This is a genomic window from Rhodococcus sp. D-46 (genome assembly GCF_011290655.1).
Taxonomy (GTDB): domain Bacteria; phylum Actinomycetota; class Actinomycetes; order Mycobacteriales; family Mycobacteriaceae; genus Rhodococcus_F; species Rhodococcus_F qingshengii.
Window position 1 is genome coordinate 228,215 of record NZ_JAANTF010000003.1, and the last position, 230,686, is coordinate 458,900.

A 230,686-nucleotide genomic window follows, 5' to 3' on the forward strand; every position below is an offset into this window, starting at 1 on the left:
GCCGGCGACATCGTTCTGCCGGGTTCGTGCACGCGAGCGATCGACGCTCATCCAGGCGACAACTTCCGAGCCGAGTTCAGCGGCCTCGGTTCCGTCTCTCTTCAGTTCACGTAGGAGTAGTCATGACCAAGGCAAGTGTGGCGATCGTCGGATCGGGAAACATCAGTACCGATCTGTTGTACAAACTGCAGCGTTCCGAGTGGCTCGAACCGCGATGGATGATCGGAATCGATCCCGAGAGTGAAGGATTGGCGCGCGCCCGCAAGATGGGACTCGAGACCTCCGCCGAGGGCGTCGACTGGTTGCTCAGCCAGGCGGAGAAACCGGACCTGGTCTTCGAGGCGACGTCGGCATACGTGCACCGCGAGGCAGCACCACGCTACGAGGCCGCCGGTATCCGTGCCGTCGACCTGACTCCGGCCGCGGTCGGCCCGGCTGTGGTTCCGCCCGCGAACCTGCGTGAGCACCTGGACGCACCCAACGTCAACATGATCACTTGCGGTGGGCAGGCAACCATTCCGATCGTCTACGCGGTGTCGCGTGTCGTCGACGTGGCGTACGCCGAGATCGTCGCCTCCGTTGCATCATTGTCCGCCGGCCCGGGAACTCGCGCGAACATCGATGAGTTCACCAAGACCACCAGCCGCGGTATCGAGACCATCGGCGGCGCACAGCGCGGCAAGGCGATCATCATCCTCAACCCCGCGGACCCGCCGATGATCATGCGCGACACAATCTTCTGCGCTATCCCCGAAGACGCCGACCAGGCCGCGATCACCGACTCCATTCACCGCGTCGTCAAGGACATCCAGCAGTACGTGCCCGGCTACCGGTTGCTCAACGAACCGCAGTTCGACGAACCGAGCGTCGTTTCCGGTGGCTATGCAACGGTCACCACGTTCGTCGAGGTCGAAGGCGCAGGCGATTTCCTGCCGCCGTACGCGGGCAACCTCGACATCATGACGGCAGCAGCCACCAAGGTGGGCGAGGAAATCGCCCAGAAGCTTCTGAGTGTGAAGGCATGAGCGACATGATTCATTTCGATTCGAGCTGGGACATCCGCGTCACCGACACGTCGCTGCGCGACGGCTCCCACCATAAGCGTCATCAGTTCACCGTCGACGAAGTACGAGCCATCGTCGGTGCCCTCGACGGAGCCGGAGTGCCGGTCATCGAGGTCACTCACGGCGACGGTCTCGGCGGATCCTCCTTCAACTACGGCTTCTCGAAGACTCCCGAGCAGGAACTGATCAAAGCTGCAGTCGAGACGGCGACCAACGCGAAGATCGCCTTCCTGATGCTGCCCGGGTTGGGCATCAAGGACGACATCGTCATCGCACAGGACAACGGTGCGTCCATCTGCCGCATTGCAACTCACTGCACCGAGGCAGACGTATCCATCCAGCACTTCGGCCTCGCGCGTGAGCGTGGACTCGAAACAGTCGGATTCCTCATGATGGCTCACTCGATTCCGCCGGAGAAGCTGGCCAAGCAGGCTCGCATCATGGCCGACGCGGGTTGCCAGTGTGTGTACGTGGTCGACTCGGCCGGCGCGCTGGTGCTCGAGCAGGTATCCGATCGCGTCGAGGCGCTGGTTCAGGAACTCGGCAACGACGCTCAGGTCGGCTTCCACGGACATGAGAACCTGGGCCTGGGCGTCGCCAATTCCATTGCGGCAGTTCGTGCGGGAGCCAAGCAGATCGACGGTAGTACCCGTCGGTTCGGTGCCGGCGCCGGCAACGCCCCGGTCGAGGCGTTTGTCGGTGTCTGCGACAAGATCGGAGTCAAGACCGGTATCGACTTCTTCGCGATCGCCGATGCAGCCGAAGACGTTGTGCGCCCGGCAATGCCGCAGGAGTGCCTGCTCGATCGTCAGGCACTGATGATGGGCTACGCCGGCGTGTACTCGAGCTTCCTCAAGCATGCCGAGCGTCAGGCCGAGCGGTACGGAGTGTCGTCCGCGGAACTGCTGGTGCGCGCAGGTAAGCGCAAGTTGGTCGGCGGACAGGAAGATCAGTTGATCGACATCGCGCTGGAACTCCAGCGCGAAGCAGCGGCTTCCTAGGTCATGGCAGACGTACTGGCCGGAAAAGTGGCCTTGGTGACCGGCGCGTCCTCAGGGTTGGGGCGCGCGGTGGCCGAGATACTCCACCGCAGGGGCGCACAGGTTTTCGGTATCGCCCGCGACAAGGAAAAGCTGCGACAGTCGATGGTCGAGGTGGTCGGCGCGGATGGAGAGCGTCGTTTCGCGGCGACGGACGTCTCGGATTCCGCTCAGTGTGATGCGGCCGTGCAGGCGTGCGTCGACGAACTCGGTGGTATCGACATCCTCGTCAACGTGGCGGGATCGCACTCGTTGCGCCACACGGCAGACATTGCGGATTCCGAATGGGCACATGACCTTGCGGTCAATCTGAACGGACCGTTCTTCCTTTCCCGAGCAGCACTGCCGCACTTGCTGGAACGGGGCGGCAACATCGTCAACGTCTCCTCGATCGCGGGACTGGAAGGGCAGGCGTACTCGGCTGGATACTGTGCTGCCAAGCACGGACTCATCGGACTGACCCGAGCGATGGCGATGGAGTTCACCGGAAAGTCTCTGCGTGTCAACGCAATCTGCCCCGGCGGCATGATGACTCCTCAAGTCACCGGATTCACCTTCCCCGACGGAGTCGACTTCGACCTCGTCATGAAGGTTGCCTCGCCGCGTGGCTTGATGGAAGCCGAGGACGTTGCGAAGATGGTGGCTTTCGTCGCCTCCGACGACGCCTCGGCGATACACGGGGCCGTCTACTCGGTGGACAACGGAAAAATGGCATGACCCCGTTGGTCTCGGGACCGATCTTCCAGATCTGCTGGGCGGTCGAGGAGATCGAGGCCGCCGAACAGGAGTTCACTCGGCAGTGGGGAGTGGAGCGATGGCTACGTATGCCAGACATCGCCTTTGGTCCCGAGACCACAACGTATCGAGGTGAGCCCGCGGACTATGTCGTTCACGTGTCGATCGGATATGCGGGCAGCCAACAGCTCGAGTTGATCCAACCAGTGTCCGGACGCAACCTGTACACGGAGTTCCTGGAGACTCACGGCGTCGGAGTTCATCACATGGCTTGGGTTCCAGGCGATTACGAGGCGACGCTGCTCGAGGCCGAGCGTCGCGGAATGTCGGTGGTGCAACAAGGTCGGGTAGAGGGCGCCGGCATGGAGTTCTCCTACCTCGATGCCGGGCCGTTGGGTGGATACGTCGAGTTGATGAAGCTCTCGCCCGAGATTCGGTTGATGTTCGCTTCGCTCATTCCTGATTGACGGCAAACACTTTCGTGAAGTAATCGGAAACGTTCTCCGGGTGACCACGGAATCCGAGGTAGCCGTCGGGGCGAATGACCAGCGCCGCCGTACCTTCGACCCCATACGCGGCGCACAGTTGCGAGGCGTTGTCCTCGATGATCGGCACCAGCGAGTCGACGGTCACGGTTCCCGGTGGCACTATCGCGTAGACGTCCAGCAAGCCGTGCGCTGATCGAATTGCGGCGTCGGCGACCTTCTCCAAGCTGTTGATGCTCTCCGCGGATCCGTCCGAAGTCAGCAGTAACGTGTGGTCGACTCCGGACAGCAAGTCGAACAACCGAATTGGATACTGCACACCGTCTCGGCGCATTCCGCGTGCATCGGGTGCACGCTCGCCCGGTTGAACGTGTGGACTCGAAGAATTACGCCCGGTGTTCAGCGGACTCTCCGAGTAGTCGATCAACAATTGAGCCTGGCGCCGCATTGCCGTGTCGATGGAGGACTCTCCCGAACCGATTCCTTCTCGAGCATTTCGGACCGTCATCCCGACGACTTCTTCACCGACCGGCCGCCTTTCGGCGTCGTAGGTCTCGAGAAGATCCGCTTTCGCAACACCTTTGACGGCGAGCGCTATCTTCCACGCAAGATTGTGGGCGTCCTGGATCCCGGTGTTCATGCCCTGCGCGCCAGTCGGGGGATGGATGTGCGCGGCGTCGCCGGCGACAAAAACCCGTCCGCGGCTGTAAGCGTCGACGATGCGGTGGCTGATGCGGAAGACCGAGGACCATCGCAGCATCGAGGCGGTTGTCGGTTCTGGGGACAGTCTGTCGAGCACGGCCTGGATGTGATGGAGTTCAGGTGTCTTGCCGGTTGAAAAACCGTGTTGTACAGCGGCTTTGTTCGACGATTCGTCCGGCATCAACTCGTCCGGAACGAGCATCGACATGCGGTACCGCTTGTGTCCGGGAAGTGGGATGCAGACGAGTAGATCGTCGGTGGTTCCGTCGTCGGCGGTGTGGTTGGCGCGGACGGAGTAGCCGCTGGGTATCGACCAGTCGACTTCGACGTCGCCGAGCATGTAGCTCTCGGCAAACGCGCCGCCCTCGAAGCTCAGGCCCAGCCCTTTGCGGACCACGCTGTGCGCGCCGTCGGAACCCACCAGGTACCGGGCTGTCACAGTGCTGCCGTCGCTGAGGGTGCAGGTGACGGCGTCGTCGGACTGTTCGAATGCGGTGAGGCCGACTCCGCGTTCGACGGTTGTTCCCAACTCGGTGAGGCGCTCGGTGAGGATGCGCTCCGTCGAGTACTGAGGCAGGCAGAGAAACCAGTAAGGAACGTCGTCGGGGAGGGTGAGGTCGACGCGGCCGACCTCGACGCCGTTCGTGTACATGATCTGACCGCGCATCAATGTCGAGGCGTCGAGTGCCTGGCGGAGCACCCCCATGTTCTCGAAGAGTTCGAGAGTGCGTGGCTGAATCCCGACTGCTTTCGCGTATTGCCGCGGTTCGTCGAGGGGGTCGACTATTCGACAGGAGACACCGCGTCTGCGCAGCTCGATCGCGGTGGTCAATCCGATCGGGCCGGCGCCCGCTACCAATACGTCGGTATCCATGAGGACCCACTCACGTCGGGGACAGTCGGTCATTTCAGTATGGGTACGCGAACTTTTGTTTTGGGGAAATTCGCGCAGATCGGGCATTTTGGGGCTTTCCACACGGGTCGCAGACGTTGAGGTCGTGGGAAGATCGCGACGTGAAGGCAGGCGAGTTGCATCATGAGCCGCCTGGGTACCGGTGCCCGTTCTGTCGCTTCGCGCTGGGCGAGTTCGACGAGCACAACGCGTCGACCGACCTGGTTGCTCGAACCGACCACGCAATCGCTCGGATTTCCCCGAAGTGGTGGCCGGGCAACCCCGGCCACGTACTTGTGTCGCCGATCGAGCACTTCGAGAATCTCTACACTTTGCCCACGAGCGTCGGGCACTCGGTTTTCGACCTGGTTCAGGCCGTGGCTGTTGCAATTCGTGAAGCCTACGGCTGCGACGGCGTCTCGACCCGGCAGCACAACGAACCGGCGGGCAACCAGGACGTCTGGCACCACCACGTCCACGTATTTCCGCGATACGAGGACGACCACCTGTATTCCCGGCATGGCGAGGCGGCCTACGTTCCGCCTGAGGCGCGAGCGCCTTTCGGCGCACTTTTGCGCCCTCGATTCCTTGAACGCTGATCTCCCGCCACATCCTAGTGATGTACAAATCTGCGTGTTTGTAAAACTTTTACCTCAAAAATCGTTGACAAAACGCCATCATTTGTCCACTCTCTATACATAGATGTTGTTCGTGTCGCGGATTACCGCGCAGGACGCACTCACTGATCCGAACGAGAACTGGAGAATTCGATGGCGGCGTTGGTGTACACCGAGCCAGATGGTCGGCTCGCAACTTGGAGAGACCGGAAACGCTACTTGTGGCTGTTGGCGCTGATTCCGTCATCGGCAACTTTCATCGCCGTGGGGCTTGTTACCGCCACCGGATGGAATGTCTTCTGGTGGACCGGCCCACTGATCGCGTTTGCTCTCATTCCCGTCATCGACATCCTGGCGGGTGAGGACGGGAAGAATCCGCCCGACGAGGTGATCGACGAACTCGAGAACGACCGCTTCTACCGGTGGTGCACCTACGCCTATCTGCCGCTGCAGTACACGGCCTTCTTCCTGTCCTGCTACATCTGGGCGCGTTGGGATTTGAGCGTCCTCTCCAATATCGGACTGGCCGTGACGATCGGCGTGACGGCCGGAATCGGCATCAACACCGCCCATGAACTCGGGCACAAGAAGGAGAGCGTCGAGCGCTGGTTGTCCAAAATCGTTCTCGCGCAGAGTGCTTACGGTCACTTCTACCTCGAGCACAACCGTGGCCACCATGTGCGAGTGTCGACTCCGGAAGATCCGGCGACCTCGCGCTTCGGTGAGACCCTCTACGGTTTCTGGCCGCGCAGCGTCGGCGGGGGATTGAAGTCGGCGTGGCATCTCGAGAAGACCCGCTTCGAGCGTTTGGGCACCACGCACTGGAGCATCAAGAACGACGTGCTCAACGCCTGGCTCATGTCTGTAGTCCTGTTCGGTGTCGCGCTTGCAGTGTTCGGGATCGGCATCGCGCCGTACCTCGTGATCCAGGCGTTCATCGGGTTTTCGCTGCTCGAAGCGATAAACTACCTCGAGCACTACGGACTCCTGCGTCAGAAAACCGCAAGCGGACGGTACGAGCGATGCACGCCGGCGCACAGCTGGAACAGTGATCGCATCTGCACCAACGTCTTCCTTTATCACTTGCAGCGGCACAGCGATCATCATGCGAATCCGACACGGCGCTACCAAGCGCTTCGCAGTATGGAAGAGGCCCCTCAGCTCCCGAGCGGCTACGCCAGCATGATCATGCTCGCCACAGTTCCGCCCCTGTGGCACAAGGTGATGGACCACCGCGTTCTCGAGCACTACCGAGGTGACATCACCCAGGTCAACATCGCGCCGAAGAAGCGGGCCAAGATCCTCGCAGCCTACGGGGTGAACGCATGAACGCCTACATCTGCCCGATCTGCGACTACACGTACACCGAATCGACAGGCGCTGCGCGAGAAGGCTTTCCGCCCGGCACACCGTGGTCGAGCATTCCGGACGACTGGTGCTGCCCCGACTGCGGTGTCCGCGAGAAGGTCGACTTCACCCTCGTCACGCAATCCTGATCGAATTACCCACCGGTGAAAGGAAAACCGATGTCCGAGACTGCCACTGCATACAAATTGTTCCGCTGCCTCCAGTGCGGGTTCGAGTACGACGAAGCGATCGGCTGGCCCGACGACGGTATCGAGCCGGGTACTCGCTGGGACGAGATTCCCGAAGACTGGTCCTGCCCCGATTGTGGTGCTGCCAAAGTCGATTTCGAAATGGTGGAGGTGGACCGCTGATGACAGCGGTCAGCGAGCCCGACACCCGGACCGTCGTGATCGTGGGCACGGGTATCGCCGGTTCCGGTGCGGCGCAGGCTTTGCGCAAGGAAGGGTTCGGCGGCAGCATCATCCTGATCGGCAGCGAACCTGAGGAGCCGTATCGCCGCCCAGCGCTGTCGAAGGAGCTACTGTCCGGGAAAGCGTCGATCGATCGGGCTCGGTTGCGGCCGTCGACTTTCTGGACCGAGCAGAGTATCGATCTTCGGATCGGCGCAACTGTCACGAGTATCGACACAGATTCCCGCACAGTACTTTTAGCCGACGGTGACAGCATCGACTACGACGTTCTGATTCTTGCCACGGGTGGACGGTCCCGACGGTTGACCGCGGAAGATTCTGAGCGCGTTCACTATCTTCGGGATATCGCAGACATGCGACGCTTGCAATCCCAGCTGATCGAAGGATCCTCGCTTTTGGTGGTCGGCGGTGGCTTGATCGGATCGGAGGTGGCGTCAACGGCACGCGACTTGGGTTGCAGTGTGCAGGTTCTCGAAGCGCAACCGGTGCCCCTGTCCAGGCTGCTTCCACCGTCGATAGCGGAGAAGATCGCCGCGCTGCACGCCTCGGCGGGCGTCGCCTTGCAGACGGGAGTTGACCTCGAGACGCTCACGACGGGTGCCGACGGCGTCACCGCACGTGCGCGTGACGGACGCGAGTGGACAGCGGACTTGGCCGTCGTCGCAATCGGATCCTTGCCCGATACCGATGTGGCTGCTGCGGCGGGTATTGCGGTGGACAACGGGATTTCGGTAGACGGATACCTCCGGACGTCTGTCGATAATGTGTACGCGATCGGCGATGTGGCCAACGTGCCCAACGGTTTTCTCGGCGGCATGCACCGTGGTGAGCACTGGAACACTGCGCAGGACCACGCAGTTGCAGTTGCCAAGACCATCGTCGGGAAGGAAGAACCCTTCGAATCCGTCCCTTGGAGTTGGTCGAACCAATTCGGCCGCAACATTCAAGTAGCGGGTTGGCCAGGCGCGGACGACACCGTGATTGTTCGAGGAGACTTGGACTCCTATGACTTCACTGCGATCTGCATGCGCGACGGAAATATCGTCGGTGCTGTGAGCGTGGGCCGGCCGAAGGACATTCGTGCCGTCCGAACCCTTATCGAACGCTCCCCGGACATCAGCGCCGACGTACTCGCCGATACAAACAGGGATCTGACCGAACTTGCGGCGGGTCTTGTCGCCTCACCGGTGCTCTGAGTGCACTCGTGACTTCTGTGGCTTGCGTGTCCACCGTTTTGACACCGAGCACGGGCGATGGAAATCTTCCCGATATGTCCACCGCTCGTGCCCGTGTCCCGTACCACGAGGCAGCTCGTCAACTCCTCCGTGCGTCAGCGCTCGACGCCACACGCGAACTCTTGACCGAGAAATCGTGGAACGACATCACGATGGCGCATATCGCGGAAGCTGCGGGCATGAGCCGGCAGACGTTGTACAAGGAGTTCACGTCCCGCCAGGGATTGGCGTCCGGATACCTCATCCGTTTCGTTGACGAGTTCCTCGAAGAGGTGGAACGCGAAGTAACGCTCCATCATTCGGATCCGCGGGGCGCGGTCTCGGCAGCCTTCCGTGCCTTCTTCGACGCCGGTGCCCGGGATCCGATGGTGGTCAGCATTGTCGGTCCCCGGCCGCAGCACGACCTGCTGAGCTTGGTCACCACTGACGGGACTCCGCTGCTCGAACATGCGAGCGCGAGGTTGGCCGAGATCTTCATGACCAGTTGGGCGAACGTCGACCGCATCCATGCCGAGATGTTCGGCAGCACGATAGTGCGTCTGGCGATCAGTCACGTGACGTTGTCTTTCGGTACCCCCGATCAGATCGCCGAGAACCTGGGGGAGATGTTCGGGCCGTTCCTCGATCAGGTCATCGGTTCGGGCACAGTCGAACCGAACTGAGCCGACAGGATCGATACGGTTTCCGGGCTAGGACGGAAGTTCGATCGAGCGTGATCGCCGTAGTTCTTTGGTGGGAAATATCGTCGTTATGTGTGAATCCGCGTCTCACTTCTCGGTAGCGTGCCGGGCGTAGATCGAGGTGCGATCCGCAGGGGGTGGCTCGCGTGAATTTCCGTCAACGGTGGAGGAATTCGAAGATGAAGAGCCGCAACAAATCTCGAGTGATGTCGACAGTCGCGCTAGTTGCAACATTTGTCATGGCCGGTGCAGGTGTGGCAATTGCCGACGAATCATCGTCAGGGTCTTCCGGCAGCGGATCGCTCGGTTCCTCCGGTGCGGCAGCGGTTGATCCGTTGACCTTCGACGGTTGGGGCACGTGCCCGATCGAGGATCTCGAGGTGACGACGTGCGCCAGCGTCGTAGTTCGCGGAGGGACCATGAAATTGGGCGCACTTTCGGTGCCGATCCCGGACGGAAGCCTCAAGGTTGCGGGCGGAGTGAAATACGCGACCCAGTCGGACAACAGTTTCATCGAGACGTTCGTCGCCAAGCAGGACGGGTCCAACGGGGTCTATTCCAATCCGATTTCGGTACCCGGAGGTGCTCTCGGGATCGATACTCCGCTGGGACTGACTCAGATCAGCGCGACAGTGGAATCGGTGGGAGTCCCGGATCTGAAGGTTCTCGAGCAGGAACTCACCATGCCTGTTCGATTGAAACTGTCTAATCCCTTGCTCGGTGACGATTGCTACATCGGTTCGGTTTCGAATCCGATCAACCTTCACCTGACCACAACCGGAAACCCTCCGTCGGAACCTATCGGTGAGTTCCCCGGTGCAGTGTTCCCGGCAGTCCCACATTCGGATGCGGTGTTTGCGGCGCCGGGAGCCAGCGGGTGTGGACCGCTGGGTGCGCTCAACTGGGCCGTGAATCTACGCGGGGGAGTGCCGGCGGCCAGCGGAAAGAACTCTCTCACCACGTCGAGCGACGTCTACGCGGTGGCTGCACGAAAGGTGCGACCGCCTGCCTGACGGACGCGCGGGCGCTGGAACGTAAAACGAGGGCCGACCCGTGGGTCGGCCCTCGTTCTACACAATCAGGTCAGCTGACCTCGGGATCACGCACCGTGATGGTGCCGTCCCTAACCGCGTCGGCGATGCTGTCGTGCAGTTTCGGGCATCCGTCTTTCAATGCCGACGACTGCCCGGAAGCAATTGCCTCTTTGAAGGTGTGGCAACGCAGCGCCGGGTCGGAAGTCCACTGAACGCTGGTGTGTTTGTACGTGTTCTTGCGAACCAGTACGCACGCGCCGCATGCCTTGCAGTCGACTTCCTGCAGACCCGAGTCGAGGTATTCGTGCTTGTCCTCGATCGTCTGGGCCGCGATCGCCTCGAGCCGTTCCGTTTGCCCGGCAAAGTCCGGTGCCTTGGCCCAACGAGCCCACCGTGCGTCGGTTCCGATCGAGGCGCTCACGACTAGACCTCTGCTTCCTTCTTTGCCGCTTCTGCTGCAGCTTCCTTCTCGGCCTTCTGGCGTGCGAGGTTTTCCTCGACCTCGGCGTGCCAGGCTTCGTTTGCCTTGGTGGTGTCCACCTCGAACTCGAAGCGCTGCGTCATCTTCTCGGTGACGTCGGCCTTGTCCACGTAGAACTGCTCGTACCAGCGTCGTAGCTGGTAGACGGGGCCGTCTTCTTCGCAGAGAAGGGGATTCTCGATCTTGGTCTTGTTCTTCCAGATCGCGACGTCCTGCAGGAATCCCTCGCTGATGCCCTCGGTGAACTTGCCGGCCAACTTGTCGGCCATCTCGTCGGAGACACCCGTCGGCTTCTTCACCGTCACGCCCCACTGCAGCACGAACGAGTCCGGGCTGATCGGGTAGTGGCAGTTGATCAGAACACTCTCGACCTCGTATCCGCTGTAGCTGTTCCACAGGGGATTGACCATGTACGACGGTCCGTAATACGCAGCTTCGGAGCGAAGCAGCGTGTCGCCGCCGTACTGGGAGGCCATTCCGATGTCGGGACGGCCCGTGGTGTTGAGGTACTGAGTGGCGATCTCACCTTCGAAGACATTCTTGAAGTACGTCGGGAAGGCGTAGTGGATGTAGTAGAAGTGCGCCATGTCGACCACGTTGTCGATGATCTCGCGGCAGTTAGACCCCTCGATGACCATGGAGTTCCAGGTCCAGTCGGTCCATTCGTCGCTGTACGCACCCTCGATACGAGGAATCACGATCTCTTCGGGCGGCGGATTGCCCTCGGGGTCGTTCCAGACGAAGAGCTGACCGTTCTGCTCGAGGGTCGTCCACGCGCGGGTGCGTGCGAGCGGAGGCACGCGGCGGGCATAAGGAATGCCGGTGCACTTGCCGTTGCCGCCCCAGCGCCAGTCGTGGAAGGGGCAGGCGATGGAATCGCCCTTGACCTCGCCTTGTGTGAGGTCACCACCCATATGACGGCAGTATCCGTCGAGAACTTTGATGTCGCCCTTGCTGTCGGCGAACACCACGAGCTTCGTACCGAAAGCCTCGATCGCGTGCGGTTTGCCGTCCTTGAAGGTCTTCAGTAGACCCAGGCAGTGCCAACCGCGGGCGAAACGAGTTTGCACCGTTCCGACGTCGATCTCGCGAATCTGCGCCATTGTGACCTCACATCCCTTCTAGCTGTTAGTAGAACACGTTATAGAACTCGATCCGGTTCCGCCAGATTTTGGGGGCACTTGTTACAGCATTGCGGCCACAAACGGGACCTTTGTCAGCGTCTCGACAGAAAAGAGAACGTGTTCTAGTCTCAAGTGTAAGTGAACCAACCGATCGAGGAAGACGGGAGCGTCGAAGTGGGTAACCATGACAGCCACGAGGTGATGCAGAGGCTCGACGCACTACTGCCGGCACTGCGCGAGCGCGCACAGGAGACCGAGGATCTGCGTCGTATCCCCGACGAGTCCATCAAGGCTCTTCAGGAAACAGGCTTCTTCCGCTTGCTGCAGCCGAAGCAGTGGGGCGGATACGAAGCCGATCCGGTGCTGTTCTACTCCGCGGTCAAGAAGATCGCCAGCGCGTGTGGTTCCACAGGGTGGGTCTCCTCGATCATCGGGGTACACAACTGGCACCTCGCCCTCTTCTCTCAGCAGGCACAGGAAGACGTGTGGGGCAACGACACTGACGTTCGCATCTCGTCCTCTTACGCCCCGATGGGTATGGGTGAAGTAGTCGAGGGTGGATACAAAGTCAACGGTGCGTGGGCGTGGTCTTCGGGTTGTGACCACGCCAGCTGGGCCGTTCTCGGTGGTCCGGTGTTCAAGGACGGCCGCGCAGTCGATTTCGTGAGCTACCTGATTCCTCGCGAGGACTACCAGATCGACGACGTGTGGAATGTGGTCGGTCTGCGTGGAACCGGCTCCAATACCGTTGTGGTCAAGGATGTTTTTGTTCCCAAGCATCGCGTTCTGAGTTTCCGGGCGATGAGCGAACTGACCGCCCCGGGCCTCGAGAACAACACCGCGCCGGTCTACAAGATGCCGTGGGGAACCATTCACCCCACGACGATCTCGGCACCGATCGTCGGAATGGCTTACGGAGCTTACGAAGCGCACGTCGAGCACCAGGGCAAGCGTGTGCGCGCTGCGTTCGCCGGCGAGAAGTCGAAGGACGATCCGTTTGCCAAGGTGCGCATCGCGGAGGCGTCCAGCGACATCGACGCCGCGTGGCGTCAGCTCTCCGGCAACGTCGCCGACGAGTACGCGTTGATCCTTGCGGGCGAAGAGGTTCCGATGGAACTGCGGCTGCGCGCTCGACGTGACCAGGTGCGCGCCACGGGCCGCGCGATCGCCTCGATCGACAAGCTCTTCGAGAACTCCGGCGCCACGGCGCTGCAGAACGGCACTCCTATTCAGCGTTTCTGGCGCGATGCTCACGCTGGTCGCGTCCACGCCGCCAACGATCCCGAACGCGCCTACGTCATGTTCGGAACCGGCGAATTCGGTCTGCCGATCACCGACACGATGGTCTAGAGGAGGCTCAGTGACAACCACCGAAGAAGCCCTCACCTACGAGTCCACTTCACGGTTCGCGCAAGTGCGCCCCGATCTGAAACTGCACTTCCACGAGGCGGGCGTCGGAAACGACAAGACCATCGTGCTGCTGCACGGCGGTGGCCCAGGCGCGTCGTCGTGGTCTAACTTCGCCCGCAACATTCCGGTGTTGGCGAAGAGCTTTCACGTCATCGCGGTCGATCAGCCCGGTTACGGGCAGTCCGACAAGCCGACGGAGCATCCGCAGTACTTCGTGCACAGTGCGTCGGCGCTCAACGATCTCCTGGACACGCTCGAGATCACCGGTCGCGTTGATCTGCTGGGCAATTCGCTCGGTGGTGGCGCTGCTGTTCGCTTTGCGCTCGACTACCCGGACCGTGCGGGTCGCCTCGTTCTGATGGGCCCCGGCGGTCTGAGTGTCAACCTGTTTGCGCCGGACCCCACCGAGGGCGTCAAGAACCTCGGAAAGTTCAGCTACCAGCCCACCCGAGAAAACCTCGAAGCATTCCTGCGGATCATGGTCTTCGATCAGAAGCTGATCACGCCGGAACTCGTCGACGAACGTTTTGCTGCCGCCAGCACTCCCGAGTCGCTGGCTGCGGCCAAGGCGATGGGTAAGTCCTTCTCCAGCGGTGACTTCGAGCTCGGCATGCTCTGGCGCGAGGCGTACAAGCTTCGTCAGCGTGTGTTGCTGATCTGGGGCCGTGAGGATCGGGTCAACCCTCTCGACGGCGCACTGGTCGCGCTCAAGATGATCCCGCGCGCGCAGCTCCACGTCTTCGGCGGTTGCGGTCACTGGGCGCAGCTCGAGAAGTTCGACGAATTCAACCGGCTCGCAACCGACTTCCTGCTCGACGGAGGTAAATGATGGGTATTCGATCTCTGGCGTACATGCGCATCGGGGCCACCGACATGGCTGCGTGGCGCGAATACGGACTCAAGATCCTCGGAATGATCGAGGGCAAGGGCGTCGACGCGGAATCGCTGTATCTGCGTATGGACGACTTCCCGGCGCGCCTTGTCATCGTTCCGAACGACACGGACCGTCTGCTCGTCTCGGGTTGGGAAACCGCGAATGCCGCTGAGCTGCAGGATATCCGTGACAGGTTGTCGGCAGCCGGTGTTCCGTTCAAGGAAGGCACGGCGGAGCAGCTCAAGGACCGTCGCGTCGTCGAGATGATCGCGTTCGAGGACACCTCGGGCAACTCCCTCGAGGTGTTCCACGGAGCTGCTCTCGAACACCGCCGGATCGTGAGCCCGTACGGGCACAGGTTCGTGACGGGTGAGCAGGGCCTCGGCCACGTCGTGCTCACCACCGATGACGACGATGCTTCGCTGCGGTTCTACCGCGACGTACTCGGATTCAAGCTTCGCGACTCGATGCGTCTGCCTCCGCAGATGGTCGGCCGGCCCGCGGACGGCGACCCGGCGTGGCTGAGGTTCCTCGGCTGCAACCCGCGTCACCACAGCTTGGCGTTCCTGCCGTTGCCCAACCCGACGGGCATCGTGCACCTGATGCTCGAAGTGGAGAACTCCGACGACGTCGGACTGTGCCTCGACCGGGCACTGCGCAAGAAGGTCAAGATGTCGGCGACTCTCGGTCGCCACGTCAACGACGAGATGCTCTCGTTCTACATGAAGACTCCAGGCGGGTTCGACATCGAATTCGGTTGTGAGGGGCTAGAGGTCGAGGACGAAAACTGGATCGCGAGGGAAAGCACGGCCGTGAGCCTGTGGGGTCACGACTTCACGGTGGGAATGAAGCCGTGAGTTCGCCCGACGCGTCGGTGAGTGCGGAGCAGGCGATCGATCCACGCCAGTTCCGCACGGTTCTCGGGCAATTCTGCACGGGTATCACCATCATCACGACAGTCGACGACGGTGAGCCTGTCGGGTTCGCATGTCAGTCTTTCGCGGCCCTGTCACTCGACCCGCCTTTGGTGTTGTTCTGCCCCACCAAGGGTTCTCGGTCGTGGGTGGCAATCGAGCGGACCGGTAAGTTCGCCGTCAACGTGTTGGCGGAGGAACAGCAGGCGGTGTGTGCTCGTTTCGGGTCACGTGAGCCGGACAAGTTCGCCGGCATCGATTGGACGCCATCGCCTCTGGGCTCGCCGATCATCGACAAGTCCCTTGCACACATCGACTGCACGGTGGAAACCGTGCACGACGGCGGCGATCACTACGTCGTCTTCGGTCGGGTGTCGTCGATGAGTGAGATCAAGACCGAACGCCCGCTGCTCTTCTATCGCGGGCAGTACACGGGCATCGAGCCGGACAAGACTGTTCCGGCTACCTGGCGTGACGATCTGGAAGCGTTCCTGACGACCACGACAGAAGATACCTGGCTGTAGGGGGCAAGCCCCCTGTGCGCCTTTTTGGTAGTGGTAACTACCAAAAAGGCGCACAGGGCCGGAGGCCCTACAGAGAAAAACAGGTATGACAGAAGTCGTCACCGAACGGCGTCAGCAGGATGCTACGACGCACTATCTTGTTGGATCGTCCGGCTCGCTTGACCGCCTCGATCACCGACGGCTGTACCTCGACCACCTGGTACCGGTCGGCCTCGACGGGCTCGCGTGAGAACGCCACCAAACCGAGCCGATGCAGGTTGTTCAGGTAGGCGCTGATGCGGTCCAGATGACGACAGCCCGCCAGTTCTCCGATCATCGACAGACCCTCGTCGATCATCTCCGAGCCGACGCCGAACGGCCGCGCCGTACGTACGTCCACGCTCGGTTGCGCACCGGAGGTGGCCAGCAACCGAAGAATTCGAGCTTCGTCGGGTGCGATCTCGTCAAGGATCCGGTCGTAGGCCGGGTGCAGATCGTCACGATCGGTCACGTCCGCGGAACGGTCCAGCAACCTGTCGCCACGTGCCCGCAGCGCCGCGAGAGTGGCCTCGACGCTCTGCTTGCGATTGGTTCGAGTTGCCATTGCTGCCCGTAGGTTCTCGGTCCGCGAGCCGTCTCCGTTGGAGTTCTCGGCCCGACGTTCGGATTGAACATTGGCCGATTCAGCGGCCTCTGCCGCGGCTTCGGCCGCAGCCTGAACGATCTGCCGCGTCGCCTCCTTCGCCGTTCCGAAAGCCCAACCCGTCAGCTTGATCGACGTGAGCGTCGTCGTGGCGGTAAGCCCGACAAGGCTACGGATCAGACGCTTTTCGACGGATTCGACCGGCGCGATGTCCGCAGCCCAGTCGTACGATTCCGCTTCGACGATCATGCGATGGTCGTGCTCACTCATGCTCATACTCCGAATATTGCGAGGTGTAGGAAACCGGCAAACGAGCCCAGCACGGCCCCGTGTACGAACAACAGCCACTCGTCCTGCTTGACGGCTGAGCGTAGTAGTTCGCTGAAATCTTCCGGTGAAAGGATGCTCATGCGGTCGGTGACGAAGACACGAATCTTCTCCGACTGGTTCTCGGCGAACTCCGCGTCCTCGAAGACCCTTGGGTACAGGTCGAGCACTTCGGTGGTGGCCAGCCCGGGCAGACGCTTGTAGCTCTGCGAACCGACGGTCATCTTGACCACCGACTTTGCCCAGCCGGCTGCGTCGTCGACGGATTCGCGCAGTACCTGATCGAGCATCCGCCGCGTTCGGTCCGAGCGGGGACCTTCGAGGAGTTCGGTGCCGATGTTCTCGAGCGTCACGACGTGATCGGCGAGGGTTTTTGCGTACCCGGCGATGATCTCGGTGCGGCGTTTCAGGAACAGTCCCTGCCGCCACGGCACCCAACGGCTGGGGGTGATCGGTTCGAAGATCATCGTGATTCCGAGGTAGTTCACGATGTACCCGATGATCACGCCACCGATGGGAAGCACCCACCACTGCGGAACCAGATGGAGGATTCCGACGAGCACGAAGCCCATCGGGAACCCGAAGTAGAAGCCGAACTTCTGCATGAACCTGAGCTCTTTGTTGCCCATCGTGCGGAAGATGTCGTTGAGCAGTTTGGGGTGCGAAGAGAGGTAGCGGATCACCATCAGCTTCGCGTCGATGAACTCGTCGATGTCCTCTTCGATGCGGTCGGTGATCATGCGCACGCTGGCCGGCAGATCGTCCTCCACTTTGCGGAAGACGGCTTCCTTCACCGACGTCGGAAGGTTGTGCCAGAGCTGAGGATTCTCGGCCGTCATGATTCTGGTGACCACGCCGCGCACTTCACTGCGAGAAATGTTCACCAAGTGCTCGGCGATGCTGTCCGGGTCCAGGACGCGATAGAAATCGGCGATGCTGCCGACTTTCGCGAGGGATTTGTCGACGGCGATCGACGCCATCTTCTCCGCCCGCGAGGGGACGATGCCTTGCCAACCGAATCTGCCGTCGCTGGTGATCGCGGGGATCACCTGGACGCGTCGGGGGAGGAACGGGAAGAGCAGTTTGAGGCCGGGCACTTTGATCCCGTGGAAGTTGATCGGCGCAAACAGCATCAGGACGCCCGACCAATTGGTGATGTACCCGATGATTCCGGTGAACAAAGGAATGGTGATCAACTGTTCGAGCAAGTGGTCCGGCACCGTCGCACATCCTCCTCATATCCGAGAACCTCACGTTCGGACATGATTGCCGAAACTTCGCTCTTCGTGGGTGTTTCGTTGGCTACTGCTGCGCCTTCCCAGTTGCGTCAGCATAGAGGCCCGACAATTCGGGCTGTAGGTGGGTAGGAAGTTGATGTAACCTCACGTACCGACGCCGGTTCTCTTCCGGCGCATCGTTTAGCAACTGCTGACCGAACCCTTTCAGCCCCGGGAGTTATCGCCCCGGGGCTTTCCTGTTTCGTCGCTCCGTGTGCCGCGATCATCAGGAACGAACTCGAAAAGCTCGCCGCCGAACAAGCAGCGCGATCCGGATGCCGGGGTGTCTATACCCCCGTTATGGCGAAGAAAGAGTTGTACGAGAGATCTGGGCATTGGTCCAAGTTCTCGGACGACATGTTTCCCGAAATGAAGATAGGCGGAGAGTCATTTCTCCTTCGTCCGACTAACTGTCCCATCACGCTCAGGTATTCGCCGCTCGCGGTCGTAGTTATCGCGAGCTACCTTTCCGCGTTCGTGAACTCGGCTCGATGTTCCGTAGCGAACTCTCCGGAGTTCTCAGCGGATTGAGTCGAGTCAGACAGATCAATCTCGACGACGCACATGTCTTCTGTAGTCGCGAACAAGTGCAAGCGGAAGTGATCGTCGCGCTCGACGCGATCGAGCGCTGCTACTCGACTCTGGGGATTGCCGAACGGGAGTACCGCCTCTCGATCAGAGGGGGAGAGGGGCAGTATCTCGGCACCGACGAGCAGTGGGCGGACGCCGAGGATCACCTTCGCGGAGCACTGAATGCACGCTCGATCGAGTACGTGGAAGCGAAGGGGGAGTCAGCGTTCTACGGTCCCAAGATCGACGTCCAGGTGCGAGACGCGCACGGCCGCGAGGAAACACTCTCGACCGTGCAACTCGACTTCAATCAACCGGAGCGGTTCGACCTCGAGTACACCGCTGAGGACGGATCCAAGGCTCGCCCCGTCATGATCCATCGGGGCTTGCTCGGATCGATGGAACGCATGACTGCGCTTTTGATCGAAAGGTTCGAAGGGCGGATGCCGCCGTGGCTGGCACCCAACCAAGTCTCGATTCTGCCCGTCGGCGACCGGCACCAGGTTGAGGCCGAGCGTTTGCGGGCCGATCTCGAGGCTCGCGATGTTCGAGTGGCGATCGCGCCTGACGGATCGTTGGCACGTCGCATCCGCGAGGCACGCACTCACCGTGACCCGTACATCGCGGTGATCGGGGACAACGAGGTGCACGGCGGCACCGTCGACGTTCTGGTCCCCGCGCGTGGTGGGCGGGTGGTCGTCGATGCGAGTGTGTTTGTCGCTCAGGTGGTCTCGGGCATCAAAGAGCGTGCCCTGCTTCCGGCAGACTTCTAGCCGACGGGAAGCTCGTGGAGGGCGCGCACCAGTGGCGCGAGTTCGGGTGTCTTGCATGCCTCGTCGAGCGCCGCCTCGAGGGTGGCGTCGTGCGTCGGCCGTGCGCTTTCGAGAAGCTCGCGGCCGGCCGGCGTCAGCTCGGTGTAGATGCCTCGACGGTCGTCGGCGCACAGGATGCGCGTCAATAGTCCTCGATCTTCGAGTCGATTGACCAAGCGCGTCGTGGCGCTGCTGCTCAGTGCGGCAGCGCGAGCCAACTGAGCCATCCGCATGTGCCAGCCGTCCTGGCGGCTCAACGCGTCGAGGACGGTGTATTCGACGACGGACAGTTTGTGCTCACGCTGGAGCGCGCGTTCCAGTTCGGTGTCGAGAGCGCCGTGCAGTGCTGCGAGCGTGCGCCACCCTTGCGAACGGATTTCGACGGCGTCGTCGGCGATCCCCATGTGATTCTCCTTGTCCGTTTCCTGCGACTCCAGGTTACCAGCTTGCGCATGTAGCGCGCGCGTGCAACTATTTATAGCGCGCCTGCAACTAATGCACACGCCCGCTAACGGCTTACGCGTAAATCTGTGAAAGGAACATCGAGATGCCATTGGGTCTCATTGCCCTCGCTATGGGCGGGTTCGGGATCGGCCTCACCGAATTTGTCATCATGGGCCTCCTGCCCGAGGTCTCGGCTGATTTCGAGGTCACCGAGTCCGTCGCGGGCTACCTGATCTCGGGCTACGCACTGTCGGTGGCGATCGGCGCGATCCTCCTGACCGCTGCCGTCACCCGCTTCGAGCGCAAGAAGGTCCTTCTCTCGCTCATGGTGCTGTTCATCATCGGCAACCTGATGTCCGCGCTCGCTCCCTCCTACGAGGTCATGATGGGCGGACGCATCGTCGCGGCGCTGTGCCACGGTGCGTTCTTCGGAATCGGCTCGGTGGTTGCCGCCGACATGGTCGCGCCCAACAAGCGCGCCGGCGCCATCGCGATGATGTTCGCGGGCCTGACCATCGCCAACGTTCTGGGCGTTCCGTTCGGCACGCTGCTGGGCCAGCAACTCGGATGGCGCTCGACGTTCTGGGCCATCACCGTCATCGGCGTCATCGCACTGATCGGAATTGCAGCACTCGTCCCGACGACGCCCGCCAGCACGACCGGTGGCGGATTGCGCGGAGAGTTGGGGGCATTCCGCAACAAGCAGGTATGGCTCTCGATCATCATCACCATCCTCGGCTACGGCGGAATGTTCGGAGCCTTCACCTACATCGCCTTCACCCTCACCGAGGTCACCGGCTTCGCGACGTCCAGCGTTCCGTGGCTGCTCATCCTCTTCGGCTCGGGCCTGTTCGTCGGCAACTTCCTCGGCGCCAAGGCGGCCGACCGTTCGCTCACGAAGGCGCTGGTCTGGATTCTCGCGATCCTGACCGTCGTTCTGATCGTGTTCGCCGCCACCGCGGAGAGCAAGGTCATGACTGTGATCTCGCTGTTCTTCATGGGCGCCTTCGGTTTTGCGACGGTTCCCGGTCTGCAGATGCGGATCATGAACTACGCGTCGGCAGCACCGACCATGGCATCGGGTGCCAACATCGCCGCCTTCAACGTCGGCAACGCACTCGGGGCATGGCTGGGCGGAATCACCATCGCCGCGGGACTCGGCTTCACCTCCCCGATCTGGATGGGGGCGGCGGTCACCGTCGCCGGTCTGCTGGTCCTGATCGTCGCGGCGAAGATCGACCGCCCGGCAGCGTCAGAGCAGTCGACGTCGAGCACCTCGCTGCACCCGACCGCCGCCTGAACCTGTCCACTGCGCTCTGACCCCATCGCGTGAACGTATCGCTCCCCTTGTCCAACAAGGGGAGCGATACGTTCACGCGGGTCAGGTGAGGCGGAATTCGGCGGTCACCCCGGAGAAAGGCGTGATCGCGCCGCTACCCCGAGCCTTCGACGCACCGAAGTGTTGGACTCGATACGTACCCGCCGGAGTATCGGCCGGAACATCCCACGTGATGCGAACGACGGAACCGTTGCTCCCGACCCGGCGCCAGTGCAGTTTGGTGGACCAGTCGTTGTCGTCGGCGACCCGTGTCCAGGATCCGCCGGTATTGCGTTGGATCTCGTAGAAGGTCCCGTTTCGGTGAGTGTCGTTCTTGGGGTGGCCGGTGACGAACTCGACGGCAACCTGTCCGCCTGGTGAGCTGTCGCCGGGCTGGACGGTCGCATCGCCGAATTGTGTTCCCGGCAAGGGCTCGTCGAAGTCGACGCCAGGTCCGAAGCTGGGTTGGAACCCGGACAGGTCTGCCGGAGCGGGGCCGCGAGGAGGTTCGGTGCCGTCGCGCATCGCGGCTGCAAGGGCGGCATACCCCTGCTGATAGGCCGGCAGTGTGTAACGGCCGAACATCGTCGAACCGCCCTCGTACTGCTGCGAATCGTATTCCTGTGGTGTGGTGCAGTAGCTCGAGTACGAGTTCGCGTATCCCTGGAAGATGACGTTCTCGAGGGGAACCCCAAGCTCCTCGGCGACGGTTCGACGCACTCGTAATCCGGAGACGATGGTGAATTCCGCAGGGCCACCGACGATGTAGAACTGACCGATCCGCAGGATCTGGATCTTGAGTACGTTCGGCACCCATCCTCCCGGTGGCAGCAGGCCGACCGGAACGACTACGAGTTTGGGCGCCTGTGCATCCTGAAGCCATTGAGGCACAGGAGCATCCATACCGCCCAGGGCGTCGATCATGGGGTTTCGGGTGCCCTCGGGGAAGATCGGGATTGCCGGTCCGTCCTCGACGCTTCCGGCGCTCATTGCCGCGCCGATCGCGGCCGGAGCGGTGCGGTGCTCGCGTCCGTCGGGGGTGAATCTTCCGCTCACCACCTGATTTGCCATGTCCAGGTACATGATCCGACTGTCGACGCCACCGGTGACGGTGTCGGACGCCGCGTCGAAGGCAGTTCGAGCTGCCGCTACCTGGCGCAGCCCGATGATGCGTGCGTTCTCGAATTCGTCTTCGGTCGGTCCGCGTCCGGGCTCGAGGAAGAGGTTGGGTGACATGTCGCCGCTGTTGGTCTGCGGAAACGCAGCAATGAAGCTGGTGTCGCCGTCGAGGTAGCGCACGCCCTGGTCGTCGTGCTCCCAGAAGTACGCCGCGGCGCCCTTGTTGTCCCCGGAGATGAGATGGTTCTCGTTCGTGAGCGAGGCGCAGTGGGTGGCGAACCAGTTGATCGCTCCGATGTCCTTGCTGCCCCGACTGATACGCATGACACGCATGTGGTGGTCGTTGCCACCGGGGTAGTAGGCCTTGTCCTCTTCGGGGTTGAGGTCGAACGCCACTCGCGATCGGTTGACGCTGGCGTCGGTGAGATCGGACCGCCCGAAACGGACCGTGCCTGGCGCCAGGTTCTCGTGCGCAGCGCTGATCGCCTCGACCATGCCGTTGACCTCGGCTTCGAACACCTGCAGTTCGAAGCCGAGAACTGCGAGGTTGTACGCGTAGTTGTGCGAGGCCCCGCCACATGCCGCGTGTGAATGGATGGCCGTCAACATGACGTTGCGTTCGGTGTAGATGTCACCGAACCTCCCGGCCAGTCGGCGCAGGACCTCGTCGTGAACGGACTGGAAGATCATGCAGTTGTCGACGCACACGTAGGCGACCCGCGACCCGCCGGACTCGAAGATGAAGGCGCGTGCGCGCATTCGCTGGTGCAGTCCTTCGGCGCGTTGGTCGAAGCTCGAGTAGCCCATCATGCCGACTTCGGCGACCGGTCCGGTCACGTCGGAAATTCCGACGCCCACCTGCAGTGACGCCGACGACTTGTCGGTGCGTGCGGGTGAAACGGTGCGTGCCGGCGAAGCTGCGACGGCCTGGTTCGTCGACAGAGCGGCGAGCGCAGGTGCGGCGGCAGCGCCTGCCAGTACGGTGCGTCGGGTGATCTGCACGAGTGTCCTTTCGGGCGGTCTGACGCGAGTTGGTCAACCGTCCGGGAGTGTAGCCCGAGTCACACGTGACCGAAAGGGGTGCCGTCGGCCGACACTCAGATTGTTGTGGCCTCCCCGAACGTCATCGCCAGGTTCTTGATGGTCGTGGTCATCAGGGCCCGGCGGGGGAGTCCCAGTTTCCGAAGCTCCGCCGCCATCGGGTGACTGCCCAGTTGAACCTCGGCTCCACCAGGGCGCGATTTGACGCCGGTCGGTGCCATGTCCCACGACGTGCACCTGGTGGCGCCGTCGAGATGTGAGTACGCGGCCAACGACATGTTGGCTCCGCCGCCCGGCACGCTGACGCCGGATTTCACACTCAACTGTGTGATGAGTTTGCCGTCGCGAGAGACCGATCCGCGCTTGACCGAGCCGACGTGCTCGGTGTCGAACTCGGCGAGCACCTTCGGGAATCCCCAGATTTCCCGGCCGGCGGCCTTGGTGAACTCGCCGTCCACCGGCAACTCGTGAATGAGTGCCCCTGCAGTTCCGGCAGCGAGCGAACGTAGATCTCCCAGCACCGAGGTTTCGGGAGGCGCAGTGTGGCTGCGCACCATGTACGTCACTCCGAATTCGTTGTACGGCCCCAGATCCCCGTCGATGTAGTCGACAAAAACCAGGCCGCACAGCGCCCGGCCGGGACGGTACTGGAGCACGGTCAAGCCGGTGTAATCGATGATCGACTGCGCGGTTGTGCTGGGTACCGAGTACAACGCCATGAAGGCAGACGCGGTGCGAACTTCGACGGGCAGCTCGACCTTCTTGCCCAGAATCGTGTAGCTCATGGCGCCACCACCCCGCGGAGTCCGTCGGAGCCGTAGACAGGTTCGAGCATCGAGCGGAAATCCGGTCCGCGGCGCAGCATTTGGCCTCCGTCGACGTTGATGATCTGCCCGGTGATCCAGGTGGAGTGCGGTCCGAGGAAGAAGGAAGCGAGTCCGGCGACGTCCTCGACCTCGCCGACGCGTTCGAGCGGCGTGTTGGCCAGGTAGTCGTCCAGGATGGGGCCACCGTCGGTGATGAGCGCGACCAGATCCGTTCGGGTCAGCCCCGGGCGGATCGCGTTGACACGAATGTTGCTGGCGCCCAGTTCGTCTGCTGCCAACTGCACCAGGTGGTCGACGCCGGATTTCGAGACTCCGTACGCGCCGAACCAGCGATGTGTGTTGCTGCTGGCGATCGACGAGATCGCGACGATGGATCCACCGCCTCCAGCCACCAGTGCCCGCGCGCCGTGCTTGATCGTCAGCATGGTCCCCGTGACGTTGAGGTCGACGGTGCGGCGCCAGGCGTCGACGTCGAGTTGCGTGACCGGTGCGATGGTTTCGTTCCCGCCGGCGCAGGCCACGACTCCGTCGAGCTTTCCGGTGACGGACACCGCCGCGGCGACAGCGGCGACGACGTCTGTCTCGATCGTGACGTCGGCGGGGGAGACGCTGACCGATCCTTCCGGACTCGACTGCCGGATCGATTCAGCGGCAGCTTCGAGTTTCTCCTTGTTGCGTCCGCAGATCGTGACGTGAGCGCCAGACGCAACGAGCGAACGAGCGATGCCCAGGCCGATGCCACTACCGCCGCCGGTCACCAGTATCGATGTGCCGGCGAAAGTGGGTATGCCCGCTGAGGCGGTGTCGTCGTCCATGCGTGTCTCCTGGTCGTTGCTCCGGCGGGCTCGCGTGCTGATTCTGGAGGATTTCCGATTCGGCTTCGGTGAAAACGCCCCACGCTATATAGGAACAGGTTCTACTTATTGAGGCAAGGGTTGTGCGAGAGGTGGAGTGATGGCTACCAGACCGACCTTCGATTTGATCGACGGACGCTTCTACAGCGGAGACCTCGGCAATGTGCGCGACGCGTACGCCTGGATGCGCGATCACGAGCCCGTGTACCGAGACGACGCCAACGGAATCACCGCGGCCGCGAGTTACGACGCCGTCGTCGCAGCCGAGCGGGATCCCGAACTGTTCTCCAACGCCGGTGGCATCCGCCCCGAAACCGGTCCATTGCCGCAGATGATCGACATGGACGACCCGCAGCACCTCACACGTCGACGCTTGGTCAATGCGGGTTTCACACGTAAGAAGGTCGAAGCCAAGGCCGGCCGTATCCGGGAGATCTGCGATCAACTGATCGACGCCGTCTGTGAGAAAGGAGAAGCCGACTTCGTCGCAGACCTGGCGGCACCGCTGCCGATGGCCGTCATCGGCGACATGTTGGGTGTCCGTCCGGAGGAACGCGCGTTGTTTCTGCGGTGGTCGGACGATCTGGTGAAGGCATTGGGAAGCAACGCTTCCCAGGATCAACTGCAGGCCATGATGGTTGCGTACGTCGATTTCACCGCGTACATGATGCGAACCATCGCCGAGCGGAGGAGCGACCCGGCCGACGATTTGGTGAGCACGTTGATTCACAGTGAGGTCGACGGCGAGGCCCTCTCCGATCAGGAAATCGTCAACGAATCCCTGCTGATCCTGATCGGCGGTGACGAGACCACACGGCACGTGCTCAGCGGCGGCATGGAACAGCTACTGCGCCATCCGGACCAGCGCCGGGAGCTAGTCGACGATCCCGATGCCATTCCCTTGGCAATGGAGGAGATGCTGCGGTGGTCCTCGCCGATCAAGAACATGGCTCGAACCCTGACCCGTGACACCGATTTCTTCGGCGCGCAGCTGAAGGCAGGTGAGAAGATGCTGCTGCTCTTCGAATCGGCAAATTTCGACGAGTCCGTGTTCCTGAACGCCGAACGGTTCGATGTCGGCCGCACACCGAATCCGCACGTGGCCTTCGGCTTCGGAACTCATTTCTGTCTGGGCAATCAGCTGGCCAGGTTGGAGGGACGGATCATGTTCGAGCAACTCTTCGCCAGGCTGCCGGACATGGAACTTGCCACCGACGCGCCGTTGCAGCGGCGTGCGGCCAACTTCGTGTCCGGGCTCGAATCGATGCCGGTGCGGTTTAACTCTTCTGCCCCGTCAGCCGGGTAGTTGGCAGTTAGGAGGCGCAGCATCTTCGGAGAGGGGGCTGCCCGCCGGATTGACGTAGACGACCTCGAGCACCAATGGTGTTGTCTGCGAGTTGTTTCCGATGTGCACATGATCTGAACCGCTCGGTTCGATCAAAGTATTTCCGGCGCTGTAGATCCCGTCGACGGAGCAATCGGATCGGTAGTGGCTCAACGTGCCCTGCGCGATCAGCGCGTAGAGCGTCCCGTCGTGGAAGTGCCAACCGGTGGAACCGCCGGGGTCGATGGTGATCTGGCGCAGGATGTAGTCCTTGCCGTCGAAAGTCACCTGCCCGAGGATTTCTCCGTGTACTCCCGTGCTCGGTGTTGCCGACGCATTGATCGGCGTCAGCGACAGTCCGATCGCTGCGGACACTGCAAGCAGAACCTGATGGCGTTTACGCATGAGCGGCCCTCCCAGACGGATGTGCTCCTGAGTGTCCTCCGACAGTGTCCGATTTATCCCGGTTTTCGTGGATCTTGCAGGGTGAAGGCAGAGGTATGCCCTTGAGAGGCGGTTACGCTCGTGTCATGCAGCAAGTCGCGACGAGGCGCCGGAGCCAGCCGCCGCCTGCGCGCTTCATGTTCGAGGCATTGATCGATCCGTACCGCCAGCCCGCCCGGCACTGGCTGGAACTTCTCGAGAGCGAGATCGCACCGGAGATCGTCAGGGCTGAAGAACCGGAGTTGGTGATCTGGTCGTCGATCTGGCCGGACCGACCCGACGCCGTCATCCGATTCGACATCGAGGCGGTCGGAAACAGCACGATGCTGCGTTGGACGCTCTTCTTGGACGATCCGATACCGCCCGAGGCAGAGGTTGTCAGCATGCGAAAGCGGCTCAACACCTTGATAAATGCGAATCTCAGGTTCAACTTCGGCCAATAAGTTGGATCACTGCCGCATTACTTGGTGTCGACTCGGCCGATCGGGTCGGCGTTGTCGCTGAATGCGGCCCGGGCCGCTGGCCAGCTGTTCTCATCGATGCGCAACGCGGTCCGAAGGTAGGCAGTACTCATCCGTTGGATGGCGGCGACCCGCTCTGGGTTCTCGTCAGTGGTCTCGGCGACTTCGTATCCGACGATTCCACCGAGTGCGTGCTCGGCACCGTAGAAGGTCAGGAGGTCGGTGGCTCCGGGGCTGTGCGTGTAGGCGTCGGTGAACCAGTCGGGTCCGCGGCTGGACATCTTGGACTGGTCGTGGTCGCCCGCGACGACGAGTGTCGGCGTCGTCAGTTCCTGGAACGAGGGGCGCATGAACGGGAAGTTCGCCTGCGCGAACGGATGCAGGTTCTCGCCGCCGAGACCGGTTGCTGCGAAAAGGATTCCCGCGGTGACGCGACTGTCGGACATGTCCTGGCCGACCTGGCCGGCCTCGTCGAAGATCCTTGCTCCGAGGAGTGACTGAGCGGTTTGCCCGCCCCAGGAGTGACCAGTGGCGGCAACTCGACTGCGGTCGATGCGGCCGGCAAGCCCGGGCACGGCAAATTCGATGGTGTCGAGCTGATCAAGGATGCGTGTGAGATCCGCGATCCTCTCGGTCCAGATCGTCGGGAAAACCGGGTGGTCGAACCCGAAACCGTTCCGGCGCGAGTCCAGATGTGTCGGCTGGATCACCACGAATCCGTGGGATGCCCAGAATGCCGTGAGTGGCGAGTATCCATCGAGGTTCCAGCCGTTGCCGTGGGAGAACACCACAACGGGGAGGTTCGTGCCTGCTGCCGGAGCAGACACACGTACTTCCAGCGGGACAGGTCGATCGGGGGCGAACAACTCGACGGGGGCAACGGAGACGACCGGGGCGCCGGCGCCGATGATGCCGTTCAGAGTGTCGATCATTGATGAGGTCATGGCAAGTTCCTTGCTGAGGCTGCACCCTGCGATACTGTTTATCGGAGCGTCGCTCCGCAACATTACGGAGCGTTGTTCCGTAATGCAAACATATGTCGTGAGTCAGCGAGGAGTGCACATGGCTGATGCGCAGGACGAGCAGTCGCGCGTCGCGTCTCCCAAGCAAGTCGGTCGCCCACGTCGGAGCGAGCAGGCGCTGCTCGACGCGGCGGCAGCAGTGTTCGTGGAGTCCGGAGTCGACGCTCCGGTGCGGGAGATTGCGGCGAAGGCCGGCGTCGGCATGGGGACGATCTACCGCCACTTCCCGACGCGTCCCGAGTTGGTGGTAGCCGTATACCGACACCAAGTCGAGGCGTGTGCGGACGCGGGCCCACAGATGCTCGCGGAGAGTGCAACGCCCGAGGCGGCTTTGCGGGCATGGGTGGCTTTGTTCGTGGAGTTCCTGGTAACCAAGCATGGGCTCGCCGGTGCACTACAAGGAGACAGCGCCGGGTCCGACGCTCTGCATATCTACTTCGTCGACCGCCTCGTTCCGGTATGTGACTCCCTCCTCGCGGCAGCGCTCGAGTCCGTTGGCACTGCTTCGCGGGTCGATGCGTACAACGTGCTCAAAGGCATCGGGAACCTTTGTATCGGTGCTGGGTCCGATGACCGGTACAAGGCCGAGGTCCTTGTACAGCTATTCATCTCGGGCGTACTCGCGCGGGAGGTTCGCTGACGCTCGGCAGTCAGATCAGCTCCGGATTCTCCGCGTACACCTCCTCGAGGATCGACATGTCGAACAGTTGCTCCGCCGTAATCTCCAGCCCCGCTTTCGACAGTGCCGCGATGTTCTGTTCGATCAGTTGGGGTGTCATCGTGAACAACCCGTTGGCTTTGGTATCTGCCGACACCACCAGATCATTCTGTGCGGTGGCTTCCTTGATCTGCTCTTCGAGTTCGAGGTTCTGGTCCTTGCCGTAGACCTCGACGGCAAGCCGTGCCGACTCTGCCGGATCGGCGACCGCATCCTTCCATCCTTGGATCTCGGCCTTCAGGAATGCCTTGAGTTTGTCCCTCTCGTTGTCGATGGTGGACTGGAGAACCGTGAACGATTCGGCGACCAACGGCAGGTTGTAGTCCGCGAAGAGGAAGTGGGCGTTGGGGAAACCTTTGGCGGCCAGTGTGATCGGCTCGTTGGTCACGTAGGAGACCCAGCCGTCCACCTCGCCGTTTGCCAGGGGGCTCGGATCGAACTGCGCGGGCACGATCGTCATCTGGCTTTCGGTCAGGCCGTTTGCTGCCAGGAGAGCTCCGAAGACGAGCTGATTGGAATCCTGGACGCCGATCTTCTTGCCGATCATGTCCTGCGGTGAGTTGATCGGTGCCGCAGCGGAACTGACAATCGCAAACGGATTCTTCTGGAACGTGGCCCCGACGATCTTCGCCTCCAGTCCGTCGAGCACAGCGGGGGCTGTGAGCTGCGGTGCGGACATTCCGATCCACACCTTGCCGGTGTCCAAGCCGGCTTCGACGCCGGTACCGGCTGCGCCACCTGCCACCAGGTCGACATTCCCGAACCCGGCATCCTTGTAGTACCCCTTGTCGAGAGCGAAGTACTCGCCGGCGAACTCGATGTTCTTGATCCAGGACAACTGCACTGCAACTGTTCCGAATTCGGAACCGTCGTCCGTGGTTCCGCCACTCGAACTGCTGGAGTCACTGCTACACGCGAGCAATGACGCACTACCGGCGACTGCGATGCCGGTCAGCGCGGAGTAGCGGAAGAAGGCCCTGCGGTCCAGCTGGCGGACGGGCTTGAATGGCGTCATGAATCGGAACACTAGGGCCAGTCGGTTTCGTTCAGTTTGCTTGGGAGAGAGAGTTTGTTGAGGTCGTGTTAACAGATGTCACGACTTGCCCGCCGAAGGACCGAAACGAGACAGAGCGATGCTTTCGAAGATCCCGACCACGGCGTAGAGGACGATCGACACCACGGTGATCACCACGATAGATGCCCACAATTCGTTGTACTGGTAGCGCGGAATGGCTTTGATCATGCTCGAACCCAAGCCTTGACCGCTACCGAGCCATTCGCCGATCAGTGCTCCGATCAAAGCGCCGGGCACTGACACCCTAGCGGCGGCGAACACCGCCGGAAGTGCGGACGGTACGGACACCATTCGCAATGCGGTCCAACGACTCCCGCCGTACGCAGCGATGAGGTCTTGTGCCTGAGCTGGAGCGGCGCGCAGACCGACCATGATCATGACCAGGGCCGGAAAGAACACCACTATCGCAACCATGACCGTCACACCCACGATTCCGCGGCCGAATATCAGGACGATGATCGGGGTCATCGCAACGAGAGGAACAGATCGTAGAAGCATTGCAACGGGCATGAAAGTCTGTTCGACAGTGCGGGAAACGACGAAGATCGATGCCACCACGAGCGCGGCAGTCATTCCGACGGCAAAGCCGACACCGGCGTCGCGCAGAGTGATGAACAGGTTGTCGATGATGCCCGAACGAGCGTCGGCGGATTTTGGGCCGGAGAACAGGTACTCCCAGACGTCGGCCGGCGTCTTTCCCACACGCGGGCCGACCTGGGGGAAGGCGTTGAGGAAGACCACCCAGATGACAAGCAACAGCGCCGAGGCGATGGCAATCGGGGCGAGGAATCTCAATGTTCCTCGTACCGCGGTCATTTCTGTGCTCCCGGAGCGCTCGTCCACGGGGTGACGAGCCGGGCGATCGCTGCGACGACGGCGTACCCCAGACCGGCGAGCAAGGCGGCGGCGATAGCCATTCCCCACGTTCGCGGGACGTTGTACGACGTCTGAGCGGCCGTTAGTGCGACGCCGATCCCGCTGTCCACCCCGCCGAGATACTCGCCGAGAATTGCACCCAGTACGGCCGAAGGTGCAGCAATCTTGAGGGCAGCAAAGGTGCTCGGAAGTGCGCTCACAAGTTGAACTTTGGTGAACTTCTGCCAACGCCCACCGCCGTAGGCGGCGACGAGATCGAGGCTCGTCTTGTCTGCCGATCTCAGGCCTGCGAGTGTGCCGACCATCGTGGTGAAGAAGCAGTACATTGCGGCGAGAAAGATTGTGGGGGTCCGGCCGCCGAAGACGACCAGGATGATTGGGCCAAGCGCCAAAAGCGGTGTGCAGTAGCTCAGGATCGCCAGTTGTGTGGCCAATCCCTCGATGGGCGGAATGAGAACGACAAGCACGGCAAGCGTGATCGCCAGCAGGTTTCCCCAGAGAAAGCCCTGCAGCGCACCGGAAGCCGTGACGGTGAAATTGGGTCCGTACAGCGACCAACCGTCGTCGAACATCGTCGAGACAACCACCCACGGCGTCGGAATCGTGCCTCCCGCAACACCGGCCGCCGCCAGAATCCACCAGAGAGCGATCAGTCCGCAGATGCCGACTGCACCACCGAACCACGTCGGACGCTTCAATCGGATCCGGCGCGGCACAGATGGCTGCGCCGCCGCGGTCGCGACGTTCTCGATATCGGTAATTGTCATGCGACGCCTGCTTTTCCGAAGAGCAGTCCGGAGAGGTAGTCGTGGATCTCGTGGAACTCGGGTGTACGCATCATCTCGGGTGTACGCGGGCGCGGCAGGTCGATCGGCACGACTTCGAGGACGCGTCCGGGCCGCGGCGTCATGACGGCAACGACGTCGGAGAGGAACACGGCTTCGGCGATTCCGTGAGTCACCATCAACGTGGTCGCCGGTTTCTCGGTCCAGATCCTGAGCAATTCGATGTTGAGCCGTTGACGGGTCATGTCGTCCAGCGCGCCGAAGGGTTCGTCGAGTAGGAGGACACTCGGCTTGACCACGAGCGATCGTGCGATCGACACACGCTGACGCATACCGCCGGACAATTGGGCGGGCTTGGCCTTCTCGAATCCTTCGAGGCCGACGAGAGCGATCAGGTCGGCTATCAGTCCGGGGTCGGGATCGATGCCGGCAACCTGAAGGGGCAGTTTGATGTTGGAGGCCACTGTTCGCCACGGCAGCAAAGCCGAATCCTGGAAGGCGATTCCGAGTTCGCGGCGCTTGCGTAACTCGGCGGGCGACTGCCCGTTGACAAGGGCCGTTCCCGACGTCGGATTATCGAGGCCCGCAAGGATGCGAAGAACGGTGGACTTCCCGCATCCGGACGGCCCGAGCAGAGACAGGAAAGAGCCTTCGCTGGTTTGAAGGGACACGTCGGTCAGCGCGGTCACCGACCGACGACCCATCTCGAAGGTCTTGCCGAGGCCGGAGATGTCGAGACCGGTTCCAGCGGGGCGAGGTGTGGTGACGGGACTGGTCATTCCCGCACAGTACGAACGTCCGGTTGCGGTCATGTTGCCTGCGCGTCACCGCTGCGTGAGGCTGGTTCAGCGTCTCCTGTCATAGCGCCGTGGTGAGATGGACCTCTGGACGGAGTGAGGGGAGCGAAGATTGCTGAAGTTGTACCGGGCCGAGCGTTCGGACACCTTGGTCTCGGCGTTGGCCACGCTCCTCCGTACACCGCTGTCGGATCCATTCGCCCGGGAAACTGTTGCCGTGCCGGCCAAGGGCGTCGAGCGTTGGCTCAATCAGCGGCTGTCCTCCCAGCTAGGCACGTCCGGACCGTCAGCAGTGGACGGAATTTCTGCGAACATCGCGTTTCCTTCACCCGCGCGCCTGGTCGCGGAGTCCGTGGCCGCGGTCAGTGGAATCACGGCTGACGACGACCCATGGTCGCCGACGCGATTGGTGTGGACGGTTCTCGATGTGATCGACGAGTCCCTCGGCGAGCCCTGGTGCGGAGTCCTGGCGAAACATCTCGAAGGCCATCGTGAAGGTCGACGGTTTGCCTCCGCCACACATGTCACCGAACTCTTCCGCAGTTATGCCGCGCAACGCCCGCAGATGCTGATCGACTGGGCCGCCGGGCGGTTGACCGACGGACACGGATTGGCGCTGTCGGAGGATTTCGAATGGCAGGCACGTCTGTGGTGCATCGTCGCGGACAAGATCGACGTTCCGGGGCCCGCAGAGCGACTGGGGCAAGTGAGCCGCGCACTGGTCGAGGACCCGGCCTTGGTCGACCTACCGGAACGTCTGTCGGTCTTCGGGCCGACCCGGCTGCCGGTCGATCAGCGAATGATCTTGAGCGCACTCAGTGCGAATCGGGACGTGCACATCTGGCTCCCGCATCCCAGCCCCGCGCTGTGGACCAAGATGAGCTCGCGCATACCGCCTCGAAGTGAGAGCACGATCCGACGTTCGGAAGACGGGTCAGCGCTGATATCCGCCAATCCGTTGCTGTCGAGTCTTGCTCGCGACGTTCGTGAACTTCAGATCAGCCTCGGTGCCGCCGAGTTCGAGTCGGTGCATCTTCCCGAACCAGCCGGCCCGAAATCCCTCCTCGCGACGGTCAAAGCCGACGTCATCGCAGATCGTGCTCCCAGCGTTGCAGCGGAACCGGATGGGACAGTTCAGGTCCACGCTTGCCACGGGCCGGCACGGCAGGTCGAGGTGCTCCGCGAATGTCTGCTCCGATTGTTCGAGGACGACCCGACATTGCAGCCACGCGACGTACTCGTGATGTGCCCGGACGTCGAAACGTACGCACCCTTGGTTCGTGCTGCATTCGGGCAAGGCGTCCATGGCCACCCCGGGCATCTTCTTCGAGTAAGGCTGGCAGACCGCGGATTACGTCAGACCAATCCAGTCCTGGCCGTTCTCGGCTCTCTCCTCGAATTGGCCGACGGCCGGGCCACAGCCAGTGAGGTTCTCGACCTGGCCGCGACCGAGCCTGTCCGCACACGTTTTTCGTGGGGCGACGACGAGTTGGAAAGACTGCGGGAATGGACGACGGAAGCGGGTGCTCGCTGGGGAATCGGTAGTCGGCAGCGTGCCACGTTCGGCCTCGATGCATTTCCGCAGAACACCTTCAACACCGCCATGGACCGAATCTTGTTGGGGGTCAGCGCGGACGAATCGGAAAATGCCTGGTTGGATCTCGCGCTACCACTCGATGACGTGGACGGCACAGACATCGACCTGACTGGACGTTTCGCAGAGTTCGTCGATCGCCTGGCCGTCTCGCTTCGCGATCTTGCCGGCCCACATTCACCGGCCGAATGGCTTCGTGTGCTGATGCGGGCCCTGGATCTGCTGACCGACACAGCGCCCGCAGATTCCTGGCAGAGCGCGGGGGCCCACCGCGAACTGGTAGCTGCTGTGGAATTCGGCGGAGAGACGGTGTTACGTCTGGCCGATGTTCGCGCGATGCTCTCGCGCAGCCTCGCGGGCAGACCGACGCGTGCCAACTTCCGAACCGGCGAACTGACGGTGTGCACGATGGTTCCGATGCGTTCGGTACCGCATCGCGTGGTCGTGCTGATCGGACTCGACGACGAGGTGTTCCCTCGAACCGGTGGAGTCGACGGCGACGACATCTTGTCACGTGATCCCGTTGTGGGGGAGCGCGATCTGCGCAGTGAAGACCGGCAACTGCTTCTCGATGCCGTGATGTCTGCGGGCGAACATCTGATTCTGTTGTATACCGGTGCCGATCCGGTCACCGGTGTCGTCAGACCACCGGCGATCCCCCTCAGTGGCCTTCTCGACGTACTCAGTGCGACGGTGGGTCCGGACGCTGTGAACGGGGTGCTGACACGGCATCCGTTGCAATCGTTCGACAATCGAAACTTCGCGCCGAACAAGCCGTTCAGCTTCGACACGGCAGCGCTGGCCGGTGCGAGGGCTGCCTCCGGAACACCGGTCGAATTGCCGACAGTCTTGTCGGCCGAGCTACCCGAGGTGCATCCGAAGGAAGTGAACCTCGCAGACTTGGTGAACTTCCTGGTACATCCCGCGCGTGGTTTTCTGCGCCAACGCCTCGGCGTCCGGGTACCGGAACTCGACGACGACATCGCGGATTCGCTGGCAACCGAGCTCGATCCACTGTCCACCTGGGCTCTGGGTGACCGAATGCTTCTCTCGCGCTTGGCTGGACGCAGCTCGGCGGATTTCCGTGCGGCCGAGTGGCGCCGCGGCACTCTGCCGCCCTACAACCTGGGCGCCACGGTTCTGGGCAACGTCGAGTGGGTGGTAGACCAACTTGCCGGTCTTGCATTGCCACACCTCGAGGGCGACTCCGAGGCTGTCGACGTCGACATCGACCTCGGTGACGGGCGTCGTCTCACCGGAACGGTAACCGGTGTGCACGGCAATTCAGTGGTGGGAGCGTCGTATTCCTCACTGGCGCCTAAACATCGGATGACGGCCTGGATAAACCTGCTCGCCTTGAAAGCGCACGGACGACCCGGTGCGCTCGATGCAGTCTCGATCGGACGGGGTCGGGGAAAGATCGCAGCGGCACGGTCGGTGCTCGATGCGCCAGGCAATGCGGTCGAGATCCTGCAGCAACTGGTGGACCTACGCGAGCGGGGGCTGCAGCGTCCGTTGCCGATGTGGGCCGCTACTTCAGCCGAATATGCGCGCCGACGCTTTGGTGGCGAGTCGGTCGACGATGCGACAAACGGTGCGGACACCCAGTGGACCGGGCAGTACGGCGAGATGATCGATCCAAGCAACGCTTACGTTTTCGGAGAAGCTCGAACACTGGCGGAGTTGGCTGCGGATCCGCCGTCGGACGACGAATTCGTCTGGGCCGAGGAACCGACTCGATTCGGAGTTCTCGCCCGACGACTGTGGGATCCGTTGCTGACCAACGAAAGAGCGGAGTAACCCGTGGACTTCGATCTATTGGGGCCACTGCCTACCGGCACTACGGTGTTGGAAGCGAGCGCCGGAACTGGCAAGACCTACGCGATCGTCGGACTCGCGACCCGTTGTGTTGCCGAAGGTCTCGCCGACATATCGCAAGTTCTGCTGGTGACATTCAGTAGGGCCGCCACTCAGGAACTTCGTGAGCGTGCCAGGGAGAGGTTCGCGGGAGTGTCCGCCGCTCTGGTCGACCCGGAGGCGGCGAGGCGGTCGGATGATGATCTGGTGGCGTACCTCGCCACAGCTGACGACGAGGAGATCGGCGTGCGGCGTCGTCGACTCCTGCGCGCTCTCGCGGAGTTCGACGCCGGCACCATCACGACCACCCACAGTTTCTGTCAGAGGATGCTCGACGGACTCGGCATCGCCGGGGAACGCGAACCGGACACAACTTTTGTGGAGTCGGTCGACGACCTGATCAGTGAGGTCGTCTCGGATTTGTACCTCAGCCGCTACAGCCGGACGGACTCGTCTCCACCGTTCTCCACGAAGGACGCGCTGGCCATCGCCCGAAGCGCCGTCGGCGATGGTCAGGCAATTCTCGAACCCGACGGCGAGGAGGAGACCGCACCCGGTCAGCGCGTCCACTTCGCGGCTGCTGCTCGTGTCGAGGTCGAACGACGTAAGCGGACCAAAGGAATTCGCGACTTCAACGATCTGCTGACGCTGTTGCACGGTGTATTGACGGATCCGGAATACGGTCCCGTCGCGTGTCGTCGGGTGCGCGAAAAGTTCAAGGTTGTGTTGATCGACGAGTTCCAGGACACCGATCCGTTGCAGTGGGACATTCTGCGGTTGGCCTTCCACGGTCACACCACCCTGGTCCTGGTCGGTGATCCCAAACAAGCCATCTATGCGTTCCGCGGGGCAGAAGTCCTGAGTTATCTCGATGCGGTCGATCAGGCGGATGCGCACCAGGAGTTGACCACCAATTGGCGTAGCGACCCAGGGTTGTTGGCGGCACTCGAACACCTCTACGGTGGTGCCGCACTCGGCAACGAAGGCATCGTCGCGCATCCGGTGGAGGCTTCGCACAAGAAGTCTCGGTTGTTCGGCCCGGTGCCGATGCGTGTACGCCATCTGCCCCGTACCGGAGCCGGACCGCTCAATCGTTCGGGATTTCCGGCCGTAGGCAGACTTCGCAGTCGCGTCGCGGACGACGTCGCAGCAGACGTGGTCGCGCTCCTGGGCGGCGATGCCCGCTTGGCAGTCGACGGTGATCCACGCCCGGTCGAACCAGGAGACGTCGCGGTGTTGGTGCGCACCCACAAGCACGTGGCGATGATCCGCGATGCTCTCGATGCCGTCGGTGTACCTTCCGTATTGACCGGAGGGTCCAGTGTTTTCGCGACACCCAGTGCGACCCAGTGGCTGTGGCTGTTGCAGGCGATCGAGCAGCCCCATCGCTCCGATCGTGTCCGGTTGACGGCCCTCTCGCCGATTTTCGGGCGCACCTCCGAAGAACTGGACAAGGACGGCGACAACATCGTCGCGGAACTCGCTGGTCGACTGCGCTCCTACTCCGGGTTGTTTGCACGCGTCGGTTTTGCGGCTGTGTTCGAAAGAATCTCTGCCGAAACAAATCTGGAGAAGCGTGTACTCGCGGCCCCGTCCGGCGAACGAGATTTCACCGATCTGCGGCACGTCGCACAACTCCTCGGTCGCGTCGTGACCGAGGAAGCGTTCGGGTTGAGCGCACTGGTTCGCTGGCTTTCCGATCGGATCAAGGACCCGACGTCCGGGAGTGCGACCGACAGAAGCCGTCGCCTCGACAGTGACGCTGCCGCAGTGCAAATCGCTACGGTGCATGCCACCAAAGGGCTCGAGTTCCCGATCGTCTACGTCCCGTTCAGTTGGGAGAGCGTTGGCGGCTTCAACTCGCCGACGCAGCTGTTGCACGACCCGGAGGGACGCCGCATCCTCGACGTCGGCGGGCAGGAAGGCCCGGGGTACAACGCCAGAAAGACTGTTGCGGAGGCCGAAGAAGCGGGCGAAGAACTGCGGCTGCTGTACGTGGCGCTGACCCGGGCGCAGTGCCAACTCGTGCTCTGGTGGGCACCCAGCTACGGGACCTCCCGCTCGCCGCTGCACCGGTTGATGCTCGGACGTACACCCGGCATCGCCGAACCTGCTCGGGTAGTGAAGGTGCTCGACGACGGTACAACCGCAGCACGGCTCGCAACTTGGCCGGCAGCAGCTTCCGACGTGATCTCGGTGGAACCTGTTGGTCCCCATCCGCCCTCGCCCGTCCAATGGTCCAGAGCGGCTGCGGACGTGACCGAACTGGCCGCGGCGCGTTTCGATCGAGACCTGGACACTCTGTGGCGTCGTACGTCGTACTCGGCACTCACCGCCGGAGCGCACCACGCGGTCACGACCACGGGCAGCGAGGTCGAGGATCCCGAAAAAGACGACGAGCCAGAGGATTCCGTAGACCTCGGGAGCATTACCCCCTCGCCCCTGGAGGCGTTCCCTTCACCCATGAACGGACTTCCCGCGGGCGCCGCATTCGGCACGCTGGTGCATGAGGTGCTCGAGGTGGTGGACACGGCTGTGGCAGATCTGAGAGAGGAACTCGGGATGCGTTGCGCCGAGGCGGTCTCGGTTCGGGCGGCCGAGGTCGACTCCGAAGCACTCGCGGATGCGCTGTATCTGGTGATGCAGACTCCCTTGGGATTCGGAACCTTGGCCACGATCGCGCCGAAAGATCGTCTTCCCGAACTCGATTTCGAACTCCCACTGGCCGGTGGCGACGATCCGGTGTCGATGAGTGTCACACTCCGCGGAGTGTCGGAACTGTTGAGGCGCCACCTTTCCTCCGACGACATTCTGGCGTCGTACGCCGACTATCTGGACCGTGTCGAGACGTCACCGATGCGCGGATTCCTGACGGGCAGTATCGACGCGGTCTTGCGGATCCCGGGCCCGTCGTTCGTGATCGTCGATTACAAGACCAACCGGATCGGTCGCGGCGATCTGACGGCTGCCAACTACACGCGTGAACTCATGGCGACGGAGATGATGCGCTCGCACTATCCGCTGCAGGCACTGCTGTATTCGGTTGCACTGCATCGGTATCTGCGGTGGCGCCTGCCCGACTACGATCCGCACCGTCATCTCGGGGGCGCGCAGTATCAATTCGTGCGTGGGATGCTCGGCCCGGACAGCCCGCCGGAATGCGGTGTCTTCGAATGGAAACCGCCTGCTCAGCTGACGGTTGAACTATCGGATCTGCTGGCCGGTCTTGATGCGTCCCACACAGTAGGGGAGAAGATTCGATGACCGAGGCGCAATTGGCGCAGCGCGCCATAGGGATCGTGCGAATCTTCAACGAAGCCGGGGTTCTGGTTGCCGCCGATGTTCATGTCGCGACGAGAGTGTGCAGCCTGGGCGGTGAAACGTCGGACGAGGTGATGCTGGCCGGTCTTGATGCGTCCCACACAGTAGGGGAGAAGATTCGATGACCGAGGCGCAATTGGCGCAGCGCGCCATAGGGATCGTGCGAATCTTCAACGAAGCCGGGGTTCTGGTTGCCGCCGATGTTCATGTCGCGACGAGAGTGTGCAGCCTGGGCGGTGAAACGTCGGACGAGGTGATGCTGGCCGCAGCGTTGGCGGTCCGCGCTGTGCGCTCAGGTTCGGTGTGCCTCGATCTGCAACGGATGCGTGATGTGAGCGTCGACAATGCGACGGAGGAGGAACTCACGTCGTTGCCGTGGCCCGAACCGTCGGAGATCGTTGCCGCCCTTCGGCTGAGCCCTCTGGTGATCGGCGGAAACGCCGGACCTCTCAGACCGCTCCGGTTGGTCGACACGGACGACGGTGAACTCCTCTACCTCGATCGATATTTTCTGCAGGAGCAGACGATTCGGCGAGTGCTCGACGAGCGGGCGTCCACGTGGCCGCCCGCCGACCTGAAAGCGGTCCGAACGCGGCTGGATTCGCTGTTCGTCGACGAGAACGGGCCGACCATCGCGCCGGATCGTCAACGGATAGCAGCTGCTCTCGCCGCGACACAGTGGACCACCGTCATCGCCGGTGGGCCCGGAACCGGCAAAACCCATACGGTCGCACGTATTCTCGCTCTCCTGTCGGAGGAACTGGGTTCGAATGCTCGTATCGGTCTGGCCGCACCGACGGGTAAAGCCGCAGCACGGCTGCAGGAGTCCGTACGTGAGCAGACCGCGAGCCTTGGCCTTCCCGAAGAACTCGCGGCCATGACCCTGCACCGCCTACTCGGTTGGCAGCGGGGGAGTTCGAGTCGTTTCAAATACAATGCGACCAACAGACTTCCCTACGATGTGGTCGTCGTCGACGAGACGTCGATGGTCTCCCTTACGTTGATGGCGCGCCTGCTCGAAGCCGTTCGCCCCGATGCCCGGCTACTGCTCGTCGGCGATCCCGACCAGTTGACCTCAGTCGACGCGGGCGCTGTTCTTGCTGATCTTGTCGCCCGCCCGGTAAAGGTCAGTGGAAATCCGACGCTGACACAGTTGGTGGGTGACGATCTCACGGCCACTGGTTCCGAAGAGGCATTGAGTGCGGATGAGCAGGATCGTCTGCGGGGCGGGATCATTCAACTCTCACGCGGGCGCCGCTTCGACGGAGCCATCGCGTCGTTGGCCAGGGCAGTTCGAGCGGGAGATTCCGCTGAGGTTCTGCGTATCCTGCGCAGCGGTGATCCCGCCGTCTCCTTCCATTCGCCCGAGGATGTTGACGCATTGCGCGCCGACATCGTTGCGAGTTCAGAGGTGGTGACGGCGTCGGCCGAGGTGGGTGATGCGATCGGCGCGCTGAAAGGCTTGGAATCGCACCGCCTTCTGTGCGCCCACCGTGACGGACCGTACGGTGTCGGGAGGTGGGCGCAGCAGGCGATGGAGTGGGTCGGCACGGCATCAGGGCAATTCCTGGACCCGACGAGGTGGTATCCGGGCCAACCCCTGTTGGTGACGGCCAACGACTACGAGGCGAAAATCTACAACGGGGATGCCGGGGTGATCGTGCAGCGTGAGGATGGCGTGCCTATTGCCGCATTCCAGCGGGGCAGTGATGCGTTTCTGATTCACCCGAGCCAACTCTCGTCGGTGCAGACGGTTTACGCGATGACGATTCACCGGAGCCAGGGCAGCCAGTACGACACCGTATCGGTGATGTTGCCGGCCGAGGCGTCGTCACTGCTGACTCGGGAGTTGTTGTACACGGCGATCACTCGCGCCAGAAACCATGTGAGAGTAATCGGCACCGAGGATTCCGTGAGGGCGGGAGTGCAGCGACAGGTACTCAGGGCAAGTGGGCTGCGTCGTGAGATCCGTCCGTACGACGGGCCGTGAAAGTCGGATGTTGCGGATTCTCTCGGTCATACGTTGTATACGACGAACACCTTGCGTACGGTCTCGGTGACCGTCCACGTACCCTTCCATCCGATTGGGAAGATTGCACTCGTACCGGCAACGAGATGTACGGGATCGCCGTCGTCCTCCTCCACGGTCATGGCGCCGGAGACGATGGTGATGATCTCGCCGCGGGTGAGGAACTCCCACCGCGACTTTCCCGGTTCGCTCTCCCAGACTCCGGATTGAATGCGGCCGTCGTCACTGGTGAACTCGACATCTGCACGAGTGATGATGTCTCCGCCGAGTGGCTCTGCACTGGGTTGGCCGAGCAGTGCTTGCTGGAAGATCCCACTTGCGCTGTTCAACTCTGCGGCACGGAAGGCAATGGTCACAATTCAATCCTGACTTTCGAAACTCATGTGAATCATCGGACTTGTCGATGATGTCGTGTGTCTGCTGAGCCGGGATACATTCACTTGTCGCATCTTTCGGCGTTTCGCTCGTACAGATGTCGAAAGGGTGATCGACCATCATTCAACCGGGGCTCAGGGAACCGTCTCACGCCGAAACATGCCCGAGCCCAGGGAAAACGCCCCCGCGCCGGTGATCTCGAACGGGGGTGATCGGTTGTGTATGAGGGGTTTACGTGGTGGACGCTGTCAACGAGGTGATGAAGCGCTCGGCTGCCGCGTCGACCTCGGCGTCGGGGGTGAGCAACCTCTGTAGCAACAGTCCTCGCAGACATGCGGTTGCGATGATGCTCTGCTGCTTTGCGTCCACCATTGTGAACCCTTCGCGGAGGGCCGCCGCTTCGAGGAGGTGCGCCAAATCGTCGAGGTCGGCGGCGAAATCTTGAAATGCTTTGTGCTCGTAAACCGCAAGTCCGGCCAGGTGAAAAAAGGTGCGGCTTCGATCTTCGTGCTCGGCGTTCGAGTAGAAGGTCCAGATCGCCCTGCACAGGGCCGCGAACCCGAGATCCTTGCCCATCGCGGCGATGACGAGGTTGTCACGGCGGCGAGCTTCCGACAGCACGGCGCTGAGGAGCCCCGGTCGTGATCCGAAGTGATAGGTCAGCAGCGTGTGGTGCACTCCGAGTCGCTCCGCTACTTGGCGCATCGACAGCTTCGGGCTTGGGCCGGTTTCACCGAACTCGTCGAACAGTGCCTGCAACAGTCGCTCTCGACCCTCCCCAACCGGCGATCTCACGCTACCTCCATTGACGGGTTCACCACTGTTGAGTACGGTACCGCATATCGAATTCACCAGTGTTTAGGAGAGTGGTTTCCAATGCTCGGGAGGTCCCTTTGACTGACGTATGGTTTGCCGGCGGCATGGTCGCGGATGGATCGGGCACCGACCCGGTCGAAGTCGACGTGTGCGTGAGTGGCGGCATTGTCACCGCGATCGGACAGGCGCCGTCGGGTTCGACGACAGTTGACTTGGACGGCATGCTTCTGACTCCGGGGCTGATCGATGCTCATGTGCACCTGGGTATTTCGAGTCCGATCCGAAGGCAATTCGGGTTTGAGCTCTCGGCAGCCGAACTGGCTGCGGGCATCTTCGCCACCGCGGGCGATGCCCTCGACGCGGGCTTCACCACGGTGCGAGACGTCGGTGGCATCGACGGCGGAGTCGTCGACGTTATTGCGAGCGGCAAGGTGCGTGGTCCGCGTGTCCTCTCGTGCGGTCCTGTGCAGTGCCAGACCGGTGGACACGGCTACTACGGGGCCGCATGGGAGCCGACCGAGCTGTGGAACATGCACCACATTCCCGGGCTCTGCGCCTTGTCCTTGATGTCGGGTAATGCCGACGAGCTACGACGCAACGTGCGCGAATCGTTCCGCCGAGGCGCAACATTTCTGAAACTGTGCGTCACCGGCGGTGTCGTCGGAGGCCATGACAGCCTCACCGACACACAGTTCACCGTCGAGGAAATCTCCGTGGCAGTGGAAGAAGCAGCGTCGCGGGGCACCTACGTCACGGTGCACGCGCACAACAATGCGGGCATTCGCAACGCAGTGCGAGCCGGTGTCCGGTGCGTGGAACACGGCACCGACATCGACGAAGAGACCGCCCAGCTGATGCGCGAGCATGACGTGGCTCTGGTCCCTACCTTCGCCGTGGTCGAGCAGTTGACGGACACCGAGAGCATGGACCTGGACCCGGCAATACGAGACCGCGCCGCCGGAGTACGTCAACGCATGGCCTCGGCGCTCGCGGTCTCTCGCGCAGCAGGCCTGAGGATCGGCCTGGGCTCGGACCTCATCGGGCCGCACCAGCAGCGCCGAGGCGAGGAGTTGCGCTTGCGGGCCGAGTTGGAGTCGCCGATGCATGCTCTCGTATCGGCCACCAGCGTCAACGCCGACATCCTCGGTATCGGGGAAAGCGTCGGGACGATCCGCGTCGGAATGCAGGCGGACATGGTCGTCTGGCAGCAAGACCCGCTCCACGACGCCAAGGTGTTCGCCGATCCGGACATGGCTGTTCTCGTCGTGAAGGCCGGCCACGTAGTGAAGGGAGAGGTTCGATGAGCGCAATGCTGCACGGATGTTTTGCAGACACGGAGTACTTCGAAATAACGGCGAAGTCGGGGTACAGCTACGGCATCTGGGTGACCACACCCCCCGGCTACGCGGACTCCACGGATCCCTTACCGCTGATATACGTGATGGACGGCAACTGGGCTGTAGGTCTTACCGCCCCGCTCATCGTCACGCAGGCAGACCCGTATCTGACGATCGCCCCGTACATCCAGGTCAGCGTCGGTTATGCCGGTGAAGAAGCTGCCAACTGGGCACGACTACGCAACCGCGATCTCGTGCCGCCCGGGGAACCGGTAGGCGAAGAAATGATGGCTACTCTTGCCGCTGCTCGCGACTCGGGTGCAATGACCCAGGAGTATGTGGACGCCTACCTCGAGGAGCTGGCAGACACCCACGCGGACGTCTTCCTCGACTTCCTGACCAACGAACTCCACCCTCGCCTGTACTCGTCGGAGCTACGTGTCAGCGAGTCCGGGCACGGACTCTTCGGGTACTCGTACGGAGGCCTTTTCGCCCTCTACGCATGGCTGCGCGACGCGCCCCCATTCGCGACCTTCGGTGCGGGTAGTCCCGGAGTTGTGAACGCCGACAGCCAGATCCACACACTGGTCGAGGCACTGCCCGAGCGTGGCGTGGGCTCAGTTGTTCCGCAGCTGCACGTCACGCTGAACGAAGCCGAACTGACTGGACCCATTCCGATCTATCGCGGACTGTCACGCAACGTTCTCGCCGTCGTGGAGCAGTTGCATGGCAAGGGACGGTCGCAGGATGTTTCGACCGCGTTGTTGCACGAGACGCACGTAACCGGGCTGCAGGCATCGTTCCTGAGCTACTTGAAGAGCTGCCATGCACGTTAGCTCTCCGTCCCGGAGGCGATGTGCCGCTGACACGTTCTAGGGCGATTTTCCGTAGACGCCGTTGAAGGAGAAGTCGGCTGTGGGTGTCCACCACGTGGTGGACACCCACAGCCGTGTCTATTCAGTTGTCGCGGCTATCGATTCTCCAAGCCGGACAAGACTTCTAACCCATGACCGTCCCGGTCGACTCGGCATTGGGTGCCCGAAGGCGGGAGAATGCGCCGAGGTCGATTTCGAGCCCGGTGTGCATCCCGACATAGGTCAGGGGATCAGCGTCGTGATCGTGTCCAGCTTCCACCTGGTCGATGATCCTGGACATGAGGCGCCCAGCGATGGGCGCATTTTTGAATTGGTTCCCGCTGGTGCCCATGGCGACGTAGAAACCTTGCCTGTCTGTCTTGTCATAGATCGGGGTCCAGTCGGATGCTGCGTCGTACACGCCGGCAATACCTTTCGGTTGTGACGGGACCTCCAGGGTGGGGAAACGCCTGGCGGCGCGGAAAACCTGCGCTTCGAACCGGGCAACAGTGCGATTCGGGTTGGCGGTATCAGGGTCGTCGATCCACTCGAGCGGATCGCAATCCGGTTCGGTTCCGCCGACAAGGAAACCGTTTCCAGGTTCGGCTCGCATGTAGGTTCCGAGATCCAAATCGGCGATCATCGGGCCGAGGATCTCGTCGTCGTTGTAGCCAGTGGGTGCGGTGACGTGATGAACTTCCTGGCGCAAGGGCCGAACCGAAACCTTGAAGTCGGCCCCGACGTTCGACAGCTTGTTGAACGCTCCTGACCAGGGGCCGGCGGCATTGACGACAATCTTGGATTTCACACTTTCCCCGTCGTCGAGCCCTAGCTGCCAGATGCCGTCAGGCAACTGCTCGACTGCCACTACACGCGTGTTGTATGCGAAAACCGCACCGTGCGAACGTGCTGCCGCAGCAAGATTCGCGGCAGCCAGTTGCGGGTCGTCGACGAACCCCGCCTGAGGTGTGTACAGCGCGCCGAGCGTGGTTTCGGCATCTGCGAAGAAGGACTCCGAGTCGACTGGCTTCGGAGGATAGTATTTGCCGGCGTCGATACCGGGAATCTTCTCGACGAGTGTCGTTGCGTCCCAAAGCTGGTAATCGATTCCTATCTTCTCGAATAATCCGATCGTGCGCGCGTGGGGCGCGACGTCGACATCGAGCAGTGCCATCCCGCATTGCCGAAACTTCGCAAGCGCGCCGTCGACTGTCGCGTTGAGATGCTCGCTCCAGTTTTGCCAGCAATGCAGCGACTCCCAAGCCGCAGCCATACCGTCGAATGTGGAGTAGTTGAACCGGATAACCGCACTGGATGCACTGGTCGAGCCGTAGCCCGGACCACCAGACTTGTCGATGACCAGGACTTCGTAGCCTCGAGCGGCCAGTTCGTAGGCGATGGAGCTGCCGATCACTCCAGCTCCGACCACAACTGCATCGGTCTTGTCGGTAGGCACTTTCGGCCTCTCTTTCTACTGATGGCTTCGCCGGATCGAAAGCACAGCTGTTCGATCCGGCAAGCTTGGGTTCTGGTAATTCCGACGCCGTCGACTTCCTCTGGAGAGCTTCATCCCGACTTCTCGGATTCGGCTCTGCCTTAATGAATTTGGCACCTGAAAGTCCAGAGGTGTTCGTCGCCCTCAACTCTCTCGTGGCGGCCATCGGAACGCTATCGACAGCTGCGCAAAAAATCACAGCCGTGGCGCGTCCGTTGTCAGAAATGTTTCGTCGGGCTGCCCTGCGTGGCAGACCAGTTTTTCGTTTCCGGAATCCCTCGCCACAGAATGGGAAGCGCGATCAAAGCGATGGCGGTCGCATAGAAGGCAGGCGACAGATCGCTTCCAGTGGCGTTGACCAGTGCTGCGCACACCAGAGGAGCGGTCCCTGCAAAAAGTGCATATGCGATGTTGTAGGGGATTGCCGTGCCGGTGAATCGCGCATGCGTCGGCATCATTTCGAGAATTACGAGCAAAGCGGACGCGAGTAAGGAAAGCGCGAGGACCAGAGAAGCCAGTGCAACGGCAATCGCGAAAATGTTTCCGGTACCGATGAGCATGTAGCTGGGCACCGAGACGAAAACTGACATCACCATGCCGATTCTGACGAGTGGCCTCCGGCCGATTCGGTCGACTGTGGCGCCGAAGAAGATGAACAGCGGTACTGCGAGAACCAAAGCGCCGGTTGTCATCAGCAGTGCAACCGTGCTCGGAACATCGGCTGAGAGAACCAGAAATGTCGGCATGTAGCCGAGCAGCATATGAGTAACGACACCGAGCGAGGCGAAGTACACGAAGGACGTGAGCAGAGTCCGCCAGTGATTGCGGAACAGATCTGCGAGTGGGCGGTTTGGAAGGGAATCGTTTTCTTGCATTTCCTTGAACGCCGGAGTCTCCTCGACGGCAAGCCTCATGAACAGGCCCACCATGGCGACAACGCCTCCGATGATGAACGGCCAACGCCATCCTCCGTCGGCGAAGTGCTCAGCGCCGACCGAGCTGAATGACAAGACTGTGACCGTGGCCAAGATGCTGCCGACAAATGACGAAGAGCTGATTATCCCTGCGTACAAGCCTCGGCGGTGGGACGGCGCATGCTCGACGACGAAGGTGGCAGCTCCGGTGTATTCGCCCCCGGCCGAGAATCCTTGAACCAATCGGCACAGCAGCAGCAACAGCGGTGCGGCAACACCGATCGAAGCGTACGTCGGTAGGAGACCGATTGCCGCCGTCGAGCAGCCCATGAGCGTAATTGCCAGGGACAGTGACCTCCGTCGGCCGAGGCGGTCACCCAGACTTCCGAAGAATATGCCGCCGGCAGGTCTGGCCAAGAATGCGACTCCGTAAAGAGCGAAGGTGGCAAGCAGTGCGCCACTGCCGAACTCCGGAGGGAAGAACACTGTCGCGAGAACTGCGGCAGTGAAACCGTAGATCGTGAAATCGAACCATTCGACGATGTTGCCTGTCGCGCCGGCAATCAGGGCCCTACGGCGTGCCGATCGACGTCCGGGTGACGTCTCGGTTTGATGCTCTACAGGAGCATTTGCTGTGCCGGTCATGATGATTCCTCTCGGGATATGCTGAATGGCAACGGCTTTGCGATATCACGGTCACCGATGTCATTCGAGGTATTCGACATTGAAAGAGGTCGGTGGGATTCGATGTTGAACTGGCGACCGAAGGTCGTTTGTCGATTTCGGGTCGGAGGCGACTTCGTCTGAGGGAAATCGTGCCGGCCGGCCTCGCTCCCCATTACGCAAATCCCACGGCTGCAACAGATCTCGTCGCTGCCACTTCTGCCGGTTTGCGGACCGAGTGAAGACGTCACGGGTCTCGGGTGCTTGGCATGAAGCGAGCCTATGGTGCAAAAGTTAGTTGCATCACTGTCATGTGTTCAATTTTCTACGTAGAAATTTGGGCATATGTTGCAAACCGGAGAGGGGGCTCGTACAGTTCGACCATGGTCGGAGAACTGCAGCATTTGGTGGACACTACCGGGCGCCGACTGGACCGTTCCGTTGCGATCGATGATGTACAGATTCGTCTGCTCGCGTACAACTCGCATGACAGTGCCGTCGATTCAGTCAGAATGAATTCCGTTCTACAGCGGAATGTTTCACGCGAGATCGTAGACTTCATCTACGCGAGTGGAGGCCGTGAAGCCCTCGATCTCTTCACTGTTCCCGTCAACGAAGAACTAGGGCTGACCCTTGGCCGGGTCGGGATGCCGATCCGGTACCGCAATGCGCTGCTGGGCTTCGTCTGGCTGTTGACTTCGGAGGGCGAAGTTGACGAGGATCAAGCCGAGGTCTTGAGGCGCACGGCTGATGCGGCAGCGATGATCCTCCACCGCGAACAGTTGCTGGACGAGTTGTCCCGAAGTCGGGAGCGGGAACTTACTCGAGACGTCCTGTCGGGCGAGCGGTCGCTGCGCGAGGACGCGGCAAACAGGTTGGCCGAGGAGGGCTTGTTGGCTGCGGGTCCAGCAGTCGTGGTCACTGTGTTGCTCCGTCCTGGCGACCAGTCGACATTGACCGAAAGAGATCGTCTGAGTGTTGCCGTCGGCGTCGATCAGCTTCGTCGGAGGCTCCCGCGGAACAGTGCAATCCAACTCGACCGCCCCGACCACAGTCTGTTGATCGTATCGGTGGCCGAACGCTCGACTCAAACCCATCTGGACTCGCTGATCGTGGCAGCCCGGGAGCGAGTCTTGTCTGAAAGTGGGCGCCAGAACATCGAATGTTGGGTCGGTATCGGTGAACCGCGAACCTCGGTTGCGGATGTGCGCGAATCCTACGAAGAGTCCAGACGTTCCGCAGATGTGGCCCAGGTCGTCAAGGTGCTCGGAAATGTTGTGCGTTATCGGGATCTCGGCGTCTACGGACTTCTGGCCGAACTGTCGGAGGATCGACTCGAGAACAGTATTCACTCAGGTTTGCAGTCCTTGCTCAGCCATGAGGACTCGAAAAGTGAGGCTCTTCTCGCGACGCTGGAGAGCTTTTTGGACAATGCCGGTGACGTAAAGCGAACGTCAGAGGCGCTCTGTGTGCATCGAGGGAGCTTGTACTATCGCTTGCGGCGAATTCAGGAGATAACACGAGCAGACTTGGCAAACGGCGACGACCGGTTGGCCTTGCATTTGAGCCTGAAAGTCGCGCGGCTGTTGGATCTCCGATGATCCCGATCCGAGAAGAGGGGACTGCGGAAGAATCCAGCGGCTCAACGTAGTTGGCGGCTTTCGATCGTCAAGCATGATGGTTCTGGGGTGGGAAAGGAAGCGCGTCGTACATCGGCCGGGGTGGGTTGGCTTGACCTGCTGAGACGTTCATACGTTTGAAAGGGCACCTTCTATTCTCCTGTCGGCAGATGCGGCGGAGTGCAACTTTTTCGGGCATTGAAAGTGCAGAATCGTCCAGATGGGTGTCGAGCTGCGTGAAGAACGCGCGTTTTTGCAAACCGAAATGACGACGAATTTGGTCTGAGTTCGGTCCCCCGGTACGCAGATGTTCGCGCGCGAACTGGACTATTTGTTGCCGACTGCAAATTGGGGATTTCGCGACCATCCCGTTGGCTCCCTTTACGGTTGGGTTGGATCAGATACCTGAGTCGGTGCGATTTTTGCGCACCCCTCACTGCAGGTCTGGTCTGATCTTTCCGAAATGGGAGTCGCGGAGATATATGCAGTTGTTCGAGATCGTTCCCCCGAAATTGAACAAACGCGCCAGACTGGATTGTGGCCATTGATGCTGCACGTCTAGCCATTTGCTTGCTGCTGAACTGGCTGGTCAGTACGACACGGTATCGGTGATGTTGCCGGCCTAACGCCAAACGGTGAAATGGTTCTGCCAGGAGAACGACACGTTTTTGCCGGCATTCGAGACGACGACTCCGCGTGGATCAACTTCTGGGGGAAGGGGAACCGACCACGTCATCTTTCCGTCGCGAGCCCGGATCGCGTGCATGCCGGTGTAGTCGCTGAAGACGAAGTGGTCGCCATCGGTTACCCCGCTGCGAACCCAGTACGCGTCTTGCCAGGGCGTTTGCCACAACTGTCGGCCACTCTCGATGTCGAGACCCGAGATTGTGCGAGTCTCGGGAGACGTGACCAGGATTGTTTTTCCTACCACTGCGGCGATGGCGCTTCCTGTCCCGGCCGTCGCGGTGTTGACGATTTGTGAACTGCGCCAGAGTTCGTCACCCGACTCCGGATCGTAGGCGCCGTCGCCGAGAAACATCGGCACCGCCGTCGAGGGCTTACTCGGGTAGGACGACGATGAGTACGAGGGAATCGGTATCGCACGAATCGTGGATCCGTCGGAAGCCAAGAGGTTTTGGGTTCCGGCATATCCCGACCGGCCGCCGACACTGGTGAGGAACAATCCGTTCCCGGTAGGGACAAGCGAATCGCCCTCGAATCGGAAACGCTCGGCGCCGGACTGCAGATCGTAGATTCGATAGCGGTACTGCGGGTCCCCGCCGTCGCCCTGTTCCATCGCAATGACAGTGTCGGTGTGAGGGACCGTGTAGACGGCTCCGAACTTCTCACTTGGTTCGAAGGTACGCACGAAGTTGGCAGTCAAATTGGTTGTGGTGCCGCTGGCAAGAATTCGTGTTCGAACCGTTCCGTCCATCCTTTCGCCGGACGTGTACACGGTGTCTCCGGCGATGGTGGCGCCATTGAGATCGAAGTCGGTTCCGAGGTCGGACATCAGAGTTCCGGTCGCGGTATCGACAAAGATCATCCGTCGATCGCCCCAGCACGCGATGATCGTGGATTCGTTCTGCTGACTGCACTGGCCGATGACTCCGCCGATTCGCGTTTTCCACAGCGGACTTCCGTCGTCGGGATTCACCCCGACGAGTGTGACGGCACCGACTCCCTGACTCGACGAAGACTCGTCGGTCTTGGGAAGCGGATAAGCAGTCGCGGCCACCAGCACGTCACCGACTTGGTACGTGTTGCCGTAGCCGTAGTAGCTATCGAGTGTGGAAGGCATCGACAGCAGCACGTCCCCGGGGTTGTCCGTGAGCGCTCGGACATCGAGTTCCCAGGCTTGTTGCGGAGGATCGGAGAGGTCTACGTCGACAACGCCTTGCTCGACGATCGGACCGCCTGTCTTCTGCTTCGGCCATGCCGCATCACTGGAGTCGGAGATTACCGATACGACGATGAACGCGATCGCCACGAGCAATGCCAGTCCGAGTGCGACCAGTTTCCAATGTTCCTTCAACCGAAGCTGCATCGAAAGACCGTAACCGATCGATCAAACTGATCGGTTCGTTTCGCGGACGGCCGGCACGATGTCGATCGCGAGATCGAGCCCACGTGCTCGGTGTGACGAAGTGTGGTGGCCTCGTACGCACGAGACCACCACACCGACTGCGTCAGACGTAAGGCGAGTACGCCGGAAGATCCAACTGACCGTTGCCGGACAGCCCGATCACGATCACCTCGGGTTCGGTGACGGCACGGGCGTGAGCGATAGCGCCGGCAACCGCGTGGGTTGATTCCGGAGCCGGGATGATTCCTTCGGCGCGGGCGAAAATCAGACCTGCCTGGAGTGCGTCGTCCTGATCGACGGCAATTGCATCCATGAGTCCGAGGTTGACCGCGTGCGAGACCATCGGCGACATGCCGTGGTAGCGGAGGCCACCGGCATGGATGGCCGGCGGTACGAAATCCTTACCCAGAGTGTGCATCTTGAGCAGCGGCGTCAGGCCGGCGACGTCACCGAAGTCGTAGCGGTACTCGCCCTGGGTGAGGGACGGGCATGCCGACGGCTCGCAGGCGACCAGACGAGTCTTGGTGCCTTCGCGAAGGTTTCGTCCCAGGAACGGGAAGGTGAGTCCGGCGAGGTTGGAACCGCCGCCGGCGCAACCGAACACGGTGTCGGGGACGGCGTCGCCGGCTTCTTCGAGCTGGACCATTGCTTCCTGACCGATCACGGTCTGGTGCAGCATGACGTGGTTCAGCACGCTACCGAGTGAGTAGTGCGTGTTCGGATCCTGCGCAGCGACCTCGACGGCCTCACTGATGGCCATACCGAGCGAGCCGGTGGTGTCGGGATGCGACTTCAACAGTGCGCGTCCGGCTTCCGTCAGGTCCGAAGGTGACGGGTGACAGATTCCGCCGTACGCCTCCATCTGGATGCGTCGGTACGGCTTCGAATCGAAGGACGAGCGAACCTGCCATACCTCGACGTCGAGTCCGAGCAGCGCGCCCGCGAACGACAGCGACGCACCCCACTGTCCCGCACCGGTTTCGGTGGTGAGCTTGGTGGTTCCCTCGATTGCGTTGTAGTAAGCCTGCGCGACAGCAGTATTCGGCTTGTGTGAACCGACCGGGCTCACGCCTTCGTACTTGTAGTAGATGCGGGCAGGTGTGCCGAGAGCGCGCTCGAGTCGATGCGCGCGGAACAGGGGAGAGGGCCTCCACATGCCGTAGATCTCGCGAACCGTCTCCGGGATCTCGATGTAGCGCTCGGTTGCGACTTCCTGCGCGATGAGGTTCATCGGGAACAGCGGCGCCAAGTCCTCGGGGCCGAGCGGCTCACGAGTGCCCGGATGCAGGTGCGGGGGAACAGGCTCGGGGAGGTCAGCCGCCAGGTTGTACCAGTGCGTCGGCACTTTCGACGGGATGGAGACGCCCAAAGGCTCGAGCGAACGGTTGAGTGGGGTGGTGGTCAACTAACTCTCCTTCGTGGATTCGGTACCTGATCTTGGCGGTCGTAGCGACGACGCGTACGGCATTTGCCGGATCGGGGATCCTGAGAGGAGCCTGCTGGACCACCCGATATCGGTCCGGGCAGCACGCAGTTGCGGCTGACCGTCAGCGGTCGGGCCACCAGAGGTGCGCAGTGAGCAGGGTCACGAGCCGATCGTACATCGGCACTCGCACCCTGCTCACGTCGGGCTCAGCGAAAAATCATGCACGTCGTGGTTCCATGCGCCACCAACTTGCCGTTTTTGTCGAGGACCTTGCCCTCTGCCGTCGCGGTACGCCCGCCCACGTGAATGACGCTGCCGTGGGCTGTCAGTTCGTCACCGTCGAGAGGCACCGTGCGGATGTAGTTGAGCTTGAGTTCGAGGGTCGTGTAGCCGACGCCGGCCGGAAGCATCGTGTGTACCGCGCAGCCCATGACCGAGTCGAGCAGCGTTGCGCAGATGCCGCCGTGCACAGTGCCGAGCGGGTTGCTGAAATCGGCGCGCGGGGTCAGGGCGAAGCTGACGGATCCCTCGTTGACCTCGCGCATCTCCATGCCGAGGAGGCGTCCGATGCTGGGTCGGTCGTTGACCTGGGTTCCCATCCAGCGGAGAAGTTCGAGGCCTGTCATCTGCGCCGGATCGACGGTCGCGGTTGTCTCGTCACTCATTGTTTCATCCCATCACTATGTAGGTCGTCATACATAACGTAGCGTATGAGTCGACAGGTGTACCGACGGCCGAAGGATCTGTGACATGGCAGAGCTGAGCTCACGTGATCGCATGATTCGCAGTGCGGTTGAACTGATCAGCCGCAACGGTGTCGACGCGACGTCCTTCAGCGACGTCATCAAGCACAGCGGCGCACCCCGTGGGTCGATCTACCACCACTTTCCTGGCGGTAAGACCGAGTTGATGGTCGAAGCCGTGCGCGCGGCCGGTGCGATCATCACCAGACGGATCAGCTCGGCTGCGGCTACCGGTTCCACGGCCGACGTGATCGAAGCGGTCGGAGACATCTGGCGACTCAATCTCACACGCTCGGACTTCGCGATCGGCTGCCCGGTGATTGCCGGCGGGTTGGCGCGTGCCAGTGAGCCAGAAGTCGCGGAAGTGTCGGCTGAGGTCATGCTGGGATGGCAGAAGTTGATCGAATCGCAACTCGAAACTGCGGGTTATCCTGCAGTGCAGGCAAAATCGATGGCAAACCTGACGATCACGTCGGTCGAAGGTGCGGTGGCGGTGTGCCAGACGACTCGAAGTATCGAGCCGCTCGAACAGGTCATCGCTTCACTGCAGGGGCTCTCTCGTTCTGAGGCTTGGTCCGGCTGAGCCTTCGGGGGTTGACTTCGGTCGTCAAGTATCCGTAACTTCATGTAACGGCTAATTGGGCAGGAGTAGGCGATGACACATTGGTTCGACCTCGAACCGGTCGGTGTCGATTTCTTCGACACGGCACCGCATATCTTCACGTACTCGATCGACCTCACCGCCGAACCGGATGACGTCTGGGCTGGTCTGACCGCGGACGAACCGCTGTCGTGGTGCCGGCTGCTCACCAAAGTGCACTACACCTCGCCGCGCCCCTACGGCGTCGGCACGCGCCGAATCGCGGAGGTGGGCGGTGGTGCGATGCAGATGCGCGAAAAGTTCATCACCTGGGACGACGAAACGCGTCGGCACTCGTTTTACGTCGAACAGTCCAATGTTCCGCTGTTCCAATCCTTCGCGGAGGACTACCGCGTCGATGAGCTCGCAGTGGGTTCGAGACTGCAGTGGAATTTTGCATTCTCGCCGCGTCCGAAGCTGTCGCTCGCGGTGCGTGGCGGGCTACCGGTCAACTCACTGATCTTCTCGAGCTTCGTGCGCGATACCAAGCGGCACTTCGGTTCTGCGCCACGCCATTGACTTTCTTCCCTTCATACGAGAGGCATCCATGACCACACTCGGAGAATCGTTGACTTTGCCCTGCGGGCAGATCCTGCGGAATCGGACCATGAAAGCTGCGCTCAGCGAGGCTCTGGGTGACCGCACTCATGGACCGTCCACTCGCTTGGAAACGCTGTACGGTCGTTGGGGCAGTGGCGGGTTCGGTTTGCTGATCACCGGCAATGTCATGGTCGATCGATCGCAGATCGCCGAACCGGGTAATGTCGTCGTCGACGACGATCGTGATGCCGAAGCACTGACTGCCTGGGCCAAGACCGCCAAGAACGGCGGCGCCGAGATCTGGATGCAGCTGAACCACCCAGGGCGGCAATCCAACCCGATTGCCAGCAGAGGTAGACCGGTCGCCCCGAGCGCGATCGCGCTGAAGATTCCGGGAATGGCGACGCCGCGAGAACTCTCGACCGCTGAGATCGACGAGATCATCGACAAGTTCGCGGAAACCGCTCGCGTCGCCGAGTCCTCCGGCTTCGGGGGCGTGCAGATACACGCAGCGCACGGTTATCTTGTTGCGCAGTTCCTTTCGCCCTTGTCCAATCAGCGGACGGACGAGTGGGGTGGAGATCCTGAGCGTCGACGACGCTTTCTGATCGAGATCGTTCGGCGCATACGCTCTGCCGTTGCTCCGGGATTCGCGGTCTCGGTCAAGCTCAACTCGGCTGATTTCCAACGAGGTGGATTCTCGGAAGACGAGTCGCGAGAAGTAGTGCGCGCGTTGACCGAAGAGTCGGTGGATCTCATCGAGATCAGCGGTGGCAGTTATGAATCGCCGGCCATGATGGGTAAAGCGCAGAAGCAGAGCACTCGCGATCGAGAGGCATATTTCCTCGAGTACGCCGAGACAGTCCGAGCGATTGCCGGCGACATTCCCTTGGCGGTCACCGGCGGCTTCCGCTCGCGATCGGCGATGGTCGAGGCACTGGCTTCCGGCGCGTGCGACGTGATCGGCCTCGGCCGGCCGACGATCACGATCCCCGACGCGGCAACCGTTCTCCTGGAATCGGATCGGGAACGATTGACCGTGCCGACTGTTGAGTTCGGAGCGCGGAAGTTGTTGGGGAAGGTTGCCGACATCTCGATGCTCGACGGTGCACTCGACCTGCAGTGGCATACCGATCAGCTGCACCGGATGGGCGACGGAAGCGAGCCGGATCCGGCTCGGCCGTGGTGGAAGACCCTCGGAACGATGGTGAGGCGAAACGGATTCGATGCGCTTCGCCCCACCAAACGAGCGGCTTGATCAGTTCGGTGCACCGATGTTGAGTTCATCGGGATGCGCGCCGACGCGGGTACCGTCGTCGAGCGTATCGATTTCGCTCAGGTCGAGATCGGTGAGTTCGAAGTCGAATACGTCGATGTTCTGAGCGATTCGAGCATCGTGTACGGATTTCGGGATGACGATCAGGCCGTTCTGAAGGTGCCAACGGATCAGGACCTGCGCGGCAGTCTTGCTGTGGCGGTCACCGATTCGAGTGATGATCGGGTCGGTGAGCAGGGTGTTGGGCTTGGACGCCTTACCCCAACCTGCGTTACTGGTACCGCCGAGTGGGCTCCACGATTCGACCTTGATCCCGTGCTCGGCGGCCTTGTCGCGAATGGCCTGCTGCGTGAGGTGCGGGTGCAGTTCCACCTGATCGACTGCGGGCAACAATCCACCGCGTTCGACGAGAAGCTGCAGATGATGCGGCTCGAAGTTGCACACCCCGATTGCCTTGGCGCGGCCCGATTCCGCGATCTTTTCGAGTGCGTCCCACGTGCGGAGGAGTCGGTCGTTGTCCTGCAGAGGCCAGTGGATGAGGTAGAGATCGACGTAGTCGACGCCGAGCTTGTCGATGCTGGTGTCGAAAGCCTTCAACGCCGGCTCGTAGCCCTGATCTGCATTCCACAGCTTCGTGGTGAGGAAGATGTCCTCTCGCGCGACGGACGAGTTGGCGATACCTCGTCCGACGCCCTCTTCGTTTCCATAGGCGGCAGCGGTGTCGATGTGCCGGTAGCCGGCCTCGTCGAGTGCGAACCGTACTGCATGCTCGGTTTCGTCGTTGGTGGCCTGCCAGACTCCGAGGCCGAGTTGCGGGATCGTGGTTCCGGAATTCAGCGTGACGTCAGGAATGCTCATGGATCAAGGCTAGCGATCTCGAGCTGTCCTTGCCTGGGTCAGAGCTGCCTGGGTCAGAGCTGCCTGGGTCAGAGAGTGGTAGCCGAGTACCCATGCGCCGCTGCAACACTGTCGGACAGGAGCAGGCCGTTGTGTGTGCTCAGACCTGACCCCAGGCCGGGAACTGTCGCGACCGCGTCCTTCCACCCCTTGTCGGCCAAGGCGACGACGTACGGAAGCGTCGCGTTGGTGAGTGCGTAGGTGGACGTACGGGGGACCGCTCCGGGCATGTTCGCAACGCCGTAGAAGACCGAACCGTGAACCTGGTACGTCGGATCGGCGTGCGTGGTCGCGTGTGAATCCTCGAAGCAGCCGCCCTGGTCGATGGCGATGTCGACCAGGACAGAACCCGGCTTCATACGCGCCACCAGGCTGTTGGAGACGAGAGTCGGCGCCTTCGCCCCGGGGACCAGCACTGCGCCGATGACCAGGTCGGCGTCGAGTACTGCCTGTTCGAGTTCGAGGCTGTTGGACGTGATGGTCTTGACCTGGCCGTGGTACAGCTCGTCGATTTCCCGCAGGCGCGCGATCGACAGGTCGAGAACGGTGACGTCGGCTTGCATGCCGTAGGCCACGGCGATGGCGTTCTTGCCGGAGACTCCCGCACCGATCACCACGACCTTGGCGGGGCGCACTCCGGGGACGCCGCCCATCAGAACTCCGCGTCCGCCGCCGTGACGCATCAAGTGATAGGCGCCCGCCTGCGGTGCCAGGCGTCCGGCTACTTCACTCATCGGGGCGAGGAGGGGCAGTGAACCGTCGGAACCGACAACTGTTTCGTAGGCGATGGAGGTGGTCTTCGACGTCAGGAGCGCGTCGGTGCATTCCTTCGACGCCGCCAGGTGCAGGTAGGTGAAGAGAACCTGATCCTTACGAAGTCGCGAATACTCCTCTGCAATAGGTTCTTTGACCTTCAGGAGTAGATCTGCGTCCGTCCAGACCTGATCGGCAGATCCGAGGATCTGCGCGCCCGCGGCCTTGAAATCCTCGTCACTGAACGAGGAGCCGACGCCTGCACCCGTTTCGATGACGACTTCGTGTCCTCGGCCGACCAGTTCGTGGACGCCTGCTGGGCTGATGGCCACGCGGTACTCGTGGTTTTTGATCTCGCGGGGGATTCCGACCTTCATGACACGGCTCCGAACTGAGTCTGTTGTTTCTTCGAATGGCAGGTGCCAAGCATGAAGTTTCGTCGCCAGATAGTGAAGAGAAGTGAAGATAATTCTCTACGCTGTATGTATGGTGCGTGAAAGTTCAAAAATCGGTATTCAGACGGCTGCCTCGCCGAAGCATGTTCGGGCAGCAATGAAGTTGGACGAGATCGACCGGGTTCTGCTCGAAGAGCTGGCGAAGGATGCGAGGATTCCGAACAATGCGCTGGCCGCGATCGCGGGAATTGCGCCGTCGACATGCCTCGGACGTGTGCGCGCCTTGGTGGACAACGGCGTGATCAGGGGATTCCATGCGGACATCGACCCCGCCGCTCTCGGAATGGATCTGCAGGCGATGATCGCAGTTCGACTGCAGGCCAACGCACGGTCGCACCTCAGCCGGCTCGGCGACGATTTCGCCAAGCTGGACTCGGTGCTCAACGTGTACTTCGTGGCCGGTGTCGACGACTACATGCTGCACGTCGCAACGACGGATTCGGCGCAGTTGCGTGACTTCGTCGTCAACAATCTCTCGGCGCATCCGGCGGTTGCTGCGACCGAGACGATTCTGATCTTCGAACATGTCAGGCCGCGAGGCGGTACTGCCTGATTCGTTCTCACCTGATGGCGGGTCGACGCCCGGACCAGGCGTTCTCGAGGAGTTCGCTCAGGCCTGCCGGGGTGATCTCACGCGGGTTCGGATAAGCGGCGGCGTTCGCGAGTTCGACTGCACGGCCGATCTGATCGTGACTCATTCCCACCTCTCTCAGGGAGGTCGGTCCGCCGCACGAGGTGACGAGGTCGAAAACGCCGGTGGCGGCGTCGGATACACCCAAGGCAGTCGCTATTCGAGACATCACATCCGGGACAGCAGGCGCGTTGAATGCCATCGCGTGTGGGAGGACAACGGCGTGGGTGGGAGCGTGCGGCAAACCGAAGCTGCCACCGAGGGTGTGGCACAACTTGTGATGAAGTCCCATACCGACTGTGCCCAAGCAGGTTCCGGCCAACCAGGCCGATTGCAGCAGATCTGCCCGGCCTTCCACATTTCTCGGATCGCCGACGATGATCGGCAATGCCCGGGCGATTCCGGAGAGTGCCTCGATTGCCATCAAGTCCGTGATCGGGTTGGACTCGGTGGAGTACAACGCTTCAACCGCATGCGCCATCGCGTTGACGGCACTGGTGACCGTGGTGTCCAGCGGCAGATCGAGAGTGAGGTCGACATCGTATACGACGGTTTCGGGTCTGATGTGGGGAGAGGAGCGAGTTGTCTTGCGTCCGTTCTCTGTTTCACCCAACACCGGAGTGACTTCTGATCCCGCGTACGTTGTCGGAACGACGATCTGATCGAACCCCGCTCGTAGTGCCAGTGCCTTGGACAACCCGGTTGCCGAACCGCCGCCGATCGCCACGACCGTGTCGACGTGATGGTTCTCGGCAAGTCTCAGCGCGGCTGTCGTGACTTCGATCGGAGTATGCATCACAGCGCCGTCGAAGCGGACCACCGCCATGTCGCCGAGAGATTCGGTCACGGCGGCGGCAACCGCGTCGAGTCGACGACTTGCCAGCACCATCACTCGGCTACGGCCGAGCCGCCGCACTTCTTCGGCGATCGTATCGATCATCCCTTGGCCGAAGACGATTCGAGCCGGTGAAGCGTCGTACGAGAAGGGCTTCATGTCATCCCTGCGAAACGGTGGCGTGCATTTCCCAGACGATGACCTCTGCCCCGGTATCGGAGCTGAGCTGCTGACCTCCGCCGCCGGACACGCGTACCGCGTCACCTTGTTCGAGCACTCCGACGCCTTCCATGGCGGCCTGACCGCCGGCGACAAAAACGTGCAGGAACGGTGCGTCGGGCAGGGTCACGGGCTGTCCGGGTTGCAGACGCGCAACGTGCATCGCGGCGTACTTGTTCTTGATCCGGATTGCCGAGTGATCGGCGTACGCGTCCATGCCCGACGCGACGGGAACCAGTCCACCGGCAAGCAATTCGGCGTCGATCTCCAACTGCTCGTATCCGGGCGTGATTCCGGCCTCGTCGGGGACGACCCACATCTGGATGAAGTGAACCGGGTCGCTGTGCTTGTCGGAATGCGCACCCGCCACGTCACCGAGTCGCCACGAATCGTTCTTCTCCGAATGCAGGATTCCCGTTCCAGCGCTCATCCGCTGGGCGAGACCGGGGTAGATGACGCCCGAATGCCCCATCGAATCCTGATGTACGAGAGAACCTCTCAGTACCCAGGTGACGATCTCCATGTCCTGGTGCGGGTGGGTGTCGAATCCCATTCCGGGCGTGACGATGTCGTCGTTGTTGACCAGGAGAAGACCGTGGTGAGTGTTCTTCGGGTCGTAGTGATTGCTGAACGAGAACGAGTGCTTCGAGTCCAGCCAGCCGGCATTGGACTTGAAACGATCCCCGGATCGACGGATATCGAGGTTCGGCTGAGACAGAGTGGAGGTCATGGTGTGCCTTCCGAATGGTATGGGGGAGAGCAAGTTTTCAGAGGACGTGATTGCCGTACATCTCACCGAGTGGGTCTGCGATCAGTTCGAGTCGAGCGCCGTCGGGATCGCGGAAGTACAGCGAAACCTCACTGTGCTCGATCAGTTCGACGCCGGCCTCGGTCAGTCTGGTACGTAGCTTCGCCCACTTGGCAGGTTCGACGCTGATCGCGATGTGGTGGAGGCCGCCGAGTACTTCTTGGTACGGGCCCACGTCGAGTCCCGGGAAATCGAAGAAGGCCAGGAGGTTCCCGTTGCCGATGTCGAAGAAGAAGTGCGAAGACCCGGGATAGTCGCGGTTCTCGATCAGCTCGGTGAGAGGGAAGCCGAGGAGATCTTGATAGAACTTCACGGTTCGTTCGACGTCGCTGCTGATCAGGGCCGTATGGTGCAGGCCGCGTGCGGTCGATGCGGGTCGTTTGTCGGCGGGGAGCAGATGTCGATCCCTGATCTCGGCCCGGCGTTCCTCGAACTGCACTGCGTTGTTGTCGCTCATAGCGCCCGCCTCTCGGTTGAACCTTCTCTTCGAACAGGTAGTTGACTGATCAACTACATTGAGAATAGATCATTTGATTTCGTTGTCAACTACTTCGGATATGCTGGTGTCATGGAATCGACGCGGTGGTTGAGCGACTCGGAGCAAACGGCCTGGCGGGCTTACCTGGACTCGACCCGACTGCTCCAGCGTGTTCTCGATCAGCAGTTGGTGCGAGACTCCGACATTTCGTTCACGGACTTCGAACTGTTGGTTGCTCTATCCGAAGCGCCTGGGCGGCAACTGCGCATGAGTGAGCTCGCCGATGCTGTGATGGCGACCCGAAGTGGTGTGACCAGGGCCGTCAATCGGCTGGTCGGTGCCGGGTGGGTGCGCCGGGTCGAGTGTGTCGACGACAAGAGGGGCGCTAATGCGGAGCTGACCGACTCGGGTGCCGAGAAATTGGCGTCGGCAAGCCCGGCGCACGTGGCCGCTGTACGGGAGAGCATGTTCGACCTGCTGAGCCCGCGAGATGTCGAGCGGCTGGGTGTGGTCTTCGGTGAGATGCGTCGGCACCTTCTCGAGGCCCAAGTAAGTAATTGACAGAGCAACGGCCCATGTCACGTAGTTGGTGAGGGCTGCGAACGGACTGCCATCATTGTCTGGTGACCCGTATTCGTATGTTCGCAACCGACCTCGACGGCACCCTGCTGCGCTCCGACCGAACGATTTCGGCGCGCACCGCGCAGGCCATGGAGAACGCGCGGCTCGCGGGGATCGAAGTTGTGTGGGCGACGGCCCGGGCCAGGCATTCGGTACACACGTTGGCGAGCTCATGCGGATTTCGCGGTAAAGCTGTGTGTGCCAACGGAGCTGTCATTCTCGACCTGGCGGACGGGACTCCGGAGATCGTCGACACCGTTTCGATCGAAACATCTTTGGCTGCAACAGCTATGGAGCAGGTTCGTGCTCTGATTCCTGGCGTCGTGTTCGCGAACGTCGGACCCACGCAGTTCTTTGCCGAGCCGGAGTATGCCGCTCTGTGCGAGTTCGCGGACCATCACCGGCACCTGCACGAGATGGTGCTCGCCGATACGCTGCCGCTGGACGTGGAGCCGATGGTCAAGATCGTGGCCCGGCATGCCGAGGTTCCCAGCGCCGACCTGTACCGAACTGCGGTCGCTGCGGGCATCGAGGGTGTGGAGTTGACCCACTCCGGCGCCCCGTACATGGAAATGGCTGCAGCGGGCGTCTCGAAGGCCAGCGCTCTCGCGCAGTTGTGCGCGATCGACGGCATCGACGCGTCAGAAGTGGCCGCAGCCGGTGACGCCTTCAACGACGTTGCGATGCTGACCTGGGCCGGAACAGCTCTGGCGCCGGCCAACGCCAGAACCGAGGTCATCGAGCTCGCCGACCGAATTTTGCCCACGAACGACGAGGACGGCGTGGCGAGCTACCTCGAAGAGTTGGTTGCGGGGCGCTAGTTCAGCTGCTGACGGCCTTGGGTCCGGTGCCGATACCGACTCCGCAGTCCGTCATGAATTCGGAGAAGACACGGTCGAAGCGATCCGGGTAGTCAAGGTGCGGGAAATGTCCGGCGCGCTTGAAGATCTCCACCCGCCCCAGCGGTAGTTCGGCGCGAGCGTTCTCGGTGTGGGCGTTGGGGATGATGGTGTCTTCCTCACCCCATACCAGTAGTGCCTGCAGATTCTTGAAGTTGGCGAAATGCGGAGTGGCATTGACGGTTTGACCGTTGTAATTGATGACCGATCGTGCCGTCGCCAGAAATGCCTGACGCGTCGACGCGTCCGATACCGAAGCAAAGCTCTTACGGGCCTCACTCGCGCTGGCACCGAGCTTGAACAGGCCGATCTTGTTGAAAAGTCCGAGCGCTTTGTCTGTCACGTCGGTCAGCGTCCGGGACGCGAGGACGGGAAGTACCAGTTCGCTGCCGGGCAGAGTTGCTGCGCGCAGGAGTGGGCTCACCTCGGGGCCGAGTCCGCCGCTGGCTACCAGGCACAGCCGCTCCACACGCTCGGGGAAGAGATACAGCGTCTGCATCGCGATCCCACCACCGAGGGAGTGGCCGACGAGGGTGGCCGACGGAATGTCGAGGGCCTCGAGGAGGTCACGCACAGTGGCGGCGTGAGCGCTGAGTGAGTAGTCGCCGGCAGGCTTGTCCGACGCACCGTGTCCGAAGAGGTCAGGAGCGATGACACGGTAGTGGCGCGAGAGTGTCTCGATCTGCGGCTCCCAATTGGAGTGCGCGCCCAGTAGGCCGTGAATGAGCACCACAACGGGGCCACTGCCTTGGTCGACGTATTTGAGCTGGTCGCCGTGCAATACAACCGTCTGCAATTGGTCGGTTGCCATGATTGAACCTTTCGGAGCCGCCAGTGTCTGTGGCTGCTCGCGTGTTGTCGGACCGCACCCGCCCCGACGCGGATCCACGGGTATTTGTGACCGGGAGTAACCCCAGTTCCCTCAGTATGCCCACCGAGGGGCCCGATGTCGTCGCCATCGGGCGTGTTGTGACGAACCGTGAGCCGTCGGCTGAGGGGAGACGTACAACTCACCGCCGCGTGTCGGCGCCGCTGATCAGGCGAAATCGACCAGTTTGCCGAAAGTGAGGTTGATGTCCCACGGTGTGACGCCCCACGTCTCGATCGCTGATACCGCGAAGATTCCGGCAGCCTCGATGGTGTCCTGTGAGGCTGGTGCCGAAACGGAAACGCCGGTTTGTCCGCTCGGAACCTCCGGCCAGACGCCGGTTCCGGCGGGCGCGGGGGTGGCCTCCATGACCGCGTTGGCCAGTCCCGATTCGTCGACGGTCGTGAAGAGGCAGTTCGGCTCGTGCGGAGAATCCCACCCGCCGAGTTCCGCGAGCCAGAATTCGCCACGTCCAGCAGCGGAGATCGCGATCGACGCGAGTACCGATTCGAGATCTTCCCAAGCGTCGGACGTCGGGGCCGACGCCTCGGTGAGCTTGAACGGTGCGGCAAGTGCAGTGCTGTCAGGGGAAGCGAAGCGCGGCTGCACAGTGAGGGCCTGGGTCTGGGTATCCAGAAACGCAATTTCTCGGAACTTGTTGTCCGGCAGGGTCGTACGGGCTACGAGACCGCGTCCCAACAGTGCGCCGAGCGCCGCGGGATCGTCGACGCTCCACAAGCGGGTCTCGTCCTCGGACCAGGTGCGGATCTTTCCGCCGACGACGGGACTGATCAGCACGGGCTCGAGGTTCGTAGTGCCTGTTGACTCGCTCACCGCTGGCTCCCCACCGCACGTCGTACCGCCGGACCGGTTCCGGACGACGAGATAAGTATGCCGCCTCGCTGCTGTGCGCCTTTATTAACCGCCGGGGGTTAATAAAGGCGCACAGCAAGTGGTCACATATGCGTGCCGCCGTCGATGCGGATTTCCGTTCCGGTGACAAACGAGCCGTCTTCGGAAGCGAGCATCGCGATCACGCCGGCGACGGCGGACGGGGGCGCGAAACCCTCACCGATTGCCGGGGCCAGCTTGCCGAGCAGCGTGAAGTCGATGTCGGCCGGGAAGCCGGGATCGGAGGTCATGCCCGAAGCGATGCTGCCGGGTGCGACGGCCACGGCGCGAAGGCCCTGCTTGCTGTACTCGAGTGCAAGTGCGTGCGTGAAGGATTGGATTCCACCCTTCGACGCCGCATATGCCGTCATGTACGGGTGGGCGAAGGTCGCCGATGTGGAACTGAAGTTGACCACGACGCCTGCTCCGCTTTCGAGCAGTGCCGGCAGGGACTCCCTCGTCATGAGGAATGTTCCGGTGAGGTTGACCCCGATGACGGTGTTCCAGAAATCGAGTGTCATCTCGTGGGTGTGCGCGGAGCGCAGAATGCCCGCCGCATTGACCAGCACGTCGAGCCCGCCCAGAGCCTTGATCGCAGCGCCGACCTGTTCGCGAACAGACTCTTCGCTGGAGATGTCGACCTTCACCGTGGTCAGGCGATCGGAGTGTCCTGCGTCCTTCGCGGTGTTCAGCGTCTGTTCGAGGCCGGTCTCGGAAATGTCGGCGGCGACGACGGTGCCACCTTCTGCCAGGATGCGGGCAACGGTGGCCTGGCCGATTCCGGATCCTGCGCCGCTGATGAGGACGCGCTTGTCGTCGAATCGATTCACGAGAAAACTCCGGTCTGTGGGATGGACAGCTGTCTGGTGACCGATTCTGCGCTACCGGAGGGTGCGAGACAGCGGAATGTTCCGCTCAGTGGGTGACTGCTACTTGCAACTGGCTTACGCAGGCGCAGCTGGTCGAATACATTCAGACCGGTCGCAATAGGTCGGCCCATTGAACGCGAGAATCGGGGAAAAAAGTGTCGCTTCCGCAGTTGACTTTGGACGAGGCTCTTCTGCTCGAATTGCTTTCTTCAAACGGAGATACCCTTGGTAACGGCAAGCTCAGGCAGAAGGCAAGTTTCGGCAAAGAGCGGTATCGAACTGCTGCAAATTCTTTGGTGGCCAAGAACCTGGTCCGTAAAGCAGGCGGCCGGGGTGGAAGCGTGGTTCGGGAATCTTCTACGAGAGACCAGGACGACGACGAGTCAGTTACGACGCTGACGGTGCCGTTCAGGGTCCGGGAATTAAACCTCTACGCACCGATGGTCGATGTGCTGCGGGAGCTTCCACTCCGCAAATCCGGCGTGGCGCCACTGACGGTCGACGACGTCGCTAATCAAGGTAAGCGAAGCACCGGTGGTACGTGGTCACGCTCAGATCTTGTGACAATCTCGGTACGTAGATTCGACTACGTACCTGGAATCTTTCTGGAGGCCACAACCGTTGAGGTGAAGCCTTTCGATCAAGTCAATGTCACAGCGGTGTACGAAGCGCTTGCGCATCGTCGGGCCTCGACGCACGCTGTTGTCGCGTTCCATATCCCTACGTATCTCACGGATGCACTCAAGAGACCGCTTCGAGAAGTTCGCACAGTTGCCAGTTCTCACGGAATTGGGGTCGTCACCTTCGCGGATCCTGGGGATAAAGCGACTTGGCGAGTGCGTGAAGAAGCTGAACGGTTCGAACCGGATCCGGTGAGACTTAACAAGCTGATAGAAAAGCAGCTTTCGGCCAGCTCACGGGAACGGATAGCAATCGAACTGAGGCGGAACATGCAGTTTCAGGAAATCTCACCATCAGGACTGTCAATACCCGAGAACGGGTTAGTCGCTCCTGCAGAGAGCTGAAGTCTGGTTCAGACCGAACGAGACGGTGCTTGTTCGCTCGCAATCCCGAGCGAACAAGCACCGACGTCTCCTAGAGGCCCGCTGCCTGCGCGAGGCTCGGCAGGTAGGTGCTCGGCTGACCGAAAAGCTGAGCGCTGCCGTGTGCGCGCTTGAAGTACAGCTGAGCGTCGTGCTCCCAGGTGATTGCGATTCCGCCGTGCAACTGAACCGCTTCGGAGGTGATCTGCTGCAAGGCTTCCGAGCAGTAGACCTTCGCCACTGCCGCGTCGTCCGCCGACTGCGTCGCCACGGCGGCGTACGTCATCGACCGCGCCGTCTCGACCAACGTGTACATGTCGGCCATCCGATGCTTGAGGGCCTGGAAAGAACCGATCGCGCGACCGAACTGCTTGCGCGACTTGGTGTATTCCACAGTCTGTTCGACGATCGCTGCGGCCGCTCCCACCTGTTCAGCAGACAAGGCGATCAGAACGACGGTTCGGATCCGATCGACCAGATCTTCGGACCACTCCAGTGGCCGACCACGAACACCGGAGAACGTGACCTCCGCCAGCGTTCGCGTCGGATCCATGGTGGGGACGCGTCGGCGGGAGACGCCTTCGGCCGCTGGATCCACTTCGTAGAACCCGTCGGCCGTGAGAACGAGCAGGGTGTCTGCGACGTGTCCGTCGAGGACGTACGACGCCGTGCCGGTCAACGCGTCTTCGGTTGCCTCGACGCCGAAGGTGCTCCAACCCGCGGCACCTGCCCAGCACAGGGCCAGCGTGCTCTCGCCGGACGCGACACCGGGCAGCAGTCGTGAGCATGCGTCGTCGTCACCGGAAAGCAGCAGTGCCTGTGCGGCAAGAATCGCCGAACCCAGCATCGGTGACGGGGTCAGCGTGCGGCCCAATTCCTCCTGGACCACGTGTACTTCGCCCAAACCTGCTCCGACGCCGTCGAACTCCTCCGGAATCGCCAACGCGGCGACGCCGATCTGCTCGCACAGCTTGCTCCACAAAGCGGCGTCGTAGCCGATCTCTGTGGTGATGGCGGCGCGGACGGCAGCGGAGTCGGAATGCTTGCTCAGGAGATCGCGTACCGATGCGCGCAATGCTGCCTGGTCTTCGGTGTCGATGCTCATGATGCAACCAGCGCTTCGACGACGCGTGCGCGATGCTCGGACGGTGTGCCCCACGCGGTGAGCAGCGCCCGTACCTTGGTGAGCCACAAGGAGAGATCGTGTTCCATCGTGTAGCCGATGGCGCCGTGAACCTGGAGTCCGACGCGAGCGGCCTTGTACGCAGCATCCCCGCACGCGACCTTGGCCGCAGAGATGTCACGCGAGGCGTCGGCCGACTGATCGCGAACCGACAGTGCGGCGCCGTGCAGCAGGGGGCGAGCCATCTCGAGGGAGACGGCAACCTCGGCCAGGTGGTGCTTCATGGCCTGGAACTGTCCGATGACCTTGCCGAACTGCTTGCGCTGCTTCGCGTATTCGGTGGTGACCTCGAGCAGTGTCTGTCCCAGGCCCTGCAACTGCGCGGCAGTGGCAAGAGCGCCCATGTCGAAGGCGGCCGAGAAGTCGGCGGAGCCCAGTGATTCGCCGGCGGAAACCTCGTAGAGCTTGCGGGAGAGATCCACTGATGCCTTGGCTTCGCCAGGGACGCCGAGTGATACGGCACCGTCCTGCGCTAGCAGAACCAGATCCACCGCATCGGCGTCGAGCGCGAACGGTGTGCGCGGGGGAGCTGCGACGGTTGCCAGCGAACCCTCGGCGAGAGCAGAGAGACGTTCCGGTGCAACGGAAGCCAGGAGCGTCGGCGCCACGGCGATCGTTTCGACGACCGGTCCGGGTACTGCGTGCCGACCGAGCTGTTCGAGCGCAACGACCAGGTCGACGGCGTCGGCGCCGAGTCCGTCGTGCTCTTCGGAGATGACGAGACCGTTGACGCCGGTCTCGGCGAGGCGCTGCCAGAGCTTCTTGCCCGGCTCGGTGTCACCGTCGTTCCACGAACGGATGACGGCGGGCATGTCGGACTTGGTCAGCAGCGCATCGATGCTTGCAGCGAAGTCCTGGTGGGAGGAGTCGAGCGCGAATCTCATCGGTCCGCCTTCGGTAGGCCGAGCAGACGCTCAGCGATGACGTTTTTCTGAATCTCGTTGGTGCCTGCGTAGATCGGGCCGGACAGGGAGAACAGGTATCCGTCCATCCAGTTGTCGGCCAACTCGGCTTCAGGGCCCTGAAGTTCGAGAGCAGTCTCGTGGGTGGCGATATCCCACTCGGACCAGAAGACCTTGTTGATCGAGGACTCGGCGCCGAGCTGTCCACCGTCGGCCAGACGGGTGACGGTGCCGAATGTGTTGAGTTGGTAAGCGCGAGCGCCGATCCAGGCGTCGGCGACCTGGTTGCGCAAAGCGCTGTCGTCGGTGCGTCCGCTGGACTTGTACAGCTCGAGCAGGCGGTCGACGGTGGCGAGAAAGCGGCCGGGGCTGCGCAGCGAGAGACCACGCTCGTTGCTCGCGGTGCTCATCGCGACCCGCCAACCTTCGTTGACGTTTCCGATCACACCCGACTCACCTGGGTTGGCCGGGTCGTCCGGAACGAAGACGTCTTCGAGGAAGATCTCGGCGAAGCCGGGCTCACCGTCGAGCTGATCGATCGGGCGAACGGTGACACCCTTCGACCGGAGGTCGAACATGAAATACGTGATGCCCTTGTGGCGCTGCGCATCCGGATCGGAGCGGAACAAGCCGAAGCCCCAGTCGGCGTAACTCGCGCGTGAGCTCCACGTCTTCTGACCGTTGAGCAGCCAGCCGCCGTCGACCTTCTTCGCACTCGAACGCAGGCTTGCGAGGTCGGAACCGGACTCGGGCTCGGACCAGGCCTGGGCCCAGATGTCGTCGGCACGAGCCATGCGCGGCATGATGCGAGCCAACTGCTCGGCATTTGCATGCTCGAACAGTGTGGGAGCCAACAAGAAGATGCCGTTCTGGCTGACGCGGCCGGGCGCGCCCGAGCGGTAGTACTCCTCCTCGAAGATGACCCACTCGAGCAGGGACGCATCGCGTCCACCGAGTTCCTTGGGCCAGGAGACGACGGCGTAGCCGGCGTCGGCGAGAGTGTGCTCCCACTGACGGTGCTCTTCGAAGCCTTCGGCGGTATCCATCGACTTCAGGGGAGTCGCGGGCACATTCGCTTCCAGGAACGAGCGAATCTCGTCACGGAATGCGGTTGTGGCGTCGTCGAATACGAGATCCACTAGTTTGTTCCTTCCTGCGGTGCGCGAGCACTGGCAGCCATAGCTTTGGCGTCGAGACCACCAAGCGAGTCTTTGCCGACTTCGGCGTTGTGAGCGTGAGCGAAGTGATGCAGACCGAAGACGGAGTCGATGCCGTTGCGCATCCCCATCTGATCCTCGCACTGATTGACGGCCTTCTTGGTCAAAGCCAGTCCGAAGCGCGGCATCTCGGCGATACGTCCGGCGAGCTCGAACGTCTCCTTCTCGAGATGCTTGCGGGCGACGACGCGGTTCACCATGCCGATTTCGTATGCACGTTGCGCGGTGAACCGATCGCCGGTGAAGAGCATTTCCTTGGCGAATCGTGAACCGACCATCCACGGGTGCGCGAAGTATTCGACGCCGGGGATGCCCATGCGGACAACGGGATCGGAGAAAAAGGCGTCGTCGGCCGCGACGATCATGTCGCAGACCCAGGCGAGCATGAGCCCGCCGGCAATGCAGGCGCCTTGCACCATCGCGATGGTGGGCTTGGGGATCTCCCGCCAACGGCGGCACATGCCCAGGTAGACCTCCATCTCGCGGGCGAAACGCTGGTCACCGCCTGGCTTGTCGACGTGATCCCACCACATGGTGGCCTTGTTCTCGTACTCGACGTGATGGTCGCGTCCCGGAGTTCCCAGGTCGTGACCGGCACTGAAGTGAGGTCCGTTGCCTGCCAGGACGATCACCTTCACCTCGTCGTCTTCGACGGCGCGCTGGAATGCCGCGTCGAGGGCGTACGTGACCACCGAGTTCTGGGCGTTGCGGTAGTCGGGTCGATTCAAGGTCACGACGGCGACCGAGTCACGAACCTCGTAGGTCACGACGTCGGCTTCGAAGGGAACGGTCATGATTGTTCCTCGCGCAGAACCGTTTTGAGGACCTTGCCCGAAGGGTTACGGGGCAGGTGATCGACGAAGCGCACCTCGCGGGGCACCTTGAAGCCTGCGATCTTCTCCTTGAGGAAGGCGATTACCGACTCTTCGGTGAGGCCGGCACCGTCGAGTTGGGCGATGTAGACGCGGCCCACCTCTCCCATCCGGTGATCGGGGATGCCGATGGCAGCAGACTCGTGGACGCCGGGCAGGCGAGCCAACATGCCCTCGATCTCGGCGGGGTAGACGTTGAATCCGCCGCTGACGTACATGTCTTTCAGACGGTCGGTGATGTCGAGATATCCGCGCTCGTCGAGGGTTCCGACGTCTCCGGTGTGCAGCCAGCCGTCGGCGTCGATTGCCTTGGCGGTGGATTCGGGGTCGTCGAGGTATCCGAGCATGACGTTCGGTCCACGAAGCAGGATCTCACCCTGGTCGCCGATCTTGACCTCGAAATCGGCTGTCGCGCGGCCGGAACTGGTGGAGACGGTGACCGGGTCGTCGTCGGTGCGGCACATGGTCGCAACCACTGCCTCGGTCAAACCGTATGCCGTGAGGACGGCGTCGAAAAGCTCTGCTTGCATGCGCTCGACGAGAGCAACCGGCACGGGTGCTGCGCCCGTGATCGCGATGCGGAGCGAGGACAGGTCGTATTCGCTGCGGCGGGGATGATCGAGGATGGTCTGGTAGATCGTCGGGGCGCCGGGCAGGATGCTGATCTTCTCGCTGCTGACCAATGCGAGGGTGTCGTCGATGTTGAAGACGGACACCGGCACGATCGTCGCACCGTTCAACAGGCAGACCAGGATTCCGGCCTTGTACCCGAAGGTGTGGAAGAACGGGCTGATGATGAGGAAGTTGTCGTCGGCGGTGACCTCGGCGCATTCACCCCACGACTTGGCGACAGCGATGGACTGACGATGCGCGGTGATCGCGCCCTTGCTGCGCCCCGTGGTGCCGGAGGTGAAGAGGATGTCGCTGACGTCGTCTGGCTGCACCTTCGCAGCACGCGCGTCGGCTTCGGTGCGGGCGGCGTCGGTGGCGAGCGCGAGGAAGTCCTCGAACTCGATGACGCCGTCACGGTCGTCGTCCCCGTCGATCGGTACCTGGATGACGGTGGGGATCCTCAGGTCCGGATTGGCGTCGAGCAACTGCTGGTACCGATCGGCCTTGAGGAACGTGCCGACGACCACCAGGGCAGCTGCGTCGACGCGCTCGATGATGCCGAGTGCTTCGGTGCCGGTGTAGCGCGTGTTGATCGGGATGATGGCTGCGCCGGCGTACTGAGCGCCGAGCAGGGCGATCACCCAGTGGTACGTGTTGGGCGCCCAGATGACGACGCGGTCGCCTGCCTTTACCCCACGGTTGATCAGTGCGCCGGCGAAATCGCGGACGCGCTGATGCAGCTGTGCGAAGGTCAGTCGGGTGTCGCCATCGGCGATAGCCGCGCGCTCACCGAACTCCTCGGCGGCCCGGATGAGGGCTGATGGGATGGTTCTCGGTTGTTCGGTCACTGGACTCCTACCTGACACGCTACCTAGCAAGTGCTTGGTAGGTTATCTTACATATGTGGACCAGAGCGAGAGCCCGGACGGGCAGATGACGGACGACGAGTTTGCGGCCACGGTCGCGCAGTGGTTGGCCGAGAACTTGACGGGCAAATTCGCCCAGCTCAAGGGTAAGGGCGGCCCCGGCAGTGAGCACGAGTTCTTCGAGCAACGACTCGAGTGGGACAAGCACCTCGCAGCGTCGGGGTGGACGTGCCTCGGGTGGCCGAAGGAGTTCGGCGGGCGGGGAGCAAGCATCTCCCAGCAGGTCATCTTCCATCAGGAGTACGCGAAGGCCGGTGCGCCCGCTCGCGTCAGCCACATCGGTGAAGAGCTGCTCGGCCCGACGCTGATCGCGTACGGCACCGACGAGCAGAAGCGCCGATTCCTTCCTGGCATCAACACGGTCAGTGAACTGTGGTCGCAGGGCTACTCCGAGCCCGGCGCCGGTTCCGACCTCGCGAACGTCTCCACGACCGCACGCCTCGAAGACGGCAAGTGGATCATCAACGGCCAGAAGGTGTGGACCTCACTGGCTCACGTCGCGCAGTGGTGCTTCGTGGTCTGCCGCACCGAGGTGGGCTCCAAGCGTCACCAGGGGTTGAGCTTCCTGCTTGTCCCGTTGGATCAGCCCGGTGTGACAGTTCGGCCCATTCAGCAGCTCACCGGCACATCGGAGTTCAACGAGGTCTTCTTCGATGACGCCGTCACCGATGCCGATCTGGTGGTCGGGGAACCCGGCGAGGGCTGGAAGATCGCGATGGGGCTGCTCACCTTCGAGCGCGGTGTATCCACGCTCGGACAGCAGATCGGATTTGCCCGCGAGCTCCAAGGCGTCGTCGACTTGGCGAAAGCCAATGGCAGTGACCAGGATCCGCACAATCGCGAAAAGATCGCCCGCGCGTGGGTCGGACTGCGCGTGATGCGCGCCCACGCGATGCGCACTCTCGACGCGGTCGACGCCGGAACCGGTGGCGGAGAAGCGTCCGTCGCAAAACTGTTGTGGGCCAACTGGCATCGTGATCTGGGACAGCTGGCGATGGACGTGCAGGGTGCGTCGTCGTTGGTTGCACCGTGGGCGGATTCCGAAGGCAATGCCTCGGACATCACCGATCCCGAGCACCTCGAGCTCGACGAATGGCAACGCCTCTTCCTCTTCACCCGCGCCGACACGATTTACGGCGGCTCCAACGAAATTCAGCGCAACATCATTTCCGAGCGCGTGCTCGGTCTTCCCCGAGAGGCCCGTTAATGTCTGACACCAAAGCCGCGTCCCCGCTTTCCGTTGCGCCGGAGGAAACCCCGGGCCACGGACTGCTCGCGGGCAAGAAGGCGATCATCACCGCCGCAGCCGGAACCGGCATCGGTTTCTCCACTGCGCGCAGGGTGCTTCTCGAGGGCGGCGACGTTCTCGTCTCCGACTTCCACGAGCGTCGACTCGGCGAGACGGTGGAGAAGCTGAAGGCCGAATTCCCCGGTCAGCAGGTCGAATCGATCATCTGCGATGTATCGAGCACCGAGCAGGTCGACGCGTTGTTCGTCGGCGCCGCCGAGAAGTTGGGACGTATCGACATCGTCGTCAACAACGCGGGCCTTGGCGGTGAAACTCCCGTCGTCGACATGACGGACGATCAGTGGGATCGCGTTCTCGACATCACACTCAACAGCACCTTCCGTTCGACGCGCGCCGCCCTGCGGTACTTCAAGAGCGTTCCCCACGGCGGTGTTCTGGTGAACAACGCGTCCGTTCTCGGTTGGCGCGCGCAGCATTCCCAGGCGCACTACGCCGCAGCCAAGGCCGGCGTCATGGCGCTGACTCGGTGCAGCGCCATCGAAGCAGCGGAGTACGGAGTCCGTATCAACGCGGTCTCGCCTTCCATTGCGCGTCACGCGTTCCTGGCGAAGGTCACCAGTGAGGAACTGCTCGACCAGTTGGCTTCCGGTGAGGCCTACGGCCGCGCCGCGGAGGTCTGGGAGATCGCAACGGTCATCGCGATGCTCGCCAGCGATTACTCCACCTACATGACCGGCGAGATCGTCTCCGTTTCTTCGCAGAGGGCCTAGCGTCCCCGTGCGCGGTTAAGGAGTCCCTGGACTCGCTGACCGCGCACAGGGGAAGGCCCTGGATAGGATTGAATACATGACGCCACCTCGAAATTCCGACGAATCAAACGGCAAGTCCGGGCGCCGCGACGAGCTGCTCGAGATCGCGGCGGGGCTCTTCGCCGATCGCGGAGTGCGCGCGACGACCGTCCGCGACATCGCCGACGCCGCCGGGATCCTGTCCGGCAGCCTGTATCACCATTTCGATTCCAAGGAGTCGATGGTCGACGAGATCCTGCACCAGTTCCTCGACGAACTCTTCGGAAAATACCGCGAGATCGTCGCGGCGGGGTTGGACAGTCGCGCGACGCTCGAAGCACTGGTCGTGACGTCGTACGAGGCCATCGACGCCTCACATTCGGCTGTGGCGATCTACCAGGACGAGGTCAAGCACCTCGTCGGGAACGAGCGCTTCGCTTACCTGGCCGAGCGCAACACCGAATTCCGGGACCTGTGGGTCGGCGTCCTCGAAGCCGGCGTCGCGGACGGGACCTTCCGCTCCGACATCGACGTCGAATTGGTCTTCCGCTTCATGCGCGACACCGTGTGGGTCGCGGTTCGCTGGTACCGCCCGGGTGGATCCCTCTCGGCGCACGCCGTCGCGGCTCAATATCTCGCGATCGTGCTCGACGGGCTCTCCGATCCGGCCACAACTTCAGACGCTATTGCTGAATCAACTTCAAGAACTATTGCTGCACAACGAAACTAGGAGCTAACGCTATGTCCGAGGTTTACATCGTCGACGCCATTCGCACACCGATCGGCAAGAGGGGCGGCGCGCTGTCCGGCGTGCACCCCATCGATCTCGGTGCGCACGTCGTCAAGGCACTGGTCGAGCGCACCGGTATCGACCCCAGTGACGTCGACGACGTGATCTTCGGTTGCGTCGACGCCATCGGCGGCCAGGCCGGCAACATCGCCCGTATGTCCTGGCTCGCAGCGGGATTCCCGGAGCACGTTCCCGGGGTGACCGTTGACCGTCAGTGCGGTTCGAGCCAGCAGGCAGTGCACTTCGGCGCTCAGGCCATCCTGTCGGGCACTGCGGATCTGATCGTTGCCGGCGGCGTTCAGAACATGAGCCAGATTCCGATCTCGGCAGCGATGATCGTCGGTCAGCAGTACGGATTCGACACGCCGACTTCGGGTTCGGTCGGTTGGACCGAGCGCTACGGTGACCAAGAGGTCTCGCAGTTCAAGGGCGCCGAAATGATCGCCGAGAAGTGGGACATCAGCCGCGAAGAGCTCGAGAAGTGGGCCCTGCAGAGCCATGAGCGCGCCAAGGCTGCAATCGCCGCGGGTCGCTTCGACAACGAGATCGTCGCCATGGGCGACGCGACCGTCGACGAAGGACCCCGCGAGACCAGCCTCGAGAAGATGGCGACGCTCAAGGTTCTCGTCGAAGACGGACGCATGACCGCGGCAGTGGCCAGCCAGATCTCCGACGGTGCGAGTGCGCTGCTGCTGGCGTCGGCGGAAGCGGTGGAGAAGTACAACCTCAAGCCCCGCGCCCGGATTCATCACCTCAGCGCACGCGGCGACGACCCGATCTTCATGCTCAGTGCGCCGATCCCGGCCACGAAGCATGCTCTCGCGAAGGCCGGCCTGAGCATCGACGACATCGACATCGTCGAGATCAACGAAGCTTTCGCCCCGGTCGTCCTGGCCTGGATCAAGGAGATCGGTGCAGATCCGGCCAAGGTCAACGTCAACGGCGGCGCGATCGCACTCGGTCACCCGCTCGGCGCGACCGGCACCAAGCTGATGGCAACCCTGCTCAACGAACTCGAGCGCACCGGTGGCCGCTACGGCTTGCTGACCATCTGTGAAGGTGGCGGCACCGCGAACGCGACGATTATCGAGCGTCTCTGACGCCTTGCTGTGCGCCTTTATTAACCGCCGGCGGTTAATAAAGGCGCACAGCAGTTAGTTGTTCGGCGCATCCGCGACCTTGATGTCGAAGTTCGCACTTTCACCGTCAACGCTGGTCACGGTAGCTGTGACGTCGTATTCGGTGCCCTGCTCGGTCAGGACGCACGTGATCGATGCGCCGACTTCGGCGTCGAGGTTCTCCGGACACGTCACGTCGTCGGGTGGCTCGCCGATCTTCTCGGCTAGTTGAGTGGAGATCTGACTTGCGACTTCGGACTTGTCCACTTGCGGCGTCCCGACGCTTGCCGAGCAAGCTCCCGTGGCCAATGCCGCCGAGAGTAAGACGATTCCCACTGCAGGCCTCTTTGTCATGTGAACTCCCAGGGTGCGCCGGTGCTCGCTGCTGCCACCTCAGGGATTACCGCATTCGGGACTGTTTCAACCGAGTTGCGCGACGCAGTTTTGCGAGGTCAGCGTCGGCGGACCGTCAAGTTGAAGCCTTCGGGCATCAGGGTGAGCCGTTCGGCTACCTTCAACTCGTAGTCCGGATCGGCCTCGATCGTGTATTTCTGCAAGATGGTGCCCAACACGAGGACCGCTTCGTGAATAGCGAATTGTCTTCCGATGCAGGCGCGTTCACCGGTTCCGAACGGCTTGTACACGTGCGCCGGCCTGGCTTTGATGTTGGCGGGCAGGAAGCGATCCGGATCGAACGCCTCGGGATCGTTGCCCCACACCGGATCACGATGAAGTGAGGGGATGAGCACGAGCATCCAATCGCCCTTCTTCATCGGATACTTGCCGACGAGCGTCGTGTCTTCGAGCGCCGCGCGCCCGTAGGCGGGAGCGGTCGGCCACAGACGCAATGATTCGTCGAGGACGCGTCGTACGTATCGAAGTTTCGCGATCTTCTCGAAGGCGGGCTCCTCGCCCTCCCATACCTTGTCGACCTCGGCTTGCGCCTTGGCCAGCACGTCAGGGTTTCGTGACAGGTAGTACAGCGCGAACGACAATGCGCCGGAGGTCGTTTCGTGTCCGGCGACGAGGAAGGTCACGACCTGATGGCGGATGTTCAGTTCGTCGATACGGTTGGGATCGTTCTCGCGTGCCGCCCGCAGCATCAGTTCGAGAAGATCTTCGGGCCCCGGTTCGGTACTTGTCCGCCGGGCACGGATCACTTCGTCCACAACCTCGGCCATGTACGCCTTGCGGACCTCGTCACGTTGATCGGCGCGACGTGCGAGCACTCGCCCGAGGGCGGTCGACTTCAGGAACGTCGTGCGCTGCGAATGGGAGAGTGCGCCGACCATTGCCTTGACGAACGGATGCTGTTCTTCACGTTCGAAGGAGTCGAACGAGTAGCTGAATCCAGTGCGTCCGATGGTCTCCAGCGTCAGCTTGGTCATGTCTGCGGAGACGTCGATGGGGGAGTCACTTTCACGACTGTCCCAATGGTCGACCAACTCGCCGGCCACGTCGAGCATGGTGCGGTGGTACGAGCGCATCGCAGTCTGGCTGAACGCCGGTGCCAGGAGATTGTGCGCCTTGCCCCAGTTGGGTTCGTGGTTGTACGCCGTGAACAGGCCGTCGCCGCCGATTCCGCGGAGTGCTTTGACTCCAGGTGCAAGGTGCTTCGCGAACCGGGACTCGTCGGACAGTTCTGCCACCATGTCCGCGCCCGAGGCGAAGACGAAGCGATTTCCCAGGACATTTCTCTCGAAGATCGGGCCGAGTTCGCGGCCGATGCTCACGGAGTTCTGCAGCGGTGTCCGGATATTGATCCCGAGAACGTCCCCGAGGACCGGCAGGCGCCACGCCGGATGCGGTATCCGAGCATCGGTCGTCGCCTCTGGAGTGGTGTCGACGCTCATTGTGTGTCCCCCGGGGTGAGATCGCTTACTGAATTGATGTCTAGTACGCAAAGTACGCCTTACTGAATCGGTGTCAAGTAGTAATCTGACTTGCCTATGGTCGCACCACGAAAACGCCTGGACCGAGAGCAGCGGCGCACGCAGTTGCTCGACATCGGCGCGCAACTTTTTGCCGATCGCTCGTACGAGGATGTGTGGATCGAAGAGGTCGCCGAGATTGCGGGCGTCTCGCGCGGGTTGATGTACCACTATTTTCCGACCAAGCGAGACTTCTTCGCCGCAATCGTCGAGCGCGAATCGCAGCACCTGCTCGAGGTGACCGCACCCGATGCGACGCTACCGGTGCGCGAACAGGTGGCAGCCGGGTTGGACGCCTACTTCGCGTACGTGAAGTCGCACAGCAGGGGAGTGCGCGCCATCAACGTCGGGACGCTCTCGGCCGAGGCCGGTATCCGGGCGATTGTCGAGCGCGAACTCGAACAGCAGCAGATTCGAATCCTCGATGCACTGGGATTCGAGGGCGAAAGAAGACAGCTCGCTGCCGTTGCAGTTCGGGGATGGATCGCGTTCGTCCGAGCTGTCTGCCTCGACTGGCTCGATCAACCTTCCATACCGCAGGAAGAGTTGAGAGTGATCTGTCTGCGGACCCTCTCCGGAGCGTTGGGCATCGACCTCGAAACGTGAAATGCCGACCGCGCGGGAGCGGCCGGCATTTCCACGGACAAGTCTGATCAGTCGAGCGTCGAATAGAGATCGTCCCAGCCCTTGGCGACGTACATGTTGGTGTAGATGGACCCGTAGTACGTACTTCCTTGCAGAACGGTGACGTTCCCGGCCTGCACAGCCGGAAGTCTTTGCCACAACTTGGTGTCCGAGAGTTGTTCGAAGGTGGTGTCATTGCTGTCTGTGACAGAAACCATGAACGCGTCGCAGCCTTGCAGACGATCCATCTCTTCGATGCTCAGTCGTCCCTGATTGTCGAAACCGGTTGTGTTCAATGTTCTTCCGCCGATATCGGCGAGCGTCATGTCGGTGGGTTGACGATTCTTCTTTCCCGTTTCCTCCGACACGGGCAGGCTGTCGATGTAGATCGTGGTCTTGTCCGGACTGTAGGACAAGCTTGCGACGGTTTTGCCCGCGATCGCGGAAGCGTGTCGAGTGCGAATGTCGGTGATCAGAGCGTCATAGTCGGTGATCAGGCGATCCATGGTGGGTGTTCGGCCCAGCCAATCGGAGAGCTGGGTCAGGTTCTCCCGCCACGTCTGCTTCGATTCGGTCGTCAGGACAGGAGCGATGGCTTGGAGCTTTGCAGCGGGCCAGTACTCGTTGTCGGCGTTGACGCAGATGATGAGATCGGGTGCGAGTCCGAGGATCTGCTCCAGATTGGGCTTGTCGCTGAGGTATTCGGCCGAGCCGTCGGCGGGAACCCACTTGGTGACGGGCGAGATGTTGTATCCGAACACCGGTAGTTCCAGGGCAATGGCGAGCTCGAGGTCGGTTCGGGCGTCGACGGCCAAGACCCGCTTGGGGTTGGTAGGTATGTCGTAGGTCCCCAACGGCGTGGTGACGGTGCGCATTTGAGCGTCATCAACGGCCCCTGAACCGTCGCTGGAACTGCAGGACGACAGAATAGTTGCGACTGCTGCCATCCCGGCTCCGATGCCGAATTGGCGACGGGTAAGTGCGTCGACTAGCTCTTGCCAGACGCGTTCGTCCGGCACGGTAGGTGTGTTGGTCAGCATTTTTTCGATACCCTTCGGTCTGAGTCCGTATCGATCGTAGGGTTGGCGATACCAGATCACCTATATCGAAAACCGCCTGATATTAGTCGATTTCGGCCATGGTCCGTGACTTTCGGGTGATGGCGGCGCCGAAGGCTGCAGCGAGCGGGAACATCAGAACGCCGTACACCGCGGCCGGCACTGCCAATTGCACGTTGTCGAGGAGACTGACGGCGATGGTGATCGCCAACGTGCTGTTGTGGATGCCGATTTCCATGGAACTGGCGATGGCCTGACGATCCTCGATGCCGAATATCCGGGGAACGACGTAACCGATCGAGAGGCTCAGTAGGCAGAACAAGGCAGCGACGACGCCGATGTCGACGAGATAGTCCGCGATGTTCTCGCGCTCGGAAACAACCGTTCCGACGATCACCAGTGCCAGAACCACCGCGGATCCGATGCGGACGGGCTTGTCCATGCGCTCGGCAAAGGCGCTCGAGCGCAATCGAACCCACATTCCGAGGGCGACAGGAATCAGTACGACGGCAAAGACCTGAAGTACCTTCGTGAACTGCAGTCCGAGGGTGCCGTCCGCGTCCTCGGGTTCGAAGTAGCCCAACGCGAAGTTGGTGATGAGCGGAAGGGTGACCACCGCTATCACCGAATTGACCGCAGTGAGTGTCACATTGAGAGCGATATCGCCGCGGAACAGATGGCTGAACAGGTTTGCCGTGGTGCCGCCCGGTGATGCGGCGAGGAGCATCATGCCGACAGCGAGCAGTGGGTCGAGGTCGAACAACGTGACCAGACCGAAGGCCGCGGCCGGGAGCAACAACAACTGACAGATCAGGGCAATCGAGACGGCTTTCGGCGCTTTTGCCACGCGGGCAAAATCTCCGACCGTCAAGGAAAGCCCGAGGCCGAACATGATGATGGCGAGTGCGGCGGGTAGGCCGACGGAGGTGAGTGCAGAGTCCATGAGTTAGTGGCTACTTCCAGTCACTGGGGGAATTTCACTGAAACTACCGTGATGCCCGGATCTGCGTGGCAGTTTGGATACATTGATGTATCGAACCGTGACGGCGTCGGTGAGCAGGGTTATCGTCGAATTATGTGCCGAAACATCACTGAACTTCGTGGACTCGAGCCCGCTGCTACGCCGGAGGAGATCGAAGCGGCCTCTCGCCAATACGTACGTAAGGTGAGCGGAATAGCCAAGGTGTCCGACGCGAACCGAGACGCCTTCGAACAGGCGGTGCGTGAGGTGACCGAAACGACGACGCGCCTGCTCAGTGCGTTGCCGCCTCGCAGACAGCCACCTCAGACCGTCCCTCCGTTGCGTCGCCCGGAAGTACAGGCTCGGATCGCTGCTCGTTCGTCCTGACCCGAGTGGATCTCACAGATATCGACGTATGGGACGTCGAAGCCTTGGATCAACTGTCTGCTGGGTTGGAAGGCGTTCTGGTCGCTCACCGCGTTCGCGACATCCGTCGACGGCTGGATACGCTGCGCAAAGAGGCCGTCGCCGACGACTTGCATATTCGTCAGGATGGAACCGTCTCTGCCATTGCGCCCATCGCCGACGGTCACCCGCTCCACGTGCACGCCCAGTTGCTCGAGGTCGCAGTTCGAGAACTGATCGGTGAGGCACTGCTGGTCAGCGCGGATCTTCATCATGCGTTGTCTCTGCGGTCTCAGGTCGGCACCGACCTCCGTGACAAAGCTGTGCGTGTGGGGGAGGAGTGGCGAGCGTTCAGCCCTGATCGGCAGCGTCAGATGTTGCGTCATGCACCAGGCCTGATCGCCAACCTCGACGGCATTCCTGCTGTGATTCGCAGCCCGGCCAATCTCGATCGAATTCAATCGGAACGAGCACGGCTGCAAGATGATTCAGTCCGAATCTCGCAAGAACTTCACCGCGAGTTCTTCGGCGGCAGACTGAGTAACACCGGGGCGGGCCAGTGGTACGCCGAACGCAAACTCGAGGATCTGGACGCGCTCGACGAGTTGTTTCGCGCCGAACCTGATCGACGGTTACTGCTCATGGACATGCGCTCGGGCGAACGCGGCTTCGCTGCAATTGCGATCGGTGATCCGGACACAGCGGATCACATCTCCGTGACGATTCCCGGACTGAACACCAACGTCAAGGACTCGATGCGCGGAATGGTCGGAGAGGCAACGCGATTACGAGCCGAGGCGATGCAGCAGCTCGAACTGGCCGGCCGAAAGGAAAGCGTGGCCACCATCGCCTGGATCGGATATGACGCGCCACAGGTGATCGGGCCGGGAAAGTTCGACATCGGTCGGGCCAGCTTCGACGTCAGTCGATCGTCCAAAGCAGGCATAGCCGCCGACGCATTGGGTAGCTTCTTTCACGGTCTTCGTGCCGCGTCGGTCAACGACGGAGTCCATATCACCGCGTTGGGCCACTCCTACGGATCCCTCGCGACTTCTCTTGCGCTGCAACGCGGGGCAAGCGCAGCGGTCGACGACGTGGTGTTCTACGGTTCACCCGGGGTGCGAGCCAAGGTGGAGTCGGACCTCGGTATCGCCGACCGGCACGTCTACGTCATGAAAGCGGAAGGCGACAGTATCGCGGGGTTCGGCCGTTTCGGTGGCGATCCGACGCGCACCGAGTTCCATCGGTTGTCCACGGCCGAGGGGATCACCCCGGATGGAGTGAAACACGAGCGGGCGTTCGGGCATGCGGAGTACGCGAGGACCGGAGACAACGGAGAACTGCGGATGTCGGGATACAACCTCGCGGTTGTGGTTGCCGGACTGCCGGAGTTGGCCGTTATGGCCTGACCTGCTGGCTTACAGTGGCACTCATGCGTCTGAGGCATTCGGCCAGGGGGTTGGTCGTTGACGACCAGTCCCGTCTTCTGCTTTACCGATTCATCGCGCCCGGGGGAGGGCTGACGGTCTGGTGTCCTCCGGGCGGAGGCTTGGAAGGAGACGAAACCCCGTCCGAGGCGCTCGCGCGCGAATTGGACGAGGAGATCGGCTTGCGCGACTACGGCGCAGCCACCCATGTGTGGCATGAGGAGATCCGTGACCCGGCGATATTGCCGGGTTGGGGTGGTGCGATCAACGACTACTTCCTCGTGCCGGTGGCGACCGCATTCGAGCCCTGTGGGTCGTTGGGGCGCGAAGCGCTGGCCGCCGAGCTGGTCGAGCACTTCGAGTGGTGGAGCGTTGACCGTCTCTTGTCACACAGTGGTCGAGAAGTGTTCGGGCCACGCGATTTACCCGACCGGTTTGCACGCCTGGTCAAGGATGGGCCATCGAGTGCGCCGGATCGATTTGTTCGGTCGCCGTGAGGGATGCGAGGTAGCGATTGAAAACGAACATTTCGGCATCGAAACACGGCTACGCTGGGGTTATGGAGCACTACGTGCGTAAGGACCCCATCCCGTACGCTTCTACGGCTGCGCTGGTCAGTTCTCACAACCGGTTGGCGAGGGCGGCCCAAAAATTGTGGATGGCTCTCCGAGGGCTGATGCGTGATCGGAAGGCGAGTCGGTACACCTCGCTCGCTCCGCGTCATCCCGACGGATCACGTACCGCCGTAATGTCTTTCAACAGCAGCGGCGGAGGGGCCGGATCAGGCGGGGCATGAAGGTCGCTAGTGCGACGCTGCCCGGGGCCCGTCGAATTCTCGACGAACACCGGGCAGTGACGCACTACTCGAACTGGGGTCAGCGGAGGTACTGTCCGCACACCGGCCACGCGCCGGCGCCCTGACCGGCAAGGACGTTTTCAGCAACGCGGACCTGTTCTGCCTGGCTGGCGTTGGCGGCGCTGCCCGCTCCGCCGTAGGCCTCCCACGTGCTCTGGCTGAACTGGAGTCCGCCGTAGTAGCCGTTTCCGGTGTTCGCGGCCCAGTTGCCCGAAGATTCGCATTCTGCGACACCCGACCAGTCGTGGGTGGCTGCGGATGCGGTGCCTGCGCTCAGTCCGAGGGCTCCGGCCGCGAGGGCTCCGGCTGCGGCGACAGAGGCAAGTGCACGGGTAACGGTGGTCTTGGTCATTTTCGGTAAATCCTCTCGAGTCCCGCCGACGGAGGACGGTGACCGTCTCAGCTCCGCTCCCACCACTAGGAATGTTGTCGAGTCCGAACCGCGGGGTGGGACGGGCGGTGGCGATTCGGTAATGCCCGGTTGATCGGGCTGTCACCAACCATAAGAGATGATTACGGATTGGTCACGGGTCGGCGTGTCGACACATGTTTGTGCAACAGAAATGCATCAAAGAGTGTTTTCCCAGGTCGCATGGCGATATGCCACCTCTCCCGGCGTTACATAAACGAGATAAAATGTGATGTAAGTCACCTTAAACGTGCCTCGACGGCGTCGATATGCGGCGAATGTGACACTCAATCAGCCCGGTTTGTCGGCTTTTCGACCCGGTTTCCAGTCGTGCTGGAACCCATGTCCAGCCGTGATCTGTTGTCGACCGACCGGCCCGATTTACCTGTAGGGCAGCAGAATTGACAACGAATAACGCGCCGCTGGCTCAGACGAGATTCTTGCTCGCCTTGATCCGGCGGCGAATGTCGCGCATCTGAATGGTGTTGCCGGCCTGACGAACGGAGCGTGGGATGAACCTGTTGACGAACGACACGAAAATGAAGAGGTGTTCGAACCGGCGGCGGTCGTCTTCGGTCCACTCGAGATCGAGTTGGTCGCGGTAGATCGGTGGAAGGAATCCGACCGTCAGGAACCGCAACAAGTTTCGGAACACCAGGCGTATCGGCCACGCGATCATCTGTAGGTTGACCAAGTCGATCAGGTACTGCTTGGTGCGTTCGTCGATGACGACGCGTTCGCAACCGAGGTTCCAGTAGCGCTCGAAGTCGGCACGTGTGGCCGGCCACATCTCTTCGGTGACCTGCAGCGTCGTTCCCAAAGTTGACGCGGACTTGTAGAACGACTCCGCCTGTTCTTCGGACATCTTGCCGTGCAGCAACTGATGACTGTCTTCGAAACCGATGAACAGGCATGCAGCAACCCATAATTGGAGTTCGCGATTGAAGGCGTTGTACTTGACCGGGCTGTTTGAATCCGACTTCACATGTCGGTGCACCGAGTTCACGGCCTCGCGGTAAGCCTTTCGCTCTTCCTCGTCACCCAGGATCGCGACCGTCAGGTACTGCGTCGTGGTTCGTGCACGCTTCCACGGATGCGCTGTCAGAGCACCCGATTCGACCTTGCTCTCCATGACGCCGTACGCCACCTCGGGCCAACCGAGTTGCAGGATGACGTTGGCAGCGGCTCCGGCGAACGACCAGAAATCGAGTGCGTCGGTGATGTGTGCGGGCTTACGTGCCCACCGTCTACGCTCGGCCGTGATGGTGATGCGTGTCTGATCGGTGCGAAGCGACGACTCGGACTTTTCCGAATCCAGGTAGTGAGTGGGCATGGATCTTCCTCCGCGTGTGGTGAGTTACTTGGTCTCGACGTTGCTCACGAGCCACCGGTCGCCCGAGCGGACCAGGGACACGACCATGCGGTACTTCTGTGTGTTTCCCTCTGGCGCTGCGACATTCTTGGCTTGTTGGTCGACGAACACGAGCACCTTGGCCGACGAATCGTCCAGTGATCCGATGCCGACGTCTGTCGCCGTCGCGCTCGCCTGACCTTGGCCCCCGGCAACGACTTCCCTCAGGGAATCCACCATCGTTCGGTAGGTGCCGGCAAACTCGTCGGTCGACATCGAGGCGATAGTGTCCTTGTTGACATCGAGGTTCTGATAATCGAAGGAGGACATGATGGTTGAGTAATCCCGTGCGGTGTCCAAAGCCTCCTGCCGCAGCGTGTCTTCCTGATTCGCCGAGTACATCTGGAATCCGAGCACCGCCAATGCTGCGACCAGCGCTACCGCCATTAGTGAGATCAGTGCGTTGCGTGGCTCCTTCAGGCGGTGAAGTAGCGACGGAGAAGTCGGATGTTCGGCCACCTCGGCTTCTGTCTCGTCGAGTAGTGCGTTGTCACCGTGTGCCATTTCCCAGTCCTTCCAACATCAATCTCCAGTAGTTCAGGGCGTCGACTCCGGTCGGGACGAGAATCGGATCTGCGACGACGGGCGGTCCGATCGGAGTGCCCGGGACGGTCGAGTTCTGCAAACCGAGGTCGTTCGGACGCGGAGCATTCTGTGCTCCGCGTTGGACGAGGTCGTCGGCGGGGGGACAGTACATCGCCAGACTCGGACTGGTGGGAGACAGATCGCCGACCTCACGCCGAGGGGTGTCGTAGTTGCAGACCGGCCCCTGGGTCGCAACCAAGGCAAAGTCGGCGCGATCGCCTTTGACGATGGATGCCAGTTTGGCGAGACCTTCAGGAATCGTGACAAGTCCGGTTTCCAGGGCCTCTGTGCGGTCGGAGATGATCGGTGCGACAGTGACGAGATTGGCCAGGACCGCTCCGAAAGTGTTGTGGTACTTGTCGAACAACTGTTGAGCGCTGTTCAGGGCGGCGGGCGAATGATCGGTGAGGTAGATCAGCACCGGCGCATTGGATTCGAGTTGTTCGGTGAAGTTCTTGGCAGCTGCCATTCCCCGGACGAACGAATCCGATTGTGTCGCCATGGAGTCCACCAACGTGGAGGTTCGCGACAGCAGCGCAGCGAGTTCGGCCGACTGGTCGTTCAACTGCGCCGACATGGTCCCACCGTTGTCGATCATCGTCGCCAAGCTCGGGCCGAGCCCGTTGAACGAATTCCCCAGCTCGGTCCCGATGTCGCTGATCGCTTGTGGATCAATCCCTTCCAAGACACCGGACGCCTGAAGCATCAACTGGCTCATCTGGACCGGTTGCTGATCCGCGGGCATGGCGATCTCGTCGCCGTCCCTAAGATACGGGCCGTGGTCTGTGTTGGGGTAGATGTCGACATTCTGAATTCCGGCTGCGGTCCCCATCGTCACCTTGGCGACGCTGTCGGTAGGTATCTCGGTGTTGTCGTTGAGTGAGAGTTCCACCCGAGCCGTGCGGGTGCCTGCGTCGAGTTCGACTTCACTCACTTTCCCCACCTGTACGCCGCGATACGTGACGACCGTGCCCTTGGTCAGTCCGAAGGCGTCGGACATGTTGGCGTGCAGCAGGATTTGACCCCCGAAACCCTGAGGGCCGACCACGTAGACGATCCCGAAAGGGATGACCACAGCAGCGATCAGAGCGAACAGGACAAGTTGAACAAGCGCAAGGCGACTCAACGCAGACCTCCCTGAAGTAGATCGGTGAGAGTTCCCGCTGGTGCGATCGATTGACCGGCCATACCGCCGCTCCAGAGCTTGTCGATCGTTCCCGGAATATCCAGGGCGCCGTCGAAAACGAGGTAGTCGCCCTGCACTGCACCGGTGAAGTTTTCGAGCAACCCGTTCATGTTCGTCAGCGTCTGGCCGATCTCCGAGTTGAACGAATCCAGAGTCCCGACAACGGTCGACGCATCGTGCAGCATCGCGTCGAGGCCGTTGGGAGACGAGTCGAGAATGGTGTTTGCGTTGGTGGCGAGCTGAACGGTCGAGTTCAACAGGCTCGCAATCTGATCCTTCTGTCCCACGAGAATCGACACCACCTGTGGAACGGAATCGAGGTAGTTGTCGACAACTACGCGTTGGCCGGCCAGTTGGGAGGAGACCCGGGCAGCGAGGTCGACGGCCTCGTCGAACTCGCTGCGGTGACTGCTTGCCTCTGCCATGAGCGAGGTGAGGGTCTCGGTCAGAGAACGAACTTCACCGGAGCGCCCGGAAAACGCGGTGTTCAGCTCGCGCACCACGGTATCGAGTTGGTCGATGCCGCTTCCGGTCAGAACCGTGCCGAGGGTGGCAAGCGCACTTTCGACCTGCGGACCGATCTCGGTGCGAGACTCCGGAATTGTGTCTCCGTCGCTGAGCGTGGAGCCGGACGGAACTTCCGGCACCAAGAGTCTGATGAACGGATTGCCAAGTGCGGACGGGAGTTCGACGGAAGCTTCGACGTTGTCGGGCAATGGCGTCGCGGCGTCCAGACTCAGAGTCACATCGGCTCCGACGACATCGGCTGACAGCGCGGATACTCGACCGATGACTTTCTGGCCGCTGCGGACGTCTGCTCCCAACACCAGGCCGTCGGCGCCGGCCAGCTGCAGCGCCACGTTGTACGCGTCACCGTCGGCCGAACGACCGAGGGGTAGGTCTTGAATGCCTGCGCTACAGCCGCCGAAGGCGAACACGGCCGCGGAACCCACACCGATGATCGCGATACCGGCGATTATTCGAACTGATTGCCGCGTCAATTGCCACCTCCGGGGACGGCTCCGCCGGAAATCGCGGAGGCGATGCCGAGCGGATCAGAAGTGCTGAGGGGGAAGGAAATCGGATTCGTGAACCCGGCTCCGGTGCAGATCGGCAACTTGTAGGTGTCGCACAGCGGTTTCGCCACCGCGAACTGAGTCAATGCAGTCGAGACGTTGAGCCGAATGCGCCCGCGCTGATCAGGACCGATTGTCTGGGAGAGGTTCTGCATCATCAACGGCACCAGGTCCATGAACTCGGCGAGGCCGGGTTCTTTGGCAGCCAGAGTGTCACCGAGAACTCGCACGTTGTCGGCTATGGCACCGACATCATCGCCGTGAGTTGTCATGAAACTGTTCAACTGGTCGAAGACCACCTGCAGATCCTGCAGAGGCTGTGAGATGTCCATGTTCTGGCTCGCCCATTGATCACCCAGGACGCCGAGGTCGCCGACAAGTTCGTCGAGGCTGACCTGCCGTGCGTCCAGAGCATTCATCAAAGTGTTGAGATTGTCGACAAGGGCACCGATGTCTTCCGACCGAGCGCCGACAACTCCGGTTGCCGTGCTGAGGTTGCGAATTGCGGTGTTGAATTGATCGCCCTGGCCCTGCCACCCGGCGGCGCCGCGGCTCACGAGATCGCCGAGATTGCCCCCATCCCCGGCAAATGCGTCGGCCAAAGTGCTGACGCTTCCCATCAAGCCGTCGAAATCTATGGGGGAGTGGGCACGTTCGATCGGAATCTGGTCGCCGTCTTTCAGTGTCTCTCCGCCGGTGTACGCCGGGCCGAGTTCGATGTGTCGATCGCTGATCACCGATGGATTGAGGACATAGGCCGAGGCGTCGGCGGGCAGGTCCACGGAGTCGGGCATCGACATCGCTACTCGAACAGAAGTTCCGCGAGGTTCCACCGACGTGACCGTCCCGACGCCGACTCCGAGGACGGTGACCTTGCTTCCCTCGTAGATTCCGCCGACGTAGCTGAAATCGGCGTAGACGGTCTTGGACTGATCTGTTCGTCCGAATATGTACCAACCGGGCAGGGCGATCGCCAAGGTCACTACCAGCATGGCCGTGACGGCTTTTCGTGTATTCACTTGCAGCCCTCCATGATGCCGAGCGCGCAGAGCAGATTGTCCGGGATCACGGCCGCCGGCGCGTTGACGTCGGTCCAATTGCCGGTGCCGGTTGAATCGGTGACCGAACGCAGCGCGGAAGGAAGACGAGTCAACAGCAGGTCGATCTGATCTGCGTTGTTCTTCAGCGTGGTGGTGACCGCGACGAGGTTGTCGGTCATGGCTCCGAACTCGTCCTGACGATCGACGAAAGTGGTGGAGAGCTTCGAGATGATGATTGTCAGGTTGTCGACCAGCTGAGTCAGTGCGTCCTTGCGCATCGCAAGAGTTCGAACGATCGTCTGAGCATTGGCCGCAGTACCGACGATCGAATCGGTTTGTGCCGCAGCCATGTCCGACAGCTCACGAGACATGATGAGAATCTGGTCGATCTGTTCACTGTTCTGCGCGAAAGCCGCCGAGGCGCCGCTGATTCCGGCCAGAGCCCGGCCCACCTGATCGGAATCAGTGGGAATCACCTGCGAAAGGGTGTTCATCATGGACTCCATCGCCTGTAGGTCGACGCCTGTTGCCGCAGTGGTGGCATCACTGCTGACGTCGTCGAGGCTGTACGGCACGGTTGTGCGGGAGAGCGGGATGACCCGCGTCTCGGAGTCGTCGACCACTCCGGCCGGCACGATCTCCAGGTAGCGCTTGCCGAGGACCGTCTTGAGCCTGACCGTCGCCGTGCTCTGGTTTCCCAAAGGCTGGTCCTTGTCCAAGCGGAAGTTGACGACGACGTGGTCGCCGGCAAGATCGATCGAATCCACTCGGCCCGCGGGAACCCCGGCCACGTAAACCGGATCGGTGTCGGAAAGCCCGCTGGCATTGGCTAACTCGGCTGTGTATGCCGACGTGCGTACGTTGTACCAGAGCTTCGGAATGCCCAAGGCGGCGCCGAGTCCCACCACCAGAACGAAGATTCCGAGACTGCCCAGGGCGAGAGCGGTGCCGCTACCGCTGCGACGGCGATCCCCTTTGAACAGGAAGAGCATGATGCCGACGAACACGTCGATCAGCTTGACCAGGAACATCATGAGCACACCGGCGAGTGTGTCGGACCGAAGATGTTGGCTTCCATGTCGCCTGCCTTCAGAGTGAAATTGCACAGATACAGGCTGATGAAACTTCCGTAACTTCCGATCCGGTTGGCGGCGTCGGCGAACTGGGGAAGGTTGACGAGAAGTCTGTTGAACTCGTCGGTGCTCGCAATCCAACTCCCGGTGACACTTTCGAGTTGTTGCACGGTCTGACCGAATGCACCGTTCGACCCGGCCATGATCTGAGCCAAGGACGAGACAGTGCGGTTTCCCTGATCCAAGAGCGAGACCAGTTGATCGTTCTGCCCGACGACGGAAATACTCAGATCGTTCAAACCGTCCAACAGACCGACCAATTCGGGTTGACGCTCGTCGACGGAGGTGAGAAGAGTGTTCATGTTCGTGAGTAGTTGCGCGAAGACGTCCTGACGGTCGACCAGGCCGGAACTCATGGTCGCGATCTGGTCGAGCAGGGTGGTCATTGCCTGGCCCTGGCCGTTGAAGGTTTCGACAAAACTTCGCGTGAGCGTGTTGACCTGCTCGGGCTGCAGCGCGGCGAACAACGGTTTGAACCCGTTCATCAGGGCCGTCAAGTTGATCGGCGGTGTTGTCTGCGCCAGCGGTATCGTGTCACCTGGTTCGAGCTGTCGTGCGGATACCGTTGTTGCGCTGTCGTCCTGCGTCAGTGCCAGATATCGAGCACCGAGCATGTCGCCGTAGCGCACGGCGGCACGGACATCCGACTCGAGGGAATATCGCGACTCGATTTCGACGTCGACGATCGCCTTGCTCGTCCCGCCTCCGTTGTCGGCGAACGCAACCGAGTCCACGCGGCCGATACGCACACCCGACATGGTGACCGGGTTGCCCGGGTTGAGTCCTTCGACGTCGGTGAACTCGAACGAGTACGAATCGGTGCTTCCGCGAACCGGGACCGACAACGTGTTCGCCACGAACGACGCGCAGGCGACGCCGGTGAGACAGAAGAGTGACAACCGAATTACCTGGCCAGGACGGACCTTCACGGGACGGTCACCTCGTTACCTCTGACCATCGGCCCCAACATCAGTGTTGTTGCCGGGTTGGGGGTATCCGAGGGTTCCGGCGATCCGCCCAGTAGTTGATCTTCGAGGTACCGCAGGGGGGCCGCTTCGGCTACGCCGCCCACGACCGGGGCACTGACGGGTTGTTCAGGCGTCAGGTTGGAGCCCGAACACTGTGCTCCGCGCGAGTCACCGTACTGCGGGCAATCATCACCCGTGTATGGGAGCGGTTCGGCGAACGTGGCAACTGCTGTGATGTCGAACTTTCCGGTGGCGAAGACTCGAGCGCCCGCGGCGCCGAACGTACTGGCATTGGCGAGGGTGGAACGCAGTCCTCCGGGATTGGCCGCGGTGGTTGCGAGTATCTTTCCGGCGGAATCGATCACAGTGATGATGTTTCGGTTGTTCGCCCCGACAAAATCGTCGACGGTAGCGGCGAAGACTGCGGCCGCGCCGATCGAGGACTCGAGATTCGCTCTGTTGGCGACCATGTCGTTCGAGACGGTTGTGGCGGCTGCCAAGGTATCGAGAATGTCGGGGGTCGCACGGTCCAACGCGTCGACGACCGACTTGAATTCGGGTGTCGATTCGAGGAATTGGTGTGCGGCGGGTGTCAGTACGCCGGACGCGGCACTGAGATTGTCTATCGTGGTACCGATCTCGGCTCCGTTTCCGTCGAGCGCCTGGCCCAGCGCAGTCAGGGCTGTCTGCAACTTCTCGGGCTGCATCGCAGTGAGGACGCCCACCAGCTTGGTGTACACGTCGTAGAGCGCAACGGCTTCGGGACCGTCGTCCATGTGGATCTCGTCTCCGTCCGCCAGAGTCGTCTGGCCCTGCTCATTCGGACTGTCCACGAGCTGCATGTAGATGTCGCCGAAGAAGGTGCGTGGAACAACGCGAGCCACCACGTCAGCGGGAATCTTCGACGCGTCATCGGTCTGAATCTGCAACTGCACAACGGATTCGGCGGTTCCTGATTCGATTTCGCCGATTCGGCCGACGTTGACGCCGTGGTACCGAACCGGAGCTTCACCGCTGATGAGACCGGCTGTGGCTGGAACAGCGACGAAGATGTCGGTGCTCTGCTCGAGATTTCCCGAACCGCGTAGAACCATTGTCACGGCGGCGGCGACGGCTACGACTATGGCGATCGCGCCGCGAAGGGCGTACACGATCTTCGTGCGTGTAGTGAGTCTGTCCACGGCTCAGACCCCCATTCCCGGGATCTGGGGCACGAGGCCCCACAGCGCGAAAGTCATCAGTACGTCGAGGATTCCGATCGCGAGGATCGCAGTCCGGAGCGCGCGCCCGGCCGCTTGCCCGACGCCGGCCGGACCGCCCGATGCGTAGTAGCCGTACGCGCAGTGAACCAGCGCGACAACAGCGGCGAACACCACGGCCTTGAGACCCGAGTACAGGAGATCCTGCGGAGAGATCGCCAGATGGAAGAAGTAGTCGTAAGTACCTGCCGATGCGCCGTTGAAGAACACGACGACCAGTCGGGTCGAGAGGTAACTGGCCAGGAGTCCGATCATGTAGATCGGGATGACACAGATCATGGCAGCGATCACCCGGGTACCCGCGAGGAAGGGGATCGATCGGATCGCCATCGAGTCCAGCGCGTCGATTTCGTCGGAGATACGCATGGCCCCGATCTGGGCGGTGAAACCCGTTCCGACCTTGGCGGCCAACGCGATCGCGACGACAACAGGGGCCAGTTCACGGGTGTTGGCAACCGCAGACAGCATGCCGGAGAGCGAGGTCATCCCGACAAGCTCGAGGCCCCGGTGGGTCTCGACGCCCAACATCATCGCCGCGGCCAGCGACATCGCGAAGACGATCCCGATGGTGCCGCCGCCGGACAACAAGGAGTTCGTGCCGAAGCTGACCTCGCTGATCTGACCGAGTACATGCTTGCGGTACTTGGTGAGCGCAAAGGGGATCGATGCGATAGTGCGGACGTAGAAAGTGACGTGCTGACCGAGGGAGACGAGGCCGTCGCCCGCGGTTCGCAGGGGTCTGCTCGCTTGACGTGCTCGAACACGGAGATCGACGAGCGACATCAGAATTCACCGACTGCCGGGACGATTACGGTGTAGAGCGCGGACAACACTGTGTTCACGATGAAGACGAGCGCGAACGCGATGACCACGGCTTCGTTGACTGCGTCGGCAACGCCGCGTGGGCCACCTTTTGCATGTAGACCTTTGAAGGTGGCGACCAAAGTCGAAGCGATGCCGAAGACCGCAGCCTTCACCAAAGCCATGACGAAGTCGGAAGATCGCCCGTACTGACTGAACGTTGCCATGAACGTTCCGGCCGGAAGATGCTGGACGTAGATGTGGTACAGGTAGCACGCGATCACACCGCCGAAGGTGACCATCGAACACAGTGCAAGGGAGACGATCACTGCCGCAACCAATCTCGGTGCGACGAGGCGCTCGATCACATCGATGCCCATCACTTCCATCGCGTCGATCTCTTCCCGGATCTTTCGTGAACCCAAATCCGTGCAGATCGCCGATCCTGCGACACCGGCCATCATCAACGCGCACACCAGCGCCGCGGCCTGACCGACGATGATGAAAGCTACGACAGCTCCGGAATATCCACCGGCTCCGATCCGGCCGGCCAGTTCACCGACCGAGACGGCGATGAATACACCGATCGGAATCATGAGAAGCAGCGACGGGCCGGTGCTGACGCGACCGATGAACAGGGTCTGAGTAACCGTCTCGTGCAATGAGAGTCGTCTGCGCAGGATTGCCGTGAACAGGCCGAAGAGTGCCTGAACCGAGAATCCGATCAGATAGCCCCCCTGTAACGCTACGTCTCGCACCGGGCCCTTCGCGGCTGGCAGCTCGTACGTCATCTAATTGAATTCCTTTGCAGATCAACAGTGTTCGGCACGGAGTTCGAACTGTTCGAGCGCTGGCGGTCGAGCGAACTGCCTGTGAAGCATCTCACACATATATGTGTCCAAGCAAGCATTATGTGAACCGAAATTCTCGTCGAACTGTCAGCCCTGTTGACCGAGTTTCCTTCATTGACGTGGAGATATCGGAACTGTTCATATCGACATCCTGTGTATGTTTACGAATATTCCGAATCTGTCAGTCGGATTGCTTCGTGGATGCGGGCTGGATGCTTCGAGCGGTGACCCTACCCACTGCTGGTGGCCACAGGCAACGTTTTGTTAACGAAGATTCTCGGTGGAAGCAACGGGGGAGGTGGCGAAGGGCGAGTCGTATGTTCTGATCAAAGGCAGCGTTACCTGCATGTATGAAACTCTAGACGCGCGATGTGCTGAAATCGGTGTACGAGTTTTCAGAATCATGCTTATGCTGATTCTCGTCTGATGAGCAGGCGGATCGAAGTGCTTTGTGCGTGAGGGCTGGAGAGTGGGGTACACGGTGAGCCTGAACGATCAGTTCGTCGACGCGCAGACGTCGAATGGGATTGTTCGGCAGCCGAGGTCCGACTCCGTCAAGAGGCGACCGAAGGACCGCAAGGCGCAGATCGCGGCTGCAGCGGCAATCGCGTTCAGTGAGCGCGGATATCCTGCTGTCAGTGTCGACGACATCGCGTCGGCGGTCGGTATTTCGGGTTCGGCGCTCTATCGGCACTTTCCGAACAAGTACGCGATGTTCCGCCACGCGGCACTGGAGTTGACCGGAGCGCTCGCCAGTGCCCTCGATGCCGTTTCGGTTGCGCCTGCGGCAACCGATGCGCAGCGGTTGCGCGAAGATCTGATTGCAGTGATACGAACGACGATCCGCAATCGGCGTACGGCCGGAATCTATCGTTGGGAGAGCCGGTTTCTCGACACCGATGATCGGAAATCCGTTCGAGCGCAAGCCAGTACGGTCAATCGCCGAGTAGCCCGGTATCTTTCGCGCTCCGAACCCGCGATGACGGCGAGGGACGAGACCCTTGTCGTGGCAGCGATGTTCAGCGTCATCGGCAGTATCACCGTCCATAACCTGTTGCTGCCCCAGCGAGCGATGGAGAAGGTTCTGCTCGACGCGTGTCTGGCGATAGATCAAGGTGAGGGTGCAATCACCGCTAGCCGCTTGGAGCAGTCCTCGTTACCTCGAACCGTGACCACGAACAAACGTGAACGTCTCTTGCAGGAAGCCGTGCGCCTCTTCGACTCTCGCGGGTATCACGACGTCAGCATCGAAGAGATCGCCGCGGCCGCCGGCTTGAACGCGTCCGGTATGTACCGCTACTTTCCCAGCAAGGCAGAGCTTCTCGGCGCCGTGTTCTATCGAGCTGCAGATCGCTTGGACTTGGCGACGGCAGCGGTCTTCGACTCCGCGACTTCGCACGAACAAGTGCTCCGGTCACTGTCGGCGATGTACGTGGAGTTGTCGTTTGCACAGCACGAATTGATGTCGGTCTACTTCTCCGAGATGAACAACCTTCTGCCGAGTCATCGAAGCGATCTGAAGAATCGCCAGAAGCTTTACGTGGTCGAATGGGCGCGAGTGCTCGGCGAGATTCGTCCTGAGCTGTCGGCAGTAGAGGCGAAGTTCGTAGTTCACGCTGCGCTCAACCTGGTCCCGGATGTCGGCCGCATGATGAAGTTCGACGCTGCCGCAGAGAACGCGGCCATGTTGCAGGTGTTCATGTCGGCAGTACTGTTCGGCCGTCGGGCTTCGGCCGCCTGAAGCGTGTCGGTGAGTGTGCGTAGTCTGGCCCACTATGAGCGAAGTCGTGTCACTGGCAGCTGCCCGTCGCATAGCGCTTGCCGCTCAGGGATTCGGCAAATCGCATCCCACGACGGTGACGCGTCGCAATCTGGTCGGCGTGATGGACCGGCTGCAGGTGCTGCAGATCGACTCGGTCAATGTCTTCGAACGCAGTCACTACCTACCCGTTTATGCGCGATTGGGCGCATACGACAAATCCAGACTCGATCAGCTTGCCTTCGCCCCCGGTTCGGGATACCTCGAATACTGGGGCCACGAAGCAACGTTCTTGCCGGTGGACATGTGGCCGTTGTTCCGTTGGCGGATGGACCAGTTTCGCGCCAAAGCGTTGAGTGACAAGGACGGGTGGGCTTCCGATCGGAGTGTCTTCCTCGATTGGTTGCGGCAGGAGTTGCGCGACAACGGTCCGATGGCGGCGAGCGAGATCGAACACGAGGCGAACACACGGCGCGGTCCGTGGTGGGGGTGGTCCGACGTGAAGGTCGGGCTGGAGACGCTGTTCCGTTGGGGCGAGGTGGTCTCGGCGGGGCGCGCCGGTTTCGAGCGTCGTTACGGCCTGGCCGAGCAGATGCTTGCACCCGAGATACTCGACGCACACGTCGAGCGGTCGGAGGCGATACGCGAACTGGTGCTGCGGGGTGTGAAGGCACACGGTCTCGGCACCCTCGACGACATCGCCGACTACTTTCGTCTGCCCAGCGCAGAAGCACGAACGGCATTGCAGGAACTCGAAGATGCCGGCAGTGTGCGCCGGGTGTCCGTCGACGGCTGGGAGCGTCGAGGCAAGGCAAGGGAGGTGTGGATCGATCCGCGAGCGAAGCGTCCCAGGTCCATCCGTGCGGATGCGCTGTTGTCACCCTTCGACCCGGTAGTGTGGGCACGCGATCGAGCGTTGCGGCTCTTCGACTTTCACTACCGGATCGAGATCTACACTCCGGCGCACAAGCGAGTTCACGGATACTACGTGCTCCCGGTGTTGATCGACGACAAGATCTGCGCCCGAGTCGATCTGAAGAACGACCGTCAGAACCGTCGACTGCTTGTCCGCGCGGCGTGGGCCGAACCCACCGCGGACGCCGACACTGCGCCGCGGTTGGCGGAACTCCTTCGGAGAACTGCGCGTTGGCAGGGCTGCGACACCGTCGAGGTGGAGAACAAAGGTACGTTGTCTCAGCAGTTGGCCGCCGCTATGACGTGAGCCTTCAGGTCGCGAGGACGATTGTCATTCGGGAACTGTTATGCGTCCGTCGGTAGCTGCCTGATTGATGGAATTTCTCAATGCGGAACAACTTCCGGATCGAATTCTCGGCGGTTCAGCATCGTCGCGGTACTCCAAACATGCCGTGCGCGAATCTGATCGCCACTGGGTCGACGTGTGATGCCAGCTGTTCTTCTCCACGAGGACGTATGTTCCGCACCGCTCGCAGTCCAGCGGTTCCATGGTCATTGCCCTACTCCTGCGGCGGCCCTGCGTGCGATGTTGTCAGCGACTTCCTGCTTCCACACTTCGATGGGTTTGCTTGTGTCCATCTCGAATTCGAAACGGTCGACCATCTCGGGCGTGACGTCGGCGACGTCCACGTAGAACTGTTCATACCACCGCCTCAGTTGGTATACCGGACCGTCCTCGGTGCAGAGCAGCGGATTGTCGATGCGGGTCTTGTTCTTCCAGATCTCGATGTCCTGCTCGAACCCGACACCGATGTATCCGATCATCGCGTCGACGGTTTGGTCCGCGATTTCGGCGGGAAGGTCGTCGGTCTTCTTGACGGTGATGCCGTACATCAGGACAAACTTGTTCGGGCTGACCGGATAGTGGCAGTTGATCAAAACCGAATCCACCTTGAATGTTTCGTACTGGTACACCAGATCATCGATCATGAACGAGGGTCCGTGATAGGCGGCCACCGAGAAGTTCGAGACCAGCTTCGGCACGTCGGGATCCGTCCAGGTCACGATGTCGTCGCGGTTGATACCGCTCTGCTCCTGGATGGCGACGTGTCCTTCGAAGACGTTCTTGAAATAGGTGGGGAACGAGAAGTGCACGTAGAAGAAGTGCGCCATGTCCACGACGTTGTCGACGATTTCTCGACAGTTGGTGTCGATGACGATTGACTTCCATACCCAATCGGTCCATTCGTGGTCCGGAGTTTTGATTGTCGGTATGGCGACTTCGGCCGGAGGCGGATTGCCTTCGGGGTCATGCCAGACGAAGAGCAGTCCGTCTTGTTCGAGGGTGGTCCAGGCGCGAGTTTTGGCAAGCGGTGGAACGCGGCGTGCAAAGGGATCGCGGTGCATTTGCCGTTGCCGCCCCAACGCCAGTCGTGGAAGGGGCAGGTGACTGAATCGCCCTTGACCGTGCCCTGACTGAGGTCGCCGCCCATGTGACGGCAGTAGGCATCGAGGACCTTCAATTCGCCCTGGCTGTCGGCAAATACGACAAGCTTGGTGCCGAAGGCCTCGATCGGATGTGGGTTCCCGTCGTGGAAATCCGTTGCAAGTCCGAGGCAGTGCCATCCGCGGGCAAAACGTTCGGGCGCAGCGCCCTCGTCGATCATGCGGATCTCGTCGACTTCGCCGAGGTCCATTGTGGTCGTCACGTCTGTGGTCAAAACGTCGTCCTTTGTTCAGTGATCTGTGTTGGCCACTGTGGTGAGGAGTTGGTCCAGGTTCAACGGGGGTAACCGGTGATCGGTATAGCTGCAGGTGGAGTGGCCAGGCAGGTTTGTCTCCCGCACGGTGGGAAACACCCTGGCGGTTCGTCCGGTGAAGGCCCAGATTTGCAGTCAGCAGAGCACGCCCAGCGCTGTCCTCTCGACGGGCGGATCACCGAAACGGAGACGCCATGTCGGTCGGACCGATCACAGAAGAGCCCATCCCTATGTCAACCCTCGACAGGTTGGCGATGGTGGTGGATTGCTTTCGTGACACGCCGCGGTTGACGCTGGGCGAGGTGGCCCGTCGAACCGGGATTCCGCGATCGTCCGTGCACAGGATGCTTCTGAAGCTAGTGAGGATGGATTGGCTTCGCAGAGAAGGCCTTGAGTACGAAATCGGCGACAAACTCGGCGATCTTGGGGCAATCTCGTTGTATCGAAACAAGTTCGAGAGGGTGGTGGTGCCGTTGTTGTATAACCTGCACCTCGTCACCAATCAGGCCGTACATCTCGGGGTCCTCGAGGGAAGCAACGTGCGATACCTTCAGAAGATCGGCAGCCAGGCGATACCTGACCTCCAGACAGGCGTCGGCTCTCGCATCCCGGCGCGATCCTCGGCAATCGGCAAGGCACTCTTGGCAGCGGGCCGCCGTTCGACGGTCGCGCAACATTCCGCAATAGCCAACCATCGGTACGGCGTCGTATTCGGTACGTGTACTTCGGGTCTCGGCTGCATCGGTGTGCGGGTGGGTGCGCTGGGTGAAGCGGAAGTCGGTCTGTCGATCAGCGGCCCACTCGTTCGAGGCAAGATCGACGATCGACACGTTGCACCGGTACAGATGGCCGCGGTGGCAATCTCCCAGTATTTCGAGGTGCCGGGTGGTCGTCACCAGCAGACCGGTTAGCTCGGCAATGCGCAGAGTGCGCCTCCTCCGACTCCGCGTAAAGCGCAGTGGGGGAGACGCACTCGGATGAATCTGCGTCAGCGAAGAGCCGCAAGCGCGTCGATACGCTTGGCCGCGTCCTCCATGATGTTCTCTATCAGTTCCTTGCAGCTGGGCAGATCGTTGATCATGCCGACAACCTGACCCGAAGCAAGAACACCGGCTTCCGTGTTGCCCTCGACCAGTCCGGCCTTGAGCAACATCGGTGTGTTGGCTGCCATGATGATCTGCATCAGCGTGCGGTCACCCGACCGCTTCATCGCGAGACCGTCCTTGGCGAGGGTCGACCACTTCATGCCCGTCATGGCCTTGAACTTCGTGGCATTCTTGGCCGCGGCGATCAAACCGGTTGCATAGCTGGAACCTTCGAGGCTGTTGACCAGGTCGGTGTTGAGCACACGATGAGGCATGCCGTCGACCTTGCGGGAGACTGTTGTATCCGTCAGTCCGCGCTTGAGATACTCCTGCTTGACGGAATCGGGAACCGAAGAGTCGCTGGTGAGAAGGAATCGCGTTCCCATTGCGACACCGGCAGCGCCGTACGCCAATGCGGCAGCCAGCCCGCGGCCGTCGAAGAATCCGCCACCGGCGATGACCGGAATATCGACCGCGTCGAGAACCGAGGGGAGAAGCAATGTCGTGGCCACACCGCCGGTATGGCCACCACCTTCGCCGCCCTGGACGATGACGGCGTCCGCGCCCCAGGATGCAACCTTGACCGCGTGCTTCGCGGCACCGATCGAGGGCACGACGACGATGCCGTGGTCCTTGAGCTTGGCGATCAGTTCCTTCTTGGGAGCCAACGCAAACGACGCGACCTTGATGCCTTCACGGATCAGCAGATCCGCGCGTTGCGGGGCGTCAGTGGCGTCGGCACGCATGTTGACGCCGAACGGCTTGTCCGTGAGCTGTTTCGTCTTCTTGATTGCGTACTCGAGCTCGTCGTACGTCATCGTGGCCGAAGCCAGGATGCCGAGACCACCGGCGTTAGCCGTTGCCGACGTGAGAGCGGGACCGGAAACCCAGCCCATACCCGTCTGCACGATCGGGTACTCGACACCGACCAGTTCGGTCAGCGCGGTCTTCAGGGTGGGGGTCATGCCGAGACCTCACGGTCCCGGAGGTTGCGCGGATCGAGGGTTTCGCGGATGAGGTGAAGTTCTTCGGCGGTGGGGTCACGGGTGATACCGGCCTCGGCGAGTCCGGCAACCTCGAACGAGGTGTTCTCGGCTACCTCTTCGGCGGTGACGCCGGGGTGAAGACTCAACGCGCGGAAGGTGTTTCCCGGTCCGCCGAAGTCGAAGACACCGAGGTTGGTGACAACGCGGGGGATGTTCAGGTACTTGTAAGCCGGATTCTCGGGATCGATCTGGTCGTAGCCGACACCGCACACCACGTCGACCTTGTCGACGAACACTCGCTTGGAGTGCTTGGGGACGAAGTAGCTCGTCGCGTGGTTGATGGTGTTACCCGGGGCGCCGCGCACACCGAACATCTGACGCGTCGGCTGCTGAAGCGGGCCGAAGGCGGAGAGGTTCTGGTTGCCGTGGCGATCGAGCTGATTGGCGCCCATGACTACGTGACGGCGGCCGGAAGCGACGACGTCGAACACCTTGCGGAAAGGCATCCATCCTTCGACGGGGCCCTTCGTTCCGACGGCCGGAGTGTCCTCGAGAATGAGGGCTTCACCATCGGTGATCAGCAGGTCGGGCTCGGTGGTGAGTCGAGCCAGGCGAGCGCCGATGGTGGACGACGTCGACATCGGGCTGGCCATGATTTCGCCTGCACCGGAGAAGATTTCAGCGCAAGCGAGAACAACGTACTCTGCGCGGGTGACGGTGGATTCGCTCATTTTGCCTGCTCCCCTGCCTTTGATGAATCGGCAAACTTCTTTACTGCGGCTTGGTAGTCCTCTTCGCTGCCGGAGAGGAAGGTGTCGACGAACGCCTGCCACGACTCGGGGGTCTTGGCGGACTCGGCGTAGTGACGCTGGAACTTCTCGTCGCGGCCGTAGCTTTCGCCGGCCAACGTGAAGTGCGCACCATTGGGTGCCTCGACGACGGCGTCGACCATCATGCGGTTGAGCAGAAGGTTCTGCAGTGGAACGGATTTGACCAGTTCCTCGGTCTCGACGATGCGTTCGACGGAGACGTAACGCTTTTCGGCCGCCATGCAGTACAGGTCGTCGAAGTACGGGTCGACGCCGTTGTACGCGGCATTGCCGTGCTTGTCACCGAGATTGAGGTGAACGAACGACGCATCGAGGTTGAGCGCAGGCATCGCGATCAAGGTCTCGGAGCGGCCGTCGGCCTCGGGGTACGGGGAGGTGACGGTCTTGAGTTCGTCGCCCCAGAAGTTGCGGACGTCCGAACCCAAGCCGGCGCGGATCGGGAGGAAGGGAAGGCGAGCGGCAGCTGCTTCGAGGCCGCACTTGACCATGCCCTCGTCCATCTCGCGGACTTCGATCTCACCGGCGGTGCGTGCCTTGGCAAACCACGGGTCGTAGAACGGCGCGGAGTCGAGGGACACGAAACCGTAGTACGCCTTCTTGACCTTGCCGGCCGAGCACAGCAGTCCGAGATCCGGTCCGCCGTAGGTGACCACGGTCAGGTCCTTGATGTCCGAACGCAGAATCGCACGCACGAAGGCCATCGGCTTGCGGCGAGATCCCCAGCCGCCCAAGCCGATCGTCATTCCGCTGCGGAGTTCGCCGACTACCTCGTCGAGCGACTTCGTCTTGTCACGCTTGCTAGCCATGTTTGTCTCAGCCTTCCTTCTGGGTTGCGTTCTCGCGCGGCTTGCCGGTGGCGACGAACTCGTCGCGGTGTTCGTCGGACACGCCGAGGAGGTTGAGTTCGAAGGTGTAGCCCTGCTCGAGGCGGTAGCTGCCCTTGACGTCCACCGGGTCGATGCCGTTGATGGCTTCCTTGGCGCACCGGATGATGCGGGTGTCCTTGGCAGCGATCTTCGCGGCGATCTCGCGAGCGCACTCGTCGAGCTTCTCGCGCGGGACCACGTCGTAGACGCTGCCGAACTGCTTGAGTGTGTGTGCGTCGACGCTCTGTGCGGTGTAGTAGAGCGTGCGCATCATGTGCTGTGGCACCAGCCTCGAGAGGTGTGTGGCAGCGCCGAGTGCGCCGCGGTCGACCTCGGGGAGGGAGAAGATCGCGTCGTCGGAAGCGACGATCACGTCCGCGTTGCCGACGAGTCCGATGCCGCCGCCGACACAGAATCCGTTGACGGCCACGACGACGGGTACAGCACAGTCGTAGACGGCAGCGAAGGCCGCGGCGCAACCGCGGTTGGCGGCGACCAGCGCGTCGAATCCCTCGGTGGCCTGCATCTCCTTGATGTCGACGCCGGCGTTGAATCCGCGTCCCTCGGCTCGCAGGATCACCACGTGAGTGTTGAGATCCTTGCCCGCGTCGAGGATGGCGTCGGCAAGCTCGAACCATCCCTTGGACGGGATTGCATTGACCGGCGCGTAGTCGATGGTGACCGTGGTGATGCCGGTTCCGTCGGAGGAGGTGCTGATGCCCATATCGGGATTCCTTACGTCTGTGTACCAAACCAAGCGATTGCTTGGTAAGTTAGCACACAAGCGGAGCCGACAAGCCCGAGCAGAGTGCATTAGGAGACAAATATGAGTGGATTGGTCGACGGACGCGTAGTCATCATCACCGGGGCTGGCCGCGGTATCGGACGTGCGCATGCATTGGCATTTGCTGCCGAGGGCGCCAAGGTCGTCGTCAACGACATCGGTGCGGGTGCCGACGGTTCCGCGACCGGTGAGAGTCCGGCCGAGCAGGTTGTCGCGGAGATCATCGCCGCCGGTGGCCAAGCAGTGGTCAACGGAGACGACGTCGCCGACTGGGCGGGCGCCGAGAATCTGATCAAGACCGCGATCGACACCTTCGGTGGCCTGGACGTACTCGTGAACAACGCAGGCTTCCTGCGGGACCGCATGCTGGTCGGCATGAGCGAAGGCGAGTGGGACGCGGTGATTCGCGTGCACCTCAAGGGGCACTTCGCGCCGCTCCGTCACGCAGCTGCCTACTGGCGCGCCGAGGCCAAGGCAGGCAAGACCGTCGACGCACGCATCATCAACACCAGTTCGGGTGCAGGACTGCAAGGTTCGATCGGCCAGGGCAACTACGCCGCGGCCAAGGCCGGCATCGCCGAGATGACCATCCAGGCCGCCGCCGAGCTCAAGAATTACGGAGTCAGTGTCAACGCGATCGCGCCTGCTGCGCGCACACGCATGACTGTCGGCGCGGGCGGGGCGATGGCAGAAGCGATGGCAGCTCCGGAAGAGGGCTTCGACGCCATGGCTCCCGAGAACATCTCGCCGCTGGTCGTCTGGCTCGGTAGCGCCGAGTCCAAGGACGTCACGGGCCGGGTGTTCGAGGTAGAGGGCGGAAAGATCACCGTCGCGGAGGGCTGGCGTCACGGCCCGAGCGAGGACAAGGGAGATCGCTGGGACCCGAAGGAGATCGGGCCCGTCGTGGCAACGCTGCTGGAGAAGGCGGAGATTCCGACGCCGGTGTACGGGGCGTAGGGCCTCCGGCCCCGTGAGTGGTTAAGGAGTGCAGGAACTCCTCAACCACTCACAGGCGGCGTGCCGCCTACGCGGGCGCCCGAACCACCAACACGGTGCCGGGGAACTCAGCTGCGAGTTCGCGCCGCGAATGCTTCACGCAGGCGGTGCCGTAGCCCTTCTTGCGAGATTCCGGCGCGATCCAGATCGCCACGTTCACCTCTTGGCCGTCGAGTTCGCCGAATACCAGGCCGACGCTCTTCGGGCCGTCACCGGAGACGTCCTCGGCGACGAACCAGGCAGCGCTCTCGTCGTCGATCCGACCGAGACCGCCGACGCGCTCGGCTTCGATCCGATCCTCGCTCCACGGCTTGCCGTCTTCGCCGAGCTGCTCGGCCGAGCGAATCGTGAACAGTGCCTTGTCTTCTGCGCTGTCGCTGAACGGACGCAGGGTGAAGTTCTGCCCGCTGCTCGCGGGACGATCGAGCGTCGTCCATTCGAGAGTGGCGTCGAGATTCTCCAGCTCGCCCTGGATGCGATCGCGCGCTGCCTTGGTCAGTGCGCTGAACTTGAGGCTCAGAACTGCTTCGGCATTTGCTTCCGACGTGCCGAGGAGTTCCGCGACGGTGGTCAGTGCCTCCTGGTGGTCCTTGCTGTCGACCACTGCGTCCAGCACCTCGTGGCGACGCTCCAGCGCACGCACGAGGGCTGAGGTGATCTCGCGTCGGTCCAGGATTTGATCTTGAATATGCGTCGTCATATATGCGACTCCTTGCTGTGTTCGAGGCTCTGTCGAAACGCCGTGCGGACCGTACGAGTCAATAGTGCTCCAACTCGCCGGTTATGGCACGCGTTCAGCCTCCGGTGCGGCGAACGAGCCGTTCGTAGCGCTGGCGGGCGGCTTGAGTGCTTCCGAGTCCCAGTCCGAAAGCGATGTCCTGCCAGGTCATGCCCCGTTCGCGGGCAATCCCGAGGAACAGTGCTTCCAGCTGTTCCATTTCGGCTCGGGCCTTGGGGATCAGAGTCAACGCGGACATGACGTCGGCATCGTCGACCTCGGGTTCGTTCGGCTGCGGTGTGTCGGTGCCACCCGCAAGACGAGCCACGACGCGCACCGCGCCGTAGGGCTCGAGCATCTCCGGATGAGATTGCCGCGCGCGCTGGCTTGGGGTCGCGCCGTGGCGCTCGCTGATTCGAAAGAGTCCGGCGTACTCGCGATGTGCGCGTTCGCGGCCGGAATCGATCGGTCTGAACTGGTCATCGGTCATGAACCCAGGGTGGCACGAACCCGGGTCAATGTAAACGTTTTGTTGTAAACAGTTCGTTTAACTCTTCAGTGGCTCGCACACGATGACGGGAATGACCCGGTCGGTCCAGGCCTGATAGTTGTCGAAATCCGGATACATCGCCCTCAACATCGGCCACAGCCGAGCGCGCTCGTCCTCGGCCGCGACGCGGGCTTTCATCGAGCGGATCCGAGACTTGATCTGCACCGTCACCACCGGGTCTGCCTTGATGTTGAGGTACCACATCGGGTTCTTCGGAAGACCGCCTTGCGACGCCACCAGAATCACGTTCTCGCCGTCCTCGAGGAACAGCAGCGGGCTGATCCGCTCCTCGCCGGATTTGCGACCGGTGGTGGTCAGCAGGCAGATCGGCAGCCCGCGAGGGAACGCGCTGCCGACCCGCCACTTGCTACCCAGCCGCCCGTCGGTGGCGCGATACATCGCGACGTTCGCCTTCGACATCCACTTGATGATCTTGACCGTCGCCGGAGCGTCGAGTCCCTTGGGTTTGGCTGGGGGAGTAGTCATCTCAGATACGCTCGATGATGGTTCCGGTGGCCAGTGCGCCGCCGGCGCACATCGTGATCAGAGCCGTCGAGCCGTTGCGACGCTCGAGTTCGTGCAGTGCGGTGGTGATCAGGCGAGATCCCGTGCTGCCGACCGGATGGCCGAGAGCGAGCGCGCCGCCGTTGACATTGACGTTGTCGAAGTCAGGTTCGTGAACCTGAGCCCAGGACAGTGCGACGGATGCGAATGCTTCGTTGATCTCGAACAGATCGAGATCGCCGATCTTCATTCCGCTCTTCTCCAGGACACGGCTGGTTGCCTGCACCGGTCCGTCGAGGTGGAATTCCGGTTCCGAGCCGACCAGCGCCTGGGCGATGATGCGGGCTCGCGGCTTCAATCCGAGCGCGCGAGCCTTGTCCTCGTCCATGAGCAGGACTGCGGCCGCGCCGTCGGAGATCTGGGAAGACGTTCCGGCCGTGTGAATCCCGCCTTCGAGGACGGGCTTCAGTCGGGCAAGGGACTCCGCCGTCGTATCGCGCAGGCCCTGATCGCGATTGACGACCTTGGTCTCGCCCGTGAGGTTTCCTTCCTTGTCGACCTGGGGTGCCGAGAGTTCGAGAACCTCGCGGTCGAAACGTCCTTCCTCCCAAGCCTGCTTGGCCAGCGCCTGCGAGCGGACGCCGAGGGCTTCGACGTCGTCGCGGGTCAGTCCGCGTCGACGCGCGATGCGTTCTGCAGCTTCGAATTGGTTGGGCATGTCGATGTCCCACGTCGCGGGTCGGCGCGGTCCGGCCTGATCGCCGACGTTGGCGCCGAGGGGAACCTGGCTCATGGCTTCGATGCCGCAGGCGATACCGGCGTCGATGGCGCCGGTGGCGATCAGACCGGCGATCAGATGGTTCGCCTGCTGGGCCGAACCGCACTGGCAGTCCACGGTGGTTGCGCCGGTCTGCCACGGAAGTCCGGCGTGCAGCCAGGCCGTGCGCGTGATGTTGTTGGACTGAGCGCCGGCCTGGGTGACGCAGCCGCCGATCACCTGCTCGATCAGCAACGGGTCGATTCCCGACCGGTCGAGAACTCCCTTTTGTGCAGCTCCGAGGATCTCGGCGGCGTGCAGACCGGCGAGCCAACCTCCGCGCTTGCCGATCGGTGTACGGACAGCCTCGACGATTACTGGTGTGCCCACAGCGGGCTCCTTTCCTTGTAATGAAAAAGTAGAACAGGTTCTCTGCGGGAAGCAAGACCTGCCGACGTTTCCTTTCCTAGTAAGCAGGCTTGTGTTTCAATGAGAGTAGAACGTGTTACACATCACGGATCCCCATCACCCCTGTGATGAAAAGGCTTAGGGCAGGAGACATCAGTGGCACAGCCCGCATTCCCCGAGGGAATCGACTTCACGGACCCCGACATCTACGCGGAACGCATGCCGTTCGAGGAGTTCGCCGAACTCCGGAAGACGGCCCCCGTGTGGTGGAATCCGCAGCCCCCGGAAATCGGTGGATTCCAGGACGAGGGCTTCTGGGTGGTCACCCGTCATGAAGAGGTCAAGGAAGTTTCGCAGCGAAGCGACATCTTCTCGACCCACGAGAACACTGCGATTCCTCGCTTCGCCGACGACATCCCGCGTGAGAACGTCGAGATGCAGCGATTCATTCTCATCAACAAGGACGCTCCGGAGCACACCAAGCTGCGCAAGCTGGTATCTCGTGGATTCACCCCGCGCGCCATCAACAGCCTGCGCGAGGAACTGACCGAGCGTGCCGAAAAGATCGTCACGACCGCGGCTGCCGGCGGTGCCGGTGACTTCGTGGTTCAGGTCGCGTCCGAACTTCCGCTGCAGGCAATCGCCGAGCTTCTCGGTGTGCCGCAGGAAGATCGAATGAAGCTCTTCGACTGGTCCAACCAGATGACGTCGTACGACGATCCCGAGTTCGACATCGACCCGCAGGCAGCGTCGATGGAGATTCTGGGATACGCGTACCAGATGGCGGATCAGCGCAAGAAGTGTCCCGCCGATGACATCGTCACCAAGCTCATCGAAGCTGACATCGACGGAAATGAGCTCTCCCCAGAGGAATTCGGCTTCTTCGTGATCCTGCTTGCGGTCGCGGGTAACGAGACCACTCGCAATGCCATCACACACGGCATGGTTGCCTTCCTCGACAATCCCGACCAGTGGGAGCTGTACAAGAAGGAACGCCCCAAGACGGCGGCCGACGAGATCGTTCGTTGGGCGACCCCGGTGACTTCCTTCCAGCGCACCGCGCTCGAAGACACCGAACTCGGCGGACAGAAGATAAAGAAGGGCGATCGCGTCGTGATGATGTACGCGTCGGCCAACTTCGACGAGGACGTCTTCGAGAACCCGACGAAGTTCGACATCATGCGTGACCCCAATCCGCACCTCGGATTCGGCGGCACCGGTGCGCACTACTGCATCGGCGCCAACTTGGCCCGTCTGGAAATCGATCTGATCTTCAATGCGATCGCCGATCACCTACCCGACATCACCAGGCTCGGGGATCCCCGACGCCTTCGCTCGGGCTGGCTCAACGGCATCAAAGAGTTTCAGGTTGATTACAAGACATCGGGCTGCCCGGTCAAACACTGATCCGGACATATACTGACCTGGTAACCGGCGAGTAGGTTCTGTGTAGGTTTTCGGGAGTTGCCTCTGCACTCTCGAACACGCAGAACTACAGTAGACGTTCCGGGGAGCCACTTGTTGGCAACCTGGAACTGCGGCGGCGTCTGCGGGATCCCTCATCTCCCGTAGGCGCCGCCGTTTGTAGTTCAATCTCCAATTCAGCCGCCGTACGGTTTGGTGATGGCTTCCAGGAAATGTCCCGACGGGTCGAGGAAGTAGACCCCACGCCCACCGTCGTTGGTGTTGAAGCCGGTACTCGACTGGCGCGGATCGGCCCAGTGATCCAGTTTCAGCGCCTGTATCCGCTGGTAGATGCCGTCGAAGTCATCCTCGGAGACGAGGAAGGCATAGTGCTGAGACGCAACCTCGGCGCCTTCTTCCACCTGTGCGAAGTCCAACGTCACGCCGTGCTCGAGTTCAACGCCGAGAAAGTAGCCGGCTTCGACCGGGCCTGGAAGGCCGAACATGTGAGTGAAGAACCACGCAGACTCTTGTCGGTCTTTTGCGGCGATGATGGTGTGATTGAACGAAATGGTCATGAGTGACCCCTTGCGGTACGACGCCTCCATGCCTGACGCAGTCCGTCATCGACACGCGACGTTGGGAACCAGGAAACCATTTCGAGCTTCTCGGTGCAAGTACGACAGGCTGATTCGAATACGACGAGCGCGGCCCCGGTCGATGACCGGGGCCGCGCTCGTACTGTGGGTTCTCAGGCTTTGCGTGCCGTCTTCATTGCACGGTCCACTTCCCAGAATGCTCGAAGCGACGCGATCTTGCCGTCGTCGTTCACCCGGTAGACGAACACGCCCTCGGCGTCGATGATCGAGCCGCCGATGGTGGTTCGGATCTTGCCGATGTTGACGTTCTCGTTGCCGCACACCAGGGAATCGTCGATCAGAAATTCGAGCTTGTCCGCGTTCGCGATCGTCATGTCGTAGAACTTGGAGATCGCTTCGCGCCCGTGATGGCCTTTGCCTTCGGGATCGAAGCCCGAAGGCCCGACCGGATCTTCCACCCAACCGTCCTCGGCGAAGAGGTCCAGCCAGGCTTCCTTGTTCTTGCCACTCGCTGCGGCGCGCGAAGCGTTACCCGCGACGCGGGCGGGGTGTTCGTCGGTCATCGCGGCTCCTCAGTTGATGTACTGCTCGGCGAATTTGCGCATCGAATCCTGCTTTGCCTCCAGTGGGGCATCGAATCCGATTCCGTCGAAAACCCAAGGCACGGTAATGATGTCCGTGACGCCGGCATCTTCGAGCTCTGCGTAACCGTCCTTGCCGAAACGGTCGATGCACACCGTCTGGATTTCGAACGGCTCGTTCTCGCGGCCGTACTCGGCGCGCAGTTCGCGTAGTCGTGCGATCACACCCACCAGGTCGTCGAACTTGATCATCGCCGAGGTCCAACCGTCGCCGACTCGCGCAGCACGCTTGAGTGCGACCTCGGTGTGGCCGCCGACGTAGAACGGAACCGGCTTGGTGGGGGCCGGGCTCATCTGCAGGCGATCGAAATCGAAGAACTCACCGTGATACTCGACCATGCCGCCGCCGAGGATCAGTTTGAGGACGTCGATCATCTCGTCCACACGTGCGCCCCGACGCTTGTACGGAGCGCCGCACCACTCGAACTCTTCCGGAGCCCAACCGATTCCGACGCCGAAGCCGAAACGGTTGTTCGTCAATGCGGCCACGGAACCGACCTGCCGCGCGAGCAGGACGGGATTGCGGCTACCCAGCTTGAGCACCTGGGTGTAGAACTCGATCTTCTCGGTCACCGCGCCCATTGCAGCCGCGGCGATGAGCGGATCGACCCAGGGGGTCTCGGCATTCCACATCCGAGACCCGTCCGGGGTGTACGGGTAATCCGCCGCCTGCGTTTCCATGAAGAACAGTGAATCGGGGAGAGCGATCGACGAAAAGCCGCATTCCTCGGCAGTTTTGGCGATACCGGCTAACTGGTCCAAGGGGTTCATGGCAACCCCGACGGTGTACTTCATCTTCGGCCTCTTCCTGATCGGCGTGTGTGCTGCTGCTTACGTGGTGGGACGTTCGGAGCCGACGACCCACATCGAGAAGTACTGCGAGCCACCGCCGTAGGCATGGCCGAGAGCCTTGCGAGCATCGGCTACCTGGTGATCGCCGGCGCGGTGCATGACCTGCATCGCCGACTCGGCAAAACGGATCATGCCCGAGGCGCCGATCGGGTTGGAGGAGAGAACACCGCCCGAGGCATTGACCGGGAGCTTGCCGCCGATCGCGGTTTCACCCGCCTCGGTGAGCTTCCAGCCCTGGCCTTCCTCCGCGAAGCCGAGGTTCTCGAGCCACATCGGCTCGAACCACGAGAACGGGACATAGATTTCGGCGCAGTCGATCTCGTTCAGCGGATCGGTGATTCCCGCTGACTTCCACAGTGCTGCTGCAGCGTCACGGCCGGCTTGCGGATTGACCTGATCGCGTCCGGCATAGAAGGTCGGCTCGGTGCGCATGGCCGTCGCGTGGATCCACGCGACCGAACGACCCTCGGCCTCGACCTGTGCGGCCGCTTCCTCGTTGCCGATCACCAGAGCGCACGCGCCGTCCGAGGACGGGCAGGTCTCGTCGTAGCGGATCGGATCCCAGAGCATCTGAGATGCCTGTACCGATTCGAGAGTGATATCCGGCTGCCGCAAGTGCGCATACGGATTGAGGCTGCCGTTGAGCCGATCCTTCACCGCGACGAGGTAGCCGATGTGCTCCGGTGCGCCCGATCGACGAATGTACGAACGGACGTGCGGGGCGAAGTATCCACCGGCACCGGCGCCGACGGGCATGTTGAACGGAACCGGTACGGACAGCGCCCACATGGCGTTCGACTCGGACTGCTTCTCCCAGGAAACCGTCAGAACCCGCTTGTGGACACCGGATTTGACCAGGCTGGAGGCGACGATAGCCGTCGAACCGCCCACCGAGCCGGCAGTGTGAACACGCAGCAACGGCTTTCCGTTGGCGCCCAGAGCATCCGACATGGCGAGTTCGGGCATCATCGAACCCTCGAACAAGTCGGGGGCCTTTCCGATGACGACGGCGTCGATGTCGTCCCAGCCGACGTTGGCGTCGAGCATCGCGGCGTCGATGGCTTCACGAACCAAGCCCGCCATCGAGACATCGTGACGCTTTGCGACGTAGTGAGTTTGGCCGGTGCCGAGCACGGCCGCGAGTTGAGGCGTTCCGGCCATCAGTTCCGTCCCTCCAAGACTGCTACCAGGTTCTGCTGCAGCACAGGGCCGCTTGTTGCATGGGCCAGAGCGCGATTCGCCTGGCCGTCGAAGATTGCCTTGGCGGCGTGGCCGATTCGTTCCAGACCACCGGCGAACAGTGGGTTGCCGCTGAGCGGACCGCCGGACGGATTGATCGTGGTGGCGTCGGTCAGGCCGATCGCTTCCTTCAAGATCAATTCCTGGTGAGTGAACGGTGCGTGCAGTTCGGCGACGTCGATGTTGCCGACCTCGCCGCCCGTTGCCGCCTTGGCTGCGGACGTAGTGGACGGTGAGGTGGTCAGGTCACGTGCACCCAGGTTGGGGGAGTCGATGCGATGCTCGAGTCCGGTGATCCACGCCGGCCGCTCGCAGAGATCGCGGGCGCGGTTACCCGAGGCCAGGACGATTGCTGCCGCGCCGTCGGTGATGGGCGCACAATCGTGTGCGCGCAACGGATCTGCGAGGAAGGGGCTGGCGAGAAGGGCCTCGATGTCGACCTCGCCTGCGAGCTGAGCCTTCGGATTGCTCAGCGCGTGACGACGGCTACGAGCGGCAACCTCCGCCATGTCCTCGTGCGTCCACTTACCCGCGTCGAGTCCGAGTCGGGCTTGAAGTCCGGCGATCGAGACGGAGTCCGGCCACAGCGGAGTGACGAGGTACGGATCGAGCTGCATGGACAGGATCTTGCGCAGGTGCCCGGCGGAGGACTTGCCGAATCCGTACACCAGCGCGGTCTCGACCTCACCGGTCAAGATCTTGATCCACGCTTCGTAGAAGGCCCACGCAGCGTCCATCTCGACGTGAGATTCGTTGATCGGCGGGACCGCTCCGATGGAGTCGATGGCCGAGATGAAGGAGAACGCTCGTCCGGCCAGGTAGTCGGAAGATCCGGAGCACCAGAAGCCGATGTCTGACTTGGTGATTCCCAGATCGCTGTAGAGCTGCTGGAAGCACGGGACGAGCATCTCGACGCCGTTGGTGGTGCCGTTGGTTTCGCGGACGTGGGGTGCCTGAGCAAAGCCCACGACTGCGATGTCTGCAGAAGTCATTTCAGGAGCCTCACAGGTGGTGTTGGAAGGTGGAGTACTCGGCGTCGGGTTCACCTGTCGGCCGGAAGTATTCGATGTTCTCGAGGGTGTAACCCCACTCTTCGCGAGGCTTCCACTTGGCTTCGACGCGCATGCCCATCCGTACGTCCGCGGCATCACATTCGAGAATCAAGTGCAGGAACGGAATGTCGGCCCCGTCGAGAAGCACGTAGGCGGCCACGTAGGGCGGTTTGATTCGCTGCCCGAGGAACGGGACGTTGACGATGCAGAAGGTGGTGACAATTCCCTTGTCCGGCAGTTCGATCTGCTCGCTCGTCGGCTTCCCGTTGGTGGGATTGGCGCCGCGCGGTGGGATGTAGATCTTGTCTTCGGGTCCGCTGCGACCACCGATGAGCTTGCCTTCTGCGAGACCGCGGAGGTAGAAGCTCTCCTCGGCCGAAGCGGAATGCATGAAGTGCAGGTCGACAGGCGTCGTGATCATGGTGACAGGATCGGCGCTGGAATCGACTGTCGCGATTCCATTTTCGCTCTCACCCGGTTCGAAGCACTCGATGTCCTTGATCTGCCCGACCCGCTCCGACGCCCAGCGAGCACGAACCCGCAGGCCGGTGCTGATGTCGTCAGGGGAGTCGACGTCGACTGCGTGGAGCATGGACGTGTCCGCGCCGTCGAGCTTGATCAGGGCCCACGCGAAAGGCTTCGTCAGTGGTTGACCCTCGATGGGTTCGGGCATCCACGTCCAACTCACGACCGTTCCGCCGTCGGAGACTCCGACGAAGTCGGTCAGTGGTTCGGCCGTGTCCGGATCGAATTCCGGTGGCGGCACGAAGACACGACCGTTCGACCCGCGTGCGCCGATCACCTTGCGATCACGCAGGGCAGTCACGAACGCGCCGATGGTCGGTCCCGTCGATCTGGTGTAGTCGAAATGGAGATTCAATGGTGCGCTCAGGGGCTTGTCGGCCACCCCGCTCTTTCCGATGGTCACAAGATCGAGTAGAACAGGTTCTAGAGATTGTGGCAAGAGTCACTTCTGATCACCGGCAATGTGGAGGCCTGCGATGAAGCTTGGGTTGCAACTCGGATACTGGGGCGCACAGCCGCCGGCAAACGCCCCGGAACTGATCGAGGCCGCGGAAGGCGCGGGATTCGACGCGGTCTTCGCGGCGGAGTCGTGGGGCTCGGACGCTTTCACCCCGCTCGCCTGGTGGGGATCGCGCACCGAGAACGTCCGTCTCGGCACCTCCGTCGTACAGATTTCGGCGCGAACACCGACCAGCTGTGCCATGCACGCGCTCACTCTCGATCACCTCAACGGTGGGCGAACGATCCTCGGGCTCGGCGTATCCGGACCGCAGGTCGTCGAAGGTTGGTACGGCCAGCCGTTCGAGAAGCCGCTCGCGCGCACCCGCGAATACGTCTCGATCGTGCGCCAGGTCCTCGCCCGTGAAGCGCCCGTCACCAGCCCCGGTCCCCACTACCCTCTGCCGTATGCGGGACCGGGTAGTTCGGGACTTGGCAAGCCGCTCAAGCCCATTACGCACCCGCTGCGTGCGGACATCCCGATCTGGCTCGGCGCCGAAGGGCCGAAGAACGTCGCGCTCGCCGGTGAAATCGCCGACGGCTGGCTGGCGATCTACTACACCCCGCGCCTGGCCCCGATGTACAACAAGTGGCTCGACGAAGGGTTCGCGCGCGCCGGGGCCCGTCGCAGTCGCGAAGACTTCGAGGTGGCCGCCACGTGCCAGGTCATCGTGACCGACGATCGCGCCGCTGCCATCGCTGCTCTCAAGCCGATGACCGCCCTCTACGTGGGCGGAATGGGCGCCCCGGAGTTGAACTTTCACGCGCAGGTCTACAAGCGGATGGGCTACGAGAAGGAGGTCGACGAGATCGGTCGCCTCTTCATGTCGGGCCGCAAGGACGAAGCTGCTGCCGTCGTCCCCGACGAGATGGTCACCGAGACCATGATCATCGGCAACGTCGACGAGGTGCGCGCAGACGTGAAGCGTTGGGAGGAAGCCGGAGTCACGATGCTGCTGGTGACCTGCCGCGACGCCGACCATGTGCGAGAGCTCGCGGCCGCGGTGGGTGGTTGAGCGGGGCACCCCCCCATTTTCGAGCGGTACCCCCTTTTTTCGAGCGAACGGCACGTTCAGCGCATCTGAGGCGCTGAACGTACCTTTCGCTCGCCCAAAGTTATCCACAGGCGCACCGAAACCCCAGTTCGCCGCCGGGGCCCGCGCTGATGCTCGAGTCATGCTGCAACCATGCGGCGAGGAACGTGGGGCGATGATCTGGACGCGATTTACCGCGTCAGTCGAAGCGGAGTGATCCGAACGGCGGAGTTGGCGCGATTGGGCGTGTCCAACTCCGCAGTGCACACCCGGTGTCGGGTAGGTGGACCGTGGCAGCGCATATTGCCGGGGGTCATTCTGCTCAGAAACGGTCAACCGACGCCACGTCAACGCTCGATCGCTGCGCTCATGTTGAGCGGTGACGATTCCCTGCTGACCGGGCGATCAGCCATGTCGGAGTACGGATATCGAACGCACTCGGGGGATGTGCAGGTGCTCATCCCCATCGACCGTCGAGTTCAATCGGTTGGGTTCGTCACGGTGGAGCGCCCTGTTCGACTGCCCGAGCCGGAGATTCGGAACGGTCTGCGCTGTGCTCCGCTGCCGCGAGCGTTACTCGACGCTGCGAGGCGGTACAAGGCGCTCGATCCCACACGGGCACTCATCGCTGAGGCTGTTCAGCGCGGCGATGTCTCGGTGCGCGAACTTGCGAAGGAACTCGAAGCGGGTAGCAGTCGGGGTTCCGCGCTACCTCGGGTCGTGTTGCGCGAAGTGAACGCGAACGTCCACTCGGTTCCGGAGGTTCACGCGCGAAAATTGTGGCAGCGGAGCGGGCTGCCGGAAATGTTGTTCAACCATGAGATCCGGGATGCCAACGGGGACTTCATCGCAGTTCCGGACGGATGGATCGATTCGGTTGCCTTCGCGTGGGACATCGACTCCTTGGAATGGCATGCCGCGCCGACGGACTACAAGCGCACGGTGGAGCGTCGGACGCGTATGCAGAATGCGGGAATCAGCGTGTTGCCGACGGTGCCCAGTGCACTGCGAACGGACCCTGATCGCGTGATCGAGGACCTGCGTGCGCACTACAGATTGGCGCAGTCACGTCCCCGGCCGCAGGTGTTCGCGAGGTCGAGATGGGTGAAATTGGACGAAACCGGCTGAGCGAAAGTGCCTTTCGGCGCACTGAAGGCGCCGAAAGGTACGTTCGCTCGAAAAGGGGGTGGGTGGGACCGAGAGCGGACGGGAAAGGGGGCTCAGGCGGGGTCGGTCAGACGGGGGTGGCTCAGACAGGGGTGGGTCAGACACCCTTGAACTGGGGCGCCCGCTTCTCACCGAAAGCCCGCGGGCCCTCCTTGGCGTCGGCGCTCATGAACACCTTCATACCCAGCTGTGCGTCGATCTGGAAGGCCTCTTCCTCGTGCATGCCCTCGGTGTCGCGGATGGTCTTGAGAATCGCCTGCACGGCGAGGGGGCCGTTGGCACTGATCAGTTCCGCGAGCTCCAGCGCCTTGTCGAGGGCCTGGCCGTCCGGGACCACGTGGCCGATGAGCCCGATCTCCTTGGCCTCCGGAGCCTTGATGTGACGACCTGTGAGCAGGATGTCCGCCGCGATCGTGTACGGAATCTGTCGCACCAGACGCACTGCGGAACCGCCGAGCGGGAAGAGCCCCCACTTGGCTTCGGAGACGCCGAACTTGGCGCTCTCACCCGCGACGCGGATGTCGGTGCCCTGCAGGATTTCGGTTCCGCCGGCGATGGCTGCACCCTCGACGGCGGCGATCAGCGGCTTGGTCAACCGACGGCCCTTGAGGAGGCCTTCGATCTTGGACATGTCGACGCCACCGCCCGCGAAGGAATCTCCCGGCGGCTTGGCGGACATGTTCTTGAGGTCGGCGCCGGCGCAGAAGTCGCCGCCCGCACCGGTGAGGATGGCGACACGGATCTCGGGGTCGTTGTCGACCTGATCCCAGGCGTCGACCATGATCGCCATCATCTCGCCGGTGATGGCGTTCTTACGCTCGGGGCGATTCATGGTCACGATGAGAACGTGGCCACGCTTCTCCACGAGGCAATGCGGCGCGGTTTCCGAAATGTCTGATTTTTCGGTCGTCGAAGTGGACACTGATGGCTCCTGGCGGGTCTGTGAGCTGGCTCTCAAATTGGGTCTTGCCAGAAACGGTAACACGTTCTACTTTGAACTCGTGGCCCTTAACATCGCAGACTTCGTAGAGCACGCAATCGACCTCGTTCCGGACCGCGTTGCGCTGGTCTCGGACAACCGCGAGATGACTTATGCACAGTTGGAGGACCGAGCAAACCGCCTCGGTCACTACCTGCGTGAACATGGCGTTCAGCCGGGTGACAAGGTCGGCATCTACTGCCGGAACGTCATCGAGGCGATCGAGGCCATGGTCGCGGTTTTCAAGATCCGGGCCGTGATGGTCAACATCAATTACCGGTACGTCGAGAACGAGTTGCAGTACATCTTCGACAACTCCGACATGGTTGCCCTCATTCACGAGCGCCGCTACTCGGACAAGGTCGCGAACGTCCTGCCGAACACTCCCAAGGTCAAGTCCGTCATCGTGGTCGAGGACGGCACCGATCTGGACTTCAGTGCTTTCGGCATCGGCTACGAGGACGCACTCGCGCAGAGTTCGGGTGAGCGTGATTTCGAAGAGCGCAGCAACGACGACATCTTCATGCTCTACACCGGCGGCACCACCGGAAGTCCCAAGGGCGTCATGTGGCGTCACGAGGACTGGTGGCGTGTTCTCGGCGGAGGCATCAACTTCGTCACCGGAGTTCCGGTCGAGGACGAGTACGAGATGGCGAAGGTCGGCGCCGCCAACCCGAGCATGATCCGCTACCCGATCCCCCCGATGATTCACGGCGGTTCGCAGTCGGCGGTATTCCACAGCCTCTTCGGCGGCGGAACCTGTTTGATGCACCCGGAATTCGACGCCCACGAGGTGTGGCAGAACATCGACAAGCACAAGGTCAACCTGATCTTCATCACTGGTGACGCGATGGGCCGTCCGATGCTCGACGCACTCATCGCCGGAAACCCGGAGACCGGTGAGCCGTACGATCTTTCGACGCTCTACGTGATGGCCAGCAGTGCTGCACTCTTCTCGCCGAGTATCCAGGAGCAGTTCCTCGAACTGTTGCCCAACCGCCTGCTGACGGACTCCATCGGAGCATCCGAGACCGGCTTCGGTGGACTCGCCGTGCTGAGCAAGGGCCAGAAGCACACTGGCGGTCCGACGGTCAAGATCGACGCCTCCACAACGGTTCTCGACGACGACGGCAACGAGGTCGAACCCGGATCGGGCAAGCGCGGCATGCTCGCTCGCAAGGGCAACATCCCGCTCGGCTACTACAAGGACGAGGTCAAGACGGCCGAAACCTTCCGCACCATCAACGGCGTTCGCTACTCGATCCCCGGCGACTATGCGCAGGTCGAAGCCGACGGCACGGTCACGATGCTCGGCCGCGGTTCGGTGTCGATCAACAGCGGCGGCGAGAAGGTGTACCCGGAAGAGGTCGAGGGCGCTTTGAAGGCGCACCCGGACATCTTCGACGTCCTGGTGGTCGGTATCCCCGACGAGCGCTTCGGTCAGCGCGTTGCCGCAGTGGTCCAGGTACGCGAAGGCACGTCGCCGACGCTGCACGACATCGCCACCGCAGCACGCAAAGAGATTGCCGGATACAAGGTTCCGCGCAGCGTGTGGTTCGTGGACCAGATCAAGCGCAACCCGGCAGGCAAGCCCGACTACCGCTGGGCGAAGGCCGAAACGGAATCGCGCGAGGCCGATGATCACAACGGAAACGGCGCTCCTGTGGCGTCCGCAAACGAAAGCGTGGAAGCCTGATGCGTTCGGATCTCGCCGACAAGTTCGGCATCGAATACCCGATTTTCGGATTCACTCCTTCCGAGCACGTCGCGGCCGCGATCAGCCGCGCGGGAGGTCTGGGCGTGCTCGGTTGCGTCCGGTTCAACGACCCGGAAGAGCTCGAAGCCGCACTGACGTGGATGGACGAGAACACCGACGGTAAGCCGTACGGCGTCGACATCGTCATGCCGGCCAAGGTGCCGACCGAGGGCGGCGCCGTCGATCTCGACAAGCTGATTCCGGAGGAGCACCGCGCCTTCGTCAACCGCACGCTCGACGAGCTCGGTGTGCCGCCGCTTTCCGACGACGTCGAGCATGCGACCGGCGTACTGGGATGGCTTCACTCGGTGGCGCGGTCACACGTCGATGTTGCTCTGGGACACCGGATTGCGTTGATTGCGAATGCGCTGGGATCACCGCCGAAGGACGTCATCGATCAGGCGCACGAGAAGGGCGTACCGGTAGCAGCGCTGGCCGGCGCCGTCGAGCATGCGCGTCGTCACGTCGAGAACGGTGTCGACATCGTGATCGCGCAGGGCTACGAGGCAGGCGGTCACACCGGCGAAATTGCGTCGATGGTTCTCGTTCCGGAAATCGTTGATGCACTGGGTGATTCAGCTGCTGTGCTGGCTGCCGGGGGTATCGGCAGCGGCCGTCAGGTGGCTGCCGCACTTGCACTCGGTGCGTCCGGAGTGTGGATGGGCTCGTACTGGCTCACCACGTCCGAATACAAACTCGGCAGTGCATCGGGCGAGGGCCCGTCCGCTATTCAGCGTGCACTGTTGGGCGCGACGTCGGCCGACACCGTTCGTTCGCGCATCTACTCGGGTAAGCCCGCTCGGTTGCTCAAGACCAAGTGGACGGAAGCCTGGTCGAACCCGGGAGCACCGGCGCCCTTGCCGATGCCGCTGCAGAACCTTCTGGTCAGCGACGCTCATCAGAGAATCGCTGCATCGGAGAACCCGGAAGTTGTGGCAATGCCCGTCGGTCAGATCGTGGGACGGATGAACGAGATCCGCCCGGTCGCCGAGGTCATGGCAGAGCTGGTATCCGGGTTCGAGGACGCGCGAACCCGACTGGATTCGATGAAGTAGTAGATGACACGTGCGTGTGCCCTCGGCCGAGTTTCGGCCGAGGGCACACGTCGTTTCAGCCGGCGAGGTCGTCCGGTCCGACGGTGTCCGACAACCATTCTCCGCGGCTGAGGGCGCCGTCGTCGCGGCGGCGTGCGATCACGAAAATGACCAGGGCGGCAGCGAGGACAACTGCGAGAACGCGCGAAGGCGTCAGGTTCGGGTTCTTCATACCCGTAATTTTGCCGGAAGAACGGGCGCGATGGTGAGCCAGCGGAGCAAAATCACGTGTTTCGAAATTACTGCGCTTCGGACGCATGGAGACTGGCGATCCGCTCGCGCAGGCCACCGAAGTGCACATCGAGAGTGTGCGCCGCCTCGACTGCATCACCCGTACGGATCGCGTCGAGAATCGCACGGTGCTTCGACGCGATGTCGATCAGTGGCGTATCCGAATGCCCGATGGCCTGCTGTATCTCGCTGTACACCTGCCAGAAGACGTCCATCAACTGACCGAGGACCTGGTTGTCGAGAGGGGAGTACAGGCGGGAGTGGAAGGTAGCGTCGATGTCGGAGAAGTTCTTCCCGGCAGCGGCACGGACCTCCATGCCGGTGACGAGTTCGTCGAGGTCGGCGTGGTCGGCCGACGTCATCTCGGCCATCGCCGCACCGATCAGTCCGGTCTCGAGTGCCTGACGAATGTCGACCAGTTCCATCGCCTCGTGCCCGGTGCCCTGCAAGGACAACCGGCCACGGAAGGTCAGGCCGTCGGCGAGAGCGTCGAAGTTGCTAGGGGCGACGAACATTCCGAAGCCGTGACGGATCTCGACGACGCCCAAGGCCTGCAGAACCTTGAGCGCCTCCCGGAGCGTGTTTCGGCCGATACCCAATTCCTCGGACAGTTCGGCCTCGGTGGGCATCGGGTCGCCGGGGGAGAGCCTGCGTTCGAGGATCAAGTTCATGATGTCCGTCTGAAGTGCGCGCATGCGGTTTTGCGCGCTGAAACGAGCGCCCTGTGTGCCACTCCGGACAGACATCGATTCCCCTTTTCTGATACGAACGTCCTTCATCCTATGTCCGGTCATCCGCTCCATTGGTCAACCCACGTCAACGGTGCGTTGCAGGAGGCTGGGCGCCGCACCCAGCAGTTTGGCCGTGTACGCATCGGACGGGCTGTCGAATACTTCCTGGGCCGTTCCCTGCTCGACGATCCGCCCGGCGTTCATGACGACGATGGTGTCGGAGACGTACCGCACCGTCTGTATGTCGTGCGAGATGAACACCATGCCGAGCCCCAACCGAGCCTTGATGTCGCTGAGCAGATTCAGGATCTGCGCTCGCACCGAGACGTCGAGCGCCGACGTCGGCTCGTCGGCCACGATGACGTCAGGTTCGAGCGCGAGTGCACGCGCGATCGCGACACGTTGCCGCTGACCGCCGGAGATCTGGCTCGGGATGACTTCGAGCGCAGATTGGGGGAGTCCGACCAAACCGACCAGCTCGCGAACTCGGGCGGTTCGGCTCGCGCGGTTGCCGATGCCGTGGACGTCGAGTGGATCGGTGAGGATGTCGGCCACCGTCATTCGGGGATTGAGCGCGGTAGCCGGATCCTGGAAGACGATCGAGATCGCTCGGCCGAACTCCTTGCGCACGCCGGCCGACCGGGTCAGAGCGCTTCGGCCGCGAAAGACCACGTCGCCCGACGTCGGCTTCTGCAGTCCGACCATGACTTTGGCCAGAGTGGACTTGCCACAACCCGACTCGCCCACGATGCCGATCGTCGTCCCTCGTCGTACGTCGATACTGACATCGTTGACCGCGTGAACCGTGCCCGGTTTGAACAGTGATCCCGAACGGGTCTTGTGGACGACGTGAATGTTCTTCAGTTCCAGGATGGGTGCTTCAGCTGTAGTCATCGCACGCTCTCCAATTCCGATTCTGTACGTACGGGAGTCGCGGACTGGCTGGCGAACCAATGCTCGGTCCCGTCGACCCGGACCATCTCCGGCTTGCGGAGGGGGTCGGAGTCCGGGCGAGTGGAACGCTCGGCGAAACGGTCACCCGGCGCGAAGTTTCCGGGCGAGGGAACAGTTCCCTGAATCTGATGCAGTCGCGGCGCTTCGTCCTCGATCGAGAGAACGGCACCGAGAAGGCCCTGGGTGTATTCGTGGCGGGGATCGACGAGCAGATCACTCGTGGGCGCCGACTCGACGACCTGACCGGCGTACATCACCGTGATCTTGTGAGCGAGTGAAGCAACGAGTGCAAGATCGTGGCTCACGAAAACCATGGCAAACCCCAGCTTTTCCCGAAGATCGTTGAGCAAGTCCACGACCTGGGCCTGGACGGTGACGTCGAGAGCGGTGGTGGGCTCGTCCGCGACGATCAACCGCGGACTGCGGGTGAGCGACATGGCGATCAGAACGCGCTGACGCTGACCACCGGAAAGCTCGTGTGGGTAGCTGGAGAGAGTGCGCACCGGATCGAGTCCGACGAGTTCGAGCAGTTCCTCGGCTGTGCGGGTACCGCCGCGCTTGGTGAGCTGCTTGAACTGCGCGCGGATCAGCATCGCCGGATTCAGTGAACTCAGCGCGTCCTGGTAGATCATGGCCATGTCGTGCCCGCGCAGCTTGTTTCGCTCTCGGTTGTTCAGCTCGAGGACGTTGACTCCGTCGAACAGGATCTCGCCGGTCACCACTGCCGTCTTGGGTAGCAGACCCATGATCGCCAGCGACGTGAGCGATTTTCCGCAACCGGACTCGCCGACGAGTGCCATCGTCTCGTTCGGGCGGACGGTGAAGCTCACGTTGTCGACGATCGCGGTGTCTCCGTAGCGTTCCGGGAACCGGATCGTGAGATTGCGGACCTCGAGGAGTGGCGCGGCATCGCCCTCGTACACAAGACGATCGGAGCGGGACCGCTCGGTTTCCGCCAGGATCTTCAGGTGCGTTTCGAGAGGAGTCGGCTCGGCGGCCGGCTCGAGAACATCTTTCACGACGCTCGGATCGGCGAAGTCGTCTATCAACTCCGGAGTGTCGGTGACCGATGCGGCTTCGTCCTCCAGAATGAGTTCGTTGGAGGTCTCCTCCGCTGCAGCGGTCTGCGCTGCTTGGAGCGCGGAGGGCGTCTTCTTGGTCTTCTTCAGACTCGGATCTGCCATCGCGTCCGTCAGGCCCTCGGCGAGCACGTTGAGGGAGAGCACCGTCAGCAGAATGAGCAGGCCGGGGAACACCGTTGCCCACCAACCACCGAGAAGCACCATGTTCTTGCCGTCGGCGATCACCGATCCCCACGACGGATCCGGGGGACGCACACCGGCGCCGATGAACGACAGGCTGGCCTCGAGCACGATGGCGTCGGCGACCATGACAGTGCAGAAGACGAGAACGGGCGCAGCACAGTTGGCTACGACGTGCTTGACGACGATGTGTGAAGTTCTTGCGCCGATAACCTTTTCGGCCGCGACGTAGTCCTCGCCGTACTGAGCGAGAACGTTCGCGCGAACGACGCGAGCCACCATCGGTGTGTAGAGGAACGCGATAGTGACGATCAGAACTGGAATCGAACCACCGAAGGCTGCGACGAGTACGGCAGCGAGCGCGATGCCCGGGAACGCCATGACCACGTCGAGCACACGCATGATGGTCTCGTCGACGCCTTTTCGGCTCGTTGCGGCCACCGATCCGATGAGAGCGCCGGCGCACAGTGCGAGGAAGGTGGAACCGAGACCGATGGTCAGCGACCAGCGTCCGCCGTAGAGCAAGCGGCTGAACAGATCTCGACCGAGACTGTCCTGACCGAACCAGTGGTCGGCGCTGGGGCCCGCGGTACCCACCGCCTGTTCGAGCGGGGTGTACTGCGTGATCAGCGGCGCGAAGAGGCAGGCGAGCACGATGATCGCGAGAACCGCCATCGACAGCCAGGCCGAGAGGGGGAAGCGAGAAAAGGTGATGCCGGGTCGCGAAAGCTTCTCGGTGAGTTTTCTTCTCATCATGCTGCGCTCCGAAGTCGTGGATTGACGAGCAGGTAGAGGATGTCGACGGCGAGGTTGACGACGACGAAGCCGACCGCGATGACGATGACAACTCCCTGAACGACTGCGGGGTCACCGTTGGTGACGCCGTTGATCATGAGCTGACCCATGCCGGGCAGGCCGAAGATCTGCTCGATGACCACAGCGCCACCGAGGAGGTAACCGACACGGAGGCCCAGGACGGTGAGCGGGTTGATCAGCGCGTTACGCAACACATTCCGTCCGATCACCACGTGATAGGGCAGGCCGCTGCCGATCGCGGTCCGGACGTAGTCCTTGTCCAACTCCTCGACCATCGACGTGCGGATGATGCGCGTGAGTTGTGCTGCGACGGGCAGTGACAGGGACAGCGCCGGGAGCGCCATGTACCAGAGCCAGTCGCTGACGGAGTCGCTCGGATTGACGTAGCCACCGGTAGGGAACCATCCGAGTTGAACAGCCAGATACTGAATCATCAGCAGTGCCAACCAGAATGACGGTGCCGCCACACCACCGAGGGAGATCACTCGGATGACCTGATCCGGCCAGCGATCGCGGAACAGTGCGCTGGTGACGCCGAAGATCAGCGAGAGCACGATGGCGATCACCAGTCCGAGAACCGTGAGCTGAATGGTCAGTGGCAGAGCGGTGGAGATCGAATCCAACACCGGGGTACCGGAAATCAGACTGTCACCCATGTTGCCGCTGACCAGATCGGTCACGAAGTGAACGTATTGCAGCGGAAGCGGATCGAGCAGTCCGTTCTCTTCCTTGAACTGCTGCAGCTGTTCCGCAGTCGGGTTGCCACCGTTGAACGCCGCGGTTGCGGGATCGGTGGGCGCGAACTGCATCACGATGAAGACGAACGCGATGATGCCGAGGATCAGGGGGATCAGTATCAGTAATCGCCTGATCAGCATGGGGAGGACTCTTGCCATCGGGGGATCTCTCAGTTGTGGGAAACGGCCGAGCGGGCGGGTATCAGGCCGGCTTCGCCTGAAGCAGGTTGACGCCGGGGTACGGCAGCGGAGTGACGTCGGCGATCTTCTTCGGATCCCACGCAGTCAGGAGCTCCTGATGGAGAACCGGGTAGTAGACAGCATTTTCGGCGATCTGGTTCAGGTACGACTGCACGAGGGTGCTGCGCTTTGCCGGGTCGGTCTCTCGGGTGGCTTCGTCCATGGTGGCGTAGATCTTCTGCGCTTCGGGGGTGTCGTCCCACTTGGCGTAGGTCTTCGTCCACAAGCCGCCCTTGCTGTACGTGTAGCGGACGAGAAGGTCGACGTCGCTGCCGAATGCCTGCGGGTTGGACGTACCGGCGGCGATCTGGAACTTCTGGCCGCTGTTGAGCTTGCTCACCATGGCGCTGGTGTCCTGCGGTTCGAGCGTCGTGTTGAATCCGACTGCGTCCCAAGACTCTTTGATGGTCGGCAAGCAGTCGCCCAGCCAGCTGACGTTGGTGGAGAGCAGTGTCAGGTCGAGGCCACTGACGCCGGCGGCAGCAAGGAGTGAGCGGGCCTTGTCCGGATCGTACGAGTAGACGGTGGACGCTCGCGCGTAGTCGGGGTTGCGCTCGTACAGGTAGCTCGTGGCCGGTGCTGCCTTGCCGCCGAGGGCGATCTCGATCATCTTCGGGGTGTTGATCGCGTAGAACATCGCCTGGCGAACACGAACGTCGTCGAACGGTGCCTGAGTGGTGTCGAAGAGCAGGTACATGAGGTTCATGCCCGGGTTGCCCTCGACGGTGCGCCCACCGGAGGTCAGAGTGGGGACGTTGGCGACGGGGATGTTGTCGGCGAGTTGTGCACCGGCATTGTTGCCCGAGACGCGCGCGATGCGTGAGGAGGTGTCGACGATGGAGAGCCAGTTCATGGTCGCGAAGTTGGCCGGACGCGGCCCGTTGTACGCCTCGAAGGCCTCGAAAGCTGTATTGCTCTTGGGGGTGTGGCTCTTGAGCTTGTACGGACCGGAACCGACGACCAGCGCTCCGGACTTGGCCTCGTCCCAGTGGCCGTCGAAGACGTGCTTGGGCATGATCTTGGCGATCGAGAGACGCTGTGCGGCAGCGCTGAACGGGTAGTTGAAGTTCAGGGTCACCGTTTGGTCGTCGACCTTGGTGACGGACTGCAGCCAGGAGGAGAAGAAGGAGCGGATCAGTACGTTCAGCTGTGGATCGAGGATGCGATCGAAGGTGAAGACGACGTCGTCCGAGGTGACCGGAGTGCCGTCGTGCCAGGTTGCTCCCTCGCGGATTTTCATGGTCCAGCTCGAGGCGGTGGCGTCGGTCGGGACGGCCTGTGCGAGCGCCGCATACGTCTCACCGGTGCCTGGATCGTTTTCGAGCAGTCCCTCGTAGACGTGGTTGACCGCTGCCATGAGGAAACCGGATGCAGTCTGCATCGGGTCGAAGCTCTGGTCGTTGCCGTATCCGATGGCGGTGGTCAGATCGCCGGTGCTCGCGGAACCGCCGACAACCGAGGTCGACGACGGCCCGCCGCCACAGGCCGCGAGAGTCGCGGTGATACCTGCTGCAGCTCCCAGTAGCCCGGTGTACCGGAACAGGTCTCGGCGGGTGAACGCGGAGCTCAGCGGTCGTTCGTTCTTCAAGGCGGCCTCCAAGGCGGGGAGCGGGACATCAAGGGAGTGGATAGGGGATGTCCTATGTTCGACGTCCGATGTTGCGTAACTTACATTGTGGATCAGAAAGCGTCTAGAGAATCTTCGGAACTGGCGGCGCCGAACTTCACGTTTTGCCGGTTTCGAGCCGAAAATAGTGCGCTCACCTGCATAGATGAAGACTGTGTTACCGGCGTCGAATTGACGAGCGATGACGCTGGCCGTATAACATAGGACATCCCTCATCCAATCTTTGGAGACTTCATGACCCGATACAAAGTCGGTGTGGTCGGTTGCGGATTCTTCGGTAGTTCCCTCGCTCGCGAGCTGGCTGCCCATCCACGTTTCGAACTGACGATGCTGTGCGACCGTGACTTCGAGCGGGCCAAGGACGTCGCCGCAGAGTTCTCGGCAACCCCGACAGACGATCACGACGCGGTGGCCGCTCACCCGGAGTTGGCCCTCGTTGTCGTCGCGACGCCCAATCACGCGCACGCCGAACCTGCCATCGCGGCGCTCGAACACGGCACGGCAGTTTTTGTCGAGAAGCCACTCGCCGTCGAACTGGTCGATGCGCAGAACATGATCGCGAGCGCCGACGCGAGCGGTTCGCCGTTGATGGTCGGGCACATCATGCGGATGATGCCGGGTGTACGACGTCTGGCGGACCTGCTGGCGTCGGGGGAGCTCGGCGAGGTCGCTGCGATCGAATCGTCTCGCTCACGCTGGATCGACACCGACGGCGCAGATCCACAGTGGTGGAAGCTCGACAAGAGCCGAACGGGTGGAGAACTGACTCACGAAATTCACGAACTGGACCTGATGTGCTGGCTCGGCGGCGAGGTGACTGCCGTGTCGAGCATCGCCACCGCGGACGACGGCTTCCGCAACACAGTGGTGTCGTTCGCCGGCGGCGCGATCGGCAGACACACCATCTCGACGCGTTCACACACTTCGTCGTGGCAGCTGACCGTCGATGCCACCGAAGGTTCGGTCCACGCGGACTTCCACACCGGCCGGGTCAGCCGACTGCGCGGGGGACAGGTCGTAGAGTCGTGGCCGATCTTCGACGTCGACGCCGAGAACCAATCGTTGATCGACGCTGCGAGCAGGACGCAGAAGTACAACTCGGGTAACGGAGGATCCTCGCTGTGGATGCAGGCTGCGATTCGTCACGAAATCGACGAGATGGCAGCAGTTCTCGACGGCAAGGCTGATCCCGACTCGCCGTTGACGTACGCACGTGAACGCGCACTCGTCGTCGCCGAACAGGTGCGACTCGGTGGCGGCGAACCGGCAGCGCTCTCGGGAAGTGCCAAGTGACGGTGCGTGTAGCCGTCATAGGTAGCGGCGGAATCGCGCGGGACCACGTCAGCGCCTTGGCGCGCATCCCGTCGGTCGAAGTCGCCTACGTATTCGGCAGTGACTTGGACCGGGCCGCATCGGTTGCGGCGTTGGCGCCGGGCGCGAAGGCCAGTACCGATCTGGCGAAGATTCTCGCCGACCCGAGCGTGCAGGCGGTCAACGTCGTCGGGGCCACTCCCGACCACGCACCCGTGACGATAGCCGCGGGCCGCGCGGGAAAGCATGTGCACGTGGAGAAGCCGGCCGCGCTGACAGTCGCGGACTTCGACGCGATGGTCGAGGCCACCGAAGGTAACGGCACCTCACTGATGGTCGGACAGACCGTACGATTCCAGCCGTCGATCACCTCGATCGGAAACTCGGTTGCACAAGGTGCCATCGGCGACCCCCGGTTGATCCATCTCAGTTGGTACACCGGCCATGTCTGGCCAGGGGGCTGGCGAGGCTGGCAACACGACAAGGAACGTTCGGGTGGTCACCCCGTTCACAACGGAACCCACGCACTCGATCTGGTGACGTGGCTGATCGGTCGTCGTCCGACCCGTGTGTTCGCTCGTAGTTTCCCCACCTTCGCGGCGGGGATGCCCGTGCACGACAGCTTCCATCTGACCGTTCGCTTCGAGGACGGATCGCTGGCTCTGATCGAATTGGCCTACGCGCTACCACAATCGGGAAAGATGGTGCGTCGGATCGTGGTGTCGGGGACTTCCGGCACGCTCGCGCACGACACCGGCGACGACCCGGGACTGATGACGGACACGACCAACGCGCCGCCGTCGTCGATCGAGGACGCGATGTCGCATCAGATGCGTCACTGGATCGCCACTCTCGACGGTTCCGCGAGCCCGATAGTCGAGAACTGGCAGGTGCGTGCAGCTCTCGCGACTGCCATCGCTGCCCAGCAATCGCTCGACACCGGCCGCGCTGTCTCGATCGGAGAAAACCAATGACCGGCACCGGTTCGATCCGCGTCGGATTTGTCAGCGGCGTCAGGCATGCCGGCTCCTATGCGGACCTGTTGCGATCCGATCCTCGAGTGAGCCTGGTCGGGGCCTCCGACGAATCCTCGGTCCCCGATTGGATTCGTGAGGACGGGATCGCGATGGCAAAGGCCGCAGACATCGAGTGGATCGACGAACTCGGCGAGTTGCTCGACCCCGAACGGATTGACCTGGCGATCATCTGCAGTGAGCCGACCAGGCATGCGCGGCTTGCGATTGCCGCATTGAACGCCGGACTCGACGTCCTGGTGGACAAGCCGGTGGGCGTCGACGAGGCGGAGGCCGCGGCGGTTCAGCAAGCCGCACGGTCGAACGGGCGAATCTGCACGGTGGTGAACCGCACTCATTCACCTGCGCTCCGGCGACTGCGCCGATGGATCGACGCCGGAAATCTCGGACTGCCGCGCCACGTCGACATCGAGTTCCTCGCAAGCGGAACACATTTCGCGACGTCTGTCGAGCGTCCCGAACTGGTGGTGGATCCCGCGCTTTCCGGCGGGGGAGAAGTAGTGAACTTCGCCGGTTACGCCGCCGACTACCTCCGATACCTCACCGGCCTGGACGTCACCGAGGTGTACGCCGAGACGAGCACACTCTACGGCGGGGCCCACCAGCAGTTCGGAGTCGAAGACACGGCGTTGATCTCGCTCGCCCTGGAAAACGGCGTCACCGCGACGGTGACCGTCGGAAGAATCCCCGCAGCACCGGGTTTCGGCGCGAATACCGCGACGGTTCGCGTCCTCGGATCCCACGGATACGCGAGTTCCGACGACGACAAACCCGCGGTGACCCACTTCGCGGCCTCGGGAGACGTGACCGCACTACCCATCGGCGGCTTCGGTTCGGACAACGCGGTGTCGAGCTTTCTCTCTCACGTGCTCGATCGACTTCCCACACGGACCGAACCCGACTACACCGTGGCAGACGCCCGCGCGTCGATGCGCGTGATCGATGCTGCCTATCTGTCCGCCTCGAGCGGTCAGCCGGTCTCCGTTTCTCCCTGACAGCCGCACCCACAACTCAATCCGACAACCAACATATGGAGACCCCATGAGCACGGAAACCACCACCTTCAGCGGAATCGTCCCGCCGATCGTCACACCACTGACGCTCGAGGGCGAGGTCGACACCACGTCGCTCGAACGCCTGCTCTCACTGCAGATCGAAGCCGGAGTCGACGGCTTGTTCGTCCTCGGTTCCTCGGGTGAGGTCGGTTACCTCACCGACGCTCAGCGCGCCCAGGTGGTGCAGACGGCCATCGGTCACGTCGGTGGCCAGGTACCGGTCCTCGTCGGAGTGAACGACATGACCACCAACCGGGTCATCGCCGTCGCCGAGCAGGCGCGCGAGGCTGGTGCGGATGCCATCGTCGCGACGGCGCCGTTCTACGCGATCACCGATGCAGCCGAGACGGCAACGCATTTCCGCTCCATCCACGCCGCAGTGGATCTTCCGTTGTTCGCCTACGACGTCCCGGTTCGTGTCCACAGCAAGCTCAGCCCGGCAATGCTGGTCGAGCTCGGTCGCGAGGGAGTCATCGCCGGCGTGAAGGATTCGAGCGGCGACGACGTCAGTTTCCGTATGTTGCTCCGTCAGTCGGCCGGGCTCGAAAACTTCGCCGTCTTCACCGGGCACGAGGTAGTCGTCGACGGATGCCTGCTGATGGGTGCTTCGGGCGCAGTGCCCGGCCTGGCCAACGTGGACCCGCACGGCTACGTACGACTGTGGCGCGCTGCGCAGGCAGGAGACTGGGCCGCAGCGAAGGCCGAGCAGGATCGACTCACCGATCTGTTCTCCATCGTCGAGGCGCCGACACCGGGTCGCGTCAGTGCCGGTGCCGCGGGTCTGGGCGCGTTCAAGACGGCTCTGGCCCTGCGCGGCGTCATCACCGGCAACACGATGTGCGCGCCGATGCTCTCGCTCGACGAGTCCGAGACCGCAACGATCAAGGTCGTTCTGGAACAGGCCGGGCTCCTCTGACATGACATCTGGGCAGAAGCGATGGATCGGTATCGACATCGGCGGCACCAAAGTGGCTGCCGCGGTGGTGACGTCCGACGGAGACGTGATCGACACCGTTCGTGCGGCAACACCGACGGCGGGTAGGGAAGCCGTTCTCGGGACCGCTACCGCGTTGATCGACCGTCTGAGGGCGAATCACACGGTAGCCGGAATCGGAGTCGGTGCACCGGGAATCATCGATCGGGTGCGTGGCCGCGTCGTCTTCGCCTCCGACATTCTGTCTGGATGGAGTGGCGCCGAGGTTCGCGGAGAACTCGAGGCACACTCAGGCCTACCAGTGACGGTGGACAACGACGTGCGCGCGATGGCTCACGGCGAGAACATGATCGGCGCCGGTCGCGGTCGAACCTCTGCACTGTTCGTCTCGATCGGTACCGGAATCGGTGGCGCGTTGACCGTGGGCGGTCAGCTGTACCACGGTGCCCACGGAACAGCCGGCGAGCTCGCGCATCTGTTGGTTCCGGTCTCCGGGGCGATAGGTTGCGGTTGCGGCAGAACCGATCACCTCGAGGCAGTCGCGTCTGGCCCGGCGATGGCAGCCGAGTACGCAGCGCGGGCGGGTGTGCCCACTCAACCGTTACAGGCAGTGGTGGCGCTCATGCACTCGGGCGATCCGATCGCCCGTGCCGTGGTCTCCGACGCCGGTACTCTGCTGGGCCGCGTCCTGGCCGGCATCGCGACTGCATTCGATCCCGAGGTGATCGTCATCGGCGGCGGCGCAGCCCAGATCGGAGCCGACCTCCTGTCTCCGCTGACGTCCGCTTTCCGGGTGGAAGCGATGGGCCCCATTGCCGAAACCGCCATTCTTCCTGCCCGTTTGGGGACCGATGCGCCGCTCGTCGGCGCTGCGCTCCTGGCCGCCGCAACACGAATCGAGGTAACACCGTGACTGTCGAAGAATTGCTCACGATCATCAGCGGGAAGCTGATCGTGTCCTGTCAGGCCGGACACGGCCATGCCCTGCGCGACACCGGGACCATCGAGAGGATGGCCCGCGCTGCGGTCGACGGGGGAGCGGTGGCTATCCGCTGCGGCGGTGTGGGCGGAACCCCGGATGTCGCAGCAGTCGTGTCGGCAGTGAAGGTACCGGTGATCGGTTTGACGAAGATCGGCTCGGAGGGCGTGTTCATCACGCCGACAAGGGAATCAGCCCTCGAAGTCGTGGATTCGGGTGCGCAGATCGTGGCTGCCGACGCCACGCTGCGACCTCGTCCGGACGGGCTGACCTTTGCCGACACCGTCGACGCGGTCCATGATCGCGGCGGCCTCGTCATGGCCGACTGTGGAACACTCGAGGACGGCGTCGCTGCCGCCGCGTCGGGCGCCGACATCATCTCCAGCACACTGGCGGGATACACCGAGAACAGCCGACGGCTGGCCGGCCCGGACCTGGAGCTGATCTCGGAACTGCGGCAGGCACTTCCAGATGCAGTCCTCATTGCCGAGGGGCGATACCACAGCCCGGAGGATGCGGCACGCGCCATCGCCCTGGGTGCAGACTCGGTGGTTGTCGGAACCGCAATCACGGATCCGGCGTTCATCACGTCGAAGTTCGCAGCGGCAGTATCGGGCGCCGAAAGGTCGAGGGTGTGACCCCGACGTCGAAGGCTCTGAAATCCAGGACCGCTGAACGGATTCGGCTGGAGACTTTGCTCGGCGACTCCTCGACGCCGATACGGTGGGTCTTCACCGGCGACAGCATCACTCAAGGATTGACGCACACCGACGGTCATCGAAGTTACGTCGAACACTGCGCCGAGCGCGTCCGTGGTGAACTTTCCTTGTTCAACCACGTCCTTGTCAACACCGGGGTGAGCGGCAATCGATCCTCCGATGTGCGTGCGGGTTTCGCGCACCGCATCGAAGTGTTCGAACCCTCGGTGGTGTTGATCATGCTCGGTACGAATGACGCATTGGATGGCGAAGAAGAACTGGAGCGGTTTCGAGACGACCTCTCGGACATGATTTTCCGGACGCGAGCGATCGGTGCGGTGCCGATCCTGCAGACGCCGCCACCGATCGACGTCGAGAATGCGCCCACCAGAGCGGGATTGGTTCAGTACGTCGAGGTCGTGCGGCAGGTTGCCGCCTCGACGCGCGTTGTGTTCGTCGACCACTACGCGCAGTGGACGGCCCATTCTCCCGATGGTCCACCGCCGGCTCTCCTGGCTGACGCATTCCATCCGAACGAACAAGGGCACTACGTGCTCGCGGACGCCGTGCTCCGTGAGTTGTCGATCGCGGATACCGAAGTTCCCGTTGTACCGCAGGTGATGTCGTGATGCATCGTGGACAAATTCTTCGTGGACAACTGGTGACCGGTGGGCAACTGCTTCCGGACGGTGTCGTCGAGATTTCCGGTGATCGTGTGGTGTGGGCCGGGCCCGCGTCGCAGCGAACCGACCCGTTACCCGAACGGGCAGCTGCGGGGACAACGATCATCCCGGGGTTGGTGGACGTTCACTGCCACGGCGCCGGCGGATTCGGTTTCCCCGAGGCAGACGAGTTCGGATCCACCGTGGCTGCCGATCACCACCGGACGAACGGCACGACCTCGGTGATCGGCTCGCTCGTCTCCGCGCCGCCGCAGATCCTGCGCAGTCGCATCGAGCTCCTGGCAGGACTGGTGGACGAGGGCACGCTGGCCGGAATTCACCTGGAAGGTCCATTCCTGTCGGTACTCCGTTGTGGCGCCCAGGATCCCGACAGCATTCTCGACGGCGACCCGGCTCTGCTCGAGTCGCTGCTCGAAGCCGGCCGCGGGCACATCCGCTCGATGACGATCGCTCCGGAGACAGCACACTTCGGCGAACTTGCCTCATTGCTGGAGCGTCACCGGGCCGTCGTGAGTATCGGACACACCGATGCGTCCAACCCGATTGCGACACGTTCGATCGCACACTCGGCGCATGCACCGCTCAGTGCCACTCACCTGTTCAACGGTATGGCTCCGATGCATCATCGCGCTCCCGGCGCAGTGGCGGCGTGTCTTGCCGCGGCCGCGAAAGGACAGATGGTGGTCGAGTTGATCGGGGACGGAGTACATCTCGCCGACGAGACGGTGGCGACGGTGTTCGATCTGGTCGGTCCGCATCAGATCGCGTTGGTCTCCGACGCGATGGCTGCGGCGGGAATGCCCGACGGGCGCTACCCACTCGGACCTCTCGACGTCGACGTGGTCGGTGGCGTGGCGCGGCTGGCCGGCCAGGGGGACACGGCCATTGCCGGCGGGACGAGTCGGTTGATGGACATAGTCCGCCGGGCTGTCAATCACGCCGGCGTCGATCTGCTTTCGGCTGTCATCGCAGCGACGGCAACGCCTGCTTCGCTGATGGGGCTGGCCGGAATGGTCGGCGATCTCGTGCCGGGTTGCCGCGCCGATCTGATCGTCACCGGTCCAGAACTCGAAACCCGCGCCGTCATGGCCGCTGGGAACTGGCTCATGAACTACACCGAAAGCTGAGGAATCAACCGATGGAAATTGTCATTGTCGACAGTGCGGAGGCGGCCGGCACCGTTGTTGCCGACATCTTCGAACACGCGGTGCATTCAGGTGCACGGACTTTGGGCCTGGCGACAGGATCTTCACCGCTCTCGGTGTACCGCGAACTCGCGCGCCGTCACCGCGAGGAAGGGTTGAGTTTTGCCGGCGTGCAGGCGTTCCTGTTGGACGAATACGTCGGCCTGCCGGAAGGCCACCCTGAGTCGTATGCCCAGGTTATCCGAACGGAGCTGGTGAATCACCTGGACCTGGACGCGGCAAGGGTATTCAGCCCCGACGGAACCGCGTCGGATCCATTTGCCGCCGCGGCAGCCTACGACCGGGCGATTGCGTCGAATGGTCCGGTGGACGTACAACTTCTGGGCATCGGCGGCAACGGTCACATCGGTTTCAACGAACCGACGTCCTCGCTGAATTCGAGGACCCGGGTCAAGACGCTGACGGAACAGACTCGAACCGACAACGCCCGATTCTTCGAGAGTCCGGACGACGTACCACGGCACGTGATCACCCAGGGCCTCGGAACTATCTGCGAAGCAAAGCATCTGGTGATGATCGCGACCGGCGAGCACAAGGCCGCTGCGATTGCCGCTGCCGTCGAGGGGCCGCTGGCCGCGGTGTGCCCGGCATCGGTCCTCCAACTGCATCCACACGCGACGGTGGTGATCGACGATGCAGCGGCATCACAGCTTCGGCTCACCGAGTTCTACAAAACGGTGTCTGCGCACAAACCGCTTGCTCAGCACTACTGAGATATCGGGCTAGACGGGCTCTCGCGTCTTCTCGAGGCCGAGTGCCATTTCGGGAGTGAGTAATTGGAAGTCGGATTCTCCACGCCGTCGGATCCACACCGGATCGGAGGTGTTCCAGCGTTCGGCGCTCTGCGTTCGAGTGACCACCTTGAAGGTCGCCGTTCTCGGGAACTCACTGCACACTCGGATCAAGGTCGGCTTCTGCTTCGGCCCGAGTTCCGGCCGGGAATCGATGTATTCGGCTACGGCTGCCGGGTCGAAGTTGTCGACATCGCCGACCGGAATCACCGACGCCATGACGCGGTCGCCGACGTCGCTGTCGGGGACCGCGTACACGGACACCTGCGCGAAGCCCGGGTAACCGACCAGGGAGCGTTCGATGGGTGCGGCACCGATGTTCTCGCCGTCCACTCGCAGCCAACCGGAACTGCGTCCCGCGAAATAGACGTAACCGTCGACGTCGGTGTACGCCAGATCGCCACTCCAGTACTGGCCGTTGCGCATTCGCTCGGCGTCGGCGTCCGGGTTCTTGTAGTACCCGGCGAACGTGCCTGGGCCGGTGACATTGACCAGTTCACCAGTTGCCTCGTCGGCGTTGGTGATCCGGCCGTCGGCATCGAAGACTGCAGGCGGGCATGGCGCTCCGGTCTCGGGATCGAGGATCTTGACGCCGTCCGGGAGCAGTCCGAGGGCGCCTGGCCGGGGAACCGGTGCCGCGGAGATCGAAATGCCGCCCTCGGTGGAACCGAACCCGTCGATGACGCGAGCGTCGAAGCGCCGGACGAAGGTGGCGACGGCGGGCGCCGAACCCTCGTTGCCGTACATGATCTTCAAGGTGTTGTCCCGCTCGTTCGGCACCTCGGGGGTGGAAGCGATGAAGGACAACGGCTTTCCGACGTAGTTGGAGTACGTGATTCCGTACTTGTGAACGTCGGGTAGAAAACCCGAAGCGGAGAACTTGCGTCGCATGGCAATTCCCGCACGAGCGTGCAGCGCGACCGTCCACGCCGCCATCATCGCGTTGGAATGGAACATGGGCATCGCCATGTAGACGACGTCGTCGGCGCCGAGCCCGAAACGATCGGCAAGCATGACCCCGGGAGAGGCCAACTTGTGGTGCGTGCACCGAACCGCTTTGGGATCACCGCTGGTTCCGGAAGTGAAGATGAGCATCAACAGATCGTCGGGCTGCGCCGTCGATGCGTAGGCCGGCGTATCGGCGAAGGGCGCCAACAATTCCGCCCAGGCCGGAGAATCCACGTTGATCACCCGGACGTCGCCGAGATCGACGTCGTCGAGTAGATGTGCCTGGTTGTTCTCGGTGAAGATGACCTGGCAGTCGGAGAGGGCAATGTCTCGCGCCAATGCCGGGCCGCGCCTGGTCGTGTTCAGCCCGGCGGCGACCGAACCCGAGAACGATGCCGCTCCGAGCAGCAGCGAGAACTCGGGGACGTTCTCCATCAGAAGTCCGAAATGCCTGGGGCGCGTTCGATCGAGCAGCGTGTCCAGCAGCGCTGCTCGATCGAACGAGCCTTGAACGTGCTCGCGCCAGGTGATGACCTGGTCCTCGAAACGGAGACCGCGGTCGTCGATCTCGCTGACTCCGAGGAGTAGATCGGAAACAGTGGGGCTCTGACTCATAGCTGCATCATCATCGATTCGTCTCGGACCAGGTCATGGATTTCCACTCGGTGGGACGCACTCAGGCAGGGACTGCGGCAAGTACCTTGCCGAGCGCGCGAAGCTGATCCGTTGCGTTGCCGAGCAGGAACTCGTGATGCTTGGCCGCGAGGAAGTAGCGGTGAACCGGATGGTCCTCGTCCAGACCGACACCGCCGTGAACGTGAACCGCAGTGTGCCCGACACGGTGTCCCGCATCTGCAGCCCAGAACTTGGCCGTCTGTACAGCGCCGTCGGAAGGAAGTCCTTCGCTCAGACGCCACGCGGCAGCCCACAGAGTCAGACGGACACCCTTGACGTCGATGTATCCGTCTGCGAGGCGCTGGGCCACGGCCTGGAAACTACCGATCGGTCGACCGAACTGCACACGCTCGGTGGCATATTCGGCGGTCAGCTTCAACGCTTGATCGAGCACTCCGTACTGGTAGGCGGTCGAACCGAGCTGAATTCGCTCGACGATCCACGCCGCGATGTCCGATCCCTGGGCAACCGAGCCGAGAACACGATCGGCCGGGATCTGCACCGAATCGAATTCGACGAGACCCGCGCTCGAGAAATCTGTGGTCGATTGCCTGGTAATGCTCACGCCCGCGTCCGACGGTTCGACGAGGAAGACCGCGACGCCGTCCTCGGTGATGGCGGGGACGAGGAACAGATCTGCGAGCGGTGCACTGTCGACGGTGATCTTTGTTCCGTCGATGCGCCAACCGTCGGCGGTCTTCTCGGCACGCGTGACGGGGTGGGCCGGGTCGTCGTTGTATTCCTCGGCGAGGGCCGCGGTGAGTATCTTCTCGCCGGCGGCGGCGGCGCTCGCCCATTCGTCTCGCTGCTTGTCCGAGCCGAATTCCGCTATCGCTGCGGCGGATCCGACGATGGACGTCAGGAACGGAACGGCTGCAACACCGCGTCCGAGTTCGGCCAGGATGCTGCACTGCTCGAGGACCCCGAATCCGTCTCCGCCGACCGACTCCGGAAGGGCCGCACCGAGGACGCCGGCCGAGGCCAGAGCGTTCCACAAGATGGCGTCGAAGCGGTCTTCCGCGGCGTCGAGTTCACGAAGGCGATCGTTGGTGACCAGTTCGGTGACTACGGATCGTGTCAGGCCGGACAGGTCCTGCTGGGCCTCGGTAAGGGTGAATTCCATGATCGTGGGTCCTTATCGCTTCGATGCGGGAAGCCGCAGAGCTGTCATTCCGATGATGTCGCGTTGCACTTCGTTGGTACCGCCGCCGAACGTCAGGATCAGCGAAGAACGATGCATACGTTCGATGCGGCCGCGCAGAAGGGCGCCGGGGGAGTTCTGCCTGATCGTGGCGGAGGATCCGAGGATTTCCATCAGCAAGCGGTAAGCCTCGGTGGCGAATTCGGTACCGAACACCTTGTTGGCGGACGCAGCTTCGGGGCCGGGAGCGTGATCGGTTGCGGAGGCGATTTCCCAGTTCATCAACTTCAGGTACTCGGCTTTGGCATGCACGCGAGCCAGATTGATCTGCACCCATTCCTGGTCGATCATGCGTCGGCCGTCGGGCAGCTTGGTGTTCTGTGCCCACTCACGGACCTCACGCTGCGCGGTCAGAATCGGTCCGGCCGAGGTGAGGGCAACGCGCTCGTGGTTGAGCTGATTGGTGATCAGTGCCCAGCCGCCGTGTTCCTGACCCACGATCGACGACGCCGGGACCCGTACGTCCTGGTAGTAGGTGGCGCTGGTGTCGGGGCCGGCCATGGTGTGAACCGGTGTGTAGGAGAAGCCTTCTGCCGTGGTGGGGACGATCAGCATGCTGATTCCCTTGTGCTTCTTGGCTTCCGGATCGGTGCGGCACGCCAACCACACGTAGTCGGCGTACTGGATCAGGCTGGTCCACATCTTCTGCCCGTTGATGACGTAATCGTCACCGTCACGGACCGCCGACGTGCGCAGAGAGGCCAGGTCGGTGCCGGCCTCGGGCTCGGAGTAGCCGATCGCGAAGTGGAGCTCACCGCGAGAGATCTTGGGCAGGAAGAAGGCCTTCTGCTCGTCCGTACCGAAATGCATGATTGTCGGCGCTACCGAATTGATCGTCAGGAACGGCACCGGCGCACCGGCGATGGCAGCTTCGTCGGTGAAGATCAGCTGGTCCATCGCGGAGCGTTCCTGTCCGCCGTACTCTTTCGGCCAACCCAGCGTGAGCCAGCCGTCCTGGCCCATCTGCGCGACGACTTCGCGGTACACATTGCCTTCGCCGTACTCACCCGTCGTGGCGGCGAGCGCTTCACGCCGCTCGGGAGTCATCAGTTGTGCGAAGTAGGCACGCAACTCCTCCTGGAGCTGTTGCTGCTCAGGGGTGTAGGTGATGTGCATGGTTACCTCTCCATAGAGATACGAATCAAAGCGTCAACCATTCGATTGACACAGGTTCTATCGATGCGTTCATCGGCGACAAGGGGCGCCCTCGCCGTCTCCGGCGGATCGTTCGACGTCCGTTCTCGGTACTTTTTCGAATCATTGCACACGACTGAAACAGGTTCTAGTGTTATCGCCAGGAACGGTGTGCGGCACAGCCTTGCGGCACTCGTTTCGTATCCGTGTTCGTGTGAGCAGTTGTGAGTAGAGAAGAGGAATCGCCATGGAGGTCAGGGTTGATCTGGACCGTTGCGAGGCAAACGGTGTGTGCGTCGGGATCGCGCCCGATATTTTCGACCTCGACGACAACGAGGAGCTCGTGATCAGTTCTGTGCGCCCACCGGAGGATCGCTGGGAGGATGTCCGTTCCGCGATCGCTCAGTGCCCGCGCGCGGCACTGACCGAACATCCGTGACGATGGTTGCCCAAAACAAGAACACGTTCTAAAGTTGCGAACTCGTGGGTCACGGCAATCGAGCCGGGTAACTCGACACACGACCGCAGAGAACCGGGAGAGCGCTTCGATGAATGCTGTGAACAGCCCAGAAACCAGTCTCGAAGGCAAGGTCGCCATCGTGACCGGTGCCGGATCGGGGCTTGGAAAGTTCGAGGCCATCGGTCTGGCGAAGGCCGGTGCTTCGTTGGTCGTCAACGATCTGGCCCCGAACGAGGCCGTCGAAGCGACGCTCGAGGAAATCCGTGGTCTCGGTGCCAAGGTCGAATTCGTGGCAGGCAACGTCGGTGAGCGTTCTACTGCCGACGCACTGATGGAAGCAGCGCAGGGTCAGTTCGGCAGTGTCGACATCGTCGTCAACAATGCAGGGGTCGTACGCGACCGGATGCTGTTCAACATGTCCGACGAAGACTGGGATCTCGTACTCGAAGTGCACCTTCGCGGCCATTTCCTCTTGTGCCGCAACGCCGCTGCCTACTGGCGGGCGAAATCCAAGGAAGCCGGGGCGCCGGTGTACGGGCGCATCGTCAACACTTCTTCGGAGGCGGGTCTCCTCGGACCGGAAGGGCAGCCCAACTACGGCGCTGCAAAAGCCGGAATCACGGCGCTGACGTTGTCGGCCGCACGTGGGCTCTCGCGCTACGGCGTACGGGCCAACGCGATCTGCCCGCGGGCACGGACGTCGATGACCGAAGGCGTGTTCGGCGACGCGCCGGCCGACGGCATGGATCCGCTCTCGCCCGAGCACGTGGCTTCGCTCGTCTCGTACCTGGCATCACCAGCGGCTGACGCCGTCAACGGTCAGGTATTCGTGGTGTACGGACCGATGGTTGCGCTGATGGCGGCGCCCGTCGTCGAGCAGAGGTTCGACGCAGAGGGAGATTCCTGGTCGCCGGAAACGCTGTCCGCAGTGATGGGTGACTACTTCGCAGGCCGTGACCCGGCAAAGATGTTCTCGGCATCGGCGGCCTTGAGGGCGCTGGGCTGAACGGTGCTCGCGACACGTAGAACCGTTGTTCGCACTCAGACGGTCTGCGTGTCCACTTCCTGGTAGAAATAGCGTGTTCACGAGTCGGTGGGCGCGGCAGCTTGCCTGCGTTCTGTAACGAGACCAACGGTCTCGAAAAAACTGGACTGTGTTCCAATTTTGCATTCCTGCGAACGATGCGATATTCGATCGGCGTGCCCAGTCAAGGCTCTCGCATGGCTGATTTTCGAACCTGGCGCCGAAAGGCGCCGATCATTCAAAAGTATTAATTTCCAGGATATTTCGGCGAAAATCACATCGAAAAGGGATGCTTCCCATGTCTCCGATCTTCCGGTTTCGGATCGGCGCCGTGAGGCTACTCCTTAGAGTTGGACACTTGTTTTTGACAGGTGAACACGTTCTAGTTAATATGACCTGAGTCACAAGCTGTCGGGGGCTGGACTATGAGAACAGACAGTACTGCGGCAACCAAGGACGAGGAGGGCGAATGGTAGACCTCGTCGAGGTGCCATTACGAGCGGTCGGTGGCTTCTTTCAGATGTCCGCCCAAACCTTGAGGGCAGTCTTCTCCCGCCCTTTCCAGCGGCAAGAGTTCATCGATCAGGCCTGGTTCGTGGCCCGAGTCTCGATGGTGCCGACGGTGCTGGTCGCAATCCCGTTCACGGTGCTGGTCAGCTTCACCATCAACATTCTCTTGCGCGAGATCGGTGCAGCCGACCTCAGTGGTGCCGGAGCTGCCCTCGGCACCGTCACACAGGTCGGCCCCATCGTCACAGTGCTGATCGTCGCCGGCGCCGGCGCAACCGCCATCTGCGCGGATCTTTCGGCCCGAACCATCCGCGAAGAGATCGACGCCATGAAGGTGCTCGGGATCAATCCCATCCACCGGTTGGTCGTTCCCCGAGTGCTCGCGTCGACAGGTGTGGCGCTGCTTCTCAACGGACTGGTCTGCACCATCGGCATCCTCGGCGGTTTCGTCTTCTCCGTGTTCATCCAGGACGTGAACCCCGGCGCGTTCGTCAACGGCATCACACTGCTCACCGGATTCGGTGAGCTCATGCTCTCCATGGTCAAAGCAGGGCTGTTCGGCATGATCGCCGGCCTGGTTGCGGCCTACCTCGGACTCAACGTCAAAGGCGGCGCCAAGAGCGTCGGTGACGCGGTCAACCAGACCGTCGTGTTCGCGTTCATGGCGCTCTTCGTCGTCAACGTGCTCATCACGACCATCGGTATCAAGTTGACGGCCGGATGAGGCCCACGGCAGTCGGAGAGATCGAAGTGGACAGAACGACAAACGACAGACGGGAGGAGATCTGATGGCGTTGGCCGCAGCGGGACGCTTCCCGCGCACACGTCGACAGATCGGCTCGATCTCTCGCAGTATCGACAGCATCGGTGATCAAGCGCTGTTCTTCGCGAAGGCTCTCGGTCACGCTCCCAAGGCGCTGATGCGCTATCCACGTGAAACTCTGCGACTGATCGCCGAGATCAGCATGGGCACCGGTGCGCTCGCCGTCATCGGTGGCACCGTCGTGATCGTCGGATTCCTGACGCTGTTCACCGGTGGCACCATCGCCGTTCAGGGTTACAGCTCGCTGGGCAACATCGGCGTCGAAGCACTGACGGGCTTCTTCGCCGCCTTCATCAACGTTCGCATCGCAGCGCCGGTCATCGCCGGAATCGGCCTCGCCGCGACCATCGGCGCCGGCTCCACCGCGCAGCTCGGTGCGATGCGCGTCTCCGAAGAGATCGACGCGCTGGAGACGATGGCGATCCCGTCGATTCCGTATCTGGTCAGCACCCGCGTCATGGCCGGCATGATCGCGATCATCCCGCTGTACTCACTGGCGGTCATCGCGTCGTTCGTCGCCAGCCGCTTTGCGACGGTGTTCCTCTACAACCAGTCCGGCGGCGTGTACGACCACTACTTCACGACCTTCCTGATACCCACGGACATACTGTGGTCGTTCGCCCAGGCGATAGTCATGGCGCTGGCCGTCATGCTCATCCACACCTACTACGGCTTCAACGCAACCGGTGGCCCGGTCGGCGTCGGTGTCGCGGTGGGTAACGCAGTGCGCGCCTCGTTGATCGCGGTCGTCACGGTCACCCTGCTCATCTCACTCGCCATCTACGGCGGGTCCGGCAACTTCAACCTGTCGGGATAGGCGGGCAAGCGATGACCGTACCCAGATGGCACAAGAAGTTGGCCGCAGCCGGCCTGGTCCTCGGACTCGTGGCGATCGTCGCCGTTGCTCTCACCATGTTCTCGGGTGGGTTCACCAAGAGCACGCCCATCACCGTGACGTCCACGCGTGCCGGCCTGGTCATGGAACCGAATGCGAAGGTGAAGCTGCGCGGAGTGCAGGTCGGCCGCGTCGAATCGATCTCCCTCGTCGGGGACCAGGCAAACCTGAAGTTGGCGATGGATCCGGGCCAGATGTCGAAGATTCCGTCGAACGCCCGGGTGGAGATCAAGACCACCACGGTGTTCGGTGCGAAGTACGTCAACATCGTGATTCCCGACGATCCGTCGACCCAGTCGATCCAGGAGGGTGCTGTCATCGCTTCGGACAGCGTCACCGTCGAGTTCAACAGTGTCTTCGAACATCTTTCGGACGTACTCGCGAAGATCGAACCGGAAAAGCTCAACGCCACACTCGGCGCGATCTCCACCGCACTCAACGGGCGCGGCGAGTCGCTGGGTGAGGTTCTCGAGCTCGGTGACACCTATCTGAAGAAGATGAATCCGGTTCTGCCGCAGCTCCAGGAAGACTTGGTCGGCGCCGCCGATGTCACCAATCTGTACGCCGACGTGGCACCGGATCTGATGCGCATTCTCGACAATGCCACCGCGACAAGCGGATCGATCGTGGCGGAGCAGGCAAACCTCGACTTGCTGTTGCTCAACGTCACCGGCCTCGCGGACACCGGCAACGCGTTGTTGACCGACAACGAGCAGAACCTGACCACCGCCCTCGACACTCTGACCGCGACGACGACCCTGCTCGACAAGTACTCGTCAGGTCTGACGTGCTTCATCGTCGGGTTGAACGACGGCCGGATCAAGTTCGAGCCACTGGCAGGCACCGGTGACAAAGCGGCACTGATGCTGAGTGCGAGCTTCATGTACGGCGCCGAGGCGTACCAGAATCCGCAATCTCTCCCCAAGGTCGCGGCCTCCGGCGGACCCAATTGTTATGGTCTGCCCGAATTCGATCCGAAGGTCGACGGGCATGCACCGTTCGCAGTCACCAACACCGGCAATGTGCCCTTCGTTCCCAACACCGAACTGCGCGTTACCGTGCCGACCATTTTCCAGTATCTCTTCGGTGACTCCTACGAGCAGGAAGACGGGAAGTGATGAGACCGACCACGGTCAAGCTGCTGATTTTCACCGTCGTCATGGCGGTCATCTTCGCCGGACTGGCGATCGTCTTCAGTCAGGTGCGCTTCAGCAGCAGCAACGGATTTCACGCCACCTTCTCGGACGTCTCGGGACTCAAGTCCGGCGACAAGGTCCGCATCGCCGGTGTTCCGGTCGGGTCGGTCACCGGAGTGTCCATCGGTGACTCCAACCAGGCCGAGGTCGAGTTCGACGTCGACACCAAGTACTCGCTGATGAAGAGCACCAAAGCGACTGTGCGCTACGAGAACCTGGTGGGCGATCGCTACATGGAACTGCTCGAGGGCGCCGGTTCCACCGAGATGCTTCCGTCGGGAGGATCCATTCCGGTCGATCAGACGTCGCCCGCTCTCGATCTGGATCTGCTGCTCGGCGGATTCAAGCCGCTGCTTCGTTCGCTCGACCCGCAGCAGGTCAACGACCTCTCCGGGGCCCTGCTGCAGGTACTCCAGGGCCAGGGCGGAACGCTGGTTTCGTTGCTGGGAAACACCAGTTCGTTCACCAGAACGTTGGCGGACCGAGACCAGCTGATCGGGGACGTCATCACCAATCTCAACGACGTACTCGGCACCATCAACGACAAGGGCGATCAGTTCTCCACCACGATCGATCAGCTCCAGCAGTTGGTCAGTGGATTGGCGAAGGACAGTGGCCCGATCGGTAATTCGATCACCGAGATCGCCGGTGCCACGGGAGATCTCGCGTCGTTGCTGCAGGCGACACGTCCGGACATCCAGACGCTGATCGGGGAGACCAACCGAACGATGACGCAGCTGGACCTGGGCAAGGACGACATCAACACCGCTCTCGATCGTCTGCCGTCCGACTACCGGAAGCTGATCCGAGTGGGCACGTACGGAGCGTTCTTCCAGTTCTATCTGTGCGCCAACACTTTCAAGTTCTCCGGACCCGACGGGACGACGATCATCTTGCCCACGGCAGTTCAGGACACGGGAAGGTGCGCAAAAGTCTCATGACCCCAACCCGTGAACGTAATCCGGTACAGATCGGTGTCATCGGTCTCGTCCTGGCGGTGGCAACCGTCGGTGCCGCGCTTCAATACGATCAACTCCAGTTCATCAACGGTGGCATTCGCTACTCGGCGTACTTCCAAGATGCCGGCGGCCTGGTCACCGGCGACGACGTGACCATGGCCGGCGTGAAGGTCGGCAAGGTCAGCGACGTCGAACTCGACGACCAGAAGGTGTTGGTCACCTTCACCGTTCAGGACGGTGTCGCCCTGGGCGAGCAGACAGCGGCTGATATCAAGACCAACACGGTTCTCGGGCGAAAGTCGTTGGCGGTACGGCCGGAAGGATCCGGACTGTTGCGGACGGACACGCCGATTCCGGTCGAACGCACCAACTCCCCGTACTCGCTCAACGACGCTCTGGGTGACCTCGGGACGACGGTGTCCGAACTCGACACGGAACAGATCAACGATTCGCTCAACGCGATCTCGGACACGCTGGCCGATACTCCGCCCGAACTGCGCACCGCGTTGGACGGAATGACGCGGCTTTCGCAGAGCATCAACTCACGCGACGAGAGCCTGCTCCAATTGCTCTCGCGGGCCGAAGATGTCACCAAGATCCTCTCCGACAGAAGCGGTCAGATCGATTCGTTGCTGGTCGACGGCAACAAGCTGTTTGCCGAACTGAGCTTGCGGCGTGACGCGATCAGCGAACTGATCGTCAACACCGGCGCAGTCTCACGTCAACTGTCAGCGCTGGTGCAGGAGAACGAGGCTCAGATGGGGCCGACCCTCGAGAAGCTGAATTCGGTCGCCGAGGTTCTCCAGCAGAACAAGGACAACATCGCGGGAGCGCTCGACGGACTCGGACCGTACATCACCGCGCTCGGTGAGACCGTGGCCAGCGGCCCGTTCTTCGACGCCTTCATCATCAACATTCTGCCGAGCAACTGGTGGAAGACCCTGGTGGACACCAGCGTCGCGCCCGAGCAGGTTCCGGGCGACCTGGAAGACTTCTTCCCCGGTATTCCACCGACGATCAGGGGGCCGGGAGAATGACCGAGACCATGACTTCACAGGATCCACAGGGCTCCACCAACCCACGCAAGAAGTGGGTGCTGATCGGAGCGGGTGTGCTGGTCGCGCTGCTCGTCGCCGGTGCGGCCTACCTCTTCATCCCTGGCCTGGGCAAGACCAAGATCTCCGCGCACTTCGTCTCGACCACCGGTCTCTACGAGGGCGATGTCGTGCGAGTGCTCGGTGTCAACGTCGGCAAGGTGACCAAGATCGAACCGCGTGATCGGGACACCTACGTCGAGATGAAGATCGATTCGAGCGTCGACGTTCCGGCAGATGCCAAGGCGCTCATCGTTGCTCAAAGCCTCGTGTCCGCACGCTTCGTGCAATTGACCCCCGTGTACTCCGGCGGGGAACAGATGCCCAACGGCGGCGAGATCCCGATCGAGCGCACCGCCGTTCCGGTGGAGTGGGACGAGATCAAGACCGAACTGACCAAACTGTCGGACGCACTCGGACCGGAGGGTCTGGACGATCAGGGTTCCCTCGGTCGATTCATCGACACCGTGGGAACGAACCTCGACGGTAACGGTGAGTCGATTCGGTCGACGCTGCGCGAACTCTCGGCCACGATGCACACGCTGTCCGAAGGCCGGACCGATTTGTTCTCCACCATTCGGAACCTGCAGGCGTTTGTCACTGCGTTGTCCTCGAGCAACGAGCAGATCGTGCAGTTCAGCGGTCACCTCGCTTCGGTGACAAGCGTTCTCGCAAGCAGTTCCGACGAGTTGGGTACCGCCCTCAGTGATCTCGACCTGGCCGTCGGCGACGTCCAGCGGTTCGTCAAGGACAACAGCGAGGGACTGAGCGAATCGGTTGCGCGTCTCGCCGATGCCACTCAGGTACTGACTGACAAGCGCCCGGAGATCGAGCAGGTTCTGCACTCCGGACCGACGTCGCTTGCCAACTTCTATCAGATCTACAAGCCGGCTCAGGGCAGTATGACCGGCGCAATTGCACTGAGTAACTTCAAGAATCCGATCCAGTGGATCTGTGGTTCCATCGAAGGTATCGAGAGTGGTAACTCCCAGAACAGTGCCGACCTGTGTAAGCAGTACCTCGGGCCGGTGCTCAGCACGATGATCGGCAACTACCCCGGATTCCTGTTCAACCCGGTCGCGGGTGTGCAGGCTTTCCCGGATCAGATCGTCTACACCGAGCCGGGATTGGAAGCGGCAAGTCAGAATCAGCCGGAAACCGTCGCAGGACCGATGTCGGGTGCTCCCATGACGAGTGTTCCCAAGGATCTCGCCGAACTCTTCAACATGGGCGGAGGGAACTGATGCGGGTAGCTCGCAAGACCACGGTTGCGGTGTTGGCCACGGCAGTGGCTCTCGGCGCCAGCGGTTGTGAATGGAACGGTCTCAACTCGGTGCCGATGCCAGGCACTCAAGGCCGGGGCGAAGGCGCATACGAGGTTCAGATCGAGATGCCGAACGTGACTACGCTGTCGCAGAATTCGCCCGTCCGGGTGGATGACGTGGCAGTGGGAAGCGTTTCGAACATCGAGGTTCAAGGCTGGCACGCTCTGGTGACGGTGTCGCTGAATCCCGAGGTTCAGTTGCCGGCCAACGCGACGGCAAAAATCGGTCAGACCAGCTTGCTCGGCTCTCAGCACATCGAGTTGGCGCCGCCGGTAGGGGAGGAGCCCGAGGGCCGACTCGAAGCCGGTGACCTGATTCCGATCGAGCGGGCGGGCGCTTACCCGACGACGGAACAGACGCTGTCGTCGCTGTCGGTGGTACTGAACGGCGGCGGTCTCGCTCAGGTTCAGGACATCACGAAGGAACTCAACGCCGCTCTCGGTGGGCGTGAAGATTCGGTTCGCGACCTCCTGCCTCAGCTCGATCAGCTGGTCGGCAGTCTGGACAAGCAACGGGGCGACATCGTTTCGGCGATGGAGGGACTCGATCGACTGTCCTCGACGGTCCAGGCCCAGCACGACACCCTGAACAAAGCACTCGAAGGTATTCCGCCGGCACTCGAGGTTCTTGTCGCTCAGCGTCAGGACATCACCAACGCCTTGACCTCCCTCGGTGGTCTCAGCGAGGTGGCCAGTCGCGTCATCCAGGAGAGCGGTGACGATTTCGCGACCAACGTTCGCGCGCTGTCGCCGACTCTGAAAGCGTTGGCGGATTCGGGCAACGCTCTCACGCAGGTTCTCGGAGTCCTCTTGACGTTCCCGTTCCCACAGAACGGAATCGACAACGTCATTCGCGGTGACTACGCCAACCTGGCCATGACCATCGACATCTCGCTGCCCCGACTGGACGCGAACTTCCTCACCGGAACTCCGTTGGCCGGAACGCTCTCCGGACCGGAAGGCGTGTTGGGTAAGCAGGCCGGGCTGGCCGGACAGACAGGCAACCCGTTGAGCGATCCGCTCAAGCCTGCCGCACCGCCCGCACAGGCCCCTGCCGGACAGGCTCCCGCAGGACAGGCTCCGGCAGCGGATCCGAATACCATTCAGATTCCGGGACTTCCGCCGATCAACATTCCAGGACTTCCTCAGGGGGCACCGGCACCATGATGCTCACAAAGTTCGTCCGCATCCAGCTCATCATCTTCGCCGTCTTGACGGTCGTCGGTTTGATAGTGATGGCCACTCAGTACGTGCGTGTTCCCGCTATGGTCGGTATCGGCCGATACGACGTCACCGTCGAATTGCCCGCCACCGGTGGGCTGTACAAGAACTCGAACGTCACCTACCGCGGTCAGACCATCGGCGTCGTGAACGCGGTGGAGTTGTCGGAAACGGGCGTGAATGCGCGTCTGTCTCTCGAGAGCGGCGTCAAGGTGCCCTCGGACGTCGACGCTGCGGTCAAGAGTGTGTCGGCGATCGGCGAGCAGTTCGTCGATCTGATTCCGCACACCGACAGCTCCGGAGCGATCGTGGTCGACGGGCATCTGGAAAACGGATCGGTGATTCCCGAAGACCGAACCAGCATTCCGCAGGATGTCGGCGCGATGCTCGATCAGGCAGATCTGTTGCTGCAGAGCATTTCCGACACCAAGCTCAAGACCGTCATCGACGAATCCTTCAAGGCGTTCAACGGTGCCGGCCCGGATCTGCAGAAGCTGATCGACTCGGCTCGGCTGTTCGTCGAAGAGGCGAACAACAACTCCGACGCGACCAAGACCCTGATCGAGCAGGCCGGTCCACTCCTGGACACCCAGGTGGTCAGCAGCGACGCCATCCGTTCCTGGACAAGCAATCTGGTGACGTTCACCGATCAGCTCCGAGCCAGCGACCCTGATCTGCGTGCCGTCATCCAGAAGGGGCCGGCGGCAGCGGCGGAGGCGAATGCTCTTCTGCAAGACATGCAGCCGACATTGCCGATTCTTCTGGCGAACCTCGTGTCCGTCGGACAGGTCGGCGTGATCTACAACAACGCGATCGAGCAGATTCTGGTCATCTACCCGCCGCTGGCCGCGGCGCTGGTCACGGTGGCAGGCTCCGGCCCGGCTGCGGATGGTGCACTGGTGGACTTCCACATGGAGGTCAACGACCCGCCGCCGTGCACTACAGGATTCCTGCCCGCAGAGCAGTGGCGCAGTCCGAAGGACGAATCACCGATCGAGACGCCGTCGGATCTCTTCTGCCAGGTTGCCCAGGATTCGCCGATCGCCGTGCGCGGCGCGAGAAACCTTCCCTGCGAGGAGTATCCGGGACGTCGTGCGCCGACGGTCGAACAGTGCCGTTCCGGCTACGTACCGATGGGCACGAACCCGCAATCCGGGCCTCCGGAACCGATTACCGCGACCCCGAGCTCGTACACGTCGACGCCTTCGGTCTCGGCTCGTCGGTACGATCCGATTACAGGCACGTACATCGGGCCGGACGGAAGGACGTACTCGCAACCGAACCTCGGTGGCGGCGACGTCAGTCTCGAACAGTTCATGAAGGGTCAGCAGGGTTGATGACAGACGAAGATCCACAGGCCGGGCAGCGGGTGCGCCGTCGCGCGTCCCGCAGCGCCGGACCCACGGGTGCGGATGCAGACGCTGCCGCGGTAGTAGTGCCCACCGAAAAGAAGTCGGCCGAACAGAAGCCAGCCGAGCAGAAGGCGGCTGAGCAGAAGGTGGCTGAGCAGAAGGCGGCGGCGCCAGTTGCTTTGGGCAAGCCCGATACTCCACCTGAGAAGGTCGTCAGCGGTGATCAGGTCACGACCGAGGCTGAGCCGACCGGTACCGCCGAAACCCCCGCAGAAACTGCTGTGGACACCCCTGTTCGTTCGAAGCCCAAGGCCGGGTTGGTAGTCGGGATCGCCATTGCTTCGGTGATCGCTGTTGCTCTTGCGGCCCTGACGGTGTTTCTTCTCGTCGACCGGAACAAGGCGTCCAATGCCGACGAGGACCGAGCCCGCTACGTGGCCGGTGCCCGGACCACCGCACTGAATCTGACGACACTGCACGCGGATACAGCGGCTGCCGACCTCGACAAGTTCCTCGCCGGCACCACCGACGAGTTCAAGTCGCAGTTCGACGGACGCAAGGATTCGTTTGTCAACGTCCTCGGGCAGGCCGGAGTTCAGACCGACGGCGAGGTGCTCGAAGCCGGGTTCGAGAAATCCGACGGCGATTGCGGGACTTCATTGGTCGCGGTGCGTGCGATGCAGAAGAACGGCGACGAAGCGCCCGCTGAACGCAACTACCGACTCCGAATCACCATGTGCGACGTCGACGGGCAATTGCGTGCCTCGAATGTGGAGTTTGTGCCATGACCCCAGAAGTGAACCCCGAGACGTCCAAGCAAGTTTCGCCGAAGCCGAAGCGCGCCTCACCGCTCGCCATCATCCTGTGCGTCATCAGTGCAGTGGCCATCGCGTTGGCGGCAGTGTCGGCGTATCTCTACTTCGGTCCGGACGGAACGCGTGACACCGCAGCGATCGATCAGACCAGAGACGAAGTGGCACAGGCCTCTTCCGATCAGGCGGTAGCGATGTTCCAGTACGACTACAACAACGTCGACCAGCAGTTGCATGCAGCCACAGACGGTTTGACGGGCGATTTTCAAGGCACGTTCACCAACCTGATCGAGTCGGTGATCATTCCGGGAGCCAAGGAAAAGTCGCTGACCGTTCAGGTCGTCGTCCAGGGCGCCGCGGTTCTCGACGCCGAGGCAGACAGCGCGACGACGATGCTGTTCCTCAATCAGATCACGACGTCTTCGGAATCGCCCGAAGCCGTTGCCAGTGGCAGTCGCGTGAAGATGAGTCTGGAGAAGCAGGACGGGCGTTGGCTCGTGAACAACGTCCAACCCTTCTGATCAAACACACGAAGGCTGGAGTCGGGTACGAAAGAGGCTGGGGCCGCGGAGATTCACTCTCCGCGGCCTCAGCCTTTGTGCACTGTCCTCAGTGGTCTTGGGCTTCGGCCGGGGCGATCAGCGCCGGGCCTGCGGCACCGCCGTGTGCGAGCGCGTCGAGGAACGAGCGCGCCCAGCGGTCGACGTCGTGCGTCAGGACCTGACGACGTAGCGCACGCATGTGGCGCCGGCCGTCCTCGCGCGGTTGATTGAGGGCCTTCTCCATCGAATCCTTGACGTCGTCGAGGTCGTGAGGATTGCACAGGAATGCCTGGCGGAGTTCTGCTGCGGCACCGGTGAATTCGCTGAGCAGCAATGCACCACCCAGATCACTGCGGCAGGCGACGTATTCCTTCGCGACGAGGTTCATGCCGTCACGCAGCGGCGTGACGAGCATGAGATCGGCGGCGACGAAGAACGCGACCAGTTCGTCGCGTGGGATCGGCCGATGGATGTAATGGACGACGGGGCGGCCGACTTCGCTGAACTCGCCGTTGATCCGGGAGACCTTCTGCTCGATGTCTCCGCGCATCTGTACGTAGCTTTCGACGCGTTCGCGGCTCGGGGTCGCCAGCTGCACCATGACGGTGTCGGCGGGATCGATGCGCTTCTCCATGAGAAGTTCGTGGAGCGCAGCGAGCCTGACGTCGATGCCTTTGGTGTAGTCGAGGCGGTCGACGCCCAGCATGATGTGCTTGGGGTTTCCGAGTTCTTTGCGAATCTGCTTGGCGCGGTCTCGAATTGCCTTGGTGCGCGAGAGCTCGTCGAGCTTGCCGGAGTCGATGGAGATAGGGAAGGCGCCGACGCGGACGCTACGGAAACCTACTTGCACCACACCGAGTTTGGAGCGGACGCCGACGGTTCCACGTGAAGTCTGTTGCCCGGCAAGGCGTCTGGCCAGGTACAGGAAGTTCTGTGCGCCACCCGGAAGGTGGAAGCCGATGAGGTCGGCGCCGAGGAGGCCTTCGACGATCTCGGTGCGCCACGGCATCTGCATGAACAGCTCGACCGGGGGAAACGGAATGTGCAGGAAGAAGCCGATGGTCAGGTCGGGGCGCAGCATCCGCAGCATCTTCGGTACCAACTGCAGCTGGTAGTCCTGGATCCAGACTGTCGCGCCCTGTGCCGCTGCCTTGGAGGTGGCTTCGGCGAATCGCCGGTTCACCTCGACGTAGGCGTTCCACCATTCGCGGTGGTACTCGGGTTTGACGATGACGTCGTGATAGAGCGGCCAGAGGGTGGCGTTGGAGAATCCCTCGTAGTACTCGTTGATCTCCTCGGCGCTCAGCGGCACGGGGTAGAGCTCGAGCCCGTCTTCGACGATGGGGTCGAGCTCGGCGTCCGCCACCCCCGCCCAGCCCACCCACGCGCCTTGATTGCTGCGCAGGATCGGCTCGAGAGCGGTGACCAGTCCGCCGGGGCTTCGCTTCCAGCGGGTGGTGCCGTCGGGAAGCCGTTCCAAGTCGACGGGCAGGCGGTTCGCTACGACAACGAACTCAGCCTGCCCGGACACGGCTTCACCGGTCGAAGAAGCAGGTGCGCTGTCAGAAAGGGTTGAACTGGTCGAATCCGGACTGACAGGCACGTGGTTCCTTCTCGGTCGGTGAGGGAAAGATTCAGTCGAGCTTGGCGGCGGGGGAGATACCGAGCATCGAGAGCAGCATCCTGCACTCGTCGGCATCTTCCGCGTAGGCAGCGACGACGCGCTGTGCCTGACGAGCAGTTTCGTCCGCTACGGGCTCGAGGTCCTCGTCCGCGATCTCGGTTTCGACGGTCGTGTTCTCAGCCATCATGTTCCTCTCGTGCTTGCCTGCACGGCGCAAGCAATGGTTCTTACTCGCGACTCTATGAGAACTGGGCGTGTCGACGCTAGTTGCTCATGTATTAGGGTCGACTTACTTATCTCTGTACTCAACTTTATCGCTTCCATCGATGCTTGGAGTTCCATGAGTTCGACCCCCTCGAGTGTGACCGTCGACTCGGACGAGCCGGATAGTGGCAATCACAGCGGTGCTGCGATTTTGCGACGTGTCCTCGTCCGTAACCGTGGCCCGCTCGCCATCGGCACGGTTCTGGTCTGTCTGCACCAACTGACCGAGACGGCGGTGCCGATCTCCATCGGTGTGATCATCGACCGTGCGGTGGAGACTTCGGACACCACGGCCCTGATCGTCTCCATCGTCGGTCTCGCGGCTCTCTTTCTCGTTCTGACGGCCGCCTGGCGCTTCGGCGCACGCTTCATCGTCACCGCGATGCAGCAGGAGGCTCATCGCCTCCGGCTCGAGGTGGCGCACCGCGTCCTCGATCCGCGTGGGGTGCGCACCGATCTGCGTTCGGGTGAATTGCTGACAGTCTCGACATCCGATGCCGAGCAGACTTCGTGGATCGCGGACATCGTCCCGCGCGCCGCTGCGGCCCTGACAGCTGCGGTGGCGTCGGCGGTGGCGTTGGTGTGGATCGACCTCTGGCTGGGGCTGGCCGTTCTGATCGGAACGCCGGTCATTCTCGGTCTGCTGCAATTGGCGGCGCCTCTCATCACGTCGAGGGCCACCGGCCAGCAGGCGTCGATCGCTCGGGCGTCGGCGATGGCTACGGATCTGGTCAGCGGATTGCGTCCGCTGCGCGGTATCGGCGGCGAGAAGACCGCGTCGGCGCGCTACCGCACGGTCAGCCGTCAAGCGCTCGCATCGACGATCGGCACGGCCAAGGCGACCGGTATCTACACCGGCGTTGCCGCGACCATCAGTGCGTTGCTCGCGGTCGGTGTTGCGGGCTTCGCGGGATACTTCGCGTTGCAGGGCCGGATCACGGTCGGTGAACTGATCACCGTGGTGGGGCTTGCGCAGTTCATCATCGAACCGCTCGGCTTGCTTGCGTCCATTCCCGGATACTTCGCGGTGGCGCGAGCGTCGTCGGATCGACTGGCACTGGTCTTGGACGCGGAGCCACTGCGTGGCGCGGGTTCGCAGACCGAACTCGAAGGCACCGACCTGACTCTCGACAGAGTCGAGTACAAATCGCTCAAGGGCATCGACCTGCATCTGCCTGCCGGAGAACTGCTGGGCGTCGTGGCTTACCAGCCGCAGGACGCCGACGCTCTTGTCGCGGTCCTGTCCGGTCAGCTGGCGCAGGACGCGTATCGCGGAGTGGTGAGGGTTGGCGGAATCAGCCTGTCCGACATGGACTTGCGATTGGCACGTCGGACGGTGTTGGTGGAGCCGCACATCACCGATCTGTTCTCCGGGTCGCTTGCGTCGAACGTCACCGCGGGCGCCGGTGATGCCGCTGCTCTCGACATCCAGAGTGCTCTGGTGGCGTCGGCAGCGGCGGATGTCGTCGACGCACATCCGGACGGTCTCGACCTCGAAGTGACCGATCGGGGCGCCAGTTTGTCGGGAGGCCAGCGGCAACGCGTCGCCCTCGCGCGCGCCTTGGTGGCACAGGCACCCGTGATGGTCCTGCACGATCCGACGACGGCGGTGGACGCGGTTACCGAGACATCGATCGCCGAAGGAATCGCACAACTGCGGCACGAGGGTGCCGGTGGCATCCACACGACGGTATTGATCACCAGCAGCCCCGCCTTGCTGGCCGTGACGGATCGGGTGATCGTGTTGAACGACGGAGTGATCGCCTCGACGGGCACACATTCCGAACTCTCTCGCGGCGACGCGAACTACCGAGGAGCGGTGCTGCGGTGACGGCCACGGACACGACAACCGAAATGCCGGCCGGGGAGAACGCAGAGAAGGTGACAGAGCGCGAGTTGTTGCCGATCGCGAGTGGTCGCCAGACCTGGAAGTGGTTGCGGGCGGCGCTGACCGAACACCGGATGCAGAGCCTGCTGGTCCTGATCGTCGCGGCTTCGGCGTCGGCGATGGCCTTGGTGCCGATTTACGTCTTCGGCGTCCTGGTCGACCGGGTCCGGGACAACGCGCCCACGTCGACGATCGTCGGGGTGGTCGTGATCATCGCCGCTGCCGCAATCGTGGGCGGTGTGTTCACCGGTGTGGCTGCCTATCTGATCAAGCGGCTCGGTGAGACGATCCTGGCGGATCTGCGAGAGCGGACCGTGGACCGGGCACTGCGCCTGCCGATCCAGACCGTCGAGAAGGTCGGCAAGGGCGATCTGCTCTCACGAGTTGGTGACGACGTGTCGGTGATCGCCAAGGCCGTGTCCGACGTGGTTCCCGGCATGATCGCGGCGGTTCTGCTCGTGGCTCTGAGCATGGTGACCATGCTCGGACTCGACTGGCGACTCGGTCTGGCCGGAATGGTCGCGCTGCCGATGTACGCGCTGGCGCTTAAGTGGTACCTGCCACGCTCGGCTCCTGTTTACGCAGCCGAGCGGGTAGCGATGGGCGCTCGTTCACAAGCGCTGATCAGCAGTCTCCAGGGTGCGAAGACGGTCCGCGCGTACAGCCTCGAGAAGGAACACCTCGGGCAGATCGATGCGGCGTCGGCAAAAGCGCGCGATCTGGCAGTCGGAGTGTTCGGCCTGTTCACGAGGTTCGCCGGTCGAGGTAACCGCGCCGAATTCGTGGGCCTGTCCATGATTCTCGTCGTCGGATTCCTGCTGGTCCGTGAGGACGTCGTGACAGTCGGCCAGACGACGACTGCTGCCCTGCTGTTCCACCGCCTGTTCAACCCGATCGGCTCACTGCTCTACACCTTCGACGAAGTGCAGTCGGCCGGCGCCAGCCTCGCGCGACTGGTCGGCGTCGTCGAGATCGAGGAAACGGAGCCTTCGACGGATGCAGGTTCCGTTCCGGCCGACGGTTCGCTGCGTCTGGATGACATTCGGCACAGCTACGACGGTGGTCATGAGGTTCTCCACGGAGTGAGCCTCACACTGCGAGCGGGGGAACGCGTGGCGCTCGTCGGTTCGACCGGAGCCGGAAAGACGACGCTCGCGGCGATCGCTGCCGGTTCGATCACTCCGACGTCGGGCCGGGTGTCGATCGGCGGTGTCCCGCTTGCCGACCTCGACGACCTACGACGCCACATCGCGATCGTGAGTCAGGAGGTCCATGTCTTTGCCGGACCTCTGATCGAGGATCTGAGATTGGCGGCTCCCGAATCCTCGGACGAGGACGTTGCCGCGGCACTGCGGACGGTCGGCGCGTACGAGTGGGTGGAGGCTCTCGACGAGGGAATGCTGACCGTCGTCGGCGAAGGCGGGCACGAGATGACAGCGGCGCAGGCGCAGCAGTTGGCTTTGGCGAGACTGGTGTTGGCCGATCCCGCCGTCGCCGTACTGGACGAGGCAACAGCGGAGGCGGGCAGCGCCGGAGCGCGGGAACTGGAAGCGACTGCCGACGCCGCTACGGAGGGCCGCACCACTCTGGTTGTCGCACACCGGCTTACGCAGGCTGCGGGCGCCGACCGAGTGATCGTGCTCGAACACGGACAGATCGTAGAAGAAGGCCCGCACCGCGAACTGGTGTCCGCGGGCGGGCGTTACGCACAACTGTGGGCGGCCTGGGAAGGTCGCGACTGAGGGGTTTGTACTGGATTTTGTACTGAGGGGGTCTGATCCGGCGATCAGGTGAGGTACCCGCCGCCGTGGGGGAAGAACTCGGCGGCGGTGTACTCGCTGCCGTCGTCGAGTCGGACGCGCTCGATCCGCAGTCCCTTGTTCTTGCCCGACCACGCGTCGGGGCCCGCGACGATCACCATGCCGTCGTCTTCCTGGATGAACACTCGGCCGGGGGTTCCGCCGTAGTGCCCGCGTGAGACGGACGCCTTCAGGATGCGGATGCGCTGGCCCTTGAACTCGGCGAAAGCGTTGGGGTACGGATCGGACTGTGCCCGGACGAAACGCTCGATGACCTCGGCGGGCCAGGACCAGTCGACGTGGCTGTCCTGCGGTGCGCGCTTGTGGAAGAACGTGGCCTGCGATCGGTCCTGCGGCGTCCAGTCGGTACGGCCGGACGCGATCAGATCCAGGGCGTCGAGTGTGATGGGGCCGATCATGTCGATCGTGCGGTGGAACAGATCGGTGACGGTGTCGGTCGGGCCGACCGTCGTCGATCGCTGCAGCACGATGTCGCCCGCATCGAGTTCCTCGTCCATCAGGTGCGCCGTGAGCCCGACTTCTTCTTCGCCGTTGATCAGAGCCCAGATGAGCGGGGAGAAGCCCGTGTACTTGGGCAGCAGCGAATCGTGGATGTTGAGGGTGCCGTACTTCGGTGCGTCGAAGACCTCCGCCGGCAGCCAGGTACGCCAGTTGTTGGCGACGATGATGTCGGGAGCTGCTTCGGCCAGCGCGGCTTTGAATGCGTCGTCAGGCTTGTTCGCCACGTGAACGGGTACACCGTTCTCGGCCGCCAGATCTGCAACCGAGTCCGCCCACATCTGTTCGTAGACGTGTTCGCTCTTCGGGTGTGTGATTGCCAGCACGACCTCGTGATCGGAGTCGATCAAGGCCTGCAGGGTACGGTGGCCCCAGGTTTGGTATCCGAGCGTAGCGACTCTCAACGGGGGTCCTCCTGGACGAGCATGGGCTGGGGTTGCGGTCACACGACCGCCCATCAGCTTAGGCTATCCAACCAAAATTGTTGATCACACGTACGAGGAGGAAGGCTGACATGACGGTCGCCACAATCAACGGAATCCCCATCAATTACCAGGTCAAGGGTGATGGAGATCTGGTGGTGCTCATCATGGGGACCGGCAGCCCCGGCCGCGTCTGGGATCTGCACCAGACCCCGGCGCTGGTGGCCGCCGGCTACCGAGTCTGCACCTTCGACAACCGCGGAATCGCACCGTCCGGCGAGAGCCTCGGCGGCATCACGATGCCCGACATGGTCGCAGACACCGCCGGACTGATCGAGCACCTCGGTGGCGGTCCGGCCCATGTCATCGGCACCTCGATGGGCGCCCGGGTGGCGCAGGAACTGACGCTCGCCAGGCCCGATCTGGTTCGCAAAGCAGTGTTCCTCGCCGGCCACGCCCGGATGGATCATTTCCAGCAGGTCCTGACCGAGGGCGAGCGCCAGTTGTTCGACAGTGGCGTCGCTCTGCCGGCCAAGTACCGTGCCGCAGTGACCGCGGTGATGAACCTTTCGCCGGCCACGCTGGCAGACGATCACTCGGCGCGCGACTGGATGGATATCTTCGAGTTCACCGGCGGCGCAACGTCACCGGGTGTTCGCGCACAGCTCGGTATGGACCGCGCCTTCGATCGACGGGGTGCGTACAAGTCGATCATGCGCCCGTGCCTGTCCGTCGCTTTCGCCGACGACCGCATGATCCCGCCCTACCTCTCCCGCGAGGTGGCGGACTGCATCGCGACGGCGTCGTACGAAGAGATTCCCGACGCCGGGCACTACGGCTACCTCGAGCGTCCGGAGGCCGTGAACAAGGTGCTGATCGACTTCCTGGCGAAGTAGTTTTCCGCACGCGAGAAAGGGCCTGACCTGCTAACTGCAGGTCAGGCCCTTCTCATGTTTCAGGCCAGTGCCAGGAACAGCTTCTCGAGTTCGGCCTCGGTCATCGGTTCCTGACCTTCCGCGCTGTCACCGCTCAGGCATTCACGCAGCCCGGAAGCGACGATCTTGAACCCTGCTCGGTCCAGCGCCTTGGACACGGCGGCGAGTTGCGTGACGACGTCCTTGCAGTCGCGGCCGTTCTCGATCATCGAGATGACCCCGGCAAGTTGGCCGTGGGCACGACGCAGTCTGTTCAATACGAGCGCAATGCTCTCTTCGTCGCCGGTCATGGTGGCCCCTTCTCGAGTGTTCGTGCTGCGGTCAAGGGTACCCCTGGGGGCATGTCACTGCTTGATTCAGTGTTTGATCCGACTGCGGTGTCAGATCAGCGAGTCGACGGCCGCGCGCAACTTGACGGCTGCGTCGGCTGCCACGGACTCGAGGCCGGGTTCGCCGGAAACCTGAACCATGAGAGCAGGGTTCATCGCTTCGACGAAGAACGAATTCTCGGTAGTCGTATCTTCGCGGACGACGACGTTGCACGGCAGCAGGAGGCCGATCTGACGATCCACCGAAACTGCCCGATGGGCCAACGGCGGGTTACAGGCACCCAGGATCAGGTACTTTTCCATGTCCTCGTCCAGCTTCGCCTTGAGGGTTGCCTGCATGTCGATCTCGGTCAGGATGCCGAAGCCCTGCTCGGCGAGAGCGCCACGCGTGCGGGTGACGACGTCGTCGAAGGTTCCGGTGACCTTGGTTGCGATCGCTATCGGTTCTGTGGGTGTTGTCATTGCGCACTCCTCGTCGTGGGCTGTCACTGTCGCCGGCTTTGATTTCTCTTGTCCCCATCATACCCCTGGGGGTATCAGTAGGACAGTGATGTCGGGTACACGATCAGCCATGCGAGAAGCTGATGTTCGGCAGGACGCGACGCAGCCATGCCGGCGCCCACCAGGCTGCCCGGCCGGTGAGGCGTAGGAGAACGGGCAGCAGCACCAAGCGGACGAGCACTGCGTCCAGGAGGACAGCTACGCCGAGAATGATGCCCATTTCCTTGGGTGGCAAGGGATCTGCGAGCGCAAAAGTGAAGAAGACCGCAACCATCACCGCTGCTGCCGCCGCAATGACCCGACCTGAATGCGCGAGGCCGTCCATGTGTGCGATCGCGGGGTCGCCTGTGCGTTCGTAGTGCTCCTTGGCACTCGAAAGCAGGAACACGGTGTAGTCCATCGCGATCGCAAAGATCATGGCGAAGAAGAAGACCGGACCCCACCCGTTGAGGAAACCCTGGGGGGTGAAGCCGAGTAGGCCTGCTCCGTGACCGTCCTGGAAGATCAGCTTCGCGATTCCGAATGCGGCCCCAGTGGACAGCAGGCTGACCAGCGTGCCGATCAAGGCGATCAAAGGCGCCTGGAGGGCGATCAGCAGCAACAGGAATCCGAGCGTCAGAATCACGACCACGACGATGGGAAGGTAGTCGTCGAGTGCCTGCTGAAGGTCGAGATTTTCGGCCGGAGCGCCGCCGACGAGCGCCGATTCCGGCAGTTGCGACCGAAGGTCGGCAAGGATGGTTTCCATCGCAGGATCTGACGGGTCGACGGTGGGAACTGCTTGCAGCATAACAAGATCGGACCCGTCGGCAGCTTGTTGCGCTGGGGTGACCATGGCCACGCCGTCAACGCTCATGGCAATACGTGAGGTGTCGGCTGCATCGTCGGCGGACGTGACGATCTGCAACATCCCCGGGGCGCCGTCCCCGAATTGCTGCTGCACCAGTTCATAGCCCTGGCGAACCGGGGCGTCCTCGGGAACCACGGCGATGGAGGGCATTGCCACCTTCAGTCCGAAGACCGGAACAACGAGTGCGATCAGGATGAGTAAGGCGCCGAAGCCGAATGGCCACGGGTGCTTGTGCAGCAATGATGCCCAACCTGCGAACATTGGGGAGCGGTGCTGCTGGCGCTTTGCATACGGTAGAGAACCGCCGTTGACCTTCGCGCCGATCCTGCCGAGCACGGCAGGCAACAGGGTGAGTGTTGCGGCGAGAACGAAGATCACAGCGAGCATGATTCCGACAGCCATCGTGCGTACGGCCGGGGCTGGAACGATGAGAACCGCAGACAAACTGACCAGAACTGTGAGGCCGGAAAGGACCACAGCCTTGCCGGCGGTGTCCATGGTTTGAGCCACGGCGGCCCTTGGATCCGGATCGGCTCGCAATGCATCCCGGAACCTGGCGACGAGGAAGAGTGCGTAGTCGATGCCCAGCGCGAGAGCGAACATCATCGCGAAGTTCATGGCCCACACGGAAATCGGCGTGATCTCGTTGAGGATTACAAGCCCACCCGCCGAAGCGACCAGGCCCGCAAGCGTCAGCAGTAGTGGTAGACCCGCGGCAACCAGGGAGCCGAAGGCCAACACCATGATCGCGAGAGTGACGGGCCACGAAATCATTTCGGCTTTGATCATGGCTTCGTGATTGGCCTTGTTGAAATCGCTCCACAACGCCGACGCACCCGTCGGGTACACCTCGATCGTGTCGGTGGACAAGCCCGTGAGCTTCTTGCCGAGTTCGTCTACCGCGCTGACCATCTCGTCGGTACTCGCGTTGGCGCCCGCGACCATGATGCCGGTATGTCCGTCCGGGCTGATGGTCATACCGGGCTGCGGGGCGATCACTTCGCCGAAGCGAGGGTCCGCGGAAAAGATTTCCGTTGCCGCGGCCAGGGTTTGCTGCATCGACGGATCCGTGATGGGTAGAGAATCCGAGTGAACGACCACCTGTACTGCGGCGGAGGAATTTCCACCGAAATGCTGCTCGGCCAACTCGCGAACTTGCACGGATTCGGATCCGTTTGCCTGCCAACCCGCGCCGGCCAGAGAGGTGAACACGCTGGGTGCTGCGGCGCCGAGTGCGATCAACGCGATCAACCAGACGCCGACGACGAGGCGGGTGTGAGTCGCCATCGATCGACCGAGACGCGCAAGTATGCCGTCGGCTCGGGTGGGTGGGTCCGCGGTGACTGTTCTGGTCGCTGACATCTTCACTCCTGATACGGGTGGGGGTATTCCTGTCCGTCACCTGTATACCCCCAGGGGTATCGATCTGTCACATTCGAGGGTTCTCTATGCTGCTGGGGGCACCGTCCGATCTGAAACGGTGAAACGGATATGGGAGAGCAATCATGGACGCACGCGACTGGGACGAGCGATACCGAGCGGTGACGGAGCCATGGGGAGTCGACCCGGCGGGAACCGTCGCAACAAGAATTTCCGATCTGAGACCGGGCACCGCGATCGATCTGGCCTGCGGCGACGGCCGTCACGCGCGGTGGATGGCTGGGCAAGGTTGGTCGGTGACTGCGGTCGACTACTCGTCGGTGGCGATCGATCTGGCACGGGCGAGTGACGGGGACAAGGCTGTCGACTGGCAGGTCGGCGACGCGACCGAGTGGCAGCCGGAAGGGCTGGTCGACCTGGTGTTGGTCAGCTTTCTTCACCTCGAGGTCGACCATCTGGCCGCAACCTTGAATCGCGTCGGGGAGTGGCTGACGCCCGGCGGACGGGTCCTCTATTTGGGGCATTCCATCGAGAACTTCCATCGTGGTGTGGGCGGTCCACCCGAACCGACCATTCTGCCCGGTATTTCCGATCTCGCTCGCGCTGCGGAGGGATCGAGGGTCTATGCCCTCGAACATGTCGTTCGGCCGCAGGACGGTAAGACAGCAATTGACGTTTTGCTCGAATTCGGTCCGTGGGAACAGGTCTGACCAGGGCGGGAGCGCACCTTCACGTTCCTGGGTAGCCTACCCTAAACTTGCGAGGGTGTTCGTCGTTCGATGAGCATGAACGACGATGATCGGATTCTTGATGTCTGACCACTCTCAGGTAGCTCACCCGGCGGTATCGGGCGGTGCCGATCTGGACGCAGCGCTCCCGGCGACGGCCGCTCAGCGTGAGGTGTGGGTTGCTCAGAACGTCGATCCGAGCAGTCCGGTCTACAACATCGGACTTGTCGTCGAGGTCGACGGCACGATCGACGTCGAGCGCGCGGCAGCGGCGATCGAGGCCAGCGTCGGACGCGTCGAAGCGCTGTTCGTGCACTTCGAGGTCGATGCCGACAACCAGCTGATCCAGGTGCCGATTCCGGATGCGCGCTGGGACGTGGAAATTCTCGACCTTCGGGCCGAGGCGGATCCCGATTCGACTGCGCAGTCGTGGATGGACACCGACATGGCTCGGGTCTTCGGTCCGGACGATCTGCTGTTCCGCCAGGTGCTTCTGCTGACCGCTGACGACCGAGTCATCTGGTATCAGCGCTATCACCACAGCGTGGTCGACGGGTACGGCATCTCGCTCATCGTCGCCGACGTCGCCGAGCGATACGACGATCCGAATCTCGGGACTGCCGCGCCGCAGTGGTCACTCGACGCCGTGGTTGCAGCCGATCTGGATTACCGGAACTCTCCGCGATTCCAGACCGACCGTCAGTACTGGGTCGAACGCGTTGAATCGGGACCGGAAGCGACGCGGATTCTGCATGGGCAGGTGGATGATTCGCTGCCGCCGATCTCGGCGATACTCACGCTCGACGCTGATCGCGCGGCACAGCTCTACCGCTATGCGGCCGACGCCGGGATTCGACGAACTCGCCTGCCCATGGCCGCGCTGATCGCGTACATCGCACGAACCACCGGAAAGCACGACGTTGTCGTCTCGGTACCGATGGCCGCTCGGGTGGGGCGCAACATGCGTCGCACTCCTTCGATGGCGTCGACGATTTTGCCGCTGAATATTCGGGTAGAACGCTCGGAAACCATCGGCCAGTTGGCAACTCGTCTCGACACCGCCCTGGTCTCGATTCTCAAGCACGGGCGCTACCGGGGAGAGGATCTCGCTCGCGACATTCGGGCGATCGATCCCGACCGTCAGGTCTTCGGTCCCGGCATCAACTCGATGATGTTCGAACACACACTCACCTTCGGCGGATGCCCGGTGCGCGTGCGTAATTCGGTAACCGGTCGAGTCAGTGACCTGGATCTGAGTGTGCGCGGTGGTCAGGACGGGGAGCCGATCGAGATCGACGTCCGCGCCCCGGCCGGATTCGACAGGGAGTTGGCCGATCACACCGCCAGAATCGAACAGTTCCTCGATCGATTCGTAGCCGAGCCGCAGCTTCCGATCTCGGCACTCGACCCCATGTCGCTCGCGGAGAGAGAACTCGTGCTCCACGGGTGGAACGACACCGCAGAGCCGCAGCCCGTGACGACGGTGCCGGATTTGTTGCGCAGCAGCTTCTCTGCCGATCGGGGCGCCGTCGCCGTGGTCGACGGCGATATCCGGCTGACCTACGGCGAACTCGAAAGTCGGGTATCACAGCTCGCCGCGCACTTGATCTCTCGCGGTGTCGCGACCGAAACCGTTGTGGCGATCGGCCTTCCGAGATCCGCCGAGATGGTGGTGGGGTTGTTGGCCGTCATGTGCGCCGGCGGTGCCTTCGTTCCGCTGGATCCGTCATGGCCCGCAGAGCGCCGCGAATCGGTACTCACCGATGCCGGTGCCACACTGGTGCTCACCTCGGACGGTGTAGACGACTCCGTTCCGGTCGATCTCTCCGCGTGGGCGTACGAGGACGGGCCCTCGGACCTGTCCGAGACAATGACCTCCGACATTCGTATTCACGGTGCCCAACTCGCATACGTCATCTTCACGTCCGGTTCGACCGGACGTCCGAAGGGCGCCATGATCCGCCACGAGGCAATCTGCGCAAGGTTGCTGTGGCAACGGGAGCGGATTCTCGGGTTCGGGTCCGGCGATGCCTCCTTGTTCAAAGCCCCACTCTCGTTCGATATCTCGATCAACGAGATCCTGCTCCCGCTCGTCTCCGGCGGTCGATTGGTGATCGCGAAGCCCGAGGGGGAACGCGACCCGCAATACCTGCTCGACCTGATCGCCGGAGAATCGGTCACCTTCGTCTACCTGGTCTCGTCCATGCTCGACATACTGCTGGACCTGGCGAACGAGACCGATCAGCTCGATTCGTTGAAGCACGTGTGGTGCGGCGGTGAGGTTCTCACGCCTGAACTCTTCGACCGGTTCCGTGCCCAACTGTCCACGACGCTGTATCACGGCTACGGCCCGGCCGAAGCGACCATCGGTGTCTCCCATGTGATCTACCGCGAGGACGCGGAACGAATCGCCACATCCATCGGTCGCCCGAACCCCAACACTCGCCTCTACGTGTTGGACGGCGACCTGCAGCCGGTTCCGATCGGCACCGGCGGCGAACTCTACGCCGCGGGCTTCCTGCTGGGACGCGGATACGTGGGTGCTTCGGCACTGACCGCATCTCGTTTTGTCGCGGATCCCTTCGTCTCAGGTGATCTGGCCGGATCCCGCATGTATCGCACCGGTGACTTGGCCAGATGGACCGACGACGGCACCCTCGACTTCCTCGGACGCACGGACAATCAGGTGAAGATCCGCGGCATGCGCCTGGAACTCGAGGATGTCGAAGCCGCCGTGATTTCGCACCCCGCAGTGCGTCACGTGGCAGTTCTGGTGCGCCAAGCACCAACCGGTGCAAAGTATCTCGCCGCCTACGTGAGCGCAGCGTCGGGGACGAACCTCGCGATCGACTCACGTGAGCTTCGCGAGTGGGCTGCGAGCAAGCTGCCCGACTACATGGTCCCGACCACCGTCACCGTCCTCGGCAAGTTTCCGCTCACGGCAAACGGCAAACTCGACCGTCGCGCGCTACCCGAGCCCGATCTCGCCGAACTGAGTGCACATGTCGCTGCGAGAAACGAAGTCGAACAACAGTTCTGCACGTTGATCGCGTCGGCAGTCGGCCTCGATTCGGTCGGCGTTACCGACGACTTCTTTGCACTGGGCGGCGACAGCATCGTCGCGATCTCACTCGTGACCGCGGCTCGTGCTGCCGGTTTGTCGATCAGTCCTCGCGAGGTGTTCCAACTGCGCACCGCCGAGGCTATGGCGCGTGCCCAGTCCTCCCGAGTGGCTGAGATCGTCGACCACGCGGACCAACCGATCGGCCACGTAGCCACGACGCCGATTGCCGCCAGGGTTCTCGGAGTGTCGGACGCAGTACGAACCTTCCACCAGCGAGCGCTGATTCAGACGCCGTCAGCCTTGACGTCCGAGCATGTCCAGGCGGCGCTCGACGCCCTGGTGGCGCGCCACGATGCACTTCGTGCGACGTTGACGCCCGAAGGAAGACTGCTCGTCCCGGAGACAAACGAAGTGGCTGTGGTCTTCGAGACCCGTGCACTACCGGCACCGCTCGAAGAATGCGGACCGCTGATCGTCGCCGAGACCGAGCGAGCTGTCGGCCGACTGAATCCGGCCGACGGCACGACGGTCAGCGCTGTTCTGTTCCGCCCTGTGACCGGTCCCGGACGGCTGTTGCTTGTCATCCACCACGCGGTGGTCGACGGCGTCTCGTGGCGCATCATCCTCGAGGACCTCGCGCGCGCCGGCATCGCAGCGATGAATGGCGACGAACCCGCACTCGCTCCGGTCGGCACGTCGGTGCGAAGGTACGCCGAACTCGTCTCGGATGCGGTCGGAGCCGGGCGACTGGACTCGGAAATCGAGTTCTGGGACTCGGTGACGTCCGCACAACGGGCATCTCTCGGCCGTCGGGCACTCGACCCGGCAGTTGACCTCGCGCGCACCGCTGCAGCGCGGTCGATCACCCTACCTCCAGAACTTGCAGATCAGCTGTTGGGCAGTGTCCCACGGGCGTTCGGAGCCGATGTGAGCGAAGTGCTGGTCACCGCACTTGCCGTGGCGCTGACCCGTTGGAGCGGTGCCGGATCGGTGACGATCGACCTGGAGGGGCACGGACGCGACGAGGACATCGTTCGCGGTGACGGCGCTGCGCACGTCGACCTGACTCGTACCGTCGGATGGTTCACCACAGTGTTCCCGGTGGCGCTCGAGATCGGTACAGCCGCTCCGGATCTCGAAGCGAGCGGCGAGTTGGCGGGGGTTCTCAAGAGCGTCAAGGAGCAACTTCGACGCGTCCCCAACGCCGGCTTCGGGTACGGAGCATTGCGATACCTGGGCAGCTCGGATCAGTTGGGTAGCGTCGCAGCGCCGGAGGTGGTGCTCAACTACCTGGGACGTACTGCCGCAGCGGAGGGGGACTGGTTCCCGGTGTCGATGGACGGTGCTGCCGATCCGTCCATGCCGCTGGGACACGCGTTGTCTGTCGACGTCGTAGCCGAGGATGCCGCCGGTGGACCACGACTGCGAGCCACCCTGACCTGGGCGTCGAACATCTTCCTGCGTAGCGACATCGACAGGTTTGCGCGGTTGTGGCTGGACTCGCTCGAGGCCGTGTCCGGGCTCGCAGCCTTCGGCGGAGCCACACCCTCGGACTACCCTCTGGTGGCGCTCGCTCAGGCAGACGTGGACGGGTTACCGAAGGCTGAAGAGATTCTCCCACTCACTCCGCTGCAGGAAGGGATCTACTTCCATTCGGCGTTTGCCGATCCGGGGGCCGATCAGTATGTCGTGCAACAGGTTGTGGAACTGACCGGAGCCGTGGACAGTGCGGCGTTGCGCCGCGCGCTGCAATCCGTCGTCGATCGGCATGAGGCGCTGCGCACCGGATTCTCGGTCCTGGGTGACGGCCGGGTCGTGCAGGTGGTGCACCCGAGCGCTGTCGTGGAGATGGCGGTAGTCGAGGTGGCCGGCGCCGATGTCGATGAACTGCTTTCCGCCGACCGCGCGCGCGGGTTCGACCTGGCGCAACCGCCGCTCGTCCGTTACACGCTTGTCCGTGCCTCTTCGGAGAAGTACCTTCTGCTGCAGTCGATTCACCATGCGGTCGCAGACGGATGGTCGGTTCCGGTGATGCTGCGGGAGCTGATGGCGTCGTACAGCGTTGGCGACTCCGGCGTGGTGCTCCCGACTCCGGCGCCGTACCGCAGCTATCTCGAATGGTTGGCCGGCCACGATCACGAGGCCTCGGCAGCGGTGTGGAGAGAAGCGCTGAACTCTCCCGGGCCCGCGGTCGAACTTCCCGCGCCTAGCGCGGGCAGCAGCGGCGTCTGTGCCACCCGAGTCGAGCTGTCCGACAGTGATACTCGCGCACTGGCGATCAACGGACGCTCCCATGGCCTGACGCTGAGTACGCTCGTGCACGGCGCCTGGGGGCTGGTGCTCGGCCGAATGACCGGCCGAACAGACGTGCTGTTCGGATCGACCGTATCGGGACGCGGTGGAGACCTGCCCGGCATCGAGTCCATGGTGGGCTTGTTCATCAACACCGTGCCGGCTCGGTTGCGGTTCGATCCGGCAGAGACAGCCGCGCAAGCGCTTTCCCGTTGGCAGAGGGAACAATCGGAACTACTCGACCATCAGTACCTGGGGTTACCCGAACTGCGACGGACCGGCGGACTGGAGCAGGACTTCGAATCACTCGTCGTGTTCGAGAACTATCCACTCGGTGACACGGCAATCGCTGATCCGACGAACTCGGTGCGACTGACGGGAATTCGATTCGACGAGCGACCGGCCTACCCGTTGACCCTGATCGTCGTCCCCGGCGATCGATTGGCGTTGGAGCTCAAGTACGACGCTGCTCAGGTGGACGGCGATGCCGCTGCGTCGCTGGCCGAAACTCTCGCAGTCGTACTCACCGAGCTCTCGCGCGATCTCGATCAGGTCATCGGCCGGATCGCGCTGGCACCCGCACAGCCGGGGAGCGTCGGCACGGCCTTGGATCGGCCGCGCGCAACGCTGACCGAGCTGCTGAAGGATCAAGCCGGGCGTACGCCCGAAGCCACCGCAGTGATCTTCCGTGAAGAGTCGTTGACCTACGCCGAACTTCACTCTCGTGCTGATCGTTTTGCGCATCTGCTGCGCGAACGTGGCGTCGGACGCGAATCGTTGGTAGCGGTTGCCTTGCCTCGCTCTCTTGATCTGATGGTCGCGATACTCGGCATCGGAAAGGCCGGGGGAGCATACGTTCCCCTCGACACCGGCTACCCGGCGGAGCGGCTGACGTACATGCTGGGTGACGCCGATCCTGTGTGCGTCGTGGTGTCGGAAGACTCTTCACTCGATTCGGGTTCGGTTCCGCGGGTGACGGTATCGGAGTCGGCGCAGTTCCCCGCCGATCCGCTGAGTGTGCCAGGATCGCCCGCGGATGCCGCGTACATGATCTACACTTCGGGTTCGACCGGTCGCCCCAAAGGCGTTGTGGTCAACCACGAGGGTGTGGTCAACCGATTGCTCTGGGCACAGCAGATACGTCCGATGGACGTCTCCGACCGGATGCTGCAGAAGACCCCGTCGAGCTTCGACGTCTCCATTCCCGAATTCTTCTGGCCGTTCCTGGTGGGGGCAACTCTCGTGATGGCCGAGCCGGACGGGCACAAGGACCCTGGCTATCTGGCCGACGTCATCGTCGAACATTCCGTGACCCGAGTGCATTTTGTTCCGTCGATGCTCGACGTGTTTCTCGCGGAGCCGAAAGCAGCACTGTGCTCTTCGCTCGAGATCGTCAACTGCAGCGGTGAGGCACTGCCCGTTCACGTTGCACGCAAGGTCTCCGAGATCCTGCCGAATACTCTGGTGGACAACCTCTACGGCCCCACCGAGGCCGCCGTCGACGTCAGTTGGCAGCCGTCGGTGCAGGAAACTCCGGCAGACGCCGTCAGCGTCCCGATCGGCGCACCTGCCGCCAACACCGGCCTGTTGGTTCTCGATCCCTACCTGCAGAACGTCCCGGCCGGTGCCACCGGTGAGCTCTATCTGGCAGGGCCACAACTGGCACGTGGTTACCACGGACGTGGGGGATTGACCTCCGAACGATTCGTGGCGAATCCGTACAGCGACGGCGGCTCGCGGATGTACCGGACCGGTGACATCGTGCGGTGGAATGCCGACGGCGTTCTCGAGTACCTCGGCCGTGCCGACGAGCAGGTGAAGGTTCGTGGATTCCGAATCGAACTCGGCGAAATCGACGCGCAATTGGCGCTGTGCCCCGGAGTCACGGCAAGTGCCGTGATCGTCCGAACCGACGGTCCGAGCAACCGCGCGCAGGTGGTCGCCTACCTGGTCGGAGATGCTGATGATGTTGCGGTTCGAGCTCAGTTGTTGTCAGTGCTACCGGAGTTCATGGTGCCAAGTGCCTTCGTGCGGCTCGAGTCGCTGCCGCTGAGCCCGAGTGGCAAGCTCGACCGAAAAGCACTACCTGCACCGGATTTTGCGGCACAGGTGGGCGACTTGACGGGAGTGGTTTCCTCGGGCGTTGCAGACCTCCTCGCCGGGCATTTCGCGACGGTTCTCGGACTGCCCCGTGTCGGGGTGCGCGACGATTTCTTCACTCTCGGCGGCGACAGTATCCTGGCGATCCGACTGGTCAACCTGGCTCGTCGTGATTCGGTAGTGCTGACCCCGCGTCAGATCTTCGAATTGCGCACTCCCGCTGCGATCGCTGCAGCGGTGGGTGATGTCGCCACCTCGGATGCCACCGTCACGGCCGACATCGGCGTGGGTGAGCTGGTTCCGCTGCCGGTGGTTCACCGCTTGTCCGAATGGACGGGTGGTACCGACCGCTTCAACCAGGCAGTTCTGATCCACTCTCCGGCAACATCTCTCGGTTCGATCACCGGCGCATTGCAGGCCGTGCTCGATCACCACGACGGACTTCGCCAAACCTTGATCCGACATGACCGCGGGATGTGGTCGGCGCGGATCGAGGAACCCGGTAGTGTCCGGGCAGCGAACCTGGTCGAACGCGTTGATGCTCGGGGACTGGATGACTCCGAGTTGCGAAGACTCGTCACTGAGCACTCTGACACTGCGACCAGTCGATTGGATCCGTCTGCAGGGCGGATGGTCTCGGTGGTCTGGTTCGATTGCGGCGCTGAGAGTCTGGGCAGACTCGCGATAGTCGCGCACCACCTGGTCGTGGACGGGGTTTCCTGGGGAACCGTGCTCGAGGATCTCGCGATGGCCTGGGTGGCAGTCGAAGCCGGAGAGCCCGCCGCACTGGATGCCGTCGGAACTTCGCTCCGTACCTTCTCCCGTACGGTGGCCGAACACGCATACAGTGCTCATCGATTCGCCGAACTCGATCACTGGCTGACCGTGACCGCTCCGGGCGCGCAGTTGATCCCCGACGCCGCGGGCGATGCCGTCGTATCCGGAGGCTCGAGGCGCACGGTCACGGTGGACGGAGCAATCTCCGAGGCAGCACTTGGATCGGTTGCGGCAATGGTGGGTGCCGAGGGAACGGATGTTCTGTTGGCAGCGCTGACGATGTCCGTCGATCGCTGGCGCCGCTCCACCGGCCGCAGTGAGCACGAATTGCTGGTCGATCTGGAAAGGCACGGCCGGGAGGAGTTGGTGGCGGGCATCGATCTGTCGCGAACAGTCGGCTGGTTCACCACGATTGCCCCGATGCGACTGCACGGCGGAATCGACCCGGTGGACACGCTACGCGAGGTGAAGGAGAGCCTGCGGGCGGCTCCGGACGGCGGTATCGGCTACGGGATGCTGCGATACGTGAATGCCCGCACGGCATCGACATTGGCGGGGCGCTCCGAATCTCAGATCCTGTTCAACTATCTCGGACGTACGACGACAGCTGGATCGACAGCATGGTCCTTGGCAGCGGAATCCGAAGCCTTGTCCACCGATCCCGACGCAGACATGGGAGGCCCGTACCGACTGATCGTGAATGTCGTCAGCGTGGATTCGGGGCTCCGCGCCGAGTTTGCCTGGGCAAGTGAAGATTTGTCCGAGGAGGACGCGCAGTCACTCTCCGACGGCTGGGTTTCGGCCCTCGGCGATCTGGCGGCTGCGGCCGCGCGTCACGCCGGGCCTCCCATTCTGACCCCGTCCGATGTGACGTTGCTCGACCTGAGTCAGACCGAGATCGACGCGATAGCCGATGCGAGTCCGGCAGGTGTCAGCAGCATCCTCCCACTCTCACCGTTGCAGGAAGGCCTGTACTTCCAAGCCGGCTACGCGGGCAGCAGCGACAGCAGCAGTGGTGGGGACATCTACACGGCACAGTTCTCGATGGACTTCGGGCACACCCTCGATGTCGACAGGTTGGCTGCGGCCGCCCGGACACTTCAACGACGAAATCCCACGTTGCGAGCGGGTTTCGTGAGCGAAGGGCTGAACGAGCCGGTGCAGTTCTTCAGCGCTGGACTCGATGTTCCGGTCGTCGTCCACGATCTCCGTGAACTCGACGACTCGGTTGCTCGTGAGCGTGCCGAGGCCGTCGCCGCCCAAGACCGAGTGACGCCATTCGACCTGACCGCGCCGCCGCTGTGGCGTATGAGTGTGCTGCATCTGCCCGGCGGCCAGGATCGTCTGGTGATCAACAGGCAGTTCCTGCTGTGGGACGGCTGGTCCAACGGCCTTGTCGTCAGTCAGCTTCTGGCGCTTTACGATACCGGCGGCGACGACAGCGCATTCGGCGAACCCGAGGGGTCGTTCGAGACATACCTCGCCTGGTTGGCCGATCGCGACGGTGCAGCCGCCGACGAGGGGTGGCGCGGAGCGCTCGCAGGACTCGAGGAGCCGACGCTTGTTGCCGAGCCGATGCCCGGCGTCGAAGTTCAGCTTCCGGATCGCCGCGATGCGGTTCTGTCGGAAACGCTTTCGCGTGTGTTGCGTGAGCGCGCTGCCGCGTCCGGCGTCACGTTCAACACGGTACTGAATGCAGCGCTGGCCCTCGTGTTGGCGTCGGCCACCGGTCGACAGGACGTCGTCTTCGGCTCCACGGTTGCCGGACGGCCGCCGGAGGTACCGGGAATCGACACCGTGGTGGGCATGTTCCTCAACACCGTTCCCGTTCGGCTGCAACTGGATCCGAACGAGAGCGTCGAGGAACTTCTTCGTCGGACACAGGCGGATCGACTTTCGCTGATGCCGTTCGACTACCTCGGTTTGGCATCGATCCAGCGTGTTTCCGAGCATCGTCAACTCTTCGACGTGCTGATGGTCCTGCAGAACTTCGTGGACGAGAAGCAAGTCCACGCGCTCAACGCCGCTCACGACGTGAGTGGAAGCGACAGTATCGATCACACGCACTATCCGCTGACCGTCGTGGTCACACCGGGTGCCACCGTCAACGTCAAGTTCGAGTTCCATCCGCATCTGGTGACCGCGCGCCGGGCCGAGGACCTACTGGGTCACTTCGTCGACCTGCTGCAGAGTTGGTCGCAGGACATGACGGGATCGGTTGTTGCGTCTCCGGTTCCCGCAGTAGCGCAGCAGACGCAGATCCGGGAGTTGCCGGAGCGCACCATTGCCGACCTGTTCGAAGAAGTCGCGTCGGCGCAACCGAACGACACGGCACTCGTGTTCGGGAAGCGCCGGATGACCTACGCCGATCTCGACGGCGAGATCAACCGGATGGCGCGGTTGCTGATCAATTGCGGCGCCGGCCCGGAAAAGATTGTCGCTCTTGGCCTACCACGTTCTGTGGACATGGTCGTCGCGCTCTTCGCGGTATTGCGCACGGGTGCTGCCTACCTACCCCTCGAACTCGACCATCCGGCCGAACGGTTGGCCGTGATGATCGACGACGCGGATCCTGTCGTGTTGCTGACAACCGTTTCGGCCTCACCGAGGTTCGAAGGTGCGGACGTCCGCACTATCGTGATCGACGAACCCGATACAGCAGCAAGGAGACTGACGATCTCGGCGCGGGCGCTCTCCGCGTCGGAACTCGGAGCATTCGCTCCGGGGGCACCGCATCGACTCGACCACCCCGCGTACGTCATCTACACCTCCGGTTCGACCGGCAAGCCCAAGGGCGTGGTCACCGGTTACCGTGGCTTGACGAACATGCAGTTCAACCACCGCGAGGCGATTTTCGAACCAGTGATCGCCGCGGCGGGCCGGCGCCTGCGGATCGCGCACACCGTGTCCTTCGCCTTCGACATGTCGTGGGAGGAACTTCTGTGGCTCGTGGAAGGCCACGAGGTGCACATTTGCGACGAGGATCTGCGTCGTGATGCCGAGGCACTCGTTGCATACTGCGACGCACTGGACATCGACGTCGTCAACGTGACACCGACCTACGCGACGCACCTGATCGACAGCGGGCTTCTCGACGACGGTGTGGGACACCACCGCCCGCCGTTGGTCCTGCTCGGCGGTGAAGCCGTTCCGGATTCGGTGTGGAACAGGCTGCGCGACACCGAGGGAACCGTGGGGTACAACCTCTACGGTCCGACAGAATACACGATCAACACGCTCGGTGGCGGAACGTTCGACAGTGACACCCCGACCGTCGGCAAACCGATCTGGAACACCGCCGCGCATATTCTCGACGGCTGGCTGCGTCCGGTCCCCGATGGAGTTGCCGGCGAACTGTACATTGCCGGAGCCGGTTTGGCTCGCGGCTACCTCGGACGCTTCGCGCTCACGTCCGAGCGCTTCGTCGCAGATCCGGCTGGGACCGGAGAACGTATGTACCGCACCGGGGATCTCGTGCGGCGACGCGGTGACGGCAACCTGGACTTCCTCGGCCGCACCGACGATCAGGTGAAGATCAGAGGTCACCGCATCGAGCCGAGCGAAATCGTCTCCGTTCTCGAATCCGACGAACATGTGCGGCAAGCGGCAGTGGTGGTCGACGTCGGGGCAGGTGGAGTCAAGAGGCTCGTCGGCTACGTGACGCCCGTGCGACTCGGCGCCGGGCACGACTACCGCGCGCAGGCGCGAGTTCTCCTACCCGACTACATGGTTCCGGCCGTGGTGATCGAGGTGGAGACGCTACCGATGACCGTCAACGGCAAGCTCGACGTCAAGGCACTGCCCACCGCTGATTCGGTGCTGGGGGAGCGGAGTGGGGAGTCGATCGCACCGCGTAACCACACGGAAGAGGTCCTCTGCGACCTCTTCTCCGACGTACTCGATGTGGGCGATATCGGGGTCGACGACAACTTCTTCGACCTCGGTGGGCACTCGCTTCTGGCCACCAAGCTGATCAGTCGAGCTCGGATCGCCATTCCGAACAGTCTGACCATGCGTGATCTCTTCGAAGCGCCGACGGTGGCGGAACTTGCGGAACGTATTGTGGCCGAGCAGGGATCGACGCGACCGGTGCTGGTAGCGAAGCCGCGGCCGGACCACCTTCCTCTTTCTGCCGCTCAACAGCGATTGTGGCTGATCGGACAGATGGAGGAGAACTCCGCGGCCTACAATTTCCCGATCGTGCTCCGTTTGGACGGCGCACTGGACGCGGACGTCTTCGCCGCGGCGCTCGGCGACGTCGTGGAACGACACGAATCCCTGCGTACGGTGTTCCGGTTGGTGGACGGATCGCCGGAGCAGATAATTCTCGAATCGGCGACGATTCCGGTCGAGACAGTTCATCGAGACGAATCCGGTGTCGCCGGTGAAATTGCCGTGGCAGTGGGTCGTCCGTTCGACCTGTCTGACGAGATTCCGATCCGCGCACGTCTGATCCGGGTGGACGGCGACGAGGTGGACGGTGCCGTAGTGGTCGTGATCGTCCTGCATCACATCACTACGGACGAATGGTCCGATCGGCCATTCCTGCGCGATCTGATGTCGGCCTACTCCTCTCGGATCCAGGGCGAAGATCCAATTTTCGAACCGCTTCCGGTTCAGTACGCGGATTACACTCTGTGGCAACGGGAATTGTTGGGCAGCCCTGACGATCCGTCGAGCATCCTGAGCACGCAGTTGGACTTCTGGGCGAAGAGTTTGGACGGAGCCCCCGAAGAACTGCTGCTTCCCGCCGACCGGAGTCGACCGGCCAGACCGAGTTTCTCCGGTGGTGCAGTGGTGACACGGTTGGGCGTGGAGACAACTGCTGCACTGCGAGATCTGGCGCGCGAGAGCCGGAGTTCGATGTTCATGGTTCTGCACGCGGCGTCGGCGGCGTTGCTGACTGCGCTCGGAGCGGGTGAGGACCTTCCCCTCGGCGCTCCCGTCGCCGGACGTAGTGAGCAGGGACTCGACGAACTGGTCGGCTTCTTCGTCAATACGATTGTGCTGCGCACGGATACGTCAGGTAATCCGACGTTCCGGGAGTTGGTGGATCGCGTTCGCGAGGGAGATCTCGAGGCCTTCGCCAACGCTGACGTTCCCTTCGAAACGGTGGTGGAGCGCCTCAATCCGTCGCGTACTTTGGCACGTAATCCGCTGTTCCAGGTCATGGTCGGCTATCACAGCCGGGAGGAGACGGGCGGCGATTCGTTCGAACTCGAGGAGTACACGGCCAAGTTCGATCTGGTGTTCAACTTCACCGAGTACCTCGGCGACGAAGGCTGCATCGACGTCCGGCTCGAGTACGGCAGCGACCTCTTCGATCGCGAAACGGCACAGCGAATTTCGAACCGATTGGAATCGGTGATCGCGGCCGTCGTGGAATCGGCCGACATCGAGATCGGTGATATCGACATCTTCTTGCCAGGCGAACTCGAACAGGTTGTCACCTCGTTCAACGACACCGCCGTCGACGTGCCGGAAGAGACGTTCTACGACGCTTTCGCGCGTGGAGTCGTTGCTACGCCCGAGGCGATTGCGGTGCGCGACGAGGCGGGGCAGGCCACGTACCGCGAACTCTCCGAGCAGTGTGATCGGATCGCCGGCGTGCTGTATCGCCGCGGAGTGTCGGTCGAAGACGTGGTGGGGCTTGCCGTCCCGCGCTCGGTGGAAATGGTCGCGTCGGTCCTCGCCGTGCTCAAGCTGGGGGCCGCGTATCTACCCCTGGATTTGAGTCACCCGAGCGAGCGCATCACATACATGCTCACCGATTCCCGCGCCTCGGTACTTCTGTCCACTGCGGAGGAAAGCTCGCGGATCGAGGATGTGGTCGGCGTCGAGCGAATTCTCCTGGACGATCCGCTGATCCGTGCGGAACTGGACGAGGCAGTGATCGTCGAAACTCCCCGGCCACCAGTTGGCGTCAGCCACGCTGCCTATGTCATCTACACCTCGGGATCGACCGGCAAGCCGAAGGGAGCCGTCCTCTCCCATGACGGTATTCCGAGTCTTGTTGCCACAGCTGAGGTTCGGATGCGACTGGTACCGGGTTCGGTGGTGATGCAGTTCGCTTCGGTCGGCTTCGACGTCGCGGTATTCGAGCTGGCGATGGCACTGTGCACGAGCAGCACCCTGGTGATCGTGCCGCAGAATGCACGAGTTGCCGGTCCGGCGCTGACCGATTTCATGACGAGCAATCGTGTCACCCACGCGATCATCCCTCCCTCGTTGCTGGCCGCTCTGCCGGCAGGATGTGAAGTGCCGCAGGGCTGCACCGTGTTGGTCGGAACCGAGACGGTGCCACCGGAGCTGATCGGGCGATGGGCGGAGCGGCTGAATTTGCTTGCCGCGTACGGACTCACCGAAGCCACGGTGAACAACACACTGTGGCAGGCGGAACCCGGTTGGAACGGTCCCGTGCCCATCGGAATCCCTGACCCCAACGAACAGGCGTACGTGCTCGACGATCAACTCCGTCCGGTTCCGCCGGGAGTATCCGGCGAGCTGTACATCGCGGGACGCGGCCTGGCGAGAGGCTATCTGGGCCGATTCGATCTGACGGCACAGAGATTCATCGCCGATCCCTTCACCGCGGGCGATCGCATGTATCGCACCGGGGACCGCGCGCGGTGGCGCGCTGACGGGAACATCGACTTCCTCGGCCGCGTCGACGATCAGGTCAAGATCCGCGGTTTCCGAATCGAGTTGGGCGAAATCATCGGAGCTCTCAGTGCCCATCCTTCGGTGAAGCAGGCAACGGTCGTCGCGGATCGGCAGGGCGAAATCACGCGCCTGGTCGGTTACGTGTCACCGGAACCCGGTGTCGTCGTCGACACGACGGCAGTGCGGAACCTCGCGACAGTGTCGTTGCCCGACTACATGGTTCCGACCATGGTTGTCGCCCTTGACGGTCCGCTGCCGTTGACGCCCAACGGAAAGCTCGACCGCAAGTCGTTGCCCACTCCGGACTGGTCGGAGCTGGCGGGTGATGTTGCTCCTCGCACGGCAGTGGAGTCCACGGTTGCGGCTGCGTTCGCGGAAATCCTGCAACTCCCGAGTGTCGGAGTCCACGACAGTTTCTTCGAACTCGGCGGCCATTCGATGGCTTCGATGAAACTGGTCGGTCGCATTCGTGAAGCGTTCGGCGTGGACGTCAGTATTCGAGACGTATTCGACGCGCCGAGTGTTGCGGAGTTGGCGGCCGTCGTCGCGCGTTCGGAAGGTGGGCGTCCGATCCTGGCGCCGGCGGTGAAACGTCCCGAGACGATGGGTCTGTCTGCGCCGCAACGTCGTCAATGGGAGTTGTTCCGCGCGTCCGGCGCGCAACCGCAAGCAAGCCACGCTCTGGCGCTGACCCTGAAATCGAAGATCGATCCGGAGGTTCTCGGGCACGCCTTGGACGATGTGACTTCGCGGCACGAACCCCTGCGGACCACCTTCGTCGAGGTCGACGGCATCGTCGTGGCAAGAGAATCGGTGCGTCCGACTGTCGATGTGGTCGATGTCGGCGCCGGCGATGTGGGTCGAGTGGTGTTCGAACTGGCTCAACTTCCGATGGATCTGCGTGAGCAATCACCGTTGCGGGTTCATCTGGTGCTCGGTGAAGACGGCTCTAGGACACTGCTTCTCGTCATGCACTACATCGCCGTCGACGAGTGGTCAGTAGTGCCGCTGCTGGGAGATCTGGTCTCTGCTTATGCAGCCCGGTCGCAGGGAGATCAACCGGTTTGGGACGAGCTTGCATTGACGTACGCCGATTACACCGTGTGGTCGGACGAGCTGTTGGGAGACCCCCGAGACGTCGACAGCCGTGCGTCGAAGCAACTTACATATTGGCGGGATGCGCTCGACGGAATACCGACCAGTGTGAATCTTCCGTTGCCGGAAGGTGACTCGGAGCCTCGAGGTGACGTGATCGCCGTCGACATCGACGCGGGTCTGCACGCCGGAATCGACGCCCTGGCTGCGCGCACCGGCACGAGTATGTTCATGGTCCTGCAGGCCGCACTGGCCAGCGTTCTCACGAAGGCCGGCGCGGGTACTGATCTTCCCATCGGTTCATTGGTTGCGGGCAGGTCGGATCCCCGTCTCGAACCGATGATCGGATCGTTCTTCAATGTTGTTCTCCTGCGCACGGATACGTCCGGTAGTCCGACGTTTGCAGAATTGCTGGCTCGCATCCGGGAAAACAATCTGGAAGCGCTGAGCAATCAGGACGTCTCATATGTGTATGTCGAGCAGGCGCTGGGTAATCCGGCGTCCATGAGACCTCAGGTGATGGTGATCCATCACCAGCAGGCGGATTTGGACGGGCTCGGCGACTTCGGTTCTCTCGTACCGATTCCGGTGGGAGTGCCCGATGCGGATGTGACGTTGAGTTTTTACGAGCCGGTAGGCGATGGGCCTGTCTTTGCAACTCTCGGGTTCCGTGCCGACCGCGTCGATGCGGGTGCAGTCCGCGTATGGGCAGGTCAGTTGGTCGACGTGATCGAGGCTGCAGTCGCCGCCGAAGGGGATGACGCGAGCGAGGGGGCGAAACTATGACATACGTCGCATCGCTCCGTGGGGTCGACCGCTATACGGGGGCTCACAGTGTTGATACCCTCACCTCATTAAGGGTAGCCTTTGCTACTTACTTCGGGACATCGATTGGCGGCCGTACCAGGTCGTTCCGTCGGGGATGGACTACCTGTAATGAGTGAATCACCAAGAGACTCCAGCGCCGAACCTGCCATTGTCGACATCGTCGGCGTCGGGTTCGGTCCGGCCAACCTCGCGTTGGCCATTGCTGTCGAAGAACACAATGCAAATTGTGCGGCCGTTGATCGGGTGAACGCGCGGTTCTTCGAAAAGCAGTCTCAGTTCGCGTGGCATCCCGGGATGCTGCTCGACGGTGCCACCATGCAGATCGCGTTTCCGAAGGATCTGGTGACGTTCCGGAATCCACAGAGCGGATACAGCTTCTTCTCGTATCTGTTCGAGCAGGGTCGACTGGTCGACTTCGTCAACCACCAGACCTTCTTCCCCACGCGCCACGAATTCAACGACTACCTGTGCTGGGCAGCTCGACGAGTCGACGCGGACGTGCAGTTCGGTACAACCGTCGACGGGGTCGAGGGCATCAAGAACTCCGACGGCGTTGTCGATCGCTTTGCGGTTCGCACCGCCGACGGTGAAACGGTGATCGCGCGCAACATCGTTGTCGGAGCCGGACTGAAAGAGCGGATCCCGGAGTGGGCGACGCCTTCGTCGCGGTGCTTCCACAATCACCAGTTCCTCTTCCATCTCGAAGCAATGCCGGAGCCCGTACACAACCGGTTCGTCGTTCTCGGCGCCGGCCAGAGTGCCGCGGAGATCGTGGACTACCTGCACGCGAACTACCCGAACGCCGAAGTTCACAGTGTTTTTGCCCGTTACGGCTACAGCCCGGCAGACGACAGCCCGTACGCGAACCGCATCTTCGATCCCGAAGCCGTCGATCAGCTGCACGGTGCAGACGCCGCGGAACGACGCCGACTGCTCGATCTGCACCGCAGTACCAATTACTCGGTCGTCGACATCGAACTGATCAACAAGCTGTATGCCACCGAATATCAGGAGATGGTTCGTGGGCCGCGGCGACTGTTCATGCGTCGGGCCTCGGAGATCACGAGTGCCGTGGAGACCGAATCCGGCATCGAACTGGCTGTCCGTAGCAATCTCGACGGCTTGACCGACACGCTGGCGTGCGACGCACTCATTCTGGCCACGGGTTTCACCCCGGCACCTCTGGACGATTTGTTGGGTGAACTCGTGCCGGATTCGTCCGTTCCGCGTAACGTCAGTCGGGATTATCGACTGGCTGTAACGGAGGACGTGACAGGCGGTATCTATCTGCAGGGTGGGACAGAACAGACTCACGGATTGACGTCGTCGCTGCTGTCGAACGTGGCAGTGCGGGCGGGGGAGATTCTGGCGTCGGTGCTGAGCCACCAGAACCGAACTGGTGCGCTTGCTAGTCTGGGCGCACAAGACACGTACGTAACGAGTGAGGCGAGATGAGCACTAACCCTTTCGATGACGAAGACGGCCGCTTCTACGTGCTGGTGAACGACGAGGACCAGCACTCGCTGTGGCCCACGTTTTCCGAGGTCCCCGCCGGCTGGCGAGTGGTGTTCGGTGAAGACAGCCGCAAGGCGTGCCTCGAATACGTCGAGGCCAACTGGACCGACATGCGTCCGAAGAGCCTGCGCGAGGCCATGGAAGCCGATCAGGCTGCCGGTGGAAAGCACGCAGTCGAGAGCTGATTCTCTCACCGCTCGGAACCCCCGAGTGAACAGAAAAGAGCTGGGCACCGTCAGGTGCCCAGCTCTTTCTGCTTGAACGACGCCTACTTCTCGGTGACGGGAACTCGACGCCTGCGCTTGCGGACCATCGGGCGACGTAGCGAGTCCACGCGCATCAGAATCCGTGGACGACGCAGCGTGCGCGCTCCCCATTCGCCGAGCGTGACGCCCGCGGCCAGGGCACAGCCGATGCCGAAGGCCGACAGCAAGGCAGTCAACCCGATCAGTACCTGGTCGTTGAGCAGCGCGTACAGGCCTCGGTACAGCGACAGACCGGGGAGCAGCGGAGTGATGCCTGCGACCGCGACAACCAGCGGAGGCGTCAGTGCGCGGCGAGCCATCAAACCACCGGCAAGACCGACCACGGTTGCGGCGATTGCGGCGGCGATCACGGGACCGACGTCGAGTGTCTGCACGAAGATCGACACACCACTGCCTGCCGCACCGCCCAGGAACGCCGCGGTGAGTGCACGCCGCTCGGCGTAGCAGGCGAGCGCGTAGAACACCGACGCACACGCACCGGAGAGCATGAGGATCGGCAACTGCGTGATGGTGGAGACTTCCACATTGATCGGTGGAAGCGTCGAACCCAACATCCCGGTCATTCGCAACGAGATTGCGACGCCCGCGATGATGCCGCCCGTCATCATCACCACTTCGAAGAATCGCGCGACAGCTGTAATGGGTGCACCCATGATCGCGTCCTGGACCGAGCCCACCAACGACAGCCCGGACAGTAGAACGACCACTCCGGCCGCGATGACCAACGACGGCCGGATACTGATCCCCAGCTGGTCCTGAAATGTATAGAGCGTGGCGGCGGGCGCAGCCGCGATGAGACCACCGACAACCTGCTGGAAGAAGAACGGTAATCCGAACCGGTTCAGTACGCGGTTGACTCGATCGATGACCATCGTCGTCAGAAACGCGACTGTAGCAACGAGGAACCCGCCGCCGAGCAGGACGGAGACCGAAGCCGCCATCGCAGCCCAGGCCATGGTCGCGGTCCATCGGTTGTACGGGTGCGGCGCCGTCGTGATGGCTGTGAGCGCGTCGTGCGCTTGGTCCGGTGTGATCGCCTCACGGCGGATACGACGTGTCAGACGGTCGACGGCCGCCAGCCGCGTGAAGTCCATCGAGCGGTAGTGGACGATGCGCATCGTGCTCGCCGGCGGTCGCGTCGGGCCGCGATAGGCAGAGAGCACAATCGAGTTGTAAGTGACGTCGACGTCACACTGGGCAAGGCCGTACGTGGCGGCGATGAACTGCACCTGCTCAGCGGTGTCCATGGCCGCGGTTCCGGATGCGAGGAGGACTTCGCCCACCCGAACCGCGAGGTCCAGGACCTCTGCGACGACGGCGTCGTCTGTCAGGTCGATCGGTTGAAGCGGTGCGGGAGCTGACGTGACCGTGTCGACGGTGGCTTGCCGGTTTCCCGTCAGGCGTGTGAGTACTTCGGTGAATTTCGCCATCAGGGGGCGGAGTGGGAGTTGCGCATGGGGCCCACGCTATCTAACGTGACCCGCGCGCGGCCACCGCGACGGCTTGGATATGATGGCTCCGCAAAGTCAGTCGCGGCAACGCGTCGGTCTTCGCCTCCTTAGCTCAGTGGTAGAGCACTCGCCTTGTAAGCGAAAGGTCGTCGGTTCAATCCCGACAGGAGGCTCCGAAAGAGGAGGCACTCACCAATGTGGTGGGTGCCTCTGTATTTGCTGAGGTGCCGATAGGCGCCCGGTTCAGTTGGTCTCGGGCTTGTTCGTAGCCTGGCGCGGGTCGATCGCGCCGTCGATGTACTGCTGGGCGATCACTCGCAGTTTGACGTTGCTGCGCTGCGAGTCCTGGATGAGAATGCGGAAGGCTCGGTCGGCGTCGACGTGGTGGGTGCCCATGATGATGCCCTTGGCCTGTTCGATGACGCCTCGCGATTCGAGTGCTCGCTCGAGGTCCATTGCGTGCTTTCTGGCGATGTCGAGGCGCTGCGAGCTGTGCAGCGCGTAGGCCGAGGTCACGGCGAACAGTTGGAGCAATGCCACGTCGGCGCCGGTGAAACCTCGGAGGTCGTGGCTGTAGAGATTGAGGGTTCCGAGCGGGCGTTCCCGGCCAGGCAGTGGCATGGACAAGAAGCTGACGGCGCCGACTGCCTTTGCCGCGCTTGCGAATTGAGGCCACCGGCTGTGGGCTTCGCTGGCATGTGCGCGGACAACGGTTCCCGTGCGTGACGACGTCACACTCGGTCCGTAGTCCAGTCGGAATTGGATCGAGTCGACGGTGCGAACAAGTTGGTGGGTGGCGGCGACGGTTCGGAATGTCGTGTCCGAACCGCCGATGGTAATTCCGGCCATGTCGGCGTCGGCGATGAGATCGACGGCATGCCTGCAGACTTGTTCGAGAAATTGCTCGGCCTGGGCATGTGGATCGAGGTGCGCGTACAGCGATTGCAGGGCGTCCGAGGCGGCGTCCAGGCTGTCCTGCGACGCGGAATTTCGGCCCCCGGTGGGGCCGCGGTGTCCTCTGGCGATGCGCGGCGCCGTCATTGTCTCAACCACCCTTCCCCATCACGTCGCAGGCATGTCCGATTCGTCTCATTGTTGCACCGGACTAACTGTTGTGCACTCTGTTTCGGTGGACAAGTGTCTGATGGGGCGGACGGTTATGTGAAGTGGTCTGCGTATGCCCAATCGTGATGTTTGATTCGGCCGTTAGCGGGTAGTGCGCCGATCTTGGAATTATGTTGTCCTGCAACAGTTAACGTGGAAACTGCGACTGGGGTACAAGTTTTCTCCGCAATGGCGCGCAGGTCACGAACTTGGCCTATTGTCAGCGCCAGCGCACAATCTTGTACGCGTAACCCGTAGACAGTGAAGGGGATACGACGATGAACGGACTGATCGCGGCTCTGAACAGTGGAATGACCGTTGGCTTGGCCAACACGATCCTGACTTTCGGCGGAATCATCATCAACCTCAATATCGTGATCAACAACTGACCGCGTAATCGGGGAGTAACCGTTTGTTATGCCGATTCGATCGGAAGGTCAGGCCCTGGGCGGTCGCTCTTGCTCTTGAGCCACCGATTGGGAAGTTTGCCGGCAAGTTCTCCGAGTGGACCGACTGCAGCGCTGAGGATTCCGACGGTTTCCTGAAGGACCTCGATGCTCGCGCTCATCCGCTCGAGGTTGGGGGCGAGGGAAGTCAAGGTGTCGGACAGTGCAACGATCTGGTCAAGCGGGCCGCCTTCGGCGATGAGCCGTTCGAAGGCCCCGTTCTCTGCCAGGAGTGTTTCGAGGATGCCGTTCTCGGCCAGTGCGCGATCGATGACACCGTCCTTGGCAGTCAGGCGTTCGACGGCACCGTCTTGCGCTGTCAGGCGTTCCAGCGGACCGTCCTCCGCCATCATTCGGTCGAGGAGACCGTCCGGCGCGAGCAAGCGTTCCAATGCGCCGTTCTCGGCGAGCACCCTATCCAGCGGTCCGCCGGGGGCAAGAAGTCTTTCGAGTGGTCCGCCGGGAGCGAGTAGTCGTTCGAGAGTGCCGTCGGGTGCAGTCAGTTTGTCGACCGGGCCGCCGGGAGAGAGAAGTCGATCGAGTGGCCCACCGGGGGCCAAGGCCTGCCCGATGGGCCGATCGTCAGCGGTGAGCGATGACAACTGCTGGATCATCTGCATGGGTCCGCGGGGGCTTGCCAAGCCGGCAGCACCCGCCGTCACGGCGCCGGTATTACCGACGGCGATACGAACTGTCGTGACCGTCAGCTCGGCGATTCCCAAACTGATCTCTGCGGCTGCAATGCCCGCGCGTAGGGGAAGCGTGAGCATCTCCAGCAGTTTCATGCGTTAACTGTAACCGGTAACACACAAACACTCACCAGGATCGCCGGTCAGTGAAGGACCTTCAGACCGACGACACAGCCGACGATGCCCAGGATCAGCAGTATCTTGACGATCGACGTGGACTCCGCGCCGGTGATCATCGCATATCCCACGGTCAGGGCGGCGCCGATGCCGACCCAGACCGCGTACGCAGTTCCGATGGGAAGGGTGCGCATTGCATACGCGAGGCCGGCCATACTGACGATCAGGCCGAGGATGAAGACAACGGTGGGTGACATCTTGCTGAATCCGTCGGACTTACCGAGTGCGGTAGCCCAGACAGCTTCGAAAAGTCCGGAAATGACGAGCACGATCCATGCCATGGTGAACAACTCCCAAGGCACCGTCTTTTCGCTGGCCGGGTACGGTGCGCTCGTCCGGATGTCGTCGTTGACCACCCAACCATAGCAACAGAATTCTGCGTTCCGACCCGATCAGCTGGCGATTTAGGTCACCACCGCCGTTCGAACTCTCTTCAGATGGATGGTCGACACGGACACCACGATCGTCGCCGTCGCAGCGAGAACAGTCAGAGGAATCGGCGTGTTCACGGCGGCCGGTCCGTGTTCGACGAGCACACCGGTAGACCACCCGAATTCCCGCGAGCCCGGGTCCAAGAAGGTCGGTGAAACCGAGAACAACGTGAAAGCGACGGGCAGCATCGCCCCGCTCGAGACTGCTTCGACGGCAACAGGCATGCATGACGTGACGGCCAGTCCCAGCGCAAGCGGGAGGATGAGGACGTAGGCAACCGTGGTCGGGGCGGCATCCAGCAATCCCGAGAGTGCAGTCACGGCAAGGAGTCCCAGCCCGAGTTGCGGCATCGGTCTTCTCCAGCCGACGACGACGCCCAACGCCAGGGCAGCAGCTCCCGCGGGCATCGCCCAGGTCCAGTCGGATGGAAAGGAAATCGAGCTGACCGAAACCGCGCTGACTGCCAGTCCGACGAGTACGAAACGACCGTCGTGTGGCGGCAACCGCCAAGCCAGTGCGACGGTAACGGCAACCGCCAATACCACCGCGATCACCCATGACCCAGGTGATGTCGTCGAGCCCAACCACACATAGAGAGCCGTGAATACCAGGGGCAGAACAACTCCCAGCTTCACCAGGCGTGCGTCGATGTCGCCCGGCTCCTGATTCGGTCGTGCGAGTGCGGCGACTCCACCCACGAGAAGAGTTGCGGCGAGCAGAATCCAGACGGGAACCGTGGACGGCACGGGGTAGGAATCGCCCGGAAGTGTGAGCGACCACCTGGGGACGCGATCGCGCCATAAGTCCGCTGCGCCGAAGTACAGGGTCGTCGTGGTTACGCCGAGTCCGAGAGCGGTTTGTGCTCCGCGGTGACCCTTCGTCGGAAATGCCGCTGCCGCGAGGAAAGCGCCTGCTCCGATTGCGTTCAGAGTCACCGAAATCTGGGCGGAGACGGGGACGAATGCAGGTAGCGCGATGGCGAGGGCGCCGACTACAGCGAAGACACTCGCGAGACCGCCACGTCCCCAGCGATGCAGTAGCGCTACGCCGACGGCCGCAACCACAGCGGCAGTTGCTCCCGCCCACTGCGGCGTGATCACCACCGAGATAACGCCGGCGTCGGAGAAGGAGAAGTCGTCAACTCGGGACTCGGCCACTGCGTACGCGGCTACCACGCCGCCGACCAGCGCGGACGCCACAGGACCGTAGAGCTGAGCGATTTGAACTGGGCTACGTTGCTGCATAATTCGTCGAATTTTTGCACAACTCGCCGATACGACTTATCGTCGCATCGCCGTGCGGATCAATCCACACCGGTTCCCCGTCTCGAAGTCGAGGAACCAGCAGATGGCGTCCTCGACTCGGCCACTGAACGAAGTCGTAGCCGGCCAAATTTGTCTGAACTGCGTCGGCGACCCACACCGCAGCGTCCGCGAATGCAGTCTCCATCGACAGTGCGTTGAAGTAGCTGAATCCGCTGATGTCACGTGTGCCTTGCCAGCCGATCGTGACGTTGTAGTCGCTGTTGATCGAAAATTCCCAGATCAAACGGTCGACAACAACTTCAGGTCCGAATCGCAGGCAACGCAGATCTTGGGCAACACCTGCGAGGGCCTGTGCCCAAGACTCCGGTGGCGCGAAGCCGGGATCCTCGCCGGTATCGGAGTTGTTGGTGAACAGAGGAATACGCCAGGTCAAGCACTCCATGTTCCACAGTGGGGGTAGTGACATGCCGCATCCTTCCGATTCGTGGGCCTGCACCCCAGCTTTTCAGCTGCACCCGGCTTTTCACCTGTACCTAGTCCATCACATGCACTCGGCCGTTCACAGGAAGCTCCCAGGGAACATACAGCGGGAATCCAGTGGCAGGGGAGAAGATGGTTCTCGTGACCGACAAGACCCCCGAAGCCCGCATCCTCGTTGTCGACGACGAACCCACCATCGTGGAGTTGCTCTCCGTGAGCCTCCGATTCCAGGGTTTCGAGGTGGCAACTGCTTCGAGCGGCGCCCAAGGCCTGGACGTCGCACGGACATTCCGTCCCGACGCGATCGTTCTCGACGTCATGATGCCCGGGATGGACGGCTTCGGTCTGCTTCGACGCCTGCGCGCCGACGGTGTGGACGCGCCCGTCCTGTTTCTGACGGCGAAGGATTCGCTCGACGACAAGATCAGCGGCCTGACCCTCGGCGCGGACGACTACGTGACCAAGCCGTTCAGCCTCGAAGAAGTCGTGACGCGGTTGCGGGTCATCCTGCGCCGCGCCGGTCGCGGGGTCGCGCCGGAGCAGTCGCCGCGGGTGAAGTTCGCCGACATCGAACTCGACGACGACACCCGCGAGGTCTGGAAGAAGGGCGAGTTGGTTGCACTCTCGCCCACCGAGTTCACACTGCTCCGATACTTCATGGTCAACGCCGGGACGGTTCTCAGCAAACCGCGGATTCTCGACCACGTCTGGAATTACGACTTCGGTGGGGAGGTCGGAGTTGTCGAGTCCTACGTTTCCTACCTGCGGCGCAAGGTGGACACGGGGGAGACACCGCTGATTCACACATTGCGTGGGGTCGGCTACGTGATGCGTGAACCGCGGCAATGATCGCCGCCGCGGAAAACGATCAGCTTCCGAAGCGGGGTCGTTTCCGTCTCCATTCACTGCCGCTGCGCTTCACCCTGGTTGCGGCCTTGCTGGTGTTGGCCGCGCTGGGTCTGTTGGCGTCGGGTGTAGCGGTCACTTCTGCTCTCGAGAACTCACTGACCCAGCGAACCGACAAAACGCTGTACGAAGCGGTCGACGGTTGGGCAAAGCCGCACAGCAGAGACCTGCAGCCGCCCAGTGACGTCGGCCCGGGCACCCGCCCACCCAGCCCCTTCTTCGTTCGGACCGTGACCCCGGACGGACGGGTGATCATCCTGAACGACAAGTCGACGACGACCGAACCCGACCTGTCGAAAGATTCCACCAACGGCCCGATCACCGTCGGATCGAGCGACGGTTCGGACGTGAACTGGCGGGTTCTCACGACGGTCCGCGACGGCACGACCACGACTATCGGTGTGCGACTGACGGATAACGAGCAGACCGTCGACGACTTGGTCGGCCTGCAACTCGGCATCGGTCTGGTTGTCCTGCTGATCCTCGGCGGCGCAGCGTATTTCGTGGTTCGTCGGAGCCTCCGTCCGCTGGTAGAGGTGGAGGAGACTGCCGCTGCCATTGCCGCCGGCGACCTTCATCGACGTGTTCCGGAGCGCGATGACCGCACCGAGGTCGGTCGACTGTCCGTGGCGCTCAACGGAATGCTCGCGCAGATTCAACACGCATTTGCCGCGACCGAGGCTTCGGAGGAATCGGCACGGCGTTCCGAGGAGAAGATGCGTAGGTTTGTCGGCGACGCGAGCCACGAGTTGCGCACACCCTTGACGACTATTCGTGGGTTCGCCGAGTTGTATCGCCAAGGCGCCATGACTGATACGGAAACGCTGATGAACCGGATCGAGGGCGAGGCGTCGAGGATGGGACTTCTGGTCGAAGATCTGCTCATGCTGGCAAGACTCGACGAACAGCGTCCACTCGAGAACAAGCCTGTGGATCTGCTTGCAGTTGCGGCGGATTCGGTACAGGCGGCACGAGCGATCGCACCGGATCGAACTGTCGAACTTCAGATGACCGGCGGCCCAGGCCTGCCCGAAGTGCATGGTGACGAGGCCAGGCTGCGTCAGGTAGTCGCCAATCTGGTGGGCAACGCGATCAAACACACGCCGCCGGATGCGCAGGTCACCGTTCGTGTCGGTACGACCGAGAACTCCGCGGTGGTCGAGGTTTCGGATACCGGTCAGGGTTTGAGTGACGAGGATGCCGCGCGGATCTTCGAGCGTTTCTACCGCGCCGACACCTCTCGCACCCGTGAGACCGGGGGCGCCGGTCTCGGCCTGTCCATCGTTTCGGCTTTGGTTGCAGCGCACGACGGAACCGTCAGCGTCGAGACCTCCCTCGGGCAGGGGACGACGTTCTGCGTCGAATTGCCGCGTGACCCGAAGGACGACTGACGCCGGATTACCGCAACCGGCCCCTCAGAAGTAGGTGTGCACCGTACCGACGACGCGGTAATCCGAATCGACCTCGGGAATCAGTGACCACTTGTCGAATGTGGTGCAGGGATGCGAGATTCCGCAACCGAGCAGATCGCCGACCTTCACGTCGAAGTCAGCCGGAACGTCGACGTACGCGTGCTGGTCGTTGAGTGCGGTGATCGTCAGCTCTCGTGCTGATCGGTTGGATCCGTCGCGTCGGCGCCACAGGACTATGGGAAAGCCTGCGTCGGAACCGACATCGCGGCGGCCGAAGCCCAGGATCACCCGTCCGGGTTCAGGTATGGAGAGCACTACACCCCAGACCTCTGCGGCTCCCTGCAGAGTTCGCGGACCGTCAGCCCACGGCGAAGTTTCGGCATAGAGACCGTGATCATGGGTGATATAGCAACCGCTGCGCAGCACGATGCGTACACCGTTGTCGAGTGCCCACCGGCCGGCCAGCTCGCGTACGACCAGATCGTGAAACGCACTGCCGCCGAAAGTGACCAGTGGCCGGGGAGCCTTCGCGGAGTTGTTCTCGAACAGGTTCTCGGCAACACAGATTTCCGTGAAAACCCGCGCGGATTTGAGATACGAATCGACGGAGATACGGCGGGCTGCTACCGAGGCTCCGGGCATCATGCCCTCGAACCCCTCGACTCCGGTGAGAATCAACGAAGGTGCCTGCGATGCTGCGCGTGCGACGTCGAGTGCTTGCTCGACAGTGCGAGCGCCCGCGCGTCCGCTGTCGTAGCCGAGTTCAACGAGAACCCGGATACGGCTGGCCGGTGAGACTTTCGCGATCAACTGTTCCATCAGGCGGACGCTCTCGACCGAGTCCACGAGGGTGGTGACGAAGAAATCGGGGTCGGTGGCCTGGGCGTCGCAGATCCACCGAATACCGGCGGGATCGAGAACCTGGCTGGCGATGATGATGGTGTCCACACCGAACTCACGCAGAATGCGTGCCTGCGCAACGGTTGCCGCCGTCATCGCCCAAGCCCCGGCGTCGAGTTGCCGTCGAACCAGTTCGGGGCTCATCGTGGTCTTCGCGTGAGGCGCCAGATCCACATCGTGGTCGGAGCAGAACTGCGCCATGAGGTCGACATTGTGCGCGATCGCTGCACGGTTGAGTGTCATCACGGGTAGCAGGAGGTTGCCGTCGAGTGCCGAGATCCCCAGCGGCTCGAGGTCGGAACCGTCGCGACCTTCGAGGTCGGTGCCGAAGGCCTTGTGCTGCCAACCGATCGGGGGGTTCGCGAAATCCGTCATGGCATCGATTGTGCCGTTGATTGCAGACGATGTGTTCATGTGTGGTGACTTTCTGTCAGAACTATGCAGGTCAGAATGAGATCCGGCTACGAGCGGCGTACCGGGCGACCAGGCAACGCGTCCTGGACCACGACACCGTCTTCGACGACGGGTACTCCGCCGACCAGCACGCGGCTGATACCGGTGGAGGGGCGGGTGCCGTCGATGTACGTGGCGTTGTCGGTAATTCGCTCGGGGTCGAAAACGAGGATGTCCGCGTCGCTACCGGGGCTGATCCGACCTTTCGTCGCCATCGAGGGAACCGACTCCTCCAGAATCTGCGCAGGGATCAACGAGCAGCGCGCGATTATCTCCGACAGCGACAGCAGTCGACGCTCGCGGTACAGCGTACGAATCGCACGTGCATAGGTGCCTGCGCCGCGGGGGTGGCCGAGTGCCTTCTCCGGCAGTGGCCACTGCAATGAGTCGGCAGGCGAACGGCCGGGCCAGGTCAGTGGCATCGCGTCGCTCGCGATGGCGGCGCGATCGAAAGTCATCGCCCGTTCGAGGAATTCGCGCTGCACGGTGTCGTTCTCGTCGAGGAACTCCACCAGCACCAGTCCACCGGGGTCGGTGGCCCGAAGATGTTCCAGCTGCTTGCGGTCCGCGATACGTTCACCGGTGGGTACGAATGTCAGCGACCGTGGTGTCAGATTCATCAGGTGCAGCTTGTCGGGATCGAGAAATGCAGCTCCGACGGCCGTCGACCCGGAACCGTACGGATACGCCTCCGTCGTGACGCGCGATCCGGCTGCCTGAACCTGTGCCACCACCGACAGCGCGTGGTCGACGTGCATTCCCGAGGTGCTGTTGACGTGGCAGTAGTGCATGTGTGCGCCGGTTTCGGCTGCTGCACGGGCGATTTCGACGGCACCATCCACCGGGCTCGACGGATCGGCCGAGATGAGAGGGCGCGCATGGGTATAGGTGGGAACACCGGCTCGCGCCGCGAGATCCGCCACCTGTAGGTACTCCACCGGATCGGATTTCGGCGCGTACCCGACCACCACGCCGATGCCGAGAGCGCCTGCGGCCAGATCGTTTTCGAGGAGTTCGAGAATGTGGGCGCGCTGAGAGGCGGTGGGCTCGCCCTGCCAGCTCGGGGAACCGAGATGGTGCAGGAGCGTTCTGATGTCGCCGTCGGGATCGGCCCCTGAGAGTTCGATCATTCGGGCGTGCGCCCACGACGTCGCGTAGCCGTAGTTGATCGGGCGGCCCTCGGCGCCGGCCCGGGCATATGCCTTTGCAACAGGAATGACGCCGGCTTCCAGTTCGAGGGCCGTCGTGACTCCGTCCAATGCCTGAAGTCGCTGCTCGGCGATTTCCTGTCCGTGGCTGTGCAGGTCGATGAATCCGGGGCAGATGACCTGACCGGTCACGTCGATCGTCTGCCGGGCTTCGATCGCGTCGCGACCCCACGCCGAGACCTTGCCGTCGGTGATCGCGATGCCCCGTACCTCGTCTGTCCCCGATGCGGGATCGACGACACGGCCGCCGGTGAACACGATGTCGTGGACCTGCATCAGCGCTGCACTCCTGTCGTTGGTCGAACCGCCTGGCCCGGCGAATGTCCCGATGGTTTCACGGCTCGGGTATCGGATTCTGGTGTGAACGTCCCAAATGGAGGCCGACTCACCGTTCGAGCGGACAAGAAACGGATGCGCTCGAGTGTGAAGGTGAAAGCGAAGTTATCAATTCAGCCGATTGAGATCGATGGAGGACAGGAATGCACGTCTATATTTCGGTGGACATGGAGGGTATCGCGGGTATCGCGACGCTCGATCAGACGATCCGCGGCGGTGGCGGCTACCACCGTGCGCAGATGCTCATGACCGCCGAGACCAATGCCGCGATCGCCGGTGCGTTCGACGCCGGTGCGACGAGCGTCCTGGTCAACGACAGCCACGGAACGATGGACAATCTGCTTCACGCCGACCTGGATCCACGGGCGCGTCTGATCTTCGGAACACCGAAGATGCAGTGCATGGCGGAGGGACTGACGTCCGATCACGACGTCGCGCTGTTTGTCGGCTATCACGCACCCGCCGGTGGGCCCGGCGTCCTGGCGCACACGTTCTCGAGCTTGTTCGCCGACGTCCGCCTCGACGGCAAGTCCGTCTCGGAGACCGACGTCAACACCCTCTACGCTGCCACCCAGGGCGTTCCCGTCGGCCTGGTGACGGGTGACGACATCATCTGCGGCTTGGTCGACGCGGCCTCGCCGACAACCGAGACCGTCGAGGTCAAGAAGGCACATGGATGGTCGGCAACCAATTCGCTGCCGCCGTCGCTGGCGTGCGAGCAGATCCGAGCAGGAGCCGAGCGCGCAGTGCGTAAGGCCGACACACTGAAGCCGGTCGAGCTGCGTGACGAATGGACCCTCGAGATCGTTCACCCCACCACCACGGGAGCTGAACTCGCCGAGGCTGTTCCCGGCTCGCGACGGATTTCGGATCGTACGATTTCGCACACACTCGGCAGCGTCGACGACATTCTCGGTCTGATCACTGTCAATGCCCGGCTTGCAGCCGCAGGCGTCTCGACGATCGTGGCAGTCGCCAATCGCACGTAGTGAAGTAGCGACTCCATCGCGAAATGCCGCCGACGCCGTGTGCGCCGGCGGCATTTGTCATCTCTTGGGGCAGAACATGTTCCGACCGACCAATCGTTGCTTCGGCTATTGGTGAAACGGACCAATGCGGTAGACGTGTTCGCTGTCACACTTCATCAGTCTTTTCAATGTTCCAGTCCATGCGGCACAAGACAATTCGGGAGGCTTGATGAAGGCGGAACGCGTCACAGTGGAAGGACCGTCGCGGGCGAGCGACGGTCCGGTTCGAAATATGATGGACAACAGGTCGATTCGTCGTACGACCACCGTTACGGTGGGGCTGCTCAGTACCATCTGGTTGATCGACATGGTGGATCGCGTCATGATCGGGCTTGCGCTTCCGATGATCGGCGACGAATTCTCGCTCAGCAGTACGCAGTTGGGTGGCGTGGTCTCGGTATTCGCGATCTTCTACATGCTCGGGCAGGTCCCCGGCGGAATGTTGGCCGACCGCTTCGGACCCAGGCCCCTGTTGATCGTTGCTTTGATCCTGTGGTCGGTGTTCACAGCGTTGACAGGGTTCGCGTGGGGTCTCGTCTCGCTGATGGTCATGCGTGCGATGTTCGGCATCAGCCAGGGGCTCTTTCCAGCGGCGTCGTTCAAGGCTTTGGCTGAGCGGACGCGTCCGAAAACCAGAGCGACCGCGATGGGTTTCATGCTCGGCGCCAACAACCTCGGCCCCGGCATCGCACCGCTGATCATCGCGCCGGTCCTCATGGCCGTGGGGTGGCGTGACGCGTTCTGGCTGGTGGCGATCGTCGGCGCAGTGATCGGCACGGTGGTGTGGTTGGTGCTGCCCGCACCGCTGGACACGGAAATCTCGGAAGATCCCGAGGCAGCCTTGCAACCTCTGGCGAGCGAGCACTCTCGCGCCGCGGTGTTCAAGTCCGCGTCGGTGTGGAAGTTCGCGATTCTGTTCTGCCTGGCCAACATGTCCGCGTACGGGCTGATGACCTGGGTGCCGAGTTATCTGCTCAACGACAAGGGACTCTCGCTGATCGACACGGGAATCTTTGCCGCAATTCCCTTCATCGTCACGGCGCTGGCCACGATTGTGGGCGGGCGGTTGGTGGACAAGTACTTCCACGACCGGGCCAGGATCCTTCTGGTTCCGTGTATGGCCACGTCGGCAGTCCTTTTGTTCCTGATGACCACCGCTGACACCGTCGCGATGTTCACGTTCTACGAGACGTTGGCTCTAGGCATCAGCGGTCTGTGTTCGATGTCGATCTTCGCGATGCCGTTGCGGGCACTTCCGGCCGAATTCCTCGGTTCCGGAATGGGTTTGATCAACGGTTGTGGTCAGTTCGCCGGTTTCATCACCCCGCTCGTGATGGGATGGATGGTGGACCAGTTCTCGTACATGGCTGCATTCGGAGTCCTGGTCGGAGCGACGAGCGCTGCCGCATTGGTGGCCATGATCGTTCCGCAGACCCCGGCGAAATTCTGACAAGGAGACCGAAGATGTCGGCAACGGACGGCACACGAAAGATCGAAGACGACGTCGTCACCGATTTCTCCGGGAAGATGAGTTACGGGGCCTACCTCGGACTCGATACCCTCCTGGATTCGCAGCACCCGGTGAGCGAGCCGGAACACCACGACGAACTCTTGTTCATCATTCAGCACCAGACCAGCGAGTTGTGGCTCAAGCTGTTTCTCCACGAGATTCGGGCGGCCAGAGCAGCGATCGCTGCCGACGACATTCGGGTCGCGTTCAAGCGGATCGCACGTGTCAAACACATTCAGGCCACCTTGACCGAGCAGTGGTCGGTGCTGGCGACACTGACGCCGGCGGAGTATGCGGAGTTCAGGGGCGTTCTCGGCAACTCGTCGGGGTTCCAGTCGTACCAGTACCGCGCCGTGGAATTCGTGCTCGGAAACAAGAACGCGGGCATGCTGAAGGTGTTCGAATCGGATCCGTCCGCCCATCGATTGTTGGAGACCCTGCTCGGGGAGCCGACACTGTACGACGAGTTCTGGCGGTACCTGTCCAGGCAGGGGTACGACGTTCCGGCGTCGGCTCTCGAACGAGACGTCAGCGCGCCCTACGTGCGAAACGACGAACTGATTCCGCTGGTCAAAGCAATCTACGAGAACGTCGAACAGCACTGGACGGCGTACGAGGCGTTCGAGGAGTTGGTCGACCTCGAGGAGAGCTTTCAGCTGTGGCGGTTCCGGCACCTTCGGACCGTGCTGCGGGTGATCGGCATGAAGAAGGGGACCGGCGGTTCGAGTGGTGGTGCCGGCTTCCTGCAACGTGCGCTGGAGTTGAGCTTCTTTCCCGAGCTGTTTGCCGCCCGAACAGAGATCGGTACCTGACACACCTGCTTGATGACACCCAGCTGTTCGTGACACACGACGAATCCGAGCACGAAGGACAGGAGTCTTGGACAAGATCCGACAGGGTCGCTTCGACCAAGCTTGACTGCGAAGTTGCAAGTCGGTGACAGGAGAGCGTCGGAGTGGACAAGAAATCAATGGTGGCAGACCTGGCGGCGTTGGTAACCGCCGAGTCGCCCAGTTCCGATCTCGGCGCAGTCGATGCATGTGCGGACGTGGTGGCCGAAATCGGCGAACGCCACCTCGGAAGCACCCCCGAACGTATCCGCATCGACGGGCGCCAGCACTTGCGTTGGTCGTTCGGCGCGGAGCCGAAGGTGATGCTCCTGGGCCATTTCGACACCGTCTGGCCTCTCGGAACGCTCGCGGAGTTGCCCTGGTCTGTCACCGACAACATCGCCACCGGACCCGGAGTCTTCGACATGAAGGCCGGCATCGTCCAGCTCTTCCACGCGCTCGCATCGCTTCCGTCGCTCGACGGGGTGGTCGTGCTCCTCAATTCCGACGAGGAAATCGGCTCCCCGACCTCGCGCGCACTGATCGAGGAGCAAGCACGTCAGGTCGACGCGGTGCTGGTCCTCGAAGCCGCAGCCGACGGCGCAGTGAAGACCGCGCGCAAGGGTATGTCGCTGTACTGCGTCGACATCGAGGGACGCGCTGCACACGCCGGACTGGAACCGGAACGAGGTGTGAACGCTGTAGTGGAGCTCGCACACCAGATTCAGGCCGTGGTGGAGCTCGCGGACCCGGTGGCGGGAACGTCGGTGGTGCCGTCCGTGATCAGTGGCGGCACGACCACCAATACTGTTGCAGCGCAAGCGCAACTGTGGTGTGACGTTCGCATGTGGTCGGCGAAGGAACAGGAACGCATCGACCGTTCGATCCGTGCACTGACACCGGCGCTGGCCGAAAGTCGAATTTCGGTGTCCGGAGGCCCCAACCGTGGACCACTTGAATCAGTGTCTTCGGAGAAGCTGTACTTTCTCGCTCACCAGGTCAGCAGTGAGAGCGGCTTGGGGATGCTGCGCGACTGCGCCGTCGGCGGTGCATCGGACGGAAATTTCACTGCCGCAGTAGGAACTCCCACGTTGGACGGCCTCGGTGCCGTCGGCGGTGGTGCCCACGCAGCGACAGAACACGTAGAGATAGATCAGATGATCCCGCGCGCCACCTTGTTGGCCGGTCTGGTGACTCGAATCCTGGAGGGAGGACTGTGACGATGACGTCGCCGAACAATGTCCAACGCAAGACCGTTCAACCATTCGGAGGTGTATCGCCTTCACGGATGCGGCAGGCAATCAGCCAGGCCGAGCAGGCCGCTCTGCTTGCATGTGTGACTATCGAAACCGTCACCGGGCATGCCGAGTTGGAACAGGTATTCGGTCTGTTCGAGAAGGTATGGCAGCCGGAGAGCGGTAACCCTCCCGTCCATCGGGACATGATGAAGGCGCTCGCACACTCCGGTAACTACGTCGCCGGCGCGTTTCGTGGCGGGGATCTGATCGGCGGCTCGGTTGCATTCTTCGAGGAACCGCAACACCGTTCGTTGCATTCGCACATCACGGGGATCCTCCCGAACGTGCAGAACGGGCACATCGGCCTCGCGTTGAAACTGTTCCAGCGTGCGTGGGCACTGGAACGGGGAATTCTCCACGTGCGGTGGACTTTCGACCCGCTCGTCGCACGCAATGCCTACTTCAACGTCTCGAAACTCGGTGCGTTCCCGATCCAGTATCTGCCGCGTTTCTACGCGCCGATGAACGACAGCCTCAACGGCGGCGCAGACAGCGACCGGTTGTTGATCGACTGGGAAATCGGTAGTAGCAAGGTTGCCGACGTCGTCGCCGGTTCGGGAGAAGTCCCGACTCCCGAGTCCTTGGGGGCGAGCGAACTGCTGTCCGTCTCCGAAGCCGGCCTGCCCGTGTTGAAGTCGACCAAGAATCGATTCGTCACGGTGGCTACACCGAATGACGTGTACACACTGCGTAAGTCGGACCCGACGGCAGCGAACGACTGGCGCCTGGCAGTCCGCGAGACTCTCGGTGGTGTGCTCGCCGAGAACGGAGTGGTTCTCGCAGTTACCAGAACCGGAAAGTACGTGCTGGACCGTGCGCCGGGAACACAGGCAGGCAGGACAACAGCGGAGGTTACATCGTGAAGATCGAAGGAGTTGAATTACGCCGGGCGGCAATGCCGTTGAAAGCGCCGTTCCGTACCTCGTTCGGCACCGAGACCACCAAGGACGTGTTGTTCGTCAAGGTCGTCACCTCGGAGTCGGAGGGCTGGGGCGAGTGCGTGGCGATGTCCGAGCCTCGCTACTGCTCCGAATACACGGACGGCGCCGCCGAAGTCCTTCGTAAGTTCCTGATTCCGTCTCTGGGTGAACTCACCGATCCCGACGTGCACGCACTGAGCGCGACGATGGAACAGTTCGCCGGGCACCCCATGGCCAAAGCGGCATTGGAAACCGCATTTCTCGACGCCGAGTTACGGGCTGCCGGGACGAGCATGTCTTCGTACCTGGGTGCAGTAGTCGATCGCGTACCCGCGGGTGTCTCGGTGGGTATCAAGAATTCGATCGATGAGCTGCTAGAGGAGGTAGGCGGGTTCCTCGATGCCGGATACCTGCGCATCAAACTGAAGATCGAACCGGGCTGGGACATCGAGCCGGTTCGCGCAGTCCGCGAGAGGTTCGGCGACGACGTACTCCTCCAGGTCGACGCGAACACCGCGTACACCCTGGCTGACGCCCGCCATCTCCAGCGGCTCGACGACTTCGACCTCCTGCTGATCGAGCAGCCGCTTCCCGAAGAGGAACTGCGCGGCCACGCCAGGCTGGCCGAGATGATGCGGACGCCGGTCTGCCTCGACGAGTCGATCACCTCCGCGAAGGTCACCGCCGACGCGCTGGCAATCGGTGCGTGCAGCGTGGTGAACATCAAACCGGGACGTGTGGGCGGTTATCTGGAATCGCGTCGTATCCACGACGTCTGCAAGGCCAACGGAATTGCCGTGTGGTGCGGCGGAATGCTCGAGACCGGAATCGGCAGGGCCGCCAACGTCGCGCTTGCCGCGCTCCCCGGATTTGTCCTACCAGGCGATACATCGGCTTCCGACCGGTACTTCGCCGAAGACATCACCGAGCCGTTCGTACTCGACAACGGTTACGTGAAGGTTCCGGAAGGACCGGGTATCGGCGTCGAACCGATCCCCGACCTGCTCGAAGCAATTACCACGTCGGTCGAATGGATCGGCATGGATCGGCTTTGACGAATCACTATGACACACTTCGTTCACCGGACGAAGGAGTGATAGACGTGGGCACCGTACGACCTCGCATCAGTTTGGTGCGGCTTCTCGAAGACGTGGGAACTACGGTGCTGAATCCGGTTGTCGGCGACCCGGAGGCGGTCCAGGAGATCGCCTCGGTGGTCATTCACGACCCCGACGACGACTCACCCTCGACACCGGACTCCATGGTGCTGCTCGTCGGCGTCACCGGAGGCGAACGTATCGCGGAGTCCGTGGCCGGCCTGGCCGAGCGCGGAGTACGCGTGGTGGTCGCGCGAGTGACCGCCGAGGTCAGCGATGCGGACCGCGAATCCGTCATCGCCTCGGGCGTCGTGCTGTTGGCCTTGGCGCGTGGAGTCTCGTGGGTTCAGCTGACAAGCCTGCTTCATTCGGTGCTCTCGGCCCGAAACGAAGTCGGGCACATCCACTCACGCGGAGGTGGCCCGGCCGGCGATCTGTTCGCCTTCGCCAACGCTGTCAGCGCACTTCTCGATGCGCCGATCACGATCGAGGACCGAAGCTCACGGGTCATCGCCTTCTCCGGCCGCCAGGAAGAAGGAGACGGTCCACGTATCGCGACCGTTCTGGAGCGGCAAGTTCCTGACCAGTACATTCGAGTGCTCGAAGAGGCCGGGGTCTTCGACCGGCTCTATCGCAGCGACGATCCGGTGTGGGTCTCGGCCGAGACCCTCGGTACCAAAATGGGTCGTATCGCCGTGTCCATCAGAGCCGGCGACGAGTTCCTCGGCTCCATGTGGGTGGCAACCGGTGAGCCGATGTCCGACGACCGGATGCGTGCTCTGCGCGATTCAGCCGGGTTGATCGCGCTGCAGATGTTGCGGTTGCGCGGCGGCGCCGACGCCGAGCGCCGACTGCGCGCAGACCTGATCGCAACCCTTCTCGACGGTGGGTCAGGTGCGGTCGACGCGATGAATCGCCTCGGCCTCGGGACCGGCCCCGCACTCGTGATGGCTTTGGGTCGTAGGTCTTTCGAAGGATCGTCGAAGCCGGACGATGCCGCCCACGTGGTGCGACTGACCGACGCTCTGGCCATGCACCTCGGCGCCGTCCACTCGCAGTCGGCGGCAGCCTTGGTCAACGGAACCGGCTACGCGGTGCTGTCTGTACGAGGGCATTCCCCGGCCGAAGCCGAGTTGCAGGCGTTCCGTGTGGCCTCGGACTTCCTGGACCGCACCGGAGCGTCCGGCGACACGATCATCGGGATCGGCCGGGTCGTGACCAGACCGGCGCAGCTGAGCCGATCGAAGCGCGACGCCGAACATGCCCTCGAAGTGTTGTTGGCGGGACGAGCGTCGGGCAGCGTCGCCACCTTCAGTAGCGTCCACGTCGATGCCATCCTGTTGGAGATCGCGTCGGAAGCTGCAGCCGAAGGGTTCTCGGACCTCGGACCGATCGAGGCGATCGCCAGCCACGACGCCGCTCATGCGACCTCGTTCGTGGACACTCTCGATGCGTGGCTCAACGCGTTCGGTGATGTCGGTGACGCCGCGGCGTCATTGCACGTGCACCCCAACACCTTTCGATATCGCCTCAGCAAGTTGAAGGGTATGGCCGCGTTGGATCTCGACGACCCCAACGTCCGCTTCCGGTTGATGGTGCATCTTCGTCTGCGCGGTCCACGCTAGCTCGAAAGCCGAAAAATGCGGGTCGCACTGATTTCTCAGCGCGACCCGCATTCTTTGTCAGTGGGTTCGGATCAGCTGTTGTTGCGAAGTGCTTCGACAGCGATGCGGCCGACGGTTCCGATGGAGGCGTCGATCTTCGGGGCGCGGTGGGTGAGCTCGTGGGACTTGGTGAAGACACCGACGGCGTAACGCTTGCCGTCCGGGTACGCCACGACGCCGGCCTCGTTTCGTACCAGTCCCAGCGTTCCGGTCTTGGCGGCGACAGTGACCTCGTCGGGGAAACCGGACGAAAGGCGGTGCGGCCAGACCTGCTTGCTCATGATGGTTCGGACCTCTTCACAAGCCGATGCGGGGCCGGCTTCGTCCCTCCAGATTGCAGCCAGCAACATTGTGATCTCACGAGGAGTACTGGAATTGGAGCGGGCGGGATCCATGACGGAAATTGTCCGAAGAATTTCGATGGGGGGCATTTCCAGCAAGGTGCCCTTGTCGACGCCGAGGTCGTCGTAGACCGTCTTGAAGAGGCCTCGGCAGTCACGGACCAAGTTGGTCTTCTCCAAACCGAGCCCGCGCAGCGTTGCGACGATGTTGTCGAGTCCGAGACGCTCGTACAAGAAATCCGTGGCGGCGTTGTCGCTGAAGCTCATCATGAGCAGAGCGAGGTCTCGCCAGCTTGCAGTCACGTCGTCGGCGCAGCCGCCGATACCGATGCCGCCGGAGCGGAACTCGGCGGTCACCGTGGCGTGCTCGGTCGGATCAAGGGTGCCTGCCGCTACTTCACGGGCGTACTGAAGCACAACAGGAATCTTGAAAACGGAGGCGAGGATGACACCTTCGTCCGCGCCGTAGTCGAACTCTTCGCCGGAATCGATGTCGCGTGCGTGGACGTAGGCATCGGTCTTCGCTTCGGCAAGTACAGCAGCGATCTCCTGCTGTGCGCTCTCAACGTACGTGGCGGTTTCGGTCATTCGAGAAGCCCTTTCGTCGGTATCCATGTATCTGGGTTATTCGTGGATCTGACGATAGTGAGTCGACGACGGGGGGTCTTGTACGAATCGACGAAGGTTGGCGCACGGTTCGGTGCTGATGCGCCGAATCATCCGGGCGTCGGGGTGTTCTCCGGATCAGGACGCATAAGTTTCGAGGCGACATCCGACCAGTTCGGCGACGGCGCTGCGTCGCTTGTCGGAGACCACGCCTGCCAACAGGAGGGTGAACAATTCGTCGATACGGTCGTTCAAATCGCTTCGTCTGGTGAGAACGTTCGAAACCAGTTGAACGCCGGTGAATGCCGAGATCACCACGCGACCCACCGATTCCGGCTCCACATCGTCGCGGATGTCGCCTTCGAGCTTCGCGGCCTCGGCCAGTTTTCGAAGCTCGCGGATCCACGCGACGTACGGGCCTTGCGAACCGTCGGCAGAGGCCAACTCGAGGGTAAGTCGGATTCCCGCACGAACAATAGGCTCTGCGACGAGTTGGCGGCCCATCTCGTGGCACACCATGACGAGCTGTTCCAGTGCCGGTGCGCCTGTGGCTGCAACTGCGGTGAAGGCACTGATCGAGATCTGGTGCTGTTCTTCGATCACCGCCTGAGCCAGTTCGTCTTTGGACGAGAAGTGAAAATAGACCGCGCCCTTGGTCATCTGCGCCGCGGACACGATGTCATTCATGCTCGTGCTGCCGTACCCCGTGACTTCGAACCGATCAGCAGCACCTTGAAGAATCTGTCGGCGACTGATCTTGGCACGTTCCTGCATTGCTCCCTTGTCCTCCGACTGTTAACACGTGAACCAGTTTTAGGGCCCTAGGTCCCGGACCAGCGACCCACGGTAGCAGCGAATCTCGTGCTCGCGCGACAGCGCGAAACGGACTGTTCGGTGTGCAATCGCAGGTCACGGTCGGTAGGAGCGACAAATGCGACCGCCGCAACCTCCGTTGGAGGCTGCGGCGGGGAGTCCAGTTATCGGCCAGCGAAATTCGGTCGAAGGTATGCGATCAACGAGCCGAGACAGTTGCCTCGAAGCCGAGGTCGCGTAGCGCCGACTTGAGTTTGGTCTGTGCCTCGTCGAGAGATTCGGGTGACGGCGAGGTGTCGGCGCCACTGATGTCGAAGTTCCCCATGTCGTATGCGGGGAAAACATGAACGTGAAGATGCGGAACTTCCAGACCTGCGATGAGGAGACCCGCCCGAGGCGCGTCGAACGCCTTCCGCACGGCTTGGCCGAGGTTGCGGGCAACAGCGGTGACCTTGGCAAAGAGTTCAGGATCCACGTCCTGCCACTGATCGACCTCGGCTCGCGGAACCACAAGCACGTGGCCCTGCGTTACCGGCGCGATGGTCAAGAACGCGACGACGTCCTCGTCCTCCCACACGAAACGTCCTGGTAGATCCCCGTTGATGATGGCACTGAAGACTGAAGGCATACCCCGAGATTAGCCCGCGTCCGGTTGCCAGGAAACTCCCAGGCTGGACGCAGGTTCGTCGGAGCCGGCCCGACAAATCTAGGACGCATGACGACAGAAGCCATGCAGACCGCGGGCAGCACGGACGCAGAGGAGGTCTCCGCGACGACTGTAGTGCTGGACGTGGTCGTCCCGGTATACAACGAAGAGGCAGGCCTCGAGACGTGCGTGCGGCGCCTGCGCCGGCATTTACGCACGCAGGTGCCATTCTCTGCACGAATTACCATCGCGGACAACGCCAGTGTCGACGGCACGTTGGCACTCGCCCGTTCCCTCGCCGAAGAATTCGACGACGTCCGGGTCGTCCACCTGGATGCGAAGGGTCGTGGTCGAGCACTGCGGCAGGTATGGAGCGACTCCGATGCCGACGTGGTCGCGTACATGGACGTCGACCTCTCGACCGACCTCAACGCCCTGATGCCGTTGATTGCTCCGTTGCTCTCCGGACACTCGGACATCGCCATCGGTTCCCGGCTGGCACGATCGTCCCGCGTGGTGCGCGGCCCCAAGCGTGAGTTCATCTCACGTAGCTACAACCTCATCCTCCGAAGCGCACTGCATGCTCGCTTCTCCGACGCCCAGTGCGGATTCAAAGCCATGCGCGTCGATGTTGCACGGCAACTACTTCCGCTGGTGGAGGACACCGGGTGGTTCTTCGATACCGAATTGCTGGTGCTGGCCGAGCGAGCGGGCATGCGGATTCACGAGGTCCCTGTCGACTGGGTGGACGACCCGGACAGCCGGGTGGACATCATTGCCACGGCAGTTGCCGACCTCAAAGGTGTGGTCCGTGTCGGGCGAGCACTGTCTACCGGTTCCCTTCCATTGGCCGAGCTCAGGGCAAGTTTCGGACGTGAACCGTTGGTTCCCGGAGTTCCACGAGGAATGGTCGGGCAGCTCTCACGCTTTGCCGTGGTGGGAGTCATTTCGACGCTCGCGTACGCGCTGCTCTACCTCGCTCTGCACTCGATCATGGGTGCGCAGTGGGCCAACGCCGTCGCATTGCTGGTGACCGCGGTATTCAACACCGCCGCCAACCGGGCCTTCACCTTCGGGATCCGAGGGTCGGAAGGATCCGCTCGTCACCAGATGCAGGGACTGCTCGTGTTCGGGTTCGGTCTACTGCTCACCAGCGGATCATTGTTCGTGCTCGACGTCATGGCGCCCGATGCTTCCAAGCACGTGGAGCTTGCCGTACTCGTCATCGCCAATCTTGTTGCCACAGTCAGTCGATTCATCGCACTGCGCTGGGTGTTTCGCACCGCACAATCCGTAGGAGCCAATCGATGACCGCCACTGCAGAGACACTCGCCGCGCCGCTGCCAGCGCCGGAACCGCAACGTCAGGTGCGCTGGGAACCGTGGGCGCTGGGAGTGTTGTTAGTGGGCACCGGAGTTGCCTACATCTGGGGCCTGGGCGCGTCCGGATGGGCCAACTCGTTCTATGCCGCTGCGGTACAGGCAGGTTCGGTGTCGTGGAAGGCTTTCTTCTTCGGCTCCTCGGACGCTGCAAACTCGATCACCGTCGACAAGCCGCCCATGTCCCTGTGGTTGATGTCGCTGTCGGTTCGCATCTTCGGACTCAATTCCTGGGCGATGTTGGTGCCGCAGGCACTCCTCGGGGTCGGATCGGTTGCACTGTTGTGGGGAACGGTTCGACGGTATTTCGGTGCGGCCGCCGGCCTCCTCGCGGGCCTGGTACTTGCGCTCACACCCGTAGCGGCGCTGATGTTCCGGTTCAACAACCCGGATGCTCTGCTGGTGCTCCTGATGATCGCAGCAGTGTGGGCGATGATGCGCGCCGTGCAGGACGGCCACACCCGCTGGCTCGTGTTGGTCGGTATCTTCTGCGGATTCGGTTTCCTGACAAAGCAATTACAGGTCATGTTGGTGGTTCCACCGCTGGCGCTCACCTATCTGATCGCCGGACCGCCGAAACTGGGTAAGCGCGTACTCCAACTGTTCGCGGCACTGGGCGGACTGATCGTTTCCGCCGGATGGTGGTTGGCAATCGTCGAACTGTGGCCGGCCGACTCGCGTCCGTGGATCGGTGGTTCACAGAACAATTCGATTCTCGAACTGACGCTCGGCTACAACGGGCTCGGGCGCTTGAGCGGCAACGAGACCGGAAGCGTCGGCGGCGGCGGAATGCGCGGTGCTGGTGATGCCGCGGCCGGCGCTGCTGCGGGCGGTTTCCCCGGCATGGGCGAGGCCGCAGGTGGTATGGCCGGGGGAGGTATGGCACCAGGTGGTGGGGCCGGCGGTGGTATGTGGGGGAGTACCGGCATTACCCGACTGTTCGAATCGGCCCAGGGCGGACAGATCGCCTGGTTGATTCCTGCTGCACTGATACTTCTGGCGGCTGGAATCGTGCTGCGAGGCAGGGCACCCCGCGCTGATACACAGCGCGCGTCATTCATCGTCTGGGGACTGTGGCTGTTGGTGACCGGACTGACCTTCAGTTTCATGGCGGGAATCTTCCACGCCTACTACACCGTTGCGCTGGCGCCGGCGATCGCCGCGCTGATCGGTTCAGGATCGGTAGTGGCGTGGCGTCATCGTGACGTCCTCTGGGTTCGCATCATTCTGGCGGTGTCCTTGGCCGCAACCGTCGCGATGGCGTGGGTACTGCTCGGACGCTCGCCTTCGTTCGTACCGTGGCTTCGCTGGACCATTCTGGTGGTCGGCATCGTCAGTGCCGTGGCAGTGCTGATTCCGGCAGTGACGCGAGGTCGATCGGCTGTGGCAGTGATTCTCGCAGCGATCTTCACCGGTCTGGCAGGTCCGACTGCATACGCGATCGACACGATCAACACTCCGCATACCGGTTCCATAGTTTCGGCCGGACCGAGCGTCGAAGGTGGAATGGGTGGGCCCGGCGGTGGCCGCGGAGGCTTCGGTGGATTCGGTGGCACGGCTGATGGCGGTAACCGTCGGACTGACGGGGCTGGGACCGGAATGCCGGGCACGCCCCCTGTAGGAATGGGTCAGATGCCCGGTGGTGCAACAGTTCCGGGCGGTACCACGCCGACCACCGACGGAACGCGGGGCGCAATGGGAGGCGGTGCCGGTGGTCTACTGCAGGGCAGCACGCCGGGAGCCGCTGTTGTGTCCACACTCGAAGAGAACTCCGACCAGTTCACGTGGGTAGCCGCGGCAATCGGGTCCAACAGCGCCTCGGGTTATCAGCTTGCGACGCAGTCACCGGTCATGGCTATCGGAGGGTTCAACGGGAGCGATCCGTCGCCGACGCTCGCGCAGTTCCAGCAGTACGTGGCAGAGGGCAAGATTCACTTCTTCATCGCAGGCGGTGGGATGGGTGGCGGTATGAACGCCGAAGGCACCGCTACCGCTATCTCGACGTGGGTGACCGAAAACTTCACCGCCACAACGGTAGACGGAGTAACCCTCTACGACTTGACGGTTGCAGGCTGACCATAATGAACGCACGCCAGGTCCGCATCGGAGGTGCTTCCTTCGATGCGGACCTGGCGTGAAGTTGTATGCCTGAGGTTCGTCCTCAGGTTTTGAAGGTGGTGTTCGCCGGCCGCGGGTGCTGCTGCGGGTCGATTGAGGGTGGCGGGATGAACCAGGGTTTGTTGTCGACTCCTATTCGGATTTCCCATTTGCCGACGAACCCGGATTTTCGGTGCATCAGTCGGTGGTGTGAACGGCACAGCAGGACCAGGTTGTTCATCACCGTCGGGCCGCCGTTCGCCCAGTGCCGGATATGGTGCGCATCCGTCCAGGCGGGTACGCACGTGCAGCCGGGGAACGCGCAGCCTCTGTCGCGGGCAATCAACGCAGTCCGTTGTTCGGCGGTGACCAACCTCTTTCCTGGTTGCGCATCCAAGGGCGCGCCGTGATCGTCGAGCAGCACGGTCGAGAGGAAACAATCACACCCGAGAAGCCTTGTCTGCGAAACGGACAGCGGTCCGAGCCACGGCATGTGGCCGACATCAAGATCAGACACAGCCACTCCACCACCATCAGTTGGTGTGGCGGCGCAGTCCCGATGCTCCGCCAGATCCCGAGCGTTGATGTGCACGTTTACATGCGGACGCTGACCACCATCGGTACCGGTCTTGGCGCAATCGAGATAGCGGCGGATCAGTTCGGTGAACCCGTCCGCGGTCCGTTTCGCCGCCGACCGGGCATCCGGCGTCCCGTCCGGTGCCGGGGTGGGCATCGTCAGATTCGACAACGCCGACAGCAACATCTCACCGGTGAGGGCGTCGAAATCACCACGCACCACCACCCGACCGTTCAAGGTCGACGCGATCCGCAACTCGTTGAGATCGACATCCTCGGCGGGCGGGATCTCATCGGACTCGAACAACCGCTCCAACGTCGCGATCACGTTCCGCACCTTCGTCGTCGTCGCCTCCACACCCGACGCAGCAGCCAACAACAAATCGATACAGCGCGGGAGTTCCTCCGGCATCCCCTTCGGCGGTGACTCACAGAACGCCACGATCAACACGGCATGATCGAACGAGCAATCCCCGTCATCGAACCGAGCAGCCACCGCCGGAAACGGCCGCAACGCTGAACCTAACGCGGCGATCTTTTTCCCGTCCCGAACCTGCAGCATCGTGTTGGCCGCCAACCACGCACCCACCCCGCGGCTCGTGATCACCTGATCATCCGGGCGCATCGACAACTCGTCGACCACGGCCACCCGCACGGCCTCGAGGCGCAGAATCTCCGCACTCGCCTCGACAGCAGCCTCACGCAACTCCGCAGCAGTCAACTGCCACAGGCGTCCGCGCAAACCCACCGCAGAACCAGACACCACATCCGACAACAAGACACTCATTGAATCCCCCGATCCCCTGCCCAAATCATACTCGAACATACGTTCGGGTCAAGGGTCGATTTCGCAGGGGCTAAGCGCTGATACTGTCGAGGTCGTGGACCACGTCGCAGCAGGCGCCGAGTAATTCGCGATCATGGCTGATGAGTAATACACCGACGCCGGTTTCGGCGGCGCGACTCTCGATCAACCGAATGAGCGCTGCCGTCGTGGCGGCGTCGAGCATCGCCGTCGCCTCGTCACAGATGAGGTATTTCGGTTGTTGCGCCAGCGATCTCGCCAGGCAGGCGCGCTGTAGTTGGCCGTCGCTCACCTGGTGTGGTCTGCGCGACAAGAGATCGGGAGTGAGGCCCACTTCTGCTGCCAGCGCGGCCACATCGATTGACCTACTGGCAATGTCACCGGGTTGGCCGATGATCGAGGCGAGCGTCTGCCGAGGGTCGGTCGATGCGCGAGGTGACTGAAACAGCATGGACACCGTGCCGCGTAGTGCCGCGGGTACCGAGAATTTGGTACCCACAACGGGTGATCCGTCGATCCGCACTTCGCCTGACCACGGTGCATCCAGCGAAGCGAGAATCCTTGCAAGTGTTGATTTTCCGGTGCCCGAAGGCCCGGTCAGGCCGATCAGCTTTCCCGACGGAATCTCGAGCGAGACGTTCTCGAGAACTGGCCGGTTGCGACGGTAACCGCTGGTGATTCCCAGAGCTTGCAGACTCATGTCAGCCCACCTTCCGCAGCGTTCGGTACGTGCGGTCACCCAATGTGACGAGTTCGGTCGGGCCACCGGATTGTTTCGACTCCGGGCGTCGTAGGTGATAGACGCACTCCTTGGGGAGATCGGTGAGTTGCGGTGGCGATCCCGGCATGGGAGTCAAACCTCTGGAAGGTAAGGCGCCGAGAAGGTCTCGGGTGTAATCGTGAAGCGGATCTTTGAACACCAGCGCGGCCGGACCGGTCTCCATGATGCGTGATGCGTACATGACGGCAAGTCGATCAGCGACACCGCTGCGGGTGAGGGATGCCAGGTCATGGGTGATGAGCAGGACCGCCGCTCCGGCGTCCGCGCACTCTCGAAGTAATCCCATGACGTGGTCGGTGAGTTCGCGGTCGAGGTTGGCGGTGGGTTCGTCTGCGACGATCACCGACGGATTCCCGGCCATCGCACCGGCAATGGCCACGCGTTGCGCCATGCCGCCCGACAGTTCGTGCGGGTAGCAGTCCAGGGCCGACGGTTCGAGTCCGACGCGAAGTGCCAAGGCATCGCAAGTGTGATCGCTGCCGAGTGCGTCGATCGTCTCCTGTAGCTGCGATCGCGCAGTGCGGACGGGGGTGAGATGTGTTGCGGCGGATTGTGGAACGAGAGCCACGTGCCGCCCACGGAACGCGGCGCCGGAGAAGACGTCGATCTCGAGGTCCGGTGTTCCGACGGTGACCGTTCCGGTTCGAGAAGCATTCGGCGGCAACATGTTCATGACCGAGGTGGCGATGATCGACTTGCCACACCCCGATTCCCCGACAAGTGCGGTCACCGTGCCAGCTTGAACGTCGAGGTCGATGTCGCTCGCAGCGTGAACTACCGATCCTCCGAGTAGAGGGATCCTGACGGTGAGAGATTCGATGCGCAGGCCGTGGTTCACAGTCGCAACTCCGAAGGTCGAGGGGGCGTGAGCATCGACCGCAGGGCCGAACCGGCGACGGCAACTGCGACGGTGGCGATCACGAGAACTGCGGCGGGGAATACCAGCGTCCACCAACCGCCGAGGAGCAGAGAACCGCGTGCCTCTTCGAGAAGCGTCCCGAGACTGGGCTTGTGCGGGGGAAGGCCGAATCCCAGGAAGGACAACGTCGATTCGTGCCAGACGGCGTGGGGCAGCAGGAGAACGACTGCGATCAAAGCCTGTGGCGCCGTCGCCGGCACGAGGTGGCGCATGATCACGTGACGTCGACTGGCTCCCGCGAGAATGGCGGCGTCGATGTAGGGACGGTCGCGCAGACTCAAGATCTCGGAGCGGATGATCCGGGCCACTTGGGTCCAGTGGGTCAGTGCGATCGAAAGCACGATGGCGGCAATGCTTCCACGGAACATCGCGACGATGACGATGCCGAGCAACAGGTGGGGGAGTGCGTTGACGGCATCGGTGCCGCGCATGACGAACCTGTCCACCCAGCCGCCGACCAGTCCGGCCGTAGTGCCAACGGCGACGCCGATCACCGTGGCGAGCAGCGCGCAGGCGAGTGCGATCAGAAGTGAGGTTCTGATGCCTGCAGCTATGCGCACGAATAGATCTCGGCCCGCCGAGTCAGTTCCGAACGGGTGATCGAACGACGGAGCCAGGCGAGCCGCCGAGAAGTCTGTGACTCGGTCGTCGACGTCGGCCAACCATGGGACCAACGCCGCGTACAGCGCCACGAGGATCAGCACGCCGACGGCGATCTTGAAGCGTCGTTCAGCCATCGGTACTCACTCTCGGGTCGAGTACTGCAACGAGGACGTCGGCAATCAGTGAGCCGAGCATGACCGTCAATGTCGTACCGACGGTGAGGAACGCGAGCAGTGCCATGTCGAGGTCACGGGCTGACGAGACGATGGCGCCGGCGATCCCTGGCCAACTGAAGACCTCTTCCACCAGCACTGCCCCGACTATCAGCTCGGGCAGTCGCACGCCGACGATGTTCACGAAAGGCGCCAGTGAGGTCGGCAGTATGTGGCGTTTCGTGATGGTCGGCGTCGGGATTCCGCGTGCTACGGCGCCCGCGACAAATCCCTCACTTTTCGAACCCACGACGGATTCTCGGACCGCGAGTAGGAGCCACGGCATCTGCGAGATGGAGAGGACCGTCACCGGTAGGACCAAGTGCCGGATCACCTGTCCCGGTGTGGGATCGGCACCCCCGTCGGTCAACCCGGCGACCGGGAGCCAGCCGAGAGTCAACGCGAAGAGCGCGATGGCACCCAGCGACAAGACAAACGGCGGAAGTCCTTGGACCACGACGCTCAGCCCGGACACGGTCTTGTCCAAGAATCCTCCACTGCGGATTCCGGCGAGAACACCGAGTGTCAGCGAGGCGAGAATCGCGATGAGGAGTGAGATACCGACCAGCAGCAGGGTCCATGGCAGACGCTCGGAGATAACTTGGGAAACAGGCTGATTGAACGATCTGGAGATCCCGAGATCACCGGTGAACACGCCCTGGAGCCAATTCCAGTACGTGCTGTACCAGGGGTTGTCGAAACCCATCTGATCGGCGATCAACGCTTTGTCCGCGTCGCTGGTCGTCATGTATCGCGTGCCCAGGTAGCCGACAAGTGGATCGAACGGTGAGATCGCGGCGGCGGCAAAGAGTCCCGCGGACACCACGGCGATCACCGGCACGATGAACAACGCCCGCCGACCGACCATCGTGAGGATGGCCTTTCGGCGGGAGTTGCCACGGTGGTCGAGCGATTGCCTCGCGTCTACCCGAACGTCGACCGCTGTCATTGCCCTCTGGCCCACGTCTGCAGTGACCACCACGGGCCCCAGGTCACACCGTGTGAGTGTGGCTCGAGTACAGGTCCGGACATCTGCCAGTCGGAATCCTTCGAAACGTACGTATGGTCGAGGAATACGAGGATGACAAATCCGGGATCCTCGACGTACGCCTGCTGCACGTCGCGATACGCGGCGTCACGCGTTGCCTGATCCAGGCTGCGGCGTCCTACTTCCAAGCCTGCGTCGACTGCTGGATTGGAGTAGTCGCTGGCGTTGTCGTAGATGCTGCCGACCCCGGGCGCTATGTACTTCGAGTTCAGCGCGTCGTACGCCTGCGTGTCTGGATCGAAAGGTTCGTCTCCACCACCGAGAAGCGTCGAATCCTGGTTGATTCGAGGGTCTATGCGGTCCCAGGAGAGCGCTTCGAGATCCACCTCGATGCCGACAGCGAGAGCATCGGAGGCAAATGCCTGAGCGAGATCACGTCGAACGGTGTCGACGGAGTTGTACATGATCGTGAACTGCGCCCGCTGACCGTCTTTCGAACGGATTCCGTCGGAACCTTCGATCCAGCCCGCTTCGGTGAGAATTCGCTCGGCCTCGGCCGGGTCGTAGGCGAAGGTTGCGTTCGGGTTGTACGAATCGCCGTAGACCTCGGGGATCGGGGTGGCGGCGACGCGGCCGTGTCCGCCCAGGACGTTGTCGATCATCGACTGGCGATCGGCGGCGAGGTTGAGCGCCATCCGTACGGCTTTGTCGCCTGCCACGGGATTGTTCGTCGGAAGTGAGAGACCGCGCCAGTCCGCTGACTGATGGGCAGTCACCGACATGTTGTCTTTGCCCGAGAACGTATTGGCAAGCAGTGGAGGGAGATTGGTTCCGTCGATCTCGCCGGATACCATACGTTGGGCGCGGGTGTTGTCGTCCGGAACGTAGAGGAGAGTGAGCTTCTTGATCTCCGGTGCACCGTCCCAGTAGTTCTCGTTCGCCTCGAAGACCGCTCGATCCGGTGAGAGATCGACGAGTGTGTACGGACCCGTACCGACAGGTGCGGTGTTCAACGGCGATTCGGCGGCCAGTCCGGGTGTCGCGAGGGATTCCGACGGGACCATGCCGATCAGCATCTTCGTCAGCAGGGGCGCATACGAGTAGGCGAGACGAAACTCGACTGTGCTGTCGTCGACGGCCACGACGTCGCTGATCATGTCGTACGACGACCGCGCTTCGGAGGCGGAAGCCGGATCGAGGATCGCCTTGTACGTGGCAACCACGTCGTCGGCGTCGAAGGTCGACCCGTCGGAGAAGGTGACGCCGTCACGTAGCTTGACCGTCCAGACTGTCGCGTCGGCATTGGCAGTGGGCATCTCCGCGGCCAGAGACGGCTCGAATCCCGGCATGCCGGTCCCTCCGGTGAGCCGGACGAGGCCGTCGTACATCTTGGCCTCACCGGCAGCGCCGAAGCCTGCGACCGGGTTGTAGCCGCCCAGCTCGTAGCCGTCGGCCAAGACCAGGCCGTCGTTGTTGCCCGAGGAGTCGGTGCCAGTCGGGCTACTGCACGACGTGATCAGAAGTGCGCCGATTGCGGCGGTTGCGGTGAGCGTCAGAACGCCTGGTTTGTGGAGTTTCACGGGTGTCCTTTCCTTGGTGGACAGGTGTACGAAAACATCTGTTCACCTATTCAGGTATTCATATGATCTCATCTCGAAACGGATATTTCGCACAAAGGCCGAACGCTGGGACCTTGGCCCCGCCAGTGGCACTCCGAGAGCCCTGTTATCGCAGGCCGTAGTCTGTTCACCGTGCGCGTACTAGTAATCGGCTCCGGAGCCCGTGAACATGCCCTCCTTCTCTCTCTTGCTCGCGATCCAGGTGTCACGGCCCTGATCTGCGCGCCTGGCAATGCCGGGATCGCAAAAATCGCCGAGCAGCACCCCATCGACGTCGCTTCGGGTGACGCGGTTACCGCGCTGGCCCAGAAGGTCGAAGCCGACCTCGTCGTCATCGGACCCGAGGTTCCGCTGGTCCTCGGTGTCGCAGACGCGGTGCGCGCAGCAGGTATCGCCTGCTTCGGGCCTTCGGCCGACGCCGCCCGCATCGAGGGATCGAAGGCTTTCGCCAAGGACGTGATGGCTGTCGCCGGCGTCAAGACCGCTCACAGCGAGATCGTCGACAATCCGGCCAAGCTCGACGAAGCACTCGACCGCTTCGGTCCCAACTGGGTGGTCAAGGACGACGGACTGGCCGCGGGTAAGGGCGTAGTCGTCACGACGGATCGTCTCGCCGCGCGCGATCATGCCGCAGAACTGCTCGAGACCGGACACCCGGTTCTCCTCGAGTCCTTCCTCGACGGTCCGGAAGTTTCGCTCTTCTGCCTCGTCGACGGCGAAACCGTGATCCCGCTGCTCCCGGCTCAGGACCACAAGCGAGTAGGCGACGGAGACTCCGGACCCAACACCGGCGGCATGGGCGCGTACACCCCATTGCCGTGGCTGCCCGACGAGATGGTCATGCAGATCGTCGACGACGTCGTCAAGCCTGTCGCTGCCGAGTTGGTCGCGCGCGGTAGCAGTTTCTCCGGCCTTCTCTACGCCGGTCTGGCGATCGGTGTCGACGGCCCGGCCGTCGTCGAATTCAACTGCCGGTTCGGTGACCCCGAAACTCAGGCCGTGCTTGCTCTCCTCGAAACGCCGCTGGGCGGTCTACTCAATGCGGCCTCGACCGGAACACTCGATTCGGTCGGTCCGTTGCAGTGGCGCGACGGTTCCGCTGTCACGGTCGTGATTGCCGCGGAGAACTACCCGTCAACCCCACGCACCGGCGACGTGATCACCGGAGCCGACGCCGACGGAGTCCTGCACGCCGGTACCAAGAAGCGTGAAGACGGTGCCGTCGTCTCGGCCGGCGGGCGTGTGCTGAGTGTTGTCGGAGTGGGCAAGGATCTGACCGAAGCTCGCGACGACGCCTACGCAAAGATCGCCGACGTCAAGCTTCCCGGCGGTCATTTCCGCAAGGACATCGGGCTCGGCGCCGTCGAAGGTCGCATCTCAATTCCCTGACTCGTTCTTTCGGAGGGCCGGTGAACTTTCTGTTCATCGGCCCTTTTCATGGAAAATCAACGGTTCCTCGAAGTTACCCACGAGTATGGACTTCTCGTTCGGTTTCTCCCGGTATATCTCAGCGCGGGGGTCACGGAAAGAGAAGGGCACACTTGAGCATTCGCGCTGGATCCAACGAACGGCACGCACGTACCAATTCCACGCTCTCGCGTAGAAACTTCTTGGCAGCAACAGGATTAGCTGTGGGGGCCGCCGCACTCTCGTCCTCGTGGACCACGGCGGCCGCTGCGCCCAGACGAGCATTGAACGACGGTGACCGTGTCCCCGCGCTCGTGATCGGCAGTGGATACGGCGGTGCCGTTGCGGCACTTCGCCTGACACAGGCCGGTATCGACACGCACATGGTCGAGATGGGGAAGTCGTGGACCACACCAGGGTCCGACGGCAAGATCTTCTGCCCGATGCTCTCGCCCGACGGTCGGTCCTTCTGGCTCAGAGACCGTACAGTTCAACCGGTTTCACACTTCTCCGGCGGCTCGGTGGACAAGAACATCAGCCGCTACGTCGGTGTTCTCGACGCCGAGGACTTCGGCGGGATCAAGGTCTACCAGGGCCGAGGGGTCGGCGGTGGGTCGCTGGTCAACGGCGGTATGGCCGTCACACCCAAGCGTAACTACTTCGAAGAGATCCTGCCCGGTGTCGATTCCAACGAGATGTACTCGACGTATTTCCCGCGCGCGAACGCTGCGCTCGGAGTCAACAACATCGACCCGGCCTGGTTCGAATCGACCGAGTACTACAAGTTCGCGCGGACGGGGCGAAAGACCGCTGAGAGATCCGGTTACACAACAACGTTCGTGCCGAATGTCTACGACTTCAACTACATGAAGCAGGAAGCTGCCGGCCAGGTCACCAAGTCTGCTCTGGTCAGTGAGGTCATCTACGGCAACAATGCCGGAAAGAAATCTCTGGACAAGACGTACCTCGCTGCGGCATCCGCCACCGGCAAGCTCACCATTTCAGCTCTGCACGTCGTGACCTCGGTTGCCCCGGCCGCGACCGGCGGTGGCTATCAAGTGGTGATGAACCAGATCAACGAGCAGGGCAATACCGTCGGCACCAAGACAGTGACGGCGGACAAGGTCTTCTTCGCGGCCGGCAGTATCGGGACCAGCAAGCTCCTGGTCGCGATGAAAGCGCAAGGGCAGCTGGCGAATTTGCCGGGTGCAGTTGGACAGGAATGGGGTCACAACGGCAACGTGATGGTGGGCCGCGCCAATCACATGTGGGACGCCACCGGTGCGAAGCAGTCCGCGATCCCCGTGATGGGTATCGACAACTGGGCCGACACATCCGCTCCCGTCTTTGCGGAAATCGCACCCTTCCCGGCCGGTACCGAACTGTGGGTCAGCCTGTACTTGGCGATTGCCAAGAATCCGCAACGTGCTCAGTTCCAATTCAACTCGGCAACAGGCAAAGTCGGATTGAACTGGCAGCGCTCGCAGAACCAGCCGTCGATCGACATGGCGAAGAAGCTCTTCGACAAGATCAACAAGAAGGAAGGCACGATCTACCGGACCGACCTCTTCGGCCCGACGCAGACGTGGGGCGATCAGTTGACGTACCACCCCCTCGGCGGTTGTGTGCTCGGCAAGGCGACCGACGGCTACGGTCGTCTGCCGGAGTACCCGGGTCTGTACGTCATGGACGGATCCCTCGTACCGGGCAATGTGGGAGTCAATCCGTTCGTCACCATCACCGCTCTGGCCGAACGGAATATCGAGAACATCATTGCGAACGACATGAACTAGGGCGGTAACTCGTCAGCAGGTGCGGTGCGGTGCGGCAGGTGCTGCACCGCACCGCTTCTGTATGTCCCGGAGTGTCACCGCGGTGCGTGATCTCGCAATGATCGATTGACTCGGTCGAGGATACCGACGGCAGTGGTCAATGTGTCGAGGTCGCCCTCGTCGAGGGACGCCAATTCTTCGGCGAGGACACCGATGCGTAGTTCGGATCGACGGTCCCGTCGTGCGCTTCGCTCGTCCTTCACGAAAAGTGTGCTCACTCGGCCGTCCGTGGGATCGGGTCGCCGTTCGATCAGGTCTTTGTCGGAGAGTGTGCGCACCAGCGTGCTGACGGTGTTCGGGCGTCTGGAGAGGCGATCGGCCACGGCCCCGATGCGAGTGCCCGGATGGTGTGCGACATCGTGAAGTACTTCGGATTGTGCCTCTGGCAGAGTCGCGTCGGTACCCGACGTATCCATGTATTCCCGCAGCGCTCGACGCAATTCGAACGCCGCAGCGATGAGTGATCTCGATGCTTCTTCCGCGGTGGGCACGCGATCGGAGTAGCGATCGACCTCGTGTGATCCACGCCCTGGAACTGTATCTGACACAGATATAGTTTACAGTTCTTCAAAGGGTAGGGTCACCTAACCATGACGGAAGATGAAGCTGTCATGCTTCACGACGTACGGGACACGATCATGAATTTTCGAAAGAAGTCACGCAGTGTAATGCTGATCGGCGCACTGACATTGGTGGCAGCTCTCAGTGGCTGCTCGAGCGAGGACGCGTCGCCCACAGATGCCGAGATCAGTGCGTCGGCTCCGGCGGACTCTGCGTTTGTCGCTCCGCGAGAAGTCCTGGTTGGAATGGGGAGCGGAAAGTCGGACGGCGAGTTCCCTCGTACCGTCTCACACTTCAAAGGGGACACCACGATCGAATCGCAGCCCGAAAAGGTTGTCGTCATCTCGACCGGGCAAGCAGATGCTCTCCTGTCGCTCGGTGTCGTGCCCGCAGGTTCGACGCGTGGTGACGGTGCGGACCTGGTGCCTCCGTACTTGTTGTCTGCATACCCCGAATTCCGTACTCAGCTAAGTGATGTCGTTGACGCAGGTGGACGCTTCACACCGAATTTCGAAGCGATCGTCACGCTCGATCCTGACCTGATCTTGATGAATGTTGCAGGAAAGGACGCTGATTCGCTGTACGACCAGCTTTCTGTCATCGCACCCACGGTGGCAACACAGGGAACCGGCGTCTACTGGAAGCAGGACTTCCTGCTGGTTGCCGACGGGGTAGGTAAGACGCAGCAGGCGACGGTACTGCTGGATACCTTCAATACCGATGCCGCGGCCCTCGGTGCTTCCCTCTCGTCGCCGCCGACGGTGTCGTTCACGCGCCAGAACGGAAATCGTCTGCGCATCTTCGGTATTCCTTCGTTCACCGGCAGTATCGCCGAGGATGCCGGCTTGACCCGTCCGCAGTCGCAGCAGTTCGACGACACTTCCCGAGACATCAGTGAAGAAGAGTTGAACGTGGCGGACGCCGACTGGATCTTCTACGGCGTGCAGGGCGGGGACCCGGCGACATTGACGAACGCGCCGTTGTGGGCGCAGTTACGTGGTGTGGTCGCCAACCACGCCGTCGCTGTTGACGATGACGTCTTTTACCTCAATACCGGGCCGACTGCGGCTCGTGAAGTGCTGAAGGTTCTGCAGAGCGCATTGCAGCAGTAGTCGATTCAGCTTGGTTGTGAGTGCCGACGAATCGGAAGAGGGCTCCACCCACCGTGACTGCAAGCGTCGCGAGAATGGCTCCGGCGATGACGTCGGTGAGCCAGTGCGCACCCAAGTAGAGGCGAGTCAGCGCGACGACGACGGTGACCGTCACGGCGAGGAGCATCAGAAGGCGTTTGACGGCCGGTGTTCGGTCGACGCTCACAACGAGAACGGCAATGCCGAACAGCGCTGCTGTGCCCGTCACGTGACCGGAGGGGAACGAGTGGCCGGTCTCGAGAAGAACCTGGATGTTGGTCGGCGGACGTTCGCGACCGACGAGCGCTTTGATTACCGTGCTGGCGACCGCCGCCCCGCCAACGGTTCCGATCACGATCAAGCCCGGAACGACCGAACGCGCACGCCATGAGATGAGCACTCCGCAGGTGATCCCGAGTAGCGCGGTGGCGACCGGGCTACCGAGATCTGTGACGGCGACCGCGATCTGGTTCAGGGCGCCGCTCCGATGATCGACCATCCAGTCGGTCACCGGCCCGTCGAAGCTCGTCAACCACCCGCTTCCATACACCTGGATCGACAGCGTCACCAGTGCAAGCACGAGTCCGCACGTGCGAAGGGCTGTAGACCGAACGCCGGAAGCTCGGTAGATCGAACCGAACGCGAACAGAGCTGCGGCCACCACGATTGCGGCGACCGCGATCTCTGCGGTGGTGCTCTCGGTCAGGACTTCGGTGACCACGTTTCGCACGGTCGACACAGTTGCAGGCATGAATGCAGTGTGACGAGCCGAAGCTGAAGAAACGCTGAACGGAACTCGGCTCTGGGTCTACCGTCTGCTCTACTGGGTGCATCCGAACAACTGCGTGGCGACGAAACGGGGCCGGTGGTGCGAGTACTGGTGGTCGAAGACGAAGTGCGCCTGGCCGAGACGATCCGGCGGGGATTGGTGGCCGAGGGATTCGTGACCGCCGTCGAACTCAACGGTGACGACGGATTCGCGACTGCGTGCAGTGACGAATTCGACGTGATCGTTCTCGACATCATGTTGCCGGGCAAACACGGGTACGACATCGTGCGGGATCTACGCGCCCGGGAGATCTGGACGCCGATCCTCATGCTCTCGGCAAAGGACGGCGAATACGACCTGGCTGATGCATTCGATCTCGGCGCCGACGACTACCTGGTCAAGCCATTCTCGTTTGTCGTGCTTCTCGCTCGGCTGCGCGCACTGGTGCGTCGCGGCGCTCCACAACGTCCGGCGATACTCTCCGTTGGAGACCTGTCCCTCGACCCGGCCAAACATCAGGTGAGCAGAGCGGGAATCGAATTGACCCTGACGCCAAGGGAGTACAGCGTTCTCGAATTCTTGATGCGCAACAATGGTGTGGTGGTCACGAAGACCGAGATCGTTCGCTCTGTCTGGGACACCAACTACGAAGGTGACGAGAACATCGTCGAGGTGTATATCGGTTACCTTCGTAAGAAGCTCGACCTCCCGTTCGGAACTCAGAGCATCGAAACGGTCCGAGGCGTCGGGTACCGCTTTGTCGGCACTGCCTGATCGTCAGTCGTTCGGTACCGGAATCGTCACCTCGAATCGACTTCCACCGCCCGCCCTCTCGCTGACGGAAATGGTTCCGTGGTGCGCCGCAACTATTTCCGACGCGATGGCGAGTCCAAGTCCGGACCCGCCTCCCTGCCTCGACCGCGGCTGGTCCAGGCGGACGAAGCGTCCGAAGATTCGTTCGCGTTCTGCTGCAGGGATTCCGGGCCCGTCGTCCTCGATCACTATGTGGGCTTCGTTTCCGGCTTCGGAGCACTCGAGATACACGAGGGTCTCCGCATGCCGCACTGCATTGTCCACGAGGTTTCGCACCATCCGCGTCAATGCTCTCGGGTCTCCGGAGACCCGAACCGGAGCCACGGCAGCGGCGACCGTAACTGCGGAGATACCGTCGATCCTTTTCTGCTCGGCGAACAAGATGTCATCGAGGTCGACGTCGACGACGATGCCGAACTTTTCGAGTTCGCTTTCGTCAGAGCGCGCGAGAATCAACAGGTCTTCGATCAACTGCCGCATCCGGCGCGCCTCGGGAAGTAGTGCGTCTTCGATCAGCGCGTTGTCGAGGAGATCCGGGCGTCGGTGTGCCAGTTCGAGGGCCGTCGTGATCGTGGACAGCGGACTGCGTAACTCGTGTGAGGCATCGCTGACAAATCGTTGCTGGGCCAGCGCACCTTCGTCGAGGCGCGCCAGCATGTCGTTCATTGTTGTTGCCAGTCGGGCTATCTCGTCGTTCCCTGACGGGACAGGCACTCGTTCACCTTGACGCCCACTCGAAATCGATGCTACCCGAGCGCGGATGCGTTCGACGGGAGCGAGGGCCGAACCGACGAGGCGGTAGGTGGCAAACGCTGCCAGCCCCAGGACCAGAGGTCCGACGATGGCCAGCAGAACGGCAACGGTCGTCACCACGGTTTCAACCGGTTCGCGGTCGGCGCCGACGAAGACGGTGACTGGTCCGGTCGCCGTCTGAGCGCCTCGCCCGATCAGCCAGTAGTCCTCGTCGTCGGACTTCTTGACCCTTCCGAGAGCGTCCGACTCGTCAGGGCCGAGAAAACGTTCGGACAGGAGGTCGCTGTCGGTTCCAGGTGATTGGGCGACTATTCGGTGATCGGCGTCGACGATCTGCACGATTCCGATCTGACTGTCTGTGGACAGAAGCGAAGGGTCGAGATCGGCCGGGTTTTTTCCGTTGAGCTGCTGGACCAATTGCGTGGCGCGAGCGTCGGAGCTGTTCAGCGCGGACAGATGCAGGGAGTTTGCCAGCACGAAAACCAGTGCAAGCCCGGCGATCACCAGGCAGAAGGCGATCACGAGTGTCGAAGCCACGGTCGACCGCGCGCGCACGCTCCACCGGGACGGGTGCAGAATCGACGAGGCAAGATGCTCCATGACGTCCAGTCTGTACTCTCCGGCGCAATCGCGGCGAACGTTCTCAGCTTCCCTTCAACAACCAGGTGCCACGCTGGCCGACATGGCGTTCACGCGTGAAATGGCGAGCAAGGTCCCAGAGGTCACACTGTACTTCTGGCTGATCAAGATTCTGGGCACGACGGTGGGGGAGACTGCCGCGGATTCACTCGACGCGGATCTAGGTATCGGACTGATCGGCACCGCTGCGTTGACTTCGGTGTTCTTGGTCGTCGCGCTGATCATCCAGTTCACGCGGAAACAGTATGTACCGTGGATTTATTGGCTGGTGGTAGTTCTGATCAGCGTAGTCGGAACGCTCATCACCGACATTCTGACCGACGATCTCGGTGTACCGCTCGAAGTGAGTACGGGAGTCTTTGCGGTTGCCCTGGCCGCTACGTTCGGGATCTGGTTTGCCAGTGAACGGACGTTGTCCATCCACAGTATTCGCACGCCGAAGCGCGAAGCGTTCTACTGGTTCGCCATCCTGTTCACATTTTCACTGGGAACGGCGGCAGGAGACTTGATTGCCGAACAGGTGGACCTGGGGTATGCGAAGTCTGCTGTGTTGTTCGGCGTCGTGATCGCCGTAGTGGCCGCCGCGCACTTCGGCCTGAAACTCAATGCTGTACTTGCATTTTGGATCGCTTATGTTGTCACTCGTCCATTGGGAGCGTCCATCGGTGACCTGTTGACCCAAGACCGAGATGAGGGCGGCTTGGGATTCGGGCCGACGGTGGTGAGCATTGTCTTCACGATCGTGATCGTCGCGCTGGTCGCCTTTCTCACTGGCACCAAAGTCGATGTTCTGCCAGAACCGAGCAATGAACGGCAGCCCGCAGACGCAAAAACGGGTGACGCGGTCCGGTGAGATCGGCGAGTTCGATCGCACTTGTTCGGACCGCGTCACCCGTCTAGAGGATCAAGCCACTCGCTTGGCGGTGCGGCCGCCGAATTCGAGCATCACGGCGCGACCGGTGTCGTCGGTGACGAAGCGTCCCAACGCCCGGGTGGTGTCGGCGCGCGCAGCGAAGTCACGGTCGTTGAGGAAGGCGATCGGGATTGCCGGCGGCCAGACGATGTCCTCGTATTCACCGAGATCCTGCGCGCTGCCCATCCGGATGCCGATTCCCTCGTCACCGGGGGCGACGGTCATCGTCAGTGAGCCGGCCTGATACTTGCCCAGGACTGCGTCGACGGCAGCGGGTTCGGGCTCGACCACGTCCAGGGATGCCGGCGTGGGTAGTTCAGTGAGGTTGGCCATGCACCAGTCGACGATCTTCTTGCCGATTCCGCCGCCGAGGGCGTTGGTCAGCACGGTGACGGCGAAGTTCTTCTCGGGCACTGTCATGAACTCGGAGACCTGGAGGTTGCTCACGTTTCCGCCGTGCCGCACTACCTGTGTGGTTCCGTATCGAGTCAACAGCCATCCCAGGCCGACTTCTTCGAACATCATCGCGGCGGGACGCTGCGGCTTCTGCATCAACAACCGGGTGGACTCGTCGAGCGGTTGTCCTTCGCCGGGGTGTTCGCCAGACAGTGCGTAACGTGCCCAGACGAGTTGGTCTCGCACCGAGGACCACATTCCGCCGCAAGGGATCATGCCGCGGTCCAGCCCGGTTTCGTTGGACACGAACGGCACACCGTCGCGGATGTAGTGACCGAGTGCGAACCGGTGGGTCATCACGTCCCAGGGCAGGAAGGCCGAGTTCTTCATGTCGAGGGGGTCGAGCACGCGCTGCTTGACCAGCTCTTCGAAGGTCAGTCCGCTGATCTTGGCCACGACATGTCCGGCGAGAACGAATCCGGAGTTGCTGTAGGAGAAGACTTCTCCGACGGGAAATTCTTGTCGCAGTTCGTTCAGCCGTGAAACCGAGCGTCCCAGGGCGTCTTCGCCCCAGCCTGCCGAGAGGCCCGCGTCGCCGGTGAATCCGCCGGTGTGGGTGAGGAGGTGACGCATCGTGACTGTGCGCGTGGCTGTTTCGTCGGCGAAGGTCAGTTCGGGGACGTACTCGACCAACGGGGTGTCGAGATCGAGTAGGCCGTCCTCGACGAGTGCCATCGCGGCTGTTGCGGCGAACACCTTTGTGGTGGAGCCGATCATGAACATCGTCTTGTCGGTGACCGGGAGTTGGGTTTCGACGCTCTCGATGCCACTGGTGACGACGATGTCCTTGTCGCCGTGCACGATGCCGACCGAGACGCCGGGGATGTTTGCCTCGACCCTCCACTGATCGACGAGTTCTTGAAGCTGTTCTTGCATCTTTGATTCCTCGAGTTCGCTGGCGTTCTGTGTTTCGGCGTTCTGTGTTTCCGTCATCGTATGTGTATCGGTCATCGTCACGCGTTAACCCGTGGTAGGAAGCGGAATCCGACGTACACTCCGTCTCGGTGCGGCCGTACCGTCGTCCAACCGGCGGCCCCGGGTTGACGGGTGGTCCAGGTCCCCGGGATCTGCGACGGTACGAGAGTGGCTACCGTTGCAGGCTTCTTCGGAGCTGTTTCGTCTTCCTCGGGATTCGGGATTACGTCGCCGATGACGGTGATCACGGCCTCGTCAGCGGACTCTCCACGACGGAACTCGATTGCTATCCCGCCCGAGCTGTACTTTCCCAGAACCGAATCCGGAATCGACTCCACACTCGCGGGGTTCGGGGCGAGGGCTTGCGGAGGTTCGAGTCCGACCAACGCGGCCGCGGCTTCGGTGAAGAGATCACGGTAGAGGCCGTCGGCCTTGCCGCCGCTGGTCAGCAGTGCGATCGCGACATTGTGGCGGGGGAAGATACGCAGATATGCGTGCTGCCCGATGGTGCTGCCGTCGTGCCCGAAAATCTCTTCGCCCGACCAGGTTTCGTGGAACCAGCCCAGGCCCCAACCCGACTTGTCCGGGAACAGTTCGCTGATGTCGATTTCGGGTGTGCGCATCGCGGCGGCTGACTTTTCCGACACGATCCGTGCGCCGTCGACGCTCTGTCCTTCGAGAAGACCGAGTTCCGCGAACGTGAGTAGATCTCCGATGCTGGCAGTGATGCAACCCGCGGGCCCCATCGAGCGCGTGATCGGCCAGACGGGCATCACGACGGAGTTCCCCGTATGACCCGCTGCCACAGAGTATCTCGGTGTATCTCCGGTCAACGTGAGTGTGTGCGCGAGGCCGAGCGGATCGATGATCCGCTCCTTGAGGATGTCGTCCCAGATGCCGCCGCGAAGAACCTCGACGATACGAGCTGCAAGGACGTACGCGGAGTTCGAGTACGCGAAGCCGTCCTCGAGTGGATGAACCTGACGGAAGTCACGCAGGCCCTCGACGTAGCGTTCGACGACGTCGTCGCCGCGACCCTTGTCGATGAACAGGTCACCGTCGATTCCGTTGCGATGGTTCAGAAGTGCGCGAACCGTGATGCGGGCAGCTGTTTCCTCGTCCTGCAGTGCGAAATCGGGCAGAATCGACCGGACGGTCGCGTCCAGGTCGAGCAAGCCTTCGTCGACAAGCTGCATGACCAGCATCGCGGTCCATACCTTGGTGATGGATCCGATCTGGAACAGGGAGTCGGTGGATACCTCGACCCCGGTGTCTGCATTGATCACGCCGGAAGCCACCGTCGTACGGGTGATTTCCTTGCCGTTGGAATCGAGTGTGAGAATACCGAATTGAGCACCGGTGACGCCGTAACGCTCACACAGTACGTCCAGCGAACGCTTCCACGCGTCGGCTCCGGCAGACGCGTTGGCCAGGCCGGTCTTGGGCAGCTTCGCGGAGGTGTATCGCTTGACCCATTCGATGAGTCGTGTGCTGTAGTCGATTCGGTGCGAGATCGAGCCGTTGACGAGGAACCCGTGGCTTGCACCGGGATACGCCACCAGACGGGTGGGTACGTGCTGCTGGCGCAGTGCGGCGAACCAGGCCTCGGCTTGACCCAGCGGGCACCGCTCGTCCGACTTTCCGTGCAGGATCAGCGTCGGGGTCACCACGTTCTTCACGGCGGCGAGCGGTGAGGCTGCCAGGAGCCCCGCGGAGTTCTCGGGAACAGTCGTGCCGGTGGCGAGTGACGCGAGGTGCGGACCGAAATCGCAGACTCCGGCCATGGCGTTGAAATCGCAGATCAGCCCGCCGGCAACCGCAGCGGCAAAACGATCCGTCGCGGACGTCAGGTGACACGTACTGTATCCGCCGTAGCTGTACCCGGTGATCGCCAGACGGTCCCCGTCGACAAGTCCCTCGGCGACAAGCGCGTCGATCGGCTCGAGGAAGTCGGCTTGGTCGGAGGTACCCCAGGCGCCGTTGACGGCGTACATGAAGTCTGCGCCGTACCCGTCCGACCCACGTGGATTGAGGGTCAGGATGCGCCAACCCTGGGCGGCGAGAACCTGGTGGGCGGGGTGATAGGTATCTGCAACGCCGGTCCACGCGTTGTGCGGTCCGCCGTGAATGTCGAGCAGAAGAGGTGCAGCGCCACTGGTTTCGGGAGCGGACAGCAACCAACCATGCACGGTGCGGCCGTCGGAGATGGTGAACTCGCGTTCCTCGGCGGCAAACAGTGTCACCTCGGGGAGTGCTTCTGCGGTGAATTTCGTCAGCGTGGTGACCGCGCCGCTGTCGAGATCGACGAGTGCGACCTCGCCGAAGGACTGCTGCGTGGTGACGATGACGGAGGCGACGCGGGCGTCACGGGCAACGGAGAGCGCCGAGACGACCTCGTTGGGATTGGCGACGAGGGATCGAGAGGTGCCGGTTTCGATGTCGGCCGCGTACAGATGCGTCCATCCACGATCGCGTAGGCAGAACACGATTTCGTCGCGAGTATTCGACAGTGCCGGTGTGCCGCCGGGGTAACCGGGTGCACCGGGCATCACGTTGCGATCGAGATGAGCTGTGAGGGTGACGTCGACCGGTGTCTCGGTTGGGCCGGGGACGGACAGCCGGATCAGGTCTGCAGTTCCGACACGGACCTCGGGAGTGCCGATGGCGACGACCGAATCTCCCTGCGGATGCCACAGTGTGGAGCCCTGCACTCCGGTGGCATGACCGAGTCGCTGCGGGGGAACCGACAGATCGTCGACGAGGATGCGGTAGGCGCTGAACGTGAGGTTCAGATCGCTGTCCGGTTCGAGATTCGCGGTGAAGGCAAGGGCCGTGCCGTCGGGTGACCAGGACGGAACGTCTGCATTCCAATCACCGTCGGTGAGCCGTCGAACTGCCTTCGTCTCCAGATCGACGGTGTGCAGGTGGCGCCGGAAGGTGCCGAGCCAACCGGCACCGTCCACCTTGTATCCGAGTCGGTCGGTGACGATGGGAGCATTCGGATCGGTGGAGTCCGAACGTGAGACCACAGCGGCGAACGCGATGGCATTTCCGTCCGGGCTCCAGGCCGCTGCACCGGCGCCGAGGGGGAGTGATGCTGCTGTGGTGAGAGTTTCGGCCTCGCCACCGGCGAGCGGGATCAGGTGCAACTGCGCGGAGTCGCCGACCTTACGCAGGAAGGCAATCGACGTTCCGTCCGGAGAGAACCGCGGGGCCGAATCGGCGGGCCCTGCGGTGAGGCGACGAGCCTGGGAATCGCGGGACACCGCCCAGAGCGATGTAGTTGCCTTTCCGGCAACAATTTCCGAGCGAACGAAGACGACCACGGCGCCGTCGGGAGAGATTGAGGTCTCAGTGGGTGTGACCACACGGTGGAGGTCGTCGAGAACAAATGGACGGTCAGTCATGTAGATCCTTCGAATCGGAGAAATAGATGCAGACGTAAAGCTTTGTCTTCCGGCTTATTTCAGAACGCGAATGCCAGGGCCGGCCAGGGTGCCGCCAACTGGTGCATACAGGGCCGTTGCGCCGTTGAAGAACATGAAGTTCGGCGACGTGGACACCGGAATGACGTCGGACGAGGTGAACAGTGCTTGTTCCGCTTCCTTCCACACCGAGCAGGATTCCTGCCCGGGCAGAACCGAGGCCTTCGCCGCCAGTTCGGCGTACTTTTGATTGTCGATCGATGCGAAGTTGACACCCGACGGTGGGGTGGGGCCGGCGAAGTACGGAACGAAGATGCTGGGGGTATCGCTCTGGACGGTCAGTCCGATCGAGATCGACCATGACGTCAGGTCTTTCGCTGCGAATGTGTTGGAAATGATGAAGTTGTTGTCACCACCACGAAGCTCTACCTTCGCACCGAGCTCCTGCCACTGCTTCATCGCGTATTCTGCTGCTGCAGAGGTAGTGTCGCGGTAGTTCGCAAAGATGACCGTCAATTGCAGCGCTTGACCGTCCTTGGTCAGGACACCGTCGGATCCGGGCTTCCAACCGGCGTCCGCAAGAGTCTTTTTCGCAGCGGCCATGTCGAACTTCGGAACTACACCGGTGACGCTGTCGAAGTCACACGCCCGCGGATCGACTACTGCCAGTGCCGTAGCTCGTGAGCCTTTGCCACCGGTGTTGATGTCCGTGTAATCGTCGAGATCGATCGCTTGCACGAGTGCGGTGCGTACGGCTTCGTCCTTGGTGGGGAGAGCCGCATTGTGGTTGAAGATGAACTGTCCGCTCAGGGTGTTGGACGTCATCGACTCGAGGCCTGAAGCTTCCACACGTTCGATATCCGCGCCGGCAACCGGGGCCGCGTTGACCGTTCCGGTGAGGACGAGATTCGCCGTCGTCGCGGCGTCGGTCACGACCTTGATCGTGACCGTCTTGGGCACTCCGAGCGTGTCCGACGTGGTTTCGCCGTTCGGCCCCCAGTTGTATCCGTCGCGGCGTTCGAGCGTGACGTGATCGTTGGCCACTACTTCGGTGATCTTGAACAGTCCGGTTCCGTTGCTGCTGCCTCGAACACTGGCAGGGTCGTCGAGGGCTGCCTGGCACGCCATCTTGAGAGCGCCGATGCGCTCGAGGAGGAAGGGCGCGGGTTCCGTTGTCTTGATCGTGAGCTCGTCACCATCAGCGGTTGCTACCGCAGTTTCGGGTACGGATGCTCCCAACCACGGCGAGCCGTTGGTCGTGTCGACGACCCAGTTGATGTTGTTTGCCGCTGTCTGGGCAGTGAAGGTCGTGCCGTCTTCACACGTGATCCCCTTTTTGAGGGTGAAGTTCAGCGAAGTTCCGTTCTCGCTCCATTTTTCGGCCAGATACGAGCCCGCTGCGCGGGTTTTGGGGTCGATGGCCAACAACGAGTCGTTCGTATAGCTGTTGATCGCCTGCGTGGCAGTCAGATTGGTGATCAGGGGATGAAGGTTGCCGGGATCGGTGTTCACGATCGTGGTGAAACTGCCGTCCTTCGCGTAGTCGCCGGAAGAATTGCCGCCAGGATCAGAGGTGCTTCCGCACGAGGCAACCGTGAGAACGCCGATCGTGACCAGAGCCGCAGTGGGCACTGAGCGAGCTTTCATCTGATGCACCTTTTGATCGAAGGAAGTCGTTGATCAATGTTGCGCGAGGGACGTGGCCCAGGTCTCGTTGAATCGACTCATGCTGAGCGCCTGAATCTGTCCGATCGTCACAATGGGTGGTCGTCGTTTCTTGCCGCACCACGGTTCGACTACCGTCGGAGTGTGCGCTCAGAATCTCGTCGATCAGATATCCAGACCTTCCATGTCATGGATGTATGGAAGGCCGCGACCGAACGTCAGCGGACACATGGTGACGTCCTGACCTTGGCGGCAGGTCAACCGTCGACGCCCGCGCCGGCACCGGTGCTACGTGCGACGCGAGAGATTCTGGGCACCGAACTACTCGGGTATACCGAGACTTTCGGGATCCTGCAGCTACGCGAGGCTATTGCGCGCTACCACAGCGAGCGATCGGGAATCGCCGTCGACGCCGAAGACGTGGTGGTGACGACCGGTTCGTCCGGGGCGTTCACCTTGCTCTTCCTGGCCGCGTTCGACGAGGGCGACACCGTGGTGGTTGCTCGACCCGGATATCCCGCGTACCGCAATACCCTTGCCGCTCTCGGCTGCAACGTCGTCGAACTCGACTGCGGGCCGGCAACTCGATACCAGCCGACAGTGGAAATGCTCGAGGCTTTGCCGTCGCCGCCTGCCGGTCTGATCGTCGCGAGCCCGGCAAATCCCACGGGCACGGTGATCTCGCCCGAGGAGCTCGCTGCATTGGCGACGTGGTGCGAGCAGCACGGAACTCTTCTGATCTCGGACGAGATCTACCACGGCATCGGATACGGCGATCAGCACACGTCGAGCGCCTGGGAGACCTCACGCGAATCCGTCGTGATCGGCTCGGTGTCCAAGTACTTCTCGATGACGGGTTGGCGACTCGGGTGGATGTTGGTGCCGACCTATCTTCGGCGCCCGCTGCAGAGACTCGCGTCGAACATGACCGTGTGTCCGCCCGCGATCTCTCAGTACGCCGCCGTCGAGGCATTCTCGGACGAGGCGAAGGTCGAGTTGGACGGGCACGTTCAGCGGTACGCCGTCAATCGTGAACTGTTGTTGACCGGGTTGCCGAAACTGGGCATCACCGAGTTGGCTCCCGCCGACGGTGCGTTCTACGTCTACGCGGACATCGGCCATCTGTGTGGCGACGAGGGCGCCACCGCGTGGTGTGCCCGGTTGCTGACAGATACCGGGGTCGCGCTGGCACCCGGAATCGATTTCGACACCGTCCACGGAAACCGGATGGTCAGACTCTCGTTCGCGGGTGCGACAGCAGACATCCAGGAGGCACTGGCCCGCCTCGAGAAGTGGCTCGGGTAACAAACAGCAGGGTCTTCGAGCTGTTTCGCCATGCGGAGGTGCCCTCTGCTGGCACGATGTCGTGGTGTCTTCTGCAGCTACGCCCAAGGGCGAACGACGTCGCCAAGCTCTGGTGGCGTCCGCTGCTGAACTTTTGCTGGAGGGCGGGTTCGACGCCGTTCGTCACCGAGCGGTGGCAACCAGAGCTGACCTTCCACTGGCTTCGACGACCTATTACTTCGACTCACTCGACGATCTGATCGCGTGTGCCGTCGAGCTCAACGGCAACGCCGACATGGAAGCGATGCGCGCCAGAGTGGCTGCGGTGACCCAACGTCGGCGGGGCGCGGAATCAACCGTCGAACTGTTGGTCGAGCTGCTGCTCGGAGACGAAGAGAAGCGGCCGGAGAGCCGCGAGCGTTTGATCTCGCGCTACGAACGATTCGTCGCGTGTGCCCGTCATCCCGCACTTCGTGACGTGCAGTTGCGCCTACGAGCCCAGCTCGACGACCTGTTGACCGATGCGCTTCGACGCTCGGGCCGCTCCGCTCCCGAGGGGCAATTGCGCCGTCTCGTCGCGATGGTCGACGGTGCGATGATCACGGCTCTGGGGGAGTACGACCCGGACCCACGGGGGTTGGCCAGGGGAATGCTCTTGGAATCGATCGACGTGATGGCGCCGCCGGTCTAGCTCGGTCTCTATCGGGGGTAACGGCACTGCTCGGCCACCGTTAGACTGAGGCCTCGTGAGCCGCATCCCGAATGTCCTTGCCAACCGCTACGCCAGCCCGGAGCTTGTTGCTCTGTGGTCTCCCGAGTACAAGATCGTGCTCGAGCGTCAATTGTGGGTGGCGGTGTTGCGTGCGCAGGCAGAGCTGGGCATCGACATTCCGGCCGACGCCATCGACGACTACGAGCGTGTCATCGACAACGTCGACCTCGAGTCCATCGCGGACCGCGAGCGGGTCACCCGCCACGACGTGAAGGCACGCATCGAGGAATTCAACGCACTTGCCGGGCACGAGCAGGTCCACAAGGGCATGACCAGCCGCGACCTCACCGAGAACGTCGAGCAGCTGCAGATCGTGCGTTCTCTCGAACACGTCTACAGCCACGGCATCGCCGTCGCCGCCCGTCTGGGTGAGCGCGCTGCCGAGTACTCGTCCATCGTTATGGCCGGCCGCTCGCACAACGTCGCAGCTCAGGCCACCACCTTGGGCAAGCGTTTCGCTTCGGCCGCCGACGAGCTGCTGGTTGCACTGACGCGTCTGCGCCAGCTGATCGAC

At 62.3% G+C, this 230,686-nt stretch carries 201 protein-coding genes, 1 tRNA gene, 3 pseudogenes and 1 riboswitch (2 of these 206 cut by a window edge); of the genes and pseudogenes, 101 read left to right on the top strand and 104 right to left on the bottom strand.

Features of this window, described 5'->3' with window-relative positions; all coding sequences use genetic code 11:
* The 5 genes in view from G9U53_RS09080 to G9U53_RS09100 are tightly spaced (at most 8 nt apart) and all read left to right on the top strand, a layout consistent with a single transcriptional unit that may run on beyond the window.
* Positions 1 to 114 carry the end of a 2-keto-4-pentenoate hydratase gene (locus G9U53_RS09080; protein ID WP_042449395.1) on the top strand. It extends 672 nt beyond the left edge of the window, so only the last 114 of its 786 coding nucleotides appear in the window; the start codon falls outside the window, past its left edge; it ends in the stop codon at positions 112 to 114.
* 8 nt (positions 115 to 122) lie between these two features.
* Positions 123 to 1,025 (top strand): acetaldehyde dehydrogenase (acetylating), encoded by a 903-nt coding sequence (locus G9U53_RS09085; RefSeq protein WP_054826815.1) that lies wholly within the window; start codon positions 123 to 125, stop codon positions 1,023 to 1,025.
* Positions 1,022 to 2,065 (top strand): 4-hydroxy-2-oxovalerate aldolase, encoded by a 1,044-nt coding sequence (gene dmpG, locus G9U53_RS09090; RefSeq protein WP_007734084.1) that lies wholly within the window; start codon positions 1,022 to 1,024, stop codon positions 2,063 to 2,065. Before G9U53_RS09085 ends, dmpG begins: the two co-directional genes overlap by 4 nt.
* A 3-nt stretch (positions 2,066 to 2,068) precedes the next feature.
* Complete coding sequence (locus G9U53_RS09095; protein WP_003945607.1) at positions 2,069 to 2,821, top strand: SDR family oxidoreductase; 753 nt, start codon at positions 2,069 to 2,071, stop codon at positions 2,819 to 2,821.
* On the top strand, positions 2,818 to 3,306 hold the full coding sequence (locus tag G9U53_RS09100) for a VOC family protein (RefSeq protein WP_058227278.1): 489 nt from the start codon (positions 2,818 to 2,820) through the stop codon (positions 3,304 to 3,306). Before G9U53_RS09095 ends, G9U53_RS09100 begins: the two co-directional genes overlap by 4 nt.
* Here the strand turns inward: G9U53_RS09100 and G9U53_RS09105 are convergent.
* The gene (locus G9U53_RS09105) at positions 3,293 to 4,900 is read right to left on the bottom strand and encodes an FAD-dependent monooxygenase (protein ID WP_063315038.1); all 1,608 of its coding nucleotides are present in this window, start codon (positions 4,898 to 4,900) and stop codon (positions 3,293 to 3,295) included. The genes G9U53_RS09100 and G9U53_RS09105 overlap by 14 nt on opposite strands.
* Positions 4,901 to 5,040: 140 nt before the next feature.
* Here G9U53_RS09105 and G9U53_RS09110 point away from each other — a divergent pair, with 140 nt between their 5' ends.
* The 7 genes from G9U53_RS09110 (at position 5,041) to G9U53_RS09140 (ending at position 10,241) form a co-directional block, all read left to right on the top strand.
* On the top strand, positions 5,041 to 5,517 hold the full coding sequence (locus G9U53_RS09110; RefSeq protein ID WP_054826824.1) for an HIT family protein: 477 nt from the start codon (positions 5,041 to 5,043) through the stop codon (positions 5,515 to 5,517).
* Between the two features lie 171 nt (positions 5,518 to 5,688).
* The gene (locus G9U53_RS09115) at positions 5,689 to 6,864 is read left to right on the top strand and encodes an alkane 1-monooxygenase (protein ID WP_165638600.1); all 1,176 of its coding nucleotides are present in this window, start codon (positions 5,689 to 5,691) and stop codon (positions 6,862 to 6,864) included.
* Complete coding sequence (locus tag G9U53_RS09120) at positions 6,861 to 7,031, top strand: rubredoxin (RefSeq protein WP_007734092.1); 171 nt, start codon at positions 6,861 to 6,863, stop codon at positions 7,029 to 7,031. Before G9U53_RS09115 ends, G9U53_RS09120 begins: the two co-directional genes overlap by 4 nt.
* A 30-nt stretch (positions 7,032 to 7,061) precedes the next feature.
* A complete protein-coding gene (locus G9U53_RS09125) occupies positions 7,062 to 7,253 on the top strand; it encodes a rubredoxin (protein WP_007734094.1) in 192 nt (63 codons plus the stop codon).
* Positions 7,253 to 8,509: an FAD-dependent oxidoreductase gene (locus G9U53_RS09130; RefSeq protein ID WP_063315037.1), complete on the top strand. Its 1,257-nt coding sequence runs from the start codon at positions 7,253 to 7,255 to the stop codon at positions 8,507 to 8,509. The genes G9U53_RS09125 and G9U53_RS09130 overlap by 1 nt, the downstream gene beginning before the upstream one ends.
* A 74-nt stretch (positions 8,510 to 8,583) precedes the next feature.
* Positions 8,584 to 9,210, top strand: a complete 627-nt coding sequence (locus G9U53_RS09135) for a TetR/AcrR family transcriptional regulator (RefSeq protein WP_007734097.1) — start codon at positions 8,584 to 8,586, stop codon at positions 9,208 to 9,210.
* Positions 9,211 to 9,407: 197 nt separating this feature from the next.
* Positions 9,408 to 10,241, top strand: coding sequence for a hypothetical protein (locus G9U53_RS09140; RefSeq protein ID WP_063315036.1), 834 nt, complete (start codon positions 9,408 to 9,410; stop codon positions 10,239 to 10,241).
* A gap of 70 nt (positions 10,242 to 10,311) precedes the next feature.
* Here G9U53_RS09140 and G9U53_RS09145 read toward each other — a convergent pair whose 3' ends face one another.
* Both G9U53_RS09145 and G9U53_RS09150 read right to left on the bottom strand, forming a co-directional pair.
* Positions 10,312 to 10,683, bottom strand: coding sequence for a hypothetical protein (locus G9U53_RS09145; RefSeq protein ID WP_003945499.1), 372 nt, complete (start codon positions 10,681 to 10,683; stop codon positions 10,312 to 10,314).
* A gap of 2 nt (positions 10,684 to 10,685) precedes the next feature.
* The gene (locus tag G9U53_RS09150) at positions 10,686 to 11,846 is read right to left on the bottom strand and encodes a Rieske 2Fe-2S domain-containing protein (RefSeq protein ID WP_003945847.1); all 1,161 of its coding nucleotides are present in this window, start codon (positions 11,844 to 11,846) and stop codon (positions 10,686 to 10,688) included.
* A gap of 195 nt (positions 11,847 to 12,041) precedes the next feature.
* Here G9U53_RS09150 and hsaA point away from each other — a divergent pair, with 195 nt between their 5' ends.
* The 4 genes from hsaA to hsaB are packed head-to-tail and all read left to right on the top strand — an operon-like array spanning position 12,042 to position 15,589.
* Entirely contained in the window at positions 12,042 to 13,217 is a 1,176-nt protein-coding gene (gene hsaA / locus G9U53_RS09155) for a 3-hydroxy-9,10-secoandrosta-1,3,5(10)-triene-9,17-dione monooxygenase oxygenase subunit (RefSeq protein ID WP_039973406.1), read from the top strand.
* A 10-nt stretch (positions 13,218 to 13,227) separates the two neighbouring features.
* The gene (gene hsaD, locus G9U53_RS09160; RefSeq protein WP_003945808.1) at positions 13,228 to 14,106 is read left to right on the top strand and encodes a 4,5:9,10-diseco-3-hydroxy-5,9,17-trioxoandrosta-1(10),2-diene-4-oate hydrolase; all 879 of its coding nucleotides are present in this window, start codon (positions 13,228 to 13,230) and stop codon (positions 14,104 to 14,106) included.
* The gene (hsaC, locus tag G9U53_RS09165; RefSeq protein ID WP_003945585.1) at positions 14,106 to 15,008 is read left to right on the top strand and encodes an iron-dependent extradiol dioxygenase HsaC; all 903 of its coding nucleotides are present in this window, start codon (positions 14,106 to 14,108) and stop codon (positions 15,006 to 15,008) included. Before hsaD ends, hsaC begins: the two co-directional genes overlap by 1 nt.
* Positions 15,005 to 15,589 carry a 3-hydroxy-9,10-secoandrosta-1,3,5(10)-triene-9,17-dione monooxygenase reductase subunit gene (gene hsaB / locus G9U53_RS09170; RefSeq protein WP_347570808.1) on the top strand — a complete coding sequence of 195 codons (585 nt, stop codon included), beginning with the start codon at positions 15,005 to 15,007 and terminating at the stop codon, positions 15,587 to 15,589. The genes hsaC and hsaB overlap by 4 nt, the downstream gene beginning before the upstream one ends.
* Before the next feature lie 67 nt (positions 15,590 to 15,656).
* On the opposite strand, the gene G9U53_RS33475 is transcribed toward hsaB, so the two are convergent.
* Entirely contained in the window at positions 15,657 to 16,481 is an 825-nt protein-coding gene (locus tag G9U53_RS33475) for an Abi-alpha family protein (protein WP_165638601.1), read from the bottom strand.
* Between the two features lie 2 nt (positions 16,482 to 16,483).
* The gene (locus G9U53_RS09180; protein WP_165638602.1) at positions 16,484 to 17,758 is read right to left on the bottom strand and encodes a hypothetical protein; all 1,275 of its coding nucleotides are present in this window, start codon (positions 17,756 to 17,758) and stop codon (positions 16,484 to 16,486) included.
* Positions 17,759 to 18,225: 467 nt separating this feature from the next.
* On the opposite strand from G9U53_RS09180, the gene G9U53_RS09185 reads away from it, so the two are divergent.
* On the top strand, positions 18,226 to 19,158 hold the full coding sequence (locus G9U53_RS09185) for a threonine--tRNA ligase (protein WP_242692501.1): 933 nt from the start codon (positions 18,226 to 18,228) through the stop codon (positions 19,156 to 19,158).
* On the opposite strand, the gene G9U53_RS09190 is transcribed toward G9U53_RS09185, so the two are convergent.
* Positions 19,155 to 19,601 (bottom strand): MarR family transcriptional regulator, encoded by a 447-nt coding sequence (locus G9U53_RS09190; RefSeq protein WP_003945852.1) that lies wholly within the window; start codon positions 19,599 to 19,601, stop codon positions 19,155 to 19,157. The two genes, G9U53_RS09185 and G9U53_RS09190, sit on opposite strands and share 4 nt — an antisense overlap.
* 143 nt (positions 19,602 to 19,744) lie before the next feature.
* Between G9U53_RS09190 and G9U53_RS09195 the strand changes: the two genes are divergently transcribed.
* Positions 19,745 to 20,941 (top strand): MFS transporter, encoded by a 1,197-nt coding sequence (locus tag G9U53_RS09195; RefSeq protein WP_165638603.1) that lies wholly within the window; start codon positions 19,745 to 19,747, stop codon positions 20,939 to 20,941.
* Between the two features lie 81 nt (positions 20,942 to 21,022).
* On the opposite strand, the gene G9U53_RS09200 is transcribed toward G9U53_RS09195, so the two are convergent.
* From G9U53_RS09200 to G9U53_RS09210, 3 genes are all read right to left on the bottom strand, one after another.
* Positions 21,023 to 23,080: a neutral/alkaline ceramidase gene (locus G9U53_RS09200; protein WP_065456146.1), complete on the bottom strand. Its 2,058-nt coding sequence runs from the start codon at positions 23,078 to 23,080 to the stop codon at positions 21,023 to 21,025.
* Between the two features lie 95 nt (positions 23,081 to 23,175).
* Positions 23,176 to 23,904 carry an acetoacetate decarboxylase family protein gene (locus G9U53_RS09205; RefSeq protein WP_165638604.1) on the bottom strand — a complete coding sequence of 243 codons (729 nt, stop codon included), beginning with the start codon at positions 23,902 to 23,904 and terminating at the stop codon, positions 23,176 to 23,178.
* Positions 23,901 to 24,761: an SDR family oxidoreductase gene (locus G9U53_RS09210; RefSeq protein WP_165638605.1), complete on the bottom strand. Its 861-nt coding sequence runs from the start codon at positions 24,759 to 24,761 to the stop codon at positions 23,901 to 23,903. The genes G9U53_RS09205 and G9U53_RS09210 overlap by 4 nt, the downstream gene beginning before the upstream one ends.
* A gap of 139 nt (positions 24,762 to 24,900) precedes the next feature.
* Here G9U53_RS09210 and G9U53_RS09215 point away from each other — a divergent pair, with 139 nt between their 5' ends.
* Complete coding sequence (locus tag G9U53_RS09215) at positions 24,901 to 26,106, top strand: cytochrome P450 (RefSeq protein ID WP_165638606.1); 1,206 nt, start codon at positions 24,901 to 24,903, stop codon at positions 26,104 to 26,106.
* Here the strand turns inward: G9U53_RS09215 and G9U53_RS09220 are convergent.
* Positions 26,095 to 26,529, bottom strand: coding sequence for a cupin (locus tag G9U53_RS09220; protein ID WP_003945598.1), 435 nt, complete (start codon positions 26,527 to 26,529; stop codon positions 26,095 to 26,097). The two genes, G9U53_RS09215 and G9U53_RS09220, sit on opposite strands and share 12 nt — an antisense overlap.
* 125 nt (positions 26,530 to 26,654) lie before the next feature.
* Here G9U53_RS09220 and G9U53_RS09225 point away from each other — a divergent pair, with 125 nt between their 5' ends.
* Complete coding sequence (locus tag G9U53_RS09225; protein ID WP_039973407.1) at positions 26,655 to 27,011, top strand: hypothetical protein; 357 nt, start codon at positions 26,655 to 26,657, stop codon at positions 27,009 to 27,011.
* Positions 27,012 to 27,028: 17 nt separating this feature from the next.
* On the opposite strand, the gene G9U53_RS09230 is transcribed toward G9U53_RS09225, so the two are convergent.
* Positions 27,029 to 27,973 (bottom strand): alpha/beta fold hydrolase, encoded by a 945-nt coding sequence (locus tag G9U53_RS09230; protein ID WP_165638607.1) that lies wholly within the window; start codon positions 27,971 to 27,973, stop codon positions 27,029 to 27,031.
* 118 nt (positions 27,974 to 28,091) lie between these two features.
* Here G9U53_RS09230 and G9U53_RS09235 point away from each other — a divergent pair, with 118 nt between their 5' ends.
* On the top strand, positions 28,092 to 28,691 hold the full coding sequence (locus G9U53_RS09235; RefSeq protein ID WP_007734129.1) for a TetR/AcrR family transcriptional regulator: 600 nt from the start codon (positions 28,092 to 28,094) through the stop codon (positions 28,689 to 28,691).
* A 10-nt stretch (positions 28,692 to 28,701) separates the two neighbouring features.
* On the opposite strand, the gene G9U53_RS09240 is transcribed toward G9U53_RS09235, so the two are convergent.
* From G9U53_RS09240 to G9U53_RS09255, 4 genes are all read right to left on the bottom strand, one after another.
* On the bottom strand, positions 28,702 to 29,784 hold the full coding sequence (locus G9U53_RS09240; protein ID WP_031332841.1) for an ABC transporter substrate-binding protein: 1,083 nt from the start codon (positions 29,782 to 29,784) through the stop codon (positions 28,702 to 28,704).
* 78 nt (positions 29,785 to 29,862) lie between these two features.
* Complete coding sequence (locus tag G9U53_RS09245; protein ID WP_003945590.1) at positions 29,863 to 30,660, bottom strand: ABC transporter permease subunit; 798 nt, start codon at positions 30,658 to 30,660, stop codon at positions 29,863 to 29,865.
* The gene (locus tag G9U53_RS09250; protein WP_003945560.1) at positions 30,657 to 31,487 is read right to left on the bottom strand and encodes an ABC transporter permease subunit; all 831 of its coding nucleotides are present in this window, start codon (positions 31,485 to 31,487) and stop codon (positions 30,657 to 30,659) included. Before G9U53_RS09250 ends, G9U53_RS09245 begins: the two co-directional genes overlap by 4 nt.
* On the bottom strand, positions 31,484 to 32,317 hold the full coding sequence (locus G9U53_RS09255; protein WP_063315026.1) for an ABC transporter ATP-binding protein: 834 nt from the start codon (positions 32,315 to 32,317) through the stop codon (positions 31,484 to 31,486). The genes G9U53_RS09250 and G9U53_RS09255 overlap by 4 nt, the downstream gene beginning before the upstream one ends.
* Before the next feature lie 97 nt (positions 32,318 to 32,414).
* On the opposite strand from G9U53_RS09255, the gene recC reads away from it, so the two are divergent.
* Genes recC through recD form a run of 4 tightly spaced genes read left to right on the top strand, consistent with a single transcriptional unit; the run spans position 32,415 to position 41,064 of the window.
* The gene (recC, locus tag G9U53_RS09260; RefSeq protein WP_083056059.1) at positions 32,415 to 35,696 is read left to right on the top strand and encodes an exodeoxyribonuclease V subunit gamma; all 3,282 of its coding nucleotides are present in this window, start codon (positions 32,415 to 32,417) and stop codon (positions 35,694 to 35,696) included.
* 3 nt (positions 35,697 to 35,699) lie between these two features.
* Complete coding sequence (locus G9U53_RS09265; protein WP_165638608.1) at positions 35,700 to 39,017, top strand: UvrD-helicase domain-containing protein; 3,318 nt, start codon at positions 35,700 to 35,702, stop codon at positions 39,015 to 39,017.
* Positions 39,014 to 39,199: a hypothetical protein gene (locus G9U53_RS09270; protein WP_165638609.1), complete on the top strand. Its 186-nt coding sequence runs from the start codon at positions 39,014 to 39,016 to the stop codon at positions 39,197 to 39,199. Before G9U53_RS09265 ends, G9U53_RS09270 begins: the two co-directional genes overlap by 4 nt.
* On the top strand, positions 39,196 to 41,064 hold the full coding sequence (recD, locus tag G9U53_RS09275) for an exodeoxyribonuclease V subunit alpha (protein WP_165638610.1): 1,869 nt from the start codon (positions 39,196 to 39,198) through the stop codon (positions 41,062 to 41,064). Before G9U53_RS09270 ends, recD begins: the two co-directional genes overlap by 4 nt.
* Positions 41,065 to 41,090: 26 nt before the next feature.
* Here recD and G9U53_RS09280 read toward each other — a convergent pair whose 3' ends face one another.
* Positions 41,091 to 41,459, bottom strand: a complete 369-nt coding sequence (locus tag G9U53_RS09280; RefSeq protein ID WP_058039220.1) for a cupin domain-containing protein — start codon at positions 41,457 to 41,459, stop codon at positions 41,091 to 41,093.
* 250 nt (positions 41,460 to 41,709) lie between these two features.
* Positions 41,710 to 42,273, bottom strand: coding sequence for a TetR/AcrR family transcriptional regulator (locus G9U53_RS09285; protein WP_007734140.1), 564 nt, complete (start codon positions 42,271 to 42,273; stop codon positions 41,710 to 41,712).
* A 98-nt stretch (positions 42,274 to 42,371) separates the two neighbouring features.
* Between G9U53_RS09285 and G9U53_RS09290 the strand changes: the two genes are divergently transcribed.
* Positions 42,372 to 43,598 (top strand): amidohydrolase family protein, encoded by a 1,227-nt coding sequence (locus G9U53_RS09290; RefSeq protein ID WP_242692483.1) that lies wholly within the window; start codon positions 42,372 to 42,374, stop codon positions 43,596 to 43,598.
* Entirely contained in the window at positions 43,595 to 44,467 is an 873-nt protein-coding gene (locus tag G9U53_RS09295; RefSeq protein WP_064443112.1) for an alpha/beta hydrolase-fold protein, read from the top strand. Before G9U53_RS09290 ends, G9U53_RS09295 begins: the two co-directional genes overlap by 4 nt.
* Before the next feature lie 163 nt (positions 44,468 to 44,630).
* Here G9U53_RS09295 and G9U53_RS09300 read toward each other — a convergent pair whose 3' ends face one another.
* Complete coding sequence (locus G9U53_RS09300; RefSeq protein ID WP_042449434.1) at positions 44,631 to 45,941, bottom strand: FAD-dependent oxidoreductase; 1,311 nt, start codon at positions 45,939 to 45,941, stop codon at positions 44,631 to 44,633.
* A 257-nt stretch (positions 45,942 to 46,198) separates the two neighbouring features.
* Entirely contained in the window at positions 46,199 to 47,539 is a 1,341-nt protein-coding gene (locus tag G9U53_RS09305; protein ID WP_083056066.1) for an MFS transporter, read from the bottom strand.
* 401 nt (positions 47,540 to 47,940) lie between these two features.
* Here G9U53_RS09305 and G9U53_RS09310 point away from each other — a divergent pair, with 401 nt between their 5' ends.
* Complete coding sequence (locus G9U53_RS09310) at positions 47,941 to 49,158, top strand: helix-turn-helix domain-containing protein (RefSeq protein WP_041814672.1); 1,218 nt, start codon at positions 47,941 to 47,943, stop codon at positions 49,156 to 49,158.
* A 640-nt stretch (positions 49,159 to 49,798) separates the two neighbouring features.
* Here G9U53_RS09310 and G9U53_RS09315 read toward each other — a convergent pair.
* The 3 genes from G9U53_RS09315 to G9U53_RS09325 form a co-directional block, all read right to left on the bottom strand.
* Positions 49,799 to 51,223: a PQQ-binding-like beta-propeller repeat protein gene (locus G9U53_RS09315; protein WP_083056068.1), complete on the bottom strand. Its 1,425-nt coding sequence runs from the start codon at positions 51,221 to 51,223 to the stop codon at positions 49,799 to 49,801.
* 142 nt (positions 51,224 to 51,365) lie between these two features.
* Entirely contained in the window at positions 51,366 to 52,667 is a 1,302-nt protein-coding gene (locus tag G9U53_RS09320; RefSeq protein WP_003945451.1) for a TrpB-like pyridoxal phosphate-dependent enzyme, read from the bottom strand.
* Positions 52,668 to 52,894: 227 nt separating this feature from the next.
* A complete protein-coding gene (locus tag G9U53_RS09325; protein ID WP_003945940.1) occupies positions 52,895 to 53,353 on the bottom strand; it encodes a PaaI family thioesterase in 459 nt (152 codons plus the stop codon).
* 85 nt (positions 53,354 to 53,438) lie between these two features.
* On the opposite strand from G9U53_RS09325, the gene G9U53_RS09330 reads away from it, so the two are divergent.
* The 3 genes from G9U53_RS09330 to G9U53_RS09340 all read left to right on the top strand — a co-directional run bounded on the left by G9U53_RS09330 (position 53,439) and on the right by G9U53_RS09340 (position 55,869).
* Positions 53,439 to 54,014 (top strand): TetR/AcrR family transcriptional regulator, encoded by a 576-nt coding sequence (locus G9U53_RS09330; protein WP_003945856.1) that lies wholly within the window; start codon positions 53,439 to 53,441, stop codon positions 54,012 to 54,014.
* Positions 54,015 to 54,086: 72 nt separating this feature from the next.
* On the top strand, positions 54,087 to 54,590 hold the full coding sequence (locus tag G9U53_RS09335) for an SRPBCC family protein (protein ID WP_042920475.1): 504 nt from the start codon (positions 54,087 to 54,089) through the stop codon (positions 54,588 to 54,590).
* Between the two features lie 28 nt (positions 54,591 to 54,618).
* Positions 54,619 to 55,869, top strand: coding sequence for an NADH:flavin oxidoreductase/NADH oxidase family protein (locus G9U53_RS09340; protein WP_007734160.1), 1,251 nt, complete (start codon positions 54,619 to 54,621; stop codon positions 55,867 to 55,869).
* Here the strand turns inward: G9U53_RS09340 and G9U53_RS09345 are convergent, their stop codons facing one another.
* The gene (locus G9U53_RS09345) at positions 55,870 to 56,745 is read right to left on the bottom strand and encodes an aldo/keto reductase (protein ID WP_165638611.1); all 876 of its coding nucleotides are present in this window, start codon (positions 56,743 to 56,745) and stop codon (positions 55,870 to 55,872) included.
* A gap of 68 nt (positions 56,746 to 56,813) precedes the next feature.
* Positions 56,814 to 57,914 carry an alanine dehydrogenase gene (ald, locus tag G9U53_RS09350; protein ID WP_063315017.1) on the bottom strand — a complete coding sequence of 367 codons (1,101 nt, stop codon included), beginning with the start codon at positions 57,912 to 57,914 and terminating at the stop codon, positions 56,814 to 56,816.
* A 109-nt stretch (positions 57,915 to 58,023) separates the two neighbouring features.
* On the opposite strand from ald, the gene G9U53_RS09355 reads away from it, so the two are divergent.
* Entirely contained in the window at positions 58,024 to 58,545 is a 522-nt protein-coding gene (locus G9U53_RS09355) for an Lrp/AsnC family transcriptional regulator (protein WP_058227650.1), read from the top strand.
* Between the two features lie 7 nt (positions 58,546 to 58,552).
* Here G9U53_RS09355 and G9U53_RS09360 read toward each other — a convergent pair whose 3' ends face one another.
* The 3 genes from G9U53_RS09360 to G9U53_RS09370 are packed head-to-tail and all read right to left on the bottom strand — an operon-like array spanning position 58,553 to position 60,942.
* Complete coding sequence (locus G9U53_RS09360) at positions 58,553 to 59,617, bottom strand: maleylacetate reductase (protein WP_042449442.1); 1,065 nt, start codon at positions 59,615 to 59,617, stop codon at positions 58,553 to 58,555.
* Position 59,618: 1 nt separating this feature from the next.
* A complete protein-coding gene (locus tag G9U53_RS09365) occupies positions 59,619 to 60,407 on the bottom strand; it encodes a pirin-like bicupin family protein (RefSeq protein WP_165638612.1) in 789 nt (262 codons plus the stop codon).
* Between the two features lie 37 nt (positions 60,408 to 60,444).
* On the bottom strand, positions 60,445 to 60,942 hold the full coding sequence (locus tag G9U53_RS09370; protein ID WP_007734170.1) for a VOC family protein: 498 nt from the start codon (positions 60,940 to 60,942) through the stop codon (positions 60,445 to 60,447).
* A 111-nt stretch (positions 60,943 to 61,053) separates the two neighbouring features.
* Between G9U53_RS09370 and G9U53_RS09375 the strand changes: the two genes are divergently transcribed.
* Complete coding sequence (locus G9U53_RS09375; protein WP_064075163.1) at positions 61,054 to 61,524, top strand: MarR family transcriptional regulator; 471 nt, start codon at positions 61,054 to 61,056, stop codon at positions 61,522 to 61,524.
* Positions 61,525 to 61,586: 62 nt separating this feature from the next.
* Positions 61,587 to 62,405: a Cof-type HAD-IIB family hydrolase gene (locus G9U53_RS09380; RefSeq protein WP_031332850.1), complete on the top strand. Its 819-nt coding sequence runs from the start codon at positions 61,587 to 61,589 to the stop codon at positions 62,403 to 62,405.
* Position 62,406: 1 nt separating this feature from the next.
* Here G9U53_RS09380 and G9U53_RS09385 read toward each other — a convergent pair whose 3' ends face one another.
* From G9U53_RS09385 to G9U53_RS09395, 3 genes are all read right to left on the bottom strand, one after another.
* Positions 62,407 to 63,294 (bottom strand): alpha/beta fold hydrolase, encoded by an 888-nt coding sequence (locus tag G9U53_RS09385; RefSeq protein WP_007734173.1) that lies wholly within the window; start codon positions 63,292 to 63,294, stop codon positions 62,407 to 62,409.
* 225 nt (positions 63,295 to 63,519) lie between these two features.
* Positions 63,520 to 64,185 (bottom strand): hypothetical protein, encoded by a 666-nt coding sequence (locus G9U53_RS09390; RefSeq protein ID WP_083059361.1) that lies wholly within the window; start codon positions 64,183 to 64,185, stop codon positions 63,520 to 63,522.
* Positions 64,186 to 64,307: 122 nt separating this feature from the next.
* Positions 64,308 to 65,072, bottom strand: coding sequence for an SDR family NAD(P)-dependent oxidoreductase (locus tag G9U53_RS09395; protein ID WP_042449451.1), 765 nt, complete (start codon positions 65,070 to 65,072; stop codon positions 64,308 to 64,310).
* 194 nt (positions 65,073 to 65,266) lie between these two features.
* Between G9U53_RS09395 and G9U53_RS09400 the strand changes: the two genes are divergently transcribed.
* Positions 65,267 to 66,136: a hypothetical protein gene (locus G9U53_RS09400; protein WP_003945836.1), complete on the top strand. Its 870-nt coding sequence runs from the start codon at positions 65,267 to 65,269 to the stop codon at positions 66,134 to 66,136.
* A 70-nt stretch (positions 66,137 to 66,206) separates the two neighbouring features.
* Here G9U53_RS09400 and G9U53_RS09405 read toward each other — a convergent pair whose 3' ends face one another.
* From G9U53_RS09405 to G9U53_RS09425, 5 genes are read right to left on the bottom strand one after another with little or no spacing between them, the layout of a single operon-like run.
* On the bottom strand, positions 66,207 to 67,259 hold the full coding sequence (locus G9U53_RS09405) for an acyl-CoA dehydrogenase family protein (RefSeq protein ID WP_021332412.1): 1,053 nt from the start codon (positions 67,257 to 67,259) through the stop codon (positions 66,207 to 66,209).
* On the bottom strand, positions 67,256 to 68,221 hold the full coding sequence (locus G9U53_RS09410; protein ID WP_007734178.1) for an acyl-CoA dehydrogenase family protein: 966 nt from the start codon (positions 68,219 to 68,221) through the stop codon (positions 67,256 to 67,258). The genes G9U53_RS09405 and G9U53_RS09410 overlap by 4 nt, the downstream gene beginning before the upstream one ends.
* Positions 68,218 to 69,378, bottom strand: coding sequence for an acyl-CoA dehydrogenase family protein (locus tag G9U53_RS09415; RefSeq protein WP_063315013.1), 1,161 nt, complete (start codon positions 69,376 to 69,378; stop codon positions 68,218 to 68,220). Before G9U53_RS09415 ends, G9U53_RS09410 begins: the two co-directional genes overlap by 4 nt.
* Positions 69,378 to 70,250, bottom strand: coding sequence for an enoyl-CoA hydratase (locus tag G9U53_RS09420; RefSeq protein WP_007734183.1), 873 nt, complete (start codon positions 70,248 to 70,250; stop codon positions 69,378 to 69,380). The genes G9U53_RS09415 and G9U53_RS09420 overlap by 1 nt, the downstream gene beginning before the upstream one ends.
* Complete coding sequence (locus G9U53_RS09425) at positions 70,247 to 71,788, bottom strand: FadD3 family acyl-CoA ligase (protein ID WP_165638613.1); 1,542 nt, start codon at positions 71,786 to 71,788, stop codon at positions 70,247 to 70,249. The genes G9U53_RS09420 and G9U53_RS09425 overlap by 4 nt, the downstream gene beginning before the upstream one ends.
* Positions 71,789 to 71,843: 55 nt before the next feature.
* Here G9U53_RS09425 and G9U53_RS09430 point away from each other — a divergent pair, with 55 nt between their 5' ends.
* The 4 genes from G9U53_RS09430 to G9U53_RS09445 all read left to right on the top strand — a co-directional run bounded on the left by G9U53_RS09430 (position 71,844) and on the right by G9U53_RS09445 (position 75,793).
* On the top strand, positions 71,844 to 73,073 hold the full coding sequence (locus G9U53_RS09430; protein ID WP_165638614.1) for an acyl-CoA dehydrogenase family protein: 1,230 nt from the start codon (positions 71,844 to 71,846) through the stop codon (positions 73,071 to 73,073).
* A complete protein-coding gene (locus tag G9U53_RS09435; protein WP_003945582.1) occupies positions 73,073 to 73,885 on the top strand; it encodes an SDR family oxidoreductase in 813 nt (270 codons plus the stop codon). The genes G9U53_RS09430 and G9U53_RS09435 overlap by 1 nt, the downstream gene beginning before the upstream one ends.
* Before the next feature lie 76 nt (positions 73,886 to 73,961).
* A complete protein-coding gene (locus tag G9U53_RS09440; protein WP_003945807.1) occupies positions 73,962 to 74,633 on the top strand; it encodes a TetR/AcrR family transcriptional regulator in 672 nt (223 codons plus the stop codon).
* An 11-nt stretch (positions 74,634 to 74,644) separates the two neighbouring features.
* Positions 74,645 to 75,793: an acetyl-CoA C-acetyltransferase gene (locus G9U53_RS09445; protein WP_007734192.1), complete on the top strand. Its 1,149-nt coding sequence runs from the start codon at positions 74,645 to 74,647 to the stop codon at positions 75,791 to 75,793.
* A 54-nt stretch (positions 75,794 to 75,847) separates the two neighbouring features.
* On the opposite strand, the gene G9U53_RS09450 is transcribed toward G9U53_RS09445, so the two are convergent.
* Positions 75,848 to 76,165, bottom strand: a complete 318-nt coding sequence (locus G9U53_RS09450) for a DUF4333 domain-containing protein (RefSeq protein ID WP_232329980.1) — start codon at positions 76,163 to 76,165, stop codon at positions 75,848 to 75,850.
* A 98-nt stretch (positions 76,166 to 76,263) separates the two neighbouring features.
* Positions 76,264 to 77,664, bottom strand: a complete 1,401-nt coding sequence (locus G9U53_RS09455) for a cytochrome P450 (protein WP_007734205.1) — start codon at positions 77,662 to 77,664, stop codon at positions 76,264 to 76,266.
* A gap of 96 nt (positions 77,665 to 77,760) precedes the next feature.
* On the opposite strand from G9U53_RS09455, the gene G9U53_RS09460 reads away from it, so the two are divergent.
* Positions 77,761 to 78,348 (top strand): TetR/AcrR family transcriptional regulator, encoded by a 588-nt coding sequence (locus tag G9U53_RS09460; protein WP_003945528.1) that lies wholly within the window; start codon positions 77,761 to 77,763, stop codon positions 78,346 to 78,348.
* Between the two features lie 47 nt (positions 78,349 to 78,395).
* Here the strand turns inward: G9U53_RS09460 and G9U53_RS09465 are convergent, their stop codons facing one another.
* Together G9U53_RS09465 and G9U53_RS09470 are read right to left on the bottom strand one after the other, a co-directional pair.
* Entirely contained in the window at positions 78,396 to 79,406 is a 1,011-nt protein-coding gene (locus tag G9U53_RS09465; protein ID WP_207624128.1) for an ABC transporter substrate-binding protein, read from the bottom strand.
* Positions 79,407 to 79,488: 82 nt separating this feature from the next.
* Positions 79,489 to 80,367: a bile acid:sodium symporter family protein gene (locus G9U53_RS09470; protein ID WP_165638616.1), complete on the bottom strand. Its 879-nt coding sequence runs from the start codon at positions 80,365 to 80,367 to the stop codon at positions 79,489 to 79,491.
* Positions 80,368 to 80,499: 132 nt separating this feature from the next.
* Between G9U53_RS09470 and G9U53_RS09475 the strand changes: the two genes are divergently transcribed.
* The 3 genes from G9U53_RS09475 to G9U53_RS09485 are packed head-to-tail and all read left to right on the top strand — an operon-like array spanning position 80,500 to position 82,714.
* Positions 80,500 to 80,772: a DUF2277 domain-containing protein gene (locus G9U53_RS09475; RefSeq protein ID WP_003945457.1), complete on the top strand. Its 273-nt coding sequence runs from the start codon at positions 80,500 to 80,502 to the stop codon at positions 80,770 to 80,772.
* Positions 80,773 to 80,777: 5 nt separating this feature from the next.
* Positions 80,778 to 82,199, top strand: coding sequence for an alpha/beta hydrolase (locus G9U53_RS09480; protein WP_165638617.1), 1,422 nt, complete (start codon positions 80,778 to 80,780; stop codon positions 82,197 to 82,199).
* Between the two features lie 23 nt (positions 82,200 to 82,222).
* Entirely contained in the window at positions 82,223 to 82,714 is a 492-nt protein-coding gene (locus G9U53_RS09485; RefSeq protein WP_080961083.1) for an NUDIX domain-containing protein, read from the top strand.
* Positions 82,715 to 83,098: 384 nt separating this feature from the next.
* Here G9U53_RS09485 and G9U53_RS09490 read toward each other — a convergent pair.
* From G9U53_RS09490 to G9U53_RS09540, 11 genes and pseudogenes are all read right to left on the bottom strand, one after another.
* Positions 83,099 to 83,425, bottom strand: a pseudogene (locus G9U53_RS09490) (transglycosylase family protein); the annotation flags it as partial.
* 484 nt (positions 83,426 to 83,909) lie between these two features.
* A complete protein-coding gene (locus G9U53_RS09495) occupies positions 83,910 to 84,815 on the bottom strand; it encodes an oxygenase MpaB family protein (RefSeq protein ID WP_003945519.1) in 906 nt (301 codons plus the stop codon).
* A 24-nt stretch (positions 84,816 to 84,839) separates the two neighbouring features.
* Positions 84,840 to 85,397 carry a hypothetical protein gene (locus G9U53_RS09500; RefSeq protein WP_047269603.1) on the bottom strand — a complete coding sequence of 186 codons (558 nt, stop codon included), beginning with the start codon at positions 85,395 to 85,397 and terminating at the stop codon, positions 84,840 to 84,842.
* Entirely contained in the window at positions 85,384 to 86,604 is a 1,221-nt protein-coding gene (locus G9U53_RS09505) for an MlaD family protein (RefSeq protein WP_058227636.1), read from the bottom strand. Before G9U53_RS09505 ends, G9U53_RS09500 begins: the two co-directional genes overlap by 14 nt.
* Positions 86,601 to 87,665: an MCE family protein gene (locus tag G9U53_RS09510; protein WP_081557375.1), complete on the bottom strand. Its 1,065-nt coding sequence runs from the start codon at positions 87,663 to 87,665 to the stop codon at positions 86,601 to 86,603. The genes G9U53_RS09505 and G9U53_RS09510 overlap by 4 nt, the downstream gene beginning before the upstream one ends.
* Positions 87,662 to 88,759 (bottom strand): MCE family protein, encoded by a 1,098-nt coding sequence (locus tag G9U53_RS09515; RefSeq protein ID WP_003945762.1) that lies wholly within the window; start codon positions 88,757 to 88,759, stop codon positions 87,662 to 87,664. The genes G9U53_RS09510 and G9U53_RS09515 overlap by 4 nt, the downstream gene beginning before the upstream one ends.
* Positions 88,756 to 89,811: an MCE family protein gene (locus G9U53_RS09520; protein ID WP_165638662.1), complete on the bottom strand. Its 1,056-nt coding sequence runs from the start codon at positions 89,809 to 89,811 to the stop codon at positions 88,756 to 88,758. Before G9U53_RS09520 ends, G9U53_RS09515 begins: the two co-directional genes overlap by 4 nt.
* Positions 89,811 to 90,842 carry an MCE family protein gene (locus G9U53_RS09525; protein ID WP_058039203.1) on the bottom strand — a complete coding sequence of 344 codons (1,032 nt, stop codon included), beginning with the start codon at positions 90,840 to 90,842 and terminating at the stop codon, positions 89,811 to 89,813. Before G9U53_RS09525 ends, G9U53_RS09520 begins: the two co-directional genes overlap by 1 nt.
* Positions 90,839 to 92,062: an MCE family protein gene (locus G9U53_RS09530; protein WP_007734237.1), complete on the bottom strand. Its 1,224-nt coding sequence runs from the start codon at positions 92,060 to 92,062 to the stop codon at positions 90,839 to 90,841. Before G9U53_RS09530 ends, G9U53_RS09525 begins: the two co-directional genes overlap by 4 nt.
* A 3-nt stretch (positions 92,063 to 92,065) precedes the next feature.
* A complete protein-coding gene (locus G9U53_RS09535; RefSeq protein WP_003945491.1) occupies positions 92,066 to 92,923 on the bottom strand; it encodes an ABC transporter permease in 858 nt (285 codons plus the stop codon).
* The gene (locus G9U53_RS09540) at positions 92,923 to 93,732 is read right to left on the bottom strand and encodes an ABC transporter permease (RefSeq protein ID WP_003945485.1); all 810 of its coding nucleotides are present in this window, start codon (positions 93,730 to 93,732) and stop codon (positions 92,923 to 92,925) included. Before G9U53_RS09540 ends, G9U53_RS09535 begins: the two co-directional genes overlap by 1 nt.
* A gap of 541 nt (positions 93,733 to 94,273) precedes the next feature.
* Here G9U53_RS09540 and G9U53_RS09545 point away from each other — a divergent pair.
* Together G9U53_RS09545 and G9U53_RS09550 are read left to right on the top strand one after the other, a co-directional pair.
* Positions 94,274 to 95,533, top strand: a complete 1,260-nt coding sequence (locus G9U53_RS09545; RefSeq protein ID WP_007734242.1) for a TetR/AcrR family transcriptional regulator — start codon at positions 94,274 to 94,276, stop codon at positions 95,531 to 95,533.
* A 34-nt stretch (positions 95,534 to 95,567) separates the two neighbouring features.
* Positions 95,568 to 96,773: a crosslink repair DNA glycosylase YcaQ family protein gene (locus G9U53_RS09550; RefSeq protein WP_050655742.1), complete on the top strand. Its 1,206-nt coding sequence runs from the start codon at positions 95,568 to 95,570 to the stop codon at positions 96,771 to 96,773.
* 245 nt (positions 96,774 to 97,018) lie between these two features.
* Here G9U53_RS09550 and G9U53_RS09555 read toward each other — a convergent pair.
* Positions 97,019 to 98,163, bottom strand: a pseudogene (locus G9U53_RS09555) (Rieske 2Fe-2S domain-containing protein).
* Between the two features lie 293 nt (positions 98,164 to 98,456).
* Here G9U53_RS09555 and G9U53_RS33895 point away from each other — a divergent pair.
* A pseudogene (locus G9U53_RS33895) lies at positions 98,457 to 98,600 on the top strand (helix-turn-helix domain-containing protein); the annotation flags it as partial.
* Positions 98,601 to 98,693: 93 nt separating this feature from the next.
* Positions 98,694 to 99,137, top strand: a complete 444-nt coding sequence (locus tag G9U53_RS33485) for a hypothetical protein (protein ID WP_242692520.1) — start codon at positions 98,694 to 98,696, stop codon at positions 99,135 to 99,137.
* Positions 99,138 to 99,214: 77 nt separating this feature from the next.
* Here the strand turns inward: G9U53_RS33485 and G9U53_RS09565 are convergent, their stop codons facing one another.
* From G9U53_RS09565 to echA20, 4 genes are read right to left on the bottom strand one after another with little or no spacing between them, the layout of a single operon-like run.
* On the bottom strand, positions 99,215 to 100,276 hold the full coding sequence (locus tag G9U53_RS09565) for a nitronate monooxygenase (RefSeq protein ID WP_165638618.1): 1,062 nt from the start codon (positions 100,274 to 100,276) through the stop codon (positions 99,215 to 99,217).
* Positions 100,273 to 101,028, bottom strand: coding sequence for a CoA-transferase (locus G9U53_RS09570; RefSeq protein ID WP_003945796.1), 756 nt, complete (start codon positions 101,026 to 101,028; stop codon positions 100,273 to 100,275). Before G9U53_RS09570 ends, G9U53_RS09565 begins: the two co-directional genes overlap by 4 nt.
* Positions 101,025 to 101,933: a cholesterol ring-cleaving hydrolase subunit IpdA gene (gene ipdA / locus G9U53_RS09575; protein WP_003945662.1), complete on the bottom strand. Its 909-nt coding sequence runs from the start codon at positions 101,931 to 101,933 to the stop codon at positions 101,025 to 101,027. The genes G9U53_RS09570 and ipdA overlap by 4 nt, the downstream gene beginning before the upstream one ends.
* Positions 101,934 to 101,940: 7 nt before the next feature.
* A complete protein-coding gene (echA20, locus tag G9U53_RS09580; RefSeq protein WP_003945611.1) occupies positions 101,941 to 102,717 on the bottom strand; it encodes a (7aS)-7a-methyl-1,5-dioxo-2,3,5,6,7,7a-hexahydro-1H-indene-carboxyl-CoA hydrolase in 777 nt (258 codons plus the stop codon).
* A gap of 102 nt (positions 102,718 to 102,819) precedes the next feature.
* Here echA20 and G9U53_RS09585 point away from each other — a divergent pair, with 102 nt between their 5' ends.
* The gene (locus G9U53_RS09585; RefSeq protein ID WP_003945561.1) at positions 102,820 to 103,734 is read left to right on the top strand and encodes an SDR family oxidoreductase; all 915 of its coding nucleotides are present in this window, start codon (positions 102,820 to 102,822) and stop codon (positions 103,732 to 103,734) included.
* 67 nt (positions 103,735 to 103,801) lie between these two features.
* Here the strand turns inward: G9U53_RS09585 and G9U53_RS09590 are convergent, their stop codons facing one another.
* The 4 genes from G9U53_RS09590 to G9U53_RS09605 all read right to left on the bottom strand — a co-directional run bounded on the left by G9U53_RS09590 (position 103,802) and on the right by G9U53_RS09605 (position 106,692).
* Positions 103,802 to 104,473 carry a hypothetical protein gene (locus tag G9U53_RS09590; RefSeq protein ID WP_003945460.1) on the bottom strand — a complete coding sequence of 224 codons (672 nt, stop codon included), beginning with the start codon at positions 104,471 to 104,473 and terminating at the stop codon, positions 103,802 to 103,804.
* 94 nt (positions 104,474 to 104,567) lie between these two features.
* Complete coding sequence (locus G9U53_RS09595; RefSeq protein WP_165638619.1) at positions 104,568 to 104,981, bottom strand: DNA-binding protein; 414 nt, start codon at positions 104,979 to 104,981, stop codon at positions 104,568 to 104,570.
* Positions 104,982 to 105,038: 57 nt separating this feature from the next.
* Positions 105,039 to 105,527 carry a nitroreductase family deazaflavin-dependent oxidoreductase gene (locus G9U53_RS09600; RefSeq protein ID WP_050655745.1) on the bottom strand — a complete coding sequence of 163 codons (489 nt, stop codon included), beginning with the start codon at positions 105,525 to 105,527 and terminating at the stop codon, positions 105,039 to 105,041.
* A gap of 1 nt (position 105,528) precedes the next feature.
* The gene (locus tag G9U53_RS09605) at positions 105,529 to 106,692 is read right to left on the bottom strand and encodes a steroid 3-ketoacyl-CoA thiolase (RefSeq protein WP_003945509.1); all 1,164 of its coding nucleotides are present in this window, start codon (positions 106,690 to 106,692) and stop codon (positions 105,529 to 105,531) included.
* Between the two features lie 174 nt (positions 106,693 to 106,866).
* On the opposite strand from G9U53_RS09605, the gene G9U53_RS09610 reads away from it, so the two are divergent.
* Positions 106,867 to 108,117 (top strand): cytochrome P450, encoded by a 1,251-nt coding sequence (locus G9U53_RS09610; protein ID WP_007734267.1) that lies wholly within the window; start codon positions 106,867 to 106,869, stop codon positions 108,115 to 108,117.
* A 194-nt stretch (positions 108,118 to 108,311) separates the two neighbouring features.
* On the opposite strand, the gene G9U53_RS09615 is transcribed toward G9U53_RS09610, so the two are convergent.
* The 6 genes from G9U53_RS09615 to G9U53_RS09640 form a co-directional block, all read right to left on the bottom strand.
* Complete coding sequence (locus G9U53_RS09615; protein ID WP_020906296.1) at positions 108,312 to 108,692, bottom strand: VOC family protein; 381 nt, start codon at positions 108,690 to 108,692, stop codon at positions 108,312 to 108,314.
* A gap of 173 nt (positions 108,693 to 108,865) precedes the next feature.
* Positions 108,866 to 109,276 (bottom strand): nuclear transport factor 2 family protein, encoded by a 411-nt coding sequence (locus G9U53_RS09620; RefSeq protein ID WP_007734269.1) that lies wholly within the window; start codon positions 109,274 to 109,276, stop codon positions 108,866 to 108,868.
* A 9-nt stretch (positions 109,277 to 109,285) separates the two neighbouring features.
* The gene (locus G9U53_RS09625; protein WP_019746978.1) at positions 109,286 to 110,149 is read right to left on the bottom strand and encodes a TIGR03619 family F420-dependent LLM class oxidoreductase; all 864 of its coding nucleotides are present in this window, start codon (positions 110,147 to 110,149) and stop codon (positions 109,286 to 109,288) included.
* Between the two features lie 36 nt (positions 110,150 to 110,185).
* A complete protein-coding gene (locus tag G9U53_RS09630) occupies positions 110,186 to 111,367 on the bottom strand; it encodes a thiolase domain-containing protein (protein ID WP_007734272.1) in 1,182 nt (393 codons plus the stop codon).
* A complete protein-coding gene (locus G9U53_RS09635; RefSeq protein WP_007734273.1) occupies positions 111,367 to 112,437 on the bottom strand; it encodes a thiolase domain-containing protein in 1,071 nt (356 codons plus the stop codon). The genes G9U53_RS09630 and G9U53_RS09635 overlap by 1 nt, the downstream gene beginning before the upstream one ends.
* A 10-nt stretch (positions 112,438 to 112,447) precedes the next feature.
* On the bottom strand, positions 112,448 to 113,425 hold the full coding sequence (locus G9U53_RS09640) for an OB-fold domain-containing protein (RefSeq protein ID WP_314674996.1): 978 nt from the start codon (positions 113,423 to 113,425) through the stop codon (positions 112,448 to 112,450).
* A 73-nt stretch (positions 113,426 to 113,498) separates the two neighbouring features.
* Between G9U53_RS09640 and G9U53_RS09645 the strand changes: the two genes are divergently transcribed.
* Together G9U53_RS09645 and G9U53_RS09650 are read left to right on the top strand one after the other, a co-directional pair.
* Entirely contained in the window at positions 113,499 to 114,536 is a 1,038-nt protein-coding gene (locus tag G9U53_RS09645) for an LLM class F420-dependent oxidoreductase (RefSeq protein ID WP_019746980.1), read from the top strand.
* Between the two features lie 171 nt (positions 114,537 to 114,707).
* Positions 114,708 to 115,682: a hypothetical protein gene (locus G9U53_RS09650; RefSeq protein WP_165638620.1), complete on the top strand. Its 975-nt coding sequence runs from the start codon at positions 114,708 to 114,710 to the stop codon at positions 115,680 to 115,682.
* 136 nt (positions 115,683 to 115,818) lie between these two features.
* Here the strand turns inward: G9U53_RS09650 and G9U53_RS09655 are convergent, their stop codons facing one another.
* Entirely contained in the window at positions 115,819 to 116,643 is an 825-nt protein-coding gene (locus G9U53_RS09655; protein ID WP_165638621.1) for a crotonase/enoyl-CoA hydratase family protein, read from the bottom strand.
* 79 nt (positions 116,644 to 116,722) lie between these two features.
* Between G9U53_RS09655 and G9U53_RS09660 the strand changes: the two genes are divergently transcribed.
* Together G9U53_RS09660 and G9U53_RS09665 are read left to right on the top strand one after the other, a co-directional pair.
* A complete protein-coding gene (locus tag G9U53_RS09660; protein WP_039973409.1) occupies positions 116,723 to 118,396 on the top strand; it encodes an acyl-CoA synthetase in 1,674 nt (557 codons plus the stop codon).
* Positions 118,396 to 119,511, top strand: coding sequence for a nitronate monooxygenase (locus tag G9U53_RS09665; protein ID WP_003945863.1), 1,116 nt, complete (start codon positions 118,396 to 118,398; stop codon positions 119,509 to 119,511). The genes G9U53_RS09660 and G9U53_RS09665 overlap by 1 nt, the downstream gene beginning before the upstream one ends.
* A 55-nt stretch (positions 119,512 to 119,566) precedes the next feature.
* Here G9U53_RS09665 and G9U53_RS09670 read toward each other — a convergent pair whose 3' ends face one another.
* The 6 genes from G9U53_RS09670 to G9U53_RS09695 all read right to left on the bottom strand — a co-directional run bounded on the left by G9U53_RS09670 (position 119,567) and on the right by G9U53_RS09695 (position 126,109).
* Complete coding sequence (locus G9U53_RS09670; RefSeq protein WP_003945810.1) at positions 119,567 to 119,722, bottom strand: hypothetical protein; 156 nt, start codon at positions 119,720 to 119,722, stop codon at positions 119,567 to 119,569.
* A 67-nt stretch (positions 119,723 to 119,789) separates the two neighbouring features.
* On the bottom strand, positions 119,790 to 120,527 hold the full coding sequence (locus G9U53_RS09675) for an FCD domain-containing protein (RefSeq protein ID WP_050655749.1): 738 nt from the start codon (positions 120,525 to 120,527) through the stop codon (positions 119,790 to 119,792).
* Between the two features lie 60 nt (positions 120,528 to 120,587).
* Entirely contained in the window at positions 120,588 to 121,406 is an 819-nt protein-coding gene (locus tag G9U53_RS09680) for an ATP-binding cassette domain-containing protein (RefSeq protein ID WP_003945888.1), read from the bottom strand.
* A complete protein-coding gene (locus G9U53_RS09685) occupies positions 121,403 to 123,481 on the bottom strand; it encodes a dipeptide/oligopeptide/nickel ABC transporter permease/ATP-binding protein (RefSeq protein ID WP_075832232.1) in 2,079 nt (692 codons plus the stop codon). Before G9U53_RS09685 ends, G9U53_RS09680 begins: the two co-directional genes overlap by 4 nt.
* Positions 123,481 to 124,440, bottom strand: a complete 960-nt coding sequence (locus tag G9U53_RS09690; RefSeq protein WP_003945671.1) for an ABC transporter permease — start codon at positions 124,438 to 124,440, stop codon at positions 123,481 to 123,483. The genes G9U53_RS09685 and G9U53_RS09690 overlap by 1 nt, the downstream gene beginning before the upstream one ends.
* A 43-nt stretch (positions 124,441 to 124,483) precedes the next feature.
* Positions 124,484 to 126,109, bottom strand: coding sequence for an ABC transporter substrate-binding protein (locus G9U53_RS09695; protein WP_165638622.1), 1,626 nt, complete (start codon positions 126,107 to 126,109; stop codon positions 124,484 to 124,486).
* A gap of 273 nt (positions 126,110 to 126,382) precedes the next feature.
* On the opposite strand from G9U53_RS09695, the gene G9U53_RS09700 reads away from it, so the two are divergent.
* From G9U53_RS09700 to nagB, 9 genes are read left to right on the top strand one after another with little or no spacing between them, the layout of a single operon-like run.
* Positions 126,383 to 127,441: a Gfo/Idh/MocA family oxidoreductase gene (locus G9U53_RS09700; RefSeq protein WP_064073838.1), complete on the top strand. Its 1,059-nt coding sequence runs from the start codon at positions 126,383 to 126,385 to the stop codon at positions 127,439 to 127,441.
* Complete coding sequence (locus G9U53_RS34150) at positions 127,438 to 128,433, top strand: Gfo/Idh/MocA family oxidoreductase (RefSeq protein WP_007734295.1); 996 nt, start codon at positions 127,438 to 127,440, stop codon at positions 128,431 to 128,433. The genes G9U53_RS09700 and G9U53_RS34150 overlap by 4 nt, the downstream gene beginning before the upstream one ends.
* Positions 128,430 to 129,488 carry a Gfo/Idh/MocA family oxidoreductase gene (locus tag G9U53_RS09710; protein WP_007734307.1) on the top strand — a complete coding sequence of 353 codons (1,059 nt, stop codon included), beginning with the start codon at positions 128,430 to 128,432 and terminating at the stop codon, positions 129,486 to 129,488. The genes G9U53_RS34150 and G9U53_RS09710 overlap by 4 nt, the downstream gene beginning before the upstream one ends.
* Positions 129,489 to 129,534: 46 nt before the next feature.
* The gene (locus G9U53_RS09715) at positions 129,535 to 130,464 is read left to right on the top strand and encodes a dihydrodipicolinate synthase family protein (protein WP_007734313.1); all 930 of its coding nucleotides are present in this window, start codon (positions 129,535 to 129,537) and stop codon (positions 130,462 to 130,464) included.
* Position 130,465: 1 nt separating this feature from the next.
* Positions 130,466 to 131,395, top strand: coding sequence for an ROK family protein (locus G9U53_RS09720; protein WP_007734314.1), 930 nt, complete (start codon positions 130,466 to 130,468; stop codon positions 131,393 to 131,395).
* Positions 131,392 to 132,099 (top strand): N-acetylmannosamine-6-phosphate 2-epimerase, encoded by a 708-nt coding sequence (locus tag G9U53_RS09725; RefSeq protein WP_007734316.1) that lies wholly within the window; start codon positions 131,392 to 131,394, stop codon positions 132,097 to 132,099. Before G9U53_RS09720 ends, G9U53_RS09725 begins: the two co-directional genes overlap by 4 nt.
* On the top strand, positions 132,096 to 132,788 hold the full coding sequence (locus G9U53_RS09730) for an SGNH/GDSL hydrolase family protein (RefSeq protein WP_007734318.1): 693 nt from the start codon (positions 132,096 to 132,098) through the stop codon (positions 132,786 to 132,788). The genes G9U53_RS09725 and G9U53_RS09730 overlap by 4 nt, the downstream gene beginning before the upstream one ends.
* Positions 132,788 to 133,969: an amidohydrolase family protein gene (locus G9U53_RS09735; RefSeq protein ID WP_007734320.1), complete on the top strand. Its 1,182-nt coding sequence runs from the start codon at positions 132,788 to 132,790 to the stop codon at positions 133,967 to 133,969. Before G9U53_RS09730 ends, G9U53_RS09735 begins: the two co-directional genes overlap by 1 nt.
* An 11-nt stretch (positions 133,970 to 133,980) precedes the next feature.
* Complete coding sequence (gene nagB, locus G9U53_RS09740; protein WP_003945641.1) at positions 133,981 to 134,760, top strand: glucosamine-6-phosphate deaminase; 780 nt, start codon at positions 133,981 to 133,983, stop codon at positions 134,758 to 134,760.
* A 9-nt stretch (positions 134,761 to 134,769) separates the two neighbouring features.
* On the opposite strand, the gene G9U53_RS09745 is transcribed toward nagB, so the two are convergent.
* The 3 genes from G9U53_RS09745 to G9U53_RS09755 form a co-directional block, all read right to left on the bottom strand.
* Positions 134,770 to 136,401 carry a long-chain-fatty-acid--CoA ligase gene (locus tag G9U53_RS09745; RefSeq protein ID WP_165638623.1) on the bottom strand — a complete coding sequence of 544 codons (1,632 nt, stop codon included), beginning with the start codon at positions 136,399 to 136,401 and terminating at the stop codon, positions 134,770 to 134,772.
* Positions 136,402 to 136,462: 61 nt separating this feature from the next.
* A complete protein-coding gene (locus tag G9U53_RS09750; protein ID WP_158170173.1) occupies positions 136,463 to 137,584 on the bottom strand; it encodes an acyl-CoA dehydrogenase family protein in 1,122 nt (373 codons plus the stop codon).
* Between the two features lie 12 nt (positions 137,585 to 137,596).
* Positions 137,597 to 138,778, bottom strand: a complete 1,182-nt coding sequence (locus tag G9U53_RS09755; protein WP_003945878.1) for an acyl-CoA dehydrogenase family protein — start codon at positions 138,776 to 138,778, stop codon at positions 137,597 to 137,599.
* 265 nt (positions 138,779 to 139,043) lie between these two features.
* Between G9U53_RS09755 and G9U53_RS09760 the strand changes: the two genes are divergently transcribed.
* The 12 genes from G9U53_RS09760 (at position 139,044) to G9U53_RS09815 (ending at position 150,987) form a co-directional block, all read left to right on the top strand.
* A complete protein-coding gene (locus tag G9U53_RS09760) occupies positions 139,044 to 139,235 on the top strand; it encodes a ferredoxin (RefSeq protein ID WP_007734330.1) in 192 nt (63 codons plus the stop codon).
* 109 nt (positions 139,236 to 139,344) lie between these two features.
* Positions 139,345 to 140,262 (top strand): 3-oxoacyl-ACP reductase, encoded by a 918-nt coding sequence (locus tag G9U53_RS09765; protein ID WP_003945439.1) that lies wholly within the window; start codon positions 139,345 to 139,347, stop codon positions 140,260 to 140,262.
* A 487-nt stretch (positions 140,263 to 140,749) separates the two neighbouring features.
* Positions 140,750 to 141,514 carry an ABC transporter permease gene (locus G9U53_RS09770; protein ID WP_003945687.1) on the top strand — a complete coding sequence of 255 codons (765 nt, stop codon included), beginning with the start codon at positions 140,750 to 140,752 and terminating at the stop codon, positions 141,512 to 141,514.
* Positions 141,515 to 141,578: 64 nt separating this feature from the next.
* A complete protein-coding gene (locus tag G9U53_RS09775) occupies positions 141,579 to 142,430 on the top strand; it encodes an ABC transporter permease (RefSeq protein ID WP_003945759.1) in 852 nt (283 codons plus the stop codon).
* 11 nt (positions 142,431 to 142,441) lie between these two features.
* On the top strand, positions 142,442 to 143,626 hold the full coding sequence (locus tag G9U53_RS09780; protein WP_054825144.1) for an MCE family protein: 1,185 nt from the start codon (positions 142,442 to 142,444) through the stop codon (positions 143,624 to 143,626).
* On the top strand, positions 143,626 to 144,645 hold the full coding sequence (locus G9U53_RS09785; protein ID WP_064073831.1) for an MCE family protein: 1,020 nt from the start codon (positions 143,626 to 143,628) through the stop codon (positions 144,643 to 144,645). The genes G9U53_RS09780 and G9U53_RS09785 overlap by 1 nt, the downstream gene beginning before the upstream one ends.
* Positions 144,642 to 145,700: an MCE family protein gene (locus tag G9U53_RS09790; RefSeq protein WP_003945728.1), complete on the top strand. Its 1,059-nt coding sequence runs from the start codon at positions 144,642 to 144,644 to the stop codon at positions 145,698 to 145,700. Before G9U53_RS09785 ends, G9U53_RS09790 begins: the two co-directional genes overlap by 4 nt.
* 8 nt (positions 145,701 to 145,708) lie before the next feature.
* The gene (locus tag G9U53_RS09795) at positions 145,709 to 147,001 is read left to right on the top strand and encodes an MCE family protein (RefSeq protein ID WP_003945764.1); all 1,293 of its coding nucleotides are present in this window, start codon (positions 145,709 to 145,711) and stop codon (positions 146,999 to 147,001) included.
* Complete coding sequence (locus G9U53_RS09800; protein WP_042920418.1) at positions 147,001 to 148,248, top strand: MCE family protein; 1,248 nt, start codon at positions 147,001 to 147,003, stop codon at positions 148,246 to 148,248. The genes G9U53_RS09795 and G9U53_RS09800 overlap by 1 nt, the downstream gene beginning before the upstream one ends.
* Positions 148,245 to 149,639 (top strand): MlaD family protein, encoded by a 1,395-nt coding sequence (locus G9U53_RS09805; RefSeq protein ID WP_020906318.1) that lies wholly within the window; start codon positions 148,245 to 148,247, stop codon positions 149,637 to 149,639. Before G9U53_RS09800 ends, G9U53_RS09805 begins: the two co-directional genes overlap by 4 nt.
* The gene (locus G9U53_RS33290; protein ID WP_207624131.1) at positions 149,639 to 150,442 is read left to right on the top strand and encodes a hypothetical protein; all 804 of its coding nucleotides are present in this window, start codon (positions 149,639 to 149,641) and stop codon (positions 150,440 to 150,442) included. Before G9U53_RS09805 ends, G9U53_RS33290 begins: the two co-directional genes overlap by 1 nt.
* Positions 150,439 to 150,987 carry a hypothetical protein gene (locus tag G9U53_RS09815; protein WP_007734345.1) on the top strand — a complete coding sequence of 183 codons (549 nt, stop codon included), beginning with the start codon at positions 150,439 to 150,441 and terminating at the stop codon, positions 150,985 to 150,987. Before G9U53_RS33290 ends, G9U53_RS09815 begins: the two co-directional genes overlap by 4 nt.
* An 88-nt stretch (positions 150,988 to 151,075) precedes the next feature.
* On the opposite strand, the gene G9U53_RS09820 is transcribed toward G9U53_RS09815, so the two are convergent.
* Positions 151,076 to 152,539 (bottom strand): trehalose-6-phosphate synthase, encoded by a 1,464-nt coding sequence (locus G9U53_RS09820; RefSeq protein WP_085989962.1) that lies wholly within the window; start codon positions 152,537 to 152,539, stop codon positions 151,076 to 151,078.
* A 103-nt stretch (positions 152,540 to 152,642) separates the two neighbouring features.
* Positions 152,643 to 152,816, bottom strand: coding sequence for a hypothetical protein (locus G9U53_RS09825; protein ID WP_164490548.1), 174 nt, complete (start codon positions 152,814 to 152,816; stop codon positions 152,643 to 152,645).
* A 156-nt stretch (positions 152,817 to 152,972) separates the two neighbouring features.
* Here G9U53_RS09825 and G9U53_RS09830 point away from each other — a divergent pair, with 156 nt between their 5' ends.
* Together G9U53_RS09830 and G9U53_RS09835 are read left to right on the top strand one after the other, a co-directional pair.
* The gene (locus G9U53_RS09830) at positions 152,973 to 154,727 is read left to right on the top strand and encodes an ABC transporter ATP-binding protein (protein WP_207624132.1); all 1,755 of its coding nucleotides are present in this window, start codon (positions 152,973 to 152,975) and stop codon (positions 154,725 to 154,727) included.
* Positions 154,728 to 154,750: 23 nt separating this feature from the next.
* Complete coding sequence (locus G9U53_RS09835) at positions 154,751 to 156,526, top strand: ABC transporter ATP-binding protein (protein WP_042920544.1); 1,776 nt, start codon at positions 154,751 to 154,753, stop codon at positions 156,524 to 156,526.
* Positions 156,527 to 156,570: 44 nt separating this feature from the next.
* On the opposite strand, the gene G9U53_RS09840 is transcribed toward G9U53_RS09835, so the two are convergent.
* Positions 156,571 to 157,506 carry a methionyl-tRNA formyltransferase gene (locus tag G9U53_RS09840; RefSeq protein ID WP_007734348.1) on the bottom strand — a complete coding sequence of 312 codons (936 nt, stop codon included), beginning with the start codon at positions 157,504 to 157,506 and terminating at the stop codon, positions 156,571 to 156,573.
* 110 nt (positions 157,507 to 157,616) lie between these two features.
* On the opposite strand from G9U53_RS09840, the gene G9U53_RS09845 reads away from it, so the two are divergent.
* The gene (locus G9U53_RS09845) at positions 157,617 to 158,420 is read left to right on the top strand and encodes an alpha/beta hydrolase (RefSeq protein WP_003945829.1); all 804 of its coding nucleotides are present in this window, start codon (positions 157,617 to 157,619) and stop codon (positions 158,418 to 158,420) included.
* Positions 158,421 to 158,479: 59 nt separating this feature from the next.
* On the opposite strand, the gene G9U53_RS09850 is transcribed toward G9U53_RS09845, so the two are convergent.
* The 3 genes from G9U53_RS09850 to G9U53_RS09860 form a co-directional block, all read right to left on the bottom strand.
* Positions 158,480 to 158,749, bottom strand: a complete 270-nt coding sequence (locus tag G9U53_RS09850; RefSeq protein WP_007734349.1) for a metal-sensitive transcriptional regulator — start codon at positions 158,747 to 158,749, stop codon at positions 158,480 to 158,482.
* Between the two features lie 90 nt (positions 158,750 to 158,839).
* On the bottom strand, positions 158,840 to 159,250 hold the full coding sequence (locus G9U53_RS09855; protein ID WP_003945447.1) for a DUF302 domain-containing protein: 411 nt from the start codon (positions 159,248 to 159,250) through the stop codon (positions 158,840 to 158,842).
* Between the two features lie 103 nt (positions 159,251 to 159,353).
* Complete coding sequence (locus tag G9U53_RS09860; RefSeq protein WP_165638624.1) at positions 159,354 to 161,501, bottom strand: MMPL family transporter; 2,148 nt, start codon at positions 161,499 to 161,501, stop codon at positions 159,354 to 159,356.
* A gap of 143 nt (positions 161,502 to 161,644) precedes the next feature.
* Here G9U53_RS09860 and G9U53_RS09865 point away from each other — a divergent pair, with 143 nt between their 5' ends.
* The 4 genes from G9U53_RS09865 to G9U53_RS09880 all read left to right on the top strand — a co-directional run bounded on the left by G9U53_RS09865 (position 161,645) and on the right by G9U53_RS09880 (position 180,766).
* Positions 161,645 to 162,229 carry a class I SAM-dependent methyltransferase gene (locus G9U53_RS09865; RefSeq protein WP_054188087.1) on the top strand — a complete coding sequence of 195 codons (585 nt, stop codon included), beginning with the start codon at positions 161,645 to 161,647 and terminating at the stop codon, positions 162,227 to 162,229.
* Between the two features lie 100 nt (positions 162,230 to 162,329).
* Positions 162,330 to 179,024, top strand: a complete 16,695-nt coding sequence (locus G9U53_RS09870; protein WP_242692484.1) for a non-ribosomal peptide synthetase — start codon at positions 162,330 to 162,332, stop codon at positions 179,022 to 179,024.
* 150 nt (positions 179,025 to 179,174) lie between these two features.
* Entirely contained in the window at positions 179,175 to 180,521 is a 1,347-nt protein-coding gene (locus tag G9U53_RS09875) for a SidA/IucD/PvdA family monooxygenase (RefSeq protein ID WP_007734359.1), read from the top strand.
* The gene (locus G9U53_RS09880) at positions 180,518 to 180,766 is read left to right on the top strand and encodes an MbtH family protein (RefSeq protein ID WP_003945538.1); all 249 of its coding nucleotides are present in this window, start codon (positions 180,518 to 180,520) and stop codon (positions 180,764 to 180,766) included. The genes G9U53_RS09875 and G9U53_RS09880 overlap by 4 nt, the downstream gene beginning before the upstream one ends.
* Before the next feature lie 83 nt (positions 180,767 to 180,849).
* On the opposite strand, the gene G9U53_RS09885 is transcribed toward G9U53_RS09880, so the two are convergent.
* Positions 180,850 to 182,277, bottom strand: a complete 1,428-nt coding sequence (locus tag G9U53_RS09885; RefSeq protein ID WP_007734361.1) for a threonine/serine exporter family protein — start codon at positions 182,275 to 182,277, stop codon at positions 180,850 to 180,852.
* 122 nt (positions 182,278 to 182,399) lie between these two features.
* On the opposite strand from G9U53_RS09885, the gene G9U53_RS09890 reads away from it, so the two are divergent.
* Positions 182,400 to 182,471, top strand: a tRNA-Thr gene (locus tag G9U53_RS09890).
* A 70-nt stretch (positions 182,472 to 182,541) separates the two neighbouring features.
* Here G9U53_RS09890 and G9U53_RS09895 read toward each other — a convergent pair.
* From G9U53_RS09895 to G9U53_RS09915, 5 genes are all read right to left on the bottom strand, one after another.
* Entirely contained in the window at positions 182,542 to 183,339 is a 798-nt protein-coding gene (locus G9U53_RS09895; protein WP_003945473.1) for a GAF and ANTAR domain-containing protein, read from the bottom strand.
* A 478-nt stretch (positions 183,340 to 183,817) separates the two neighbouring features.
* Positions 183,818 to 184,633, bottom strand: a complete 816-nt coding sequence (locus tag G9U53_RS09900; RefSeq protein ID WP_003945831.1) for a hypothetical protein — start codon at positions 184,631 to 184,633, stop codon at positions 183,818 to 183,820.
* Between the two features lie 47 nt (positions 184,634 to 184,680).
* Positions 184,681 to 184,995, bottom strand: coding sequence for a multidrug efflux SMR transporter (locus G9U53_RS09905; protein WP_058039307.1), 315 nt, complete (start codon positions 184,993 to 184,995; stop codon positions 184,681 to 184,683).
* A gap of 14 nt (positions 184,996 to 185,009) precedes the next feature.
* Positions 185,010 to 185,075: riboswitch (guanidine-III (ykkC-III) riboswitch) on the bottom strand.
* 43 nt (positions 185,076 to 185,118) lie between these two features.
* Positions 185,119 to 186,390, bottom strand: coding sequence for a hypothetical protein (locus tag G9U53_RS09910; RefSeq protein ID WP_058039185.1), 1,272 nt, complete (start codon positions 186,388 to 186,390; stop codon positions 185,119 to 185,121).
* Positions 186,377 to 186,877, bottom strand: coding sequence for a hypothetical protein (locus tag G9U53_RS09915; protein WP_058039184.1), 501 nt, complete (start codon positions 186,875 to 186,877; stop codon positions 186,377 to 186,379). The genes G9U53_RS09910 and G9U53_RS09915 overlap by 14 nt, the downstream gene beginning before the upstream one ends.
* Positions 186,878 to 187,023: 146 nt before the next feature.
* On the opposite strand from G9U53_RS09915, the gene G9U53_RS09920 reads away from it, so the two are divergent.
* Both G9U53_RS09920 and G9U53_RS09925 read left to right on the top strand, forming a co-directional pair.
* Positions 187,024 to 187,740, top strand: a complete 717-nt coding sequence (locus G9U53_RS09920; protein ID WP_007734368.1) for a response regulator transcription factor — start codon at positions 187,024 to 187,026, stop codon at positions 187,738 to 187,740.
* On the top strand, positions 187,737 to 189,188 hold the full coding sequence (locus tag G9U53_RS09925; RefSeq protein ID WP_058039183.1) for a HAMP domain-containing sensor histidine kinase: 1,452 nt from the start codon (positions 187,737 to 187,739) through the stop codon (positions 189,186 to 189,188). The genes G9U53_RS09920 and G9U53_RS09925 overlap by 4 nt, the downstream gene beginning before the upstream one ends.
* 24 nt (positions 189,189 to 189,212) lie before the next feature.
* On the opposite strand, the gene G9U53_RS09930 is transcribed toward G9U53_RS09925, so the two are convergent.
* Together G9U53_RS09930 and G9U53_RS09935 are read right to left on the bottom strand one after the other, a co-directional pair.
* A complete protein-coding gene (locus G9U53_RS09930; protein WP_234550787.1) occupies positions 189,213 to 190,484 on the bottom strand; it encodes an alanine racemase in 1,272 nt (423 codons plus the stop codon).
* Between the two features lie 86 nt (positions 190,485 to 190,570).
* A complete protein-coding gene (locus tag G9U53_RS09935) occupies positions 190,571 to 192,046 on the bottom strand; it encodes an amidohydrolase family protein (RefSeq protein WP_058039182.1) in 1,476 nt (491 codons plus the stop codon).
* Between the two features lie 203 nt (positions 192,047 to 192,249).
* Here G9U53_RS09935 and G9U53_RS09940 point away from each other — a divergent pair, with 203 nt between their 5' ends.
* The 7 genes from G9U53_RS09940 (at position 192,250) to G9U53_RS09970 (ending at position 200,414) form a co-directional block, all read left to right on the top strand.
* A complete protein-coding gene (locus tag G9U53_RS09940) occupies positions 192,250 to 193,095 on the top strand; it encodes a M55 family metallopeptidase (RefSeq protein WP_007734371.1) in 846 nt (281 codons plus the stop codon).
* A gap of 208 nt (positions 193,096 to 193,303) precedes the next feature.
* Positions 193,304 to 194,584, top strand: a complete 1,281-nt coding sequence (locus G9U53_RS09945) for an MFS transporter (protein ID WP_037132270.1) — start codon at positions 193,304 to 193,306, stop codon at positions 194,582 to 194,584.
* A gap of 14 nt (positions 194,585 to 194,598) precedes the next feature.
* On the top strand, positions 194,599 to 195,456 hold the full coding sequence (locus tag G9U53_RS09950) for a tryptophan 2,3-dioxygenase family protein (protein ID WP_003945883.1): 858 nt from the start codon (positions 194,599 to 194,601) through the stop codon (positions 195,454 to 195,456).
* Positions 195,457 to 195,599: 143 nt separating this feature from the next.
* On the top strand, positions 195,600 to 196,694 hold the full coding sequence (locus G9U53_RS09955; protein WP_051649497.1) for a M20 family metallopeptidase: 1,095 nt from the start codon (positions 195,600 to 195,602) through the stop codon (positions 196,692 to 196,694).
* A gap of 2 nt (positions 196,695 to 196,696) precedes the next feature.
* Positions 196,697 to 197,635 carry a GNAT family N-acetyltransferase gene (locus G9U53_RS09960; RefSeq protein WP_202426978.1) on the top strand — a complete coding sequence of 313 codons (939 nt, stop codon included), beginning with the start codon at positions 196,697 to 196,699 and terminating at the stop codon, positions 197,633 to 197,635.
* Positions 197,632 to 198,747 (top strand): o-succinylbenzoate synthase, encoded by a 1,116-nt coding sequence (menC, locus tag G9U53_RS09965; protein ID WP_054188095.1) that lies wholly within the window; start codon positions 197,632 to 197,634, stop codon positions 198,745 to 198,747. Before G9U53_RS09960 ends, menC begins: the two co-directional genes overlap by 4 nt.
* 47 nt (positions 198,748 to 198,794) lie before the next feature.
* On the top strand, positions 198,795 to 200,414 hold the full coding sequence (locus G9U53_RS09970) for a helix-turn-helix domain-containing protein (protein ID WP_058039306.1): 1,620 nt from the start codon (positions 198,795 to 198,797) through the stop codon (positions 200,412 to 200,414).
* Between the two features lie 71 nt (positions 200,415 to 200,485).
* Here the strand turns inward: G9U53_RS09970 and G9U53_RS09975 are convergent, their stop codons facing one another.
* The 3 genes from G9U53_RS09975 to G9U53_RS09985 form a co-directional block, all read right to left on the bottom strand.
* A complete protein-coding gene (locus tag G9U53_RS09975; RefSeq protein ID WP_165638626.1) occupies positions 200,486 to 201,382 on the bottom strand; it encodes a serine hydrolase in 897 nt (298 codons plus the stop codon).
* A gap of 156 nt (positions 201,383 to 201,538) precedes the next feature.
* Positions 201,539 to 202,174, bottom strand: coding sequence for a ScbR family autoregulator-binding transcription factor (locus tag G9U53_RS09980; RefSeq protein ID WP_007734383.1), 636 nt, complete (start codon positions 202,172 to 202,174; stop codon positions 201,539 to 201,541).
* Positions 202,175 to 202,412: 238 nt separating this feature from the next.
* Entirely contained in the window at positions 202,413 to 202,841 is a 429-nt protein-coding gene (locus G9U53_RS09985) for an HIT family protein (RefSeq protein ID WP_058039180.1), read from the bottom strand.
* 102 nt (positions 202,842 to 202,943) lie between these two features.
* On the opposite strand from G9U53_RS09985, the gene G9U53_RS09990 reads away from it, so the two are divergent.
* A complete protein-coding gene (locus G9U53_RS09990) occupies positions 202,944 to 204,170 on the top strand; it encodes a glycosyltransferase (RefSeq protein WP_228232619.1) in 1,227 nt (408 codons plus the stop codon).
* Positions 204,167 to 206,314, top strand: coding sequence for a glycosyltransferase family 39 protein (locus tag G9U53_RS09995; protein ID WP_058039179.1), 2,148 nt, complete (start codon positions 204,167 to 204,169; stop codon positions 206,312 to 206,314). The genes G9U53_RS09990 and G9U53_RS09995 overlap by 4 nt, the downstream gene beginning before the upstream one ends.
* Positions 206,315 to 206,399: 85 nt before the next feature.
* Here G9U53_RS09995 and G9U53_RS10000 read toward each other — a convergent pair whose 3' ends face one another.
* From G9U53_RS10000 to G9U53_RS10025, 6 genes are all read right to left on the bottom strand, one after another.
* Positions 206,400 to 207,698, bottom strand: a complete 1,299-nt coding sequence (locus tag G9U53_RS10000) for an HNH endonuclease signature motif containing protein (protein ID WP_165638627.1) — start codon at positions 207,696 to 207,698, stop codon at positions 206,400 to 206,402.
* A 70-nt stretch (positions 207,699 to 207,768) separates the two neighbouring features.
* Positions 207,769 to 208,416, bottom strand: coding sequence for an ATP-binding cassette domain-containing protein (locus G9U53_RS10005; protein WP_003945821.1), 648 nt, complete (start codon positions 208,414 to 208,416; stop codon positions 207,769 to 207,771).
* A gap of 1 nt (position 208,417) precedes the next feature.
* On the bottom strand, positions 208,418 to 209,335 hold the full coding sequence (locus tag G9U53_RS10010) for an ABC transporter ATP-binding protein (RefSeq protein WP_165638628.1): 918 nt from the start codon (positions 209,333 to 209,335) through the stop codon (positions 208,418 to 208,420).
* Positions 209,332 to 210,153 carry an ABC transporter permease gene (locus G9U53_RS10015; protein WP_058039176.1) on the bottom strand — a complete coding sequence of 274 codons (822 nt, stop codon included), beginning with the start codon at positions 210,151 to 210,153 and terminating at the stop codon, positions 209,332 to 209,334. Before G9U53_RS10015 ends, G9U53_RS10010 begins: the two co-directional genes overlap by 4 nt.
* Positions 210,146 to 211,180, bottom strand: coding sequence for an ABC transporter permease (locus G9U53_RS10020; RefSeq protein WP_007734398.1), 1,035 nt, complete (start codon positions 211,178 to 211,180; stop codon positions 210,146 to 210,148). The genes G9U53_RS10015 and G9U53_RS10020 overlap by 8 nt, the downstream gene beginning before the upstream one ends.
* Entirely contained in the window at positions 211,177 to 212,799 is a 1,623-nt protein-coding gene (locus G9U53_RS10025) for an ABC transporter substrate-binding protein (protein ID WP_058039175.1), read from the bottom strand. The genes G9U53_RS10020 and G9U53_RS10025 overlap by 4 nt, the downstream gene beginning before the upstream one ends.
* A gap of 171 nt (positions 212,800 to 212,970) precedes the next feature.
* Here G9U53_RS10025 and purD point away from each other — a divergent pair, with 171 nt between their 5' ends.
* Positions 212,971 to 214,227: a phosphoribosylamine--glycine ligase gene (gene purD, locus G9U53_RS10030; protein WP_058039174.1), complete on the top strand. Its 1,257-nt coding sequence runs from the start codon at positions 212,971 to 212,973 to the stop codon at positions 214,225 to 214,227.
* 242 nt (positions 214,228 to 214,469) lie between these two features.
* A complete protein-coding gene (locus G9U53_RS10035) occupies positions 214,470 to 216,038 on the top strand; it encodes a GMC oxidoreductase (protein ID WP_007734403.1) in 1,569 nt (522 codons plus the stop codon).
* 74 nt (positions 216,039 to 216,112) lie between these two features.
* Here G9U53_RS10035 and G9U53_RS10040 read toward each other — a convergent pair whose 3' ends face one another.
* Positions 216,113 to 216,625 carry a MarR family winged helix-turn-helix transcriptional regulator gene (locus G9U53_RS10040; protein WP_231914999.1) on the bottom strand — a complete coding sequence of 171 codons (513 nt, stop codon included), beginning with the start codon at positions 216,623 to 216,625 and terminating at the stop codon, positions 216,113 to 216,115.
* Between the two features lie 42 nt (positions 216,626 to 216,667).
* On the opposite strand from G9U53_RS10040, the gene G9U53_RS10045 reads away from it, so the two are divergent.
* Complete coding sequence (locus G9U53_RS10045) at positions 216,668 to 217,750, top strand: ABC transporter substrate-binding protein (RefSeq protein ID WP_242692485.1); 1,083 nt, start codon at positions 216,668 to 216,670, stop codon at positions 217,748 to 217,750.
* Here the strand turns inward: G9U53_RS10045 and G9U53_RS10050 are convergent.
* Positions 217,686 to 218,519: a phosphatase PAP2 family protein gene (locus G9U53_RS10050; RefSeq protein ID WP_207624134.1), complete on the bottom strand. Its 834-nt coding sequence runs from the start codon at positions 218,517 to 218,519 to the stop codon at positions 217,686 to 217,688. The genes G9U53_RS10045 and G9U53_RS10050 overlap by 65 nt on opposite strands.
* Before the next feature lie 117 nt (positions 218,520 to 218,636).
* On the opposite strand from G9U53_RS10050, the gene G9U53_RS10055 reads away from it, so the two are divergent.
* Entirely contained in the window at positions 218,637 to 219,311 is a 675-nt protein-coding gene (locus G9U53_RS10055) for a response regulator transcription factor (protein WP_037132434.1), read from the top strand.
* A 3-nt stretch (positions 219,312 to 219,314) separates the two neighbouring features.
* Here G9U53_RS10055 and G9U53_RS10060 read toward each other — a convergent pair whose 3' ends face one another.
* On the bottom strand, positions 219,315 to 220,703 hold the full coding sequence (locus tag G9U53_RS10060) for a HAMP domain-containing sensor histidine kinase (RefSeq protein ID WP_058039172.1): 1,389 nt from the start codon (positions 220,701 to 220,703) through the stop codon (positions 219,315 to 219,317).
* An 82-nt stretch (positions 220,704 to 220,785) separates the two neighbouring features.
* Here G9U53_RS10060 and G9U53_RS10065 point away from each other — a divergent pair, with 82 nt between their 5' ends.
* On the top strand, positions 220,786 to 221,595 hold the full coding sequence (locus tag G9U53_RS10065) for a hypothetical protein (protein ID WP_054782118.1): 810 nt from the start codon (positions 220,786 to 220,788) through the stop codon (positions 221,593 to 221,595).
* A gap of 51 nt (positions 221,596 to 221,646) precedes the next feature.
* Here the strand turns inward: G9U53_RS10065 and G9U53_RS10070 are convergent, their stop codons facing one another.
* From G9U53_RS10070 to G9U53_RS10080, 3 genes are read right to left on the bottom strand one after another with little or no spacing between them, the layout of a single operon-like run.
* Positions 221,647 to 223,044, bottom strand: coding sequence for a serine hydrolase domain-containing protein (locus G9U53_RS10070; protein ID WP_042453531.1), 1,398 nt, complete (start codon positions 223,042 to 223,044; stop codon positions 221,647 to 221,649).
* Positions 223,045 to 223,064: 20 nt separating this feature from the next.
* Positions 223,065 to 226,433: a serine hydrolase gene (locus tag G9U53_RS10075; RefSeq protein ID WP_058039171.1), complete on the bottom strand. Its 3,369-nt coding sequence runs from the start codon at positions 226,431 to 226,433 to the stop codon at positions 223,065 to 223,067.
* Positions 226,434 to 226,487: 54 nt separating this feature from the next.
* Positions 226,488 to 228,098: an ABC transporter substrate-binding protein gene (locus G9U53_RS10080; protein WP_042452661.1), complete on the bottom strand. Its 1,611-nt coding sequence runs from the start codon at positions 228,096 to 228,098 to the stop codon at positions 226,488 to 226,490.
* A gap of 162 nt (positions 228,099 to 228,260) precedes the next feature.
* On the opposite strand from G9U53_RS10080, the gene G9U53_RS10085 reads away from it, so the two are divergent.
* The 3 genes from G9U53_RS10085 to purB all read left to right on the top strand — a co-directional run.
* Entirely contained in the window at positions 228,261 to 229,421 is a 1,161-nt protein-coding gene (locus G9U53_RS10085; protein ID WP_037132442.1) for a pyridoxal phosphate-dependent aminotransferase, read from the top strand.
* Positions 229,422 to 229,485: 64 nt separating this feature from the next.
* Positions 229,486 to 230,091, top strand: a complete 606-nt coding sequence (locus G9U53_RS10090; RefSeq protein ID WP_003945736.1) for a TetR family transcriptional regulator — start codon at positions 229,486 to 229,488, stop codon at positions 230,089 to 230,091.
* Between the two features lie 55 nt (positions 230,092 to 230,146).
* Positions 230,147 to 230,686, top strand: partial view of an adenylosuccinate lyase gene (gene purB, locus G9U53_RS10095; RefSeq protein ID WP_058039170.1) — the 5' end (the start) only. It continues 882 nt past the right edge of the window; the window shows 540 of its 1,422 coding nt (coding positions 1-540); it begins with the start codon at positions 230,147 to 230,149; its stop codon lies off the right edge, out of view.

Coding starts and splice junctions, on each gene's coding strand:
- G9U53_RS09085 (WP_054826815.1), top strand. CDS start 123: ATGACCAAGGCAAGTGTGGCGATCGTCGGATCGGGAAACATCAGTACC.
- dmpG (WP_007734084.1), top strand. CDS start 1,022: ATGAGCGACATGATTCATTTCGATTCGAGCTGGGACATCCGCGTCACC.
- G9U53_RS09095 (WP_003945607.1), top strand. CDS start 2,069: ATGGCAGACGTACTGGCCGGAAAAGTGGCCTTGGTGACCGGCGCGTCC.
- G9U53_RS09100 (WP_058227278.1), top strand. CDS start 2,818: ATGACCCCGTTGGTCTCGGGACCGATCTTCCAGATCTGCTGGGCGGTC.
- G9U53_RS09105 (WP_063315038.1), bottom strand. CDS start 4,900: ATGGATACCGACGTATTGGTAGCGGGCGCCGGCCCGATCGGATTGACC.
- G9U53_RS09115 (WP_165638600.1), top strand. CDS start 5,689: ATGGCGGCGTTGGTGTACACCGAGCCAGATGGTCGGCTCGCAACTTGG.
- G9U53_RS09120 (WP_007734092.1), top strand. CDS start 6,861: ATGAACGCCTACATCTGCCCGATCTGCGACTACACGTACACCGAATCG.
- G9U53_RS09125 (WP_007734094.1), top strand. CDS start 7,062: ATGTCCGAGACTGCCACTGCATACAAATTGTTCCGCTGCCTCCAGTGC.
- G9U53_RS09130 (WP_063315037.1), top strand. CDS start 7,253: ATGACAGCGGTCAGCGAGCCCGACACCCGGACCGTCGTGATCGTGGGC.
- G9U53_RS09135 (WP_007734097.1), top strand. CDS start 8,584: ATGTCCACCGCTCGTGCCCGTGTCCCGTACCACGAGGCAGCTCGTCAA.
- G9U53_RS09140 (WP_063315036.1), top strand. CDS start 9,408: ATGAAGAGCCGCAACAAATCTCGAGTGATGTCGACAGTCGCGCTAGTT.
- G9U53_RS09150 (WP_003945847.1), bottom strand. CDS start 11,846: ATGGCGCAGATTCGCGAGATCGACGTCGGAACGGTGCAAACTCGTTTC.
- hsaC (WP_003945585.1), top strand. CDS start 14,106: ATGGGTATTCGATCTCTGGCGTACATGCGCATCGGGGCCACCGACATG.
- G9U53_RS33475 (WP_165638601.1), bottom strand. CDS start 16,481: ATGAGTGAGCACGACCATCGCATGATCGTCGAAGCGGAATCGTACGAC.
- G9U53_RS09190 (WP_003945852.1), bottom strand. CDS start 19,601: ATGGGGATCGCCGACGACGCCGTCGAAATCCGTTCGCAAGGGTGGCGC.
- G9U53_RS09195 (WP_165638603.1), top strand. CDS start 19,745: ATGCCATTGGGTCTCATTGCCCTCGCTATGGGCGGGTTCGGGATCGGC.
- G9U53_RS09205 (WP_165638604.1), bottom strand. CDS start 23,904: ATGAGCTACACGATTCTGGGCAAGAAGGTCGAGCTGCCCGTCGAAGTT.
- G9U53_RS09210 (WP_165638605.1), bottom strand. CDS start 24,761: ATGGACGACGACACCGCCTCAGCGGGCATACCCACTTTCGCCGGCACA.
- G9U53_RS09215 (WP_165638606.1), top strand. CDS start 24,901: ATGGCTACCAGACCGACCTTCGATTTGATCGACGGACGCTTCTACAGC.
- G9U53_RS09220 (WP_003945598.1), bottom strand. CDS start 26,529: ATGCGTAAACGCCATCAGGTTCTGCTTGCAGTGTCCGCAGCGATCGGA.
- G9U53_RS09225 (WP_039973407.1), top strand. CDS start 26,655: ATGCAGCAAGTCGCGACGAGGCGCCGGAGCCAGCCGCCGCCTGCGCGC.
- G9U53_RS09230 (WP_165638607.1), bottom strand. CDS start 27,973: ATGACCTCATCAATGATCGACACTCTGAACGGCATCATCGGCGCCGGC.
- G9U53_RS09235 (WP_007734129.1), top strand. CDS start 28,092: ATGGCTGATGCGCAGGACGAGCAGTCGCGCGTCGCGTCTCCCAAGCAA.
- G9U53_RS09240 (WP_031332841.1), bottom strand. CDS start 29,784: ATGACGCCATTCAAGCCCGTCCGCCAGCTGGACCGCAGGGCCTTCTTC.
- G9U53_RS09245 (WP_003945590.1), bottom strand. CDS start 30,660: ATGACCGCGGTACGAGGAACATTGAGATTCCTCGCCCCGATTGCCATC.
- G9U53_RS09250 (WP_003945560.1), bottom strand. CDS start 31,487: ATGACAATTACCGATATCGAGAACGTCGCGACCGCGGCGGCGCAGCCA.
- G9U53_RS09255 (WP_063315026.1), bottom strand. CDS start 32,317: ATGACCGCAACCGGACGTTCGTACTGTGCGGGAATGACCAGTCCCGTC.
- G9U53_RS09270 (WP_165638609.1), top strand. CDS start 39,014: ATGACCGAGGCGCAATTGGCGCAGCGCGCCATAGGGATCGTGCGAATC.
- recD (WP_165638610.1), top strand. CDS start 39,196: ATGACCGAGGCGCAATTGGCGCAGCGCGCCATAGGGATCGTGCGAATC.
- G9U53_RS09295 (WP_064443112.1), top strand. CDS start 43,595: ATGAGCGCAATGCTGCACGGATGTTTTGCAGACACGGAGTACTTCGAA.
- G9U53_RS09305 (WP_083056066.1), bottom strand. CDS start 47,539: ATGACCGGCACAGCAAATGCTCCTGTAGAGCATCAAACCGAGACGTCA.
- G9U53_RS09310 (WP_041814672.1), top strand. CDS start 47,941: ATGGTCGGAGAACTGCAGCATTTGGTGGACACTACCGGGCGCCGACTG.
- G9U53_RS09315 (WP_083056068.1), bottom strand. CDS start 51,223: ATGCAGCTTCGGTTGAAGGAACATTGGAAACTGGTCGCACTCGGACTG.
- G9U53_RS09325 (WP_003945940.1), bottom strand. CDS start 53,353: ATGAGTGACGAGACAACCGCGACCGTCGATCCGGCGCAGATGACAGGC.
- G9U53_RS09330 (WP_003945856.1), top strand. CDS start 53,439: ATGGCAGAGCTGAGCTCACGTGATCGCATGATTCGCAGTGCGGTTGAA.
- G9U53_RS09335 (WP_042920475.1), top strand. CDS start 54,087: ATGACACATTGGTTCGACCTCGAACCGGTCGGTGTCGATTTCTTCGAC.
- G9U53_RS09340 (WP_007734160.1), top strand. CDS start 54,619: ATGACCACACTCGGAGAATCGTTGACTTTGCCCTGCGGGCAGATCCTG.
- G9U53_RS09345 (WP_165638611.1), bottom strand. CDS start 56,745: ATGAGCATTCCTGACGTCACGCTGAATTCCGGAACCACGATCCCGCAA.
- ald (WP_063315017.1), bottom strand. CDS start 57,914: ATGAAGGTCGGAATCCCCCGCGAGATCAAAAACCACGAGTACCGCGTG.
- G9U53_RS09355 (WP_058227650.1), top strand. CDS start 58,024: ATGGTGCGTGAAAGTTCAAAAATCGGTATTCAGACGGCTGCCTCGCCG.
- G9U53_RS09360 (WP_042449442.1), bottom strand. CDS start 59,617: ATGAAGCCCTTCTCGTACGACGCTTCACCGGCTCGAATCGTCTTCGGC.
- G9U53_RS09365 (WP_165638612.1), bottom strand. CDS start 60,407: ATGACCTCCACTCTGTCTCAGCCGAACCTCGATATCCGTCGATCCGGG.
- G9U53_RS09370 (WP_007734170.1), bottom strand. CDS start 60,942: ATGAGCGACAACAACGCAGTGCAGTTCGAGGAACGCCGGGCCGAGATC.
- G9U53_RS09375 (WP_064075163.1), top strand. CDS start 61,054: ATGGAATCGACGCGGTGGTTGAGCGACTCGGAGCAAACGGCCTGGCGG.
- G9U53_RS09385 (WP_007734173.1), bottom strand. CDS start 63,294: ATGGCAACCGACCAATTGCAGACGGTTGTATTGCACGGCGACCAGCTC.
- G9U53_RS09405 (WP_021332412.1), bottom strand. CDS start 67,259: ATGAGCATCGACACCGAAGACCAGGCAGCATTGCGCGCATCGGTACGC.
- G9U53_RS09410 (WP_007734178.1), bottom strand. CDS start 68,221: ATGAGATTCGCGCTCGACTCCTCCCACCAGGACTTCGCTGCAAGCATC.
- G9U53_RS09420 (WP_007734183.1), bottom strand. CDS start 70,250: ATGACCGTTCCCTTCGAAGCCGACGTCGTGACCTACGAGGTTCGTGAC.
- G9U53_RS09435 (WP_003945582.1), top strand. CDS start 73,073: ATGTCTGACACCAAAGCCGCGTCCCCGCTTTCCGTTGCGCCGGAGGAA.
- G9U53_RS09440 (WP_003945807.1), top strand. CDS start 73,962: ATGACGCCACCTCGAAATTCCGACGAATCAAACGGCAAGTCCGGGCGC.
- G9U53_RS09445 (WP_007734192.1), top strand. CDS start 74,645: ATGTCCGAGGTTTACATCGTCGACGCCATTCGCACACCGATCGGCAAG.
- G9U53_RS09450 (WP_232329980.1), bottom strand. CDS start 76,165: ATGACAAAGAGGCCTGCAGTGGGAATCGTCTTACTCTCGGCGGCATTG.
- G9U53_RS09455 (WP_007734205.1), bottom strand. CDS start 77,664: ATGAGCGTCGACACCACTCCAGAGGCGACGACCGATGCTCGGATACCG.
- G9U53_RS09460 (WP_003945528.1), top strand. CDS start 77,761: ATGGTCGCACCACGAAAACGCCTGGACCGAGAGCAGCGGCGCACGCAG.
- G9U53_RS09465 (WP_207624128.1), bottom strand. CDS start 79,406: ATGCTGACCAACACACCTACCGTGCCGGACGAACGCGTCTGGCAAGAG.
- G9U53_RS09470 (WP_165638616.1), bottom strand. CDS start 80,367: ATGGACTCTGCACTCACCTCCGTCGGCCTACCCGCCGCACTCGCCATC.
- G9U53_RS09475 (WP_003945457.1), top strand. CDS start 80,500: ATGTGCCGAAACATCACTGAACTTCGTGGACTCGAGCCCGCTGCTACG.
- G9U53_RS09485 (WP_080961083.1), top strand. CDS start 82,223: ATGCGTCTGAGGCATTCGGCCAGGGGGTTGGTCGTTGACGACCAGTCC.
- G9U53_RS09495 (WP_003945519.1), bottom strand. CDS start 84,815: ATGCCCACTCACTACCTGGATTCGGAAAAGTCCGAGTCGTCGCTTCGC.
- G9U53_RS09500 (WP_047269603.1), bottom strand. CDS start 85,397: ATGGCACACGGTGACAACGCACTACTCGACGAGACAGAAGCCGAGGTG.
- G9U53_RS09520 (WP_165638662.1), bottom strand. CDS start 89,811: ATGTTCCTGGTCAAGCTGATCGACGTGTTCGTCGGCATCATGCTCTTC.
- G9U53_RS09535 (WP_003945491.1), bottom strand. CDS start 92,923: ATGTCGCTCGTCGATCTCCGTGTTCGAGCACGTCAAGCGAGCAGACCC.
- G9U53_RS09540 (WP_003945485.1), bottom strand. CDS start 93,732: ATGACGTACGAGCTGCCAGCCGCGAAGGGCCCGGTGCGAGACGTAGCG.
- G9U53_RS09550 (WP_050655742.1), top strand. CDS start 95,568: ATGAGCGAAGTCGTGTCACTGGCAGCTGCCCGTCGCATAGCGCTTGCC.
- G9U53_RS09565 (WP_165638618.1), bottom strand. CDS start 100,276: ATGACCCCCACCCTGAAGACCGCGCTGACCGAACTGGTCGGTGTCGAG.
- G9U53_RS09570 (WP_003945796.1), bottom strand. CDS start 101,028: ATGAGCGAATCCACCGTCACCCGCGCAGAGTACGTTGTTCTCGCTTGC.
- ipdA (WP_003945662.1), bottom strand. CDS start 101,933: ATGGCTAGCAAGCGTGACAAGACGAAGTCGCTCGACGAGGTAGTCGGC.
- echA20 (WP_003945611.1), bottom strand. CDS start 102,717: ATGGGCATCAGCACCTCCTCCGACGGAACCGGCATCACCACGGTCACC.
- G9U53_RS09585 (WP_003945561.1), top strand. CDS start 102,820: ATGAGTGGATTGGTCGACGGACGCGTAGTCATCATCACCGGGGCTGGC.
- G9U53_RS09590 (WP_003945460.1), bottom strand. CDS start 104,473: ATGACGACGCATATTCAAGATCAAATCCTGGACCGACGCGAGATCACC.
- G9U53_RS09595 (WP_165638619.1), bottom strand. CDS start 104,981: ATGACCGATGACCAGTTCAGACCGATCGATTCCGGCCGCGAACGCGCA.
- G9U53_RS09600 (WP_050655745.1), bottom strand. CDS start 105,527: ATGACTACTCCCCCAGCCAAACCCAAGGGACTCGACGCTCCGGCGACG.
- G9U53_RS09615 (WP_020906296.1), bottom strand. CDS start 108,692: ATGACCATTTCGTTCAATCACACCATCATCGCCGCAAAAGACCGACAA.
- G9U53_RS09620 (WP_007734269.1), bottom strand. CDS start 109,276: ATGACCGACGAACACCCCGCCCGCGTCGCGGGTAACGCTTCGCGCGCC.
- G9U53_RS09625 (WP_019746978.1), bottom strand. CDS start 110,149: ATGAAGTACACCGTCGGGGTTGCCATGAACCCCTTGGACCAGTTAGCC.
- G9U53_RS09630 (WP_007734272.1), bottom strand. CDS start 111,367: ATGGCCGGAACGCCTCAACTCGCGGCCGTGCTCGGCACCGGCCAAACT.
- G9U53_RS09635 (WP_007734273.1), bottom strand. CDS start 112,437: ATGACTTCTGCAGACATCGCAGTCGTGGGCTTTGCTCAGGCACCCCAC.
- G9U53_RS09645 (WP_019746980.1), top strand. CDS start 113,499: ATGAAGCTTGGGTTGCAACTCGGATACTGGGGCGCACAGCCGCCGGCA.
- G9U53_RS09650 (WP_165638620.1), top strand. CDS start 114,708: ATGCGGCGAGGAACGTGGGGCGATGATCTGGACGCGATTTACCGCGTC.
- G9U53_RS09665 (WP_003945863.1), top strand. CDS start 118,396: ATGCGTTCGGATCTCGCCGACAAGTTCGGCATCGAATACCCGATTTTC.
- G9U53_RS09670 (WP_003945810.1), bottom strand. CDS start 119,722: ATGAAGAACCCGAACCTGACGCCTTCGCGCGTTCTCGCAGTTGTCCTC.
- G9U53_RS09675 (WP_050655749.1), bottom strand. CDS start 120,527: ATGTCTGTCCGGAGTGGCACACAGGGCGCTCGTTTCAGCGCGCAAAAC.
- G9U53_RS09680 (WP_003945888.1), bottom strand. CDS start 121,406: ATGACTACAGCTGAAGCACCCATCCTGGAACTGAAGAACATTCACGTC.
- G9U53_RS09685 (WP_075832232.1), bottom strand. CDS start 123,481: ATGAGAAGAAAACTCACCGAGAAGCTTTCGCGACCCGGCATCACCTTT.
- G9U53_RS09690 (WP_003945671.1), bottom strand. CDS start 124,440: ATGGCAAGAGTCCTCCCCATGCTGATCAGGCGATTACTGATACTGATC.
- G9U53_RS09700 (WP_064073838.1), top strand. CDS start 126,383: ATGACCCGATACAAAGTCGGTGTGGTCGGTTGCGGATTCTTCGGTAGT.
- G9U53_RS09710 (WP_007734307.1), top strand. CDS start 128,430: ATGACCGGCACCGGTTCGATCCGCGTCGGATTTGTCAGCGGCGTCAGG.
- G9U53_RS09715 (WP_007734313.1), top strand. CDS start 129,535: ATGAGCACGGAAACCACCACCTTCAGCGGAATCGTCCCGCCGATCGTC.
- G9U53_RS09720 (WP_007734314.1), top strand. CDS start 130,466: ATGACATCTGGGCAGAAGCGATGGATCGGTATCGACATCGGCGGCACC.
- G9U53_RS09735 (WP_007734320.1), top strand. CDS start 132,788: ATGCATCGTGGACAAATTCTTCGTGGACAACTGGTGACCGGTGGGCAA.
- nagB (WP_003945641.1), top strand. CDS start 133,981: ATGGAAATTGTCATTGTCGACAGTGCGGAGGCGGCCGGCACCGTTGTT.
- G9U53_RS09745 (WP_165638623.1), bottom strand. CDS start 136,401: ATGAGTCAGAGCCCCACTGTTTCCGATCTACTCCTCGGAGTCAGCGAG.
- G9U53_RS09750 (WP_158170173.1), bottom strand. CDS start 137,584: ATGGAATTCACCCTTACCGAGGCCCAGCAGGACCTGTCCGGCCTGACA.
- G9U53_RS09755 (WP_003945878.1), bottom strand. CDS start 138,778: ATGCACATCACCTACACCCCTGAGCAGCAACAGCTCCAGGAGGAGTTG.
- G9U53_RS09760 (WP_007734330.1), top strand. CDS start 139,044: ATGGAGGTCAGGGTTGATCTGGACCGTTGCGAGGCAAACGGTGTGTGC.
- G9U53_RS09765 (WP_003945439.1), top strand. CDS start 139,345: ATGAATGCTGTGAACAGCCCAGAAACCAGTCTCGAAGGCAAGGTCGCC.
- G9U53_RS09770 (WP_003945687.1), top strand. CDS start 140,750: ATGGTAGACCTCGTCGAGGTGCCATTACGAGCGGTCGGTGGCTTCTTT.
- G9U53_RS09775 (WP_003945759.1), top strand. CDS start 141,579: ATGGCGTTGGCCGCAGCGGGACGCTTCCCGCGCACACGTCGACAGATC.
- G9U53_RS09780 (WP_054825144.1), top strand. CDS start 142,442: ATGACCGTACCCAGATGGCACAAGAAGTTGGCCGCAGCCGGCCTGGTC.
- G9U53_RS09785 (WP_064073831.1), top strand. CDS start 143,626: ATGAGACCGACCACGGTCAAGCTGCTGATTTTCACCGTCGTCATGGCG.
- G9U53_RS09790 (WP_003945728.1), top strand. CDS start 144,642: ATGACCCCAACCCGTGAACGTAATCCGGTACAGATCGGTGTCATCGGT.
- G9U53_RS09795 (WP_003945764.1), top strand. CDS start 145,709: ATGACTTCACAGGATCCACAGGGCTCCACCAACCCACGCAAGAAGTGG.
- G9U53_RS09800 (WP_042920418.1), top strand. CDS start 147,001: ATGCGGGTAGCTCGCAAGACCACGGTTGCGGTGTTGGCCACGGCAGTG.
- G9U53_RS09805 (WP_020906318.1), top strand. CDS start 148,245: ATGATGCTCACAAAGTTCGTCCGCATCCAGCTCATCATCTTCGCCGTC.
- G9U53_RS33290 (WP_207624131.1), top strand. CDS start 149,639: ATGACAGACGAAGATCCACAGGCCGGGCAGCGGGTGCGCCGTCGCGCG.
- G9U53_RS09815 (WP_007734345.1), top strand. CDS start 150,439: ATGACCCCAGAAGTGAACCCCGAGACGTCCAAGCAAGTTTCGCCGAAG.
- G9U53_RS09825 (WP_164490548.1), bottom strand. CDS start 152,816: ATGGCTGAGAACACGACCGTCGAAACCGAGATCGCGGACGAGGACCTC.
- G9U53_RS09830 (WP_207624132.1), top strand. CDS start 152,973: ATGAGTTCGACCCCCTCGAGTGTGACCGTCGACTCGGACGAGCCGGAT.
- G9U53_RS09835 (WP_042920544.1), top strand. CDS start 154,751: ATGCCGGCCGGGGAGAACGCAGAGAAGGTGACAGAGCGCGAGTTGTTG.
- G9U53_RS09845 (WP_003945829.1), top strand. CDS start 157,617: ATGACGGTCGCCACAATCAACGGAATCCCCATCAATTACCAGGTCAAG.
- G9U53_RS09850 (WP_007734349.1), bottom strand. CDS start 158,749: ATGACCGGCGACGAAGAGAGCATTGCGCTCGTATTGAACAGACTGCGT.
- G9U53_RS09855 (WP_003945447.1), bottom strand. CDS start 159,250: ATGACAACACCCACAGAACCGATAGCGATCGCAACCAAGGTCACCGGA.
- G9U53_RS09860 (WP_165638624.1), bottom strand. CDS start 161,501: ATGTCAGCGACCAGAACAGTCACCGCGGACCCACCCACCCGAGCCGAC.
- G9U53_RS09865 (WP_054188087.1), top strand. CDS start 161,645: ATGGACGCACGCGACTGGGACGAGCGATACCGAGCGGTGACGGAGCCA.
- G9U53_RS09870 (WP_242692484.1), top strand. CDS start 162,330: ATGTCTGACCACTCTCAGGTAGCTCACCCGGCGGTATCGGGCGGTGCC.
- G9U53_RS09875 (WP_007734359.1), top strand. CDS start 179,175: ATGAGTGAATCACCAAGAGACTCCAGCGCCGAACCTGCCATTGTCGAC.
- G9U53_RS09880 (WP_003945538.1), top strand. CDS start 180,518: ATGAGCACTAACCCTTTCGATGACGAAGACGGCCGCTTCTACGTGCTG.
- G9U53_RS09885 (WP_007734361.1), bottom strand. CDS start 182,277: ATGGCGAAATTCACCGAAGTACTCACACGCCTGACGGGAAACCGGCAA.
- G9U53_RS09895 (WP_003945473.1), bottom strand. CDS start 183,339: ATGACGGCGCCGCGCATCGCCAGAGGACACCGCGGCCCCACCGGGGGC.
- G9U53_RS09900 (WP_003945831.1), bottom strand. CDS start 184,633: ATGAAACTGCTGGAGATGCTCACGCTTCCCCTACGCGCGGGCATTGCA.
- G9U53_RS09905 (WP_058039307.1), bottom strand. CDS start 184,995: ATGGCATGGATCGTGCTCGTCATTTCCGGACTTTTCGAAGCTGTCTGG.
- G9U53_RS09910 (WP_058039185.1), bottom strand. CDS start 186,390: ATGCAGCAACGTAGCCCAGTTCAAATCGCTCAGCTCTACGGTCCTGTG.
- G9U53_RS09915 (WP_058039184.1), bottom strand. CDS start 186,877: ATGTCACTACCCCCACTGTGGAACATGGAGTGCTTGACCTGGCGTATT.
- G9U53_RS09920 (WP_007734368.1), top strand. CDS start 187,024: ATGGTTCTCGTGACCGACAAGACCCCCGAAGCCCGCATCCTCGTTGTC.
- G9U53_RS09925 (WP_058039183.1), top strand. CDS start 187,737: ATGATCGCCGCCGCGGAAAACGATCAGCTTCCGAAGCGGGGTCGTTTC.
- G9U53_RS09930 (WP_234550787.1), bottom strand. CDS start 190,484: ATGACGGATTTCGCGAACCCCCCGATCGGTTGGCAGCACAAGGCCTTC.
- G9U53_RS09935 (WP_058039182.1), bottom strand. CDS start 192,046: ATGCAGGTCCACGACATCGTGTTCACCGGCGGCCGTGTCGTCGATCCC.
- G9U53_RS09940 (WP_007734371.1), top strand. CDS start 192,250: ATGCACGTCTATATTTCGGTGGACATGGAGGGTATCGCGGGTATCGCG.
- G9U53_RS09945 (WP_037132270.1), top strand. CDS start 193,304: ATGAAGGCGGAACGCGTCACAGTGGAAGGACCGTCGCGGGCGAGCGAC.
- G9U53_RS09950 (WP_003945883.1), top strand. CDS start 194,599: ATGTCGGCAACGGACGGCACACGAAAGATCGAAGACGACGTCGTCACC.
- G9U53_RS09960 (WP_202426978.1), top strand. CDS start 196,697: ATGACGTCGCCGAACAATGTCCAACGCAAGACCGTTCAACCATTCGGA.
- G9U53_RS09975 (WP_165638626.1), bottom strand. CDS start 201,382: ATGACCGAAACCGCCACGTACGTTGAGAGCGCACAGCAGGAGATCGCT.
- G9U53_RS09980 (WP_007734383.1), bottom strand. CDS start 202,174: ATGCAGGAACGTGCCAAGATCAGTCGCCGACAGATTCTTCAAGGTGCT.
- G9U53_RS09985 (WP_058039180.1), bottom strand. CDS start 202,841: ATGCCTTCAGTCTTCAGTGCCATCATCAACGGGGATCTACCAGGACGT.
- G9U53_RS09990 (WP_228232619.1), top strand. CDS start 202,944: ATGCAGACCGCGGGCAGCACGGACGCAGAGGAGGTCTCCGCGACGACT.
- G9U53_RS09995 (WP_058039179.1), top strand. CDS start 204,167: ATGACCGCCACTGCAGAGACACTCGCCGCGCCGCTGCCAGCGCCGGAA.
- G9U53_RS10000 (WP_165638627.1), bottom strand. CDS start 207,698: ATGAGTGTCTTGTTGTCGGATGTGGTGTCTGGTTCTGCGGTGGGTTTG.
- G9U53_RS10005 (WP_003945821.1), bottom strand. CDS start 208,416: ATGAGTCTGCAAGCTCTGGGAATCACCAGCGGTTACCGTCGCAACCGG.
- G9U53_RS10015 (WP_058039176.1), bottom strand. CDS start 210,153: ATGGCTGAACGACGCTTCAAGATCGCCGTCGGCGTGCTGATCCTCGTG.
- G9U53_RS10020 (WP_007734398.1), bottom strand. CDS start 211,180: ATGACAGCGGTCGACGTTCGGGTAGACGCGAGGCAATCGCTCGACCAC.
- G9U53_RS10045 (WP_242692485.1), top strand. CDS start 216,668: ATGACGGAAGATGAAGCTGTCATGCTTCACGACGTACGGGACACGATC.
- G9U53_RS10050 (WP_207624134.1), bottom strand. CDS start 218,519: ATGCCTGCAACTGTGTCGACCGTGCGAAACGTGGTCACCGAAGTCCTG.
- G9U53_RS10060 (WP_058039172.1), bottom strand. CDS start 220,703: ATGGAGCATCTTGCCTCGTCGATTCTGCACCCGTCCCGGTGGAGCGTG.
- G9U53_RS10065 (WP_054782118.1), top strand. CDS start 220,786: ATGGCGTTCACGCGTGAAATGGCGAGCAAGGTCCCAGAGGTCACACTG.
- G9U53_RS10070 (WP_042453531.1), bottom strand. CDS start 223,044: ATGACGGAAACACAGAACGCCGAAACACAGAACGCCAGCGAACTCGAG.
- G9U53_RS10075 (WP_058039171.1), bottom strand. CDS start 226,433: ATGACTGACCGTCCATTTGTTCTCGACGACCTCCACCGTGTGGTCACA.
- G9U53_RS10080 (WP_042452661.1), bottom strand. CDS start 228,098: ATGAAAGCTCGCTCAGTGCCCACTGCGGCTCTGGTCACGATCGGCGTT.